The sequence below is a fragment of the Haloarcula hispanica ATCC 33960 genome (assembly GCF_000223905.1).
Lineage (GTDB): Archaea > Halobacteriota > Halobacteria > Halobacteriales > Haloarculaceae > Haloarcula > Haloarcula hispanica.
Genome location: NC_015948.1, coordinates 1,728,151 through 1,950,548, shown reverse-complemented (window position 1 = coordinate 1,950,548; position 222,398 = coordinate 1,728,151). Strand labels below are relative to the sequence as shown.

227 protein-coding genes, 3 tRNA genes, 3 rRNA genes and 1 other RNA gene (2 of these 234 only partly in view) are annotated in these 222,398 nt (G+C 63.1%); 122 read left to right on the top strand and 112 right to left on the bottom strand.

Going from position 1 to position 222,398, the window contains the following annotated elements; translation table 11 throughout:
- The 3 genes from HAH_RS09770 to HAH_RS20465 all read left to right on the top strand — a co-directional run.
- A protein-coding gene (locus HAH_RS09770) for a flippase activity-associated protein Agl23 (protein ID WP_044951923.1) crosses the window boundary here: on the top strand, window positions 1-1,598 show its 3' portion. It extends 376 nt beyond the left edge of the window; the window shows 1,598 of its 1,974 coding nt (coding positions 377-1,974); its start codon lies off the left edge, out of view; the stop codon is at window positions 1,596-1,598.
- Between the two features lie 25 nt (window positions 1,599-1,623).
- Window positions 1,624-2,769, top strand: coding sequence for a 5-(carboxyamino)imidazole ribonucleotide synthase (locus HAH_RS09765; protein ID WP_014040772.1), 1,146 nt, complete (start codon window positions 1,624-1,626; stop codon window positions 2,767-2,769).
- A gap of 232 nt (window positions 2,770-3,001) precedes the next feature.
- Window positions 3,002-3,289 carry a plastocyanin/azurin family copper-binding protein gene (locus HAH_RS20465; protein ID WP_369804294.1) on the top strand — a complete coding sequence of 96 codons (288 nt, stop codon included), beginning with the start codon at window positions 3,002-3,004 and terminating at the stop codon, window positions 3,287-3,289.
- A 194-nt stretch (window positions 3,290-3,483) separates the two neighbouring features.
- Here HAH_RS20465 and HAH_RS09755 read toward each other — a convergent pair whose 3' ends face one another.
- Genes HAH_RS09755 through HAH_RS09740 form a run of 4 tightly spaced genes read right to left on the bottom strand, consistent with a single transcriptional unit; the run spans window position 3,484 to window position 5,937 of the window.
- Window positions 3,484-4,125 carry a 30S ribosomal protein S3ae gene (locus tag HAH_RS09755; RefSeq protein WP_014040770.1) on the bottom strand — a complete coding sequence of 214 codons (642 nt, stop codon included), beginning with the start codon at window positions 4,123-4,125 and terminating at the stop codon, window positions 3,484-3,486.
- Entirely contained in the window at window positions 4,118-4,348 is a 231-nt protein-coding gene (locus HAH_RS09750) for a KEOPS complex subunit Pcc1 (RefSeq protein WP_004518217.1), read from the bottom strand. The genes HAH_RS09755 and HAH_RS09750 overlap by 8 nt, the downstream gene beginning before the upstream one ends.
- Entirely contained in the window at window positions 4,345-5,466 is a 1,122-nt protein-coding gene (locus tag HAH_RS09745; protein WP_014040768.1) for a hypothetical protein, read from the bottom strand. The genes HAH_RS09750 and HAH_RS09745 overlap by 4 nt, the downstream gene beginning before the upstream one ends.
- Window positions 5,467-5,937 (bottom strand): 30S ribosomal protein S15, encoded by a 471-nt coding sequence (locus HAH_RS09740; protein ID WP_008313088.1) that lies wholly within the window; start codon window positions 5,935-5,937, stop codon window positions 5,467-5,469.
- A gap of 369 nt (window positions 5,938-6,306) precedes the next feature.
- Between HAH_RS09740 and HAH_RS09735 the strand changes: the two genes are divergently transcribed.
- Together HAH_RS09735 and HAH_RS09730 are read left to right on the top strand one after the other, a co-directional pair.
- Window positions 6,307-7,998: a DUF7289 family protein gene (locus HAH_RS09735; protein ID WP_014040767.1), complete on the top strand. Its 1,692-nt coding sequence runs from the start codon at window positions 6,307-6,309 to the stop codon at window positions 7,996-7,998.
- Between the two features lie 148 nt (window positions 7,999-8,146).
- Window positions 8,147-9,883, top strand: a complete 1,737-nt coding sequence (locus HAH_RS09730) for a polymer-forming cytoskeletal protein (protein WP_014040766.1) — start codon at window positions 8,147-8,149, stop codon at window positions 9,881-9,883.
- Window positions 9,884-9,891: 8 nt separating this feature from the next.
- Here the strand turns inward: HAH_RS09730 and HAH_RS09725 are convergent, their stop codons facing one another.
- From HAH_RS09725 to HAH_RS09705, 5 genes are read right to left on the bottom strand one after another with little or no spacing between them, the layout of a single operon-like run.
- On the bottom strand, window positions 9,892-10,635 hold the full coding sequence (locus tag HAH_RS09725) for a DUF7289 family protein (protein WP_014040765.1): 744 nt from the start codon (window positions 10,633-10,635) through the stop codon (window positions 9,892-9,894).
- Window positions 10,628-11,071: a DUF7266 family protein gene (locus tag HAH_RS09720; protein ID WP_008313095.1), complete on the bottom strand. Its 444-nt coding sequence runs from the start codon at window positions 11,069-11,071 to the stop codon at window positions 10,628-10,630. The genes HAH_RS09725 and HAH_RS09720 overlap by 8 nt, the downstream gene beginning before the upstream one ends.
- Window positions 11,061-12,041 carry a DUF7261 family protein gene (locus tag HAH_RS09715; RefSeq protein ID WP_014040764.1) on the bottom strand — a complete coding sequence of 327 codons (981 nt, stop codon included), beginning with the start codon at window positions 12,039-12,041 and terminating at the stop codon, window positions 11,061-11,063. The genes HAH_RS09720 and HAH_RS09715 overlap by 11 nt, the downstream gene beginning before the upstream one ends.
- Complete coding sequence (locus tag HAH_RS09710; RefSeq protein WP_014040763.1) at window positions 12,029-12,616, bottom strand: DUF7288 family protein; 588 nt, start codon at window positions 12,614-12,616, stop codon at window positions 12,029-12,031. Before HAH_RS09710 ends, HAH_RS09715 begins: the two co-directional genes overlap by 13 nt.
- Before the next feature lies 1 nt (window position 12,617).
- Complete coding sequence (locus HAH_RS09705; protein ID WP_023843333.1) at window positions 12,618-13,223, bottom strand: DUF7287 family protein; 606 nt, start codon at window positions 13,221-13,223, stop codon at window positions 12,618-12,620.
- A 210-nt stretch (window positions 13,224-13,433) separates the two neighbouring features.
- On the opposite strand from HAH_RS09705, the gene HAH_RS09700 reads away from it, so the two are divergent.
- Window positions 13,434-13,505, top strand: a tRNA-Ala gene (locus HAH_RS09700).
- 527 nt (window positions 13,506-14,032) lie between these two features.
- Window positions 14,033-17,806: a DUF7289 family protein gene (locus HAH_RS09695; RefSeq protein ID WP_023843332.1), complete on the top strand. Its 3,774-nt coding sequence runs from the start codon at window positions 14,033-14,035 to the stop codon at window positions 17,804-17,806.
- A gap of 149 nt (window positions 17,807-17,955) precedes the next feature.
- Here the strand turns inward: HAH_RS09695 and rpl12p are convergent, their stop codons facing one another.
- The 5 genes from rpl12p to HAH_RS09670 all read right to left on the bottom strand — a co-directional run bounded on the left by rpl12p (window position 17,956) and on the right by HAH_RS09670 (window position 21,069).
- Entirely contained in the window at window positions 17,956-18,303 is a 348-nt protein-coding gene (gene rpl12p / locus HAH_RS09690; RefSeq protein ID WP_014040760.1) for a 50S ribosomal protein P1, read from the bottom strand.
- A gap of 17 nt (window positions 18,304-18,320) precedes the next feature.
- Complete coding sequence (locus HAH_RS09685) at window positions 18,321-19,364, bottom strand: 50S ribosomal protein L10 (protein WP_014040759.1); 1,044 nt, start codon at window positions 19,362-19,364, stop codon at window positions 18,321-18,323.
- A 1-nt stretch (window position 19,365) separates the two neighbouring features.
- On the bottom strand, window positions 19,366-20,004 hold the full coding sequence (locus HAH_RS09680) for a 50S ribosomal protein L1 (RefSeq protein WP_014040758.1): 639 nt from the start codon (window positions 20,002-20,004) through the stop codon (window positions 19,366-19,368).
- A gap of 237 nt (window positions 20,005-20,241) precedes the next feature.
- Window positions 20,242-20,730: a 50S ribosomal protein L11 gene (locus HAH_RS09675; protein ID WP_004591731.1), complete on the bottom strand. Its 489-nt coding sequence runs from the start codon at window positions 20,728-20,730 to the stop codon at window positions 20,242-20,244.
- A 138-nt stretch (window positions 20,731-20,868) separates the two neighbouring features.
- Window positions 20,869-21,069 (bottom strand): VNG_1110C family protein, encoded by a 201-nt coding sequence (locus HAH_RS09670; RefSeq protein WP_044951920.1) that lies wholly within the window; start codon window positions 21,067-21,069, stop codon window positions 20,869-20,871.
- A gap of 159 nt (window positions 21,070-21,228) precedes the next feature.
- Here HAH_RS09670 and HAH_RS09665 point away from each other — a divergent pair, with 159 nt between their 5' ends.
- The 6 genes from HAH_RS09665 (at window position 21,229) to artA (ending at window position 31,415) form a co-directional block, all read left to right on the top strand.
- Entirely contained in the window at window positions 21,229-22,338 is a 1,110-nt protein-coding gene (locus HAH_RS09665; RefSeq protein ID WP_014040756.1) for an OBG GTPase family GTP-binding protein, read from the top strand.
- Window positions 22,339-22,472: 134 nt separating this feature from the next.
- Window positions 22,473-22,913, top strand: a complete 441-nt coding sequence (locus HAH_RS09660) for a TIGR04206 family protein (protein WP_014040755.1) — start codon at window positions 22,473-22,475, stop codon at window positions 22,911-22,913.
- 72 nt (window positions 22,914-22,985) lie between these two features.
- Window positions 22,986-23,738 (top strand): VOC family protein, encoded by a 753-nt coding sequence (locus HAH_RS09655; protein ID WP_014040754.1) that lies wholly within the window; start codon window positions 22,986-22,988, stop codon window positions 23,736-23,738.
- Between the two features lie 430 nt (window positions 23,739-24,168).
- Complete coding sequence (locus HAH_RS09650) at window positions 24,169-26,937, top strand: DUF7282 domain-containing protein (protein WP_014040753.1); 2,769 nt, start codon at window positions 24,169-24,171, stop codon at window positions 26,935-26,937.
- Window positions 26,938-27,509: 572 nt separating this feature from the next.
- Complete coding sequence (locus HAH_RS09645) at window positions 27,510-30,266, top strand: DUF7827 domain-containing protein (RefSeq protein WP_014040752.1); 2,757 nt, start codon at window positions 27,510-27,512, stop codon at window positions 30,264-30,266.
- Window positions 30,267-30,413: 147 nt separating this feature from the next.
- On the top strand, window positions 30,414-31,415 hold the full coding sequence (gene artA, locus HAH_RS09640) for an archaeosortase A (RefSeq protein ID WP_014040751.1): 1,002 nt from the start codon (window positions 30,414-30,416) through the stop codon (window positions 31,413-31,415).
- A gap of 22 nt (window positions 31,416-31,437) precedes the next feature.
- Here artA and dph5 read toward each other — a convergent pair whose 3' ends face one another.
- Window positions 31,438-32,217: a diphthine synthase gene (dph5, locus tag HAH_RS09635; RefSeq protein WP_014040750.1), complete on the bottom strand. Its 780-nt coding sequence runs from the start codon at window positions 32,215-32,217 to the stop codon at window positions 31,438-31,440.
- 75 nt (window positions 32,218-32,292) lie between these two features.
- On the opposite strand from dph5, the gene HAH_RS09630 reads away from it, so the two are divergent.
- The 11 genes from HAH_RS09630 to HAH_RS09580 all read left to right on the top strand — a co-directional run bounded on the left by HAH_RS09630 (window position 32,293) and on the right by HAH_RS09580 (window position 41,274).
- Complete coding sequence (locus HAH_RS09630) at window positions 32,293-33,273, top strand: class I SAM-dependent methyltransferase (protein ID WP_014040749.1); 981 nt, start codon at window positions 32,293-32,295, stop codon at window positions 33,271-33,273.
- 46 nt (window positions 33,274-33,319) lie between these two features.
- Complete coding sequence (locus HAH_RS09625) at window positions 33,320-33,571, top strand: hypothetical protein (protein ID WP_014040748.1); 252 nt, start codon at window positions 33,320-33,322, stop codon at window positions 33,569-33,571.
- Window positions 33,572-33,632: 61 nt separating this feature from the next.
- Window positions 33,633-35,180 carry an SLC13 family permease gene (locus tag HAH_RS09620; RefSeq protein ID WP_014040747.1) on the top strand — a complete coding sequence of 516 codons (1,548 nt, stop codon included), beginning with the start codon at window positions 33,633-33,635 and terminating at the stop codon, window positions 35,178-35,180.
- 144 nt (window positions 35,181-35,324) lie between these two features.
- Window positions 35,325-36,644 carry an amino acid ABC transporter substrate-binding protein gene (locus HAH_RS09615; protein WP_014040746.1) on the top strand — a complete coding sequence of 440 codons (1,320 nt, stop codon included), beginning with the start codon at window positions 35,325-35,327 and terminating at the stop codon, window positions 36,642-36,644.
- 5 nt (window positions 36,645-36,649) lie between these two features.
- Window positions 36,650-37,537 (top strand): branched-chain amino acid ABC transporter permease, encoded by an 888-nt coding sequence (locus tag HAH_RS09610; RefSeq protein WP_014040745.1) that lies wholly within the window; start codon window positions 36,650-36,652, stop codon window positions 37,535-37,537.
- A complete protein-coding gene (locus HAH_RS09605) occupies window positions 37,534-38,595 on the top strand; it encodes a branched-chain amino acid ABC transporter permease (protein WP_014040744.1) in 1,062 nt (353 codons plus the stop codon). The genes HAH_RS09610 and HAH_RS09605 overlap by 4 nt, the downstream gene beginning before the upstream one ends.
- Entirely contained in the window at window positions 38,588-39,373 is a 786-nt protein-coding gene (locus HAH_RS09600) for an ABC transporter ATP-binding protein (protein ID WP_014040743.1), read from the top strand. Before HAH_RS09605 ends, HAH_RS09600 begins: the two co-directional genes overlap by 8 nt.
- A gap of 2 nt (window positions 39,374-39,375) precedes the next feature.
- Window positions 39,376-40,125, top strand: coding sequence for an ABC transporter ATP-binding protein (locus HAH_RS09595; RefSeq protein ID WP_014040742.1), 750 nt, complete (start codon window positions 39,376-39,378; stop codon window positions 40,123-40,125).
- Between the two features lie 3 nt (window positions 40,126-40,128).
- The gene (locus HAH_RS09590; protein WP_014040741.1) at window positions 40,129-40,542 is read left to right on the top strand and encodes a universal stress protein; all 414 of its coding nucleotides are present in this window, start codon (window positions 40,129-40,131) and stop codon (window positions 40,540-40,542) included.
- Between the two features lie 78 nt (window positions 40,543-40,620).
- Window positions 40,621-40,694, top strand: a tRNA-Thr gene (locus HAH_RS09585).
- Between the two features lie 274 nt (window positions 40,695-40,968).
- Window positions 40,969-41,274: a DUF7562 family protein gene (locus HAH_RS09580; protein ID WP_014040740.1), complete on the top strand. Its 306-nt coding sequence runs from the start codon at window positions 40,969-40,971 to the stop codon at window positions 41,272-41,274.
- Window positions 41,275-41,325: 51 nt separating this feature from the next.
- On the opposite strand, the gene HAH_RS09575 is transcribed toward HAH_RS09580, so the two are convergent.
- From HAH_RS09575 to HAH_RS09560, 4 genes are all read right to left on the bottom strand, one after another.
- Window positions 41,326-42,366, bottom strand: coding sequence for an NAD(P)-dependent alcohol dehydrogenase (locus HAH_RS09575; RefSeq protein ID WP_014040739.1), 1,041 nt, complete (start codon window positions 42,364-42,366; stop codon window positions 41,326-41,328).
- 248 nt (window positions 42,367-42,614) lie between these two features.
- Window positions 42,615-43,250 carry a PGF-CTERM sorting domain-containing protein gene (locus tag HAH_RS09570; RefSeq protein WP_014040738.1) on the bottom strand — a complete coding sequence of 212 codons (636 nt, stop codon included), beginning with the start codon at window positions 43,248-43,250 and terminating at the stop codon, window positions 42,615-42,617.
- A 54-nt stretch (window positions 43,251-43,304) separates the two neighbouring features.
- Complete coding sequence (locus tag HAH_RS09565; protein ID WP_014040737.1) at window positions 43,305-43,547, bottom strand: DUF7385 family protein; 243 nt, start codon at window positions 43,545-43,547, stop codon at window positions 43,305-43,307.
- A gap of 42 nt (window positions 43,548-43,589) precedes the next feature.
- Complete coding sequence (locus HAH_RS09560; protein ID WP_014040736.1) at window positions 43,590-44,453, bottom strand: cytochrome c oxidase subunit 3; 864 nt, start codon at window positions 44,451-44,453, stop codon at window positions 43,590-43,592.
- A 159-nt stretch (window positions 44,454-44,612) separates the two neighbouring features.
- Here HAH_RS09560 and HAH_RS09555 point away from each other — a divergent pair, with 159 nt between their 5' ends.
- From HAH_RS09555 to HAH_RS09545, 3 genes are all read left to right on the top strand, one after another.
- Window positions 44,613-45,959: a hypothetical protein gene (locus HAH_RS09555; RefSeq protein ID WP_014040735.1), complete on the top strand. Its 1,347-nt coding sequence runs from the start codon at window positions 44,613-44,615 to the stop codon at window positions 45,957-45,959.
- The gene (locus HAH_RS09550; RefSeq protein ID WP_008313152.1) at window positions 45,956-46,258 is read left to right on the top strand and encodes a C2H2-type zinc finger protein; all 303 of its coding nucleotides are present in this window, start codon (window positions 45,956-45,958) and stop codon (window positions 46,256-46,258) included. The genes HAH_RS09555 and HAH_RS09550 overlap by 4 nt, the downstream gene beginning before the upstream one ends.
- 95 nt (window positions 46,259-46,353) lie before the next feature.
- Window positions 46,354-46,638: a DNA-directed RNA polymerase subunit L gene (locus HAH_RS09545; RefSeq protein ID WP_008313154.1), complete on the top strand. Its 285-nt coding sequence runs from the start codon at window positions 46,354-46,356 to the stop codon at window positions 46,636-46,638.
- Between the two features lie 2 nt (window positions 46,639-46,640).
- On the opposite strand, the gene HAH_RS09540 is transcribed toward HAH_RS09545, so the two are convergent.
- Together HAH_RS09540 and hisF are read right to left on the bottom strand one after the other, a co-directional pair.
- Entirely contained in the window at window positions 46,641-47,489 is an 849-nt protein-coding gene (locus HAH_RS09540; protein ID WP_008313155.1) for a toprim domain-containing protein, read from the bottom strand.
- Between the two features lie 298 nt (window positions 47,490-47,787).
- Window positions 47,788-48,603 carry an imidazole glycerol phosphate synthase subunit HisF gene (gene hisF, locus HAH_RS09535; RefSeq protein WP_008313157.1) on the bottom strand — a complete coding sequence of 272 codons (816 nt, stop codon included), beginning with the start codon at window positions 48,601-48,603 and terminating at the stop codon, window positions 47,788-47,790.
- Between the two features lie 117 nt (window positions 48,604-48,720).
- Between hisF and HAH_RS09530 the strand changes: the two genes are divergently transcribed.
- From HAH_RS09530 to HAH_RS09520, 3 genes are all read left to right on the top strand, one after another.
- On the top strand, window positions 48,721-48,912 hold the full coding sequence (locus tag HAH_RS09530) for a DUF7550 family protein (RefSeq protein WP_004591771.1): 192 nt from the start codon (window positions 48,721-48,723) through the stop codon (window positions 48,910-48,912).
- A gap of 93 nt (window positions 48,913-49,005) precedes the next feature.
- On the top strand, window positions 49,006-50,217 hold the full coding sequence (locus HAH_RS09525) for an FIST signal transduction protein (RefSeq protein WP_014040734.1): 1,212 nt from the start codon (window positions 49,006-49,008) through the stop codon (window positions 50,215-50,217).
- A 3-nt stretch (window positions 50,218-50,220) separates the two neighbouring features.
- Window positions 50,221-51,435, top strand: coding sequence for a sensor histidine kinase (locus HAH_RS09520; RefSeq protein WP_014040733.1), 1,215 nt, complete (start codon window positions 50,221-50,223; stop codon window positions 51,433-51,435).
- On the opposite strand, the gene purL is transcribed toward HAH_RS09520, so the two are convergent.
- Window positions 51,436-53,652 (bottom strand): phosphoribosylformylglycinamidine synthase subunit PurL, encoded by a 2,217-nt coding sequence (gene purL / locus HAH_RS09515; RefSeq protein WP_044951915.1) that lies wholly within the window; start codon window positions 53,650-53,652, stop codon window positions 51,436-51,438.
- Between the two features lie 329 nt (window positions 53,653-53,981).
- Here purL and HAH_RS09510 point away from each other — a divergent pair, with 329 nt between their 5' ends.
- Entirely contained in the window at window positions 53,982-54,347 is a 366-nt protein-coding gene (locus tag HAH_RS09510; protein ID WP_008313166.1) for a hypothetical protein, read from the top strand.
- A gap of 23 nt (window positions 54,348-54,370) precedes the next feature.
- On the opposite strand, the gene HAH_RS09505 is transcribed toward HAH_RS09510, so the two are convergent.
- Together HAH_RS09505 and HAH_RS09500 are read right to left on the bottom strand one after the other, a co-directional pair.
- Window positions 54,371-54,694: a hypothetical protein gene (locus tag HAH_RS09505; protein ID WP_008313168.1), complete on the bottom strand. Its 324-nt coding sequence runs from the start codon at window positions 54,692-54,694 to the stop codon at window positions 54,371-54,373.
- Between the two features lie 193 nt (window positions 54,695-54,887).
- The gene (locus tag HAH_RS09500) at window positions 54,888-55,424 is read right to left on the bottom strand and encodes a hypothetical protein (RefSeq protein ID WP_008313170.1); all 537 of its coding nucleotides are present in this window, start codon (window positions 55,422-55,424) and stop codon (window positions 54,888-54,890) included.
- An 89-nt stretch (window positions 55,425-55,513) separates the two neighbouring features.
- On the opposite strand from HAH_RS09500, the gene HAH_RS09495 reads away from it, so the two are divergent.
- A complete protein-coding gene (locus tag HAH_RS09495) occupies window positions 55,514-55,747 on the top strand; it encodes a DUF2249 domain-containing protein (RefSeq protein WP_008313171.1) in 234 nt (77 codons plus the stop codon).
- Window positions 55,744-56,058 carry a cupin domain-containing protein gene (locus tag HAH_RS09490; protein WP_014040731.1) on the top strand — a complete coding sequence of 105 codons (315 nt, stop codon included), beginning with the start codon at window positions 55,744-55,746 and terminating at the stop codon, window positions 56,056-56,058. The genes HAH_RS09495 and HAH_RS09490 overlap by 4 nt, the downstream gene beginning before the upstream one ends.
- 2 nt (window positions 56,059-56,060) lie before the next feature.
- Here HAH_RS09490 and HAH_RS09485 read toward each other — a convergent pair whose 3' ends face one another.
- Both HAH_RS09485 and HAH_RS09480 read right to left on the bottom strand, forming a co-directional pair.
- On the bottom strand, window positions 56,061-56,333 hold the full coding sequence (locus tag HAH_RS09485; RefSeq protein WP_014040730.1) for a glutamyl-tRNA reductase: 273 nt from the start codon (window positions 56,331-56,333) through the stop codon (window positions 56,061-56,063).
- Entirely contained in the window at window positions 56,330-56,614 is a 285-nt protein-coding gene (locus HAH_RS09480; protein ID WP_014040729.1) for a DUF2249 domain-containing protein, read from the bottom strand. The genes HAH_RS09485 and HAH_RS09480 overlap by 4 nt, the downstream gene beginning before the upstream one ends.
- 89 nt (window positions 56,615-56,703) lie before the next feature.
- On the opposite strand from HAH_RS09480, the gene HAH_RS09475 reads away from it, so the two are divergent.
- Complete coding sequence (locus HAH_RS09475) at window positions 56,704-58,017, top strand: hypothetical protein (protein ID WP_014040728.1); 1,314 nt, start codon at window positions 56,704-56,706, stop codon at window positions 58,015-58,017.
- Between the two features lies 1 nt (window position 58,018).
- Here HAH_RS09475 and HAH_RS09470 read toward each other — a convergent pair whose 3' ends face one another.
- The 3 genes from HAH_RS09470 to HAH_RS09460 all read right to left on the bottom strand — a co-directional run bounded on the left by HAH_RS09470 (window position 58,019) and on the right by HAH_RS09460 (window position 59,152).
- Window positions 58,019-58,315, bottom strand: coding sequence for a DUF7521 family protein (locus HAH_RS09470; protein ID WP_023843329.1), 297 nt, complete (start codon window positions 58,313-58,315; stop codon window positions 58,019-58,021).
- Window positions 58,316-58,472: 157 nt separating this feature from the next.
- Window positions 58,473-58,772, bottom strand: coding sequence for a DUF7521 family protein (locus HAH_RS09465; RefSeq protein ID WP_014040726.1), 300 nt, complete (start codon window positions 58,770-58,772; stop codon window positions 58,473-58,475).
- A gap of 2 nt (window positions 58,773-58,774) precedes the next feature.
- Window positions 58,775-59,152, bottom strand: coding sequence for a helix-turn-helix domain-containing protein (locus HAH_RS09460; protein ID WP_004591803.1), 378 nt, complete (start codon window positions 59,150-59,152; stop codon window positions 58,775-58,777).
- A gap of 211 nt (window positions 59,153-59,363) precedes the next feature.
- Here HAH_RS09460 and HAH_RS09455 point away from each other — a divergent pair, with 211 nt between their 5' ends.
- The 6 genes from HAH_RS09455 (at window position 59,364) to HAH_RS09430 (ending at window position 64,794) form a co-directional block, all read left to right on the top strand.
- On the top strand, window positions 59,364-60,515 hold the full coding sequence (locus tag HAH_RS09455; RefSeq protein ID WP_014040725.1) for a multicopper oxidase domain-containing protein: 1,152 nt from the start codon (window positions 59,364-59,366) through the stop codon (window positions 60,513-60,515).
- A gap of 348 nt (window positions 60,516-60,863) precedes the next feature.
- Window positions 60,864-61,178, top strand: a complete 315-nt coding sequence (locus HAH_RS09450) for an Htur_1727 family rSAM-partnered candidate RiPP (RefSeq protein ID WP_014040724.1) — start codon at window positions 60,864-60,866, stop codon at window positions 61,176-61,178.
- Entirely contained in the window at window positions 61,175-62,410 is a 1,236-nt protein-coding gene (locus HAH_RS09445) for a TIGR04347 family pseudo-SAM/SPASM protein (protein WP_014040723.1), read from the top strand. Before HAH_RS09450 ends, HAH_RS09445 begins: the two co-directional genes overlap by 4 nt.
- A 248-nt stretch (window positions 62,411-62,658) precedes the next feature.
- Window positions 62,659-63,345 (top strand): PHP domain-containing protein, encoded by a 687-nt coding sequence (locus HAH_RS09440; RefSeq protein WP_014040722.1) that lies wholly within the window; start codon window positions 62,659-62,661, stop codon window positions 63,343-63,345.
- Window positions 63,345-64,439: an asparagine synthase C-terminal domain-containing protein gene (locus tag HAH_RS09435; RefSeq protein WP_014040721.1), complete on the top strand. Its 1,095-nt coding sequence runs from the start codon at window positions 63,345-63,347 to the stop codon at window positions 64,437-64,439. Before HAH_RS09440 ends, HAH_RS09435 begins: the two co-directional genes overlap by 1 nt.
- Before the next feature lie 148 nt (window positions 64,440-64,587).
- Complete coding sequence (locus tag HAH_RS09430) at window positions 64,588-64,794, top strand: DUF2061 domain-containing protein (protein ID WP_014040720.1); 207 nt, start codon at window positions 64,588-64,590, stop codon at window positions 64,792-64,794.
- A gap of 1 nt (window position 64,795) precedes the next feature.
- Here the strand turns inward: HAH_RS09430 and HAH_RS09425 are convergent, their stop codons facing one another.
- Both HAH_RS09425 and HAH_RS09420 read right to left on the bottom strand, forming a co-directional pair.
- Window positions 64,796-65,269, bottom strand: a complete 474-nt coding sequence (locus HAH_RS09425; protein WP_023843328.1) for an NUDIX hydrolase — start codon at window positions 65,267-65,269, stop codon at window positions 64,796-64,798.
- Between the two features lie 43 nt (window positions 65,270-65,312).
- Window positions 65,313-66,287 carry a transcription initiation factor IIB gene (locus tag HAH_RS09420; RefSeq protein WP_008313196.1) on the bottom strand — a complete coding sequence of 325 codons (975 nt, stop codon included), beginning with the start codon at window positions 66,285-66,287 and terminating at the stop codon, window positions 65,313-65,315.
- Between the two features lie 224 nt (window positions 66,288-66,511).
- Between HAH_RS09420 and gatC the strand changes: the two genes are divergently transcribed.
- The 4 genes from gatC to HAH_RS09400 are packed head-to-tail and all read left to right on the top strand — an operon-like array spanning window position 66,512 to window position 69,495.
- Window positions 66,512-66,790, top strand: a complete 279-nt coding sequence (gene gatC, locus HAH_RS09415; RefSeq protein WP_014040718.1) for an Asp-tRNA(Asn)/Glu-tRNA(Gln) amidotransferase subunit GatC — start codon at window positions 66,512-66,514, stop codon at window positions 66,788-66,790.
- Window positions 66,791-68,068, top strand: coding sequence for an Asp-tRNA(Asn)/Glu-tRNA(Gln) amidotransferase subunit GatA (gene gatA / locus HAH_RS09410; protein ID WP_014040717.1), 1,278 nt, complete (start codon window positions 66,791-66,793; stop codon window positions 68,066-68,068).
- Between the two features lie 54 nt (window positions 68,069-68,122).
- Window positions 68,123-69,268, top strand: coding sequence for a M48 family metallopeptidase (locus tag HAH_RS09405; protein WP_023843327.1), 1,146 nt, complete (start codon window positions 68,123-68,125; stop codon window positions 69,266-69,268).
- Between the two features lie 41 nt (window positions 69,269-69,309).
- Window positions 69,310-69,495 carry a hypothetical protein gene (locus HAH_RS09400; protein ID WP_044951910.1) on the top strand — a complete coding sequence of 62 codons (186 nt, stop codon included), beginning with the start codon at window positions 69,310-69,312 and terminating at the stop codon, window positions 69,493-69,495.
- A gap of 32 nt (window positions 69,496-69,527) precedes the next feature.
- Here the strand turns inward: HAH_RS09400 and HAH_RS09395 are convergent, their stop codons facing one another.
- Complete coding sequence (locus HAH_RS09395) at window positions 69,528-70,631, bottom strand: glycosyltransferase (protein ID WP_014040714.1); 1,104 nt, start codon at window positions 70,629-70,631, stop codon at window positions 69,528-69,530.
- A gap of 120 nt (window positions 70,632-70,751) precedes the next feature.
- Between HAH_RS09395 and HAH_RS09390 the strand changes: the two genes are divergently transcribed.
- Window positions 70,752-72,074, top strand: coding sequence for an MFS transporter (locus tag HAH_RS09390; protein WP_014040713.1), 1,323 nt, complete (start codon window positions 70,752-70,754; stop codon window positions 72,072-72,074).
- A 23-nt stretch (window positions 72,075-72,097) separates the two neighbouring features.
- Here the strand turns inward: HAH_RS09390 and HAH_RS09385 are convergent, their stop codons facing one another.
- Complete coding sequence (locus tag HAH_RS09385; RefSeq protein ID WP_014040712.1) at window positions 72,098-73,147, bottom strand: glycosyltransferase family 4 protein; 1,050 nt, start codon at window positions 73,145-73,147, stop codon at window positions 72,098-72,100.
- A gap of 509 nt (window positions 73,148-73,656) precedes the next feature.
- Between HAH_RS09385 and HAH_RS09380 the strand changes: the two genes are divergently transcribed.
- From HAH_RS09380 to HAH_RS09355, 6 genes are all read left to right on the top strand, one after another.
- Entirely contained in the window at window positions 73,657-73,944 is a 288-nt protein-coding gene (locus HAH_RS09380) for a ribonuclease P protein component 4 (protein WP_005538431.1), read from the top strand.
- A 52-nt stretch (window positions 73,945-73,996) separates the two neighbouring features.
- Window positions 73,997-74,245 (top strand): YhbY family RNA-binding protein, encoded by a 249-nt coding sequence (locus tag HAH_RS09375; RefSeq protein WP_008313216.1) that lies wholly within the window; start codon window positions 73,997-73,999, stop codon window positions 74,243-74,245.
- Window positions 74,245-75,123: a mechanosensitive ion channel family protein gene (locus HAH_RS09370; RefSeq protein WP_044951907.1), complete on the top strand. Its 879-nt coding sequence runs from the start codon at window positions 74,245-74,247 to the stop codon at window positions 75,121-75,123. The genes HAH_RS09375 and HAH_RS09370 overlap by 1 nt, the downstream gene beginning before the upstream one ends.
- A 409-nt stretch (window positions 75,124-75,532) precedes the next feature.
- Window positions 75,533-75,763 carry a hypothetical protein gene (locus HAH_RS09365; protein ID WP_044951905.1) on the top strand — a complete coding sequence of 77 codons (231 nt, stop codon included), beginning with the start codon at window positions 75,533-75,535 and terminating at the stop codon, window positions 75,761-75,763.
- Between the two features lie 9 nt (window positions 75,764-75,772).
- The gene (locus HAH_RS09360) at window positions 75,773-76,189 is read left to right on the top strand and encodes a PIN domain-containing protein (RefSeq protein WP_014040709.1); all 417 of its coding nucleotides are present in this window, start codon (window positions 75,773-75,775) and stop codon (window positions 76,187-76,189) included.
- An 89-nt stretch (window positions 76,190-76,278) separates the two neighbouring features.
- Window positions 76,279-77,274 carry a hypothetical protein gene (locus tag HAH_RS09355; RefSeq protein WP_014040708.1) on the top strand — a complete coding sequence of 332 codons (996 nt, stop codon included), beginning with the start codon at window positions 76,279-76,281 and terminating at the stop codon, window positions 77,272-77,274.
- 349 nt (window positions 77,275-77,623) lie between these two features.
- On the opposite strand, the gene HAH_RS09350 is transcribed toward HAH_RS09355, so the two are convergent.
- Both HAH_RS09350 and HAH_RS09345 read right to left on the bottom strand, forming a co-directional pair.
- Window positions 77,624-77,698 (bottom strand) — tRNA-Arg (locus tag HAH_RS09350).
- Between the two features lie 74 nt (window positions 77,699-77,772).
- Window positions 77,773-78,048, bottom strand: coding sequence for a DUF5798 family protein (locus HAH_RS09345; RefSeq protein WP_014040706.1), 276 nt, complete (start codon window positions 78,046-78,048; stop codon window positions 77,773-77,775).
- Window positions 78,049-78,127: 79 nt separating this feature from the next.
- Between HAH_RS09345 and HAH_RS09340 the strand changes: the two genes are divergently transcribed.
- Entirely contained in the window at window positions 78,128-78,541 is a 414-nt protein-coding gene (locus HAH_RS09340) for a DUF7548 family protein (RefSeq protein WP_044951903.1), read from the top strand.
- 79 nt (window positions 78,542-78,620) lie between these two features.
- An RNA gene (gene ffs / locus HAH_RS19120) (signal recognition particle sRNA) lies at window positions 78,621-78,933 on the top strand.
- Between the two features lie 401 nt (window positions 78,934-79,334).
- Here the strand turns inward: ffs and HAH_RS09335 are convergent.
- Window positions 79,335-81,020 (bottom strand): acyl-CoA synthetase, encoded by a 1,686-nt coding sequence (locus HAH_RS09335; RefSeq protein ID WP_014040705.1) that lies wholly within the window; start codon window positions 81,018-81,020, stop codon window positions 79,335-79,337.
- A 100-nt stretch (window positions 81,021-81,120) separates the two neighbouring features.
- On the opposite strand from HAH_RS09335, the gene HAH_RS09330 reads away from it, so the two are divergent.
- The 3 genes from HAH_RS09330 (at window position 81,121) to HAH_RS09320 (ending at window position 84,144) form a co-directional block, all read left to right on the top strand.
- The gene (locus tag HAH_RS09330; protein ID WP_014040704.1) at window positions 81,121-81,723 is read left to right on the top strand and encodes a class I SAM-dependent methyltransferase; all 603 of its coding nucleotides are present in this window, start codon (window positions 81,121-81,123) and stop codon (window positions 81,721-81,723) included.
- A 455-nt stretch (window positions 81,724-82,178) separates the two neighbouring features.
- Complete coding sequence (locus HAH_RS09325; protein WP_014040703.1) at window positions 82,179-83,042, top strand: fumarylacetoacetate hydrolase family protein; 864 nt, start codon at window positions 82,179-82,181, stop codon at window positions 83,040-83,042.
- A gap of 337 nt (window positions 83,043-83,379) precedes the next feature.
- Entirely contained in the window at window positions 83,380-84,144 is a 765-nt protein-coding gene (locus HAH_RS09320) for an IclR family transcriptional regulator (RefSeq protein ID WP_014040702.1), read from the top strand.
- Window positions 84,145-84,814: 670 nt separating this feature from the next.
- Here the strand turns inward: HAH_RS09320 and HAH_RS19965 are convergent.
- Entirely contained in the window at window positions 84,815-84,991 is a 177-nt protein-coding gene (locus HAH_RS19965; RefSeq protein WP_008313239.1) for a hypothetical protein, read from the bottom strand.
- An 89-nt stretch (window positions 84,992-85,080) separates the two neighbouring features.
- On the opposite strand from HAH_RS19965, the gene HAH_RS09315 reads away from it, so the two are divergent.
- Window positions 85,081-85,479, top strand: coding sequence for a hypothetical protein (locus HAH_RS09315; protein ID WP_008313240.1), 399 nt, complete (start codon window positions 85,081-85,083; stop codon window positions 85,477-85,479).
- Between the two features lie 28 nt (window positions 85,480-85,507).
- On the opposite strand, the gene HAH_RS09310 is transcribed toward HAH_RS09315, so the two are convergent.
- From HAH_RS09310 to HAH_RS09295, 4 genes are read right to left on the bottom strand one after another with little or no spacing between them, the layout of a single operon-like run.
- Entirely contained in the window at window positions 85,508-86,551 is a 1,044-nt protein-coding gene (locus HAH_RS09310) for a cytochrome b/b6 domain-containing protein (protein WP_014040701.1), read from the bottom strand.
- Window positions 86,548-86,958, bottom strand: coding sequence for a hypothetical protein (locus tag HAH_RS09305; protein WP_014040700.1), 411 nt, complete (start codon window positions 86,956-86,958; stop codon window positions 86,548-86,550). The genes HAH_RS09310 and HAH_RS09305 overlap by 4 nt, the downstream gene beginning before the upstream one ends.
- Entirely contained in the window at window positions 86,955-87,617 is a 663-nt protein-coding gene (locus HAH_RS09300; protein ID WP_023843324.1) for a 4Fe-4S dicluster domain-containing protein, read from the bottom strand. The genes HAH_RS09305 and HAH_RS09300 overlap by 4 nt, the downstream gene beginning before the upstream one ends.
- 11 nt (window positions 87,618-87,628) lie before the next feature.
- Entirely contained in the window at window positions 87,629-91,030 is a 3,402-nt protein-coding gene (locus HAH_RS09295; RefSeq protein WP_014040698.1) for a formate dehydrogenase subunit alpha, read from the bottom strand.
- 233 nt (window positions 91,031-91,263) lie between these two features.
- Between HAH_RS09295 and HAH_RS09290 the strand changes: the two genes are divergently transcribed.
- A complete protein-coding gene (locus HAH_RS09290) occupies window positions 91,264-93,399 on the top strand; it encodes a hydrogenase iron-sulfur subunit (protein WP_023843323.1) in 2,136 nt (711 codons plus the stop codon).
- Window positions 93,396-94,022: a TorD/DmsD family molecular chaperone gene (locus HAH_RS09285; RefSeq protein ID WP_014040696.1), complete on the top strand. Its 627-nt coding sequence runs from the start codon at window positions 93,396-93,398 to the stop codon at window positions 94,020-94,022. The genes HAH_RS09290 and HAH_RS09285 overlap by 4 nt, the downstream gene beginning before the upstream one ends.
- 8 nt (window positions 94,023-94,030) lie before the next feature.
- On the opposite strand, the gene HAH_RS09280 is transcribed toward HAH_RS09285, so the two are convergent.
- Genes HAH_RS09280 through HAH_RS19960 form a run of 3 tightly spaced genes read right to left on the bottom strand, consistent with a single transcriptional unit; the run spans window position 94,031 to window position 94,681 of the window.
- Window positions 94,031-94,264, bottom strand: a complete 234-nt coding sequence (locus HAH_RS09280; RefSeq protein ID WP_014040695.1) for a hypothetical protein — start codon at window positions 94,262-94,264, stop codon at window positions 94,031-94,033.
- Window positions 94,257-94,532, bottom strand: a complete 276-nt coding sequence (locus HAH_RS09275; RefSeq protein ID WP_014040694.1) for a hypothetical protein — start codon at window positions 94,530-94,532, stop codon at window positions 94,257-94,259. The genes HAH_RS09280 and HAH_RS09275 overlap by 8 nt, the downstream gene beginning before the upstream one ends.
- Window positions 94,532-94,681: a hypothetical protein gene (locus tag HAH_RS19960; protein ID WP_014040693.1), complete on the bottom strand. Its 150-nt coding sequence runs from the start codon at window positions 94,679-94,681 to the stop codon at window positions 94,532-94,534. Before HAH_RS19960 ends, HAH_RS09275 begins: the two co-directional genes overlap by 1 nt.
- Before the next feature lie 96 nt (window positions 94,682-94,777).
- Between HAH_RS19960 and HAH_RS09270 the strand changes: the two genes are divergently transcribed.
- Window positions 94,778-95,995: a DUF7405 family protein gene (locus tag HAH_RS09270; RefSeq protein ID WP_014040692.1), complete on the top strand. Its 1,218-nt coding sequence runs from the start codon at window positions 94,778-94,780 to the stop codon at window positions 95,993-95,995.
- 59 nt (window positions 95,996-96,054) lie between these two features.
- Here HAH_RS09270 and HAH_RS20300 read toward each other — a convergent pair whose 3' ends face one another.
- Genes HAH_RS20300 through HAH_RS09250 form a run of 6 tightly spaced genes read right to left on the bottom strand, consistent with a single transcriptional unit; the run spans window position 96,055 to window position 99,587 of the window.
- Entirely contained in the window at window positions 96,055-96,189 is a 135-nt protein-coding gene (locus HAH_RS20300; protein ID WP_008313251.1) for a hypothetical protein, read from the bottom strand.
- 44 nt (window positions 96,190-96,233) lie between these two features.
- The gene (locus HAH_RS09265) at window positions 96,234-96,578 is read right to left on the bottom strand and encodes a hypothetical protein (protein WP_174878659.1); all 345 of its coding nucleotides are present in this window, start codon (window positions 96,576-96,578) and stop codon (window positions 96,234-96,236) included.
- Window positions 96,575-96,718, bottom strand: coding sequence for a hypothetical protein (locus HAH_RS19955; protein WP_004516231.1), 144 nt, complete (start codon window positions 96,716-96,718; stop codon window positions 96,575-96,577). The genes HAH_RS09265 and HAH_RS19955 overlap by 4 nt, the downstream gene beginning before the upstream one ends.
- Window positions 96,715-96,981, bottom strand: coding sequence for a hypothetical protein (locus HAH_RS09260; protein ID WP_014040690.1), 267 nt, complete (start codon window positions 96,979-96,981; stop codon window positions 96,715-96,717). Before HAH_RS09260 ends, HAH_RS19955 begins: the two co-directional genes overlap by 4 nt.
- Before the next feature lie 48 nt (window positions 96,982-97,029).
- On the bottom strand, window positions 97,030-97,818 hold the full coding sequence (locus tag HAH_RS09255) for a DUF7124 domain-containing protein (protein WP_014040689.1): 789 nt from the start codon (window positions 97,816-97,818) through the stop codon (window positions 97,030-97,032).
- Complete coding sequence (locus tag HAH_RS09250; protein ID WP_044951899.1) at window positions 97,815-99,587, bottom strand: aldehyde ferredoxin oxidoreductase family protein; 1,773 nt, start codon at window positions 99,585-99,587, stop codon at window positions 97,815-97,817. Before HAH_RS09250 ends, HAH_RS09255 begins: the two co-directional genes overlap by 4 nt.
- 78 nt (window positions 99,588-99,665) lie before the next feature.
- Here HAH_RS09250 and HAH_RS09245 point away from each other — a divergent pair, with 78 nt between their 5' ends.
- Window positions 99,666-100,271 (top strand): molybdenum cofactor guanylyltransferase, encoded by a 606-nt coding sequence (locus tag HAH_RS09245; protein ID WP_014040687.1) that lies wholly within the window; start codon window positions 99,666-99,668, stop codon window positions 100,269-100,271.
- Between the two features lie 27 nt (window positions 100,272-100,298).
- On the opposite strand, the gene yqeC is transcribed toward HAH_RS09245, so the two are convergent.
- A complete protein-coding gene (gene yqeC / locus HAH_RS09240) occupies window positions 100,299-101,018 on the bottom strand; it encodes a selenium cofactor biosynthesis protein YqeC (RefSeq protein ID WP_014040686.1) in 720 nt (239 codons plus the stop codon).
- A 109-nt stretch (window positions 101,019-101,127) separates the two neighbouring features.
- Between yqeC and moaA the strand changes: the two genes are divergently transcribed.
- The 3 genes from moaA to HAH_RS09225 are packed head-to-tail and all read left to right on the top strand — an operon-like array spanning window position 101,128 to window position 104,416.
- A complete protein-coding gene (gene moaA, locus HAH_RS09235; protein ID WP_014040685.1) occupies window positions 101,128-102,210 on the top strand; it encodes a GTP 3',8-cyclase MoaA in 1,083 nt (360 codons plus the stop codon).
- A gap of 51 nt (window positions 102,211-102,261) precedes the next feature.
- On the top strand, window positions 102,262-103,347 hold the full coding sequence (locus HAH_RS09230; protein WP_014040684.1) for a putative sulfate/molybdate transporter: 1,086 nt from the start codon (window positions 102,262-102,264) through the stop codon (window positions 103,345-103,347).
- 55 nt (window positions 103,348-103,402) lie between these two features.
- A complete protein-coding gene (locus HAH_RS09225) occupies window positions 103,403-104,416 on the top strand; it encodes a DHH family phosphoesterase (protein WP_014040683.1) in 1,014 nt (337 codons plus the stop codon).
- A gap of 8 nt (window positions 104,417-104,424) precedes the next feature.
- Here the strand turns inward: HAH_RS09225 and HAH_RS09220 are convergent, their stop codons facing one another.
- Window positions 104,425-106,347, bottom strand: a complete 1,923-nt coding sequence (locus tag HAH_RS09220; protein ID WP_014040682.1) for a beta-CASP ribonuclease aCPSF1 — start codon at window positions 106,345-106,347, stop codon at window positions 104,425-104,427.
- 174 nt (window positions 106,348-106,521) lie between these two features.
- On the opposite strand from HAH_RS09220, the gene HAH_RS09215 reads away from it, so the two are divergent.
- Complete coding sequence (locus HAH_RS09215) at window positions 106,522-106,701, top strand: DUF5786 family protein (RefSeq protein WP_004516241.1); 180 nt, start codon at window positions 106,522-106,524, stop codon at window positions 106,699-106,701.
- A 24-nt stretch (window positions 106,702-106,725) separates the two neighbouring features.
- On the opposite strand, the gene HAH_RS09210 is transcribed toward HAH_RS09215, so the two are convergent.
- Together HAH_RS09210 and HAH_RS09205 are read right to left on the bottom strand one after the other, a co-directional pair.
- Complete coding sequence (locus HAH_RS09210) at window positions 106,726-107,064, bottom strand: glutaredoxin family protein (RefSeq protein WP_008313275.1); 339 nt, start codon at window positions 107,062-107,064, stop codon at window positions 106,726-106,728.
- A 93-nt stretch (window positions 107,065-107,157) separates the two neighbouring features.
- Window positions 107,158-107,400, bottom strand: coding sequence for a BolA/IbaG family iron-sulfur metabolism protein (locus tag HAH_RS09205; protein WP_014040681.1), 243 nt, complete (start codon window positions 107,398-107,400; stop codon window positions 107,158-107,160).
- Between the two features lie 318 nt (window positions 107,401-107,718).
- Here HAH_RS09205 and HAH_RS09200 point away from each other — a divergent pair, with 318 nt between their 5' ends.
- A complete protein-coding gene (locus tag HAH_RS09200) occupies window positions 107,719-108,102 on the top strand; it encodes a thiol-disulfide oxidoreductase DCC family protein (RefSeq protein ID WP_014040680.1) in 384 nt (127 codons plus the stop codon).
- Between the two features lie 252 nt (window positions 108,103-108,354).
- Here the strand turns inward: HAH_RS09200 and HAH_RS09195 are convergent, their stop codons facing one another.
- A complete protein-coding gene (locus HAH_RS09195; protein WP_014040679.1) occupies window positions 108,355-108,765 on the bottom strand; it encodes a CoA-binding protein in 411 nt (136 codons plus the stop codon).
- A 46-nt stretch (window positions 108,766-108,811) separates the two neighbouring features.
- Window positions 108,812-109,186 carry a winged helix-turn-helix transcriptional regulator gene (locus HAH_RS09190; protein WP_014040678.1) on the bottom strand — a complete coding sequence of 125 codons (375 nt, stop codon included), beginning with the start codon at window positions 109,184-109,186 and terminating at the stop codon, window positions 108,812-108,814.
- 279 nt (window positions 109,187-109,465) lie between these two features.
- Between HAH_RS09190 and HAH_RS09185 the strand changes: the two genes are divergently transcribed.
- Together HAH_RS09185 and HAH_RS09180 are read left to right on the top strand one after the other, a co-directional pair.
- Window positions 109,466-110,161: a ThuA domain-containing protein gene (locus tag HAH_RS09185; RefSeq protein ID WP_014040677.1), complete on the top strand. Its 696-nt coding sequence runs from the start codon at window positions 109,466-109,468 to the stop codon at window positions 110,159-110,161.
- 271 nt (window positions 110,162-110,432) lie between these two features.
- Window positions 110,433-111,602 (top strand): NAD(P)/FAD-dependent oxidoreductase, encoded by a 1,170-nt coding sequence (locus tag HAH_RS09180; protein WP_014040676.1) that lies wholly within the window; start codon window positions 110,433-110,435, stop codon window positions 111,600-111,602.
- 168 nt (window positions 111,603-111,770) lie between these two features.
- Here the strand turns inward: HAH_RS09180 and HAH_RS09175 are convergent, their stop codons facing one another.
- The 3 genes from HAH_RS09175 to HAH_RS09165 form a co-directional block, all read right to left on the bottom strand.
- Entirely contained in the window at window positions 111,771-112,994 is a 1,224-nt protein-coding gene (locus HAH_RS09175) for an iron-containing alcohol dehydrogenase family protein (RefSeq protein WP_014040675.1), read from the bottom strand.
- Between the two features lie 167 nt (window positions 112,995-113,161).
- Window positions 113,162-115,042: a molybdopterin biosynthesis protein gene (locus HAH_RS09170; RefSeq protein ID WP_079891619.1), complete on the bottom strand. Its 1,881-nt coding sequence runs from the start codon at window positions 115,040-115,042 to the stop codon at window positions 113,162-113,164.
- Window positions 115,039-116,262 (bottom strand): molybdopterin molybdotransferase MoeA, encoded by a 1,224-nt coding sequence (locus HAH_RS09165; RefSeq protein ID WP_014040673.1) that lies wholly within the window; start codon window positions 116,260-116,262, stop codon window positions 115,039-115,041. Before HAH_RS09165 ends, HAH_RS09170 begins: the two co-directional genes overlap by 4 nt.
- Before the next feature lie 68 nt (window positions 116,263-116,330).
- Here HAH_RS09165 and HAH_RS19950 point away from each other — a divergent pair, with 68 nt between their 5' ends.
- On the top strand, window positions 116,331-116,489 hold the full coding sequence (locus HAH_RS19950) for a hypothetical protein (RefSeq protein ID WP_165353755.1): 159 nt from the start codon (window positions 116,331-116,333) through the stop codon (window positions 116,487-116,489).
- Window positions 116,490-116,510: 21 nt separating this feature from the next.
- On the opposite strand, the gene HAH_RS09160 is transcribed toward HAH_RS19950, so the two are convergent.
- Window positions 116,511-117,131 (bottom strand): DUF7509 family protein, encoded by a 621-nt coding sequence (locus tag HAH_RS09160; RefSeq protein ID WP_023843318.1) that lies wholly within the window; start codon window positions 117,129-117,131, stop codon window positions 116,511-116,513.
- 98 nt (window positions 117,132-117,229) lie between these two features.
- Between HAH_RS09160 and HAH_RS09155 the strand changes: the two genes are divergently transcribed.
- The gene (locus HAH_RS09155) at window positions 117,230-117,640 is read left to right on the top strand and encodes an ArsR/SmtB family transcription factor (RefSeq protein ID WP_014040671.1); all 411 of its coding nucleotides are present in this window, start codon (window positions 117,230-117,232) and stop codon (window positions 117,638-117,640) included.
- Window positions 117,641-117,704: 64 nt separating this feature from the next.
- Window positions 117,705-118,922, top strand: a complete 1,218-nt coding sequence (locus tag HAH_RS09150; RefSeq protein WP_014040670.1) for a tripartite tricarboxylate transporter permease — start codon at window positions 117,705-117,707, stop codon at window positions 118,920-118,922.
- Here HAH_RS09150 and corA read toward each other — a convergent pair.
- The 5 genes from corA to HAH_RS09130 form a co-directional block, all read right to left on the bottom strand.
- On the bottom strand, window positions 118,917-119,894 hold the full coding sequence (gene corA / locus HAH_RS09145) for a magnesium/cobalt transporter CorA (RefSeq protein ID WP_014040669.1): 978 nt from the start codon (window positions 119,892-119,894) through the stop codon (window positions 118,917-118,919). The two genes, HAH_RS09150 and corA, sit on opposite strands and share 6 nt — an antisense overlap.
- Window positions 119,891-120,061 carry a hypothetical protein gene (locus HAH_RS19945; protein ID WP_014040668.1) on the bottom strand — a complete coding sequence of 57 codons (171 nt, stop codon included), beginning with the start codon at window positions 120,059-120,061 and terminating at the stop codon, window positions 119,891-119,893. The genes corA and HAH_RS19945 overlap by 4 nt, the downstream gene beginning before the upstream one ends.
- Window positions 120,062-120,104: 43 nt before the next feature.
- Complete coding sequence (locus tag HAH_RS09140; RefSeq protein WP_014040667.1) at window positions 120,105-120,746, bottom strand: DUF6517 family protein; 642 nt, start codon at window positions 120,744-120,746, stop codon at window positions 120,105-120,107.
- Between the two features lie 109 nt (window positions 120,747-120,855).
- Window positions 120,856-122,334: a cysteine--tRNA ligase gene (cysS, locus tag HAH_RS09135; RefSeq protein ID WP_014040666.1), complete on the bottom strand. Its 1,479-nt coding sequence runs from the start codon at window positions 122,332-122,334 to the stop codon at window positions 120,856-120,858.
- A 47-nt stretch (window positions 122,335-122,381) separates the two neighbouring features.
- The gene (locus HAH_RS09130; protein ID WP_014040665.1) at window positions 122,382-122,867 is read right to left on the bottom strand and encodes a DUF7523 family protein; all 486 of its coding nucleotides are present in this window, start codon (window positions 122,865-122,867) and stop codon (window positions 122,382-122,384) included.
- 218 nt (window positions 122,868-123,085) lie between these two features.
- Here HAH_RS09130 and HAH_RS19940 point away from each other — a divergent pair, with 218 nt between their 5' ends.
- Both HAH_RS19940 and HAH_RS09125 read left to right on the top strand, forming a co-directional pair.
- Window positions 123,086-123,244: a hypothetical protein gene (locus HAH_RS19940; protein WP_023843316.1), complete on the top strand. Its 159-nt coding sequence runs from the start codon at window positions 123,086-123,088 to the stop codon at window positions 123,242-123,244.
- Between the two features lie 114 nt (window positions 123,245-123,358).
- A complete protein-coding gene (locus tag HAH_RS09125; RefSeq protein WP_014040663.1) occupies window positions 123,359-124,240 on the top strand; it encodes a CbiX/SirB N-terminal domain-containing protein in 882 nt (293 codons plus the stop codon).
- Here HAH_RS09125 and HAH_RS09120 read toward each other — a convergent pair.
- Window positions 124,237-125,352: an outer membrane protein assembly factor BamB family protein gene (locus tag HAH_RS09120; RefSeq protein ID WP_014040662.1), complete on the bottom strand. Its 1,116-nt coding sequence runs from the start codon at window positions 125,350-125,352 to the stop codon at window positions 124,237-124,239. The genes HAH_RS09125 and HAH_RS09120 overlap by 4 nt on opposite strands.
- Window positions 125,349-126,341 (bottom strand): M48 family metalloprotease, encoded by a 993-nt coding sequence (locus HAH_RS09115; RefSeq protein ID WP_014040661.1) that lies wholly within the window; start codon window positions 126,339-126,341, stop codon window positions 125,349-125,351. The genes HAH_RS09120 and HAH_RS09115 overlap by 4 nt, the downstream gene beginning before the upstream one ends.
- 187 nt (window positions 126,342-126,528) lie before the next feature.
- Between HAH_RS09115 and HAH_RS09110 the strand changes: the two genes are divergently transcribed.
- Window positions 126,529-127,608 (top strand): DR2241 family protein, encoded by a 1,080-nt coding sequence (locus HAH_RS09110; RefSeq protein ID WP_004956723.1) that lies wholly within the window; start codon window positions 126,529-126,531, stop codon window positions 127,606-127,608.
- Window positions 127,609-127,614: 6 nt separating this feature from the next.
- Here the strand turns inward: HAH_RS09110 and HAH_RS09105 are convergent, their stop codons facing one another.
- From HAH_RS09105 to HAH_RS09095, 3 genes are all read right to left on the bottom strand, one after another.
- Window positions 127,615-128,178 carry a DUF7524 family protein gene (locus HAH_RS09105; protein WP_023843314.1) on the bottom strand — a complete coding sequence of 188 codons (564 nt, stop codon included), beginning with the start codon at window positions 128,176-128,178 and terminating at the stop codon, window positions 127,615-127,617.
- 33 nt (window positions 128,179-128,211) lie between these two features.
- Window positions 128,212-128,406: a methytransferase partner Trm112 gene (locus tag HAH_RS09100; protein ID WP_014040659.1), complete on the bottom strand. Its 195-nt coding sequence runs from the start codon at window positions 128,404-128,406 to the stop codon at window positions 128,212-128,214.
- A gap of 114 nt (window positions 128,407-128,520) precedes the next feature.
- A complete protein-coding gene (locus tag HAH_RS09095) occupies window positions 128,521-129,897 on the bottom strand; it encodes an adenylosuccinate synthase (protein WP_044951897.1) in 1,377 nt (458 codons plus the stop codon).
- 178 nt (window positions 129,898-130,075) lie between these two features.
- On the opposite strand from HAH_RS09095, the gene HAH_RS09090 reads away from it, so the two are divergent.
- Complete coding sequence (locus tag HAH_RS09090) at window positions 130,076-130,381, top strand: hypothetical protein (RefSeq protein WP_004516266.1); 306 nt, start codon at window positions 130,076-130,078, stop codon at window positions 130,379-130,381.
- Window positions 130,382-130,390: 9 nt separating this feature from the next.
- Here HAH_RS09090 and HAH_RS09085 read toward each other — a convergent pair whose 3' ends face one another.
- Complete coding sequence (locus HAH_RS09085) at window positions 130,391-132,928, bottom strand: DUF7527 domain-containing protein (RefSeq protein ID WP_014040657.1); 2,538 nt, start codon at window positions 132,926-132,928, stop codon at window positions 130,391-130,393.
- Between the two features lie 89 nt (window positions 132,929-133,017).
- Between HAH_RS09085 and HAH_RS09080 the strand changes: the two genes are divergently transcribed.
- The 5 genes from HAH_RS09080 to HAH_RS09060 all read left to right on the top strand — a co-directional run bounded on the left by HAH_RS09080 (window position 133,018) and on the right by HAH_RS09060 (window position 137,743).
- On the top strand, window positions 133,018-133,413 hold the full coding sequence (locus HAH_RS09080) for a DUF7541 family protein (protein WP_014040656.1): 396 nt from the start codon (window positions 133,018-133,020) through the stop codon (window positions 133,411-133,413).
- Between the two features lie 63 nt (window positions 133,414-133,476).
- The gene (locus HAH_RS09075; RefSeq protein ID WP_008313331.1) at window positions 133,477-133,728 is read left to right on the top strand and encodes a DUF6684 family protein; all 252 of its coding nucleotides are present in this window, start codon (window positions 133,477-133,479) and stop codon (window positions 133,726-133,728) included.
- 169 nt (window positions 133,729-133,897) lie between these two features.
- Window positions 133,898-135,682, top strand: coding sequence for a cytochrome c oxidase subunit I (locus HAH_RS09070; protein ID WP_014040655.1), 1,785 nt, complete (start codon window positions 133,898-133,900; stop codon window positions 135,680-135,682).
- A gap of 216 nt (window positions 135,683-135,898) precedes the next feature.
- Window positions 135,899-136,168 carry a DUF7520 family protein gene (locus HAH_RS09065; protein WP_023843313.1) on the top strand — a complete coding sequence of 90 codons (270 nt, stop codon included), beginning with the start codon at window positions 135,899-135,901 and terminating at the stop codon, window positions 136,166-136,168.
- Between the two features lie 198 nt (window positions 136,169-136,366).
- Entirely contained in the window at window positions 136,367-137,743 is a 1,377-nt protein-coding gene (locus HAH_RS09060) for an HTTM domain-containing protein (RefSeq protein WP_014040653.1), read from the top strand.
- Between the two features lie 75 nt (window positions 137,744-137,818).
- Here the strand turns inward: HAH_RS09060 and HAH_RS09055 are convergent, their stop codons facing one another.
- From HAH_RS09055 to HAH_RS09030, 6 genes are all read right to left on the bottom strand, one after another.
- Entirely contained in the window at window positions 137,819-139,522 is a 1,704-nt protein-coding gene (locus tag HAH_RS09055; RefSeq protein WP_014040652.1) for a methylmalonyl-CoA mutase family protein, read from the bottom strand.
- A gap of 75 nt (window positions 139,523-139,597) precedes the next feature.
- Window positions 139,598-140,389 (bottom strand): CBS domain-containing protein, encoded by a 792-nt coding sequence (locus tag HAH_RS09050; protein WP_044951895.1) that lies wholly within the window; start codon window positions 140,387-140,389, stop codon window positions 139,598-139,600.
- A 38-nt stretch (window positions 140,390-140,427) separates the two neighbouring features.
- Entirely contained in the window at window positions 140,428-142,101 is a 1,674-nt protein-coding gene (locus HAH_RS09045) for a DHH family phosphoesterase (RefSeq protein ID WP_014040650.1), read from the bottom strand.
- A gap of 35 nt (window positions 142,102-142,136) precedes the next feature.
- Window positions 142,137-142,565, bottom strand: coding sequence for an HTH-type transcriptional regulator LrpA1 (lrpA1, locus tag HAH_RS09040; RefSeq protein WP_004591923.1), 429 nt, complete (start codon window positions 142,563-142,565; stop codon window positions 142,137-142,139).
- A gap of 85 nt (window positions 142,566-142,650) precedes the next feature.
- Window positions 142,651-143,589 (bottom strand): thiamine pyrophosphate-dependent enzyme, encoded by a 939-nt coding sequence (locus HAH_RS09035; protein ID WP_014040649.1) that lies wholly within the window; start codon window positions 143,587-143,589, stop codon window positions 142,651-142,653.
- Between the two features lie 3 nt (window positions 143,590-143,592).
- The gene (locus HAH_RS09030) at window positions 143,593-145,491 is read right to left on the bottom strand and encodes a 2-oxoacid:acceptor oxidoreductase subunit alpha (RefSeq protein ID WP_014040648.1); all 1,899 of its coding nucleotides are present in this window, start codon (window positions 145,489-145,491) and stop codon (window positions 143,593-143,595) included.
- Between the two features lie 268 nt (window positions 145,492-145,759).
- Between HAH_RS09030 and HAH_RS09025 the strand changes: the two genes are divergently transcribed.
- Window positions 145,760-146,479 carry a DICT sensory domain-containing protein gene (locus HAH_RS09025; protein ID WP_014040647.1) on the top strand — a complete coding sequence of 240 codons (720 nt, stop codon included), beginning with the start codon at window positions 145,760-145,762 and terminating at the stop codon, window positions 146,477-146,479.
- 66 nt (window positions 146,480-146,545) lie between these two features.
- Complete coding sequence (locus HAH_RS09020) at window positions 146,546-146,728, top strand: hypothetical protein (protein WP_014040646.1); 183 nt, start codon at window positions 146,546-146,548, stop codon at window positions 146,726-146,728.
- An 18-nt stretch (window positions 146,729-146,746) separates the two neighbouring features.
- On the opposite strand, the gene HAH_RS09015 is transcribed toward HAH_RS09020, so the two are convergent.
- Window positions 146,747-147,544 carry an N-acyl homoserine lactonase family protein gene (locus HAH_RS09015; protein ID WP_014040645.1) on the bottom strand — a complete coding sequence of 266 codons (798 nt, stop codon included), beginning with the start codon at window positions 147,542-147,544 and terminating at the stop codon, window positions 146,747-146,749.
- A 618-nt stretch (window positions 147,545-148,162) separates the two neighbouring features.
- Between HAH_RS09015 and HAH_RS09010 the strand changes: the two genes are divergently transcribed.
- The gene (locus HAH_RS09010; protein WP_008313351.1) at window positions 148,163-149,491 is read left to right on the top strand and encodes a Cdc6/Cdc18 family protein; all 1,329 of its coding nucleotides are present in this window, start codon (window positions 148,163-148,165) and stop codon (window positions 149,489-149,491) included.
- A 722-nt stretch (window positions 149,492-150,213) separates the two neighbouring features.
- Here HAH_RS09010 and HAH_RS09005 read toward each other — a convergent pair.
- On the bottom strand, window positions 150,214-151,368 hold the full coding sequence (locus HAH_RS09005) for an acyl-CoA dehydrogenase family protein (protein WP_008313353.1): 1,155 nt from the start codon (window positions 151,366-151,368) through the stop codon (window positions 150,214-150,216).
- Between the two features lie 126 nt (window positions 151,369-151,494).
- Here HAH_RS09005 and HAH_RS09000 point away from each other — a divergent pair, with 126 nt between their 5' ends.
- Window positions 151,495-152,268, top strand: coding sequence for a DUF6517 family protein (locus HAH_RS09000; RefSeq protein ID WP_014040644.1), 774 nt, complete (start codon window positions 151,495-151,497; stop codon window positions 152,266-152,268).
- Window positions 152,269-152,301: 33 nt separating this feature from the next.
- Here the strand turns inward: HAH_RS09000 and HAH_RS08995 are convergent, their stop codons facing one another.
- The 4 genes from HAH_RS08995 to HAH_RS08980 all read right to left on the bottom strand — a co-directional run bounded on the left by HAH_RS08995 (window position 152,302) and on the right by HAH_RS08980 (window position 156,517).
- Window positions 152,302-153,954: a long-chain fatty acid--CoA ligase gene (locus HAH_RS08995; RefSeq protein WP_023843311.1), complete on the bottom strand. Its 1,653-nt coding sequence runs from the start codon at window positions 153,952-153,954 to the stop codon at window positions 152,302-152,304.
- A 102-nt stretch (window positions 153,955-154,056) separates the two neighbouring features.
- Window positions 154,057-154,659 (bottom strand): chemotaxis protein CheC, encoded by a 603-nt coding sequence (locus HAH_RS08990; RefSeq protein WP_023843310.1) that lies wholly within the window; start codon window positions 154,657-154,659, stop codon window positions 154,057-154,059.
- 101 nt (window positions 154,660-154,760) lie between these two features.
- Window positions 154,761-155,429: an O-methyltransferase gene (locus HAH_RS08985; RefSeq protein ID WP_014040642.1), complete on the bottom strand. Its 669-nt coding sequence runs from the start codon at window positions 155,427-155,429 to the stop codon at window positions 154,761-154,763.
- Between the two features lie 50 nt (window positions 155,430-155,479).
- Window positions 155,480-156,517: a DUF7504 family protein gene (locus HAH_RS08980; RefSeq protein ID WP_014040641.1), complete on the bottom strand. Its 1,038-nt coding sequence runs from the start codon at window positions 156,515-156,517 to the stop codon at window positions 155,480-155,482.
- 198 nt (window positions 156,518-156,715) lie between these two features.
- On the opposite strand from HAH_RS08980, the gene HAH_RS19935 reads away from it, so the two are divergent.
- Window positions 156,716-156,874, top strand: a complete 159-nt coding sequence (locus tag HAH_RS19935) for a hypothetical protein (RefSeq protein ID WP_014040640.1) — start codon at window positions 156,716-156,718, stop codon at window positions 156,872-156,874.
- Window positions 156,875-157,118: 244 nt separating this feature from the next.
- Here the strand turns inward: HAH_RS19935 and HAH_RS08975 are convergent, their stop codons facing one another.
- Both HAH_RS08975 and HAH_RS08970 read right to left on the bottom strand, forming a co-directional pair.
- Window positions 157,119-157,709: a thioredoxin family protein gene (locus tag HAH_RS08975; RefSeq protein ID WP_014040638.1), complete on the bottom strand. Its 591-nt coding sequence runs from the start codon at window positions 157,707-157,709 to the stop codon at window positions 157,119-157,121.
- A 75-nt stretch (window positions 157,710-157,784) separates the two neighbouring features.
- Window positions 157,785-158,117: a hypothetical protein gene (locus HAH_RS08970; RefSeq protein ID WP_014040637.1), complete on the bottom strand. Its 333-nt coding sequence runs from the start codon at window positions 158,115-158,117 to the stop codon at window positions 157,785-157,787.
- Between the two features lie 117 nt (window positions 158,118-158,234).
- Between HAH_RS08970 and HAH_RS08965 the strand changes: the two genes are divergently transcribed.
- The 9 genes from HAH_RS08965 to HAH_RS08925 all read left to right on the top strand — a co-directional run bounded on the left by HAH_RS08965 (window position 158,235) and on the right by HAH_RS08925 (window position 167,789).
- Window positions 158,235-158,729 (top strand): Lrp/AsnC family transcriptional regulator, encoded by a 495-nt coding sequence (locus HAH_RS08965; RefSeq protein ID WP_008313373.1) that lies wholly within the window; start codon window positions 158,235-158,237, stop codon window positions 158,727-158,729.
- Window positions 158,726-159,871 (top strand): pyridoxal phosphate-dependent aminotransferase, encoded by a 1,146-nt coding sequence (locus tag HAH_RS08960; RefSeq protein WP_014040636.1) that lies wholly within the window; start codon window positions 158,726-158,728, stop codon window positions 159,869-159,871. Before HAH_RS08965 ends, HAH_RS08960 begins: the two co-directional genes overlap by 4 nt.
- A gap of 137 nt (window positions 159,872-160,008) precedes the next feature.
- Window positions 160,009-162,501 carry a type II/IV secretion system ATPase subunit gene (locus HAH_RS08955; protein WP_008313377.1) on the top strand — a complete coding sequence of 831 codons (2,493 nt, stop codon included), beginning with the start codon at window positions 160,009-160,011 and terminating at the stop codon, window positions 162,499-162,501.
- Window positions 162,498-164,534 (top strand): type II secretion system F family protein, encoded by a 2,037-nt coding sequence (locus tag HAH_RS08950; RefSeq protein WP_014040635.1) that lies wholly within the window; start codon window positions 162,498-162,500, stop codon window positions 164,532-164,534. Before HAH_RS08955 ends, HAH_RS08950 begins: the two co-directional genes overlap by 4 nt.
- Window positions 164,535-164,592: 58 nt before the next feature.
- Window positions 164,593-165,114, top strand: a complete 522-nt coding sequence (locus HAH_RS08945; protein ID WP_044951885.1) for a DUF7287 family protein — start codon at window positions 164,593-164,595, stop codon at window positions 165,112-165,114.
- Window positions 165,115-165,116: 2 nt separating this feature from the next.
- A complete protein-coding gene (locus tag HAH_RS08940; RefSeq protein WP_014040633.1) occupies window positions 165,117-165,689 on the top strand; it encodes a DUF7288 family protein in 573 nt (190 codons plus the stop codon).
- Complete coding sequence (locus HAH_RS08935; RefSeq protein WP_014040632.1) at window positions 165,683-166,573, top strand: hypothetical protein; 891 nt, start codon at window positions 165,683-165,685, stop codon at window positions 166,571-166,573. The genes HAH_RS08940 and HAH_RS08935 overlap by 7 nt, the downstream gene beginning before the upstream one ends.
- On the top strand, window positions 166,573-167,037 hold the full coding sequence (locus HAH_RS08930) for a DUF7266 family protein (protein WP_014040631.1): 465 nt from the start codon (window positions 166,573-166,575) through the stop codon (window positions 167,035-167,037). Before HAH_RS08935 ends, HAH_RS08930 begins: the two co-directional genes overlap by 1 nt.
- Window positions 167,034-167,789: a DUF7289 family protein gene (locus HAH_RS08925; protein ID WP_023843308.1), complete on the top strand. Its 756-nt coding sequence runs from the start codon at window positions 167,034-167,036 to the stop codon at window positions 167,787-167,789. The genes HAH_RS08930 and HAH_RS08925 overlap by 4 nt, the downstream gene beginning before the upstream one ends.
- A 65-nt stretch (window positions 167,790-167,854) precedes the next feature.
- On the opposite strand, the gene HAH_RS19930 is transcribed toward HAH_RS08925, so the two are convergent.
- Window positions 167,855-168,031 carry a hypothetical protein gene (locus HAH_RS19930; RefSeq protein WP_023843307.1) on the bottom strand — a complete coding sequence of 59 codons (177 nt, stop codon included), beginning with the start codon at window positions 168,029-168,031 and terminating at the stop codon, window positions 167,855-167,857.
- A gap of 279 nt (window positions 168,032-168,310) precedes the next feature.
- Between HAH_RS19930 and HAH_RS08920 the strand changes: the two genes are divergently transcribed.
- From HAH_RS08920 to HAH_RS08890, 7 genes are all read left to right on the top strand, one after another.
- A complete protein-coding gene (locus HAH_RS08920) occupies window positions 168,311-168,547 on the top strand; it encodes a UPF0058 family protein (RefSeq protein WP_004516302.1) in 237 nt (78 codons plus the stop codon).
- A gap of 152 nt (window positions 168,548-168,699) precedes the next feature.
- Window positions 168,700-168,996 carry a translation initiation factor eIF-1A gene (locus HAH_RS08915; protein ID WP_044951882.1) on the top strand — a complete coding sequence of 99 codons (297 nt, stop codon included), beginning with the start codon at window positions 168,700-168,702 and terminating at the stop codon, window positions 168,994-168,996.
- Between the two features lie 628 nt (window positions 168,997-169,624).
- Window positions 169,625-171,096: ribosomal RNA gene (locus tag HAH_RS08910) — 16S ribosomal RNA — on the top strand.
- Window positions 171,097-171,465: 369 nt separating this feature from the next.
- Window positions 171,466-174,396, top strand: a 23S ribosomal RNA gene (locus HAH_RS08905).
- 135 nt (window positions 174,397-174,531) lie between these two features.
- A 5S ribosomal RNA gene (rrf, locus tag HAH_RS08900) occupies window positions 174,532-174,654 on the top strand.
- The 16S, 23S and 5S rRNA genes sit together here, the layout of an rRNA operon.
- Window positions 174,655-174,854: 200 nt before the next feature.
- Window positions 174,855-175,274: a CopG family ribbon-helix-helix protein gene (locus HAH_RS08895; protein ID WP_014040627.1), complete on the top strand. Its 420-nt coding sequence runs from the start codon at window positions 174,855-174,857 to the stop codon at window positions 175,272-175,274.
- 100 nt (window positions 175,275-175,374) lie between these two features.
- The gene (locus tag HAH_RS08890; protein WP_014040626.1) at window positions 175,375-176,286 is read left to right on the top strand and encodes a PLP-dependent cysteine synthase family protein; all 912 of its coding nucleotides are present in this window, start codon (window positions 175,375-175,377) and stop codon (window positions 176,284-176,286) included.
- Window positions 176,287-176,321: 35 nt separating this feature from the next.
- On the opposite strand, the gene HAH_RS08885 is transcribed toward HAH_RS08890, so the two are convergent.
- From HAH_RS08885 to cyaB, 4 genes are read right to left on the bottom strand one after another with little or no spacing between them, the layout of a single operon-like run.
- On the bottom strand, window positions 176,322-176,867 hold the full coding sequence (locus HAH_RS08885) for a DUF5804 family protein (RefSeq protein WP_014040625.1): 546 nt from the start codon (window positions 176,865-176,867) through the stop codon (window positions 176,322-176,324).
- A 27-nt stretch (window positions 176,868-176,894) separates the two neighbouring features.
- On the bottom strand, window positions 176,895-178,082 hold the full coding sequence (locus HAH_RS08880; protein WP_014040624.1) for a tRNA sulfurtransferase: 1,188 nt from the start codon (window positions 178,080-178,082) through the stop codon (window positions 176,895-176,897).
- 47 nt (window positions 178,083-178,129) lie between these two features.
- Window positions 178,130-179,332, bottom strand: a complete 1,203-nt coding sequence (locus HAH_RS08875) for a methionine adenosyltransferase (RefSeq protein WP_014040623.1) — start codon at window positions 179,330-179,332, stop codon at window positions 178,130-178,132.
- Window positions 179,333-179,391: 59 nt separating this feature from the next.
- Window positions 179,392-179,934: a class IV adenylate cyclase gene (cyaB, locus tag HAH_RS08870; RefSeq protein ID WP_008308731.1), complete on the bottom strand. Its 543-nt coding sequence runs from the start codon at window positions 179,932-179,934 to the stop codon at window positions 179,392-179,394.
- A gap of 80 nt (window positions 179,935-180,014) precedes the next feature.
- Between cyaB and HAH_RS08865 the strand changes: the two genes are divergently transcribed.
- The 3 genes from HAH_RS08865 (at window position 180,015) to HAH_RS08855 (ending at window position 182,427) form a co-directional block, all read left to right on the top strand.
- The gene (locus HAH_RS08865) at window positions 180,015-181,043 is read left to right on the top strand and encodes a threonine ammonia-lyase (RefSeq protein WP_014040621.1); all 1,029 of its coding nucleotides are present in this window, start codon (window positions 180,015-180,017) and stop codon (window positions 181,041-181,043) included.
- A gap of 79 nt (window positions 181,044-181,122) precedes the next feature.
- Entirely contained in the window at window positions 181,123-182,088 is a 966-nt protein-coding gene (locus HAH_RS08860) for an FKBP-type peptidyl-prolyl cis-trans isomerase (RefSeq protein WP_014040620.1), read from the top strand.
- A 138-nt stretch (window positions 182,089-182,226) separates the two neighbouring features.
- Window positions 182,227-182,427, top strand: coding sequence for a hypothetical protein (locus tag HAH_RS08855; protein ID WP_008308737.1), 201 nt, complete (start codon window positions 182,227-182,229; stop codon window positions 182,425-182,427).
- 8 nt (window positions 182,428-182,435) lie between these two features.
- On the opposite strand, the gene HAH_RS08850 is transcribed toward HAH_RS08855, so the two are convergent.
- Together HAH_RS08850 and HAH_RS08845 are read right to left on the bottom strand one after the other, a co-directional pair.
- Window positions 182,436-183,065, bottom strand: coding sequence for an RAD55 family ATPase (locus HAH_RS08850; protein WP_004515458.1), 630 nt, complete (start codon window positions 183,063-183,065; stop codon window positions 182,436-182,438).
- Window positions 183,066-183,093: 28 nt separating this feature from the next.
- A complete protein-coding gene (locus tag HAH_RS08845) occupies window positions 183,094-183,720 on the bottom strand; it encodes a MinD/ParA family ATP-binding protein (RefSeq protein ID WP_014040619.1) in 627 nt (208 codons plus the stop codon).
- Window positions 183,721-184,101: 381 nt separating this feature from the next.
- Between HAH_RS08845 and HAH_RS08840 the strand changes: the two genes are divergently transcribed.
- The 3 genes from HAH_RS08840 (at window position 184,102) to pyrI (ending at window position 186,774) form a co-directional block, all read left to right on the top strand.
- The gene (locus HAH_RS08840) at window positions 184,102-185,238 is read left to right on the top strand and encodes an FG-GAP repeat domain-containing protein (protein ID WP_014040618.1); all 1,137 of its coding nucleotides are present in this window, start codon (window positions 184,102-184,104) and stop codon (window positions 185,236-185,238) included.
- Between the two features lie 157 nt (window positions 185,239-185,395).
- A complete protein-coding gene (pyrB, locus tag HAH_RS08835; RefSeq protein WP_008308746.1) occupies window positions 185,396-186,310 on the top strand; it encodes an aspartate carbamoyltransferase in 915 nt (304 codons plus the stop codon).
- A complete protein-coding gene (gene pyrI / locus HAH_RS08830) occupies window positions 186,307-186,774 on the top strand; it encodes an aspartate carbamoyltransferase regulatory subunit (protein WP_008308747.1) in 468 nt (155 codons plus the stop codon). Before pyrB ends, pyrI begins: the two co-directional genes overlap by 4 nt.
- Before the next feature lie 21 nt (window positions 186,775-186,795).
- Here the strand turns inward: pyrI and HAH_RS08825 are convergent, their stop codons facing one another.
- Genes HAH_RS08825 through HAH_RS08800 form a run of 6 tightly spaced genes read right to left on the bottom strand, consistent with a single transcriptional unit; the run spans window position 186,796 to window position 194,421 of the window.
- Window positions 186,796-187,662: a DUF58 domain-containing protein gene (locus HAH_RS08825; protein ID WP_014040617.1), complete on the bottom strand. Its 867-nt coding sequence runs from the start codon at window positions 187,660-187,662 to the stop codon at window positions 186,796-186,798.
- A 49-nt stretch (window positions 187,663-187,711) separates the two neighbouring features.
- Window positions 187,712-188,653 (bottom strand): AAA family ATPase, encoded by a 942-nt coding sequence (locus HAH_RS08820; protein ID WP_014040616.1) that lies wholly within the window; start codon window positions 188,651-188,653, stop codon window positions 187,712-187,714.
- Entirely contained in the window at window positions 188,650-189,606 is a 957-nt protein-coding gene (locus HAH_RS08815) for a DUF7502 family protein (RefSeq protein ID WP_014040615.1), read from the bottom strand. Before HAH_RS08815 ends, HAH_RS08820 begins: the two co-directional genes overlap by 4 nt.
- Entirely contained in the window at window positions 189,606-190,265 is a 660-nt protein-coding gene (locus HAH_RS08810) for a chromosome partition protein (RefSeq protein ID WP_014040614.1), read from the bottom strand. Before HAH_RS08810 ends, HAH_RS08815 begins: the two co-directional genes overlap by 1 nt.
- Entirely contained in the window at window positions 190,262-192,628 is a 2,367-nt protein-coding gene (locus tag HAH_RS08805) for a VWA domain-containing protein (protein WP_014040613.1), read from the bottom strand. The genes HAH_RS08810 and HAH_RS08805 overlap by 4 nt, the downstream gene beginning before the upstream one ends.
- Entirely contained in the window at window positions 192,628-194,421 is a 1,794-nt protein-coding gene (locus tag HAH_RS08800) for a vWA domain-containing protein (RefSeq protein WP_014040612.1), read from the bottom strand. Before HAH_RS08800 ends, HAH_RS08805 begins: the two co-directional genes overlap by 1 nt.
- A gap of 306 nt (window positions 194,422-194,727) precedes the next feature.
- Here HAH_RS08800 and HAH_RS08795 point away from each other — a divergent pair, with 306 nt between their 5' ends.
- From HAH_RS08795 to HAH_RS08770, 6 genes are all read left to right on the top strand, one after another.
- Window positions 194,728-195,366 (top strand): helix-turn-helix domain-containing protein, encoded by a 639-nt coding sequence (locus HAH_RS08795; protein WP_014040611.1) that lies wholly within the window; start codon window positions 194,728-194,730, stop codon window positions 195,364-195,366.
- A 123-nt stretch (window positions 195,367-195,489) separates the two neighbouring features.
- Entirely contained in the window at window positions 195,490-195,732 is a 243-nt protein-coding gene (locus HAH_RS08790; protein ID WP_008308761.1) for a 4Fe-4S ferredoxin N-terminal domain-containing protein, read from the top strand.
- Complete coding sequence (locus HAH_RS08785) at window positions 195,725-198,220, top strand: molybdopterin-dependent oxidoreductase (protein ID WP_014040610.1); 2,496 nt, start codon at window positions 195,725-195,727, stop codon at window positions 198,218-198,220. The genes HAH_RS08790 and HAH_RS08785 overlap by 8 nt, the downstream gene beginning before the upstream one ends.
- A gap of 2 nt (window positions 198,221-198,222) precedes the next feature.
- Complete coding sequence (gene dsrO, locus HAH_RS08780) at window positions 198,223-199,053, top strand: sulfate reduction electron transfer complex DsrMKJOP subunit DsrO (protein ID WP_014040609.1); 831 nt, start codon at window positions 198,223-198,225, stop codon at window positions 199,051-199,053.
- Window positions 199,053-200,354 carry an NrfD/PsrC family molybdoenzyme membrane anchor subunit gene (gene nrfD / locus HAH_RS08775; protein ID WP_014040608.1) on the top strand — a complete coding sequence of 434 codons (1,302 nt, stop codon included), beginning with the start codon at window positions 199,053-199,055 and terminating at the stop codon, window positions 200,352-200,354. The genes dsrO and nrfD overlap by 1 nt, the downstream gene beginning before the upstream one ends.
- A complete protein-coding gene (locus tag HAH_RS08770; RefSeq protein WP_014040607.1) occupies window positions 200,351-200,938 on the top strand; it encodes a TorD/DmsD family molecular chaperone in 588 nt (195 codons plus the stop codon). The genes nrfD and HAH_RS08770 overlap by 4 nt, the downstream gene beginning before the upstream one ends.
- Window positions 200,939-201,164: 226 nt before the next feature.
- Here HAH_RS08770 and HAH_RS08765 read toward each other — a convergent pair whose 3' ends face one another.
- The 12 genes from HAH_RS08765 to HAH_RS08710 all read right to left on the bottom strand — a co-directional run bounded on the left by HAH_RS08765 (window position 201,165) and on the right by HAH_RS08710 (window position 213,241).
- Window positions 201,165-201,797, bottom strand: a complete 633-nt coding sequence (locus HAH_RS08765; RefSeq protein ID WP_014040606.1) for a trimeric intracellular cation channel family protein — start codon at window positions 201,795-201,797, stop codon at window positions 201,165-201,167.
- A 172-nt stretch (window positions 201,798-201,969) separates the two neighbouring features.
- Window positions 201,970-203,208: a P-loop NTPase gene (locus tag HAH_RS08760; RefSeq protein ID WP_044951875.1), complete on the bottom strand. Its 1,239-nt coding sequence runs from the start codon at window positions 203,206-203,208 to the stop codon at window positions 201,970-201,972.
- A gap of 2 nt (window positions 203,209-203,210) precedes the next feature.
- Window positions 203,211-204,062, bottom strand: coding sequence for a HEAT repeat domain-containing protein (locus tag HAH_RS08755; protein ID WP_014040604.1), 852 nt, complete (start codon window positions 204,060-204,062; stop codon window positions 203,211-203,213).
- A complete protein-coding gene (locus tag HAH_RS08750) occupies window positions 204,059-204,913 on the bottom strand; it encodes a hypothetical protein (RefSeq protein ID WP_014040603.1) in 855 nt (284 codons plus the stop codon). Before HAH_RS08750 ends, HAH_RS08755 begins: the two co-directional genes overlap by 4 nt.
- Window positions 204,910-205,590 carry a molecular chaperone TorD family protein gene (locus HAH_RS08745; protein WP_023843305.1) on the bottom strand — a complete coding sequence of 227 codons (681 nt, stop codon included), beginning with the start codon at window positions 205,588-205,590 and terminating at the stop codon, window positions 204,910-204,912. Before HAH_RS08745 ends, HAH_RS08750 begins: the two co-directional genes overlap by 4 nt.
- Window positions 205,590-206,423: an ethylbenzene dehydrogenase-related protein gene (locus HAH_RS08740; protein WP_014040601.1), complete on the bottom strand. Its 834-nt coding sequence runs from the start codon at window positions 206,421-206,423 to the stop codon at window positions 205,590-205,592. Before HAH_RS08740 ends, HAH_RS08745 begins: the two co-directional genes overlap by 1 nt.
- A 92-nt stretch (window positions 206,424-206,515) precedes the next feature.
- Window positions 206,516-207,592: a nitrate reductase subunit beta gene (gene narH / locus HAH_RS08735; RefSeq protein ID WP_014040600.1), complete on the bottom strand. Its 1,077-nt coding sequence runs from the start codon at window positions 207,590-207,592 to the stop codon at window positions 206,516-206,518.
- On the bottom strand, window positions 207,589-210,447 hold the full coding sequence (locus tag HAH_RS08730; RefSeq protein ID WP_014040599.1) for a nitrate reductase subunit alpha: 2,859 nt from the start codon (window positions 210,445-210,447) through the stop codon (window positions 207,589-207,591). Before HAH_RS08730 ends, narH begins: the two co-directional genes overlap by 4 nt.
- Complete coding sequence (locus HAH_RS08725; RefSeq protein ID WP_014040598.1) at window positions 210,440-210,622, bottom strand: hypothetical protein; 183 nt, start codon at window positions 210,620-210,622, stop codon at window positions 210,440-210,442. Before HAH_RS08725 ends, HAH_RS08730 begins: the two co-directional genes overlap by 8 nt.
- Window positions 210,619-212,013: a cytochrome b gene (locus HAH_RS08720; RefSeq protein ID WP_014040597.1), complete on the bottom strand. Its 1,395-nt coding sequence runs from the start codon at window positions 212,011-212,013 to the stop codon at window positions 210,619-210,621. Before HAH_RS08720 ends, HAH_RS08725 begins: the two co-directional genes overlap by 4 nt.
- Window positions 212,013-212,669, bottom strand: a complete 657-nt coding sequence (locus HAH_RS08715; RefSeq protein WP_014040596.1) for a QcrA and Rieske domain-containing protein — start codon at window positions 212,667-212,669, stop codon at window positions 212,013-212,015. The genes HAH_RS08720 and HAH_RS08715 overlap by 1 nt, the downstream gene beginning before the upstream one ends.
- A complete protein-coding gene (locus HAH_RS08710; protein ID WP_007190101.1) occupies window positions 212,666-213,241 on the bottom strand; it encodes a hypothetical protein in 576 nt (191 codons plus the stop codon). Before HAH_RS08710 ends, HAH_RS08715 begins: the two co-directional genes overlap by 4 nt.
- A 180-nt stretch (window positions 213,242-213,421) precedes the next feature.
- Here HAH_RS08710 and HAH_RS08705 point away from each other — a divergent pair, with 180 nt between their 5' ends.
- The 7 genes from HAH_RS08705 (at window position 213,422) to HAH_RS08675 (ending at window position 218,130) form a co-directional block, all read left to right on the top strand.
- The gene (locus tag HAH_RS08705; protein WP_023843304.1) at window positions 213,422-214,081 is read left to right on the top strand and encodes a helix-turn-helix domain-containing protein; all 660 of its coding nucleotides are present in this window, start codon (window positions 213,422-213,424) and stop codon (window positions 214,079-214,081) included.
- A gap of 85 nt (window positions 214,082-214,166) precedes the next feature.
- Window positions 214,167-214,832 carry an HD domain-containing protein gene (locus tag HAH_RS08700; RefSeq protein ID WP_014040594.1) on the top strand — a complete coding sequence of 222 codons (666 nt, stop codon included), beginning with the start codon at window positions 214,167-214,169 and terminating at the stop codon, window positions 214,830-214,832.
- Between the two features lie 148 nt (window positions 214,833-214,980).
- Window positions 214,981-215,298, top strand: a complete 318-nt coding sequence (locus HAH_RS08695; RefSeq protein ID WP_014040593.1) for a DUF5783 family protein — start codon at window positions 214,981-214,983, stop codon at window positions 215,296-215,298.
- 138 nt (window positions 215,299-215,436) lie between these two features.
- Complete coding sequence (locus tag HAH_RS08690; protein WP_014040592.1) at window positions 215,437-215,955, top strand: TRAM domain-containing protein; 519 nt, start codon at window positions 215,437-215,439, stop codon at window positions 215,953-215,955.
- Window positions 215,956-216,071: 116 nt separating this feature from the next.
- Window positions 216,072-216,680, top strand: a complete 609-nt coding sequence (locus tag HAH_RS08685; RefSeq protein ID WP_014040591.1) for a MogA/MoaB family molybdenum cofactor biosynthesis protein — start codon at window positions 216,072-216,074, stop codon at window positions 216,678-216,680.
- Between the two features lie 76 nt (window positions 216,681-216,756).
- Window positions 216,757-217,230: a cyclic pyranopterin monophosphate synthase MoaC gene (gene moaC, locus HAH_RS08680; protein ID WP_014040590.1), complete on the top strand. Its 474-nt coding sequence runs from the start codon at window positions 216,757-216,759 to the stop codon at window positions 217,228-217,230.
- A gap of 72 nt (window positions 217,231-217,302) precedes the next feature.
- Window positions 217,303-218,130 carry a molybdopterin synthase gene (locus tag HAH_RS08675; RefSeq protein ID WP_014040589.1) on the top strand — a complete coding sequence of 276 codons (828 nt, stop codon included), beginning with the start codon at window positions 217,303-217,305 and terminating at the stop codon, window positions 218,128-218,130.
- A 31-nt stretch (window positions 218,131-218,161) separates the two neighbouring features.
- On the opposite strand, the gene HAH_RS08670 is transcribed toward HAH_RS08675, so the two are convergent.
- Both HAH_RS08670 and HAH_RS08665 read right to left on the bottom strand, forming a co-directional pair.
- On the bottom strand, window positions 218,162-218,962 hold the full coding sequence (locus HAH_RS08670) for an ABC transporter permease (RefSeq protein WP_014040588.1): 801 nt from the start codon (window positions 218,960-218,962) through the stop codon (window positions 218,162-218,164).
- Complete coding sequence (locus tag HAH_RS08665) at window positions 218,937-219,818, bottom strand: extracellular solute-binding protein (RefSeq protein WP_014040587.1); 882 nt, start codon at window positions 219,816-219,818, stop codon at window positions 218,937-218,939. The genes HAH_RS08670 and HAH_RS08665 overlap by 26 nt, the downstream gene beginning before the upstream one ends.
- Before the next feature lie 118 nt (window positions 219,819-219,936).
- Here HAH_RS08665 and thiC point away from each other — a divergent pair, with 118 nt between their 5' ends.
- Together thiC and HAH_RS08655 are read left to right on the top strand one after the other, a co-directional pair.
- Window positions 219,937-221,379, top strand: a complete 1,443-nt coding sequence (gene thiC, locus HAH_RS08660; protein ID WP_014040586.1) for a phosphomethylpyrimidine synthase ThiC — start codon at window positions 219,937-219,939, stop codon at window positions 221,377-221,379.
- Between the two features lie 297 nt (window positions 221,380-221,676).
- Window positions 221,677-222,398 carry the 5' portion of a hypothetical protein gene (locus HAH_RS08655; RefSeq protein WP_014040585.1) on the top strand. The gene runs 103 nt beyond the window's last position, so the window shows 722 of its 825 coding nt (coding positions 1-722); the start codon lies at window positions 221,677-221,679; its stop codon lies beyond the right edge, outside the window.

Genomic DNA, 222,398 nt, shown 5'->3' with positions numbered 1-222,398 from the left:
ACGAGACTGTGTTCATGGCCGCGTTTCTCGCGCTCAATCCGGTCCTGCTGTACTTCTCGCGGTTCATGCGCAGCGACGTGCTGGTCGCGGCGTTCATGTTCGCCGCCTTCGGCCTGCTCGTCCGGTTCGTCGACACCCGCAAGGCGCGCTATCTCTACGGCGTCGCGGCGTTCATGGCGCTCGGGTTCGCCTCGAAGGAGAACGCCATTGTCTACGTGCTGACGTGGCTGGGCGCGACTGGTCTCCTGCTGGCGAAGGTACTGGTCCTCCCCAACGGCTATCGCGACGCGGTCGGCTTCCTCCGTGGCGTCCCGACCGTCGGCGCAATCTGGGGGCGGATGGCGGGCCGCGTTCGGGCCGACATCGCGCTCGTCGTCAACACTGTCCGCTCGTTCCGCGACCGCCACGACAGCGCCGGCTCCGTCCTCGCGGCGTACGCGAGTCACATCATCCTCGCCGCGCTGGTGTTTGGCTTCGTCTCGCTGTTCTTCTACGCGCCCCGCGGGGCCGGCGTCGCGGGCATCGAATACCCGCCAGCGCCGGCCGCCAGTGGCGACGTGAACTTCTGGTCCGGCGTGACGAACCCGTCGCTGTTCCCGGAGCTCGTTCAGGTGACCTGGGAGCGCGTCGTCGACCAGTACAGCGAGTGGTTCTCGCCGGCCTCGGAGAAAGCCACGACCACTGAAACAGGCCTGGTCGACTCTATCGAAACGTTCTACGAGAGCGTCGACGGCCACTACGAGGTACTGTTGAAAGCGCTGGGCTACACCGCGGCACCGCTGCTTCTGTTCTCGGTGTTCGGGTACGCGCTCGACCGGCTCGGAACCGTCGAGCCGCGCCACCTCGTCCCGTTCGCGGCCTACGGCGGCTACGTCTCGATTCTGGGCTACCCCATCGGGACCGACATCGGCGCGCCGTGGCTCGCCGTCCACGTCGTGGTCCCGCTGTCGATTCCGGCCGCTGTCGGACTCGCTGCTGTGATCCGGTGGGGGAACGAATCGCTGTCGACCGACGACGTGACCGGCGCTGCCATCGCCGCTGCCATCGTCCTGCTCGTTACGGCCCTCGTCGTCAACACCACTGCCACGCGGGTGTACACCAACGAGCACCTGGAGGGGAATCCGTTGGTCCAGTACGCCCAGCCACAGGAGTCGCTCCGCGACGATCTGGCGGAGATGGACCGCATCGCGACGAGCAACGGAAACGGCACCGATGTGGTGATGTACCACGGGGAGCGCGGCGACGCCTACGACGGCGACGACGCGTACGTCAAAGAAGACCGCGGTCAGTGGAACGACTCGTGGTGGAACACCAGACCGACCTGCTTGCAATGGCACAATTCACTGCCGCTGCCGTGGTACTACGCGGCCGAGGACGTGAACGTCTCGTGTGAGAACCGACCAGACACGCTCGCCGAACAGACGCAAGAAGACCAGCCACCGATAGTCATTACCCAGCAGATCGACAGCACGGTCCCCGCCGAACGGCTCGAAGCCGCCGGCTACGAACCCCGAACCCACCGAATGCGAACGAAGTACGGCTCGAACGACATGACGGTGTGGGTCCACGAGTCCTACGGGCGAGAACCGAACGGTTAACACTGCTGCTGTGAAAGCGCGCGGTATGACGCTCACGTCACCAGGGCCGACCGTCGGCGTGGTCGGCGGTGGCCAACTCGGCCGGATGCTAGGCGAGGCGGCCGCGCCGCTCGGCCTCGAACTGCTCGTGACCGACCCGACGCCGGACTGTCCGGCAACACCGGTCGTCCGCGACCAGATCGTCGGCGACTTCGACGACGAGGCGACCTTGCGGGAACTTGCCGAGCGCGCCGACTACCTCACGTTCGAGATCGAACTGGCCGACCCCGATGTTTTGGAACGGGTCGCCGAGGAGACGGGAACGCCGATCCACCCCGCTCCCGAGACGCTCCGGACGATTCAGGACAAACTCGTCCAGAAGCGCCGGCTGTCGAACGCTGGCGTTCCGGTCCCCGAGTTTCGCGCCGTCGACACCGCCGCCGACCTCCGTGAGGCCTGCGAGGAACTGGGCTACCCCGCGATGCTCAAGGCCCGGACCGGCGGCTACGACGGCCGCGGGAACATCCGCGTCGAAGGCCCGGAAGACGTCGAGGACGCTGTCGACGACATCGCCGGCCCCGCGATGGTCGAGGAGATGGTCGACTTCGAGCGCGAACTCGCGGTCATGGGCTGTCGCGGTGCGGACGAACGCGATACGTTCCCGGTGACCGAGACCATCCACCGCGAGGAGATCCTTCGGGAGTCCGTCGCGCCAGCGCGAGCATCGAAAGCCGTCCGCGAGCACGCCCGAGACGTCGCTCACGACGTGCTCGACGTGATGGACGGCCGCGGCGTGTTCGGCATCGAACTGTTCGAGACGACCGACGGCGAGATTCTGCTCAACGAGATCGCGCCGCGACCGCACAACTCCGGCCACTGGACTATCGAAGGGTGTCACACCTCGCAGTTCGAGCAACACCTGCGGGCCGTCACCGGCCAGCCGCTGGGATCGACCGACCAGCGGTTCCCCACCGTCTCGACGAACATCCTTGGGGACGTATCGGAGCGCCAGCCGGCAGCATTGCGGGGCGAAGACGGGATACTGGAGACGCCACGGGCGCACCTGCACTGGTACGGCAAGCGCGAGGTGTACGACCTCCGGAAGATGGGGCACGTAACGCTGACGGCTGACGACCGCGACGGCCTGCTCGCCGACGCGCGCGACCTCCGCGACGGACTGACTTTCGAGTGACCGCGACGGACTGACACCGGGATTCTCCACGGTCCGGAACCGAGCGGTCTTTGACTATGCGGTCCTGAGTCTCGGTATGGAGCGACGGGATTTTCTCCGTGCGGCCGGCCCGGCGGCGGTCGCAGGGCTCGCCGGCTGCCTCGGCGGTGGGAGCGCTGACACCGACTACGACGTGGGGATGTCCGCGAAGGCGTTTCGCCCGGTTCGCATCGCCGTCGAACCGGGGACGACCGTGCGGTGGCTCAACACGAGCAAACAGGGCCACTCGGTCACGGCCTACGAGGACGACATCCCCGACGACGCCGACTACTTCGCCTCCGGCGGCTTCGACACCGAACAGGCGGCCCGCGACAACTGGGGGAGTTCCTCCGGCGGGACGATGTACGAGGGTGACGATTTCACCCACACCTTCGAGGTGCTCGGCGAACATCCCTACTTCTGTATTCCACACGAGCGAGCCGGGATGGTCGGGACCGTCGTCGTGACCGAAAACCCCGAAACGGCGACGAGCGGCGAGTAGCGACACTGTCGCTTTTGCCGAGTCTTTTTCCTGTCTGCGCTGAGTGGGTCTTCTACGCGCTGTTTTGCGGTATCGGTCGCTAACTCGTGTCCGTCGTGTGAAACATACGTCGGAGAGTAGACTCACGCCTGCCGCGTCGCTAGGGCTCGTTCTCTCACTCCGGCCGAAAAATCGAACGTCGGTGCTGGAACGCGTTAGGCTTCGACGTCGACGTCTTCCTCGTCCACGTCGACGGCCGTCTCCTCTTCGGCGGCGACTTCTTCCGGCCGCGCTTCGAGCGTGGTCTTCTTGATCTCGACGCGTCGGAGCGGGTAGATGTCCTTGGCCTCGCCGTAGATGGCCGAGGAGAGGCGCCCTTCGACGACGCTGTCGATCAGCTGTTCGAAGGTGCGGTCCTTGGCCGTCTCGCGGACGAGGTCGATCATCGTCCGGCGGATGGCCTTCTCCTGGGAGGCGTCGGCCTTCTTCGTCGTCACGGCGACCGGCTGAATCTGGACGCGGTAGTCATCCGTGGTCAGCACGGTGATGTAGGCCTCGACCTTCGAGGAGCCCCGTCGGACGAGCGAGCGGAGGTAGTCCCGCGTAAGTTCGTGGCGGATGAACTCCGTGTACGCCGTGTCCGAGGCAACCTCGTTGATCTTGAAGGTCAGCTTCGTGTTGTTCTCGCTGGCGTCGTTGGTCAGTTCGCCGAGCGTTGTTTCGATGGTGCGTCCGAGCACCTTGTCCGGTTCGTCTGCCGGTGTCTTACCGAGAACCTCCCGGTCGAACTGCTCGGGAGCCTGCACGGTGTACCACCGTTTCTGTTCTGCGCGCTTTGAAACGCTTCGTTCACTCATGATTGGATTGTGTGTGTTGGTCTGCGAGCTGTGCTGCAACCCGGATGTTGACGACGTAGTCGTCGACGGTCGCCTGCAGGCCGCCGGTCGAGTCGCGCTCGACGGTGGTGACCACCGCGTCGCCCTCGACGCGCGTGGTCATCTCGTCGGTGTTGTCGGGCCGCACCGCGCGTGCGACGCGTTCGGGCGAGTCGTGTGTCGTACGAATCTCGGCCCGTCTCATACTGCCTCCCGGAACGCTTCGATGAAATCGGCCGTTGAAACGTCGAACCGAGCGCGTGCCCGGTCGCCGGTCCCGACGGCATCGCCGCCGACCGTCTCGGCGGCAGCGTGCATCGTTTCGGCGACGTCCCGGCCGTCCGTGGCGCGGGCCGCGGCCTCCGTGTCGGTGACGACGAGCGTCACCGGCTCCGGTGCGCGGTAGTCCGCGAACAGGCTGGCGACGGTGCCGGTCGGCATCGCGTCGCCGCGGGCGACGAACAGACCGTCGTACCGGCCCGTGGTCGCCGCTGACACCGCTTCGTGGGCGCGCGTGGCGTGACTTCGCCAGGCGGCCAGGGCGTCCTCGCGGACGGCCTCGTGGCCGAGCGCGAGCGCGACAGCGGTGCCCGGCTGTTCGCGAGCGACGGCGTCGAGCACGTCGGCGTAGCCGCCGACCGTCTCGAAGGGGCCGCCCACCGTTGGTCGGAGCGCGCGCTGGACCGCATTGGCGGCCCGAGGCGGCGCGTCCGCAGTGACGGCCAGGGCGACCAGCGACGCGAGGCGTCGGTGGTCGTCGGCCGAAAAGTCCGCAGACTGAATCCGGTCCGCGTCGAGGCCCAGGTCGGCGAGCGTGGCCCGCGCTGCGTCGGCGTCGCCCGAGAAGGGCGCGACAAACAGCGTCGAGTGGGCCAGCCCGTCCGCGAGGTCCGTGCCCGGCACTGCGACGCCGGGTCGGCGGTCGAGCCCTGCCTGCTCGGCGGCTTCGGCGACTGTCCCGTCAACGTCCCCGGCGGCAATCGTGCCGGCCAGGGCGAGCGCGGGGTCGGCCGTACCGAGTTCGCGGGCGGTCTCGAAGGCGGTCGCGGCGGCGCGGTCGGTCAGCGTCACGTCGGCGGTCGGCTGCGTGCGACCGATGGCGACAGTGATATCGGACTCCGTGGTCCGGTCGGGGTCCTCGAACGGGCGGACGACGCTCGCCTGAAACGGCGTGTCACCGAGCGCCCGCGCCAGCAGGCCAGTCGCAGCCAGCGCCTCGCCGGTCGCGTCGCTGACGAGGCGCACAAAGGCGGCCTCCCGCAGCGACCCGGCGAGGTCACCGGGCGACGTGGCTGGCGTCGGTTCCCGACCGGTCGCCGACATCTATTCGAGACCCAGCGCTTCGACGGCGTTGTCGTAGCTGTAGGTGAAGTCCTCGTCGACCTCGTCACCGCGGTAGTAGTCGATGAGGCGTCGGATCTTCGACTGCGTGTTCTGGAGCGCACGCTTGTTCTGGTAGTCACCGGGGTTCTCGTCCATGTGGTCGCGAAGGCGGACGGCCCGCTCGAGCAGGTTCCGAAGGTCTTCCGGCAGGTCCGGCTCAGCTTCGTTCTCCTCGAGGATCTCGGTGACTTTCTTGCCGGTCGCGAGCGAGACGTCAGGGATCGGCGTGCCCTGAACGCCCTCGTCGCGCAGTTTCAGGCCGATCTCGCTGGGCGAGTGGCCCTGTTCGGCCAGTTCGACGACGCGCTCTTCGATGGCGTCCTCGTCGACGTCGCTCCACTCCGGGGGTTCGTCTGCCGCCGGTTTGTCCGAGTCGGACGAACCGCGACGGCGTGTATGCATTCGTGCCATTGTAATCTGGTTGGAACCGCACGAACCGCTCTCGTTACGAGGCGTATTGGCACTGTACAGTGCCGAACACGGCCGCAATCCCGAGCTGTGAAAGTCCACAGCGAGTCAGATTTGCGGTCGTGCTGTTCCCATCTCCCTGTCTGAGAGGGCGCGACTAAACCGTTCCGCTTCCCGGTCGCGTCTCGAAACGAGGATAGCCGCGAAACCCGTTTCACAGCCGAGCGGCTTCACAGTATTACGATTGATAACTCGCCCTGCTTCTTTAAGTGAGTTGTTAGATTAGATATGCGTAGTATGGGTAGCGCAGGGCGGAGACTCGGCAGTCGCGGGCAGAGTGCTCCGCTCGGGCTAGCGCTGGTTTTTGCGGTGATGATTATATCGACGACGGCGGTCGTCGCACTGGGTGCTGACGCAATTACGAGCACGCAGACGCAACTCGACGCGGAACGAACGGAAAAGTCGCTGACGGAACTCAATTCCAAAACCGCGCTCGTGGCACTGGGACAGACGGACGTACAGCAGGTCTCACTTCCTGCGAGCAGTTCGAGCACCTATCGTATCGACGAGGACGCTGGGTGGATGAACGTCTCCTATCAGAATACAACGTCCGGGAGTCGGACGACCGTATTCAACGAATCGATGGGTGAGGTGGCGTATCACGGCAGTGACGAGACGCGACTCGCGTATCAGGGCGGCGGCGTCTGGCGGTCCAGCGGTGACGGAACGTCGGTGATGGTGTCCCCGCCCGAGTTCCACTACCGGGACGCGACGCTGACGCTCCCCCTGGTGACAGTGAGCGGGTCCGGGACAATCAGAGACCGCGCGTCGATCACCCACAACCGAACAACGTCGCACTTTCCGAACACCACGCGAAACGCGAACTTCACGAACCCGCTGGAAGACGGGAAAGTCAACGTTACCCTCCAGAGCGAGTACTACCGCGCGTGGGGCGGGTACTTCGAGGAGCGAACGGACGGTGATGTGACGTACCACCCCGACAGCAGTCGTGTTTCGATCGTTCTCAAGGTCCCTGCAGGGCCGCGAAAAGTCCGGAACGCCGTCGCCGCGACGAGTGATTCCGGGTCGATCAAACTGAGCGGGAACGATGCATTTACCGACAGCTATACCTCGGCAGACGGGGACGGGTACGACGCCTCCGAGGCCGGTGACGGCGGCGATCTCACGACGGCAGGTGATGTCATCGTCACCGGGAGTGCGGAACTGAATGGAAACATCACCTCGGGCGGTCGCGTCGAATTCAGTAGTAACTCGATGACGTTCAACGGTGACCGGGTAGAATGGGCGGACGCATTCGACGACAAACACGGAGCGTGTTCCGGCTCTTGTTCCGACGAGCAGATCAGTTCGTTCGGTGATACCACCAATATCAACTCCCATGTCGACACACAGGTCGACGACCTATCGTCGTCGAACGATAACGGGGGAACGATAGCCGACGACGGCGTCATCGACGGGACCGAGGGGACGACGACCCTGTCCGCGGGCCGCTATCACGTCGACAGAATCGACCTCAGTGACGACGTGGAGTTCGACACGACTGGTGGAAACGTAATCATTGGCGTCGAGAACTACGTGAGCCTCAACACCGGAAACGATATCACGGTGTCCGGCCCGAATCAGGTGAAGATTTACGTAAAAGGCGAGTCGCCCGCGTCGGGCGGGAGCGCTGACGGCTATCACTTCTTCACACGGGCGAGTGAGATCAGGACAACCGGGGCGGTCAGTGAGCGGTCGACGCAAGTGTGGATCTACGGCAAAGATAATCTCCAGGCCCGGATGGAGAAGAAAGGGTCAGACAAGTCCAAAGTCACTGGCGTCATCTACGCGCCGGGGGGAAAGACCGGAACGAGCAGGTTCGAGATATGGAAGAGCGAACTCTACGGCGGTGCGGTCACCAGCCAAGTCGAACTGGAAAAGGGTGGCAGAGTCCACTTTGACCGGGCACTCAAACAAGAGCGTACAATTCCCAAAGACACGAGCGTGGTTGCGATCACCTATCTCCACATCTCGACGAACGACGTCAACATCACGTCCAATTGACCGCCGACACACCTCACTTCATCACTACCAGAAATGGTAGCACTTAGCGTCGGTCGGTTTTTGTTGTGGCTGCCATAGACAGTCGCTGGTAGCGACTATTGACGGGACGGCCAGCAGCCTTATCAGCTGTGATAACTACTGTCGGATAATGCGATTCCCCTGGGGTCAGGGTCGGGGTCAGCAACGGGCACAATCAGCCCCGCTCGGGCTGATACTGGTTCTCAGTCTCGTCATCGTCGGTTCCAGCGTCGTTGTCAGCCTGGGAGCGACGGCGCTGGTCGATACTGAGGCCAGGCTCGACGTCTCCCGGGCGGAGACGGGGATGACCCAACTGGATTCCCAGGCGGCCCTGGTGGCGCTTGGGAACGCCGACAGCCAGCGGGTGTCTCTCGTCGGGACGGACAGATCCACGTACCGAATCGACGACACTGCCGGTCGGATGACCGTCAATATCACCAACCACTCTGCTTCGCCCCCGACCACCGTCACGCTGATGGACGAGCGCCTCGGCGCGGTTGTCTACGAAAACGGGAACCAGGAAGTCGCCTATCAGGGCGGCGGGGTGTGGCGGCGCTCCGACAGCGGCAGTGTCATGGTTTCACCGCCGGAGTTCTACTACCGCGACGCGACGCTGACGCTCCCACTCATCACCGTCCGCGGTGACCGCTCGCTTGGCTCGCGGGCGAGTATCTCGAAGGACGGCACGACGCAGGTGTATCCCGACCAGGCAGCTGGGAACATCAATCCGCTGGATACCGGGACGGTCAACATCACCGTCCAGAGCGAGTACTACCGGTCATGGGGGCGCTACTTCGAAGAGCGGACCGACGGTGACGCGTACTACGACCACGAAAACGACAGCGTGACCACGACGCTGGTCGTGCCGACGGGGCCGCGAGAAGTGACGAGCGCCGTCGCGGCCACGTCCGCCGGCGGACAGATTACGCTCTCCGGTAGCGGTACCGACCCCGCTCGAACGGACAGCTACAACTCGTCTGTCGGCGACTACTCGACCTCACGGGGGTCGTTCGGAACGATCACCACAGCCGGTGACGTGTACGTGAAAGGAAACAGCGAGGTGGACGGCTCCGTTCGATCCGGTGACAGAGTCGAGGTCAAGGGAAGCGGCGTCGTCACCCGTGACGTGGAGTACTCGACTACCAAGCACATCAAGGGCACTGTCAACGGCGATGTCAGACAGATCTCGGGCGTCGAGGGAGCCGGCGCTATCGACGGCCTGGTGAACCGGCGAGTCGCCAACGCAAGCGATACCAATGACAACGGCGCGACCAGCAGTATTTCGGGGAACCAGCTCGACAGCGGCGACCAGACGCTGGGCGCAGGCACCTACTACTTAGAAGACCTGACACTGAGCGGCGAGACGCTGACGATTAACACTGGTGGTGACGACGTGACCATCGCCGTCCGGGACTACGTCTACATCGAGAACAACGGGCAGATAAAAGTCAACGGTGGCGGGAAAGTCCGCCTCTACGTCAAAGGCGAGGCGACGTCCGCCAGCGGTCACCACTTCCACATCTATCGCACCGGGGACGTCAACATCGACAACGCCAATAACTCCAAGCAGTTCTGGGTGTACGGTCAGTCGGACTTCGACGCCGTCATCGAGGGGGACACCGATACTCCGCAGTTCGAGGGCGTGATTTACGCACCCGCCGGCGGCGTCGGTGCCAGCAGCGTCTCACTCAAGAAGGCGGAGCTGTACGGCGGCCTCGTCGCCGGGTCAGTCACGGTGGATAACGGCGGACTGGTCCACTACGACCGGGCGCTCAGAAACGAGCGGGCCGTCCCGAAGAACACGAACATCATCCGGCTGACGTACCTCCACGTCTCGAAGAACCGGATCAACGTGACCAGCGGGTAGTCGACCGGCTACTGGTCGATGTCGACCGCAATGTCGTGGTAGACGACGTACGTCCGCTGGATGCCGCCGGAAGACGACGTGAAGTTACACCAGCCGTCGGCCCCACAGGCGAACCCTTTCCGCTCGAAGTACGACTGCCAGAGCGCCTCGCGCTGTGGGTCCGAGTCGACACTGACGTTGACGTGTTCGATGTTGCCGCTGGTGTCAGCGAACGAGACGTTGCTGTTTCGGTGGTTTGTCCGGACGAGCACCGTCGACCCGCCCAGGCTCTGCTGGCTACTGGCGGTAGTCCCGACCACGGTGATGAGCACGCGGTCGTCTGAGACGAGTATCGGCGGCGTCCGTTTCTGCACCCCACTGTCCCGGTTCGTTCGATACACTGCTCCTGCCTCGTATACGAGTTCTCGCTCCTGATTGCCGGCGTAGATGATCGGTCGTATCTCCCAGGTCCCGACGTCTTTGGGGGCAGTCCCGTCGTGGACTTGCACCGATATCGTCGTGTTTTCGCCCGTCCTGAGCGAGGCTTCGCCGAGACTGACCTCCGTCGCGCGGCTCGGTGCCCCCTGTTTGTGGAGGTCCGCGATGTTATCCGAGAGAACGTCGAACGCCCGTTCGGCGTTCTCCATCTGCTCCGCGTCCCGTGCGTTCTGTAACGCCCCCAGACCGCTCACTGAGACGAGTATGATCGACGCGACGATGAGACTGAACACCAGGGCGAAGCTCAACACCTCACTTACGGCGCGGTCAGCCATCTCGCACCTCCAGTTGATCGTTCGATTCGTCGTAGAACACGGTTATAACACCGCCGCCAGCACTGGAGTCCCCTAGGTCTGTCCGGGTTTTGAGCAACACAGTCACCGACACGTCCGGCGACGTCGATTCGAGCGCGAGTTCATCGGCGCCGGCGTCAATCGAAACCCGGTAGCCGGTTCCACTCACCCGCGCCGGGAACGTGTGATTCAGCCGCGCAGTCGGGTCGTCGTCGGCAGCGACCACCAGCCGGTCGATACGGGCGATGTCGGCGGCGACCTGCTGTCCGACGACTTCGAGTTCGTCCCTGATGACCTGCTCCTGCCGATTCTCGACGAAGTTGCCGCCGGCAATGAGGAGCCCGGACACCAGAATCGAGGCGATGGCCAGGCTCAGCGTGTAGCTCAGCGTCGTTGAGACGGCACGGTTACGACGCATCTGGCTCACCCGGGGCCACCCGTATCTTTGCCTCGTACCGGAGGTTCGACGTGTCGTAGCGGTAGCGGACGGTCACATCGTAGATTGCGGTTGTGCTGAACGGCGACGCGGGCGCTGTATCGAGCGTGTAGGCCCGCTTGCTATCGCGGACAACCATCGAGTAGTTCCCCCTGATCTGGTCGCCCGACTCGTAGCTGATGTTGTATTCGTCGCCGACACCGTGAGCGAACCGCCCGTCGAAGCTCCCGCCCTGGAGCGCGAGACACGGCTCGCCCTGGACTGTTCCGCCGGTCACGTCGATGTGGGCGTACGGCTCCTCGATAGGGACAGCACACGTCTGTGTGCCACTCGGTGTGTCGACTTCCACGTTGACCGTCCCGCTGGGTCCGACGTCACCCCAGACCCGCATCGTCCATTTCGGGTTGCCGCCGGTGCCGTTCGCTACGACGACGAACTCACTTCCCGAACTGGGGAGCTGTGTCGCGTTGATGACGAACCGTCTGGTCGCGTTCGTTCCGTCACCCGGGCGCGTGACCCGCTCTCTGACCATCCAATCGGCGCTCGGTGTCGCCTCGCCGGATTCGAACAATGACGTGTTGGTCTGGGCGATCCGCGTGCCGTAGGTCGGCGGGCCGGCGAGTGTGACGTTCACCAGCGTCCCGCTCGTGACCCGCTGGCGTTCCGTCTGTGTACTGACGGTCCCGATGCTCTCACGCACACCGGTTTCGAGTGTTGTTTGGGTCGAGTAGTTGTACTTGTTCGCCGCGGTGATGCCGCCCCCGACGTTTGTCTCCACCATCGCCCGCATCTCCAGCGCGTCGTTGCTCCCGGCGACCTCGCCCCGACTCGCGAGGTTCTGCGTGTAGATCGCGGAGTTGACGACCAGCGCAAGCCCGATGAACGTCACCGCCAGGGCCAACGCGGCGATGAGGATTATCTGTCCGCGGTCGTCGTCGTTCAGATGCGCCACGCGACCACCTCTACGCTGACCGTGTTGTAGACGTTCTTTCCAGTGTCCGAAACCGTATAATCGGTCGCTGGGTCACCGAGCCGCGTGCTGTTGCGCGTCCCGTCCGCATCACGCAGGTGGTCGTCGTCCATGAGCGTGATTGTGTGGCTCGCACGCACCGCGTTGTCGCTCGGTTCGCCGCTGTAGATGTATCGTGTCGTGACGGTTCGCTCCTGCGTGTTCTGGAACCTGAGATAGACGTTGTACGCGATTCCCCGCTGGTCGAACGCGCGTTCTAACAACTCCCCGAATCGATTGTCCGGCGGCCCGTTCGTGTAGTACTCCCGACCGCCGGCCGTGTTGTGGAACTGCGCCGTGCTGTTGTCCCAGTAGAGCACAGCCGGTTTCAGTGCGTCTTCTGCCGCCGCGGAGGCGAGGACGCCGTGGCCGATTGCCTGCTGCTGGTTCTCGATGTGCTGACTCGACGTGCTCGCGGACAGCGGCGTCACCGCCGTCATCTGCAGCGCGAACACCAGGCTCGCGAGTAACAGCATGCCGCTGACGATGGCTTCGAGCGTGTGTGCCTGCGCGCGCATGCTACCACATCACCACGCGTACTGTGACATCCTGCCCGTTCAACGAGACCACTCGCAACGCAGTGACCGACGCGTCGTTGTTTGTCGGCGGGTTCCCACCAGTAGTGAGTACCGTCCCACAACTACCACTAGCTTCAACGAGTTCCTCAGTTGCTCCATCCCAGCAGAGCGTTTCATCGGAGGCCGCTGTTGCCGTCGCGTTCCCCCGGATTGTGACGTTCACGTTCTCCCGAGCCGGGTCGAGCCCGACCCGTTCCTCCGCACTCCCGCCTGACTCGTAGCCACATCCTGACGGTGGTGCGTTCCCAGCGAAGAACTCCCGAGTACAGTGTTCGTCTAGGACGTACGGCTGCTGTGGCGAACCGAGCATCCCCATTGTGAGCCCATCGGCGACTCTGTCGGTCGTGACTGTCTCCTCCTGAACCCCCGCAGAAAACGGCGACAACAACCCCGGAATGAACAGGAAAATGAATATCAGGACACTCAGAAACAGGCTCATACCGATCGCGAAGTCCAGCGTTGTCTGCCCACGCCGGTGCTCTCCCATCCAGAGTGACCGGCCGACACGCCGGTCGTTAGACTGCGTCTCGTTTCTCCTACGGTTCATGAGTCTGATTCACTAAACTGAGATTACTGTAGGGATGGCCTCAGTCGTTATAGCCATTATGGCCGTACTGTAACTCCAATTACCAGATTTCTATGCACTCCACGAGGCCGATGTAGTACTGGCCTAACCGAGACCGTGGGGCCGGTTCTCTATGTCCCGGTGCTTCGATGGGTTTAAGCAATCCCATCGGGAAGCAAACAATGCACGCAAGGGCTCGTAGATCAGGGGTAGATCACTCCCTTGGCATGGGAGAGGCCCCGGGTTCAAATCCCGGCGAGTCCATCCTTATTTTACCGTCGTGGATGAGAGATCGACGACACAGGTAGGCTGATTTGGGATGTAGCCCGGCAGATTCTATAATAAACCACACAATCGAGGGCACAACACTGTCTAACCAAGATATTAGGAGAAAAACCAGCTAGAGACATTACTAAACCAACCGTTACCCGTTGCTGCCGGATTCAATTAAAAGGTCAAGTTGGGGCTCAATTCGCATTACGTAAGTACCGTCCAGTCCACCGTATACGAATAATAAGGAACCTCAGTCAACTAAATCTTGTTTAGTGTTGTCACATATCACAAGCGTTCCAACATATGGCATAGCAATCTTGGTTAATATATGACATTTACGGAGGGTATTGTAATGTCAGTGGATCCGGAATTCGACACACGGTGCCGGTAGTGTATACCGCTGGTAGGTCCCGTTAGAGGGAATACCTGCTGTTTAACCTCAGTAGGTCACCGATGGAACCGTTATTAGTATGGGTGAAACAGTAAACTTATGTGCAATAGTTGGTATGTAAATAAGTATGTTCGAGTGGGGCAGCCGGGGGGCTGGAGACCGGGGTGTATCGCATGTTCTGGGTGTGGTGTTGTTGGCAAGCGCCGTCATTGTTGGTGCCGTACTGATCGTTCAGGTGGGGCAACAGACAATCGGAGATGTCAACGACGACGCGAACGTCGAACTCGCCGAGGAGGTGCTGCTGTCGGTCGATCAGAGCTTCCAGCGGTCAGACACCAACGAATCAGTCGAGATCCCAGACCGGGTTCGGTCTGACGTCGCCGTTTCTGGCAACGCGGCATACAATCTGACGCTGAACGGACGCTCGGCCTGTTCGACGGGGAACCGCTCGCTGCAGACGATTCGGTATCAAAAGAACGGCCAACAGGTCGGCTATCAGGGCGGGGGTGTGTGGCGGATGACCGAGTCGGGCGCAACGATGTCGTCGCCCCCAGCAGTGAACTACGACGAAGGGGCACTGTCGGTATCGTTCGCAAATATCTCCGGACAGCAGATCCAGGGGAGTTCGGTTGCCATTCAATCCAACGCGACGGCCAAGCGGTCGCACGAAGCGGCACTGCAGATGGCCCTGTTCACCGACGCGTCCTACGAGGACGCGCGAACCGGCTCAATTTCGTCACCCAGTTATGAGTGTACTCCGTCGCAAGTCGCCAACGCGACATTGACTATCGAAAACAGTAGCTATGCCCGCGCCTGGGCAGATTGGGCACGGAGCACCTACGATGATCAGTACGTTGAGGTGACCCCGGCGTCTGTCAAGCCGGGAGAGAGCGTTCACATACGCTTTGCACTCGGCGACGTGACGAACCCGAAGTTCAAAGTCGAGGGTGTCACGGTCAAGCCGGACCCGTCAGACCCTGGGAAAGCAGTCGTGACAGCGACGGTCCGGAACACCGGAGGCTTAGAAGATACACAGGATATCACGCTGAAGCACAACCAGTCGGGGTCACCAAGCGAGGTGGAGGAGACAATGACCCTCATCGGCGGGGAATCGACCACTGTGAGTCGGTCGGTGAGCGTCTCGTCGGCGACGCCACACAACTTCACTGTGGAGTCAAAGCAGGACGAAGACTACAAAGTCATCAAGTATACGTCCGTCCACGGAACGCCGTCACTGGATGTCACCAGCAATTCGATTCCGGCAACAGCGCGGCTGAATCAGGTCCCATCGGCTGAGGTCACAGTCACGAACACTGGGCAAATGACGGCAGATCAGGAGGTCGTCTTCCGCGTCAACGGGTCGAAAAGCGCGACGCGAAGCGTGCTGGTCGGCCCTGGACAGAGCCGAACAATCGACTTCGGGCCGTCAATGCCAACGTCGGAGAACGGCACGTACGACCTGGAAGTCGAAACAGAGGATGATACATACTCACAACACAACGACGACGGACACTACTTCATCGTCGGTGATGCAGGTGTGTTCGAGATAGCGTCCGTTTCGCCGCCGGGTGGATTGCAAAGTGGGGATACGGCGACCGTTGACACAACGGTCGAAAACACTGGTGACATTCGGAAATCCACCGATGTCGAGGTCCGTATCGAGAACGCGTCTGGCAGCGTTGTTGCGTCGAAGACCACGACGCTCACCCTCAACGGGACTCGCCGAGGCACTGAGTCGGGGACCGCTTCAGTGACCAGTGGCCCGCTAATAGTCGGGTCACCACAGCAGTACACCTATGTCGTCGAGACACCGGACGATACCGGGTCAGGGTCCTTCGTCGTCGGTTCATCGTCGCCGCCGTTGTACGAGATCACCGCTGTAGACGTACAGAACCCCGTCGCACCGAACAACCAGACGAATATCAAGTTCGCCGTCGCGAACACCGGCGGAACCGAAGGAAAGCAAACACTGCGCGTCGAGTACAACGGAACGACCCACATTGCGGAGGACGAACGGCTCGACCCCGGGGAGAGCGTCACGCTCAATCGGACCGTCACGGCGCCCACCGAACCCGGGGATTACTCGGTAACCTTCTCGACGGCGAACCGGTCGCGACAGTCGACGCTGACCGTCGAGCCGGACTCGCTGCTCGAAGGGAACGGCTCGACGATCACGATACAGCAGTCGGTCAATGCTTCGGTTGCGCTGAAGGGTGCGGACCTGGAAGGCTTCTCAAATCGCTGGAACTACATCTACCATGCACCCGTGCAGATGTCACTATATGTCGACAACGGGTCCGACCCACAGTCGATCGGACTCTGGCGGGGGTACGAGAACGGCGACATCAATGGTCCGCACGCGGAGCAGCGCCTCATCTCTGACGAACACGAGAACCCGTACTACTACTCCGATTCGTTCGAACCCGGAACGGAGATCTCAGTCTTTGCAAAGTCCTACGGCTGTGACAGGTATTCCTACACCTCTCCTTCGATTGAGCTGGCTGGTTATGACACGAAGTACTGTAGTGACTGGGATACATACGACACGACCACTGTCAGCCAGACACAGAACCAGCAGAACCTCGTCATCCTGAACGACGGCGACGAGCTTCCAGCGTTCGAGCAAGCACAGTGGTACCAGCGAGACATTCAGGATACGCTCGGAAGCCGCGTGAACGACACGGGGTATCTCCAACTGGGCGACGGGGAACGCGCACTCCTCTATGAACTCTCACAGGAGGACGCAGACCCAGCTAACGCGGCAAATGACGGCGACCCTGACTATAACGATGCCGTTGTCCTGTTCACAGTCAACGCAATCGAAAAAGACGTACAGACGGGTCCGGAGTACAACCTCATCGACACCGACGCCCCAAGCAGGGTTGATGAGACAACCGACGCAACGCTGACGGCTGAGGTAATGAACGTCGGCGGAAAGAGCGGTGAAGCTACCCTAGAGAGCAGCTTTGATGGCAACAGTGCCGGGACGAACTCGACGACAATTGAACCCGGAGAGACCGAAACCGTCACGTTCACCCTTCCGACTAGTTCAAAGGCAACTGGGGAAAGCTATCCGTACACGGTATCTATCCCCGGTACGCAACAGAAGGCGAGCGGGAACGTGCGTGTCGGTGATACGGAAGGACAGTTCATGCAGATTGATTCAGTCCGTGCCGAGAGCGTGATTGACAGTGACGACACGGCAACGGCGACTGTCAACGTCACTAACGTTGGCGAGCAGGACGGTACAGATACCGTCGTCCTCCGTGCGAAAAACAACGACGATACAAGTCCGTCATTTACCGACATCGACTCGAAAACCATGTCAGCGGACCTCAACCCAGGTGAAACCCGACAGTTTACGCTTGATATGCCGACCAGTCGCGGCAACTACACCTACTACATCGAAACGTCGAACTCCACGTCCCCGGAACTGTCGTTCTTCGTGGGGGAGTCGAACGTTGTCGTCAACGACACGCAGTCGGTGAACATCGGCGCGGAGACCTACAACACCTCAGAACTAATCGAGCGTCGCGGCGGCGCACAGCGGATGACCGTGGAGGTCCGCAATAACGGGACCGTGGGTGACGAACGGGAAGTGAACCTCACAATCAAAAACAAAAGCGACGGGTCGACCGTCTTCGCCGGCTCCGAGATGGTCACTGCTGGGACCGGCGACCTGACCAATACCGATCCGTTCCCGGCTTGGGCGGGCTACGACGTCGATCTCGACCCCGGCTACTACACCTATGAGGTGACCGTGTACGACGAAACGGCGAGCGGCACCGTGGCCGACACCGCGACGGGTGAGATATATCTCAAGAACGTCGACGAAACGGGGGCGACCGGGAACGACTCACCGGTTACGGTCGACTCAGACACGGTGACACTCGGTAGCTAAACAGCCGCGTCGACATCCTTCTGCAGTCGCTTGTTCGTCGGACGATACTTCGAAGGCAGGCAATACGACGGCTCCCAGGATTCGAGCGGTAGCGATGCCTCTCACCAGTCGAGCGCACGCAAAGAAAAGCTGAGCTGTGTTGAACCGAGTTAGCCGAAGAGTTCGCCGAGGCCCTCACCGCTTGCCTCGTCGTCCTCGTCGTCATCGTCGTCGCCGCCGTCGTCGGCAGCCTCTTCTTCGGCTTCCTCGTCGGCCTCGTCGGCCTCGTCAGCGCCACCCTCGGCGGGTGCGGCCGCGCCACCGCTTGCCGGCACCGGTGCCGCAGCGGCCTGGTCGACGGCCTCCTCGATGTCGACGTCCTCGAGGGCGGCGACGAGGGCCTTGACGCGGGACTCCTCGACGTCGACGCCTGCGGCGTCGAGCACGTCGGTGAGGTTGTCTTCGTTGATCTCTTCGCCCGATTCGTTCAGGATGAGTGCAGCGTATACGTATTCCATTGTTGTAGTGTGTGTTGTTAGAACATCGCTCCGAGCGCGTCGCCAGCGTCCTCGTCGTCGTCGCCGTCGTCGGCCTCCTCGGCCGCGTCGTCGGCGTCCGCGTCGTCCTCGGATGCGGTGTCGTCGTCTTGATCGTCAGTCGGTTCCTCTGTCGCCACGTCGGCCTCGACGCCCTGGAGTTCCTCCGGGAGCGCCTCTTCGTCGTCGATCTGCGAGGCGAGCGCACGGACCTGTGCGTCGGCCTTGCTCACGAGGTCAGGCACGACCTCGGGGTCCTCGATGGCCGCCTGGAGCGCGAGACTCTTGGCGTTGCCACGAGCGGACTGGAGCATCGTCGGGGCCGTCGTCGCGGTCGGGTAGTCGGCGTTGACCGAGAGATTGAACGCCCGGCCGGCAGCCGCCTGGATGTCGCTCCGGTACTCGTCGACGTCGAGTTCCAGTTCCTCGGGTTCGAACAGCACGCCGTCAGCGAAGACGGCGCGGAGGTCGAGACCGACCTCTTTCGGTTCGATACCGAGTTCGTTCAGGACGTTCGCGAGTTCCTGGGAGACTTCCTCGCCGGTGTCAAGCACCGTCGAGTCAGAAAGGACCTGAATGGAGCCTTCCTGAATGCGTGCGTCGGCACCCACGCTCTGGAGTTCGCCGACGAACGGACCGGGGTCGACGCCCGTGTCGCCTTCCGGAATCACGATATCGTTCGGGGCCACCTCGCCGGCACCGATGGGTGCGGGCGTCTTGGAGGCCTCGAGTTCCTGAAACAGCGAGAACGGGTTGTCGTCGGTCCCGATGAGCCCGACCTGCCCGGTGATGTAGCTGTTGAGGTCTTCGAGTCCGTCGTCGACTTCGTCAAGCGCACGCTCAAGCAGCGTGTTCCGGGAGACGCGAAGTTCGGCGGTCCCGTGCAGGTCACGTCGCATGTCCTGTAGCTGTCGGGACGGAATCCCGGCGATGTTGACGACGCCGACGCTCTCGTAGGACTCGATCATCTCTACGATGGCGTCGACCTCTTCCTGCTTCCACTCGGGAATGGTCTCGGTCTTGCGTTCGGATTCGGCGCTCATATCAGGCCACCTCCATCGCAGGCCCCATCGTCGTCTTCACGTAGACAGTGTCGATGTTGAGCGGGCCCTTCTCGAGGTCCGCGTGCAGACGGCGAAGGATAACGTCGATGTTGTCCGAGATATCCTCGGCGGACATGTCCTCCGCGCCGACCCGCGTGTGGAACGTTCGCCGTTCCCCGCTGCGGAGCTGCACGGTGTTTTTCATGCGTTCGATGACCTCGACGACGTCGTCGTCGGGGTCGAGCGGTTCCGGCATCTTCCCACGCGGACCGAGGACGGTCCCGAGGTAGCGACCGATGTCCTGCATCATGCCCTTCTCTGCGATGAAGAAGTCAGTGTCATCGGCGAGGTCCTTGGCGGCGTCGTCATCGCCACCCAGTTCCTCGAGTTCGTCCTCGTCGAGTACGTCGTCTGCGACTTCCTCGGCACGGAGGGCGGTTTCGCCCTCGGCGAAGACCACAATAGTGGTCTCCTGGCCGGTGCCAGCAGGAAGCACGACGGACTCGTCGACGCGGTTCGACGGGTCGTTAAGATCTAAGTCGCGCAGGTTCACAGCGAGGTCGACCGTTTCGCGGAAGTTCCGCTCAGGTGCGTCCTCGAGTGCGCGCGAGACTGCGTTCTCTATTTCCTGATCTGCCATTGTTCACCTCCGTAGTACGCCAATCGGCTTCTACGGGTCAGTGAAACAGGCGGATGCCTGTCTCGTGCGGGTAGACGCCAATGCGACACTTAAACCCGTCGAACCAGCCCAAGGGCCGCTGACGGGCGTGTTTCCGGTTCTCAGGGACCAGTCGCTGGTGACGATCCCACCGACTGTGCAGTAGCTCACAGCGTCGAAAGCAAGGGAAAACACACGCCAGCCGCACAGCGGTCCGACTTACGCCTGTGCTTCGGCCGCGAACACGTCGTCGTACTCGCCCGCGTCGATGCGTTCCTTGAACTCGCGTGGGTTCTCGCCTTCGATGGTGACACCGAGGGAGGTGCACGTCCCGACGACTTCCTTTGCAGCGTTCTTCAGGTCGTAGGAGAGCAGGTCGGGATGCTTCTGCTCGGCGATCTGTTTGACCTGGTCGACGGAGAGGTCAGCGACGAAGTCCTCTTGTGGTTCGCCGCTGCCGGTTTCGAAGCCGGCCTCGTCCTTGATGAGTTCGGCCGTCGGCGGGACACCGACCTCGATCTCGAAGGAGCCGTCGTCGTCGTACTCGACGGTGACGGGGACTTCGGTGCCGTCGAACGCTGCCGTCTGGTCGTTGATTTCCTGTACGACTGCCTGCACGTCCACCGGTGTCGGGCCGAGTTCCGGACCGAGTGGCGGGCCAGGGTTGGCCTCCCCACCGGGAACGAGGACTTCGATAGTTCCAGCCATACATAGTGGAATCCTCGCGGCAGTTTAAAGGATTGCGTTTCACGGATCGCTGCGTGAGGCCTCCACACGCACGAACGCTCACCGTTTGGAACCAGCAAACAAGAGGTCAGCGCGGCAAAGAATAGAATCCCAGTCAGTTCAGGCGAACGTCACGCCGTGCCGCGCGAGGAAGTCGCTCGCGTCCTTGATTTCGACTGGGGAGCCGATTATCCGAATCTGTTCACCGTCCTGATGAACACTCACAGTGAACTGCTGTTCCAACTCCTCGCGAATTCCGTCGAGCGCACCGACTGGCAGCAGTATCTGCGTGCTGTCGCGGAACCGACTCGCCGCTCCCATTATCGACACATGACGGTGGATACCCTATAGGTGTGTCGAATTACATGAGGGTCGTTTGACCATTCTGAACGGCAGGACAACTGCGTCGACCCGGGCCGATGGGGTGGCGTCGGCGAGGGAGGAAAGCCTTATTCGGTGCGAGGGGCCGACATACACTTAATGGGGCTCGAAGAGGAGATTCAGGAACTCGAGGACGAAATCGCCAGCACTCCCTACAACAAGTCTACAGAGGCCCATATCGGTCGGCTGAAGTCCAAGCTCGCGGAGAAAAAGGAAAAGCTCGAACAGCAGGCCTCTTCAGGCGGCGGCGGTGGCTACGGCGTCGAGAAACACGGCGACGCGACCGTCGCGCTCGTCGGGTTCCCCAGCGTCGGGAAGTCGACGCTGCTAAACGCCCTCACTAACGCCGAATCCGAAACTGGAGCCTACGAATTCACCACACTCGACGTGTACCCGGGGATGCTCAAGCACAAGGGAGCGAACATCCAGATTCTCGACGTTCCCGGTCTCATCGAAGGGGCTGCTGGTGGTCGCGGTGGCGGCAAGGAGGTGCTGTCCGTCGTCCGGACTGCGGACCTCATCGTCTTCCTCATCTCCGTCTTCGAGATCGACCAGTACGACCGACTCAGCGAAGAACTGTACAAGAACAAGATCCGACTCGACCAGGACCCGCCGTGGGTCAACGTCCGGAAGAAGGGCAAGGACGGGATTTCGGTCAACACTGCCTCCGGCGTCGAACTCGACGACGAGACGGTCAAAGCCGTTCTGCGCGAGCACGGCTACGTCAACGCCGACGTCACCATCGGCGAGCAGATCGACATCGACCAGCTCATCGACGGCGTGATGGACAACCGCGTCTATCTGCCCTCCCTCGTTGCTGTCAACAAGGCCGACCTCATCGAGCCCGACTACCTCCCCAAAGTCGAAGACGAGCTCCGGGAGCGGGACATCGACCCCGACGAAGCAATCTTCATCAGCGCCGAGGAAGAGAAAGGGCTCGATAGCCTCACCGAACGCATCTGGGACGAACTCGGCCTGATCCGGATCTACATGGACAAGCCGGGCCGCGGTGTCGACCGCGAGGAACCGCTGATACTCCGCGAGGGCGACACCGTCGACGACGCCTGCGAGAAACTCGGCGGGAGCTTCGACGAGCGCTTCCGATTCGCTCGTGTGACCGGTCCAAGCGCCAAGCACGACGAACAGCAGGTCGGGCGCGACCACGAACTCGCTGACGAAGATATCTTGCGGATCGTCGCTAACCGCTAGGTTGTCGCGCGTCGGTTCTCGCGTGCACGCGAACAACTGAAAAGAAAGGGTCCCACGGAAGAACAATCCTGTGGAGGACCGCTACCGCATAGCGGAGTAGATGCGTTCATTGGTGTGGAACCCTGCTACCAACTATGGACCGCGGTCCCAGACGCCGTCTTATCGCCGTCGTTGTTGCCGGCCTCGTCCCCTGGACAGTGGTGCTAATTGGAAAGGAACTGACGCTCGTCTTCTCGTTTGGCCTGTTCAACACGAACCCGCCGGAGTTGCTCTCGGTCTACAGCTACTTCATCCGCTTTACCAGCGCACTCCCGCAGTTTATCGAATCGTGGGGTTCGGGCGTCCTGCTGTATGCCTTTGCTCTAGCCAGCGCCGTTGCCGGTGTCGTCTGGCGTGAGGATGTTCGGGTGACCGCCCTCGCACTCGCAGGTGCGGGTCTGACGCAGTTTCCGGTGTTTCTGGGATTCAACAGGCGGCTCAACTACGTGGCTGTCCCGGTCGGCTCCCTTGTCCTGCTTATCGTGGTCTGGTGGTACTACCTCCCGGCTATCCGAGCGGACACGGCGACGGAGTGAGCCGCGGTATCGAATCCGGACGGAACCACCTGTGGCGGTAGCCTTTTCGCTCGCTCGCACCATGTGCCGTGTATGTGGTCACTCGATCATACGATGATGCGCGTCGAGGATCTGGACGCGTCGCTGGACTGGTACCAGACGTATTTCGATTACGAGGAGAAGGGCCGCTGGGAGGCCGACACCTTCACGAACGTCTTCCTCGGTCCGGAGGACGTCCACGATGATGGTGCCCTGCTCGAACTCACGTACAACCACGACGGGCGCTCGTACACGATGGGTGACGCGTGGGGACACATCGCCGTCCGCTGTGACGACGTGTACGAGGCCTACGACGAGCTGATGGACGCCGGCGTCGAGGACTACCGCGACCCGGACTCCTGTGGCGGCTCCTACGCCTTCGTCACGGACCCCGACGGTCACGAGATCGAGATCGTCGAACGGGACCACGGCGCGAAGTGGTCGCTGGACCACACGATGATCCGTGTCGAAGACGCCGAACAGGCTATCGGCTGGTACACCCGAAAGCTCGACTACGACCTGTTCCGCCGCGAGGAGTTCGACGACTTCGCCCTGTACTTCCTCAAGCCCGAGGATGCCCCAGAAGAGGCGATGTCGGTCGAACTCACCTACAACTACGACGGCCGGTCGTACGAACTCGGCGATGCCTGGGGGCATCTCGCGGTTCGAACCGATGACCTCCATAGCGCGTGGGAGACGCTGATGGGTCGCCACGCCGAGGATTACCGCGACCCCGAGAGCTGTGACGACCGCTACGCGTTCACCAAAGACCCCGACGCCCGCGAAATCGAAATCGTGACCAACTGACGGCACTGGTCGGTACTAACCGTCTGTTCTAATCTATTCTCGCGCGGTAGCTGTCAGAAGGAGATTCGTCTACGGAGTCGTTCCTGAGCGAGCAGTGAGGATCTGTGAAGCCCTAGCGTCTCAGGCCAGCGATACCATCTCCGATACGTAGCTCTGGGCCGTCAAACGCCCGAATGCCGATCCTGTGCTATGACCTACAAGCTGCTTGGACCACATCTAATCGCCTCAGATGGCGTCTTTGGGGCTTGACTATTCATGACAATCAGATTTCCTAACCACAAAACATATACAACAGACACCTATCGTTTAGACTGTACCCCTACCCATGACGCCAGAAGTGAGTACGCCGGTTCGGTCTATGCGTGGCCACGGTGGCCGCGTTCCGACCAGGTGGAAAACTGCTGGGGTCGCCCGATAGCAAACACAAACTATGACAGGAAATTCAGACAAGGTTCGCAGCCTGTTCCTCACGGCGCTGATGGTCTTCTCGGTATTCGCCGGGACCATCGCGTTCTCCGGTGGCGCAGCAGCCGCCGCGAACGTCAGCGTCCAGCAGGCAGCAGAATACGATAGCGGGACAGTCGAATTGGCACTCAATGGTTCAACCGGTAGCCCAGTCACGACGGGAGACATCAACATCTACATCGACGGAAACGAGAACCCGAGCAACTACGGTGTCTCGTCAGTCGACACGACTGACGACGGGACAACTGGACGCCTCCAGTTCAGTCTGGACCAGGACGTTCAGCCGAACCGGAACCTGACCGTCGAGGTTTCAGGTCTCACCGGCGGTGACAACACGGTCGTCGCTGAGGACATCGACGTGACGTCCCAGACGATCGACGCCGACGATGACTCGGGCGACACTAACGCCTTCCGCGGTGAAGTCCTGGCTATCCGAGCCGACGGCGGCGAAGGTGACGCTGACGATGCTACCTCGAGTACTCAAATTGTAGTCGAGGACTCGAACGGCGCTGTCGTCACGCAGGACACTTACACAGCCAACAGCAAAGTCTACACCTACGAAACGGAAAACCTCGACACTGGTGAAGAATACGAGGTCACCGTTGGTGGTACTGCGGACGAAAACATCACCATCAGCAATCTCGATCTCAATGTGAACATTGACGACGATGTCGGCGACGGTGCCAACATCGACGACACGGACACGCTTGCGGTCAACGTCTCGACCACGCGTGGTGGCGAGCCGGCCAACGCAACGCTGTTCAACGAAGACGACGACAAGGTTGCCACGCAGATCAAGAGCCTGAAAGGTAACGAGAACGTCGTGTTCGACTTCGGTAACCAGAGCGCCGACGACAGTCCGTACTACGTCAAAGTGACGGACAACCAGACCGGCGTCTCCGCCGAATCCGACCAGATCAACGTCTCCGAGTCCGGTGAGGGTGACGCCAGCTTCGAGACTTCCACCGTGCAGGATGAAGTCGGTGACGTCACCAACATCACCGTCCAGATGGGTAACACCGAGAACGCCGTCATCAACGTCGGCAGCCAGAACGACGACAACTACGTCATCCAGGGTCAGCTCGAGGACGACAACGGTGACGGCGAAGTTACCGTTCAGTTCAACAGCTACACCGCTGGGACCGACAACAACAACACGGTTCTTACCGTCCCCGGTGACGACGACCTCGATGAAGTCGAAGAGAAGGGAAGCTTCACCGATAGTAGGAACAGCTTGGACGAAGATGTACTGGAACCACAATCCTACTCGATAAACGTGACCGCCGGGACCTCCCCGGATGTCACCAGTCCTGATACGGTTGGGACGCTACGTCTCAACGAGAATTCCGTCGAGAGTATGCAGACCTGGGTTGCACCGAGCGACGCAGATATCGACGACGAGGATATCGACATCTACGACCGCATCGGTGAGAACCTCACGCAGTCCGACGACGTCGCAGTCGAAGATGTCGTCGTCCACGAAATCCAGGCATCCGGTATCGAGGGTGCGCTCGAATACGAGCAGGAAGACAACGGGTCTTCCGACGTGACTGATGCGTTCATCGCAGCTGCCGACACCACGCCGGACCGTATCAACGACGACACGAGCGCCTCCGGCCTCCAGCTCTACGTCAACCGGACCGACGTCGGTGCAAACGCTGACGCAGATCCGATTAACTTCGCCAACAGCAGTAGCGCAGTGACCGTCGTCGACGACCCGGACAACAACACCTACTTCGTCGCCCTCGACACCGAGGACGTCGAGTTCGAGTCCGGTAACACGATCACTGAGGAAGAGGACACGGAAATCAACGCCACCTTCTCCGTGCAAGAAGGTCCGCTGACTGACGACTCTTCGAGCGAAAGCGAGCTCTACACCACGTCTGAGCGGAACGCGGAGCTGAATCTTGACGACGACGGCTTTGTCACCGTTGGCGCCGCCGCCGGACAGACAGTGAGCGGCGATACGAACGTCGCCCCCGGCTCCGAGCTCGAAGTCGAAATGGAGTCCGAGAGTGAGGCGAACCCATTCGTCGAACGACCGGAAGCAACTGTTGGTCCGAACGGCACGTACGTCGCTACGGAAGACTTCAGCGACTACTCCGCTGGAACGAACTTCACCGTCCAGACGCTGGACGTCGACGGTGACTCCGACTTCAGCGACGAGGAAGACGGCCGCATCGTCGAAGCCGATACGGCCACCGTGAGCATCAGCGATCAGGAGTCCGACGGTAGCGAAGTCGTCGTCGACAGCGCACAGCTGTCCAGTGGCGGCTTCATCGCTATCCACGCCGGTGACGCATCCGGTGACGTCGTCGGCAACTCCGAGTACCTCGAAGCAGGTACGTACAATGACCTCACGATCACGCTCGACGAGCCGATGGACGAGAACTTCACTGCGGTCGCAATGCCGCACCAGGACACCAACGGCAACGAAGAGTACGACTTCCCCGGCGATGACGGTCCGTACACCCAGAACGGCTCCGCCGTGACGGACAGTGCGAACGTGACTGTCTCCGCCGAGGAGCCTGAGGATACGCCTGAGGACACGCCTGAGGACACGCCTGAGGACACGCCTGAGGACACGCCAGAAGACACGCCTGCGGACACGCCTGAGGACACGCCGGACACTGGAACCGAGACCACCGAAGCGGAAGGTCCCGGCTTCACGGCAGCCATCGCGCTCATCGCGCTCGTCGCTGCTGCGCTCCTCGCTGTCCGACGCGACAACTAACCGGAACCACTCCGGTCCCTGAACACCGTTCTTTCTTTCGTGCGCGTACGTGAAGAGTGCAAACAGACTGCAGACCGACTCGGGACTCGTTGTTTACTCAGACACGATTCCGTCCGCTTCTGAACGGCTAACTGCCCATCGGCAGTCGTGACTGGATCACAGTCGAACGCTGGCCCAACGCGGCAGTAACCCAGCGCCTGCCGGACACCTCCTCGATGTCCGCCACTGCGAGGGTGGTTTCGGTAACGGTTTGGGACCCGTCCGTAGTCGAGTGATGGAACAACCGCCGGTCGAATCGGGAGGCGTGTTTCTCAGATCTGGTCCCAGGAAAGAGTCAAATAAATATCCAGAATAAGAGTACATACCATTTCAAAATAATTATTACCTGACAGCAATGTGTAATTTGGATGTAACCTTTATCCATAAAGCATTTACCGCACTTCGGGTAATGTACCGATACCCCTACCCATGACGCCAGAAGTGAGTACGCCGGTTCGGTCTATGCGCGGTCGCGGTGACCGCGTTCCGACCAGGTGGAAAACTGCTGGGGTCGCCCGATAGCAACACAAACTATGACAGATACAAACGAAAAAATCCGCAGCCTGTTCCTCACGGCGCTGATGGTCTTCTCGGTATTCGCCGGGACCATCGCGTTCTCCGGTGGCGCAGCCGCCGCCGCGAACGTCAGCGTCCAGCAGGCAGCAGAATACGATAGCGGGACAGTCGAATTGGCACTCAATGGTTCAACCGGTAGCACAGTCAATACGGGAGACATCGACATCTACGTCGATGGCAACAAGAACCCGAGCAACTACGGTGTCTCGTCAGTCGACACGACTGACGACGGGACAACTGGACGCCTCCAGTTCAGTCTGGATCAGGACGTTCAGCCGAACCGGAACCTGACCGTCAAGGTTTCAGGTCTCACCGGCGGTGACAACACGGTCGTCGCTGAGGACATCGACGTGACGTCCCAGACGATCGACGCCGACGATGACTCGGGCGACACTAACGCCTTCCGCGGTGAAGTCCTGGCTATCCGAGCCGACGGCGACACAGACAATGACGATGCTACCTCGAGCACGAAGATTGTGGTCGAGGACTCGAACGGCGCTGTCGTCACGCAGGACACTTACACAGCCAACAGCAAAGTCTACACCTACGAAACGGAAAACCTCGACACTGGTGAAGAATACGAGGTCTCCGTCGCTGGTGACGCGGACGAAAACATCACCATCAGCAATCTCGATCTCAATGTGAACATTGACGACGATGTCGGCGACGGTGCCAACATCGACGACAAGGACACGCTTGCGGTCAACGTCTCGACCACGCGTGGTGGCGAGCCGGCCAACGCAACGCTGTTCAACGAGGACGACGACAAGGTTGCCACGCAGGTCGAGAGCCTGAAAGGTAACGAGAACGTCGTGTTCGACTTCGGTAACCAGAGCGCCGACGACAGTCCGTACTACGTCAAAGTGACGGACAACCAGACCGGCGTCTCCGCCGAATCCGACCAGATCAACGTCTCCGAGTCCGACGACGGTGAGGCAAGCTTCGAAAGCTCGACCGTTCAGGACAACATTGGCGACGTTGTCAACATCACGGTGCAGGTTGACAACACCGAGGACGCCGTCATCAACATCGGCGACGAGAACGACGACAACTACTACATCCAGGGCCAGCTTGAGGACGACAACGGTGACGGCGAAGTTACCGTTCAGTTCAACAGCTACACCGCTGGAAACTACAGCGATAGTACGGTTCTCAGCGTGCCTGGTGACGACGACATTGACAACATCAAGGAGGGTGGCGACTACACCCGAGGTAGCCTGAGTGGAGACACGCTCGAAGCAGGCTCCTACTCGATGAACGTGACCGCCGGGACCTCCCCGGATGTCACCAGCCCCGACACGGTTGGAACGCTCCGACTCAACGAGAACTCCGTTGAAAATATCCAGACGTGGGCTGCACCGAGCGACGCAGATATCGACGACGATGATGTCGACATCTACGACCGCATCGGTGAGAACCTCACGCAGTCCGACGACGTCGCAGCTGAGGACGTTGTCGTCCACGAAATTCAGGCATCCGGTATCGAGGGTGCGCTCGAATACGAGCAGGAAGACGGAAGTGCCTCTGATGTTACTGAGGCGTTCATCGCAGCGACCGATACCACGCCATACCGCATCAACGACAGTGACGCGACGACGTCCGGTCTTCGACTCTACGTCAACCGGACCGACGTCGGTGCAAACGCTGACGCGAACCCGATTGACTTCTCGAACAGCAGTGACGCGGTAACTGTTGTCGACGACCCGGACAACAACACCTACTTCGTCGCTGTTGACACGAGCGATGTTGTGTTCGAAAACGGCAAGACGATTGTCAAAGAAGAAGACACGCGCCTCAACGCTACCTTCTCCGTCCGAGAAGGTCCGCTGACCGACGACCGGAACAGCGACAGCGCGATCTACACCACGTCCGAGCGCGACGCCACACTGGACCTTGACGACAGCGGCGTCGTTACGGTCTCGGCCGCCGCTGGTCAGGAAGTGACCGGTGAGACGAACGTCGCACCTGGCTCCGAGCTCGAAGTCGAGATGGAGTCCGAGAGTGACGCGAATCCGTTCGTCATCCGTCCGGAAGTCGACGTCGCCACTGACGGTACGTACACCGCCACGGCTGACTTCCAGGACTACTCCGCTGGAACGAACTTCACCGTCCAGACGCTGGACGTCGACGGTGACTCTGACTTCAGCGACGAGGAAGATGGCCGTATCGTCGAAGCCGACACGGCTACTGTGAGCATCAGCGAGCAGGAATCCGACGGTAGCGAAGTCGTCGTCGACAGCGCACAGCTGTCCGAGGGTGGCTTCATCGCAATCCACGCCGGTAACGCATCCGGCGACGTCGTCGGGAACTCCGAGTACCTCGGGGCAGGCAGCCACGAGGACATCACGGTTACGCTCGACGAGCCGATGGACGAGGACTTCACTGCGGTCGCGATGCCGCACCAGGACACCAACGGCAACGAAGCGTACGACTTCCCCGGCGATGACGATCCGTACACCCAGAACGGCTCTGCCGTGACGGACAGTGCGAACGTGACCATCGTCGAGGAAGAGCAGACTGAAGCACCGGACACGGAAACCGAAACCGAAGCACCGGACACGGAAACCGAAGAGGAAACTGACGCACCGGCAACCGATGAGCCGGCAACCGATGAGTCCGAGACCACCGCCGCGGAAGGTCCCGGCTTCACGGCAGCCATCGCGCTCATCGCGCTCGTCGCCGCTGCGCTCCTCGCCGTCCGACGCGACAACTAACCGGAACAGCTCCGGTCTCTGAACACCGTTCTTTCTTTCGCACGCTACGTGGGTAGCGGCGGCACTGCCGATAGGTCAATCTGACGACGACACCGCACAGTAGCGCAACGACAAAACATATACGCCGGTTTGGCTAACGTACGAGCAATGAGTGAGACAGTCCTGCAAGCAGGCGTCGACATCGCTGGACTGTCGTTCGACCCGGTCACAGTCTCGGAGCCGCTGATGTGGCTCGTTCTCGCGGCGTTTCTGGGAAGCGTGGCTGTCGCCCAGTACGACGAGCGACTGGCCCGTCCCGTCGGAACAGTCGGCTGGGCTTTGTTCGCAGCATACTGGCTCGTCCTGGCCCCGCATTTCATTCTGATACAGAAGAGCGTCGTCGAGGGATTGGGGAGCGTCATCGCCGTCCCCCTGTCGCTGTACACCGGCTATCTGCTCTGGAACGGCCGCGAGTCGCTGCTGGTGTTGACCCGGGCAATCGGCCTCATGGGCGTCATCTACGTACCGTTTCTCACCATCGGGCCGCTCCGCCAGACCATCATCGAGATCGTCACCGGGCAGGTCTCCTTCCTCATGACCGTACTGGGCTACGACCCGGTGGTAGTCGACGGGCTCTCGCACAACGGCATCGATATCGCCTCGAAGCAGTACCCCTACGAAAACACGTTCTGGTTCGGCGGGAACGAGCGGCCGATAACGTACACCATCATTCTGGCCTGTACGGGTATCGGGAGTATATCTATCTTCGCCGGCGGAATACTGGCGGTCAAGGCGCCGTGGCGGCGGAAGCTCCGCGTGCTGGTCGCGGCTGTCAGCATCATCTACGTACTGAATCTGATTCGGAACCTCGGAATCGCGCTGGCTTTTGGCCTGCAGAAGGCGCAGTTCTTCCCGGGAACGGTCATGGCGCTGTTCGGCCTCAGCGACGCACAGCTGGTGTCCTACTACATCGTCGACCGGATTCTGGCGCAGTTCGGCTCCGTCATCGTTCTCGTCGGGCTGACGTGGGTGCTGATGCGGGAGCTACCGGAACTCACGGTCATCGTCGAGGACCTCCTCTTCCTGGTGACTGGCACGGAGTACGACCTCGGAACGGCGTTCGAAAAGAACCAGTCGGAGTCGGGTCCTGCAACGCCTGGTGACGACTGAACTGCGTCGGGAGGAACGGCCGTTATTCTAATTCTGCTCCAGCAATCGATTCCAGTGCGTCAGCTTCGAGCGGGTGGAGCGAACCGGGAATGACGAGCAGATGTAGCGGCTCGCCGAATGACTGTGCGGCGAGAGCGTCGAGCGTATCGGCGGCCACCAGCGGGTCCGGGCTACCGGCTCTGGCCACGACGACGCCGAGCGTGTCGGGGAACGGCTCGGATAGCATGGCGGCGGCCTTGCTGGCAGTCATGTACGTGTCGTCACTCTCGTCCCAGTGGGGGTCGTCGACCTTGATGTCGAGATAGACTAGCGTGTGCAGGTCCCGCTCCCGGTTGTCCTCGATGGTGGCGACGACGCTATCCGGGACGCCGTCACCGCCGTGAGCGTCCTCGAACGGGAGGGTCGTCGCCTTCCCGAAGCGGTAGTTCTGTAAGCCAGTCAGTGAGCCGGCGGCCGTCTGGGCTGTCGTTCCGTGGACGATTCGGGTTTCGATACCGCGGTCAGCAGCGCGGAGCCGGAGGTCGGTGTGTGTCGTCGAGACCATCGTATCCCCGGCAGTACAGAAGACGACATCTTCGCTCTCGGCGGCTTCGAGAATCGGTTCGGGGTCCTGCTCGATGCCGGCGCGATCCCTGACTTCGATACTCGTCTCCAGTACGTCCTCTAGCGTTTCGAGGTCGGTACCAACCAGCCGACTCGTGTAGAACTCCGCGAACACCCGGTCGGCGTCTCGGATGGCGTCGCGGCCGGCGACCGTGACCGAGCGCTCGTCGTAGAGGCCCAGCCCGACGAATGTGAGCATATCCGGAGTGGGTCGCCGTCGGGCATAAAGGGCGCGAAGCGTCAGGCTTACCGCCCGCGGTCGGAGAGTGTGAGTATGGGCGTTCCCTGCGTTCGCGTTTCCCGCGAGGCCGGCGAAGAGACGCGCCAGCGCCTCGCCGAGGCAAACCTCGTCGACGACGGCTACGACATCACGGTCGTCGACGGGCAGCTATACGTTCCCGTCACCGACCCCGAAGCAGTGCCGTCGGACTTCGTCGTCGTGGAGGCAGACCCGCCGGTCCGCGAAGGCCAGACGATGCCGGCCGACGGACTCGACTTCGACCCGAGCTACGAGCGCATCGGCGACGTCGCGATTGTCGACGAGGACGACGCCGACCGGGCGCGGGCGATTGCCGACGCGATTATGGATTCAGACCTGCCCGTGCGAGCGGTGTTGAACCGCGCGTCGAAGATCAAAGGCGAACAGCGGGTCCGGGACTGGGACGTACTCGCTGGTGAGGGGACGGAAGTCACCCACCGAGAGTACGGCTGCACGTTCGACCTCGACCTCGCCGAGGTGTACTTCTCGCCACGGCTGGCGACAGAGCGCCATCGTGTCACCGAACAGGTCAGCGAGGGCGAGCAGGCCTTCGACATGTTCGCGGGCGTCGGCCCGTTCGCGATTCCGTTCGCCAAACGCGGCGCGACCTGCGTCGGAACAGACATCAACGAGACGGCAATCGAGTACCTCCGGGCGAACGCACAGCGCAACGGCGTCGCCGACCGCGTGACGGGCATCTGTGGCGACGTACGAGAGGTCGCCGGAGAGTACGAGGACTGGGCCGACCGCGTCGTGATGAATCTGCCCCATAGCGCCGACGAGTTTCTGGAGACCGCCGTCCGCCTGGCGGCTGACGACTGTGTCTTTCACTACTACGATATCCAGCACGAGGACGACCTGTTCGGGCCCGGCGAGCGAGCGATTCGGGCGGCTGCGGAGCCGGCCTACGACGTGACGGTCGAAACGCGCCACACCGTCCGGTCGTATGCCCCGAAGGAACACAACGTCGTGCTCGACGTTCGACTGACGCGCTGAAACGAACAGTTATGTTCATTCGTCTGATGGTGGGGAATAGTAGCAGATGGAGGTGAGCGAGGATGACAACATCGACATCCACGACATCTCGCCGACAGCGTGGCGTCTCCTCCGCGTTGCGGCGGGGTTCGGCCAGCGGGAGGTCGAAGTGGAAATCGACGACATCATGCAGGCTCACATCTCGATGCTGGAGAACAACAACCGGAGTCTCTCGGAGCAACGACTCGAAGTGTTGTTCGAACTGTACCGTTCGGAACTGACCAACGAACAGGTGCGCGTACTGGTTTCGAACTTCTAACCATGACTGAACGGATATTCCACGGACGCCGAGACGCGGCGGCTGGCCAGCGGGGTCGGCCATGACCTGGTCGGGCCGAACGCGACCGCGGCGAACGGCAGGGGCGATCCTCGTCGCGCTCGCCTCGACGGCCGCGATAGCCGCAGCCCCGACGCCACCCGGACTCGACATCGCCGCCCAGTACGCGCTGGCGACCATGGCGTTTGCGGCGATTCTCTGGGTCACGGACGCCCTGCCGCTCCCGGTAACGGCGCTGCTGATACCGGTGTTGCTGACAGTGTTCGGTATCTACACCGAGATGGAGGCCGCGCTATCGGGCTTTGCCGACCCGCTCATCTACCTGTTCGTGGCGGGGTTCATGCTCGCGAAGGCACTCCAGACCCACAACATCGACCGCCGGATCGCCCTGCACCTCATTGGCTGGATGGGGCGGTCGCCGCGGCTGCTCATCCTGGCAATCATGGTCGCGACGGCGTTTCTCTCGATGTGGGTGTCGAACACGGCGACGACGGCGATGATGACGCCCGTCGCACTGGGTGTGCTTGCTGAGGTCGTCGGCCGAGATGTCCCCGACGGCGAGGCGTCGAACATGCGAATCGCGACCTTGCTCGGCACGGCCTACGCGGCGAGCGTCGGCGGGGTTGGCACCCTCATCGGTACGCCGCCAAACGTCGTCGCCGTGGCGTTTCTCGACAGGCTCATCGGCGTCGAGATATCGTTCGTACAGTGGCTGGCCGTCGGGCTCCCCATCGTCGTGTTGACCCTCCCGCTGACGTGGTACGTCCTGACGTTCTGGCTGTACCCCCCGGAGGTCGAGGACGTGAGTGGGGCAAAAGCGCAGGCGAACACGTACCTCGAAGAGGAGGGGCCACTGTCCGAAAGCGGCCGGCGCGCGGCGTATATTTTTGCGGCTACGGCGGGCCTGTGGATTCTCGGCGGGCTCGGGTTCCTGTTCGAGGGACTCCTCCCTGGACCGGTGTTCGTGACGCTGTTCGGCGGCACGGGCGAGACAGTGTTCGGTCTGACGGGCCACCGCGGCGTCCTGTACCTCGTGGTGGTCGGACTGCTCGCTATCCCGGCACTCGTCCTCTCGGGGGCTGACGACTGGGAGAACCTGGTCGACATCGATTGGGGTACCATCATCCTGTTCGGCGGCGGCATCTCGCTGGCGGACGCGCTGGCCGAAACCGAGGCGACGACGTGGCTCGCATGCACTGTCTTCGACACGCTGGTCGGCGCGCCGCTGGTCCTCGTCGTGCTCGCCGTCGTCGTCTTCACCGTGCTGGTGACGGAACTGTCCTCGAACACGGCGACGACGACGATACTCGCCCCGGTCCTCATCGGCCTCGGAAGTGTGCTCGCTGGAACACTCGGCGTCGAACCGGTACAGGCAGCCGTCACGCTGACCGTTACCGGGGCTGTCGCGGCGAGTTTCGCGTTCGCGCTCCCCGTCGCCACCCCGCCGAACGCTATCGTCTTCGGTAGCGGCCACCTGGAGCAACGGGACATGATTCGGGCCGGCGTCGTACTGAACGTCCTGATGACGCTCGTGTTGACGGCACTCGTCCTCGTTTCCTTCGCGGTCCTCTGGCCCCGCGTACTCTGGTAGGCCGGTCTGCGGTGTCGATTGTTCTTGAGGACGTACTTCTACGTATACGTCCTACCTCGCCACACTATCCTTAACATTTAATAGGGTATGTCACAACGGAACGTACAGGCCGTGTATCATTGATACACGGGCGTAAACCGACCTATGACTGGAAAACAAGACCGACGCGCGTTTCTGAAGGTGGCAGGAAGTACAGGTGTCCTCGGACTGACCGGCCTCGCTGGCTGTTCCGGTGACGGTGGCGACGGTAGTAGTGACGGGGGCGATGGCGGTGGTGGCGGTGACGGTAGTGACGGCGGGTCCACCGGGGATAGCGATGGCGGGATGAACGTCATCAAGCTCGGCGGTTCGATGAGTCTCACTGGGGACAACGCCGACCTCGGCCAGCTGTATAAAGACGCCTACGAGCTGACCATCCAGCGCATTAATGAGTCCGGCGGGGTTGAGGCCGGGGACGGCAACACCTACGAACTGGAGATGATTCTCCGTGACGACGGGACAGACGCCTCCCAGTCGAAGTCTATCTACCAGGAACTCATCGACCGCGAGGGCATCGACTACCTGCTCGGACCGTACTCCAGTACGGTGACCCTGCCCGCCAGCGCCGTGGCCGCACAGAACCAGAAGCCGATGGTCGAGGGTGGCGGTGCGAGCCCGGAGATATTCGCACAGGGCAACGAGTGGATCTTCGGCCTCCTGCCGACGGCGAACAAGTACGCCAAGAGCTACATCGACATGTGCCTCGCACAGGACTCGACGCCGGAGTCCATCGCGATCCTCGCGGAAGACGGCACGTTCAGCCAGTCGACCGCGGAGGGCGCACGTAACAAAATCAGCAACACGGATTTGGAACTGGTTGTCGACCAGACGTTCCCCTCGGACACGTCGGACCTCTCGACCAACCTCGGAAAGGTTCGGGACAGCGAGGCCGACATCCTCCTGCTGTGTGCCCACCAGAAGCACAACATCATCCTGGCCAACCAGATGGAGAGCCAGGACGTCAACGTCGACGCAGCGATGGGGACCGTCGGAAGCCTCAACGAATCGTTCAAAGACGAGGCCGGCGCGAACGGCGACTATATGTACGGGCCGTCCTCGTGGGCAGTCAACGCCGATTTCGACGACCCGGTGTATGGCAAGACCGGGGACTTTGTCTCGGCCATCGAGGAGAACTACGACTACACGCCGGACTACCACAGTGCGGCCGGTGAAGCCGTCATCCTCACGTACATGAACGCCTTCCAGAACGTCGACGAACTCAACCCGACGGCGGTCCGGGACCACATTCGACAGGCCGAGTTCTCGACGGTGTACGGCACCGTCGCCTTCGACGACAGCGGCGTCATCGACAAGAACATGCTGGTCTACCAGTGGCAGCCCGAGTCCGACCTCCAGATAGTGTACCCGGACAACGTGGCGCAGTCCGATCCGGTGTACCCGATGCCTGACTGGAGCGAGCGCTGAGAGCGATGGCTGCCACCCAATTCGTCGTCAACGGCCTGCTGGTCGGGGCACTGTTTGCAGGCGTGGCGGTCGGATTCGCGCTCATCTGGGGCGTCGTCGACATCATCAACCTCGCCCACGGCGAGATGGTGATGCTCGGTGGATACACCTCCTACTGGATGCTAACCCTGGTCACCGGGAACGCGGAGGGGTCGCCGCTCCTGTTCCTGGCGACCATCCCGGTCGCCATCGCCGTGCTGTTCGGCATCGGGTACGCGCTCCAGCGGACGCTGGTGTCGCGGGTCATCGGGACCGACATCTTCCTCACGCTATTGGTGACCTTCGGCGCGAGCATCGCCATCCAGCAACTGGCGATACAGGCGTGGTCGGCGAACCCGCGGTCCATTCAGGTCAGCTTCGCGGACCCGTCGGTGAACCTCGCTGGCATCGTCGTCCCCAAGATGAAACTCGTCGCCTTCGCGGGCGCGCTCGTTCTCACCGCGCTCATGTACGTGTTCCTCCAGAAAACGCGGACCGGACGAGCGATACGGGCCGTCTCGCAGAACCCCGAGGCCGCGGCGCTGGTCGGCATCGACGTCGAACACACCCGCGCGGTGACCTTCGGCGTCTCATCGGCTATCGCCGGCGGTATCGGCGCGTTCATCGCTGTCATCCTGAACATCCAGCCACAGATGGGGCTCATCTACACGCTCAAGAGCTTCATCATCGTGGTGTTTGGCGGCGTCGGGAGCATCCCCGGCGCACTCATCGGGGGCCTGTTGCTCGGGTCGGTCGAGGAACTGGTCGCAGGCTTTATTTCCTCTCAGTGGACGCTCGCTGTGAGCTTCTCGCTGCTCATCGTCTTGCTCATCCTCAAACCGAGGGGTCTGTTCGGCCAGGGGGCTGAACAATGAGCACGACCGACGAGGATTCGAGCGGCGTCCTGCGGTCGATCCTCCCGCCGGAACAGGTCGATCGGTTCCTCGGGACCTGTGACGACTACGGCTGGGCGCTCCTCGGTCTTGGGACGCTGATTGCGGCTTCGTTCCCCGTGCTCGGACTGGAGGGCGGCTACTTCATGACAGTGCTGTCCGAGATGTTCCTGTTCGCCATCCTGGCGCTGTCCTGGGATATCGTCGGCGGACAGACCGGCTATCCCAGTTTCGGAAACATGGCCTTCTTCGGTATCGGGGCGTACGCGACGGCTATCCTGACGAAAGACTTCGCTGTCGCGTTCCCGGTCGCGTTCCTGCTGGCCGGCTTGCTCGCCGTCACCTTCGCAGCCATCATCGGCATCGTCGTGCTCCGACTCCGCGGCCACTACTTCGCCATCGCGACGCTGGGCGTCCTGCTGGTCGCCCAGCAGGTCTCTCGCATCCTCGACATCACCGGTGGCGCCAGCGGGAAGATACTGCTGGAGACGCCCTCGGCCGAGACCTTCTACTACCTGTTCCTGGGCGTCCTCGTGGTCGAGATGGCGCTCGTCTACTACCTCTCCGGGACGCGCTTTGGCTTCGTCCTGAACGCCATCCGGGACGACGAGGAGAAGGCCACAGCGATGGGGTTCAACACCACGTACTACAAGACGGCCGCGTGGATGCTGGCCGGCCTGTTCACGGGCTTTGCCGGTGCGGCGTACAGCCTGTTCAACACGTTCATCGACCCCCAGACGGCCTACAACGGCGCGTGGAACGTGGAACTCATCGCGATGGCGCTGCTTGGCGGGTCCGGCACCGTCGCTGGCCCCGTCATCGGTGCGTTCGGCCTCCACACCATCATCGAACTCGTGGAGACGTACGCCGTCGGGTGGCAGCTGGTCCTGCTTGGTGGAGCCGTCATCGTCACGGTCATTGGCTTCCCCAAGGGGGTCGTCGGAACGCTCAGCGAATACGCCAGCCAGATGGACTACTACAAGCACGGCGGCATGGCCGCCACGGACACTGACGACCAGGAGGTGAACGCCGATGAGTAAAGCGGACAGCGGTTCGACAGCTGTCACGGACAGCGACCGTGCGGTGTTGCGGACCGACGGCGTCACGAAGCGCTTCGGCGGCCTGACCGCCGTCGACAACGTGGACATCGAGATCCACAGTGGCGAAATCGTCGGCCTCATCGGGCCGAACGGTGCCGGCAAGTCCACGCTGTTCAACTGTATCACCGGGACGCTGACGCCCGACGAGGGCCGGGTCTACCTCCAGGGCGAGGACGTGACGGACTGGCCCGAGCACAAGATCGCGCGGGCCGGCCTGGGGCGCATGTTCCAGGAAACCCGGATCTTCGGCGACATGACCGTCCGCGAGAACCTGCTGCTTGCGGCCCAGGAGGGCGGCGCGAACGTCGGTAGTCTCCTGCGCCGCCCGGATAGCTCGCTGCTCTCCCGGACGGACGAACTGCTTGACTACGTTGACCTCGGGGGGCTATCGGAGACCCGCGCCGGACGGATGAGCTTCGGCCAACAGAAGCTACTGGAGTTCGCCATGGAGCTGATGTCGGAGCCCGAAATCCTGCTGATGGACGAACCGGCAGGCGGCATCAACCCCTCGATGCTGGGGAACCTCATCGAGTACATCCGTAACGCCAACGAGGAGCAGGAGTCGACCATCTTCCTCATCGAACACAACATGGACTTCGTCATGGACATCGCCGACCGCATCTACGTCCTGGCCCACGGCGAGCGCATCGCCAACGGGACGCCCGAAGAGATTCAGAACGACCAGCGCGTACTCGACGCGTACCTCGGGAGGGAGTGAGTATGGCATCAACACCAGACGCAACGAGCGACCCGACCGAGGACCCGGTGCTCCGGATGGAAAACGTCACGGCCGGCTACGGCAACACCACCGTGTTGCACGACGTGAGCATCGCCGTCGAGGACGAACAGGTCGCCTGCCTTATCGGTCCGAACGGCTCCGGGAAGTCCACCCTCATGAAGAGCATCTACGGGTTCGCGGATGTCCAGTCCGGGACGGTGTCGTTCCGCGGCCAGGAGATCACCGGCCGGTCGCCCCAGCAGAACCTCGCCAACGGGATGAGCTACGTCCTGCAGGACGCCAGCGTCTTTCCGGGGATGAGTGTCCACGAGAACATGCTGATGGGCGGCTACGTGTTCAACGACGACGACCGCGCCGCTGCCCGCGCCGAGGAACTGTACGAGGAGTTCCCAGTGCTCGCCGACCTCCGGAGCCAGTCAGCCGGTACTCTCTCGGGCGGCCAGCGTCGCCTGCTGGAATTGGCCCGCGCGCTGATGGTCGAACCGGACGTGATGATGCTCGACGAGCCGTCTATCGGACTCGAGCCGCGGTTCATCGACGACGTATTCGAGCGCATCGAGCAACTCAACGACCTCGGAACGACCATCCTGCTCGTCGAACAGAACGCTGAAAAGGGCCTCTCTATCGCCGACCGCGGCTTCGTGCTCGCGAGCGGGGAAATCAAGTTCACCGGCACGGGGACCGAACTGCTTAACGACGAGGAAGTCGGACGCTTGTATCTAGGAGGGTAAAATATGTACACAATACTCGTCCCCGTCGACGCCGATGAGGACCGCGCCCGCGGCCAGGCCGCCTTCGTCGCGGAGCTACCGGCTGCTGAGACCGACGTCGAGGCCGTGATCACGCACGCACTGACCAAGGAAGAGGCGGAAGCGCCCGAGGAGATACGCAACGTCGAGCGAATCTCGACAGTGCGCCTCGTGCGTGACTACCTCGAAGACCACGACGTCGATGTCCAGCTGGCCGAGGGTCAGCAGCCGCCTGCGGACGGCATCATCGATCTGGCCGAGGAGTTCGACGTCGACCAGATCGTAATGGGGTCCAGGAAGCGGTCGCCGACCGGCAAGGCCGTGTTCGGGAGCGTCTCCCAGCAGGTCCTGCTCGAGGCGGACGACCCGGTCACCGTCGTCGGGTCCCGAGCGGAGTGAGAACGTCCCTCTCGGTGGTCCCGATTCGCAATCCTTATTGCGGTTATGCGTCCAACAACTGATGTACGCGAGCACGGCGCCGGTGTAGCTCAGACTGGCAGAGCGAATCCTTCGTAAGGATTAGGCCGAGGGTTCAAATCCCTCCACCGGCTTCCCTTTTCGAATGCCGTTCTGCGAGTTAGCCGCGTTCTCTACCGAAGACGACTTGTCGGCAGCCGTAGGTGTTGCGTCGCTATCCCGACGGTGCTCCGTGAGCCGCATAAAAACGACCCTCATCAGTGATGCGATATGGCGACGGGCTGCTGGACGGTACTTCTAGCTGTAAACGATGGGCACACAGTACGGATTACCGGCGGGTACTGCGGTGTACGGGCGAGAGCGGCACGACAGACACACTTGCGGACAGTTAGACGGAGTGTGGGTCTGATGGATTTCAGAAACGCCTGGCATCGCGCCACCGACGAAGACGTCTGTTGCATCGCCTGCGGTGAAACGGTCGCCCGGTCGGATGCCCGGGAATACGACAAGTACGGGGACCGCTGGAACCGCGACGGCAAGTCCTTCGAGTACCTGTGCAAGCCCTGCTACAAGGAGTGCTGGCACGTCGACCGGAGCGGGCTGGAAGACCGACTCGAAGCGGCCGGTGCCGGGACCGTGAGCCGGGACGCGTTTCTCAGGTGCTATCACGACCTGGCCGAGGACGCGGAACAGACTCGCGCCGACGGTCGGTGAGCCGAAAGAAGGGTGCCCTGTCCGGCGATACGACACCGCAACACAGGCCATTCAGGGCGTGATGACTGCCCGACCGTCGATCTCTCGGTTTTCGAGCATCTGTGCGACGGTGTTTACCTCGCCCAGGTCGTACTGGGTCGTGTGCAGGTCGACCGCGCCGCGCTCGACGAGCGCGACCAGTTCCTGCAGCTCGGTGTACTGGCCGACGATGTTGCCCTGATAGGCGAACTCGCCGTTGACGAGCGCCTGTGCGGGTTCGTGGATGTGGCCGCCGTAGCCGATGATGTGGTGGTCGCCGCCGGTGGCACAGATATCGGGCGCGAGCGCTGTCGTCTCGTCGGCCCCGACGAAATCGAGCACCTGCGCCGCGCCGACGCCGTCGCTGATGGCCTCGACCTCGCTGGCGACGTCTTCGCTTTCGGGGTCGATGGTGTAGTGTGCGCCGAGGTCGTCAGCGAGGTCGCGGGCGGACTGCTTGATGTCGACGGCGACGAGGTTGGCGGCACACATCGCGTCGAGACACTGGAGACCGATGTGTCCGAGCCCGCCGATACCGATGACGACCGCAGTGTCGCCCGGATTGAGTCCGTCGACGGCTTTCTTCGCCGCGTGGTAGGCCGTGATACCGGCGTCGGCGTGCGGGGCGATGTCGGCCGGGTCAACGCCCCCGGGCAGCGGGATGACCGACCGGTCGCTGGTCAGTAGCTGGTCGGCGAAGCCGCCGTCGGTCGTCAGGCCGTTGAACGCGTCGTTCTCGCAGTACATCGTCTCACCTTGCCGGCACGGTCGGCAGGTGCCACAGGTCTGGACCGGATGACAGATGACCTGGTCGCCTTCCGAGACGATATCGACGTCGTCGCCGGTCTCGACGACTGTCCCGGCGTTCTCGTGGCCCAGCGTCATCGGGAGGTCCTGCGGGACGTACTGGTCCCACATCCCCTCGATGATGTGATTGTCAGTCTGGCACCAGCCGGCCCCTTCGACCTCGACGATGACGTCGTCCCCCGACGCGACCTGTGGTGCGTCCACCTCGTCTATCGAAAGCCCGTTCGACATGTCGTGCGTGTACTCGTGGAGTCTGGCTGCGCGCATCGTTCTGTATCCGGGCGAAACGACATTAAACATCCATTATAAAATATCATATATATTGTAGTATCGCCCGTTCCACTGTCTGAGAAGAGTATCAGCCACCCGGCCAGCGTCTGTAGACTCCGAATCCGGGTGCAAGGAACGATGCGTGTGGTGACGCCCTCAGCTACACAGACTACCGGCTGTCATCTCGTGGAGAATATTGCTACCCCGAGGTAGCGAGTATCTTCAGGGAGGTACAGCCGACAGTCTCAGTCCCGACTGGCCAGCAGTGCGGCCCCGAGCAGCGCCACGACGGCGACGGGAATCCCCATTCCGGGGCCGAAGGCCGACGACGGTGCGGGGCTGGTCGCGCGGATCGGTTCCTCGACCGATTCGTCAGCCTCGTACTCCCAGACAGCGGTCTCGTTCCGAACGATATCAGCGTTCGAGGACGAGACGTCGGCGGGCATCGTCAGCTGGTACTCGACTGCGACGCCATCGCCGAAGGCCACGTCGGTATCCTCGTTCGCAGTGACGAACGTCCGGTCTTCGTACGTGACGTTGCCCCCGCTAGCGTTGACCGACACGTCGCTTTCCGGGCCGGGGTTCCAGTCCGTGAACGTCATCGAGAGCGTGACGTTCTCACCCTCAAGCTCTTGTTCGTACGTGTGATTCGCCATCCGACTGGTGTTCACGTCGGCCAGGAGATATCCTTCAACCGAGTCATAGCCCTCTTGCTGGGCCTGGCTCTGGAGGCCGTCGTACACCGACGGGGACATGTCGAGAGTCAGGTCGTATTCCGAAACTGTGCCGTCTCCGGCCACTGTCGAGTCGACCGTCGCCGTCACACAGCCGGAGAGGACGACGAGGGCAGCGAGACCGATCGCAGGGACAATCCGATTCATACCTCACCGAATCGGGTCAGATGGGATAAGCCTTGTTACCGGGGCCGATTCGGCTCAATGTGTGAGGACCAGTAGCTGGTCGTCAGTCCGAACCAGACAGAAGGGGGACCCGGGGTCTCCGAAAGTGTTCGTCCGCTTTTCGCTGACAAAGAGCGTCTCGAACTCGTTGCCACAGGCCGGACAGGCGAACCCCTTCCGGTTTGACAGCGTCATCGTCCCGCGGTCGTCTTTCAGCAGCTTGAGCCCGTGTCGGTACTCGTGGACGTCGAAGCTCCCGCTGACGTCTAGCCGGTCCATGCGTGTGAAACGAGTGTCGGCCGTCTAAAACTCGTCGGCGATCTACACCAAGTTCGCGCCCATGTAGAGCACGACGACGAGGAAGATCCAGACGATGTCGACGAAGTGCCAGTACATCGACGCTGTCGAGACGGAGGTGTGCCGTTCAGCCGAGTACTGACCGTAGTACGCGCGGACGAAGACGATACCCAGAAGCACGGCCCCCATCGTGACGTGGAGGCCGTGGAGTCCCGTCAGACCGTAGAAGGCGGAGCCGTAGATGCCGCCACCGATGCTGAAGCCCTTGTGCACGATGAACTCGTAGTACTCGTACACCTGCCCGCCGATGAAGACGATGCCCAGCAGCAGCGTCGTGCCCAGCAGCTTCAGGAACCGGCTTCGGTTTCCGTTCCGGAGCGCGATGTGGCTGTAGTGAAGCGTCACCGAGCTGGCGATCAGAATCAGCGTGTTGACGATCACCAGCGAGCCGAACACCTCTGGCACTGCCGCCTGCGCCCAGACTTCGCCGCCACGCACGATGAAGTAGTACACGAAGCCAGCGCCGAAGGTGGCGATTTCGCTCCCGAGGAACAGGAGCATGGCGAACTTCAGCGTCTTGTCCGAGTGGTAGTCCGTCCCGCGCTCCCAGAAGTCCGAGACGAAGGCGTGGTACAGCCAGCCGTAGATGCCGACGAGGAAGAGGCCGACACTCCCGGCCATCGCTCCCGCCCCGACCGTCTGGCTGACAAGTGCGTTCTCGCCCATCGAAAGCACGAGCAGGGCCGCGCTGACGTAGATGCCCGAACCACCGATCGCCGTCACAAAGGGCCACCAGCTGGCCTCGCCGAACCCGTGGGGCCAGTCCTCCGTCGCCGGGAGGTGGTGCTCCCCGTGCCCGTCGTCCGCGTGTTCATCGGAGACACTCATACTAGGGCCCTTGCGAACGGAATACTAAAAGCCCATCCAATTCACTGCGGATTGGTCCGGTTCCGTCTCTGAATGGCCCGCCGGCATCCCGGAAGCTACACGGGGGCGAAGGCCCAACTGCCGACGATGACATCTGGGAGGCGTCGTACGGTCGCGCTGGTGGTGTGTGGGCTGGGCTGGCTGGCCGCGACGGGAACAGCGAGCGCACACGGCGGCAGTCTCGCCGGCGGCGGTCGCGAATCGCTGACGATACCGACGTGGCTCTTCCTGAGTACCGGTGGTGCGGCCGTCGGCGCGTCGTTCCTGCTGGCCTCGTTCGTCACCGACCGGGCGTTCGTCGAGCGCATCCACGACTGGGGGCGGCCGCTGTCGGGCGACTACGAGCGTGTCCTAAAGCTCGCCGGCCAACTCCTCGGGCTCGCCGGACTCGCCGCGGTGTTCGTCGTCGGCTTCCTCGGACCGACGAACGCCCGGACGAACCTCGCGATACTGCTCGTCTGGGTCGGCTGGTGGGCCGGGCTGGCGATGACGACGTACCTCGTGGGGAACAGCTGGGCGACGCTCAATCCGTTCAAGACTCTCGCCGACCTCCTCCCGTCGCTCGACCGTACCTACCCCGCCCGCGTCGGGTCGTGGCCCGCCGTCGGTGGCCTGCTCGTACTGGTGTGGGTTGAGGTGGTCAGCCCGCTCGCAGACCAGCCGCGCCTGCTCGCGTCGGTCGTCGCCGGCTACTCGGTGCTGACGCTCGCGGGCGCGCTCGTGTTCGGACCCGAGGACTGGTTCGCTCACGCTGACCCGGTGGAGCGGGTGTTCCGCTACTACGGTCGCTTTGCGCCCATCGGCCGCGACGAGGGGGGACTCCGACTTCGGCTCCCCGGAATGGACCTCTCGACGCCGCGGCTGGTCGACGGCCCCGACGAGGTGGCGTTCGTGGTCGCCCTGCTGTGGGTCACGACCTACGACGGGCTGGTCACGACGCCGGCCTGGCGGGACCTGACGACACCACTCGTCGATGCCGGCGTCCCGCCGCACCTCCTGTATCCGGTCGCGCTCGGGATCGGCTTCGCCGGCTTCCTCGGCGTGTATCGACTCGCGGTCCGGCTCTCCCGTGATATGTCGGACACGTATCTGGCTCCGGCAGTGCTCGCACAGCGGTTCGCGCCGCCGCTCGTCGCTATCGCCGTCGGCTACCACTTCGCGCACTACCTCGGGTACTTCCTCGTACTCGCACCTTCGCTGGCCGTCGCGCTCACGTCGCCGTTCGCGGACCCGGCAGTAGTGCCGACCATCGAACTACCGGATTGGTTCGGCGCGATTGCGCTCGCGTCGGTCATCGTCGGTCATCTGGTCGCTATCTGGGTGGCCCACGCCGCCGCGTACGACCTGTTTCCCGCACGGCTGCAGGCGATTCGGTCGCAGTACCCCTTCATCGCGGTCATGGTGTTCTACACGATGACGAGCCTCTGGGTCGTCTCCCAGCCGGAGGTGGCACTCCCCCATCTATGACTGACACAGCAACCCAATCAGCGGCAGCGACAGGCACCGCCATCGACGAGACATACGACGTTCCGGCCGACGCCACAGCCTACACCTGTTCGTATTGCGGCCGGCCGTTCGCCCGCGAGTCCTGGCTCGCGCTCCACCGCGGCCTGGCCCACCCCAGCGAACTCGACGACGAGGAGGTCGAGGCCTTCCGGGCGGCCCACGACGAGGAGGAAGCGTCGCTTTCGGCGTTCCGACTGCAGGCGCTGGGCGCGCTCGTGCTCATCTACTTCGGCTTCCTGATGGTGTACGCGCTCGTCTAACCGACGCCGTATCGTCCGCTCGGTCTGGAGCCTCGCTGTTGGCCGGCAGACGGGAAGCGAAGCGTTGATGGGTCGCAGGTGACCAAACAGTGGGTATGGACCTTCGCGTTATCGACAAATCCGACACGGAACTCTCTATCGAAATCGCCGGTGAGGACCACACGTTCATGAACGTCATCAAGGGAGCGCTGCTGGAGACAGCGGGCGTCACAGCGGCGACCTACGACGTGAACCCGGAACAATCCGGTGGCCAGACAGACCCAGTCCTGACCATCAAAACCGAGGAGGGCGTCGACGCGCTCGAAGCCCTCGAAGACGGGACTGACGCCGTCATCGAGAAGGCAGACAACTTCACTGACGCGTTCGAAGCCGCCGCGTAATTCTAGCAGAGCACGTACGTGACGAACACGCGTTCGTCCGGACCGACGTGGATATCGAGGCCGATCAGTCCGGCGTCTGACGTCTGAATCCTGTTACCCCGCTCGAGGTAGCTGTCGACGAGCGCGGTCGCCAGCGCCGTCTCGTTCCGGAACCGGTCGAGTGACTGCGGCGTTCGGTCGTAGGCCACCTCGTAGCTGACCACTGCTGGGCGGTCACAGGGGAGCGGGAACCGGGATACTCCCTCTCGCGTGGGTCGCTCCGCGTTGTCGTATCGCGCGTCGACGCGGCCCTTGTTGTAGTAGGCCGCGGCGTCGTCGATGGTCGCGTTCCGCGAGACTGTTCCGCCGCCGACGCCCGACCGCCGGACGTTGTACACGTCGACGTAGGTGTCCTCGACCTCGGCGAGCGAGAGCGAGTCGACGGTGTCGCCGCTTCCGGCAGGGGACGCGATCGACGGTGGGCCGGTGGGGGTTTCGGCGGCAAAGCCCGGCAACGTGATACCGCCCACAGCAGCGAGCACGATGAGGCCGAGCAGCAGTGCCACGGCGGCGTAGCCGATCGCGTACTTCGTTTCGAGCACGTCCAGCCAGCCGGTCTGTATCTCATCGAGCGGATCGTCCTCCGGCGGTCCCGTCCGCCGCTCGAAGTTACTCCCGCCACAGCGTTTGCACGGCGGGGAGTTCTTCTGGTGCTGGCGACCGCAGTCCAGACAGACCCACCTGGGCCCGCCCTCGACGACCTCTTCGTTGACCTGCGTCACGGCTTCCTCGAAGGAGCCGTGCCCGCAGTTGTCACACGGCGGGTCGTCCTCCTCGTGGGGTTTGCCACACCATTCGCACCGCCATTTCATTGTTGATTCTCCGTGTTGGGCGAATAAAACCTGCCCGATGCCAGGCCACAGTGCTGCGGTTCCGGGGAGACGTTTCCCCACGGTCGCTCAGTCGTGGGCTGACTCATCGGGGCCGTTCGACCCCGTTGACGCCTGCTTCCAGGGACCGGGGTGAGCGTGGCCGCTGGCAGCGAGGACCGATATCGAACGCCGAGACGCGGAGGAAACCGGGGCATCCGAACCGACAGGAGAACTGCGTCATACCGATATAATGACAGGTATGGGTATTTAATATTGCTACCTTATGTCTGAGACGGGGTTACAGTCGGACCGGAATCCCCTTGCTGTCGAGGTACTCCTTGGTCTCGGCGATGGAGTACTCGCCGAAGTGAAAGATGGAGGCAGCGAGACCGGCGTCCGCGCCGGCATCGACGAACACCTCTTCCATGTCTTCCGGGCCGCCACAGCCCGAAGATGCGATGACCGGCGTCGAGACGGTATCACAGACGGCCTGCATCAGCGGGATGTCGTAGCCGTCTTTCGTCCCGTCGGCGTCGATGGAGTTGACGAACAGTTCGCCGGCCCCGCGTTCCTCCGCTTCGGTCGCCCACTCGACGACGTCCAGCCCGGTTCCCTCGCGGCCCCCCTTGACGGTGCATTCGAACCAGCAGGACTCGCCGTCGACCTCGGTGTAGTACTCGCCCTCATCGTCGAAGCGACGGCGAGCGTCGACGGAGATGACGATACACTGACTCCCGAAGGCCGCCGCGCCCTCGTTGATCAGGTCGGGCTCGGCGATAGCGCCGGAGTTGATCGACACCTTGTCCGCACCGGCCCGCAGCGTCTCTTTGATGTCGTCACGAGTGCGGATGCCGCCGCCGACGGTCAGCGGGATGAACACCTCGTCGGCCACGGCCGACACTGTATCGAGCATCGTCTCGCGGCCCTCGGCGGAGGCGGTGATGTCCAGGAAGACGAACTCGTCGGCGCCGGACTCGTTGTAGGCCTTGGCCATCTCTACCGGGTCGCCAGTGTACTCCAGGTCCTCGAAGTTGACTCCCGTGTACACCGCCGCGTCCCCGTTCTCGTCCACGTCGACGTCGATACAGGGGATGATCCGTTTCGTGAGCGTCATTCGATACCTGTGGGTTCGACGCAACGCCGTTTGACCGTTTCGACTGGTGCAAGTGTCTGGCCGAGTACGCAGTGACAATCCGACAGCTACACGTACGACGCACCAGAATCACCGCTCATGGCAGACGACCACCACGAAGAGGACCGGCCGGATTACGACCCTGAACACGTCGAACTGCCCGCGCGAGAACCGCCGCTTCGGTCGACGGCCCCACAGAGCCCGTTCACCATGTCGCAGGTCGGGACAGGGCTCGGCGTCCTGCTGGTCGGACTGGTGCTTACGTTCGGTATCGCGCTGGCGCTGGCCTGAGCAGGTCGGTATGACCACGTCGGCCGCCAGGGATATCATTTCTGATACTTCTGGGGAGAGTATATAGGTTTCCGCGCGAATAACTGTTGTACAATGTCGCCCCAGTCAGGCGCGAGTACAGCGGTCGCAACGGGAACGTCAGTGGCGACCGCTGGGACGCGCGCTGGCCGAGAGGCGACCAGCGCTGCTCGGGACCGACTGGACGCCGATCGGGTGGACTTCTGTCAGGTGTTTGCCAGCTCCGGGTTCGACCCCGAAGCCGTTCTGGCGGGCGTGAATGCGCTCGTCGACGACGAGACAGCCGTTGTCGGCTGCACGGCTGGCGGAACGTTCACTGAGGAGCGAACGATGGACGCCGGCGTGGCCGTCACGCTCGTTACCAGTGATTCGTTCCGGTTCGATACGGCCCTTGCCGCCGGTCTCAGCGAGAACACCCGTGGGGCTGTCAGAGATGCTGTCCGAGCGCTTCCCGACGATATCGAGGAACCCTACCAGTCAGCGATCGTCCTCCACGACGGGCTGTCGGGCGTCGGTGAACAGTTGTCGCTGTCAGTCCAGCGACGGCTTGGCCCCTATGTCGAATTCGCAGGTGGGGCAGCGTCTGACGGTCTCCGGATGGAGTCGACACCAGTGTTTTGCGACGAGTCGGTTGTCGACGACGCAGTCGTTATCGTACTCGTCTCCGGCGAAAAGCGTCCGATCATTACCGTCAACCACGGCCACAGCCCCATCTCAGAACCGTGGGAGGTAACCGAGGTCTCCGGGAACGTGGTTCACGAACTCGACGGTGAACCAGCGTTTGCGGTATGGAAAGACGCTGTTCGAGACCACGCTGTGGAGACAACGGGGGTAGCCGTCGACGACGTCCCAGTCGGTTCGACGGCGCTCAGGAAGCTCATGGTCGAATGCCTGTTCGGTATCGACCAGGGTGAAACCTACAAGATCCGCTGGCCCCGGACTGCGATTGAAGAGACTGGCGCACTGCAGTTTGCCGTCGATATTCCGGAGGGAACTGTCCTCCGCGTAATGCATGGCAACAAAGCTGACCAGATCGCGTCCGCCGAACAGGCTGCTGCCGACGCTGTCTCGCTGTGTGACGGTCCCATCGCTGGCGCGTTCGTCTACGACTGCGCGTGTCGTCAGATTCTCTTCGACGACGCGTTTTCGGCGACTGTCGATGGTATCACATCGACCCTGTCGGCCCCAGTTGCTGGGTTTGAGACGTACGGAGAGCTGTGTATGCAGGCCGGACAACTCAGTGGCTTTCACAACACGACAACGGTGCTCTTTGCACTGCCGGAGTAACAGATGAATCGAACAGGACTCGTCTCAAAGTTCGCAGAAACGGTCGGCATCGAGAAGGCGTCGGCTATCGTCGACGACGCGATGGCTGACCTGGGTATCAGTGGCGACACGGAGATAGACGACACGGATGCACAGGATATCTGTGATATAATCCAGCACAACAACGAGGGATACGTCGCACTCGTCGCGAGTGAACTCCGCGTGCAGCTGGCGGCACAGGAACGGTTTGACGCGCTCCTGGGGAACATCCCAAACCCGGCTGTCGTCGTCGAGTTTGAGCAGCGAGAACCGTACGTCAAGTCGATCAACGAAGCGTTCGCGGACACGTTCGGCTACGACCAGACGGATGCAGTCGGAACGGAGCTTCGGACACTCCTCGCGCCGCCCGGAGCCAACTCCGAAGTCATCAGGACTGACTGGTGGGAACAGACCGGCCAGTCGGAGCAAGAGGTCAGGCGGACGACTGCATCAGGCGAGATACGGACCTACCTGTTCCGGAGTACCATCGTCACCCGTGACAGCAGCCAGCTGGAAGGGTACGGGATATACACCGACATCACTGAACGGAAGCGCCGCGAACAACAGCTGAAACACCAGAACGAGCGGCTTGACGAGTTTGTCAGTATCGTCAGCCACGACCTTCGGAACCCGTTGAACGTCGCATCCGGCCGCACCCACCTCCTGCTCGGCGACATCGAGGATGCGGCTGTTCGGGAGGGGTTACAGGAGGTCGCCGCGGCACACGAGCGGATGGCACGGATCCTCGATGACACGCTGACGCTCGCTCGTCAGGGGCGGGTCGTCGGAGAGACCACGAGCGTCTCCATCGAAGCCGTCGCAGCCGACGCGTGGCAACAGGTCGAAACCGGGGACGCAACGCTTACCATCGAAACCGACGCGACCATCGAGGCGGACGCCGAGCGCCTCCAGCAGCTATTCGAGAATCTCTACCGGAACGCCATCGAGCACGCGGGCGCGGAATGCACCGTCGTCGTGTCCGCGCCCGGGACACATGAGAACGGGTTCTCCATCGCCGACGACGGCCCCGGCATTTCACCGGATGACCGTGAGCTAGTGTTCGAACACGGCTACTCGACGAACTCGGACGGGACAGGATTTGGCCTGTCGATCGTTCAGAGCATCGCCGAAGCACACGGCTGGTCGGTCGCAGTCTCGGAGAGCGAGAGGGGCGGTGCGCGGTTCGATGTCCGCTGGTAATCAGGCCAGTTCGTCGTCGATGACCGACCGCAGGTCGGCGATGTCCGCAGCGTTGTACGCCAGCGTCTCGTCGTTGACCGTAATATCGAGTCCGTTCGAGTCGTTCGCCTCGCCCAGTTCCGTCACTGGGGCGACGCCGTCGAAGGCCTCCCGGACCGCCGCCGGGTCGGTCGTCTCGAACACGACCCGGCCGGGCCGCTCGTTGAACAGGAGTCGAGCCGGGGTACCGTGCTCGGTGGTCCCGATTCCGACCGACGCACCGGCGTCCTCGTGGACCATCTCGGCCAGCGTTACCGCGAGGCCGCCGTGGCTCACGTCGTGGCTCGCCAGTACGTGGTCGGCGTCGGCGACCTCGACAATCGTCTCGACAACGTCCGTTGAGTCCGCCGGGAGGGCGGGGAAGCGGTCGGTCCCGCCGAACTGCGCGGTGTACTCGGAGCCGCCGAGTCGCGGGTCGGCCTCGCCTTCCAGCGCGGTGTCACCGACGACGACGAGCGTTCCCTCGCCGGACAGCGACAGCGGCGGGGCGTCGTAGCCTTCCTTGACTCCGACCAGTGCGAGCGTCGGCGTCGGCGGAATCGGCCCGTCCTGTGAATCGTTGTACAGCGAGACGTTGCCGCCGACGACCGGCACGTCGAGGTCACTGCACATATCCGCCAGGCCGTCGACGATACCCTTGAAGCCGCCGTACACGTCCGGTTTCTCGGGGTTGCCGCCGTTCAGACAGTCCACAGCCGCATGGGGTGTCGCGCCCTTCGCGGCGACGTTCGTGGCGTTTTCCAGCGCGACGGCGCGTGCACCTTCGTACGGCGCGGCGTCGGTCCAGTTGGGGTCCGCACCGGCGGAAAAGGCCAGCCCGGTCCCGGCTTCGCGGATTGCGAGCAGGGCGGCGTCGTCGCCGGGCAGGACGCTCGTTCGGACCTGCACCTCGTGGTCGTACTGGCGGTACACCCACCGTTTGGAGGCGCAGTTCGGACTACCGACAATTTGCTCGAACGCCTCGTCCAGCGACACCGTCGGCAGGTCCCGTTCCTGTTTCGGTGGCGCGTCGCTGGGCAGGTCGTTCATCGGCGCGCCCTCACCGAGGAACTCCGCGTCCACGTCGACGACTGTCTCGCTGTCTCGCGGGCGCTGCCCGCTCGACTTGTCCGAGACAGTTGTCTCGCTCCCCTCGAACGTACAGACGTAGTTCGTGCCCGGCTCGGTGAGTTCGCCGATGACCGAACAGCCGAGGTCGTATCGCTCGGCGAGTTCGGCCACGCGGTCGACGTTCTCCGGCGCGACCTCGTACACCATCCGCTCCTGGCTCTCTGCGAGGAGAATCTCCATGGCGTTCATGTTCGGTTCACGCTGGTGGACGCGGTCCAGTTCGATGCGCGCGCCGAGGCCGCCCTTGGCGACCAGTTCGGACGACGCGCCGCCGAGGCCAGCGGCCCCAAGGTCGCGGGCCGACTCGACGAGTTCCTCGTCCAGCAGCGCCTCGTTGCACTCGACGAGTAGCTTCTCCGCGTACGGGTCGCCGACCTGCACGGCCGGTCGGTCCTCCGTTTCAGCGTCCTCCGCGAGGTCCTCGCTGGCGAAGGACGCCCCGCCGAGCCCGTCTCGCCCCGTCGCGTTGCCGACGAGAACGAGCTTGTTGCCCGGCTCCTGGGCTTCGGCAGTGATGGTCCGCTCGGGCTCCAGCAGGCCGATACAGGAGACGTTCACAAGTGGGTTCCCCTCGTAGTCGTCGTGGAAGGCGACGCTGCCGGCCACTGTCGGGACGCCGATGCAGTTCCCGTAGTGGGAGATGCCCTCGACGACGCCCTCGAAGAGATAGCGGGAGTGCTCACGGTCGAAATCGCCGAAGTACAGACAGTCAGCCAGCGCGATGGGGTAGGCCCCCATCGACAGCGTGTCGCGGACGATCCCGCCCACGCCGGTCGCTGCCCCGTCGAACGGGTCGACGTAGGACGGGTGGTTGTGGGACTCGACGCCCATCGTGATGTACATCTCCTCGCCGTCGCCGTGGGACGGCAGGGAGACGACGGCTGCGTCGTCGCCGGGGCCGATGACGACCTGATCGCCTTCGGAGTCGAACGCCGACAGCAGGGGGCGAGAGGAGCGATACGCGCAGTGTTCGCTCCAGAGGTTCTCGAAGAGAGCGGCCTCCGCCCGTGTCGGCTCCCGACCGATCTCCTCGACCACGAGTTCGTGGTCCGCGTCGGACAGGCTCATTACCTCCTCGTGGCCGCCCACAAGATAAGTCCCTTTCCATGCACCCGCGCTGGCAGGACGCGAACGTCCGGCAGCACACAACTCGCACCTGTCGAGGCGAGCGCCTGTTCAACAACCCGACACACCGTCCATAGCTGAGACTCACAGCTGAATACGAGTGGGCACCGGCATCGGCTATGGACTTTCAGGAGGGACAATATTGGTCTTTAGAATAGCTATCCCGCGTACAATTACCTCAAAATCTCTGGAGAGCCCATATCTCTCTCCTTTTCAAATCAGATAACTGGCCCTCGCAGTATATATGGCCGCTAGCCATACCCGAATGCAGTATGGGTGCTGCCGACGGTGACTGGCTGACGCTGGAAGGGAGTTCTTTCTCCGGCCGGTCCTTCTCCAGCGTGTGGGCGGTGGCGCTGGCGACCTACGGCGTCGGGGACGTGGTTACCACCATCGCCATCGTCTATTTCGTGCCGACGTTCACCGAGGCGAATCCCGCGATCCGGTGGGCGATCCAGTCGTTCGGCGGCGGCGGCTTCCTCGGCCTCAAACTCCTCGTGATATACTGCTGTCTCGGCGTGAGCATCTGGGGCGGCGTGCTCGAAGAAGACCCGTTGCTCTACTACGGTCCGCCGGTGCTTCTGACAGTGATGGGGCTCGCCGTGACCGGGTTCAACCTCAATCTGCTGTTTTCCTGAGGAACCGCCGTTTTACTGCCGGACTATTCAGCCGTCGCGTTGCCCGCGGTGGTCCCGTCCGACTGGTTGTTAGCCGGAGTCTCTGTCGGAGTTTCGGACAGGAGCGCGCTCGGCGGTGGGGAGGCACTGCCGCCGCTTTCGGTCGAAGTGGCGTCAGTTCCGTCCGGTGTCGACTCCGTCGGGCTTGGCGTCATCTCGGTGGCGGGCTCAGAAGTCGCGTCGCTGTTGTCGGTGAGACCGAGGGTCCCAACGCCAGCACCGACGACGGCGAGTAAAACGAGAAGGACCAGTCCCAGAAGCCGCTTGTTGTAGGTTCCGTCCGCATCCCGAAAGATATCGCTATCCATCTCGGCTCCGCCTCCGGCGGGCCGCGACGCCGCACTGTAAGTACTCCGATACCATCGTTTTTTGATAGGTTGTTGCTTTCTGTCGTGGAGGGACCCTCCACTATCCCACCAAGCCACCGATATCCCACCCAGTCGGCTCAGCTTACGATATGTCGCCCAGCAAACCGTATAACGTTTTCCATGTACTCAGCCGTCAGAACGGCACGCTCTCGTCGGACGATTCGTCCGCATCGTCCGTCCGGAGTTCACCGGTTTTCCGGTACCGCGTTTCGAGTTGCTGGAGTTTGTCGTTGATACTCGTACTCTGGTGGTGGCCAGGGCTCACGCGGACGCGGACAAGGTCGTACTCGTGGCGGTCCGACAGCCCGTTCCAGGCGCGAAACGCGCCGACAGTCAGCGTGTCGCTCTGGGGGCAGAACTCGGTCGTCGGCGTGAACTCGGCTCGCAACACGCTCCTGTCGTCCGTCTCACGGCCGTAGCGGAAGCCCGCGTCCGGGTGCCGATGGTCGAGGTTCAGCCGTGCGAGGTTGTACCCGAAAGTCATGTCGTACACGCCGCGCTCGTCGAACAGGTCCATCGTGAGTCGGTGGAACGCGGCGTGGTCGGTGCCGGTCAGTACTGCTGTCTCAGACAGGAACGGGCCGGGGTCAGGGTTGTGTTCGGGAACGAACGTCCCGTAGCTATCGAACCCGACGTCTGAGCCGCCACGGAGGCCGGAGAGAAGGCTCATACTGAATCGAACGGGCGGCATCCATCAGGACCTACTCCCGAACGTGTTCGGGGGAACCCCCTCACCGACGCCCGGCGAACGCTCAGGTGATGCCAGCAACCACACTCGACCTGCGCGAGACGCCGCCGCCGGAGCGACACTCGAAGATACACGACTCCTTCGAGGCGCTGTCCTCAGGGGAGACGCTTCGGATTATCAACGATCACGAGCCAAAGCCGCTGTTCTACGAGATGCAAGCCGAGGTCGAGGCGTTCGACGCGGCGAATTATCGGTGCGAGCAGGACGGCCCACAGAAGTTCGTCGCCGACCTTCCGAAACAATGAGCGAATCTACCGTCACAGAAACGGAGCGAGCAACGCTCGACGGCGACGGGGACGGCCGGACGAGGTTGTTCGACGGGGAGCCAAAGACCATCCGGTTGACACTCGATGCGGGCGAGTCGATTCCGGCCCACAAGCATCCCGGTCGGGACATCGTGTTCCTCCTCCGTTCGGGCGCCGTGGACCTGACGCTCGGCGACGAGACGGTGTCGCTCTCTCCCGGCGACGTCGTCCGGTTCGACGGTGACCAGGACATCTCCCCCGCCGCAACGGCGGACAGCGAGGCACTGCTCGTTTTGGCGTCGTCGGAGTAGGCTCACTCGAACAGGGAAATCGCGGTTTCGATCCGCTCGTCGTCCGCACTCCTCGCCGCGTCCTGTAGAGTTGCCCGGGGGACGGCGAGCAATCGGTCGACGAGCCGTTCGCTCAGTTTTTCGACCGCAAGCTGCTGGTCAGCCGTCAGTTCACCGTCCTGCTGTAGCTGTGACAGCGTCCGTTCGAGTTGCTCCCGCTGAATCTTCGCACCACGGCTGTCGATACGAGCGATCGCTTCTTCGACGTCGACAGGCGGCTCCGTGTTCTGATTCATCTGTGCCAGATGACTGTCACTGTCGCGTCGTCGGTCTCAACACTTTCGTACTCGTATCCTCTGTCCTCGAGTTTCGGGTAGAGGTGCTGTGGGGCGCGGTCGTTGAACTGGACGAGGACGATGTCGTCGTCAAGGTCCGCAAGCCGCTCTAGTGTCTGCTTGAGCGGCTTTGGCGGCCCCAGCGACTGCACATCGAGGCGTTCCGTCGGCGCGTCACCGGGCGCACCAGTTTCCGAAATCAGGGCCGCGATTTGCTCTGTTGGCTGGTGGTTCGACGTCATGTGTTCGCGTTCGGTTGTGAACGGGCCGACCCTTTCCCCGAACATATTCGGCCACATTGCCAGCAGGGACAAGGTCGTACTACACAGCAATGAGCGGAATACCTGCCGACGTGGACGCAGACGCCGCCCCGCCGATGACGGTCCCGCTGCGTCATTTCGTCGTCGCGCTGGCGTTTCTGGTCGCCGGTGTCACCGTCGGCGTCGTCGAGGGCCGTGCTGGCCACCTCGCACAGGTCCACCTCCTGCTCGCGGGGTGGGTCTGTCTCACCATCATGGGCGCACTGACGCAGTTCGTCCCGGTCTGGTGTGGCATCGAACTCCACTCGCGCCGCCTCGCTGCAGCGCAGTTACCACTCGCTGCGGTCGGGTTCGCGGGTCTGGCCGCTGGCTTCCTGACAGCGACTCCTGCCCTGCTACCGGTCGCCGGCGCGTTCGCGCTGATCGGCGTCTGGACGCTCTGTTACAACATCGGACGGACGCTACTCGCTGCGGAGCCCGACGTCACGGCGATTCATTTCGGCTGGGCACTGGTGTTTTTCGCCCTCGTGACGGCCGCCGGGATAGTGTTGGCGCTGGATCACGCTGCCGGCGTCCTCCCGATTTTGGGAATCGGCCGGCAGGGGCTCTTGCTGGCCCACGGGACACTCGCCGTGTTCGGTGCTGTCCTGACGACTGTCGCGGGTGCACTGGCACAGCTCGCCCCGATGTTCACGCAGGCCGACACAGGCAGGGTCGATGCAGCGGTCCAGCGGGCGGAGACGGCCGTCTATCCGTTCGGCGTTCTTGCGCTCGCCGGCGGTCGCCTAGTTGGGTCACCCGTTCTGGCCCGGTTCGGCGCAGTTCTCGTCGCTGCTGGCCTTGGCGCGGTGGCGGTGCTCCTGGCACGACAGCTCGTCGGTGCGCGTGTCGAGTGGTCGCCGATGCTGACCCGCTATAGCGTCGCGGCGCTGTCGCTGTTTCTCTGGGCAGGGCTGACGGTGGTCGCGTGGTGGAACGACCCGCTGGCGTACGCCGGGCTGCTCGGTCAGCCGTCGACGGTGCTGCTCGTCGGCGGCGTCGGCTTCGTCGTCCTCGGGACGCTGTATCACGTCGTCCCGTTTATCGTCTGGGTCCACCGGTACAGCGACCGCCTCGGCTTCGAGGACGTGCCGATGGTCGATGACCTGTACGACCACCGAATCGCGGCAATAGATGGTGTGGCGCTGACAGTTGCGTACGGCCTCCTCGTGAGCAATCAGTGGCTCGAGACACCGGACAGCACGGCGTTAGTCGCCGGGGCGCTCGCGTTTTTCGGGACTGTCCTGTTCGCGGGGAACCTCGTCGCCGTCCTCGTCGAACACAGCCCGCAATCGCTACCAACACTCCTGACCGGTCGTGGACGCACGCCCGCCGAGGACCCGTAACTCAGTTCGTCGTGGTCGGCTGGTCAGTATACACCGAGTAGGTCAGAATAAAGAACCCAGCAGCGGTGAACAGTTCTTCGACAGTGACGCTCTGTGCGACCGGCATGCCGACGAACTGGTGGAGGCTGCCGCCGAGTATTGCACCCAGTGTGACGAACCCGATACCGAGACAGAGCGCTCGCATCGCCGGTGCCCGAGTGCGGCGGTATGCGCGGTATGTCAACGTCGTCAGTATCACACCGCAGAACAGCGTGACTGTCTTCATCCCGATTAACAACACTGCGTTCGCTCCAAGCATGGCTCTGATTGACACGTCCTGATAAATATACCGTCCGTAGCGTTTCCAGTCGGTGAGAATACCAGTGTCACGACACGATACGGACCAGTTGCCCGCTCCGGCCGAAATCGAGAAGCGAGAGGCGACGAGATTGCTGCGCGGGTACGTCGCGTGGTCACTACCGAACGTACAGCGAGTACAGGATGATACCCAGGCCGATGGCCGTCAGTGAACTCGACGTGAAGACGCTCACGGAGAGCAGTTGCTGACCGAGATACCTGCCGACAACGATATCGAGAACGCCACCAATAAATGCGCCAAGGGTCACCACACCGAACCCGTAGGTGAGCCACTTGTGCTGGGGGCTTTTCGTCCGGCTGTACGCCTGATACGAGTAGTACGTAATCAGTCCGCCAAGAATGAGGATCAGTGTCTTCGAGACGACGATGCCGACCTGTGAACTTGGAATGTGTACCATGGTTATGTCTCCTTTCGCACCTCGGACCAGAGGTTTTCGAGCCGTTGGTCCGGCGTCCGAGCGCGGTGTGAGATGTCGACGGTGAGCGACAGTTCCTCGTCGAGACTGATGACGACCTCCTCAAAGTCGATCGCGTATCGGCTCGCGTGTTGGCCGTCCGACCGGACTTCGACGCCCTCGTACAGCAACGAGGACTCGGTCAGTAGTTCGAGCTTTCGGTAGGTCGTCGATAGCGGTACGCCGCTCCGGTCGGATATCTCGCTCGCCGTCAACGGTTCCTCCAGTACGCTGACAATGGCGCGACAGTCCTCGTCGTCGAGTGCGTCGAGGACCGTCTGTAACTCCGGCGTCTCCTCGTCAGCGAAGGGGTCCCGGACCATCCTTGCTCGACACTGCCCGCCCAAGACGTTTAATGTAACCGACTTGGGAGCGCTTACCGCCCGACACAGCCGACGTTTGCGCCACACAGCACGCAATATATGGGGGACTTATCTGTAACCGTTCGTTCGTTCCCAGCAACTGAGAACGCTTCTGTCGGTCTGAGAACTCCCTTCGGGGGTTTATACTGTGGTGTCTTATCCACAGTTGCTTATGGAAGACCAGATTGGCGCACCCGGATCGGGCATCTCCCGTCGTGACTTCGTGAAAGCCTCCGGCCTCGGTGGCACGGTCGCGCTTGCGGGCTGTACCGCCCCGGGTGAGGTTCCGACCGAAGAGTCAGTCGACACCAGCACAACTCCAGCACAATCCGACAGCGACCTCCCGACCACGTCGCCGCCTGAGATCGTCAACGTCGACGAACAGGGTGGCGAAGTGACGCTCTCCTCTGTCCCGGCCAAGCACGAGGCCCATCCCGGCGAGTCGATGGGCGGCCCGGTCGAACTGCCAAAGGTGTGGGCGTTCAAGGCCGACGACGGCGAACCGAGCGTTCCGGGACCGATTCTCCGGACGACGGAAGGCGAGGACATGGAGGTCACCTTCGACAACACGGACGGCATGCGCCCGCACACGGTCCACTTCCACGCCGTCCAGAAGCAGTGGGAAGACGACGGCGTCCCGACGACGACGGGCATCCGCATCGACCCCGGCGAGAAACACACCTACACGATCCCCGCGAACGTGACGGGCACGCATCTCTATCACTGCCACTACCAGACTCACCGCCACATCGACATGGGGATGTACGGCATCTTCCGCGTCGACCCGAAGGGCTACGAACCGGCCGACAAGGAGTACTTCATGACGCTGAAGGAGTGGGACTCCCGACTCAACCGTCAGATGGCCGGCATGGACGCCAGCTACGATGTTCGCAACCGTCGCCCCGATACGTTCACGGTCAACGGCAAGTCCGCGCCGCGGACGCTGCATCCCGAGGACGGCTCGCCGATCATCGTCGAGCAGGGCGACACGGTGCGTATCCACATGTGTAATAACGGGTACATGGACCACCCGATGCACATTCACAACCACCGGTTCCAGGTGACCCACAAGGACGGCGGGAAGATTCCGGAAGCCGCCCGCCACGACCAGGACATCACCAGCATCCCGCCCGCCGGTCGGCACACTATCGAGTTCGAGGCCGACGCCGACCCCGGCATCTACCTCGCGCACTGTCACAAGGTCAGCCACGCGATGAACGGGACCTCCTACCCCGGTGGGATGATCACCGGTGTCGTCTACAAGGAGGCGATGGACACCGACATCTTCAAACAGCTGATGGACTACGCCGGCTACGAAGCGTAAGACGGCGTTTCGATAGGCTGCGTGAGTTGATTGGTCTTTTCGCGGGACATCTCGGCTACATTCGAATAGCAGACTTTCCTTTTAAGCCACGCAGGCACGACCCGTTAGTAAATCAGATACTGCTATACCAAAATTCGGAGTTCGGCTATTGCGACCACTTCCGGCAGCCACGAGCAACTCGACTGTGACCGCTATCCTCCAGTCTCACTCTGTGCTTGCACAGCTCCCGCCCAGCGTCTGGACGGCAAACGCTGTATTCCAATCGAACTGAAACGCCGTTGACCGAGTGGTTCCCAGTAGCTGAGAACACGCTAGTCCCGTTTTTCTTGGGGAGTCTAACAGAGGGGTATGGAAGAGTTCGACCACGAGGTAGACGCCCCGCGCGGCGCAACGAGTCGCGAGTGGGAGGTGTTCGTCCGCGAGGACACGGCGGACCCGCTCACCCACGTCGGCAGTGTCAGCGCGCCGTCCGCCGACATCGCCAGAGAGCAGGCAGCGTCGCTGTTCGCGCGGACGGCCGTCACACTGTGGTTGTGTCCTGCCGACGAGACGCACCGCTACCAGACGGACGAGGCGACGCTCGGAACGGGGAACGCGGGGGACGACGCCACTATGAGCGTCGACGAGATGGAGTCGGAGACGCTCCGGGGTGAAAACCGATGATTTCGGTCTCGAAACTGCTCTGTGACCTCGACGCTGAGGGGGACGGCCTCCGGTACGACGCGGCCAACGAGTCGACCAAACGCCAGATCCGGGACGAGAAGCAGCGCCGGCCCGTCGTCGTCTGGAACGTCACCAAGCAGTGCAACCTCTACTGTGATCACTGCTATGCTGCCGCCGACACCGAAATCGCCGACGGGGAGCTCTCGACCGCGGAGGGGAAAGCGCTGCTCGATGACCTGGCCGACTACGGCGCGCCGGTGGTGCTGTTCTCCGGCGGCGAGCCGCTCGTCCGGCAGGACCTCGAAGAACTGGTCGCCTACGCGAACGAGGTCGGCGTCCGACCGGTGCTTTCGACCAACGGGACGCTCATCACCGAAGAGCGCGCCCGGTCGCTCAAGGACGCCGGGCTGAAATACGCTGGCGTCTCAGTCGACGGGCTGCCGGAGCGAAACGACGACTTCCGCGGGGTCGACGGCGCGTTCGAGGGCGCGGTTCAGGGGATAGAGAACTGCCTCGACGCGGGCCTGAAGACCGGACTCCGGTACACGATCACCGAGCGCAACGCCGCGGACCTGGAGGGCGTCGTCGACCTGCTGACCGACGTGGGCGTGGACCGCTTCTGCTTCTACCACCTGGACTACGGCGGCCGCGGGACCGAGATTGTCGACGCCGATCTCACGCCCGAGGACCGCCGGCAGGCGGTGAAGCGAGTCTGTGACATGACTCGCGAGTACCACGACCGCGGCGAGGAGATCGAGACGCTACTGGTCGGTAACTACGCCGACGCGGCCTACCTCGTCGAGTACGCCCGCGAGCACATGAGCGAGGCACAGGCCCAGCGGGTGTACGAGTACCTGCGGGTCAACGGCGGGGACCCGACCGGCGAACGCGTCGCCGACGTGGACTATCAGGGCAACGTCCACCTCACGCAGTTCTGGCAGGGGTACTCGCTGGGGAACGTCCGCGACCGCTCGTTCGGCGCTATCTGGGAGGACGAGTCGAACCCGCTTCTGACGGCACTCCGCAACCGCGAAGAGCACCTCACGGGGAAATGCGCCGACTGCCGCTACGCCGAGGTCTGTCGCGGCGGGTCCCGGCTCCGGGCGCTCACCGTGGAAGACGACCTGTTCGCCCCGGACCCGCAGTGTTACCTGGAAGACGAGGAGATCCACGGGTCGCCGCCGTTCGACACCGGTGAGCGCTCGGTGGCGAGCGGGAGCTCGGCCGACTGAGTCGGCAGCGTCTAACCCCATTTTAATCCCCACCAAGCTGAGGGGGCTCACTCATTCCTGCACACCAGTAATTGCAACATGCGACCGTCGATTGACGGTCGTATCGTCGGGAAGCACACGCTCAGTCTCGTGGGACAGATGGGCGTTCTTCGGGCACTCGGCCGCCTTGGACACGGCGGCCGGTTTGTTCTCTGTGAGAACGGGGGCGGACCGGGGCGTTTTTGCCCTGCCCCCCGTTATCGATACCTGTGCAGTCGGTTGAGCTACACGCGCACTCGTCGCTGTCGTACGACGGCCGGGACCCGGTCGAGCTCCTCTTAGAGCAAGCCAGCGCCGTCGGACTGGACGCGCTGGCCGTGACTGACCACGACGAAATCGACGCCAGCCTCCGGGCGGCCGAACTCGCCCCGGAGTACGGCCTCGTCGGGATTCCCGGGATGGAGGTCACATGTGCCGCCGGACACGTCCTCGCTCTGGGGATTCAGGAGGCGATTCCGCCACACCTTCCGTTCGAGGAGACGCTCGACCGCATTCGCGATCAGGGGGGACTCGCAGTCGTCCCACACCCGTTTCAGGAGTCCCGCCACGGCGTGCTGGAACACATCTCGAAGGCCGAACTCGCGACGGCCGACGCCATCGAAGTGTACAACTCGCGGCTGCTGACCGGACGGTCGAACCGGCAGGCCGAGCGGTTCGCCCGTCGCAACGGGTTGCCGATGACCGCCGGCAGTGACGCCCACATCGCGGAGATGGTCGGGCAGGCAGTCACCAACGTCGGCACGGACGAACGAACGGCCGACGCGATTCTCGACGCCATCCGCCAGGGCGAGACGACTGTCGAGGGCAAGCGGACGCCGTGGCGGATTAGCTTCCGGCAGGCCGCCGGCGGGGCGAAGCGACGCGTCAAGAACGGCATTGCGGAACTACTGCAGTGATGCAGGGAGCTGACCCAGATACCGTCGCCGACGCCCTCGACAGCGGCGACGCGCTGCCGGGAAGCGGCGGGTTCGCGGGCGAACTGGACGGAACGCTCCTCCGGGACGTTCTCGGGCGATACCCGCTGTTCGTGGAGCGGACTGTTTCTGACGGGGAGCCTCTCGACCCCGGGCAGTGGAGCCGCGACCCCACCGCGCTGGCCGATCCGCGGTCGTTCCCCGCCGGTCATATTCGGGACGACAACGGGACCCGGCAGCGGTGGTCGCTCCCGTCGCCCGACCCGTTCAGCGACCGCGAGACAGCCATCAATCGGGTTCGCGAGGCTGTCGAGACGAGCATCGACGCCGTCGACACTGATTCTCTCGCTATCGCGTTCTCAGGCGGTGTGGACTCGGCGCTGCTCGCGGCTCGTCTCGACGCGCCGCTGTACGTCGCGGGCTTCCCGGACAGTCACGACGTTGAGGCCGCTCGGTCGGCCGCCGACCTGCTGGGGACCGAGGTCCGTGTGGTCGAACTGACTCACGAGGCTATCGAGCGGGCGGTCCCCGAAATCGCCCGTGCCACCGGACGGACGAACGCGATGGCGGTCCAGATTGCGCTCCCGCTGTACCTCGCCGCGGAACGGGTCGCCGCCGACGGCTTCGACCGGCTGGCGCTCGGCCAGGGGGCCGACGAGCTATTCGGCGGCTACGCGAAAGTCGCCAAGGCCCCCGAGGACCCCCGCGTAGAAGCCGACACCGTCCGCGGGGCACAGCGGGAGGTCATCGCCTCGCTCCCCGACCAGCTGGAGCGGGACGTGCTCGCCCTGCGGGCCGCCGGCGTCGAACCGGTGACGCCGCTGTTACACGACCGCGTTGTCGAGGCCGCGCTCCGACTGGACGGCGACCTGCTCGTCGACGGCGAAACGCGGAAGGTCGCGCTCCGGGCGGCAGCGCGCGGATCACTCCCCGACGAGATCGCAAACCGGGACAAGAAGGCCGCACAGTACGGCTCACTCGCCGCCCGGGAACTGGACCGTCTGGCCCGACAGGCCGGCTACAAGCGCCGGATGGACGACCACGTCACGCAGTACGTCGAGTCGCTCGTGGAATGACACGGGCGGTGTCCTTGCAGTCAGCCCCGTGAATAATAATATGTAATTAGGTTTTAGTGTGCGGCGTCGATAGTTGTTCTCGAATGATAGGTGTTCGATGTGAACGCCGCCCCAGCGAATCCCTGGCAGTACAGTGGGGTGGGCCGTAATGACACGACACCGGCGGTCAGTCGTCAAGGCCGTGAGCTACCGACTATTCGCGACCAGCGTCGTGTTCGGCATCGCCTTCCTGTTTACCGGTGAACTCGGGTCGTCTGCGAAAATCGGGCTTTCAGCGGCGGCTGCTAAGACAGTCCTGTACTACGTGTGGGAACGACTCTGGGCGAACATCGACTGGGGAGTCAGTGAGGCGTAAGTCACTCGCCGACAGCACCGATTGCCTGCTGGCCGACCTCGACCACGTCAGCCGGGAGTTCCTCGCTCCGGTCCTGTAAGTCGTCAATAGAAAACCATTCCCAGTCATCAGCTGGTTGTTCGCCTGGCCCCGGTGTGATGTCGCGGCTATCTGCCCGGCCGTAGAAGATGAAGTCGATGTGCTGGTGGCCGACCTCGCCTTCGGCGTTCACGTTGATGTCCTCCAGCAGGAAGTGCTGTGGTTGGGGCATCGACTGGACCGTTTCGCTTTCGATGTCCTGCTGTGGGGCAATGAGGGCCACGTCGAGGCCCAGTTCCTCGCGCGTCTCGCGGAGCGCGGCCTCGTGGGGGAGTTCGTCGCGGTCGATGTGGCCGCCGGCGGGCAGCCACATGTCGAGCTTACTGTGTTCGTGGAGCGCGACACAACCCTCGCTAACGACGTAGACGGTCGCGACAAAATGCCGAGTAGTTTCCATACCGACGGCACGGCACAGTCGGTGGTTTAGGTTACGATACCGGTTACGGGTGGATGTTGTCCTCAGCTTCCAGCAGTTCGTGGTAGCGGTTGCGGATGGTGACCTCGGAGATATTGGCCACTTCGCTGACCTCGCTCTGAGTCACCTTCTCGTTGGTGAGCAGCGAGGCGGCGTACACCGCAGCGGCGGCGAGGCCGACCGGCGACTTCCCGGAGTGGACGCCCTCTTGCTTGGCGTTCTGGAGCAGCTGGCGGGCGCGCCGTTCGACCTCCTCGGAGAGGTCCAGGTCCGACGCGAACCGCGGGACGTAGCTCTCGGGGTCGGCCGGCTGGATTTCGAGGCTGAGTTCGCGGACCACGTAACGGTAGGTCCGGGCGATTTCGTCTTTCTCGACGCGCGAAACGCCGGCAATCTCATCGAGCGACCGCGGCGTCCCGGCCTGTCGCGCGGCGGCGTACAGCGACGCCGTCGAGACGCCCTCGATGGAGCGGCCGGGCAACAGGTCTTCGTCCAGTGCGCGACGGTAGATGACGCTGGCCGTCTCGCGGACGTTCTCGGGCAGTCCGAGGGCACTCGCCATGCGGTCGATTTCGCCGAGGGCCTGTTTGAGGTTGCGCTCCTTGGAGTCGCGGGTACGGAACCGCTCGTTCCAGGTGCGCAGTCGCTGCATCTTCTCGCGCTGGCGCGAGGACAGGGAATTGCCGTACGCGTCCTTGTCCTGCCAGCCGATGTTGGTCGAGAGGCCCTTGTCGTGCATCATGTTCGTCGTCGGCGCACCGACACGGGATTTCTCGTCTTTCTCCTTCGAATCGAACGCGCGCCACTCGGGACCGGGGTCGATCTCGTCCTCCTCGACGACCAGCCCACAGTCCTCACACACCGTTTCACCGCGCTCGCTGTCGGACAGTAACGACCCGTTACACTCCGGACAGACGAGCGTCTCCGACTCCTCTTCGTCCGTCTGCTCTGTCTCCGTCTCGCGCTCGTTCGAGTATCGGCGGATGCTGGTATCGGTCATTTGTTGGGGGTGGGACAACCGGGTATCGTACCCGAAAAACGTGTTGTAGCCTACTGTTGTATCTACGGCGACTTAAAACTTTTGTCCGTTTCAGAAGTCCAATTTTCCGAAGGGGAAACAAGAGTTGGCAATTCTTGTGTATTCGCTTCCACAATTATTAACTATGCTATATATCTGCCCGGTGTTTCGAAACGCTTACCGCGCATCCAGCACTCCGGCCCGACATGAGCGACCCCGCCGTCGATCCCGAGGAGGTCCGGCACGTCGCCGACCTCGCCCGTGTCGACCTCGCAGACGACGAGATCGAGCGGTTCACCGAGCAGCTGGGCGACATCCTCGACGCGTTCGAAGCGCTCGATGACGTCCCAGAGACAGAACGCGAGGCCGAACTCTCGAACGTGATGCGCCCCGACGAGACACGCGAAAGCCTCTCACAGGAGGAAGCGCTCCGGAACGCCAGCGACACCGAGGAAGGGCAGTTCAAAGGGCCGAAGGTGTCGTAGATGACGGCGTACAACGGCTACATCACCGACGAGACCATCGAGGGCGCGGACGACGGCCCGCTGGCGGACAAGACCGTCGCGGTCAAGGACAACATCTCCACCGAGGGCGTCCGGACGACCTGCGGTTCGGCGATGCTCGAAGACTACGTCCCGCCGTACGACGCAACGGTCGTCGAGCGCCTGAAAGACGCCGGCGCGACCATCCCCGGCAAGACGAACATGGACGAGTTCGGGATGGGGACGACCACCGAGACGTCGGCGTTCGGGCCCGTTGAGAACCCCGTCGCCGAGGGCCGGGTGCCGGGCGGTTCCTCCGGTGGCTCGGCCGCTGTCGTCGCCGCTGGCGACGCTGACCTCGCACTCGGCAGCGACACTGGCGGCTCTATCCGCTGTCCGGCCGCCTTCTGTGGCGTCGTCGGTATCAAGCCGACCTACGGGCTGGTTTCCCGATACGGCCTCGTCGCCTACGCCAACAGCCTCGAACAGATCGGCCCCATCGCGCCGTCTGTTGAGGGCGCTGCGGAACTGCTGGATGTCATCGCCGGGCCGGACGAACACGACGCGACGACGCAGGAAGCGCCCGAGAGCGACGGCTCCTACGCGGCGGCCGCCGACGGCGACGTCGACGGACTCTCTATCGGCGTTCCGACGGAACTGCTGGACGGGGCCGACGAGGACGTCGTCGAGACGTTCTGGGCGGCGATGGACGACCTCGAAGCACAGGGTGCGAGCTACCACGAGGTCGACCTCCCCTCCGTCGAACACGCTGTCGAGGCGTACTACGTCATCGCGATGTCCGAGGCCTCCTCGAACCTCGCGCGGTTCGACGGCGTCCGGTACGGGCAGTCCGGCGGCTACGACGGCAACTGGAACGAGTCCTTCGCGAACGCCCGTGAGGAAGGCTTCGGCGAGGAGGTCAAGCGTCGGATTCTCCTCGGAACCTACGCCCTTTCGGCGGGCTACCACGACAAGTACTACAAGAAGGCCCAGGACGCTCGTGCGTGGGTCAAACAGGACTTCGACGAGGCGCTTGAGGACGCCGACGTGCTCGCCTCACCCACGATGCCCGTCCCCCCGATGAAACGCGGCGAGAGCCTTGACGACCCGCTCACGATGTACCTGGCAGACGCCAACACGACGCCGGTGAACCTCGCGAACCTCCCGGCCGTCTCCGTCCCCGCCGGCGAAACCGACGACGGGCTACCTGTGGGGCTGCAACTGGTCGGCCCGGCGTTTGGTGAACGCGAAATAATTCGGGCCGGCAGCGCGCTGGCCTGAGGCAGGGCCGGACCCTCCCGTACGCTTTTTGTTCGTCATAACGAACGAACAATTATGGCTCCCCGCCCGTCCACTACGTGGTCCCTCCGCGCACGCCTCCTCGCGCTCGTAGTGGTGCTCGTCGCCTTTGACGCCGTGGCTGTCGCCGTCACGTACGTGCTGGGCCACGTCGCGTTCGGTCTCCTGCCGCTGGTCGGCTACGATACCGGGACGCTGTTCTGGACGATGGGGTTCGATATCGTGCCGCTGTGGCCCGTCGTCCTCGTCGGGACGCCGCTCGTGCTCGCCGTCCAGTCCATCTACGGCTACCGGATGACGCTCCGGGATTCCGGAACAACTGCGACCGAATCTAGGGCGTCCGATCCTGAATCCGTCGACGCGATGCGGGCGAAGATACGGCGTAGCGAAACCGCCGACCGCCTCCGAGAGCGAGTGGCTCGGCTGGCACAGACGGCGGATATGGTGACACCGGACGTGACAGTCATCGACTCGGAGACGCCCAACAGCTACGTCGCCAGCCGGCCCGGCGAACAGACGCTGGTCGTGACCACGGCGCTCGTCGACCAGCTCGACGACGCGGAACTCGACGCCGTCATCGCCCACGAACTGGCCCACCTCAAGAACGGCGACGCGTTCGTCATGACTGCGGCCGCGTTCCTCCCGACCGTCAGCGCGCTGTTTACTCGCACGCTCGGAAAGACGCTGCAGTACTCGATGTTCTTCCACTGGTTCCTCGGCGGCGACGACGAGGACGGGACGTGGGTCGCTGGCGGGAACATTCACCTCGTGATGCTGCTCTTCGCTGTCATCGCGATACCGGTCACGGCGACGCTGTATCTCGCCAGCACAGCCTGTTACCGGCTCCTCTCACGGATTCGGGAGTACGCCGCGGACGCGGGCGGTGTCGCCATCTGTGGCTCCCCGGCAGCACTCGCCAGCGCGCTGGAGACGCTGACAGACGACCAGCGTCCGACCACAGACATCCGAACCGCCGAGACCGGTGTTCGAGAACTCTGTGTGATCCCACACGCCATTGCGTCCGACGAGCAAACTCCGCCGGAGGGGCGGGCCGAACGGCTCGCTCACCGCTGGCGGAGCGTCTCCGAGCGGCTGCTGCCCGGGTCGCATCCAGATGTCGCTGACCGCATCGCTGCTCTGGAGGACCACCAGTCCGCCCTCGACCGGCGCGGGCAGCCGTGACGAAGGGGTACAGTTTACTCGCCGGCGACCCGAGAGAGCGTATGAGCGACGACGCCGAGGGGCGACTCAGCTGGCTCCACTGGCCAACGGTCCTGAAAGGGCTGGCGCTGGGAGTCGGGGCCGGCCTGATACTGGCCGTGTCACTGGGGGATTTCTATCTTGGAATACTGCTTGGCACACTCAACGGGCTCGCTTTCGGTATCGGCTGGTCGCACTCGCGGGCCTGAGTTACGCGACGCAGACGCTGTGCCGGCGACAGCTACAGCACGCTGTCGTACACGTCGGCTAGTTTGTCGATAGCGTGCTCGACGCTGATCACGTCCCGCCGGGCGAGACAGCGCTCCCGAAGGTGTTCGCGTTCGTTGAGGACGCGCTCGATAGCCCGACGGAAGCCGTCGATGTCGCCTTCGTCGTAGGAGTAGCCGGTTTCGCCGTCCTCGATAGTGTCGCTGAGTGCGCCAGCGTCGACACCGGCGACGGGCGTCCCACAGCAGTTTGCCTCCAACGCGACCAGACCCTGCGTCTCGACGGGGCTGGGGAACGCGAACACGTCGAGTGTCGAGTACAGTTCGGGCAGTTCTGCACGGTCAAGAAATCCGAGAAACCACACGTCGACGTCGCTGTGCTCGGCCGTCGCTTCGAGCGATTCACGGGCCGGGCCGTCACCGGCGAACACGACAGTCACGTCCAGCCCCTCGCAGGCGGTGATGATGTCCTCAAGGCACTTCTCGTAGCCGTGGCGGCCGGTGTAGCCGACGATAGGGCTATCGGGGAGGTCGTAGCGGTCCCGGAAGTCGGCCGTGTCGACCGGTTCGAACACGGTCGTGTCGACGCCGTTCGGAACGACGGTCACTGTCGTATCGAGGCCGATAGCCTCCCGGAGGTGAGTCGCCGCGCGCTCGCTTGGCGCGATCACGGTGTCGGCACGGCCCAGGAACCAGCGTTCGTAGCTCTCGGCGCTGGAGCGGACCGCTGACTCGACAGCGCCGTTGAACGAGACGTACTCGGCGTACTCGCTCGTCGGCGTGTGATACGACGCGACGAACGGGATGTCGAGTTTGCCCGCGAGTCGCTGGCCCGCCATCCCGAGGCTGAAAGGCGTGTGGGCGTGGACCAGTTCGGCGTCCCGGACACCCTTCGGTATCTGTGGCATCCCCAGGCGAAACCCCTCGTAGAAGGGGAACGGAAGGCTCCGGACCGGATACTCGTTCTCTGATGGGTCGTGATTGCTTTTCGGGTAGACCACGCCCATGCGACCGCCGCGGTCGCGCCAGCGGTCCCGCCACGTCTGGACCGTGTAGGTCACCCCATTGACGGTCGGCAGGTACGTGTCGGTGAACGTCGCGACGTGCGGCAGTGTCATCGCCGCGGCGTAGCAGGACCAGGCCTTAAACCGTTGCCATTGGCACGCCATCAGTCAGACAGTTGTCACTATCTGGCGGGTGCCAGAGTTCTTTTGGGGGACCGTGGCACAGTTGAGGTAATGGATCGGGACGGCTGGCTGTACGCCTGGGCAATCGCATCGGTCGCGTTTGGCGCGGGCTCGTTGCTCGTTCCACTGTATTTCGTCGCCATCGGCGGCGAGACGTTCATGCTGGGCGTCCTCGCCGGGGTGGCCGCCGCCGCGGGTGCGCCGGGGGCACTCATCTTCGGACGCGTCGCTGACAAAACGGGGAAGCGCCGGTCGCTCGTCCTCCTCGCACTGGGGCTGGCGACTTCCGCGTTGTTGCTCGTCTTGCTCACCGAACAGCCGTGGCTGGTCATCGTCGGCAACGGCCTGCTGTGGTTCGCGGCCGGCGCTGCCGCGCCGGTGCTGACGCTGCTTGTCACCACCGGAACCGTCGAGCGGGACTGGCCGGCCCGGTTCGCCGTCCTGAACCGCTACCAGGGCTGGGGCTGGGCCGGCGGGTTAGTCCTCGGTCTCGTGTGGACGGCGCTGCTCTCCGGACCTCTCGGAGAGATCCCCGCACAGCAGTCGCTGCTGTGGCTGTGTGCGGCCGCCGTTGGCCTGTCGGCGTTCTTCGGGGCGAAGTGGCTGCCGTCCGACCCCGACGAACTCGACCGGCCGCGGGCCGGTCGGATGGCGCGGGCCATCGCCCGGTCGCGCCGGCTCCCGGTCCGAAGTGCGACGTTCCCGGTCGGTCCGGGGCGGCTGTACTGGCTCACGCGGTCGATACACCCCCGAGAAGTCGCGGCCCGGTTCTCCCCGTCGCTGACCATCTACTTCGGGGCCGTCATCGCCTTCTTCGTCGGTTTCGGCGTGTTCTGGGGGCCGTTGCCGCTGTATCTCTCGCGGACGCTCGGCTACGAGTCGGGACTCGTCTTCGCGCTGTATCTCGTCTCCAGCGTCGGCTCGGCGCTGTGGTACGACCGCGCTGGCGCACTCGCCGAACGCTACAGCCCGAGCGGGCTCCAGGTCGGGGGCCTGCTGGCCCGCGCCGCGCTTCATCCGGCTGTCGCCGTCGTGGGGCTCTTGCTGTCTGCGACGCTCGTGGGAACGATCCTCAACGGTATCGTGTTCGTCCTCATCGGCGTCGCCTGGGCCGTCATCGCCGTCACCGCGGCCAGCGTCGTCACCCAGCTCGCGCCGCCGGCGATTCGCGGCGAGGCGCTCGGGCTCTACACCGCTATCTCCGGGCTGGCAAGCGGCATCGGGTCGCTACTCGGCGGCTGGCTCGGCGGCTACGACTTCCTGCTCGCGTTCGCCGTCGCCGGCGCGCTGGTGTTGGTCGGTGCGGCACTGGTCGCGGTCGTCTGGCGGCGCTCGCCAGCGGTGTCGGTCGACAGCGAGCCGCTATCGGCATAACAATCGTCGGCTTCGAACGACCCTCAGGCTAGCTCTTCGTACGTCTCGACAAGCCGCCGGCTGACCCGGTCTAAGCTGTGTTCTCTGGCCGTCTCTTTGGCGTTCTCGCCCAGTTGCTCCCGCAGGTCGGGGTTCTCGGCGAGACGCTCCAGCGCCTCGCGGAACTCCGCTTCGTCCGCACAGATGAGACAGTCGTGGCCGTCCTCGTAGTACTCCCGGAACACCGGGATGTCCGAGAGGACGACCGCCTTCCCGCAGGCCATCGCCTCCAGCACGGCGATGCCCTGGTTCTCGGCCTTCGTCGGGAACAGGTACACGTCACCGGCCCCGAACGCCCCGCGGATGTCCTCGATCCATCCGGTGAAGGTCACGTTCTCGGGCGGGTCGTTCACCCACCGCGAGACGGTCCTGGAGGCCTGTGGCCCGGCGTCGTAGGGGCCGAACCACGCGAAGTCGTGCTTCGTCTCTTGGGCGAGTTCACAGAACGTCGTCAGCCCCTTGCGCTCGAAGACGTTGCCGACGGCGAAGACGACCATCCCGTCGAGGTCGTAGCGCTGCCGGTAATCCTGGCGCAGGTCCTCGTAGCCCGCCAGTGCGTCGATGTCGACCCCGTTTGTCATCGGCCGTATCGGCGCGTCGACGGGATAGGATTCGAGGATATTCTTCGTGTATTTGGAGGGACAGAGGACGAGGTCGGCCTGGGAGTAGAACCATCGGAGGTAGCGACCCAGCGCCGGCGCGACCAGGTTCGACCCGCGGAAACTGTCCCGGAAGTCCTCGCGGGTGACGTGGGCGTGCAGGACGAGCGGGATGTCCGCCTGCGCCGCGTGCTGTGCCACGGCGACGGAGCCGGGTCCGATCATGTTGCAGTGGGCGATGTCGAACTCGCGGAACACCGGGTCGTTGAAGGCGATATTGCCACCCAGTGCCCACGCCGGATGGCCCTCCTGCCAGGGCGTCGTCTCCACCTCAATGTCGGTCTCGGACAGCGCCGCCCGCTGGTGGTCCACGGCGGTGCCGATGCCCGACCGGTCGAGGCGGTCGGCCAGTTCGAGATAGTTCAGGACGCGCACGTCTCGGGCAACTCTGTCGGGGCCGAAAATCCTATCGACTTCACTTGTGGAGGGTGTGATTAGAAGCGTTTACTTACCAAACAAACGTTCAGAACAGCCAGAAAGCCCCCGCGCTATCGACTCCCGCGGCTCGCTGTGCGCTTCCCTCGCTCACTCCGTTCACTCAGTCCAGTGCTTGCTTCACCGGGGTTCGTCGATAGCGCGGCCCCTTTCAGTCCCACCCGTGTCGGCTGGTCGAACAGTCACAGGTGGGACTGAAAGGGGCGAGACGCTGGGCGTTCGAGACGAAGCAAGCACTGCATGAGCGACGGTAGGGAGCGAAGAAGCGCGCAGCGAGTGCGCGGCGCTCCGCGCCGCGACCACTCGAACGGCGAGCGAAGCGAGCCGTGAGAGTCGCAGTAGCCCAGCGTCTCGGGGCTTTCCGGCTGTTCACAAAGCTACCAAATCGTACGGCGACCATTGCTAGCTCGTTCGGAAGGCATTTTCCCGCCGCCGACCCAGTACCGCCAATGACGGACGAGGCGACCATCGCCCGCGAGCGGATCGAGCGCCTTCAGTCGCTCGCTCGCGAGGCCGTCCAGGCCGGCAACGAGGAGCGCGCCCGGTCGTACGTCCGCCGGGCTCGCCGGGTCGCCGAACGCCACCGGCTGCGCCTGCCGCGGTCGTTCGAGCGGTCGACGTGTGACGCCTGCGACACGTACCTGCTGCACGGACACAACGCCCGATCCCGGACCCAGTCCGGCCACGTCGTCATTACGTGTGACTGTGGGTCACAGTCCCGCTATCCGTACGACTGAGGATTCTTTACGACTGCTGGTTTTAAGGGGCTGTCTTCGCTAAACGGTGTACATGAGTGACTCTTCTCGACAGTCGCGGATACACGACCTCGACGCGACGCTCCGCGTCGGCAAACACGGCATCGAATCCGTAGCGGACGAACTCGACGACCAACTGGAAAACACGGACCTCGTGAAGGTCAAGTTCCTCCGGTCGTCCCGGGGCGGCACGACGGCCGAGGAACTCGCTGACGACCTGGCCGAGATGGTCAACGCTGAGGTGATTCAAGTGCGGGGCCACACCGCGGTGTTCGAGAAATGATGCAGGTCCAACCGCTCACCGACCTACTCAATGGCTTCGGCGTACCGGCGGCCGGGTCCATCGCCTCGGCAGTGGTCTTCGTCGTCGCCTTCGTCCTCGTCTACGCATTGGGGAAGGCGATAGTGCTCCCCATCGTCGACCGCTCGCTCAAGTCACGGGACCTCGATACCCACGCACGGCGGCCGCTGAAGAAGGTCGTCAGCATCGGTGTCGTGTTCGTCGCCATCTCCGTCGCCTTCGGGATGGCCGAGTACGGGAACTTCCTGCAGTCGCTGGCAACCATCGCCGCCGCGGCGACGCTTGCCATCGGCTTCGCGATGCAGGACGTCATCCAGAACTTCGTCGCCGGCGTGTTCATCTACACCGACAAGCCGTTCCGGATCGGCGACTGGATCGAGTGGGACGGCAACTCCGGCGTCGTCGAGGACATTAGTCTCCGTGTTACCCGCGTCCGGACCTTCGACAACGAGCTGCTGACCGTGCCGAACTCGAATCTGACCGACGGCGTCATCAAGAACCCCGTCGCCAAGGAGCAACTCCGACTGAAGTTCGTGTTCGGTATCGACTACGACGACGACATCGACGAGGCGACTGAAATCATTCTCGACGAGGCTAGGGCACACCCGGAGATTATGGACGACCCCGAGCCATCGGTTCGCCTCGTTGAACTCGGTGACTCCTCCGTCGGACTGCAGTCCCGTATCTGGATCAAGAACCCGAGTCGGTCCGACTTCGTCAAGACGCGCGCCGAATACGTCAAGGCAGTCAAGCAACGCTTCGATGCCGAGGACATCAATATGCCGTACCCGAACCGGACCATCGGTGGCGGGCTGGAGATGACCGGACTCGACGGCGTCGTGGAGCCGGCCGACGACTGAACCGCACAGTAGCGTATTTTGGCTGTAAATGCCGGGGTATCTGGCTACCGTGTCGGTATCGCCATACTCGTGCTTCGGTCGCGGCCTCCGTCACCTCGGGACAGTAAGTCCATTCCGTTTACTGGCAGAACTAAGCCGCCGCTGTCGGACGGTTTGGGTGGAGAAGATCTGCGATGGGCGCTGCGGGATTTTCACCCGACTGCGAGACTCGCTCTCGCTCGTCTCGCGTGGTTCAAATCCCGCAGCCGACGCTCCTCACCGCTCACTGTCGTTCGCACAGAAATCACGGGCGCTGAGGGCGCTCGTTCGTGGGGCGAGCGAATCCCCTTGATAGGCGTGAGGCAACCGACTTCGAGCGCTCTTAGATACACCAAAAAATACAGTAATCTGTGAATCCATAGGTTTCTGTATGCCTAGTATCACCGTCAATGTGGACAACGACCTCAAGGAGCGAATGGAGAGCCACCCGGAGATCAACTGGAGCGAGATCACGCGACAGGCCATCGAAGAAAAAATCGAGGCGCTCGAAGTGATGGACGAACTCACCAGTGAGAGTAATCTCACCGAGAGCGACGTACAGGAAATCGCCGACAAAATAAACGATAGCGGACGTAAGCGCGTTGACGAGGAATCGGCATAGACACGACGAATGAAGCTGGTCATCGACGCCAACGTTGTCATATCTGCACTCATCGCTGATTCGAAAACGCGTGAGCTCATCGTCACGCTCGAACCCGACCTCCTGACACCCGCCTTCGTCTACGAAGAAATCGAGAACTACGAGGAGCTAATCGTGAAGAAATCTGGGATGGAGCAGGACCGAGTGACACAATTCATCGACCTCCTGTTCCAGTACATCGACGTTGTTCCTGCTGACGACTTCTACCAAGCTATCGAACGGGCAAAGGAAGCAATCGGTGACACCGACCCGGACGATGTTCTCTATCTGGCGTGTGCGATTGCCAACGATGCAGCTATCTGGAGCGATGATTCCGACTTTGACGACCAGGATCTGGCCGAGACTTACTCGACGATCGACGTGATTAACTCGTTTGACACCCGCTAAACGCCTGAATAAGGCTCTCAGCGGCGCGCAGTGGAGATCCTTCTGACCGGACAGAAAACATATACGAATCGCATCGGGAGCGAACTAACATGCCCAACCCCTCTCGAAGACAGATTCTATCTGGCCTCTCTACAGGTTTTGCCACACTGCTTGCCGGCTGTACGGCCGCCCCAGACGAATCAAACGCGACATCGACGACAACCGCCGATGGCAACTCCCCAACCGAACCGACCCAAGCGGTGCCGGAGTTCCCCGGTGACACTGCCTCGGAGGCGTGCCCACCGTTCGATGACGCCGCCCAAGTCGTCTGCTATGAGGCGGTCGATCCTGAGGCGATGCCAGTGGTCCTCGTTCCAGAAACCCAGACCGTCCAACTGGATCAACCAACCGATTTCACGCTCAGAAACCGGAGTGCACAGCGGTTCGAGGCGAACTTCTACAACTGGCAACTGTACAAACGAGTCGATGGCGGCTGGTACTATATCATGCCTCGGTCTACGCCACAACCACTGGCAATAATGGCGGCCGGCGAGGACCACACCTGGACGCTAACCGTTACGACTGGTAGCGTCAACGATGGCGCTGCCATCGACAGGGTCCAAGGGACGGAATCACTCTCAGCCGATGGGCTCGGCGGCGGGCACTACGCGTTTGCAACCGATGGGTGGTTCGAAGCAGGTTCCTACGAGGAGCCAATTGCGCTCGCGGCAAGCTTCGATTTGCAGGCCGATCCACTGCAGTTGACCACAACAGCCGCCATCGCCGAGACGGAATGGGACGGCGAGACGCTGGTTGCACGGTCAACCCGGGGTGAGGCTGACAACGACAACGATGAACACGATGCGTATATGCTCGAACGAATCGACGACTCCGAGCCCCATGCAGAGCAAATCATCATTGAGCAGGTTGTACGCGACGATCAGTTGCGCGATGCCATCGCACTGAGCCGGGAATACGACGCCGCCCGAGTCCGGATAGAAGAGTTCACCAGCTCCATCCCGCCCTTCGGACTTGACGATTCCCGCATCTACGAGTTCCAGGGAGAACGTTACCAGGTGACGACAAGGGCGGGCGACTCCACGTAGTGTGGTCCAGCTGATTCGTCGTGACACGCCTACTGAGCAGCTTACAAAACGTAACGTATCTGGAGCAAATGAGGCCGCTGTGCTGACTACACTCTCTGTATTCAGCCCGAACTACTTGACGAAGTTTAGGAAGGTTCTTGAGCGCCGTAAGTTACCCGACACAAGCGGTGGTAGCGTCGTAATTGGCGGTTGATTTCCCCGTGAGGTCCGTGTAGAAGTACGCGAATCACCAGACGACACCGCTCCAACTCAGAACCGTTCGATTGTCGAACGAAAGGAATCGAGGTAATAAAATCATATTTGGGGCTTAAACCCCTGTACGCGGAAAATTCGGATGAATTAAGCGATACGGGCGCTGAGGGATTTGAACCCCCGACGGTTTGGTCCGAAGCCAAGCACTCTGTCCAAGCTGAGCTAAGCGCCCTACGTACAATGGTATGATGACGTTATGGTTTAAACCAACCGGTTCCGCCGCGTGATGGGACCGCAGTCATGGGATTACTCCGAAACCGCTTCAGCAGTGTCGGAGTCGGTGTCAGCAGCGACCTCGGCCACGACAGCCTCCGTGTCAACGCCCCGTTCTTCGGCGAGTGCCTCGATGAGTGCGCGCTGTTCGGCCAGTTCCCGCTCCATCCCGTCGACGCGGGTGTTCGTCTCGTCGACGGTGCTGCGCAGGTCCTCCAGCTGCGTCTTCAGCTCGTTGACCTTCTTGTAGAGGTCCTCGGCGATGTCGGCGACCTTCTGTATCTTTTTCGCGGTGGAACCCAGTCCCATGGTCACGGCTACGGAGAGGCGACATTTCCTCGTTTCGCTCGAACGTCGCTGTTATGACGCCGCCGGACCGAGCAACGGTATGGACGACTTACGGCTCGCTCCGGCTGTCGGCATCGTCGGTTGCGTTCTATATCTCCTTGCACTCGCGGTCCCGTATGGCCTCGTCGAGACGACCAGTGCCGTGGGGGCGTACTACAGTTCAGGGGCGCTATCCCCGCTGCTACCGGGCGTATTCGCGCTCGTCTGCATCATCGTGCTGGCGGCCGGCCGCGAGGGTCGGTCGGACCCGAGTGTTGCGGCGGGGGCCAGCATCGGCATGGGCGTGTTCATCGTCGCCCTCAGCGTCCTCTGGGCAGTCACCGTTCCCGAGAGCCTCGTGCTGGGACTGACTGAGTCGACACTGATGGAGTACCACCGCTGGGGCGTCGTCCTCGCGAGCATACTCATCCCGCTCGGAGGGACGTGGTTCGCGCGGGCGCTTGACCTGCTGTAGGCCGGTCTGCCTACCGGCGCGTCGTCCAGCGATCTGTGGGCGCATCCGAAAGGCCCTTATGGGGCGGCGGCGGACTCTTAGATGGACTAGGTCGGGGGGCTAGGCCCCCCTCCTCGCCCGCACTGTGGTCTTGAGCGGGGACCGAACACCGGGGGCGTCCGGTCTGACGGACGTGGACCCCGTAAGCTAACGTGGAAGCCTCGTCCCACGGGGACGGCGGTCCGCGTGGTCGCACCTGCAGGGGTGCGCCCATGTGGTTAAACGATGGCACTCCGCCAGGCACGGAAGTGAGCAGCGGACCATCGAACACCCGTCGCTCGTGGGGTCGCGGGGTGGAGGAGGCAAACGGGATTACCCGCGTCCGAACGCCGGGCCATCCTGGCTGTCCGTTCCATTCATACCTGCGTTTAATTTCCCCGAGCAGCCGTATTGTAGTCGTTTTCCGAAAGCTATCGACGCAATCTGTACGTCGCTCGGATGCCGGTCAACGGAGGTTGACGACTGAGGTCCACCATCCGCTGGACCACGCTCCCGGCTCATGGTTGACCAACACACTACAGAGGGACACCAATGAAGGGGTGTCTTAGATCTGACCTTCAGATTTAGCTCTGCATATCTAGGATATGAATATCAAAACAGCTGATAGAACTATAATTACAATCTTCTATCGATTATCGTCTTTTCGAACCAGAAATTTGCATATCGAGATCCAACGTACCTCTCGCTGCCGACAGTATCCGCGATACACAACTGATTTCGGACGCTCTATGACTACCGAGAGTTACACTGGGGACTACGGTGGCCCGCCGGCAGCGCTGTCGTCGGCGTCCCACTCCTGCAATTCCTTCCGCCGGATCTTCCCGCTGGTCGTCTGGGGCAACGCATCGGCGAACTCGATCTCGCGAGGGTACTCATACTCGGCGAGGTGCGCTCTGACGGCGGACTGGATTTCCGACCGAAGCCGTTCGCGGGCCGGTGCGTCCTCGGCTGTCTCAACGTAGGCCTTGATGATCTCTCCACGCGTGTCGTCGGGCACACCGATGACGCCCGCCTGGACCACGTCGGGGTGCTCAAGGATTGCACTCTCGACTTCCATCGGTCCGACGCGGTAGCCGCTGGTGATGATGACGTCGTCCTTGCGCGATTTGAACCAGACGTAGCCGTCGTCGTCCCGTCGAGCCAGGTCGCCGGTGACGAACCAGCCCTCGACCTCCTTGGCTGCGGTTTTGTCTGGCATGTTCCAGTACTCGTCGAAGAACACCGAACGGTCGTGGGGTCGCACCGCTATCTCGCCGAGTTCGCCGCTTGGGAGGGGGTCGGCAACGCCGCTGTCGGCGGCTTCGGGATCCAGAATTGTCAGGTCATACCCCGGTAACGACTTACCCATGCTGCCGGGCTGAGTGTCGAACCAGTTCGAGTTGTTGGCGACGACGAGGTTCAGCTCCGTCTGGCCGTAGAACTCGTTGATGGTGACGGAGTCGAACGTCTCAGCCACCCAGTCGACGATTTCCGGGGTCAGTGACTCGCCACCGACGGCGAACGTCTTGATTGCGAGATCGTACGCCGCCGTCGGGTTCTCGACGTCCATCAGCATTCGGAGGGCGGTGGCCGGCATGAACGACCGGGTAACGCCGAACTCAGAAAGCAGGCTGAACGCTCCCTCGGCATCGAACCCCGAAGCGGGGTAGCCGACGATAGTCCCGCCGTGGTGCCACGTCGCGAAGAGCGTCCCCCCGAGCGCCGCGCCCCAGGCCCAATCCGCGGGCGTCCAGACCGTCGCGTCCGGTCCCAGCCCGTGATTGAAGAAGTTGTACGCGGCCGCGGCTCGCCCGAGCCAGAGCGCGTGTGAGTGCCGGACGCCTTTCGGCGGCCCCGTCGACCCGCTCGTGTACAGTATCGCCGTATCGGTGTCCGGTGTGGACTCGTAGGGTTCGATATCGGTGTGTTCCGGCGTGGCGAGCACGTCCTCGAAGGCGTGGATATCGCCGGCTGGTGCGTCGGTTTCGATCTCGACGACGTGTTCCAGCGCCGGACAGTCGTCTCGGACTGCATCGATATCGCCGCGCACGGCCGGGTCGATAACAGCGGCGGTCGCGCCGGCGTCGTCCAGCCGATACCGGAGTGCGTCCGTCCCGAACAGGACCGTCAGCGGAACCGAGACGGCTCCGAGCTTCCAGTTCGCCAAGTGTGTGATCGGGTTCTGTGGCTTCTGTGGTACGACGACGCCGACCCGGTCGCCGGCCTCGACACCGAGCCCGGCCAGCCCCGCGGCGAGCCTGTCCGATAGCTCGTCCAGTTCGCGGAACGTGTACTGCTCGCGCCGCCCGTCGGGGTATGCCTGTTCGAGCGCCACCCTGTCGGGGTCGTCGTGTTTTTGCAGAAAATCGACCGCCGGATTGTACGACGCCGGGAGGTCCCAGCTGAACTGATCGCGGGCCTCGTCGTACCCCTCGAAGTCCGGCATCACTGTCCAGACCATGGCATACCGGTCGGCTGGGTGGCTGTTGCGTCTTTCGGTCGAACCACCGCCGCTGCGACCGAGCCGGCAGAACTTTCCGTCTTCCCCTCCCGACTTGACCGTGGACTCTACCGACATCCGCGAGGAGTGGGCCGACCGGTCCGGCGAATACTCCCCCGCGTATTATGCCTACTATGGAGCGGACGAGACGAGTGAGCTAGTGCAGTCGATACTTGCGGAGCACGTCGAGCAGGACGCGGCTATTCTGGAGGTCGGGTGTAGCTCCGGGCGACATCTCGCTGCACTGTCTGACGCTGGCTACTCGGATCTGACCGGGGTCGACATCAACGCCGACGCGTTAGATGTCCTCGCCGAGACGTATCCCGACCTTGCGGCCACCGGCTCGTTCCACGCGATGGCTATCGAGGAGTTCGTCACGGATGTCGCGGACGACGCGTACGACGTCGTCTTCTCCGTCGAGACGCTACAGCACCTCCACCCGGACGTGGACTGGGCGTTCGGGGAGTTGGCGCGTATCGTCGATGACCTGCTGATCACCGTCGAGAACGAGGGCGGCGACCCGGGTGAGGTAAACTACGTCGACGACAACGTCCCGCTGTACTATCGGGACTGGAACGCGGTGTTCACAGACTGTGGACTTACTGAAGTAGATTCAATGGATGGAAAGCGAGATACTGTCCGCATATTTCGGCCACCTAAGTGAAGTTTTGCACAGATAGCACTATATTAAGGCATACGAAGTTAGATATTAATAATATATATCCATATATGTGCTATTTGGTAAGAAAAATGAGTGCGGTTAGAAGTTTACGTGGTACTTAGGGAACTCAAGTCCAACTTCGGACGTGATCTGTGGCTCGATAGAAGTCCATCTCTCACGACAGACTCACTGGGACACCAGAATAACGTATGTACGTCTGTCATCCATGATGTTCCGTATTACTGAACGGCGGTTCGCCTGAAGCGAAATGGATTACTGACCGACGGAAGCGAGTTTCCCTTGTGTGTCTCTGTGGAAAGTGCCGTTTGTACCGACTGTGTGTCTACCGCCGGATAGCTGATGCTCTCCACAACTAGTGTCTGTGTCCCCTTGCGACAGGCAGGAAGTACGCCGTTGGCAGCGCAAGATTGATGTATTGTTGCAGTTTGCTACTCTGTATGAGGTACTACCAGCTACGCGACGGGAACTCACAGCGGTTAGCGGTCGAAACTGGGGACGGTGTGTACGATTTGACCAGCGTCAAACCGCAACTCCGCACGTTCCGTGACCTCCTCAAGTCGGCCTCGATTGCGGAGACTGCACCGGATGAACTCAGTGCCCGCCATCTCGATACCGCTGAAGCGGTGTCCGAGCAGCGACTCGAAGCCGATGCTACCGACCCCGTCACTGCCGACGAAGTCTGGGCCGCCGGCGTTACGTACCAGATCAGCGAAGAAGCGCGGACAGAAGAAAGCGACACGCCGGAGATGTATCTGTACGTGCACGATGCGGAGCGACCGGAGATCTTCTTCAAGTCGACGCCCAATCGGACTGTCGGCCCCAACGAAGCAGTCGGTATCCGGGCCGACTCGGACTGGGACGTGCCCGAGCCCGAGCTTGCGATTGTTCTCTACGAGGGAGAAATCGTCGGCTACACCATCGGCAACGACATGAGCAGTCGGTCTATCGAGGGGGAGAACCCGCTGTACCTCCCTCAGGCCAAGGTGTACGACCGTTGTTGTTCGGTCGGCCCGGCCGTCGTCACGGACATCGAAGACCCGCACTCGCTGGCGCTCTCGATGTCGATCCACCGCGACGGTGAGCGTGTCTACCACGGGGAGACCAACACCAGCGAGATGAAACGCACCTGCGAGGAACTCGTCTCGTACTACACCGCACACAACGCGGTCCCCGAACTATCGGTGCTACTTACCGGGACCTCGCTCGTTCCCGACGACGACTTTACGCTGCAGGAAGGGGACGAAGTCACCATCGACATCGAGTCCATCGGAACGCTGAAAAATCCCGCCACGGTCGTCTAAGCGGCTAGTGAACCGGGAACGGGGCCGCGGTCTCTCTGGGAACCCCTTCGCATGGGGTTTCACAGCGTGATACCCCACTCGGCCCTCGACTGGTTCCGATTGCGTGCCTGTGTGTCGGTCTGCTGTGAGGATTTGTCCCGACAGAGTTTTGTCACCCTTCGGTTGACTACACGCTCTATGGGTATCTCTACTTACGACAATCGGCCGGAACGTACGTGCCTGTGTGCGGTGATATGCCACCGATATGTCGTGACAGAAACTGGTGTGCCATCGGAGCCACCGCTCTGTCCCAGATGTTTGAACAACTGTTTAATACGAGGGCGTACCATGACCGGGTATGGCAAAGACCGCTCAAAACCCAGTCAAATCCGCCGAGACGACGTTCGAGGTGCTTGACGCACTGAAGGACCTCGACGGGGCCGGTGTCACCGAACTGGCCCAGCACCTCGACGTCCCGAAGAGCACGGTTCACAACTATCTGAGCACGCTGGAACAGGAGGAGTACGTTGTCAACAGGGACGGTGTGTACGAGGTAGGGCTCCGATTTCTGGAGCTGGGGGCCTACGCCCGCCACCGGGAGAAACTGTTCGGGATCGCGAAGCCAGAGGTCGATCGGTTGGCCGCAGAAACCGGCGAACTCGCGAATATTCTCGTCGAAGAACACGGCCGCGGGTCGTACCTGTACCGTGCTCGGGGAGACAAAGCTGTCCAGGTCAAGGCCCACGTCGGAACACGCGTTCCGCTTCATACGACAGCGCTGGGAAAAGCGATCCTCGCACATATGTCGACCGAACGGGTCGATGCGATCGTCGACCGCCACGGACTCGGCGGGGAGGCCAGCAAGTCGATCAGTAGTAGAGCGGAACTGGAGCAAGAGCTAGCGGACGTCCGGGACCGCGGCGTCGCTTTCGACGACGAAGAGCGTCTCGAAGGGCTCCGCTGTGTCGCTGCCCCAGTGCTCAACCACGATAACGAAATCATCGGTGCGATTAGCGTTTCGGGACCGACAAATCGGTTCCGTGGCGATCGGTTCCGCGAGGAACTCCCACAGAAGGTACTGGAAGTCGCCAACGTCATCGAGCTGAACGTTACCTATTCGTAACAGCAGTGTTCAGAAACGGTGAACGGTAGTACAGTATTGTGACAGCGGTAATTAGACAGCGTATTTCGACAATAGCACCGTCCTCGCCCAGTGATTGCAGAACAGCACAGACTAGTCAGGAGGGTACTGGAAGTATGTCTGGAAGGCGTTTCGAGCATGTGTTTCGGTCCCGCGACGCGAACGAGTAGACACGAGTTCCGGCTTTCATCTCATAGATACCGGTTCTTGGTTTTGTTTGATAAATAGCTATCATACATATCATTCATCATGAGTGAACGACGTTCCAACGCTATCTTACACCGTGTGGTACTAGATAGTACCACGCCCCTGACGCGGCCCCTATCTCAATAATGGATGTACTACTGTTACTCTAAACGAGGGATATCGACTATCGGTTTCCTATCACTGGATACGTTCTAAGTAGTAGCTAAACCCACCGACTTTCGAGGGAGTACACCCAAATACTGTATTTATATACGAGTCTCCGATATATAGCGCTAATTCAGTGCCTGAAAAATAGATAGAGGAAAATATATTCATAAGTTTGGGTAGATTGGATTATATTTGCCGGTACTGAGCTAGAGTTCGAGCCATCCGTCGATGGATCTTGCTTGGCAGAGACACAACGATGGCTATCGCTTCGGCAGTGTCTCCCGGCAATCGGGTACGGTTACGCGAGGAACTGGACGCCCAGGGACAGCAGGAACAGTACCACGATCCCGATCGATGACAGTTCGAGCCACCGGGACCGCACGTCGGCGGACCTGATACTTGCGACGAACAGCGTTCCGACGACGCCGACGACTACGACCAGTGCCAGATACACCGCGTTGAGCGCTGATGCCATATGATACCATTTCACAGCGGTACAGTAAACACTAGTGGTTGAGCGCCCCCTCCCCAACGGTAATGAGAGCCAATCACATAGACAGGGGCATGCGTCTCGAACTCCGAATCTGTAAACACTGCCACGAGGGGGATCACGGCAACGCCGAAAAGACGGCTGTGACACAGGATATGGTCGCCTGCGCCGAACAGGTCCGCGAGTACAAGGATCTCATTGGCCTCGATGCACTCTATATTACGAAGGTGACGGAAGGCGACCCCGGCGGCGCGGAGGCACTGGACGTCATCGTCGCCAGCATTGAGGGCGACCAGGTCGCGCTCTCCGACACACAACTGGTCATGGAGGACGGCGACGGCAACATGCTCGTCTACCCGGAGCCAAAAGACATCCTCCAGGTCCTGACTCGAAACCTGAACCAGATTCAAGAGCAGACCCGCCAGGACGTCGACGTCGAGCTATCACCTGAAGGACAGGCACTCATCGCGTAGTTGCACGGAAAAACGGCCCCGAGTCGGTTCAGTTCTCGTTGTCGTCTGATTTAGGCTGGCCGCCGTCGGTCTGGGGCTCGCCCCCATCGGCCGCGGTCGACGGTTCCCGCTCCGCTTCTAGCTGCTGTTCCCAGCGGATGCGCAGGACGTTCCCGTACATCGACAGCACGAGCCCGACACCGAGGACGACCATCCCAAGGTTAATACCGATAGTCAACAGGATGCTCGACGGCCCGCCGCCGATGGCAAGCTCACGGGGTACCGGATAGCCCTCGTCGAAGATGCTCCCGATGAGCACGGAGACGATGCCGATGACGGTCATCGCACCGAAGACTGTCGAGACAGTGCGCCAGGACGGGGACAGCGAGAGACGTTCGATCCCCGTGGTGTCCGGCTCCTCATCGTCGTCACCGTGGTGCTCTGGCACCATGCTTCGGGGAATGAACGCCTTCGTCTCGACGGGGTAGAAGGCGGGATGCATCCCGTGCTCGAAGATGTGGAACATGACCCCCATCAGCATGATGACGCCCAGCAGGCCGTGGAACGTGACGAAGGCCATCGCGGCCGCCTTGGTCTGGAACATCGCGGCGAGTCCGGTCTTGCTCCAGATGAGTAGCCCCGAAATCGCAAGCAGGGTCAGCTCGATGGAGAAGATGAACACGACGCCCTTGCCGATGTAGGACAGCAGCGGGACCTCGTCGGCCTTGTAGCCGGCGAACTGCCGCGCACTGGGGTGCCGTTCGTCGGCCCGACCCAGCACGAACTGGATGTCCTGAATGAACGCGTCGACGTCACCCTTGCTGGGGAGGATCTTCGAGAAGTTGCTCCGGCCGGTCGGGGAGATAATCTGGAGCGTAATCCAGAAGACGACGAGTGCGACCAGTCCGATGCCGGTGATGCGGTGGATCGCCGTCACACCGGATGCACCGCCCATCAGCGTCAGCATCCACCACAGTTCGTCGTTGAACATGATGGCGTACCCGGTGAAAAACAGCAGGAACACGTCCAGCCCCAAAAGCGAGTGAAACAGGGTCGTCACCCGCGTGAACTTCCCGTGGTCGAGATTGCTCACGCGCCGTCACCTCCCCGTCCGTCGCTGCGGGCCCGCGAGCCACCGTCGGCCGCGACGGCCTCGCTGACGTCCTCGTCTGGCTCACGCATCTGGTCGGCCAGCCGCTGGAACGCCGCCCAGTGGATGAACACCATCACGAGGATGAACGCACCCAGGATGACGTCGGCCGCGTGGATGAGCGCGATGAGGAAGTCGAGCGCGGGGATGGTGTTGCCGAACACCCAGTCCGAACCGATACCGCCGCCTTCGACGCTGGGGCTGACCCGGTACAGCGATTCGTAGCCGAGTCTGAACCCCTGTGCCCAGAACAGCGCCAGCCCCGCGACGGCGAGGCCGACGACCGTGCTGATGAGCACCGAGACGCGGCTATACCCGTTCACCTCCGGAAGGTCATCCCTGTCAGTCATTGGAACTCACTGGCGTCCTCGCCAAAGATGATGTCCATGGCCACGTCGTTGAAGAACGTGCCGCTGTCCCTGTTGTCCAGTTCGTCGGATATCTGGGCGGGCGTCCCGACCAGAATGGCGTCGGTAGCACACTCCTCGGCGCAGGCCGGCCCCTTGCCGACGTCCTGGCGCTCCTCGCACATGGTACACTTGTCCATGTTGCCACCGCTGCCGACGAGGTTCGCGACGCCCTCGTCCTCGCTCGGGAACTGCGGCGCGCCGAAGGGGCACGCCGAGAGGCAGTACTGACACCCGATACAGAGGTCGTCCCGGACCCGTACGAAGCCATTCTCCTTCGAAATGAGCGAGTCGGTCGGACACACCGAGACACACGGCGCGTTCTCGCAGTGGTAACACTGCATCGGCACCGCGGTCTCGCCGGGCGACTCGCCCTGTTCCATCGCCTTGCCGCTGCTGGCGTTGAGCCCCGACGCGGCCTCCTGGCCTTCGAGCATCGTCGCGATGCTGATTCGCTGTTCGTCGCGCGGGACGTCCCACGTTCGTTTACAGGAGACGACACAGCCGCCACAGTCGATGCACGCTTCGACGTCCGGGAAGATGCGCGCGTCCTCGCCGGTACTCATCACGCCGTCGTGCATCACTTCGTTGCCTGTTGACATACTAGCTCACCTCATTGCACCGTCGAGTTGTCGCGGACGTCGAAGTCCTTCTGTGTCCCGACGTCGTTCTCGTCTTGCGGGAACGTGAGATCGAGGTCCACGTCGATGTTGTACCGGTCCAGTACCTCCGGCGTCGCCGGGTTGACCGCGACCATCGATACTTTTGTCTCCTGCATCTGGGTTTCCACGTCGTAGCCGCGGGACGTGATAGCGTTGGCTGAGTCCCCGATTGCGTAGGGAACGTGGCCGTCGGGGTACTTGTCCTCCAGACTCTCGCCTTTGAACACGCCGCCCCAGTGATACGGCAGGAACACTTCCTGATCGTTCGGCCGGTCCGTCACGCGGGCTTTCACCAGCACGGAGCCACGGTCCGTCGAGGAGATGACGACGAGGTCGCCGCCGTCGACGCCGAGTTCCGCCGCCTTGTTCGGCGTTATCTCAGCGTACATATGCGGCTGGAGGTCGGCGGTGTGGATGTTGTTCCGCGTCTCCGCACCACCGCCCTGGTGTTCGACCTGCCGACCGCTGGTCATGATCATGTCCAGATCAGGCCCGTCGTCCTGATTGTGGATGATGTCCGTGGCCTGTTCCTGTTCGACAAGGTTGTTCTGGTCGAGCCGGTAGAAGTTCCGCTGCTGGCCGTTTGCCGGCCACTCGTTCAGCAGTTCCGTATCCGGCCCTTCGATGGGTTCGCGGTGGACCGGCACCTTGTCGAGGAAGCTCCAGACGACGGCACGCGCCCGGCCGCGTCCGGTCGGCGCGTCGGGCTGGTTGTAATCGTACTCCTCGTAGAACTCGGGGTCAACCCCCTGCCCGATCATCGTTTCGAGGTACTCGTCGAAGACCGCGCTCCCCGTGTCGGGATTGTTCAACGCTTGCGCGGCGGTGTACACCGACTCTTGGTTGTCGAGTGCGTACTGCTGGGGAATGGTGAGTTCGTCCGGCTGAACCTCCTGTTCGGGGTCCACGAGGCTCTGTGGCGGCGTCACCTTCCAGCCCGGATACTCCGGGATGCCGTGAATCATGCCGTCTGCAGCCGTGTCGTCGTCGTCGGCCCACTCGGGGTTGTACGGTGCCCGGGTCAGGTCCAGCGCTTCCGCCTGGCTGTCGTATCGGTCGCCGACGGCGTCGAGCGTCTCCTGCATCGGGTACTCGTCGTCCGTCGGCATCGCGTCCCAGTCCTCCGGGGTCGGTGCCGAGACGCCCCAACGGGTCCGGAAGTCTTGCCCCCCGTTGTTGGGGTCTAAGTCGTCGTTCCAGATTATCGGCGTGCCCGGATGGTCTTCGCCCCAGCAGGGCCAGGGAAGCATCCAGTACTCGCCCGCGACAGGCGTCCCTTCGGCCCCCTTGAGGTCCTCGTTGGAGAACGCCCAGTCGTACTCTAGGTGTTGCTGGAGCCGCTCGGGGGTCTGCCGGTAGCCGATGGTGTTGGTCCCGAGGTTGAACTCCCGGACGACGCCCTCGTAGCTCGACTTGCCGTTGTACAGCTCCGAGCCCGCGCCCCAGTCGAAGTGCTCGCCGAAGCCCAGATAGCCGGCCAGTTCCTGCATGATCTGGAGGTCCGGCTTGGAGTTGTGCGCCGGCGAGCGGACCGGTTCAGACCACTGCACCGACCGGTTCGTGTTGGTAAGCGACCGGTGGTGCTCGTACTGGCTGGACGCCGGCAACAGCAACACCGGCGGTCCGTCCTCGTAGTCCGGGAGGACGCTCGCGACCGAGGGGAACACGTCGACAACGACTAGCAGGTCGAGGTTCTCCATCCCCTCTTTCATCTGCTCCATCTCGCTGATGGAGTTCGCGGAGTGGCCCCAGAAGACGGCGATTTTCGTCTGGTCGGGCTGGTAGATCGGCGTCTCCTGATACCGGTCCTCCTGGTCGAGCGCTGATTCGAACCAGCGGGCCACCGTCAGCCCGTTCTGGAACATCATCGAGTTCTCGGCCGGGTTCTCCGGGCCGTGGTCGCCGTTCGGCGGCAGTTCGTTCGCGTCCTCGCTCCCTTCGTAGTTCGGGCTCTGGCGGACGTACTTCTCCGGCGGCATCAGCTCGAACCGGTTGTACATGTCCGCAAACGAGGTGGAGCCGCTGGTTTCCGGCGTCTTGTCCCAGATTTCGGCCCACCAGGACCAGCCGCCGGCTGTGAGGCCGTAGTAGCCCGGAAGGATGTGGCTCGCGACCGCGAGATCGGTCGCCCCCTGGACGTTCGCGTGTCCTCGCATCACCTGGAGGCCGCCGCCGCTCCGGGCCGCACTCCCGGAGGCGAGGCTCGCCATCGCATACGAGCGGATGTTCTGAGTCCCGTTGTTGTGCTGGGTCCCACCCATCGCCCACTCGATCTGGACGTGTGGCCGGGCCTCGTCGATCATGTCGGCGATGCGCTCGATGTCCTCGGCGGACACCCAGGTGATCTCCTCGACGGTCTCCTTGTCGTACTCATCGAGTTCCGCGTCGACGTCTTCCCAGCCCTGCACGCGGTCAGTGAGCATGTTCTGTCCGCTGTCGTCCGCGTCCGGGTCCCTCGCGAGTCCGTGCTTGTCGCGGAGTTCTTTGATGATACCCATCATCAGGGCCACGTCGGTGCCCGGGCGGAACCGCATGAACTCGTCGGCGTGGGCCGACGTTTTCGTAAACCGCGGGTCCAGATTGAGGATGGTCCCGCCGCGTTTCTGCCCTTCGAGGATGTGCTGCATCGCGATGGGATGTGCCTCGGCGGGGTTCTGGCCGATGATGATGTTCAGGTCGAAGTTCCGGTAGTCCTGCACGGTGTTTGTCATCGCGCCGTAGCCCCAGGTGTTCGCCAGCCCCGTCACCGTCGTGGAGTGACAGATACGCGCTTGGTGGTCGATGTTGTTCGTGCCCATGAACGCCGCCAGCTTTCGGATGGCGTAGGCCTCCTCGTTGGAGTGATGCGCGCTGCCCAGCAACATCACACTCTCGCGGCTGTGCTCCGCGTCGACGTCGACGGCTTCCGCTGGTGAGACGTCGGAGTCGGGCCACAGCGCTCGGATGTCAGTCGCCAGACGGTCGTAGGCATCGTTCCAGCCGAGCTTGCGCCACTCCCCGTCCTCCTGTATCATCGGGTGTTTGAGGCGCTTCTCGGAGTGTTCGGTCTCGTAGATGCCGGCTCCTTTCGAGCACAGCGACCCGGCATTTATCGGGTGTTCATGCCACGGCTCCATGCCGACAAAGGAGTTGCCCTCCTTCTCACCACGGAAGCCACAGCCAACTGAGCAGTAATTACAGATCGTCTTGGTCAGTTCGGTGTCCGTGTCTGTCCCGTCCGTTTCCTCGCCGTCCCCCTGGAGTGCCTGACCAGCGCCGCTGACGCCGAGGGCGACCCCGCCCGCCAGGGCGCTCGCCTTCATAAACGAGCGCCGGTCGAGATCCAGTGAGACTGGTTCCTGCTGTGTACTCATGGTGAATGGTGCCCACCCATTACCGATGCTGTCCGTGTTTGCCACGAAATCTGGTTTGTCATTGTCTCTCTAGACGTGCCACAAATTCGATGTCATCCATGATAAAATGTGTCATAGTTAGCCATAATAATTCATGAAATTTTCTACCCAGCCAAATATTTGGGGTTGTATTCATGAATAGATGTGTGAACACTCCGCAAGGTCTATTACCGGGACAGGGTTTTGCATGATTAATGAACACGGGCGCCTTCGTGTGTTCCTGTGGGGGATCGTGCGATATCGACCTCGAAGCGGTACGGGACGGTGTCAGCGATGTCGACGTCGTGGCCAGTTCCGAACTGCTCTGTCAGGACGGCCTGGCCGGGATGTCACAGGTCATTGAGGAGTACGATCTCGATCAGGTCATCGCGACGACACCGGAACCGTCGTGTCAGGATCGCATCCGCGGGCTCGCCGACGAACACGGCCTTCACCCCGAGGCGTCGGTGTTCGTCGACCACCGGGAAACCAACGCCTGGGTCCACGACGGGGCCGCGGCCACCGACAAGACGGCCCGTCTCATCAATGCAAAGCGGGCCGGCCTCCACGAGGAAGCGCCGTCGCGGACGGTGTCGAAAGACGCCGGGAACCGCGTCGCCGTCGTTGGTGATCCGGAAGCAGCGCGGTCACTGACCGACGGCGCCGACGTGACGTTCGTTGCGGACGGGCGGGACTTCGCGGACGTGGAAGGGCTCGGCGACGTGACGATGGAGCGCGGCCGCGTCGTCGACATCGATGGCTCCTACGGCGAGTACGAACTCACGCTGGAAGCCCGCGTCACCGACGACTGCATCGACTGCATGGACTGCGTTCGAGAGGGGCCGGACGGAATGGTGATCGAGTTCCCTGTCGATATTCACCCCGACGCGCCCGACGGCGAATGGACGAACATCTGCCCGACCGACGCTATCGATCTGGACGGCGTCACCCACACCGTCGAAGTCGACCAGGTCATCTACCCCGGCGGCCGGGACAACGCCCGCGGTGGCCGGCTTGGCTTCTATACGGGTCCCGTCGACGCCGGAACCATCGCCGCCGTCGAATCGCAACTGGGCGGCATCGAGAAGCCGCAGTTCCTCGACCTAGAGATGGACGTCTGTGCCGCCGGGGCATCTAGCCAGGAGGGGTGTACGGCCTGTGTGGACGCCTGCCCCCACGGCGCGGTCGACCGGCCGACTATCGACTCTGTGGAGTTCGACGAGGTGGCCTGCGAGAACTGCGGGGCCTGTACGAGTGCCTGTCCGACTGGCGCGACACAGCTCCGCGAGCCCTCGAACCGGCGGCTTGCGCGCGAAGTCGAGGCGCTGCTAGAAGACGATTCGGATGAAGGCTTGCTGTCGCGCGGCGACAGCGCAGGTATCGACACCCAGGTCGTCGCCTTCGTCTGCTCGGAGTACGCCGCCGAACGGCTCCGCGCACACGGACGCAAAGCCGTCCAATCGGGCGACCTCGACTACCCGCCGATTCTCCCGGTCCGGGTCAACTGCACGGACACGGTCGGTGAAGCACACGTCATGCACGCGCTGGCGGCCGGCGCGGACGGCGTCGCCATCGTCGGCTGTGGCGGCTCCTGCCTCCACTCTGGCCCGGACCCCAAGCAGGAGCTGGTCGACCGGCTCAATCAGGCGACGACCGATCTGGGCCTGGGCGACCGGGTCGGCTTCTTCGCGCCGGAGGCCGGCAACCCCCAAGCCTTCGTCGAATCGCTGTCTGGCTTCGTCGAGTTCGGCCTCGACGAGACGCCGATTCCGGCTGGCGACTACGAGGCGACCGGCCGCAGCGACACCGACCGCGAGGAGCCCCGCCCCAATCCCGACTTCGACAGCCACGGCTGGACCTTAGAGAGTGTCCGAACCATTCTCGACCACGTCGAGCCCGAACGCGAGGTGATCCGCGGGCTGAAGGACTTCGGCGTCATGGACGTCAACGACGCGTGTACGCTGACGCCGACCTGCACGAACCTCTGTCCGGCTGACGCGATCAAGCGAACCGGCGAGGGCGAACTGGCGTTCAACCACGCGGACTGCGTGAACTGCGGCCTCTGTGAGGAGGGGTGTCCGGAGACGGCGATCACGATGCATGACGGGCTCGACCTCTCCTTGCTCCCCGAGAACCGCGACGGCGAGGCCTGGGTGACCGTCCACGAGGGCGATATGCTGGAATGCGTTCGCTGTGGCAAACCGTTCACCAGCGTCGCCTCCGCCGACAAGATCGAGGCGGAGGTCGGCGACCGGGTCGAGGGGCTGGCCCCCGACGCCGACCACAGCGTCTTCGAGTACTGCAGCGACTGTCGGAGTCGCCTGCTGTTCGACCAGGGGGAGAAACGATGAACGACGCGGCTGTCTACGAGGCCCGCCTCGAACTGGTGGACTTCGTCATCGACGTGTTCTGGGACGTGCCCGAGGAGGCGTTCGTCGAGCGGCTGTTGAGCGGCGAGGTTCAACTGCCGGAGGACTCCATCAACGACCAGCTGGACGAGGGTTTCGAGATGCTGCAGGCGTGGATAGACGACAACACTGACCGGTCGGTCTCGGACGTGCAGGACGAACTCGAACGGGAGTACACGGACCTGCTCGTCGGCCCGCGGCCGCCGGTGTTGCCCCACGAGACGAACTACCGCGAGGACACGGAGTTCATCGGCGAGGGGCTCGCCGAAGTCGATGCCAGCTACGGTGCGGCAGGCTGGGCACCGCCCGAGGACTACCCCGAAGAGGACGACTTCATCGCCGTCGAGCTGGCGTTCCTGCGGTATCTCATCGAGCGCCAGCGCGAGGGCGACGAGGAGACCGTCGGCTACGAGCGGGTGTTCATCGAGCAACACCTCAGCGAGTGGGTCATCGACTTCGCCGACGAGATGCGCGAGGAAGCCGACGAGGGGCTGTTCCTCGCGGCGGCGCTCATCTGTGAGGGGCTGGTCCGCTTCGAGGACGAGATCGTCGCGCAGATCGGCTAGCAGGGCGGCTACCGGATACGGAGCACGAGGCCCGTGCTTGCGATGAGGCCGACAACCAGCAGGACCTTCACCGCGGGCAGCAGGAACGCCATCGCCTGTTCCATAAAAAAGAGCGACCGCCAAGAGTTGACCGAGCGTGCGATGACCGCGACGGCTCCCGCGCCCGCGACCAGTACGCAAAGAAGCGTGACCGAGGCGGCCGCGACTACCCCGAATGGGTTCACACGCAGTCGCTCACGCATCGGGCACCACCCGCCGACCGACGACGAGGACGACGAACAGCGGGACGAGAACGATCAGCAGCCGGCTGACGAACAGGCCGATGTAGCTGATAGTCGATTTGAGGTGAATCTCCCAGTGCCAGCTCCCCTTGAGCTCGGCGATGAGTCCGATCGTTCCGACGACAAGCAGTGACAGCGCCAGCAGCGTAGCGAGAGTGTAGACCAGGATTCGAAGATATCCGAGGAGCGAGACGGCTGTCAGCCGGGAGTCCGATTGTTCGGTGGCCATCAGGTTCCCTCCCCGGTCCAGTGCTGCTGATAGATATCGTACGTGACGACGGCGAGGACGACCAGTCCGACACCGAGGACCGCCGTGCCCATATCGGGTGGAAACGGGAGGGTGAGTCCCGATTCCGAGTGTATGAGTATAGTTAACATGGTATATGGTACGGAATGTCAAGTAAAAACCGTTGCGACCTGTTCCCTTGAGACAACGTTTTTCTCCACGCAGACCTACCCTTGTGATATCATACCATGAACTCGCGCCGAGGGCTGCTGCTTCGACTCTCCGCACTCTCCGGAGCAGCCGGTCTCAGCGGGTGTTCGTCCCTGCTGGCCAGGCAAGCGGAGTCGCCGACGGGTGACCTCGACCCGAACCCCCGAGCCGACGAACTCCCGAGACGGCAACACGCCTGGAACGCGCGCCTCCGGAGCGACGCCGCCGGCAACGACCTGTTGCCACGTCATTTCCGTCTGTTCATGCTCGACCTCGACGGGTCACCGTCGGATTCTGCCGCGGAGACTGTCGAGCTAGCGATGCGAACACTGGAAGACGCCTACGAGTTCACCAGTTCGGGGCTCCTGCATATGCTCGGCTGGGGGACGAGCTACTTCGACACCTACGGGTCGCTCGATTCGTCCCCGATACGCAGCCCGCGAGTCCTCTCCCGGACGGACAACCCCGACCTGCAGTCTTTCGACGCGATGCTCGTCCTCGCGAGCGACGTTCCCTCGCACCTCGCGGCCGCCGAGTCGGCGATGTTCGACACGCGGCCGACGCTCGCGGACGCGGAGATTCAGGGTCGACTCGGCGACGTGTTCTCCGTCGCCGACCGCCGCGGCGGCTTCATCGGCGAGGGGCTCCCGGCGGCCCACGCCGACGCGGAGGGCGTCCCCGCCGACATCCCCGAGGAGTCGTATATGTTCTCGGGCTTTTTCGCCGGCCGGGCCGGGACGCAGGCCAGCGAGGACCGCGTCACCATCGACGACGGCCCCTACGCCGGCGGGACGACGATACACCTCTCACGAATCAACGAGGCCTTCGACAACTGGTGGGAACTCGCCCAGTCCGACCGCGTCAAGCGACTGTTCTCGGCGGAGTTCTCGCCGGAGGACATCGACAGAGGTACCCTCCCCTTCGCCGACATGGTCCGCGAGCACGCGAGCACAGAGGGGGAGGTCGGCCACTTCGAGAAGGTGGCCCGCGCCCGCAAGGACGGGGAGCCGATTGTCCTCCGGCGCGATTTCAACACGATTGACGGCGGCCAGGCCGGGATTCACTTCCTCTCGTTACAGGAACGCCCGCGTGACTTCGAGGAAGTCCGGGACGCGATGAACGGGTGGTGGCTCCGGGAGGAACACGAGGAACTCCGGGATCGACAGAACAACGGCCTGCTGGAATTCATCGAGGTTGCGTCACGCTCGAACTTCTACGTCCCGCCGCGTGACAAACGGGCCTTCCCGGCCCCGTAGCTGTCGCTCGCATGTAGAGAGGGGCCACGAAAACAGTACGAACCTGACGCCGGCAGGGGTCACTCCTCGTCGTCGTCCGTCGTCGTGTCGTTCTGGTTCACGTCGCCCGGCCAGACGCCGTGGTCCCAGACCTCGAAGTCGTTGAACGTCTCTGTCGCACCCTTCGGTTTCCACTCACTCTCCTCGTGTGCCATTGTATATCATCTGTCGTAGTGGCCGGGCTTAAGTTTTGGTGCCGTCACTCAGACGGCGTTCCCGGCGGTTTCTGCTCGTCCGAGACTTCGTCGAGGAACGCGTTCGCGTAGAGGTCGACGTGCATCTTCAGCACGGTACTCTCGTCGATTCCGCTCTCCTCGGCCTGCCGACGGAGCAACGCGGCCAGTTCCTCTGTCGGTTCGTACCGTACCTCGCGGCCGTCGACCTCGAACGCCACGTCGTGGGACTGTGAGACGAGGTGTTCGATCTCCAGCAACGCCTGCTCGACTTTCGTTTCCATCGCTTCGTCGATGTCCTCCAACCGCCGGTCGGCCCACTCCTGAGCGGCCTCGTACAGGCGGTCGCTCACCTCGAAAGCGAGTGTCAAAACGACACCCCTTCACCCTCGAACTCGGGCGTCCACAGCGTCGTCTCCTCACACACCGGACAGTCCTGCCGGCGCGGCTGCCCCTCGAACGCCGAGAGGTCTATCATCTGGCCGCATTCTTCGCAACTGTAGTACGTCATTCTTCCGACGGGGGCCACGACTGCGGGGCCGGGTCTGACTCGGTTATCTCGGAGTACAGAACCACGAGCGCCCCGAGGACGATAGTCAGCACAAGCACTCCGGCGAGACCGCCCAGCGCGTTCTGACCGACGAACGTCGCTGTTCCGGTCGCGAAGTTGATGGTCGACAGTACTTCGAACAGTGTCAGTAACAGCCAGACGAACGCACCCAGTACCACGAACGTGAGTATCTTCGACTGGTGGACCGCGGTTCGGAGTGTCATTGTCGTTCGTGTATGACAATGACCAGCAAGCATTATAAATATAGGGCGTCACTCGTCAGCGAGTTCCCACTCCGCCTTCTCTGCGGCGTCGGCGAGCGGGATGAACTCCCAGCCCGTCCGGTCGGCGATGGGCTCGTCGTCCGGACGGCCGACGAGGACCATCCGCTCGGCGTAGAACATCGAGTGCGTGTCGATGTCGGCGAGTCGCTCGGCCGGCTCCTGGCCCGCGCCGCTGAAGAAGTCGGCGTCGATACCGTGGTCGCGCTGGAATTTGTTGATGACGAAGGCCTCGACGTCGCCGACGATACCGACCCAGTCGGCCCAGGCCCTCGCCTCGCGGAAGACCAGTTGCGGGTCGGCGAACTGCCGGGCCGCGTCGTAGGTCACGGCCATCGTCATGTCGTCGATGCCGCCGCCGTGGGGACCGCTCGCTTCGACGGCCTCCTCGCCGGCAGCGGGGTCCTCAGCGACGTTCGAGGCCGGGTCCGTGTCGGTCGCGGCCGCGCCGCCCGCGCCGCCGCTGTCTGTCGGAATACCGACCGGCTTGTCCTTGTTCTCCCGCGGGACGTGGGGGACCGCTTGGCCTCCGGGGTCTGCGCTGGCGGTATCTCCGCCATTCCCTTCGACACCAGTGTCCGAAGCAGGACCCGTATCTGCGGCCGCACCGGGACTCTCAGCCTCGGTATCGCTGTCGGGCCGCACCGATACGGTCCCAGTCGATCCGGGGTCGGGTTCGTCTTCGGGGTCGCCCTTTCCATTCCAGAACCAGTCGCCCCGGTTCGGCGTCTCCTCGTCGTCCTGTACGTCGAGTTCGTCGAGGTCGATTTCGTCTGTCATTCTCCGAGTGTCGTGTCCGCAGATAGTGTCGATTGGTCGACGGCGTCTGCGAGGCCGAGTCGCTCGATTGTCTCGGGGGTGGGCCGGCCGTCGGCGTCCCAGCCGCGCTGGCTGTAGTACTCGTCGAGCATCGCGTCGAACGACTCGGTGTCGATTGCCGCGCCAGCGTTCGGGCCAGAATCAAGCGGTTCCTGCAGCTTTGCCGGGAGTTCGTCGTCGGCTCGGGAAACGCCCTCCCGGACGTTGAACAGGCGCGTGAGCGTCCAGACCCGCTCGCCGACCGTCGCGAGGTCGCCGTCCGTGTCCAGGCCGATAGCGTCGAGCCACTCCGCGCCGAGGTCTTCGAAGGCGTCGCCGACGAAGTCGTCGACGACGAGGCACCACAGCACCGAGCGCTGGTCCTGTTCGCGGATGACGGCCGCGGCCGCCCGCTCCGGGCCCCAATCGGAGTCGAAGGCTTCCCGCTCGATGGGGAGCGCCCGCCGGTGACAGGCCCCGCGGTCGCTGGTCGCGTACGCCAGTGCCATGCTCCGTGCGCCGCGGGGGTCGTACGCGGGCAGTTCCATAGCCTTGACCGTCGGCAGGAGGTCGTCCCCGCCTAGACGGGCCGAGGCCGCGTCAACGCCGTCGGCCAGAGCGTCGCCGAGCGTCGACTCCCGCGCGACGATGGCTTCGAGGAGCGCCCGCGCGTCGTCGGGGCTCCCGTAATCGAGCGATTCGTCGAGCAGGCCGGCGTCGCCGGCTTTGATGGCCCACGCGACGGCGCTCCCGGCGCTGATGAGGTCGAGACCCAACCGGTTACAGGTCTCGCCCAGCGCCGCCACGGCGTCGAAGTCGTCGATGCCGAGGCCGGCCCCGAAGCTCATCGCCGTCGCCCCGCGCGGGACGGTTTCGCCGTCCTCCGTCTGGACGCGGAACCCGCCGGGGCTAGCATCGTCGTCGTACTCCCGCCCCGCGGCGAGTTCCTGCACGGCTTCGATACCGACCCCGTCGGCTCCCTCGAACTGGCCGTCTTCCCAGCCGCGCGTCGAGAGTGCGCCGATCTCGTTGGCGAAGTCGACCGTTTCGACGGTCCCGCTGGCGTGGAGCCACTGTCCGGTGTCGCCCTCGCGGTACCGCTTGGCGTACTGCTCCCGTAGCTCCGCGAGGTCCGTCGGCGGCTCACCGCGGACGACGACGGCTTTCAGCCGTTTTGCGCCCATCACTGTTCCGGCACCGCCCCGCCCCGCGTGGTGTTCGCCGCCGTCAGAAGCGATAGTCGCGAACGCGACGCCCTGCTCGCCCGCCGGGCCGATACACGCCACCGCAGCCTCGGGGAACGCTGCGTCGGTTTCGGCTGTATCCTGCCCCCACGTCTCGGCGGGTTCGACCGTCGCGCCGTCGGCCTCGACGACGAGTTTGACCGGCTCCGAAGCGCGCCCGGTGACAAGAATCCCGGTGTGGTCCTGCAACGCGCCGGCCAGCGTGTCCGGGAACGTCCCGCCCGCATAGGAGTCGAGGAAGCCGCCAGTCAGGGGCGACTTCGTGACCGCCGCGTAGCGTGTCTCGCCGGGGAGCAGCCCGGAGACCGGCCCGAGCATGAACAACAGGACGTTCTCGGGGCCTAGCGGGTCGGTGCCTGCGTCGAGTTTGTCGTACAGGTACCGAGCGCCGAGTCCCTTGCCGCCCACAAACTGGCGACGCCAGGCCTCCGGAACCGGACAGCTCTCGACCGATGCCGACGACAGGTCGACGTGGAGCATCCGGTCCCGATTGGCTACTGTCATCATACCTCACTCTTCCGTCTGTCGACTAAAGGATTACCCACAGCACCAAGCACCTTTCTGCCAGACCCGAGAAGGCAGGGTATGCGCGCAGGTGTCATCGTTGCGGGCGGTCGGTCGACGCGGTTCGGCGACAGCGACAAAGCCGTCGCCGACCTCGCGGGGACGCCGATGATTCGCCGCGTCGCCGACCGACTGGGACAGGTCGTCGACGAACTCGTCGTGAACTGCCGCGAGGACCAGGTCGAGGCCATCGACGCGGCGCTGTCGGGCCACACCCTCGACCCGACGTTCGCGCTCGACGAGGACCCCGATCAGGGGCCGATGGCGGGCATCGCAACCGGGCTGGGGGCCGTCGATAGCGAGTACGCCGCCGTGGTGGCCTGTGATATGCCCTTTGTGGACCCAACGTTCGTCGACTACCTGTTCGAGCGAGCGGCGTCCCACGAGGCCGCAGTCCCACGTCCGGACGAGTGGTTTCAGACGACACAGGCGGTGTACCACGCCGACGCAATGCATGACGCCTGTCAGCGAGCACTGGAGCGCGGTGAGCACAAAATCGTCGAACCGTTGTTCGACCTTGAGTACGTTGTCGTTGAGCGCGAAGACGTACTCGCACACACCTCACTGGATACGTTCAAGAACCTCAACACCCGTGAGGAGTTCGAGGCCGCGGCCGAGCGGTTCTGAACGAGCGGGGCCGGTGTCGCCTCGCTCTCAGACGACTGCCACCAGCGGGTCGTCGCTCCGCATCTCAGCAAGGACGACACGCGACACGTCGGCTTGGTCGTGAATCGCCTCGGCAACGGCCCGCGCGCTTGTTTCGAGTCCCGCGTCATCGACCATGTTGAGCAGCGGAACCGCGGTCGCGTTGGCTGGCACGTCTTTCAGCCCGCCCTGCTCGTGGGCGAGGACCGCAGCGACGTCTTGCGGTCGAATCTCGTCACCGCGAGCGAGCCCGGTAATCGCGGTAACTTCGTCGACCCGGTGGACGATGTCGTCGGTCAAGGGTTCGCCGACGACGTGGGCGCTGGCAATCGGGACGACGGTCGAGGCCGACGTGGGGAGCTGTGGCTCGCGGTCGCTCGGCGCTTTGAACTCTCGCATCCGTGCGCCGTCGGCTTTCACCAGAATCGGATGGTCGATATCAGCCAGGTCGGCGACGGTTTCCGGGTCGTAGCCGCGGTAGCGGTCCGGCCGCTCCTGTGTCGGGACGACGCCCAGCGGCCACGCAGACGCCTCGTCAATGGCTGTCCGTGGGGTCTCCGTCACGACAACGTTCTCGACCCAGCCGTCGAATATCGGAATCCGGACCGTCGCTGTGACAACCGCGCGGTCCAGTCGGCCGGCGAGCGTTGCCATCGTCGTCTTCTTCCCCCCAGCGCCGACGAAACAGGTCGTTCCCCGCCGCGCGTCCAGCGCATCGACGATGTTCATACGCAGTGCACGGCAGTCGCCGAATTAATCGTTACCCTGGTGCGCGCGACAACGGAACCGGACCAGTCACGCCATTTAAGAGGTTGTGCTGTGAACAGTTAGCAAGGAAATGCTCGAAGACGACTTCGGTCGCGAGGTCTCCGGTGTCCGCGTCTCCCTGACCGACCGGTGTAACTTCGACTGCGTCTACTGCCACAATGAGGGGCTGGGCGACACACGGGGCCCGATGGAGGCACAGGACGACGAACTCACTGCCGACACCATCGTGGCCTTCCTCGAAGTCGCCGCCGAGTTCGGCGTCGACTCGGTGAAGTTCACGGGCGGGGAGCCGATGCTCCGGGAGGACTTAGAGGAAATCGTCCGGCGCGCCCCCGACGAGATGGAGGTGTCGATGACGACCAACGGCACCTTCCTCCCCGGCCGCGCCCCGGACCTCGTCGACGCGGGCCTTGAGCGGGTCAACGTCTCGCAGGACGCGCTCGACAGCGAGGCCTTCGCCGAGCTGACACAGAGCGGGGCCTACGACCGCGTCCTCGAAGGCGTCGAAGCGGCGCTGGACGCCGGCCTCGCGCCGGTGAAGCTCAACATGGTCGTGTTCGAGCCGACCGCAGGCTACGTCCCGAAGATGGTCGACCACGTCGCCGAGAACCCCGGGCTCCAGCTCCAGCTCATCGAGTACATGCCGGAACTGGCCGGCCATCCGGAGTGGGCCATCGACATCGACCGCGTCCACGACTGGCTCGAAGACCGCGCGGACACGGTTGAACACCGGGAGATGCACGACCGCAAGCGCTACTGGATACACAGCACCGAGGCGGCGGTCGAAGGGAGCGGCGCGACCACCTCGCTGGCCGCGTCCGACGGCGGCGTTCAGACGGAACCGGTCAACAACCAGAACAGCGGGATGGTCGAAATCGTCGACCCAGTCGGCAACGAGAACTTCTGTGCGAACTGTCATCGCGTGCGGCTCACCCACGACGGCTACCTCAAGGGCTGTCTGAACCGCAACGATGACCTGCGTGACATCGGCACGACCAAAGAGTCGATGCGCGCCGCGTTCCGCGAGACGGTCGACACTCGCGTCCCCTACTACGGCGAGTACATGATTGAAACCGAGGACGGCGAGTGGGAGATAAACGAGGAGTACATCGACACCGACGGGGACCGTGCGCCCTACGAGTACTCGGAGTAGCGGTCGCCGCGGGCAAGCGCTCTTACTGTTCCATCGTGAAAACCGGCCAGGATGAGTCTCCCGCTCCGCGACCGAACCGCGATTTCACTGTCGTGGAACGAACTCACCGGCGCTGTCGGGGACTCCGCGACGGTGCTCCCGGTCGTCGTGGCCGTCGCCGTGCTGACGGAGCTCTCGCTCCCGGTCATGCTCGTCTGGTTCGGCGTTTTTCAGGTCGTCTGGGGGCTGTACTACGGCGTCCCGATATCGGTCGAGCCGATGAAGGCCTTCGCCGCGCTGGTCATCGCCGGGACTATCTCCACCGGCGAACTCGTCGTTGCGGGGCTCCTGCTGGCGGGCATCCTGCTCGCGCTCGGAACCACGCGGTCACTCGAAACGGTCAATCAGTACGTCGACGACACCGTCGTTCGTGGGGTACAACTCGGCGTCGCGCTGGTCCTGCTGGAGACGGGCGTTGACCTCGGGCTCAGCGACCCAACACTCCTGGTCGTTGCCGTCGGCCTTGTGGCCCTCTTCGCACTTCTGGGCTACAGTGGGCAGAGCGCCTTCGCCGTCTTCGTCCTCGGCGTCGTTCTCGCCCTCGCGGAGACCGGCGTACCGACGCCGGCCGTCCCCGCTGTCGACGCCATGTTCATGCTTCCACGCATGACACTGTCGGTGCAAACGGCAGAGGCCGTCCTCGCCCAGATTGCAGTCACCGTCGGCAACGCCGCCCTCGCCACGTCAGTCCTGCTCGCAGATTACTTCGACCGGGACGTGTCCGCGGACCAGCTCTCGAACAGCATGGGGCTGATGAACCTCGCCGCGGTCCCGTTCGGCGCGTTCCCGATGTGTCACGGGAGCGGCGGCGTCGCCGGGAAGTACGCCTTCGGGGCCAGAACGCCCGGCGCGAACCTGCTACTCGGCGCGGGCTACGTGCTGACTGCGTTCCTCGCCGTCGGCGTCATCGCGGCCTACCCGACGGCGCTGCTCGGGGTCATTCTGGTACTAATCGCGCTCCAACTGGGCTGGACCGGCGTTTCCAAAACGGACGACCTGGCGGTCGTCGCGGCAATCGGCGTCCTCGGCGTACTCGTCAACCTCGGTCTCGCGTTCGTCGTCGGCGTCCTCGTCCAGCAACTGCGCACCCAGTTGTGACTCAGCGGCTGGCCCCCACACGCTTGTATCAGGAGCCCGAAGGGTCGACTGATAGATGCGCCCCGCAACGGAACTCGAAAACTTGCTCGGAGAGGCGGAGTCACTCACCATCGTCTGTCACAACAACCCCGACCCCGACTGCCTGGCCAGCGCGCTCGCACTCGGTCGCATCGCGGCCGCCGTCGGCATCGACGAGCGACGCATCCTCTACAGCGGCGAGATCTCACACCAGCAGAACCGCTCGTTCGTCAATCTGCTGGAGATGGACATCCAGGAGTTTGACGCGGCCGACGTGACTGACCGGGAATCCTCGGAACTGCTCGCCTTCGTCGACCACTCGATTCCGGGGGCGAACAACCGGGTCCCCGAAGACGTCTCGGTCGACATCGTTATCGACCACCATCCCGCCGAGGATATCAGCGCCCGGTTCGTCGATCACCGGGTAGAAATCGGGGCGACGGCGACGATACTGACCGAGTACCTGCGGGACCTCGACATCGAACTCGACGACCGCTTGGCGACGGCGCTACTGTTTGCCATTCGACGCGAGACGCTGGGCTTCCTGCGCGGCGTGACGACAGACGAGCACGGGGCGGCCGGCTTCCTGACAGCGGCGGCTGATTCGGACCTGTTGCGCCAGCTTTCCTCGCCATCAGTCAGTGGTGCGACCGTCGACGCCATCGCGGACGCAATCGAGAACCGGACGGTCAAAGGCTCGGTGTTAATCTCGCACGTCGGCCGGACACAGGAGCGGGACGCACTACCGCAGGCGGCCGACTACCTGGCGACGCTCGAGGGCGTCGAGACGGCCATCGTCTTCGGCATTGTCGAGGACACCATCCAGCTCAGCGCCCGGTCAACGGACTCCCGTATCAATATCGGTGACGTTCTGGACGCATCGCTGGGCGATGTCGGGAGCGCGGGTGGTCACAGAGAGATGGCCGGCGGCGAGGTCCCGCTTGGCATTTTCGCCGACTACACGAGCGACGACGCCGTGCTCGTCGACATCGTCGAGCAAGTGATTTCGGCGCGGCTGTTTGCCGGACTGAACCTCTCTGAAAAGGACTGAGACGCCGTTCAGGACAGGCGGAACGTTTCCAGGTTCTTCGGGTTGTGCGTCCGCATATTGAACTTCTGGTACAGCGCCGAGGACAGCTGGTTCGTCGTGGACGCGTCGCCGTGGACACAGAGAATTTTCTCCGGTCGCGGGTGCATCGTCTCGACGAACGACTCAAGCCCCTGTCGGTCGGCGTGGCCGGAGAAGCCATCGACCGTCTCCACGTTGAGCCTGAGGCTCACCCGCTCGGCGCGTGGCCCGCTCGTATCGCCCAAGGTAATCTCGTCCTGGCCGCGCTGGATCTGGCGACCGAGCGTCCCCTCGGCCTGATAGCCGACAAAGGCCATCGTGCTGTCCGGGTCGCTGCCCAGCAGTCGGAGCCAGGACATCACGGGGCCGCCGGTGACCATCCCGGAGGTGGTCAGAATGATGGCCGGCTCGTCGTCGGCGATGTCCTGTCGCATCTCGTCGCCGCCGTCGACTTGCTCGAACTGCTCGGCGAGGAACGGGTTCTCGTCCTCGTACAGGATACGCTGGCGGAGGTCGTCCCGGAGGTACTCCGGATACGCGGTGTGGATGGCCGTTGCCTCTCGAATCATCCCGTCGAGATACACCGGCATCGTCGGGATATCGCCCTTTCGCATCGCTTCTTCGAGGACGAGCATGAGCTCCTGGGACCGACCCACGGCGAAAGCCGGAATCAGGATTTTGCCGTCGTTCTCGTAGGCCTCGTTGATGACATCTCTGAGGACCCGTTCGGAGTCGGACTGGTCGGTCTGGTAGTCGTTTTTCCCGCCGTAGGTCGACTCCAGCACGAGCGTCTCCACCCGCGGGAAGTCGTTGACAGCGCCGTCGAGCAGCCGAGTGTCCTTGTAGTGAATGTCACCGGAGAAGGCGACGTTGTACCGTCCCTCGCCGATGTGGAAGTGACACACCGCCGAGCCGAGGATGTGACCGGCGTTGTGCATCGTGAGTTTGATATCGGGCGCGATGTCGGTGACGTTGCCGAACTCCAGAGGAATCGTGTGTTTCAGCGCGTCACGGACTTGCTGGCTCTCGTATGGTGGCGTCCGCCCTTCCTTCGAAGCCACGTCGAGGTAGTCCAGCTGGAGCAGGCCCATCAGGTCTCGTGTCGGCGCTGTCGTGTAAATCGGGCCGTCGTAGCCGTATTTGAACAGGATCGGGATGAGCGCGGAGTGGTCCAGGTGGGCGTGTGTCAGGACGACGGCATCGAGGGAGTTCGGCCCCGCCGCGAGCGCTTCGGGTGCCTGAAGGTACGGGACCTCGCCCTCAGCACCGGGCTTGTCGCCGCAGTCGATGAGGATGCGTGACTCGGGCGTCGAGAGGATGAAGGCGGCGCGCCCGACCTCGCGACAGCAGCCCAGCGTCGTGAGTCGAACCCAGTCCTCGTCGCTCGTAGTGGGGCGGTTGATCTGTCGACCGACGCGCTGGAGGATGTCCCGTCGTTCCTCCCGTTCCTGCTTGAGGTAGTTCCGGACGTTCGAGACCGTCGAGGACTCCATCGGCGGCGTCCGAACGACTTCGGGGGTCCAGCCGACGGAAGCGGAGATTTCGTCGAGGGTCGCGCCGTGGCGGCCGATGACGCGGCCGGGCTTTTCGGCCTCGATGAACACTTCGCCGGTCTGGCGGTCGAAATCCAGGTTCTGGACGCCGGCGTCCTCGGGAATCGTCTGTGTGATTCGTGCCCGGGCTTCGTTCGGCGGGACGAGGGCTTCCTGCGTGGGGCGAACGTTGATTCGTTTGCGAAGCGTCTGTGCGAGGTTTCTGACGATCCCGTCGCGGTTGGCGACCGTCTGCGCATCCGGCGTGTAAATAACCAGCTCCGGCCCCTCGAACGCGACGGAATCGATTTCGATGTCGTCCGGTGTCTCTTCTTCGACCTGTGCTTTGATTCGATCAAGTGTCTCGTCTGCGGAACTCATAAGTTTGGAGATGGAGGCCCGATAGCCGTCGGTAAAACCACGGCTCTCGACTGCCGTTATCTAGCGGGAGTGCAAGCACGGTAAAGAACCTTTGCTTGTCTCGGTATGTCATCGTGTGGTCGTGTCTCGGCAGGAACCGGCGAATTTTAGTGTGGGACTGCGAGTTGTAGTTGTATGGGCTTTGGTAGCTACGATGAATCCGAACAGAAGGACAACGACGTAGACGCAGACGACAGCGAGGGCGTTGCAGTCCACGAGAACGACCACGACGGGTCGGTCTCCTTCGAGACGGAGGCGACCACGAGCGACCTCGTCGACAAACTCGGCGACATGAAAGACGAGGACGAGGAGTAACGCCGCCGCCATTCCCGACTGCGCTTACTGGCCGACTTTTTCCGCGAGTTCACCGCGCTCGTCCAGCTGTTCGAGGATGTCGCTGCCGCCGATGAACTCCCCGTCGACGAACGTTTGGGGGATAGTCTCGCGGTCGCTGTGGCGCTCTAGGGCCTCCCGATAGGCGTCGGTCGCCTTGAGCACGTCCACTGTCTCGATGTCGTCGCGGTGCTGTTGCAGTAGTGCGAGGGCCTTCTTCGAGTAGCCACACTGTGGCATCAGCTCGTTGCCTTTCATGAACAGCACGACCTCGTTGTCCTCGATGACGCTGTCTACCTGGTCCGTGACTTCTTCGGGCGAGAGTTCTTCGGGCTCGAATGCCATACCCTCACTAACGCCGTCGGCAATAAAGGCGTACCGACGGGACAAACGAGGTTGTACCGACGGGTCGAGCGGAACCGCACCGCCGGGATACGACTACTCGGCTTCCTCGGGCGTCAGTGTCGTCAGCTCGATAGCGTGAATGTCGCGGGTGAGATGGTCCCCGAGCGCGTCGTGGACGAGCTGGTGCTGGTCGACTAGTGATTCTCCCTCGAACGCCGGGGACACCACGCGTACGGCGTAGTGTTTGTCGTCGTCGGGGTCCCGCGGTGTGGTGACCGTCGCCTGTGCCTCCGGCAGTTCCGTTTCGATGAGTTCGGCGACTGCATCCTCGTCCATACGCGCTCTGAAGAGAGCGGCAGGCAAAACAGTTGGCGTCACAGTCACGCCGCGGTCACTAACTGAGTGACAGTTGCCGGCTGATACCGACTCCGAGGGCGGCCAGTCCCAGAAGTGCGAGCGCGACCCCGCCGAACCGGACTGCCGAGAACGAGGCCACAAGCCAAACCGTCCAGAGCGCGACCACCAAGGCAAGCCCGCCGGCCACGATCAACAATCAGTCTGACGAATCGCTCCACGTCCGTACCTGTGGTGATCGGCTGTAAATTCCCGCCGGCTGAACCATAGGTGTTTGTGCCTCGGGTACGTAGCTCGAATATGAGCGACGCTACGCTCGTCTACGACGACGACTGCGGCTTCTGTACGTGGTGGGCGGACTTCATCGACGAGCGGTCCGACCTCGAAATCGTCGGGTTCTCCGCTCTCAACGACGACCTGCTGGAGCGACTCCCGGACGACTACGAGTCCTGCTCGCATCTGGTGACCGAGGAGGAGGTGTACTCCTGTGGGGAGTCCATCGAGACAGCGCTCACCTACACTGACATAGGCAAGCCGGCGCGGCCGCTGGTCTCCTTCTTCCGGCAGTTCGAAGACTACGAGCGGTTCCGCGAGCGGGCCTATCGACAGGTCGCCGATAACCGTTCGAAGTGGGGGAAGGTCATGTCGAAGACGCCGCCAGCGCGCAGGGACGGCACGAACTGACGACCCCGGACCCTGGCGTGTTGCAAATTGCCCTCGCTGACCGGGCTGGCGTGGCGCAGAACCGACACCGGAACCGCGTGGCCGCGACAACGAACACCAGGAGGTAACTGACCGCCAGCGCCCGGTGAACAGCATCCGGACGAGCCAGGACCCCCTGGCTCCCACGGCAGCGCACTCCGGATGTGGCCCAGCCCCAGACTGACCGTACCGGGCGACGGCTGTGTCAACCGCATTCAGCCATTACCTGCCTGTTCAGGCCATCAGTTGCTGGTGGGTCGGCTTCATACAGCGGTCCTGGACGACGCGGCGGCCGGCCGCTTCGGCACGTTCGACGGCCTCGTCGTCGTGGATGCCGAGTTGGAGCCAGATGACGGCGTCGTCGTCCCGTTCCAGGGCCGCGTCAACGATATCGCTGACCTCGTCGCTTGGCCTGAACACGTCGATGATGTCTATCTCGCCGGGAATCTCTGACAGCGAGTCGTAGGCCTTCTGTCCGAATATCTCGTCTGCGAAGGGATTGACCGGAATCACCTCGTACCCCTGTTCACGGAGGTACTTCGGGATCTCGTGAGCGTCCTTGCCGGGGCTGGTCGAACACCCGACGACGGCGACGCGGTCCAGTTCGAGGATCTCTCGGAGTTCGTCGTCCGAAGTAACAGGCATACACGGATGTTAGCCGGGCAGCAACAAAAGCGATTGCCTGCGGGACTTACTCCGTGGGCTCGTCGGCCCCTGTCGGTTCCTGCAGGTATGTCTGGCCCCACGCTGCCATTTCGGTGATTACGGACTCAAGTGACTCCCCGTGTTCGGTGAGCGAGTAATTGACGCGAAACGGTTGTTCGTTGATTACTTCCCGGTCGACGAGCCCTTTCTCCTGTAGGTCTTCGAGGCTGTCAGAGAGCACTTTGGAAGAAATCCCGTCGACGTTCTCTTTGAGTTCGTTAAATCCTGACGGGCCGTTATCAAGCAGTCGGTGGATGATGACGGGGTGCCACTTCTTCCCGATGAGGGACGCCGTCGTGGTTATCGGACACCACTCTTCGCCAGCACACCAGACGGAGAGCTTCTCCGGTGAATCGCTCATATCTTGTCGGGATTTCGGCCGCGGCCGGCTAATAACTACCCCTGTGCAGGTAGCCGGACGCTACTGTTCGTGGGCTATAGTAACAATTGAAACATGTACACACCTGATCGCACTGCTGTCGTGCGATCAGGTGTGTATTGATTTTCAATGGCTACTATAGCTTGGGAGACACAGTGGACCCTCGCACAGCGTGTGCCTGCCCAAAATCATGGCGAGCGGCAGCTTCCCAGCCATGAGAGAGTAATTATATTTTTCTCCGGTTATTCAGTGTATTCTTGTATGGTTGCAGTCACCGTGTGGAACGAAAACCGGCACGAACGGGCGACAGGCCCGGCCAATGCGATGTACCCCGACGGGATCCACACGACGTTGGCTGAGATGCTTACTTCCTACGGCCACACCGTCCAGACAGCGACACTCGATGACCCTGCCAACGGACTAACCGAGAAGATACTCGCCGAAACTGACGTTTTATTGTGGTGGGGCGATGTCGCACACGATGCTGTCAGCGATGCGACTGCGAGCCGCGTCGAGCAGGCTGTCCGTGAGGGAATGGGGTTCATCCCGCTACACTCCAGTCACGAATCGAAGCCGTTCGAGGCACTCATGGGAACGACTGGCACCCTGCGCTGGCGCGAGGAGGGCGAGCGCGAGCACGTCTGGGTCGTCGAATCGAGCCACCCAATTACCGACGGGCTTCCCGAGGAGTTCGAACTCGAACGTGCCGAGATCTACGGAAAGGGGTTCGACCTGCCGATACCGGACACCCTGGTGACTGTAAGTTGGTGTGGCGACGGCACAGTGTTTCCCAGCGGGTGTTGTTACTACCGTGATGCAGGACGGATATTCTACTTCCAACCCGGCCACGAGACGTTTCCAGTGTATCACCGGCCGGTCGTTCAGAAGCTCCTGCACAACGCTGTTACCTGGGCCGCGCCGGATGAGACCGACCACCGCTGCGCTGGACAGTCCTGACAGTCGGGACAACCGTTGTGCTGTCTGTTAGCTCTCGGTTGCCCCTCCTTCTGTTTGATTGGCCGACCAGAAAGGACAGACTGTCTCTGTAAATAGGTGATTAGGAGGCGTCTTTCGGAACGGTAGGTGCTGTTTTACCTCGGGAGGGTGACCGAAGGCGACTGCAAACTTAGGGGGCTGGGTCACGACCGTGAGCCAGCATGCGAGGACAACAGCGGAGCCGTAGACCGATTCCAAAGGGTTTGTATCTAATGACTTCGGAGAGTGGCCTATGACAGAGAACGTGGTCGTACTCGGTGCGGGGTACGCTGGTGCGGGGGCAATAAAGAGTTTAGAGGACGAGCTAGACGGTGTGACGGACGTCGATGTGACCTGGATTTCTGAGACGGATTACCACCTGGTCTTGCACGAGTCCCACCGCTGCATTCGGGACCCGAGCGTCCAGGAGAACATCACTATTCCCGTCCACGAGATCAAACAGCCCTCGACCTCGTTCGTTCAGGACGAAGTCGTCGGCATCGACACCGACGCCCAGGAAGTGGCCCTCGCCGATTCCGACACTGTCGAGTACGACTACCTGCTCGTGGGGCTGGGATCGCAGACCGCATTCTTCGGCATCGAGGGCCTCAAAGAGCACGCGCTGACGCTCAAGAGCCTCGACGACGCGCTCGACATCCACGACAACATCCAGCAGGCCGCTCGTGACGCCTCCACCAACGACCCCGCGCAGGTCGTCATCGGCGGCGCTGGCCTTTCGGGTATCCAGACCGCCGGCGAAGTCGCCGAGTTCCGCGACGAACACAACGCGCCCATCGACATCCACCTCGTCGAAGGGCTCGACCAGGTCCTGCCCAACAGCGACCCGGAACTGCAGGGTGCCCTGCGTAAGCGTCTGGAAGCCGCCGACGTGAACATCAAGTGCGGGGAGTTCATCGGCGAAGTCGACGAGGAGACAGTGTACATCGGCGACGAGGACGAACTGGATTACGACGTACTGGTCTGGACGGGCGGCATCACCGGCCGCGATTGTATGCAAGACGTCGATCTGGACAAGGACGAGCGCAACCACCGCATCCACGCCGAAGGGAACTTCCAGACCGAGGATGAACACGTCTTCGCGATCGGCGACTCGGCGCTGATCGACCAGCCGGGCGACCAGCCCGCCCCGCCGACCGCGCAGGCCGCCTGGCAGGCCGCCGAAGTCGCCGGTGAGAACCTCGCTCGCGCCGTGCGAGGCCAGCCGCTGAAGACGTGGACCCACAAGGACAAGGGCACGGTCGTTTCGGTCGGCGAGAAAGCCGTCGCCCACGACGTGGTGAATATGCCTATCGAAACGTTCGGCGGGATGCCCGCGAAACTGCTGAAGAAAGCGATTGCCGCCCGCTGGATCAAGGACGTTACTGGCGTCGGTCGGGCCGTCAAGGCCTGGCCCGACATGTAGTACCTTTTTACGTCACCCCCTCTCCTCGCGGCGCTTCGCGCCGCTGTGGGGAGCGGGTTCGCAAAAATCTACGCTAAAAACGACCGTCTCGCTCCCGCTGGTCGCGAGACGTGAAACCGCGCGCCGATGGCGCGCGGTATGCTGTTTTGCCCGTCTCCGAGCAAGGCACTACCAGGCCGACTCTAACACGCTGACGATGTCTTTTCGTGTGGGTTCCAGTTCTGACGGGACGTTCGCCATGAAGGCGTCTTCGAGGACGGCGTCAGCAACTTCGGGGAACGCCTCGCGGTCGGGGCCGTCAACATCCCGGAGTCGTGTCGGCAGTCCCAGCGTCGTCACCACGTCATTGACCCGGTCGACGACCGCAGCAGCGGGGTCAGAGGCCTCACCGACACCGAGAGCATCGGCGAGTAGTGACCGCCGGCCGTCGACCTGCTCGAACAGGTACGAGAGGGCGTGTGGAGCGATAACCGCGTGGGCCGCGCCCTGCTGGACCTCGTAGGTCCGGGTTAGTCCGTGGCCGAAGGCGTGGATCAGCGAGAGCGTCGTCCCATCGGCCCGCGAGATGCCGTACTGGACGAGCATGATGCCCCGGGTGAGCGACTGATACACCCACGGGTCGTCGTCACCGTTACCGAGTGCGAGCAGTCCGTCTGTGAGAAGACCGAGACCGCGCGACGCTGTGGCGTCAGTTATCGGGGTTGAATTAGCCGCGTACAGCGTCTCGATACCTTTGTCGAAGCCGTTCATCGCCGACGCCGCGAGGACCGACCGGGGCGTCGTCGCGATCAGTTCGGGGTCGTAACAGACGGCTGCGGGCATCAGTTTCGGATCGCCGACACCGCCGCTGGTCGGTTCGTCCACAGGGCAAGTATCGGGCACGGCTGTGACTCCCGCCACGATAGAGAGGTCAGCGCCGGCCAGTGTCGTCGGGACAGCCACAATCGGCGGCAGCTCCGTTTCGGGGACGGCTATCGTTCCGGAATCGACGAACGCCTGACCGACAGCGGCCGGATCACGGTCGGTTGCCGCGAGGATACTGATGATTTTCGCCACGTCGAGGCTGCTCCCGCCGCCGACGGCCACGAGACAGTCGGCATCGACCTCGCGGAAGCGTTCGAGCCCGTCGTAAGCGGTACCGAGCCGCTTGGCTGGCGTCGTTTTCGCGAAGACGCCAGCCAGCTGGTCACCGAGCCCCTCTCGAACGGGGTCCATCACAGCCGGCGTCTCACCGACGGTAGCGCCACAGACGACCAGCGCGCGGTCGTCGCCCTGTGCGTCTAGCTCCGTGTCAAGCGACCGAACGGCATCGGGGCCGTACCGCAGCGTCGCAGGGTCGTACTCGAACCGGAACGGGGCGTTGAGGTCGGCGGCAAGCGGTGTGTCGGGCATTGCTGTGACTCACTCGGCCCCGCTCGTCTTTAGCCCTTCAGGTCGTCAGCGCCGTCGGTCGCCACAGGTCGAGCGTTCGGGTCGTCTGCAAGCGTGGTCACGTCGTCTGTCCGTGGTAAAACCGTAGCGTATTCTCGGCAGGATTCCCGTGCTCAGACCGGCTCCGCCTACTGTGGCTCCATGCCGGCCATCCCGTCAGTCAGTGCGCCGAGGTCGGAAAGCACCTCGGCGAGCGAACCGATACTGTCTTTCTCCCGTCGGTCCGGGTTCACGAGCACCCGAACCGATTCCGTTCCCAGCGAGACGAATCCGAGGTCGAGTTTCGCCGCCGTAGCACGGAGGCCGAGGCCCGCGTCCGCGTCGCTTGCAAGCACCTTCCGAGCGGGGCTTTCGTGTGCCTTCGTCGTGAGTTCGTAGCCGTCGATAGCATCGATGAGTTCGGCGCGGCCGACACCCCGTTCCTCGCCAAGTGCGTCGACCGCGTCGTCGAAGCTCCGCCGCAGTCCAGAAGCGCTGTCGCGGTTGACGAAGCGGTAGTCGCCGTCGACGAGGTCGCCCAGGTCGGACACATCGGTATCAGGACTGACGACCAGTCCCCACTCACGCTGCCATCCCCCGATGTCGGTCGCTTCGTGGTCGCTGCTGGTCGGACCCGCGACGACGGCAATATCGGGCACGCCGTTGTCGAGGCGGCGGAGCCCCTCGGTGGAGCCGAGCGGGAGATACCGCGGGCGGGAAACGGTGTCAAGCAAGCGCGAGAGGAGGGGGTCGTCCTCGCCCATGCCGAGAAGCGTCGGCGGTCTGACCGCCGGGGAGAACAGCGTCACGTCGACTGCCTCCCCCTCAGCAAGGTAGTCTGTCCCCGGCGGCACGTCCACGAAGCCGTCGGCGTCGACGAGGCTCGTCGTCGCGCCGCTGCCCTTGTCGACGGGATAGACCAGCAGCGACCCCGTCTCGTCCTCGACCAGGCCGGCCGGCATGAGGCGTCTGCGCCCCTCGCCGTAGCGTTCCTGGACCGCCATCGTGCCCGAGACCGTCGCTGTCTGTGGCGGGTCCCGCCCGGCGGCGTCCCGGACCGCCGGCGCGACGAACGTCTGGAAGATGGTCAGCGCCGACACCGGGTACCCGGGCAAGCCGACGTACGCCGAGTCGCCGATAGTGCCGACGAGCATCGGCTTGCCGGGCTTGACGGCGACGCCGTGGAGCCTGAGTTCGCCGCGTTCCTCGATCACGCGGTAGATGACGTCCACGGCACTCGCGCTGGTCGACCCCGACGAGAGGACGAGGTCGCACTCGTCGGCCGCCTCGTGGAGCAACCGCTCCATCTCCGCGTAGTCGTCGCCGGCGTGGGGGTACATCACCGGATCGCCGCCGGCCTCCGAGACAGCGCCGGCGAGCGTGTAGCTGTTCACGTCGTATATCTGGCCGGCGGCGCTGTCGAGGGGATCCCCGGGCCGGACGAGCTCGTCACCGGTCGAGAGGATGCCGACCTTGGGACGACCACGCACCGGGACCTCGTCGAGACCTAGCGCCGACAGGAGTCCGATTTCCCGCGGCGTGATGCGCGTTCCAGGTCCGAGGGCGCGTGCCCCGGCCGCGATGTCCGCACCGGCGAGCATCACGTTGTCACCGGGCGCGACGGACGTGCGTATCTCGACGCCGTCGTCTGTCTCGGTCGTTCGCTCGACCATCACGACGGCATCCGCGCCGGGCGGCATCACCGCGCCAGTGGAGATCTCGGCGACCGACCCCGACTCGACCGTCACGTCGGGCTCCTCGCCCGCGTGAACTTCGCCGGCGACTGAAAGCGTCACCGGGTCGGCCTCGTCAGCGCCGAAGGTGTCCCTGGCGTGTACGGCGTAGCCGTCCATGCTCGCGCGGTCGAACCCCGGCACGTCGATGTCGGCGTCGACTCGCTCTGCGAGAACACGGTCCCTGGCATCTGCCAGTGGGACCGTCTCCGGGGCAGGGTCGATGTCGAGGTCCGCGACGACCTCGTGAGCCTCCTCGGGCGACGCCAGGTCGCGGAACTCTCGGCGGTCGCTCATTGGGACCACTCCCAGTCTTCGACAGCCACGGTATCGCCGGCGTCATATCCCTCGACGGACTCCGGCACGACGACCCAGCCGTCGGCGAGCGCGACACTCGAGAGGACGCCCGAGCCGCTGGCCCGCGTCGGCGTCGCGGTCGTTTGCTCGTCCACGCCCTCGTCGTGCAGTTCCACCCGGGCGTAGGTTCGGGTCCCCGGTTCACTGGCTATCTTTCGTGTCAGCTCGGCCTCGGTGGTCGGCGGCGCTGTCGACGGGAGGTGGCCGGCCTGTCGGAGCGCCGGCCGGAGGAACTGGACGGCGTTGACGATACAGGCGACCGGATAGCCCGGGAGCATCAGAATCGGCGTCTCCTCGACCACGCCCAGCGCGACTGGATGGCCCGGCTTCAGCGCGACGCCGTGGACCAGCACCTCGCCGATTCCATCGACGACCTCCGGGAGCAGGTCCCGCTCGCCGACGGAGGACCCGCCGGTCGTCACCACGATGTCGTGGTCGAGGTCGTCGCTGATGGCCGCCCGGAGCGCGTCCACGTCGTCGGTGACGATATCGCGGTAAGTCGCTGTGCCGCCCCAGCGTTCGACGTACTGGGTGACGGTCTGGCCGTTCGTCTCGATGACCTCGCCCGGCGCGGGGTCGTCCTGCACCAGTTCCTCCCCGGTCGGAATCACGCTGACGGTTGGCTGCTCGTACACCTCGATGGTGTCGTTACCGACGGATTTCAGCAGGCCGAGGTCCGACGGACGGAGCCTGTGGCCTGCCTCGTAGAGGGTCTGCCCTTCCGCCACGTCCTCGCCGACCGGCGCGACGTTCTCGCCGCCCGCGACCGCGTCGAACACCGTGACGGTGTCGCCGGCCACCTCGGTCTCCTCGACCATCACGACGGCGTCGGCACCCTCGGGGAGTTCGCTCCCCGTGTGGACGCGAGCCGCTGTTCCCGTTGTCACCGCCTCATCGACCCGGAGCGATGCCGGCGACCGCTGGCTCGCGCCGAACGTGTCCTCGGCCCTGACGGCGAAGCCGTCCATCGCCGCGCGGCGGTAGTGTGGCACCGCGCGCTCGGCAGTGATTTCCCTCGCGACGACGCGCTCGTCGGCGTCGCGCAGCGGGACGCGCTCCGTCCGCTCGTGTGGGGACACTGCGTCAAGCAGCGTCTCCCTGGCCGCCGTCACCGGCGTTCGGTCCTTGAACCCGGCCGACTTTCGGGACTCGTTGCTCATGTGGGTACGAATGGCCGGCACACCAAAAAGCTCGCCAGGTTCAGGAGGGTAGTGACAGTAGCGTAGGTGTGAGTGAGTCGACCCTCCGCTGTCGTCTCTGCGGGAGCGAACTCTCGACGGGGCTAGTCGCGACCGACAGCCGGCACTGCTGTCTCAACGCCACACCTATCGCCGGGACCTGCCCCGAACACGGGCCGGTCGGGCCGCACCACGCCGTGGAGAGGTGAGTATCACCGTCCCCAGCTCGGTCAGTCGAGGCGGTTGAGGTCACCCCGACGCTCCCGATGCATGACACCACCGGCGAACCGACGCAACGTGTCGACGAGTTCTGATTCGGTTTCGTACGTTTCGATTCGCAAGTCCCAGCGCACCGACGCCGACCGAATCATCGCACTCGTCACGTCGTCCTCATGGATGAACACCATCCGATCACCGTGCGTGTCCGCAAGCCGTTCGAGGATACTGCCGGCCTCCTCACCAACGCCGAAGTTGTGTCCGAGAAACGGCAACACGAACGCGGTGGCATTGCTGCATCGCGCAAACTCGATACTCTGTGTCGCCGCGTCCACGTCGTCAGTGTCAATGTCGACATCAAGCGCCAGAAAAGCGTTGAAGCCCGGGTCGGCCCGGAGCGCCCCCTGTACCCGCCGCAACAGTGCTTTCGCCTCATCGATTTCAGCTTTGTTCTGAAACAGTCGCCGGAGTGGGCCAGGCAGGTCGCCGATATCGATATCGGCTCGCTCGGACTCGCTAAGAACGTAGTTGAGATTGAACGACTTGTAGGGCCCCATCAGATAGAACAGGAACCGGTCGTACCGAACATCCCCGACCTGGTCCATAATCCGCTCCCGTGTTATTTCCGTCGCCATAGTGACACCAATCTGCCACTATATTATAAAAGTAGGTATTTTCAGTATTCATTGGCTTGAGAACAGCTAAATATGAGCCGTCCGTACACACAATTGAGATGTCGACGGACCATTCGCGAGCGGTGGACGGGGAGCCGCCGGAGGACCCGGCCGACCTGCTGCCCGACGACAGCGTTCTCAGTCTTGAGGAGTACCTTGATATGCACGCTGCGGTCGGCAACCGGATTCGGTACGAAATCCTCTACCGCCTCGTCCACGGTGGGGAGATGAGTCCGACGGAACTGGATGACATGTTAACTGTCGATGACAGTACGCTCCACTATCACCTCAACACGCTCGTCGACGCCGGCCTCGTCGAGAAGCGCCAGCGGACGGACCGCGGCCAAGATGGACTCTACACATACTACAGTGCGACTGTCTTCGGCGAGGTGACGCTCACCGACGGCGTCGACGAGCTCATCCGTGGCGAACAGGCCTTCGACGACATGTACGACAGTTCGGCGGAGTGAGTGGGCACGCGGCCGGCACGGAGGTTCAAGTACGGGAACGGGGCCACGCCCCGGTATGCAGTCCATGGCTCCCGCCGCCGACCCGGCAGCGACGCTCGCATTACTCGCTGCGGTCGGAACGGGAGTCGGGCTGGGAACGCTCAGCGGCCTCATCCCGGGGCTGCACGCCAACACGTTCGCGCTCTTGCTCGCCGCCGCGGCGAGCAGCCTGCCCGGCCCGCGGCTGTACGTCGGCGTCGCGATGCTTTCGGCCGGCGTGACACACACCTTCCTCGACGTAATTCCGGCGCTGGCGCTTGGCGTGCCGGACCCGGCGATGGCAGCCAGCGCACTGCCGAGCCACCAGTTGGTCATCGAGGGCCGCGGCCGGGAGGCGCTTCGCCTGTCTGCGCTGGGGAGCGGGCTGGCCGTGGTGTTTGCCGTCCCGCTGGCAGTTCCGCTTACCCTGCTGATGGAGCGAGCGTATCCGCTGCTCCGGCCGTGGTTGTCGGTGCTTCTCGCGGGGGTCGCCGTCCTGCTCGTGGTCACGGAGCACGGCCGCCACCAGCAGGTCGGCGCGGCGTGTTCCCTGGCCGCCAGCGGTCTGCTCGGAATCGGCCTGCTCGATGCGCCGGTAACCGGAGCGTTGCCTGTGTCGGACGTGCTGGTCCCGCTGTTTTCGGGACTGTTCGGCGCGCCGGTGCTCCTGGCCGCTATCGAGGGGGACGGCGTCCCGCCACAGGCCGACGCGACGGTGACGACGCCGCGACGAACGGTCGGCGTTCTCGCCGGTATCGGGACGCTCTGTGGTGGCGCTGTCGGCTACATTCCGGGCGTCTCCAGCGCTATCGCAGCGACGCTGGCGCTGGGCCTGATCTCCGACCAGGGGCCGCGAGCGTTCATCGTCACGACGAGCGGCGTCAACACGGCGACGGCTGTCTTTGCGCTGTTCGCGCTCATCTCGTTGGGAACGCCCCGAACCGGCGTTCTCGTCGCGCTCGACCGAGCCGAAGTCCCGTTGGTGCTCCCAGCACTGCTCGCCGCGGTCGCCATCGCTGCCGTCGCCGGCGCGATACTCGTCCCGACGCTGGGCGACCGCTACCTCCGGATTGTCGGTCGACTGGACCCGACATACCTCTCGCTGTCCGTGATTGCGGTCCTGATCTGTCTCTCCGCGCTCTTCGCGGGGCTGGTCGGCGTGGGTGCGTTCGGGGCCGCGACCGCAGTCGGCCACTTGCCCCCGAAGTTCGGGGCTCGGCGGGCGACCCTGATGGGGGTGTTGCTCGTCCCGCTGGCGTTATAGGTAGCCCCGCTGGCGGAAATGGGCGAGCAAGACGGCGACGACGATCACCATCCCGATCATCACCGCGGGGTAGCCGAACGCCCAGCCCAGTTCCGGCATGTTGTACGGGCTATCGGCGAAGTTCATCCCGTAGATGCCGACCACGAAGGTCAGCGGAATGAAGATGGTCGCGACGACGGTGAGCATCTTCATTACCTCGTTGGTCGACTGGGACACCGTGTTCAGGTAGATATCCCGCGCCCCCGCCACCAAGTCGCGGTACGTCTCGGTCAGGTCCACTATCTGGACCAGGTGGTCGTACACGTCCCGGAAATACTTCTCCGTCTGTGGCTGGATTTGTTTGGGGTCGCCGCGGGCGAGCACGCCGATCGCCTCCCGCGCCGGCCAGACCTGTTTGCGGAAGGACAGCAGGTCGCGCCGAACGTCGTTGATCCGTTCCAGCGTCTCGATATCGGTGGAGATGGTCACTTCCTCCTCGATCTGTTCGATATCGGTCTCGATCTCGTCCAGCAGGTCGAAGTACGCGTCGACGATGACGTCGATGACCCGGTAGGCCGTGAAATCTGGGCCGCGGTGGAGGAGTCGCTCGTCCCCGCGGCCGACGGCGTCCATCACGCGCTGGATGGACGGGACGGCTCCCGTCGACAGCGTGACGACCCAGTCGGGGCCGATGAACAGGCCAAGCGGCGTCGTTGTCACCTCCTTGTCGAACGTCGTATCGCCGGGCGTGAGCGACGCGGACTTGACGAGCGCGAACGTGTAGGCGTTGAACTCCTGGACGTTCGCCCGGACGTCGGTCTTGATGTCCTCGATAGCCAGCGAGTGGAGATCGAAGGCGGAACTGACGGCGTCGATTTCTTCGGGTGTCGCGTCGGTGACGTGAACCCACGTCGTCCCGACCGCGGTTCGGGCGGCCGCTAGGTCCTCGTACTCTATCGCCTGTCCATCGGCGTACACCACTGCGGAAATCACGGTGTGTCCTCCGTCGGCGTGGCGTGGCCGACAGCGGCCACCGTCAGGCCGACCATAACCGCCGTCACCGACGCAGACCGGCCAGGGTAGGCGACGCTCGTCCCGACGACGTAGCCGGCGATGCCGACGAGCGTGAGCACCGCACCGGCGACAAACAGCCGATTCATGCCTCCGTCATCACTGGCCCGAAAGAAAACAGTGTCCCCGAAGTCAGTTGCCCGAGTGCGAGAGGCCGCCGAGCAGCGTATCGACGCGTGGCCCTTCGCGGTCGTCGATCCGTTCCGGGTAGACGGCGACGGCGACGACCACGTCGCCCTCGTGCTCGAAGCTCGTGAGGTGGATCAGGACGTCGACTTCCTGACCCTCGATGCTCGTCGTTCCGGAGAACACGGCCACCTCACGGGACTCGCCCAGTGCCTCCACCGAGCGGTTGCGTTCGAACTGGACATCGTTTATCTGGTCGTTCCGGCTGGCGACTTCCTCGACGAGGCGTTCGTTGGACCAGCTGGCGGCCGGGTTCAGCGACTTCCCCGCGACGCTGGCGCTGGGCGTCGAGAAGACGATGAATCGGCCGGCGTTGACCTCACCGAGCGGTCCGAGGTCGATGCCACGCTCGTACTGTCGGACGTGGTTCGTGACGCGGATGGTTCGCTCCTGCCCGGCGACGGTGACCGTCCGCTCGATAGTCTGTTCGTCAGCCATCGACTGCTCGTAGCCGGTCTCTTCGAGCGCACTGTCGCCGACTGACGCCGGTGCGGAGTCGAACTCGACTGTCTCCCCGGTTATCAGGCCGACACAGCCCGACGAGGCGACGAGTAACCCGACGAGAAGCGTGAGGATGCCCTTTCGCATTGTTGTTCCTACACTGTGTCCAGTATATAAAGTACTTGGCCGCCCAAGCTGTTAACTAAGGTACAAAACACCGTCGATAAACGTCCTAGAACCGGTCTGTCGTCCCCTTTCAGAGCCGGTAGGTCGGCCCGTCGTCGGTGTCCTGCACCTCGACGCCGAGCGCTTCCAGTTCGTCCCGGAGTTCGTCGGCGCGTTCGTAGTTACCGGCCTCTCGCTCCTGCTCGCGGATGTCCAGAACCAGATCGACCACGTCGCCGGCAAGCGACACGTCGCCGCTGTCGTCGTCGCCGAACGCCAGCCCGAGGATGCCGCCGCCGAGTTCCTCGAACGTCTCGACAGCGCGGCGGAGCCCCTGGTAGTCCCGTTGCTCGTGGGCATCCAGGTGGGAGTTCACTGCGGCCGTCAGGTCGAGCAGCGCGGTCATCGCCTCCCGCGTGTTGAAGTCGTCGTTCATCGCGGCCTCGAACGCCGAGCGGGCGTCTGCGACAGCGTCACGAAGCGTCTCGTCGGTTACCTTCGCGTAGGCGTCCACGCTGTCGCAGGCCTCGGCCGCTCGCTCGTAGCCGCGAGAGAGGCGGTCCCAGCGCTCTTCAGCCTCCGAGATGGTCTCGTCGCTGTAGGTCGCCCGCGAGGTGTAGGCCGTCGACAGCAGGAAGGTCCGAAGCACGTCGGAGCCGAACTCCTCGACGGCATCGGCGACGGTGAAGTAGTTGCCAAGCGAGGAGGACATCTTCTCCTCCTCGGTTTCAAGCAGGCGGACGTGGAGCCAGTACTTCGCGAACTGCTTTCCGGTCGCGGCCTCGCTCTGGGCCACCTCGTTCTCGTGGTGGGGGAAGACGAGATCCTGCCCGCCGACGTGGATGTCGATAGACTCGTCGAGGTGGGTCATGGACATCGCCGAGCACTCGATGTGCCAGCCGGGTCGCCCCTCGCCCCATGGGGAGTCCCAGGTTTGTGCTGTCTGGCAGGCCTCTTCGGCGGGTGCGGCCTCGGGGTGCTGATGTTCGGCGATGTCCTCCGGGTCGACGCCGCCGGCCTTCCAGAGCGCGAAGTCGGCCGGGTGGCGTTTCTCCCCTTCGGTGTCTTCGCCCTGGGACTCGATGTCGTCGACGGACTGGTTCGAGAGCTTGCCGTAGTCCTCGAAGCTGGTCACGTCGAAGTAGACAGAGCCGTTGGCTTCGTAGGCGTGGCCCTGCTCGATGAGTCGCTCAACGAGGTCGATAATCTCCGGGACGTGTTCGGAGACGCGGGGGTACACCTCCGCGCGGCCGAGGTTGAGCGAGCGCATATCGTCGATGACCTGCCCGACGTAGTGGCGGGCCACGCTCTCCTCGCTGTCGCCGTCCTCGCCGACGCGGGCGACGATCTTCTCGTTGACGTCGGTGAAGTTCTCGACGTGGTGGACGTCATAGCCCAGGTGGTCGAGCCATCGGGCCATCACGTCGACATGGACCCAGCCGCGCGCGTGCCCGAGGTGGGGTGGGTCGGAGGTCGTCAACCCACAGTAGTACAACAGCACGGAGTCGGGGTCGCGCGGCTCGAAGGGCTCTTTCTCACCGGTCAACGTGTTCGTCACACGAAGCGTCATTATCGGGGCAAACTGGGGCCGCCCGCTTTAAGCCGTCGGAAGGCGGCTCACCCCTGTACAGTCGCTTCGACCACTCGGAGCGCGTCCGGTCCCGCGCGGCGGCTCACTACCACGACGAGCGCGTCGTCGGTGACGCCGGCGGCCTCGGTCGAGATACCGGTCGCTCGCAGGCGTCCCAGCACCTCGGCCAGCGCCGCCGCCGAGAGGTCACCGGTGGCGACGATGCCAGTCAGCGACCCGGCGCCATCGGCGAAGGCGGCGTCGCCGACTGTGAGGACGGCGGCCGACTCAGCATCGGGGGACTCGACCCGGCCAAGCCCGCTCTGCATCGAGACCCTGGCGTCGCTGTCGTGTGGCGGGTCGGTGGGCAGTTCCTCGGCGAACCGACGGAGCGCAGTCGCGACAGCTTCCTCCTCGCCGTCGATGTCGAGCGTACGTGCGGCGGCCGTGTAGTTGACGATGCCCGCCCGGAGTGCGTCGTAGAGAAACGGCCGCTCGCGGACGGCATCCCTGGTCGCGGCTGCGAGTGACATTGGCGTCGGCCACGGGCGGCGTGGGCAAAAGTCGTTCTATCAGGCGCGAGCGAACGCGGTTCCACGGGGCCGCTCGCTACCGAGGGGCCTCGCCGTCCTGTGATGAACGGTAAACGGGCGCGCTGGACCCGCAGAACTTCGGGACCACTCCCAGCGACTGAGAACAGTCATAGGGGATTGTGCCACAGGAAGCCGTCTCTCTACATGAGGGAAGGACAATGGCTATTGCACAACGCGAACGGCAAGTGTTCGGACAGCCCCTGGAACCGGCGGAACGAGTCATCGGTGGCATCGTCGTCGCTGCTGGCGCGCTGGGACACGCCGCACTGCTGGCAGCCGCTGGGGTGTTGTTCTACGTCCTCCTGTTCGGGCTGTGACCGAGTGGAATCGGTCGGCAAGTACACACTTTCGGCGCTCAACGTTGAACAGCCTGCCGGCTATCCGGGCAGGCCAACGAAGGCCCTAAGGACGGCTCGCACCAACCGGTGGATATGGACGAAGCGCTCGTTATCGCGGCCCACGGCTCTCACCTGAACGCCGAGTCGAGTACGCCCACCTACGACCACGCGGACACGATTCGGGCGACCGGCGCGTTTAGCGAGGTCCGTGAATCCTTTTGGAAGGAGGAACCGTCGTTCCGGGAGGCGCTGCGGACCGTCGGCGCCGACGAGGTGTATCTGGTTCCGCTGTTCATCTCGGAGGGCTACTTCACCGAGCAAGTCATCCCCCGAGAGTTCCGCCTGGAGGACTGGGACCCCGAGCTGTGGGACTCCGACGGGACGAGCGCGACCAACGCGACGCTGGCCGCCGAGGACACGGACCAGACGGTCCACTACTGCGGCCCGGTCGGGACACACGACTCGATGAGCGACGTCATCGTCCAGCGGGCCGAGTCCGTCACCGGTGACCCCGACGTCGGCGACGGGTTCGGACTCGCAGTCGTCGGCCACGGCACGGAGCGCAACGAGAACTCCGCGAAGGCCATCCAGTACCACGCTGACCGCATCCGCGAGCGGGACCGCTTTGATGAGGTGCAGTCGCTGTTCATGGACGAGGACCCCGAGGTCGATGATGTCGCGGACTACTTCGAGAGCGACGACATTGTCGTCGTGCCGCTGTTCATCGCCGACGGCTTCCACACCCAGGAGGATATCCCCGAGGACATGGGCCTGACCGACGACTACCGGACGGGCTACGACGTGCCGACCACCGTCGAGGGCCACGACATCTGGTACGCCGGCGCGGTCGGGACGGAGCCGCTAATGGCTGACGTGGTGCTCGAACGGGCCGCCGACGCGGGGGCCGATGTGAGCAGCGCCATCGAGCAGGTGCGTGAGGAGACTGGCGGGGGCACCACGGCCGCTGGGGACTAGCGGTAGCGAGCGACGATTGCTTCGGTCCCCGAGTGGACTATGATGTCCTCGGTAACTGCGTAGAGAAAACTGAAGTCGAGACGAGGCTCGTGCCAGCGGAGAGTGCCGTCGGTCCCAAACTGAAACAGCCCGTGGTGCTTCGTGTTGAGAAACACTGACGCGCCGTCTGGGGCCGGGACCGCGCCCGTTGCCCCGAGATCTATCTCGAATTCGCTTCGCCCTCGTTCCATGGCCGCCAACCGCTCATCATTGAACCGCCACAGTTCTTCGCCATCGGCGGTGGCAATCGCTATCAGGGCGTGACGCTCCGGAATGTAGACGATTTCGCCGTCACGGCTGAACCGCAACGGTCCATCCGGAATAGTGGTGCCCTTGTTCACCCAGCGGGGTGTCCCCGAGTCGCGGTTGAACGCCCGGAGGAATTCCGAGCGGGCGTAAACCGTGTCACCGCGCACGTGCGGCCGGCCGTTGAGGCTCCGCTGTAGGGGCTGGTCCCACAGAACCGAACCATCCGGGGCGTACACGTCGAGTTGGGACTCCTCGCTGGTCCCCCAGTCGACAGCGAGGCTGCCGTGTCCCGCACCGACTGTCGGCAGGTCGCTCTTGGATGGGTCAGTGGGGACCGGAAGCGACTTCGACCACCGCTCTGCGCCGCTCTCGCCGTCGAAGGCAACGATGCGTCCGCCGTCGGTCCCGACGTACACACGGCCGTCAGCAGCGGCGACACTGGCTACTGGGTGGTCGACGGTTTCCGTCCAGGCTCGTCCGTCGCCGGCCACCGCGACGACGTGGCTGGCTTCCGTTCCAACGTATAGGTGGGCTCCGTCGCTGGCCCAGTCCGTAGCTACGCCCTTGAACTCGAAGCGACCCAATCTGGTCCCATCAGCGAGTGTGTATCGAGCAACAGCGCCTACCGGGTAGTCGTCAACGAAGCGCGTCGCATCGAACGTCACTTCGAACAGCGTCCCGTCAACCAACGTGACCAGCCGGCCGCCGTCGTCGGCGGTTTCCCACTTCTTATCGCCCGGGCCGGGGCGATAGCCACACCCGGCGAGCGACCCGACAACGCCGGTCAGGCCCGTAAGAACCGTTCGGCGGCTGTACTCCGTCACGTCGGTCCCTCCGTGGTCATCGCCTCCAGTCGTTCGATGCGGGCCTCGGTTGGCGGATGGGTCTGGGGGAACACGTCGTTGGCAACGAAATCAGGCGCGTCTTTGAACTGTGTCTCGTCGATGGGTGCGATATAGAGCGCGTCGAGACCACCGTCTTGCGCCCGGAGGTCGTGGTCCGGGGCCGCCGCCATCTCGTCATCGATGGTCGCCAGCGCGCTGGCGAGCGCCGCAGGGTCGCCGGTGATAGCGACGGCCCCGCGGTCTGCGGCGTACTCGCGGTACCGCGAGAGCACGCGAAACAGCGTGAAACTGGCGAGCCAGAACACGGCTGAGACAGCGAGCGTCAGTAAGGCACTGACTGTCAAAATAAAGATGCCGAGTAGGAGGCCCCGGGCGCTGTCGCTATCGGTGTGTCGGAAGCCGGTGAAAGCACCGGGGATGGCCTGAAGAAGCCCGAGGGTGCTGGCTGCGAGGCTGTAGGTTAGCGTCGGGAGCACGTAGGAAAGCGACATCACGGTGGCGTCGCGGTTCTTGATGTGAGCGAGTTCGTGGGCGATGACGGCGTCGCGCTCGTCGTCGTCGAGTGCGTCGAGCAGTCCGGTCGTGAGCACCAGCGTGGCGCTGTCGGGACTCCGGCCAACAGTGAATGCGTTCGGCGCGTCGCTGTCTGCAATGGCGACTGCCGGTGCCGGAAGGTTCACTGATTGCGCTAGCCGTGTCACGTTTTCAACCAGACCGGGTTCGTCGTCGGGGCCCACGGGGCGAGCGTCCAGCGCCCGCAGGGCGATGGTGTCGCCAACGGCCAACTGCGCGGCGAACCCGACCACGACGCCGCCAGCGACCAGCCACGGCTCGATGTAGAACTCGCCGGCCAGCACCCAGTCGGTGGCTAGCTTCGCCAGCCATATTCCGGCCGTGTTCACGAGTGCAAGGCCTGCGTAGACGAACCCCACCGGGAGGAGTCCCACAAGGACGACAGCAGTCGCCATTCGGACCTGTAACCCCCGGTCAGTCGGCCAGTCCACAGCGTCCACCTCCGGACACGGACCGCCCCCACCAAGATGTCATAAATCATCTACGATTCTTGTAAAATATAATTTTGCCGAATTTGGAACTATCTCCACTCCGATTGCCGGAACAGGCGACTTTTCCCGGTGCGACACCTACGGCGGCGGTATGGACGACACCCATGTCGAGGCGTTCGCCGAGGCAGCGTCGGACGGTATCGCGTTCGACGGTATCGAGGCAGCGGTCGAGGGTGGACGCTACGCCGTCGAGACGACAGCGGAAGCAGAGAGTACGAGTATCGCGGACCTCGATGGCCTGGCCGCGTCGTACCCCGAGTACATCTCGAACTGGTACTTCTGGCACGCAAAAGCGCCTCAGGCGGAGCCTCGCTGGGCGTATCTCCGGTGGCTCGAAAACGCTGAGTCGACGCCGATTCCGGACCGATACGACCAGTTACGAGAGGGGCTGACGACGACGTGGGGTGAGCTCTCGATTACCGTGACACTGGACGAGGACGACGAGCGGGTGTACGACCTCCGCCACGTAGACGACACGGGGACAGACGCCGATTCGCTGGACGCGTACGACGACCCACTGGACGCCCGTACCCTCGCCAAACACGACGACCGTGACCGCTACCGCCCGCTGAAAACAGCCCCCACTCTCCAGTCAGGCTGGGTGTTTCCCGAACTCGGACCGACGGAGCTAGTCCAGGCGGTGGACTTCTTCTATCCGGCCACGATTTCGAACTGGCACCGTGAGCGCGAGGGCGAGTTGGACGTGAGCCACTGGCGCGACACCGTCGACCGCCAGACCGGGATTTACGGCGTCGTCAAGACCTGGGACCGCGGCGACGGCTACGAACACGTCAACTGGGTCGCCGAGGCTTGCTGTGACGATTCCCAGTGTCTCAAGCGCCGGGAGTGGCAGTACGACGACGAAACGGAACTTGACGTCGACGGTGGGTCGGGGAAATTCCCCTGCCGTGAACCCTGTTCCCTCGTCATCGCTGGCGCACGCAAGTGGACGAAACTCGAAGGCGAGCAGTCCCAGACCTACGAGTTCGAACTCACGCCAAGCGAGAAAGAACAGTTGGAAGCCATCATTGATGCTGTCGCCGACGGCGAGGCAGACGACATCCGCGAGGCGGACATCTACGAGGGAGCCAACCGGTACCGCGCACGGTTCCTGCGGGCGAAGCTGTTCGACGACGAGGAGAACCTCGGCGGCGTCGAGACGGAACAGTAAGCCCTGTCAGGACGAGCGAACGGCGACGGACAGGAGTCCCAACAGGATTGTGACTGCGAGGACTGCGACAGCGGTCAACAGCAGGCTCTCGGTGAGTACCAGCGTGATGAGACCCGCAATCAGGACCGTGAAACCGCCAGCCGCCAGTATCGGTCCCGCGGACAGGTCTTCGAGACCGGGTTCCGATTCCGGGGCCGGTTTCGGCTGTGGTTTCGACAGCTCGTCGTCGACGATGACCGGTTCGTTCTCGGTCCCGCCTTCCGGGATGTAGATGTCGATGTACCGGGTCTCGGCGCCGTACCCCGTCACGACCTTTAGCTTGCCGCGGACCGGACCGTCACCGTCGACAGTTATCCTGACCAGTCGGTCGGTCTCGGCCCGTACGTGGTGGTTCGTGGCGTCGAGCGATGCGACGGAGGAAAGCGAGTCGTCGAGGTGGAGATGGACGTGCAGGGCCTCGCCGTGATTGACTAGTCGTACGTCGAAACTCCCTGTCGCGTCGAACTCGTTTGGAACCTCCAGACTGTGGATGTCCGTCCGGTTGAGGTGCACGGGCAGGGAGTCAGGCACGGACGTGACTCCGCGGGGCGAGGAAAAAAAGGTTCAGGCCGGTGCCTCGTCGCGCATATCCGGCGGGAGCAGGTTCGGAATGCCGTCCTCGATGGGGAACGTCTCGCTGCACTCGGTACAGACGAGTTCGCCCGCCAGGATCTCGTCGTCATCGCGCTCTGTCACTTCGAGGTCGAGGTCGTGCTTGTCCAGAGGGCAGCAAATAATTTCCATCAAGTCCTCTTTCATACATTCGACCAAGACCGGCGGTCGCAAAAGTCTGCCGCTCTCCCAGTGAGTGCTACCACGTCGCTGGGCAAACACAAGTGAGCGTTCAAACGTCGAACCCGACAGGAAGGCCAGTTAAAACGGCTGTTCGCGGACGATGGTTTCGCCGCGACCGGGGCCGACGCCGATGGCGTAGGCCGGCGTGTCGAGTTCGGATTCGATGTATTCGACGTAGCCCTTCGCGTTCTCGGGGAGTGCGTCGTACCCCCCGTCGGCGGCGTCCGCCCAGTCGACCTCGGGCCAGCCGTCGAAGGACTTGAAGTTGGCTTCACAGCGCTTCCACTGCTCGGTCGTCGCGGGCATCGACGCCAGTTCCTCGCCGTCGAGCGTGTACGTGTGACCGACTTTCACTTCATCGAGGCCGGCGAGCACGTCGAGGTGGTTGATGGCGATGCCGGTGAAGCCGGATACGCGCGTGGAGTGGCGCAACATCGGCAGGTCGAGCCAACCGACACGTCGCGGGCGGCCGGTAACGGTCCCGTACTCGCCGCCTTCCTCGCGGATGTAGTTCGCCAGCTCCTCGTTCTCGCCTTCGCCTTGCTCGTCGTAGCCGGGTGTGTCGCCGACGACGCCGCCGAGTTCGGTCGGCAGCGGGCCACTTCCGACACGGGTGAGGTATGCCTTCACGATCCCGATGACTTCGCCGTCGCCGACGACACCGGGACTGAGTCCGGTCCCGGTCGCCGCGCCGCCGGCCGTCGGGTTCGATGACGTGACGTAGGGGTAGTTCCCGTGGTCGATGTCGATGATTGTCCCCTGTGCGCCCTCCAGCATGACGTTCTGGCCCTCGTCGATGGTCGCGCTGAGGAAGGCCCCAGCGTTGACGGTCATGTCCTCGGCCTCGAAGCGACGGCCGAACTCGCGGAACTCCTCGAAGATGGCGTCCACGTCGAAGGCGTCCGGATCGTCAAGCTCGTCGACATCGAGGTCGTACACGTCCTCGACGACGGCCCGCTTCTGCGGAACGACGTATTCGAGGCGCTCCCGGAGCACGTCCGGGTCGAGCAGGTCGCCGACGCGGACGCCGCGCCGGCCGGCCTTGTCCTCGTAGGTCGGGCCGATACCGCGGCCCGTTGTCCCGACTTCGTCATCCGTTTCGCTTTTTAGTTCCTCCTCGATACCGTCGAGCACGCGGTGGAACGGGAGAATGACGTGTGCTCGTTCGGCGATGCGAACGTCCGGGTCGAGGCCGCGTTCCTGGAGCGTGTCTATCTCGTCGAACAGCGTTCGCGGATTGACGACGCACCCGTTGCCGAGGACGCCGACCTTGCCGCGGATGGCTCCGCTCGGAACCAGCGAGAGCTTGTACTCCTCGCCCTCGTGGACGACGGTGTGGCCGGCGTTGTCGCCGCCCTGATAGCGCGCGACGACGTCCACGTCGTCGCCGTACAGGTCGACGATGCCGCCCTTCCCTTCGTCGCCGAGCTGTGAGCCGACGATGGTTACGGTCATCGCACGCACCTTCCATCCACCGTGATAAACAGATTACGGTCCGGAAATCACGCTCGTGAGCAGTACCCATGTGAACCGTTACGACGGTTTTAAGACACCCCTGTTCGAACGTATCAACGTTGTAGCGATTATCCGAGGGAGAACCTTTAAATACCGCAAACACAAGTTAACAATTGCCATGATAGACAGGCTTGAAAAGGAAGTTGACATGCTGGAGCGCCACTTGCAGGTGCTTCGCATGGTTATCGAGAACGAGCCTATCGGTATCGTGAAGATGTCCAACGAAACCGGCTACCCGCACCACAAGGTGCGGTACTCCCTGCGCGTTCTCGAAGAGGAGAACCTCATCGAGCCCTCCAGCCAGGGTGCGATCACGACCGAACAGACCGGTGAGTTCGTCGACGACTTAGACGAGAAGGTCGACGAAATCATCGACAAGCTCGAAGGTATGAAGATCGAAGACGCGGCCGAAATCGAAGGCTAAGCTTCTTTCTCAGAGTTCCGGGACCGCCAGGTGGAACTCCTGGTTTCTCGCTTCTAACAGACAGAGGTGAAAGCCCTCCTTGCGCGAGAGGTTCACGAAGCTCTTCCGCTTATCGCGGTTGAACAGCCCACTGGAAGTGGCTTCTTCGGCGGTTTCGAGCGCCCCCGGCTCGAAGAAGCTGCTCGTGACGAGAAACGCCGACGCAAGCGATCCGGAGGCGTTGCCGACCCGCTCGGCGTTCCGGATGAGGTCCGACATCTGGCCCTCGGAGGCCGGCTCACGCGAGTCGTTGATGTTGGCGACGACCAGCGGGTTCCCCATCCGGTCGCGGACGACGACGTCGAACCGCTCCTGCGAGCGGTTCTCCTGGCCGTCCTCCGTGTAGGTCACCGTGACGTTGCCGTTCAGTTCGGCGCGGTCGATAGCCGGAAGGCCCTCGTAGAGGTCCTTCATCGCTCCCGCGTGGCCGGTGTCCCGAATCTCGTAGAGGAGGTTCCGGATGAGCCAGTTGACGAAGCGGTACTGGATGCTGTCCTCGAGGAACTCCTCGAAGGGCGTCCCGTTGACCGTGGCGCCCTCGGCCTCGAACTGCGTGTGGTACTCCAGCCTGAGGTTCGCCTCGACTTCCTCGCGACTCGCCTCGCCGTCCTTGGCTTCCTCCAGCGTCGCTTTGCCCTTCGAGTCGTACCTGACGAAGAGGTTCGTCCCGTTTATCGCCTCGCCGACGCTGAGCCGGGTGCCACCCGCAGCGGTGTCGTCCTGCTCGTCGAGTTGCTCCTCCAGCCGGTCGATCTCGGCCCGTGCGTCGGCTAGCTCCGACTCCAGGCGGTCGCGCTCGTCCCGGAGTTCCTGGTTCGTGGCTTCCAGATCTGTGAGTTCGGATTCGAGTTCCGACACCGTCTCGGCCCGCTGTTCCAGTTCGGACTCCAGTTCCGCGACGCGCTCCTGCTCGTGCGGTGTCGGCTCTTCGTCGGCAGGCGACTGGCGCTGGTCCTCTGTCGAAGGCTGGGCCTTGGGCGTCTCGGCCGGCTGTGGGTCTTTCGCAGGTGTGCTACGGCTCTCCTGTGCCGGTGCTGGTCCCTGTACACTGGATTCGGTCGACGGTGCCGAGTCGTCCTGTGCTGGCTGGTCACGTCGCGGCGTCGATGCCTGTTGCCCACCTTTCGGTGGCGTCTGGGTGGGGGACACGCTGGTTGTCATGCTTTCCCGAGCACCCCCGGATTTGTTCGGGTCCAGCGACGGGACCGAGCGCGTCTCCAGGTCCGTGGTTGACCCGCCAGAACCGGCGTCCGGCGTCGACGTTGCCGCTCCAGTCCCGGTTTGTGCCTTGGACGGCCGTGACTCGGTGCTCTGGTTCGGTTTCGAGTCGGTCGGTTCGGCGCGACGGTCCGTCGAAGCCGTCTGGTCGCTCTGTGCCGGGGCGTTCCGAGCACTCGCCTGCTGGGATTCCTGCGTTTGTGACGGGTCCGTCGCCGGGCGATTCGGTTCGGTCTCCTCGGCAGTCTCACGCACTCTGGTCTCCCGTTCGACGGCGTCGTTGTTCGGTTCCGTCCGTGTCGCGGTGTCAGTATCTGTCGCCGCCCGATCGGTCGCTCCGCTGTCTGACCGGCTGTCCGCATTCGGCTTCTCGTCCACGCTCGATTGCTCGTCCGACTCGGAACTGCGGCGGGACCGGCCCGGAGTCGCACCGGCGGCTTTCGACCCCGGCGGGCCGCTGCTTGCAGGGCCGCGGTCCGGTGTCGACTCTGCTGCGGTCTGGGCCTGTTCAGCCTCGTCGGTTCCACCGGCTTCGGTATCTCCGACGGGGTCCGGGGATGGGTCCGCCAGTTCATCGCTGGCGTCGTCCTGTGGTGTCGGTTCGTCCGGTGCTGCCGTCTCTGTCGGCGTGCTATCCACCGCACCCTCGTCGGTGGGTACGTCGGCGACAGCCGTCTCGTCACCAGCGTCGAGCGGATCGACGCCGGCGGCCGCCGGGTCCGCTGACTGCTCGTCCGCCGCGGATTCCGGCGGTTCCGGAATCTCGATCGGCTCGATGTCGACCGGCATGACCTCGTAGATGCCGACCTCGTCGTTGGCCGTCTCGAACGCCTCGTCGTCGGTGATGAGATTGTCTGAGTTCCCGACCCACGCCACGCTCATCGAGCGGCCCTGGTGGTAGACAGTGTAGTAGTCCCCCGAGAGGACGTTCTCTGAAAGTTCGATAAAGCCCGTAAAGTTGCCGCTCGACAGGGTCTGATCGACGTCTGCAAGCGCGGTGTCTTCGGTGTAGTACTGCGCTTTCACCTCGTCGGCCCGCTCCTGCATCACTGCAAGCAGGGGCAAGGCCTCGTGGGGCGATCGCTTGGCTGTTCCCGACGCGTCCTCGAAGTCCTCGATAGTGCCGTCGAGGACGCCGACGACGGTCCCGTTCAACATGAACAGGCGCGTCGGACCCGTGATGACCGCGCCGGAGAACTCCTGCCCGGCGAGGTCTTGCAGGCCCGCGAACCCGCCGTCGAACGGAACCGACTCCCAGCCGTCGATCCGTTCGACCGTGCGTGTACTCATTACTCCCACCAAGCCGGATGGCAGACAAATAGTTTGTGCCCACGGGCGCGGTCCGATGGACATATGTCGATTCGAGTGTAAGTGCGTGTATGGCAGAGGAGCCGGGACTAAGCGACCAGTATCCGACTGCGAGCCCGTGGCCGCTGTTCGTCGCACTGGGATTAGCACTGTCAGAGATCGGCGTGTTCGTCGGACTCTTTCCGGTAGCCGTCTTCGGACTGATACTGTTCGGCGGCAGTATCGCCGGTATCCTCACGGAGTCCGGGTACGTGGAACGGCCGTGGCCGACCCTGCTGGGCGTGGGAGTGGTTCTTATCGTCCTCGCCGCCGCGTTTGCGCTCTGGCAGGTCCCGGTCGCCGATATCGCGCTCTCGAACGTCGGGACCGGGCCACTCCTCACTCGGCTGGTGGCCGTCGCCGCGGCGGGCACCGTGATGATCGCGATGGGTGGCGTCGCCTCGATAATGGAACAGACCGCGGCCTGAGACGGGTACCCGCCCGGTTCGGAAACCAACACTCTATTTACCGACCTGTTCTAACGGACAGGCATGGCACTGTTCGGGTTCGAAAAAGACACCCTGCTCGACCTCACTGTGAACGTTATCCCGCTCGGGATCCTCCTCTTCTTCATCGTCGCGTTCGCCGCGTTCCCGGCATTCGGAACGGATCCCGTCTTCTCCGGAATGCAGTTCGCACTGATCATCTCGATGTTCCTGCTGCTCGCTGTCCTGACCTACTACGCGGGGAAGGCCGTCGAGAACGCTGAGAAGGAGAGCGGCGAACTCGGCCACGAAGACTGATCTGACAGTTCCAGACAAACCGTTTCGAAGGCCGACCGCGGTCGCCACCGGATGACAGTGCGAGGTGGTCCCTCCTTTCTGCGGTTTCACCGCCGGATGGAAGCCGTGTTTTATGATCGTTGCTGCAGGAATCGACCCTTTGATAATGTCCCAGTCCTGAAGGACGACTATGGTAGCAGGAGATATTGTGCTGACGGGGCTGATGGCCGTCCTCCTCGTCGGCGTCGCCGCGCTTCTCACCCGTGTCGAGAACTGGCGTTCGTATACGCCGCTCGCGGGTGGCGGGGCCGTCACGGGTGACGAGGCAGCGGTCATCAACCGTGAGAAACCCGCAGGTATCATTCGCTGGCTAACAACCGTCGACCACAAAGACATCGGTCTGTTGTACGGGGTGTACGCGGTCATCGCATTCGCCGTGGGCGGCATCATGGCGATGCTCATCCGCCTCCAGCTCGTCACGCCCGCCGGGGCCATCCTCGGCAACAACGCCTACAACTCCATCCTGACGAGTCACGGCATCACGATGCTGTTCCTGTTCGGGACGCCCATCATCGCGGCGTTCGCGAACTACTTCATCCCCCTGCTCATCGGGGCTGACGACATGGCGTTCCCGCGTATCAACGCCATCGCGTTCTGGCTGCTTCCGCCGGCGGCCCTGCTTATCTGGGCCGGATTCTTCCTCGCGCCGGTAACCGAGAACATGATCGAGCCGGCTCGTACGGCTTGGACGATGTACACGCCGCTGTCGGTCGAGCAGGCGAACCCCGGCGTCGACCTGATGCTGCTGGGACTGCACCTCTCGGGCGTTGCAGCGACGATGGGGGCGATCAACTTCATCGCGACCATCTTCACGGAGCGCAACGAGGAGGTCAACTGGGCGAACCTCGACATCTTCTCGTGGACGATCCTCACCCAGTCCGCGCTCATCCTGTTCGCGTTCCCGCTGCTGGGGAGCGCCATCGTCATGCTCCTCCTGGACCGGAACCTCTCGACGACGTTCTTCGCCGTCGAGGGTGGCGGCCCGCTGCTGTGGCAGCACCTGTTCTGGTTCTTCGGCCACCCCGAGGTGTACATCCTCGTCCTGCCGCCGATGGGACTGGTCAGCCTCATCCTGCCGAAGTTCTCCGGCCGAAAACTGTTCGGCTTCAAGTTCGTCGTCTACTCGACGCTCGCCATCGGGGTCCTCTCCTTTGGCGTCTGGGCCCACCACATGTTCTCGACGGGTATGGACCCGCGGCTCCGGGCCTCATTCATGGCTGTCTCGTTGGCTATCGCGATACCGAGCGCAGTCAAGACGTTCAACTGGATCACGACGATGTGGAACGGCCGCCTGCGCCTGACGACGCCGATGCTGTTCTGTATCGGCTTCGTCTCGAACTTCATCATCGGCGGTGTTACGGGCGTGTTCCTCGCCTCCATTCCCGTCGACCTGATTCTGCACGACACCTACTACGTCGTCGGACACTTCCACTACATCGTGATGGGTGCCATCGGCTTCGCGGCCTTCGCCGGCATCTACTACTGGTTCCCGATATTCACCGGGCGGATGTACCAGCGCACGCTCGGGAAGGCGCACTTCTGGTTCTCGATGGTCGGGACCAACATCACGTTCTTCGCGATGCTCGCGCTCGGCTATCTGGGGATGCCGCGCCGGTACGCCACCTACCAGTTTGATGGCGCTATCGCGCCGCTGACGCAGGTCAGCACCTTCCACCAGGCGGCGACGGTGGGCGCACTCATCCTGTTCATCGGCCAGCTGTTCTTCGTCTGGAACATCGTCCAGTCCTGGCTCGAAGGCCCGAAAGTCGAGGACGGCGACCCGTGGAACCTCGAACGCGACGGCATGCTAGACCGTGAGTTCCAGTGGTTCGACGAGCAACTCGAAGCCGAAGCACCGGAGAAGGACCCGTCGCTGCTCGCTGACGGCGGCCAGGAAGAACAAGACGACTCGTAAGCGGCCGAATTCTGTTTTCGTCTACTTTTTGTCGTTCGCAGCCACGCCCGAACTGACAGTGCCTGTTAGCTCGCGCCGGAGACGAGTACCATGGCCGTCACGAACATCATGAGCGCGATTCCGGTCAGGACGAGAAACAACAGTTCCTTCTGTGACATAGGATAGCTACGGCGTGGAAGTGAAAAAGGCTAATCGTCTTCGAGCCGTTGTTCACACATGAGCGAGCCAGCCGAGGCCAGGTCCGGGCAGCAAATCGTCCTTCGTCTGTACGTTGCTATTGTCGTTCTCGCGGGTGTAATGGGATTCGTTCTTGGCAGTATCCGACCGGAGGACCTCGAACCCGAACTGTTCGGTGTGATTGCGCTGCCGCCAACGCCGTTCGGCGTCGCTATCTACGGGTTCGTTACCATCGGCATCGTCCTCGGCGTGTTGCTTGGCCTCGTCGTGTACGTCTCCGAGCGAATCGACGACGCGGCCAGTTCCTGAGTGTCCGTTGCTGCAGTATATCTGGCCGTGTGAACCAGTTCCTCGTACCGCTGTGTACGCTTCAGCTTTCTGATAGCCTGATTCCGTTAGTTTATTTTAAGCCGACAGAAAATCGGCTGCTAGTCGCCTGCTTGACGACAAGCCGGTGTCTCGCCGCCCTCCCTACAGATGCGCCCCGAATTTCCCCTCCGTCAGTGGTTGGTCCGCAGGATCGCTATCGACCGACGTGCGCTCGCAGCGTTCAGAGCGGCGCTCGGGCTGTGTCTCCTCGCCGACATCACTCTGCGGTGGTCGGACATCGTTGCGTTCTACACCGATAGCGGCGCGCTCCCGCGCTCGACACTGGCTGAACTGTATCCGGTTCTGGGAGACGTGTCGCCGCTCGCTTTCTCGGGGGCCGTCTGGCTCCCGCTGGTGGCCCTCGGACTGACGGCGCTCGCAGGACTGGCGCTGGTGGTCGGCTACCACCCTCGCCTGAGCGCGGGCGTCGCGTTCGTCCTGCTCGTATCGATACAGCTCCGGAACCCTGTCGTCCTCAACGCCGGCGATACGCTGTTTCGCCGGCTGCTGTTCTGGAGTCTCCTGCTCCCGCTCGGCTGTGCCTGGGAAGATGGGCCGCCGGACTCCGCCTCGACACGGGTCGCCACCGCCGGCACTGCAGGAATCCTTCTCCAAGTGCTTGCCGTGTACGTGACGAACGGCCTCATGAAGCTTCGTGGTACGTACTGGCACCAAGGGACTGCGGTGCAGTACGCGTTCCAGCTCGACCACCTCACTGTCCGGCTTGGTGACGTGGTTGCGGGCTGGGACCCGGTGCTGGTCCTGGGGAACTGGCTCTGGCTCGCTTTGCTCGTTGGGTCCCCGTTGTTGCTCATCTGGACCGGATGGTATCGGACGGCACTGGTCGCGGCGTTCGTCACCGCACACGTCTGTATGGCGTTCTCGTTTCGCCTGGGTGTGTTTCCGCTCGTCTCGATTCTCGGGCTGGTCCTATTTTTGCCGACGCCGTTTTGGGACGCGCTCGCAGACCGCTGGCCCGACGCAATCGAAGCGTTGCGCCCGCGGTGGCCGGATTCAACGACAGGTCCGCCACAGATCTGGTTCCCTACGACGACGCGCTCGGTAGCGACGCTCGGTATCGTCGCGATTATGATTCTCAACGCCGTCGCGGTCGGCTTTGTCACCGCACCAACGGGCACGCCGGACAGAATCGAGGACCGGAGCTGGAATATGTTCGCGCCAGACCCGCCACAGGAAACGTGGTGGTACGCGGCCCCGGCACCCCTGGAGTCCGGGAATCGGGTCGACGCGCTTACCGGGGAGCCGGTCACTCTCTCCCGGCCGCCAGAGGTGTCAGACCGGTTTCCGAACCAGCGCTGGAAGAAGTTCCTCGGGACAGCCCGTCACGAACCCAGTCTTCGACAGTCGCTCGCAACGTATCTGTGTTCCCGGTGGAATCAAGGCCACGACGACGCGATGGAACGCGTGGAGTTGATTGTCCTGACCGAGTCGACCAACCTGAACGGGTCCGAATCTGTCGACCAGGAACGGCTCGGGTCGTATCAGTGTGCCTGATGCGGGTGATGATGGAAGTTGGTTGCACCTCGAAAACAGTTCTTCAAGCGACGATTGAGCGTACGCTCTGTCCAGTCAGGCGACGCTGGCCGTTTCCTGATAGCTCCCGTACTCTGCCTCGAAGACGGCCATGATCTCGCCCATCGTCGCGTAGGCTTTCACCGCGTCGATGATGACGGGCATGACGTTCCCACCGTTGGTGATCACTTGCTGCAGTTCGTCGAGCGCCGCCTCCACGGCCGCGTCATCGCGCTCTGCCTTGGCCGTCGCAAGCTTGTCCCGCTGGCGTTCCTGTACGTCCTCGTCGACGGTGAGAATCTCGGGTTCGGTGTCTTCCTCGACGGTGTACTTGTTAACCCCGACCATGACTTCTTCCTCGCTCTCGACACGCTGCTGGTACTCGTAGGCGGCGTCCTGAATCTCACGCTGGAAGTAGCCGTCCTGAATCCCCTGAATGACGCCGTCGCGGACCGAGCCGTCGCCGAGTTCGTCCCTGATGTGGTTGATGTAGGCCATCGCCTTCTCCTCGACCTCGTCGGTCAACGACTCGATGGCGAAACTGCCGCCCATCGGGTCGACGATATCGGCGGCTCCCGACTCCTCCGCGATGATCTGCTGTGTCCGGAGGGCGACGCGAACGGCCTGCTCCGATGGGAGCGCCAGCGCTTCGTCGAAGCTGTTGGTGTGTAGGCTCTGGGTTCCGCCCAGCACACCTGCGAGGGCCTGAATCGTCACGCGGACGATGTTGTTCAGCGGTTGCTGGGCTGTCAGTGACTGCCCGGCGGTCTGGGTGTGGAACTTCAGTTGCTTGCTCGCGTCAGCCTCCGCGTCGTACCAGTCGTCCATCACGCGGGCGTAGATGCGCCGGGCCGCACGGAACTTCGCGATTTCCTCGAACATGGAGTTGTGCGAATTGAAGAAAAAGGAGAGCTGTGGTGCGAACTCGTCGACCTCAAGCCCGCGGTTCAGACAGTCTTCGACGTAGGCGAAACCGTCCGCGAGCGTGAACGCGAGTTCCTGTACGGCTGTCGAACCGGCCTCCCGGATGTGATACCCCGATACGGATATAGGCTTGAACTTCGGCGTCTCCTGACTGGCGAACTCGATGGTGTCGGTGACGAGTTTCAGCGACGGCTCCGGCGGAATGACCCACTCCTTCTGTGCGATGAACTCCTTGAACATATCGTTCTGTAGGGTTCCGCGGATCTCCTCGCGCGGGACGCCCTGCTGGTCGGCCAGCGCGATGTACATCGCGTAGATGACGGGGGCGCTGGGGTTGATCGTGAAGGAGGTCGACACCTCACCGAGGTCGATGCCGTCGAACAACCGCTCCATGTCCGCCAGCGTGTCGACGGCGACGCCCTCCTTGCCGACTTCGCCGTCGGCCATCACGTCGTCGGAGTCGATCCCCATCAGCGTCGGCATGTCAAAAGCCGTCGAGAGCCCGGTCTGGCCCTCGTCGATGAGATAGTGGAATCGCTCGTTGGTCTCGTCGGCGGTCCCAAAGCCCGCGAACTGCCGCATGGTCCACTGCCGGCCGCGATACATCGTCGGATAGACACCGCGTGTGAACGGCTCCTCGCCGGGGAAGCCGATGTCTTCCTCGTAATCGACGTCGTCCACGTCGAGCGGCGTGTACAGCCGGTCTACGTCGAGGTTTGAGACCGTCGCGAACTGCTCTTTGCGTTCGCCGTAGGCGTCCAGTACGGGGTCCAGTGTCTCGGCTTCCCACTCGTCTTTCTGCTCGCGGATGCGCTGGAGGTCCGACTCGTCGAACATACTCCGGTGTATGTCATGATTTAGTAAGAAGGTTCGGGCAAAGTGGGACGCTACCGTCAATCACACCGTCGAGGACTAATTCTGGAGCCGCTCCGTCGTCTGCACGAGCGGATGGTGCGCGTAGTCGACGACCTCGATATCGTCGATCGACTCCAGGTCGGAGTCTGCGGCCGTCTCGGCCATCCCCAGTTCGACCGTCTCGTCGAGAACGATGACGTAGGCGTCCATTTCGTCGATATCGAGCCGCGCGGCGGCTTTCACGCGGTGGTGGCCGTCAGCCAGCAGGAGGTCCCCGCCGTTGTCGATGACGACGAGCGGTTCCGCCAGCCCGCGTTCCAGTTCGTACACCCGGCCTTCGAGTTCGTCGGCGTACACCGTCGTCTGTGTCGGCGTCAGGTCGTCGAGCTCCACCTCCCGTCGGCCTTCGTGTGTCGTGATACCGTGGATGTTCTCCAGCGTCCGGCCGAGCTTGTCCACCTTGCCCGGGGTCGCCCGTTCGATCTGTGAGCGGATCACGTCGGCGTTCGAGATGATGCCGACGAGGTGGCCGGCGTCGTCGACGACCGGAAGTTTCTGGATGCCCGACCGCAGGATGACGCGTGCCGCGTCCTGAACGGCCATGTCCGGGTGCGCCACGAGGATGTCGTCGGTCATCACACGGAACATCGGCTCGTGGTCTTCCGCGAGCAACAGGTCGCGCGCGCTGACGAACCCTTCGACGCGGCGGCCGTCCGTCACCGGGAACCCGCTGAAGTGGTCGTTGTCGGCGATCCGTCGGGCGACCTCCCCGACAGTGTCGTCGAGTTCGACGGTGGCAACCTCGCGTGTCATGTAGTCTCCGACCGTCGGTCGACTCGATTCCTCCATCGGCGCGATGTTCTCGACCGACGGCAAAAAAGGCTCGCCTACGGCGGCTCGCTGTCGTCGGGTTCGACGAGCGTCTCCGGGCTGTCGTCCGCCTGTTCTGACTCGTCGCCTCCGTCTTCGTCGCCGTCTTCCAGAAACAGCACATCGCTGTTCCAGTCCGTTGCGGTGTCGTCGCTCGACCCTGCAGGCGTGTCTCCAGGCGTCGTGATGGTGTCTCCGCTGTCCCGTCTGAGCGCCGTCGACTCCGTGAACGCGGCCACGTCGTAGTCAGCGCGTGCGTAGACGCGCCCGAGCAGCCGGTGGGACCGCGACTGGATAGCGTCGAGAAACCGGTCAGAGACGATAGAGCGGACGATCTCCTCCAGCGACTCCTCGCGCTCGTCGACGGTGATCATCCCCAGGTCGATCTGTGCGCCCGCCATATCGGCGTGACCGCCCGCGGACCCGATCTGTCCGAAGGCGTCCCGCAGCGCCTCGCCGAGGTCGATGTCCGCCCCGCGAGCCCGTGCAGAGGCGTAGATCGTCCCGTCGACGACGCCGTACACCATCGTCGCCTGCACGCCTTCGAGGTCGAGCAGCCTGTCGGCCGCCTGCGCGAGCGCGTCACGGTCGGTTATCTCGCCAACGCCGGTCAGAAGCACCGAGCCCTCCTGTTCGCGGTTCGCGATCGCGCGGCCGATGACCGACAGCGTCTCCGGGCTCACGCTCGGGTCTTCGATGCGCTGGAGCGTCGCCATGTCGGCGTTCGTCACGAGATGCGCGGCGGCCTCGAAGTCCGCGGCGGCGACCTCCCGGCGGAAGTCCTTCGTGTCGACCTGGATGCCGAACAGCAGGCCCGTCGCGATTGGGGTCGGAATGTCGATGTTGAACCGCTGGAGATAGTCGACCAGTAACGTACTCGTCGCCCCGACGCCGCTCCGGAGATCGACGAATCGGGCTTCGATCGGGACGCGCGGCGGATGGTGGTCGATGACGATGTCGATGGGGGTCTCCGGTGGGAGCTGGTCGTTGACACCGGCTCTGGAGTGGTCGACCAGCGCGAACGCGTCGAACGCGTCCAGTTCGTCCGGGGAGTCAGCATCCAAGTTCCGGAGGTCGAAATCGAGGAGGTTGACGAACGCCCGGTTCTCCTGATGAGAAATCTCTCCGTAGTAACAGATCGTCACCTCGCAATCGGCCCGTTCAGCGAGCGCCCCGAGGGCGACAGCGCTGGCAATCGCGTCCGGGTCGGGGTTGTCGTGCGTGACGACGGCGAGGTGGTCGTCGATGTCCCGCAGTACCTGATGGAGCTGTCTGGCCCGCGTTCCTTCGTCGCCGACCGACTGGGTGACGTAGTCGGTAACGACAGACTCCGGCGTAACCAGCCGGTCCGCCACGCTGTCGAGTCGGTCGCGCTGGTCTGCCGTCGCGCCGCGGCCGGCGTAGGCGAGGAGGAACACGTCGGGAAAGCAGTCACGTGCGGCCGTCGCCGCGTCGGCATTCTGCTCGGGGTCCTCGCTGGCGATGATGACGCTCTCGGGGTGAACGTCGAGATCGGCGAGAACAGATGGATCAGTCTGGTCGGCTTCGAGTACGTTGATACCGTCCGCCCGGAGCGTTTCAGCACGGTGCTCGTCCTGGGTCACGACTGCCAGGTCGCCGCGGTCGTCGCTAATCGCGTCGAGAAGGTCCGCGGCCGTCGGCCCGAGTCCGAGCACCAGCCGAGAAAGCATACCGTGCAGTCAGCGCTGGAGCGTCTAAAAACCCGTTACTTCAGCCGTTCCTGGAGAAACGACGGATGCGCGGCGGTAACGCCGTCGAGCGCGAGAATCTTGTCTTCGATGACGTCTGCCAGCGAGTCCCCGTCCATCGCTCGGACCTCCGCCATCAGCATGTGGTCGCCGCTGGACGTGTACAGTTCCTCCATCTCCGGGATCTCCTTGAGGTTCCGCGTGGCCTCGACGTAGCAATCGCTCGCGATGTCGATGCCGACAAGGGCAATCGACTGGCCTGCCAGCTTCTTCGGGTCGACATCGGCGGAGTAGCCGACGATGACGCCCTCCTCTTCGAGTTTCTGAATGTATTTCCGGACTGTGGGCTTCGATACGTCGGCTCGCTCCGCGATTTCTGCGTACGAGGCCTGTGCGTCCTCTTCAAGGACCGACAGGATTCGACGCTCCGTGGACTCGGCACTCATAGAGTAATCTTTTCGGTGCATGAAAAAATATCTTCCGAACCAGAAACCCACGTTCGAGGTGGTGTCTGCAGTCCAGTAGCGGGCCTTATTTGTGATGTTCGAGGAGGTTGTCGTAGGTCCGCTCCCACTCCGCGTCCTCGTCGAAGTACCGCTCTGCGAGCGGTTCCTCGGGCATCTCGCCGATCTGGCGCTTCTCCTCGCCGTAGGAGGGGCGCTCGTCTTCGATGTACATCCGACCGGTGAGCACTTCGCCCTCGTACAGACGCTCCTCGGTCTTTCGCATCATCTCGGCGGCTTCCGCGCGGTCCGAGACGTCGAAGTCGAACTCGTCGGACTGCTGGACGTCCGTGTACGGGACGTAGTGTTTCGCGTCCTTGTTCCAGGTCGGACACTGGGTCAGGAAGTCGATGTGCGCGAATCCGTCGTGTTCGATGGCCTCGGCGATGATCTCTTTCGCCTGGTTCGGGTTGACAGCCGCGGTCCGGGCGATGTAGGTCGCACCGGCGTTGAGCTGCTGGGACAGGGGGCGGATCGGCGACTTCGCCGAGCCGTGGGGCTGTGTCTTGGACTTGTGGCCCTTCGGCGACGTCGGCGACGTCTGCCCCTTGGTCAGCCCGAAGATCTCGTTGTTGAACACGATGTACGTGATGTCGTGGTTCTCACGGGCCGTGTGGATGGTGTGGTTCCCACCGATACCGTAGCCGTCGCCGTCCCCGCCGGCCGCGATGACTTCGAGGTTGGGGTTGGCGAGCTTCGCGGCCCGGGCGACGGGCAGCGAGCGGCCGTGGATGGTGTGGAAACCGTAGCTGTTGAAGTAGCTGTTGAGCTTCCCCGAACAGCCGATTCCGGTGAACAGCGCGACTTCGTCGGGGTTCTTGCCGACCTCCGGCATGGCCTGCTTGAGCGCCTTGAGGACGCCGAAGTCACCACAGCCCGGACACCAGGTCGCCTGCGGTTCGATGCCGGGTGTGAACTCGTCGCGCTCGATCTCGCGTTCTTCGTTGATTGCTGAGAATGCACTCATTGGTTAGTCACCTGCCGCGGGGACGTACTTCATGTTGCTCGCGGCGAGTTCCTCGCCGTCGATGCTGGACTCGAACCCGTCGACGATCTCGGCGGGCTCGAATGGGTTGCCGTTGTACTTGAGGAGGCTCGACATCTTGTCGCCGTACTTGCCGAGTTCCTTCTGAGTCAGGCCGCGGAACTGGGCCGTGGCGTTCATCTCGACGACGAGCGCCTCGTCGACCGATTCGAGCCACTCGGAGACCTCCTCCTTCGGGTACGGAGCCATGTCGGAGACGCCAAGCGCCTTCACGGAATGGCCGTTCTCGTTGAGTCTGTCGACGGCCTCGAAGACGGTCCCCTGCTGGCTGCCCCACACGAGGATGCCGTAGTCGGCCTCGTCGGGTCCGTGGTAGGTCTGGTGGGACGTGTTTTCGTCCAGATCAGCACGGATGTCGTCGAGCTTGTTGAGCCGACGGTTCATCTGGGCGATACGGTTCTCGGGGTCCTCGCTGATGTGGCCCGATGGGTTGTGCTCGTTGCCCGTCGCGAGGAAGCGGCCGTCCTTCTGGCCCGGCACGGAGCGCGGGCTGACGTTCGAGCCGTCCTCGGGTTCGTGGAGGAAGCGCTGGAACTTCCCGGAGGAGTGGTGTGCGGCGTCCTGAATCTCCTCTTCGGTGAGGACCGAGCCGGGATCGGCGTTCGGTTCCTCGTCGAAGTGGCTGGCCGGGAGGTTCCGGAGTTCGCCCTGGATCTTCTGGTCGTAGATGACGATAGCCGGGATCTGGTACTCGTAGGCGATGCGGAACGCCGAGCGGGTCTGCGTGTAGCACTCGCGGATGTTCGCCGGCGCGAACACGACGCGGGCGGAGTCGCCCTGTGACGTGTACAGGACGTGTTCGAGGTCCGCCTGCTCGGGCTTGGTCGGCATCCCCGTCGAGGGGCCGGCCCGCATCGCTTCGACGAGCACGATAGGCGTCTCGGTCATCTCCGCCAGTCCGAGCGGTTCGGACATCAGCGCGAAGCCACCGCCGGATGACCCGGACATGGCTTTCACGCCGGCGTGAGACGCACCGAGGGCCAGCGCGGCGGCCGCGATCTCGTCTTCGACCTGTTCGGAGATCCCACCGAACGAGGGCAGGTGCTGTGACATGATCGTGAACACGTCGGTCCACGGAGTCATGGGGTAGCCCGAGATGAAGCGACAGCCCTCGTCGATTGCGCCGTAGGAGATGGCGTTCGAGCCCGAGAGGATGACCTGCTCCTCGTCGTGGGAGCCCTCGGGGACCTCGATGTCGTGATCGATATCGAGTTCGCTTGCGGCTTCGTAGGCGTCGTGCAGGACGTTGAGGTTCGCCTCCTGCATGTCGCCACTCATGTTCTGTTTGATGAGCTTCTCGAACTCGTCGGTGCTGATGTCGAGAATGGCCGCGGTCGCGCCGATACCGGCCGTGTTCCGCATGATCTCGCGGCCGTGCTCCTTGGCGATGCCGCGGAGGTCCATCGGGACGACGTGCCAGTTGTTCTCCTCGGCGGCCTCTTCGAGACCGATCTCGTCGACGTCTTCCTCGTCGAGCAGCCCCTCGTCGTAGAGGAGGACGCCGCCCTCGCGGAGGTCGTCGAAGTTCTCGTACAGCGGTTTCAGCTCCTCTTTGCCGTAGTAGGCCTCTTCCTGCGGGTTCCGGGCGAAGGAGTCACCCAGGGCCAGCAGGAAGTTGTAGCCGTCCCCGCGGGACTGTACTGGCTCGTCTTTCGCACGTACTTCCACGTACGTGTGGCCGCCGCGGATACGCGACGGGTAATGGCGGTGTGTGAACACGTTCAGCCCCGACCACATCAAGGCCTTCGCGAAGTTCTGGCTTGTCGAGTCGATTCCGTCACCGGAACCACCGGCGATTCGCCAGATTAGTTCGTTGTCTGTCATGGTGAAATCCTCGGCCCCAGCTCTGGTGCCGTATCATCCCGTTGGGGGGCCATGACTAAAGATTTTCCACTACATCACCACTCATTAATCGTTATCTTTCGGCTCAGGTACCTCAGATTGCCGTTTTCGAAATTGAAGTCCGTCGCTGTTGGGACACGTTCACAGGGGCGAGATATCCGTCTGGGAGACAGGTGTCAGCCAGCAATAGTAAGCCATGCAACTTCCTCCCGCAACGACTAACACAGTGACTACCGATGTATAGTCGAGGATGTCGTTAACGGAACTCATCGCTGGCGTCGAGGACCATCAGAAGACGCTGACTGTCTTCAACGCCGGGCCGACAGCGGCTGAAGACCTGCGCGAGCGCTTCGCGGACCGCAACGTCCACGTTCAGACCGAGCAGACTGAGAGCGGACGCCCGGGCGAGTTTATCACTCTCAGCGAGGACGAAGCGGTCATCGCGGCCGCGAGTCTCAATTCGTTTACCGACTCGCTTGACGAAGGCCGTCAGTACATCACGCGGGACGACAGCCCGTACGCGTCGATTCTCGACCACCTCGACGAGACGATGTTCACCTCGTGGTCTATCCAGCGGATGACGGCCGCGTCCCGCGAGATCGAGGACCGCGCGTGGCGTGTGGGACAGGGAACGCTGCACGCCGGCTTCCAGACACTGTCTACGCTTCAGGGCGAACTCGACCTCTACGAACGGCTGGGTGAGACCGACGTGGACGTTCACGCCTATGCCGTCCCTGACGTCGAGCCACCCGAGTACAGCACGTTCTCGCTGCATCTGGAACGGTCGGACGAGATCGCCGACTCGTGGTTCGTCGTGTTCGACGGCGGCGGTGACCCGACCCAGAAGTGCGCCTTGCTGGCCGAGGAGCGCGAGCCACGCGAGTTCTACGGCTTCTGGACCTACGACGAGTCGACGGTCGACTGGATCATCGACTATCTGGAGGAGACGTACGGCTTCCTCGAACAGTGAGCCGCGTTCGAACCGGCCAGCGCGGTCATTACCACGGCTCGCCGTCGGCCGACATTCGCTCTTGAGATGCCGACCGTGACCGAGTCTAGAGAGTTCCGCATCGAGGAGACCGGAGAGCGCGTCAACAGTCTCGAACTGGAGTTGCACCTGTTTTTCGGCGTGTGGGCGGTCATCGAGCGCCACGAAGACCGATGGGTCGTGGCGACTGACGACGGTGAGCGCCGGACACTTGTCGTTATGTCGGACTAATCTCACGCTGATATCGAATCAGTCCGCAGCCCCGGACACGTCTTCGAACACCGCGAGGTCGTGGCCGAGCAGCACTTCAGCCCCCGTCGCCCGCTGTCGGTCGCGGCACCGCTCTAGGCTCTCCTTCCATGAGCCGTTGTTCCAGAGGAGGCTCGTCGCCATCGGCTGGCCCGCGTAGTTCGCTTCGACGTACGCTTCGTCGCCGACGACGAGGAGCGACTGGCCCGGCCGGTCGATGAACGCGCCCATGAGCCCGGGCGTGTGGCCGGGAAGGTGCAACAGTTCGACCCCATCGGTGAGATGATAGCTGTCGCCGTGGACGATCTCCCAGTTCAGGTCCCGGTCGAAGTCGCTGGCGAGGTAGGCGATAGAGCCGTCGTCCGTATTGGCGCTGTAGTACGCGTACGGGAGTTCTTCCCGGTGGACGTAGATCGGGACGTCTGTTCCCGCGAAGTTGTGCAAGCCGCCAGCGTGGTCCAAATGCAGGTGGCTCATCACGACGGCATCGATGTCGTCGATGCTGTAGCCCGCATCTTCGAGATCCGCCGGCAGGGCGTGCTCCTCGGCGTCAACGTGTGCGAACGCCTCATACAGCGGCGTCGGCCAGTACCCGTCGCCGGCCTCCGGATGCGAGCCAGTGTCCCAGAGGATAGTCATCTCGGGCGTCTCTACGATGAGGTTCCACACGACGTACGTTTCGTACTCGTGTTCCGGGTCGCGGTCCGAGGCCGTCGCGACGCTGTGGCCGTCGACGACGAAGTTTCGATCAGCCTGTACGCGGCCCCGGTCGACGAACGTCACTGTAAGGTCGTCCATACGGTGTCTACGGGCTGTCAGAAAGTAAAGAGCGGTGCCGTGCGCCGCGGGTGACGGGCTAGCTCGCTATATGACCAACCGTTCGCTATGGCAGGGGTTTCATGCCGTATCGACGCTGAGTACTTTTATACCGAAATGTCGGTGGAAAAGCGGGACCCACACACACCACCCTGCAAGTGTTCTCGGTGTTTCCAGGGGTGGGGGTGGGGAGGGGGAGGCTCCCTCTGCATACTTAAAGAAATGGCAGATTGTTCGATTCTACTGAGAGTACATGATCAGAAGACTATTCGTATATGCAGATATGAGTGCTCTGAAGCACTTGTAGCTTGAATTCTATGGAGGTGGACGTTCGATGGTGAATATGATTTTATTGCCTTTACCATAAAATATATAATAGTGCTACTAGTTCTAGATACGGTCCAGAACGAGACAGTCGAGAATCGCAGGACTCAAGTGTTCTAGATGAAGGGTCGGTGCAGCAGACTGCTCGTGGCTGTTTTCCAGAGGGATCGAAGAAACACTTGCAGGGTGGTGTGTGACTGTTCGGCGTGAAAACACTTGAAACACTTGTACGGTGGTCACTGGTTTTATATAGAGTCACTCAAAAGGTGGCGTACGATGGTCGACGTGAACGAGAACCCGTTCGATGGGACTGACGCGATCTTCGAACGAAAGCAACCGCTGAAAAAAGACACGTTCACGCCGGATACGATCTTTCACCGCGACGAGGAGATCGAGTTCTACATCAACGCGCTTCAGGACGTCATCGTCGGCCACGACCCCAACAACGTCTTCGTCTACGGCCCAACGGGGGTCGGAAAGACTGCCGTTACGAAGTGGGTACGGGACAAACTCGAAGAGAAGGCCGAGGCCGAGGACATCCCACTCACCGTTGTCGGTCCGATAAACTGCCGGAACTACCGGTCGGCGTACGCCCTGGTCAACACACTCGTCAACGAGTTCCGAGATCCGGAGAACCAACTCCCCGAGAGCGGCTACAGCACTGACAGCGTCTTCGAGTTCCTCTACGAGGAGATCGAAGCCGTGGGTGGGAACGTCCTCATCATCCTGGACGAGATCGACAACATTCCAGCGGACGCGCGGAACGACTTCCTGTATGAACTGCCGCGGGCCGAAGCGAACGAGAACACGCCGATCACCGATGCGAAGGTCGGACTCATCGGGATTTCGAACGACCTCAAGTTCGTCGACGTGCTGGAACCCAAAGTGAAATCGACGCTCGGGGAGCGAGAGATCAAGTTCGGTCCGTACGACGCAACGGAACTCCGAGACATTCTCGGCTACTACGCCGACATTGCGTTCCGAGAGGACGTGCTCGGCGAAGATGTCGTCCCGCTGGCGGCGGCCTTCTCGGCGCAGGAACGGGGCGACGTTCGGCAGGGACTCCGAATCCTCGAAAAGGCCGGAGAGTACGCGCGGATGGAGGGCGCGGACGGTGTGACAGAAGCACATACGCGACGGGCGACAGACACTATCGAAACCGACGAACTGCTGGATTACTTCGAGCACGACCTGAGTTCACAGCAGGCGCTGACGTACCTCGCGACGACGCTTGCGCTCATCGAACCGAAACACGAGGCGTCGACAAAGCGGATTTACAACCTCTACTCCTCGATTGCGGAGTCGAGTGGCCGCCGCGTGAAATCCGAACGCAAGATCTACGAGTTCCTCGACCAGCTTTCCATGCAAGGGCTAGTCCGCTCGGCCGAACGCAACCTCGGTCGCAAGGGTGGGCGCAAGTACATCTACGAGGTCACCGACGACGCGACCGATATCATCAACGCCGCGCTCCAGTCGTCCTACAGCGATGCCGTGCCGAGCAACGTCAACGGGATACTCGAACACTATCTGGAAGACGAGGCCACCGAGTTTGAGGCACCGGACACGACCGACGACGAGCAACAGAACCTCTGGCAGTTCACGTAGCCAGCGTATTTGCTCCCCTCCCCCCACCGACTCACATGGCAGAACACTTGCACGGTGGTGTGTGTGTGTTCAGTGGCAGTCCCTCTATTGTACAGTCCAGAACAGTTGCAGGGTGGTGTGTGTGTGCCAACAGTAGACCGTGAACCCGGAGTGCTACCGAGCGATTATGTGGCAGTTACCCTCCACTGCAGTGTGTAGAACACTTGCAGACCGGTGTGTCCGTCCGTTTCCACCACAGCCTCCCGGTATTCCGTTTCGAAAACACTTGCAGGGTGGTGTCAACACCGATTCGCCGGGAAAACCGCTCAAAATGGGCTTTCCTGAACACTTGCAGGGTGGTGTTCCCGTGGGCTCTCGTCTGTCTCTCCCAGTGCGGGAAACACTTGCACGGTGGTGTTAGAGTGGCGCATCGGAACTCCGAACAACGTCTCAAAAACACTTGCAGGGTGGTGTTTTCGGGAATCTCAGACGCTCGCGCACCCCCGCACGACGCATACCCCCGTGCGAACACTTGCAGGGTGGGGTGTGAACACCTGTCCACTGTTCTGGTCCAGTTGTAGTCGTACTGGAAACACTTGCAGGGTGGTGATAGAACACTTGTAGGGTGGTGTCGGATCGTTTGTATAGGGCTGTCAGAACACTCGTAGGGTGGTGTTCCAGCGAAAAATACGTCGTTTGCGACGCAATCAACCAATCGACAGTGATCGACTGAGCCCTCTCCGTTACATCGGGGCTTGCTTGTAGATGAGGTTCCGCTGGATGTCGTTGGCCCCTTCGTAGATGACCGGAATGCGCACGTCGCGGTAAACGCGAGAGATGCGGTTCTCCGTCAGCACCGACCGGCCCCCGTGTAGTTGCATTCCTTTCTCCGCACAGTCCATAGCGGCTTCGGTCGCGTTAGTCTTTGCCAATGCGGCCCAGTAACCGGCGTTCTCCTGGTTAGCGACGCGTTCGGCCGCGTGCCAGGTGAGCGTTCGGGCGGACTGGAGACCGAGTTGCATATCGGCCAGTTTGTGCTGGACCGCTTGGAACTCGTCGACGGTCTTGCCGAAGGCCTCGCGGTCGTGGACGAACTCCCAGGCCTCCTCGATGGCCGCGGCGGCGAGACCGATGCCGTGTCCGCCGACGACGACGCGGCCGTGATTGAAGAACTCGGCGAGCATGTAGAAGCCGGCCCCTTCGACGCCGATCAGGTTCTCCTCCGGAATCCGGCAGTCGTCGAGCACGATGTGAGCCTGCTTGGACGCCCGGAAGCCCATCTTCTCGGGGATGTGTTCGGCGTGGTAGCCGTCGGCGTCCGTCGGGACGATAAACATCGAGTAGTTCCCGTAGCGGTCGTTCGGGTCGTCACCGGTCTTGGCGTACAGCGTCACCCAGTCGGCCTCGACGCCGTTGCCGATCCAGTACTTTTCGCCGTTGAGCACCCACTCGTCGCCGTCCTTCTCGGCGGCTGTCGTCATCCCGGCGAGGTCGCTCCCCGTCTCTGGCTCGGAGACGGCGAGGCCGGTAAGCTGGTCGCCGGTGGCGACGGGCTCGAGGAACTCCTCTTTCTGCCAGTCCGCGCCGTGGTCCTCGACGATCTCTGCCCCGAAGCTGGCGAGCTGAATCGTCAGCGCGATCCCTGCGTCGGCCTTGTACAACTCCTCCGCCATCGCAAGCATCTGCTGGAGGTCGTAGCCGCTCCCGCCCCATTCCTCGCCGATATCCTGGGCGACGAGGCCGGCCTCCCTGGCTGCTTCAAGCACATCCCAGGGATACTCCCCGGACGCGTAGTACTCACCGGCGACTGGTTCGATGTGCTCCGCAGCGAACTCCCGAGCCTCTTCCTTGACCTCGCGTGCGTGCTCCGGAACGAGTTTCTCGGATAGCAGATCCATGGGAATTATCATGGTTTGTGTACTGATATACTCCGTGGAACTCTGCAAAACACCGCCATAGTTGTTTCCCGGAAACTCCTGATAATCGGCCAGCACGCTTTTCCATGGCTGTAGCCTTCCTCGGGCATGAACCGTCGAGACTACCTGCTTGCCGGAGCCACCCTCGGAACCGCCGGGCTTGCGGGGTGTTCGTTTCTGGCCGCGGCCGAGGCACCGCCACCGGACGTTCCGAAACAGCGCCTCGAAGACGGCGGCTGGACGCGAACGGACCAGTCCTCGGAAACAGTGTTCGACCGGAGCTACGGCCCGGTTTCGGTCGAGGCCGTCTCAAGTACGGTCCAGTACGTCGACGAACAGCTACAGGAACGCGTCGCCAGTCGTACCCTCGACCAGGTCCAGACTGCGCTCTCCGTGTTTTTCGCCACCCGCGTCGACTTCAGCCCGAATCTCGACAATCTCCCGGCTGGCGTGGGCCGCAAGGAACTGCTGGCAGAAGTCAGAACGAACGCCCGCGACAGCTTCGAACAGCAGATGGAAGCCCAGGGGTTGACCGATATCGAGAAAACCGGCGAGGGAACAATCGATATCGACACCGGCGAGACAGCCGAGACAGTCGAACTGTCTGCCGTGTACCCCTTCGAGGGAATTTCGTTCGACGTGACCGAGAACGAGGCCGTCGAGATACCGGCCAGCGACATCGACATCTCGGCGATGTTCGCCGTCTGGCACCACGGCGACTTCGTCATCATTTCCGGGGGCGCGTACCCGGCGCAGAACTTCGAACAGGTCGTCGAAAACGACCTGAGCGACGGCATCACGGTCACCGTCGATGTCGACCTCGGACTCCAGCCCGAAACCTATCGGACCGAAGTCCGGAATCTCGTCACTGGCGTCCAGTAACGCTACTGAGCGGCTGAAAACGCGCCAACTCCCCTATTCCGGCGCGGCGTCGTCAGGGACGCGACCTTCGACGAGCGATTCGTCGGCGTACTCGTCACGGAGCGACTTTTTGTCGAACTTTCCGGTTGCCGTCTTCGGAACCTCGTCGATGGTGACGAAGTTGTCCGGGACCCACCACTTGGGGTAGGACTCGAGGATGTACTCACGGAGTTCATCACCAAGCGTCTCCTCGTCGGCATCGGCCGTCGGAACGATCATCGCAAGTGGGCGTTCCTGCCAGCGCTCGTGCGGGACACCGATGACTGCCGCTTCGTTCACGTCGTCGTGGGCGATCAGTTCGTTTTCCAGTTCGAGCGAGGAGATCCACTCCCCGCCGCTCTTGATGACGTCTTTCGCCCGGTCGACGATCTTGATGTAGCCGTCCTCGTCGACGGACACCACGTCACCGGTCTTCAGATAGCCGTCCTCGAACTCCTGTTCGTTCGCTTCCGGCCGCTTGAAGTACTCCGTCGTCACCCACGGCCCGCGGATGTGGAGTTCGCCGAAGTCCTCCCCGTTGTGCGGGACCTCGTTGCCGTTGTCGTCGATGACACGGAACTCCAGCCCGGGCGCGATGAGTCCCTGCTTCGCCCGCTTGTCCAGTTGCGTCTGGTAGTCGGCGTCCTCCAGGTCGCTCCGCAGGGACGCCACCGCACCCACCGGGGCCGTCTCGGTCATCCCCCAGGCGTGGACGAGTTCCACGTCGCGGTCGTCGAAGAACCGGATCATCGCTTCGGGCGCGGCGCTTCCGCCGACGATGAGCCGTTCGAGCGACGAGAGGTCGACGTCGTTTTCCTTGATGTACTCCATCAGCCCCAGCCAGACGGTCGGGACGCCGGCGGTGACGGTGACGTCCTCCTCTTCGATGAGCTTCGCGAGGTCCGCCGGTTCCGGCTGTGGGCCGGGGTAGACGTGCTTGGCCCCGCCCGCAGTTGCCGAAAACGGGAGTCCCCACGCGTTGACGTGGAACATCGGGACGACGGGCATCATGACGTCGTCGTCGTCGAGTGGAATCCCCTGTGGCGACTGGATCGCCATCGTGTGGCTCCACAGCATCTGCTGGGTGTACTCGACACCTTTCGGTCGTCCGGTCGTCCCGGAGGTGTAACAGAGGCCTGCGGGCCGCTCTTCTTCCAGTTCTGGCCAGTCGTACTCCGTCGGCTGGTCGGCGATGAACGACTCGTAGGCGACGGCATCGAGGTCCGTCTCGGGGACGGACTCGCTCATCACGATGAACTGCTCGACCGTTTCGAAGGACTCGGGGTCATCGGTGGCGGCACCTTCGAGTTTCGGCAGGAGCGATTCGTCGACGAAAATGAGTTCGTCCTGTGCGTCGTTGACGATGTACTGGATGTGTTCGTCTGGCAGGAGCGGATTGATAGTGTGTAGCTGCGCACCGGTTCCCGGTACCCCGAAGTATGTCTCGAAGTGCCGGCTGTGGTTCCAGCAGAACGTCCCGAGCCGTTCACCGTCGCCGTAGCCGGCTTCTTCGATCGCGTTCGCTAACTGTGCCGTCCGTTCGGCATATTCGGCGTAGTCGTGGCGGACGATGCCCTCGTGGGTACGAGAGACGACCACTGTGTCCGGATACAGTGTTTCTGCACGCCACAAGAACGGTCGTAGAGTTTGCGGGCTGCCTCCTGGCATATCATGACGCAAGGGCCCACGGTACAAGAAACACTGCTAAATCTTTCATGAGGGACAAGGAGTTCATCCGCAGTTCCCGCCGCCAGAATAAGTTCGGACCGCTTACACTTCGATTTCCTGCATCAGGTCGACCAGCTCTTCCAGTTCCGGAAACGTGTACACTTTCACGTTGATGTTAGACTCCAGCGCGTGGACGCGGGAATCGAACATCAGCGCCATCTCGTTGTCCCGGTCGCCGACGAGCTGGTCCACCATCCCACTCCCGGGGCCGAACGTGAAGTTCGGCGTAGAGATGTCGATGGTCGTATCGAGGACGTTCGCCCAGCCATCGATGAAGCCGCTGGTCATGATGTTGCCGATCTCCTGAATCGCCGAGCGCTCCATGTCGGTGAAGCCGTCGGCATTGGGGTCCGTTTCCCCCATATCGCCGATCATCCCAGTGGCGAGGTCCTTCGCACTGGCGGCGTTGAACAGGAACAGGATGTGCCCGTGGGGCTTTTCCACCATTTCGATACTGATACCGATCTGCTTCTCGTCGCCGACGTGCGTTTTGATATCGGGGATATCGATGAAGTTGATCTTCGTGATCTCCATCTCCGTCTCCATCCCTGTCATCTGGCTGAGGTGGTTCGCAACGGTGTTACCGCCCTCTTTAGCCATCTGATTGAACAACCCGAGCTTCCGAATATCTATCATCAGACTCATTCGTTAGGACCAGCGTTGCCGCTGAGTTGTGTGTCCTCATACATAAGCTATGCACCCGCATTTTCGTCGGCGAGAATCGGAGCGTGTTGATACCGCTTTGCTCACTCCACGCGGACGCTCACAGCGACGCCCTCGCCGAGCGGCAGCAATCCGGTCTCGAACGCCGGGTCGTCGCCGACGCGTTCGAGATAGGTGGCGATGCCGCGACTCGTTTCGTTGGCGTCGATGTCGCCGCCGTCCAGCAACGCCTGTACCTCCTCGAACTCCAGCGGCCCGGCCTCGATCATATTGTCGGCGACCACGGCCCCACCGACCGGCACTTTCCGGCGGACAGCCTCAAATGCTTCCGCATAGCGGTGTTTCTCGTTGTCGACGAGCACCACGTCGAAGGGGCCGTCGTAGTTCTCGACGGTTTCGATTGCGTCCCCGTGCTCGAAAGCGGCCCGGTCGGCGAATCCGCCGCGGTCGAGGAACTCTCGGGCTTCCTCCAGTTCGTCGGCGTCAATCTCCGTCAGGACGATCTGCCCGTCGTCGGACACCGCGGGGGCCATCCAGTACGCGGAGTACCCGAAGCCGGAGCCGAACTCGAAGATACGGTCGGCGTCGACCATCCGGGCGACGAGGCGAAGCCAGCCACCGACTGCGGGACCGACCGTCGGGAACCCTTCCCGGTCGGCTTTGGCGTCCATCTCCTCTATGACCGGATCGCTGGCCGGCGCTATCGTACGGGCGAATTGCTCTGTGACATCGGGGAGCGGGGTTTCGTCCATACCGGGCTATGCCGGTAGGGACGACATAAATGAGTGGGTCGGGACCGGAATTAGCCGAGTTCGAGGCGCTCGACGTACTGGATGACCGACTCCAGCGCGGGATTGGGGTAGTACTCGACGGTGTTGGCCGCTGTCTCGTACGAGAGAATTCCGAGGTCGTCCAGCCGCGGCAGGTGATTGTGTGCCAGCGACACGCCCACTTCGTCGCGTGATTTGGGGGTCGCTCTGGCCGGGATGGCCTTCTCGCGTTCGTAGACGCGGTCGACGAGGTCGTCCAGTGGGACCTCGGCGTCCGACCGGTCTTTCAGGTGATACAGGAGACTGCGTCGCCGCGGAGCGGAGATCAGTTCCAGTACCTGGTCAAACGAGTAGGGTATCGGAATCGTTTCGGGCTCTTCCGGGTCGCCCTTCTTGACGCCACCAGGTGGGGCGACGGTGTCCCGAAACGTCGGCATCTCCTCCGCGTCTTTTGATGCTGTGACGGTCCAGCCGTGGTCCGGGAGGTACTCGTACACGACGTCATACAGCGGCCGAAACATCTCGATTGTCTCCTCCGTATGGGCCTCCGGGTCCATGTGGTGGTGGCCGGAGACGTCCATCTCGGCACATTGTCGGTTCAACGCGGTCACCAGCGCGATGACGCGGTCACGTTCCCAGGACTCAAGCAGTCCAGTAAGCGAATGCAGGCACAGAAGCAGCGGTGCATCTGCCTGTTCCAGTCGGCCGAGATGGCGAGAGACGGCCGCTCCGATGTCTATCGGCTCCACTGTCGAGGGAAGGGTATCAAGCGTCAATGAGGGAAATGCGCCAGACGCCGCTGCCTGCGAGTTAGCCGGTAACTCGCTGCCGGCGTCGACGATAATCGCCTCTTCCGGCATCTCGTCGTCGAGGTGCTGCTGCCACAGCGAGAGGCGGGAATCGGGGGACTCAGACACTGTGACACAGATGGCCTTCGAGTCACTGACTCCCTGTTCAGTCAGGAATCCGGCACACCCCTCTCGTTCGGCGTCGCTCGAACCGCGTGCCAGTACCAATACGGACGCGGCCTCGCTCAGAGGCTGGTCCACTGTCCCACTCCCGGAGTCCATTGCGTACTGTATCGTATCAGGAACCATAAACCCATCAACAAATAAGCGTTCCCTTGATATAGGGTAACATTCAATCAGGAACCGCTCGAAAATGAGGCACTGTCCGGATCGGCCCCCTCTATGTGAGCGGGTCTCAGGGCGTGTCCCGGACAGTCTCGATTCCGAGGATTTTTGCAGTACTACGGCGTATTACTTACTATGCCAATCATGTCGAGTAGCGACTTTTCTATCCACATCGAGGAGTGTGATGAGTTTGACGACGGGATGCCGATAAGTTCGCTTCCGGACGAGGTCACGTCTATCGACGACCTCGACTGTGAGTGCTGGAGCGGGTTCGAGTCGCTAGACGAAATCTAACGACGGGCTCTACGGTCTGGGTGCCAGAAGGCAGCCTCGGTCGATCGATCTTCAAGCACCTTGCCGACGACCGTCTCCACGTCGTGGATGAGCTTCTTGATGATATATGCTGACGGCTGTCCCACCACTGCATAAAAATGGCCGTAGCTAGGAGTGTCTTGCTTGAAACACGTCTTCTGGATCACCGATTCACTCCGGGCGACGCACTCGTCTCGAAGGCACTGCTCACGCTGGGCCGCCCCGATCAGGCGTCCCAGTACGCCGGTTCGTTGCCGGGCTTCCACTTTATCGAACAGCCTCTGGACGGTTTTTCAGCGGCTGTAATCTGGTCGCCATCGAGCAACGTTTCGACGTGTGCGGCCATCTCCCGCTCGCTGGGTTCGTCGTCCGGGTTCGGCGCGTCGTCGAGGCGGCCGTGATACGCCAGTTTGAACGTCCCGCCGTCGTTGTGAAACAGGAACGGATCGGGGGTACAGCGGGCGCCGTACGCGGCCGCGACCTCCTGGGTCTCGTCGAACAGATACGCGTCGTACTGTATCTCGCCGCGCTCGACGAGTTCCTGCATCCGCTCGAAGGAGTCGTCGGGGTACTCCTCGGGGTCGTTGGCATTGATCCCGACGACAGCGAGGTCGTCATACTCCGTCGCGAGCCGGTTTAGCTCGTCAATCTTCGCTTTCGCGTACGGACAGTGATTGCAGGTGAATACGACCAGTAGTGCGTCCTTGTCCGCGAAATCCGACAGTGAGTACGTCGCCCCGTCCGCTCCCGGGAGTTCGAACGGCGGTGCTTCGTCCCCACGCCCGAGCACGTCGGACTCCGAATCGAGTGAAACCATCGCTCCCTACTACGACTGTCGCCGCTAAAAGTCCATGGACGCGCTACACTGACTTCCGAAACGACCGCTTTTTGGTCAACTGTCCGCTTCTTCCGACGTCGCTGCCGCAGTATCGAAGGCTTTCGCTGCCTCGAACGCGGCGCTCCCGTCGTCAACGGAGAACAGCGTCTCTTTCCCCTCCGCCTCGTGTTTTTCCAGTAATCCGACCGTCACCAGTTCTTCGAGCGTCCCGTCGAGGTACAGCGTCTTCAGCGGCACACCGGCTGCCTCGCTCAAGGCTGTTTTCGTATACGTTTCGTCCGCATCGAGGCGGAGTATCGTGTCAATAACTGTCGCCGCCTTGTCGTGGTTCGAGATGTGTGCCCATCCCGTGTCAGAACCAGCCCGCTGGCCACCCTCTTCGAACATTAGTCGACACCTAACCGTCAGAGATATTAAAACTGTCTGGTGTATTTCCGACCGAATGGTGTGACGCTCTCTCACTATTGAGCAAGGCTTTTGTCCGCGTCACTCTCCTGGCACTGTATGAGCAGTCGCCGCGAGATACTCGACCTGCTACGGGAGAACGCTCGCTACACGACCGAGGACATCGCTCGGTTGACTGATTACTCCGAGAGCGAGGTAGCCGAGGCTATCGAGGAGTTCGAGGAGGCAGGTGTTATCCGCGGCTACGGGGCAGTCGTCGACTGGAACGCCGTCGAGACCGACGAGGAGCGCGTTCGCGCCACCGTCGAACTCAACGTCACACTGGACCGTGAGACCAGCTACGACGACATCTCCGACCGGATCGCGAAGTTTCCGGAAGTGACCTCGCTTCGCCTCGTCAGCGGTGACTACGACTTCGACCTGGAGGTCGAGGGCGATTCGATGCGCGAAGTGTCGCATTTCATCAGCGACAAAATCGCGCCGATTCCCGAGATCACGCAGACGGTAACCCACTACATCATGGAGTCGTACAAGGAGCAGGGGATGGAGTTCGACGACCACGACGACGACGACCGCCTGTCCGTCTCACCATGACATTCGAAGCAGCGGACAGAGTCGACAGCGTGCCGCCCTCGGGTATCAGGCGGTTCTTCGAACTGGCCGAGGAGATGGACGACATCATCTCGCTCGGGGTCGGGGAACCGGACTTCTCGGCCCCGTGGGCCGCCCGCGAAGCCGCTATCGCGTCGCTCGAACGCGGCCAGACCTCGTACACCGCCAACCGCGGGAAGCGGGAACTCCGGGAACGCATCGCGGACTACGAGGCGGCGACGCACAATCTCCAGTACGACCCCGACGAGGAAATCCTCGTCACGGCGGGCGCGAGCGAGGGGCTCGACCTCGCCTTCCGGGCGCTGCTAAACCCCGGCGATTCCATCGCTATCGCCCAGCCCTGCTACGTCTCGTACGTCCCCGGCGCGACGTTCGCCGGGATCGACGTTATCGACGTTCCGACACGCGCGGAAGACGAGTTCAAACTCACCCGAGAGGTGCTGGAATCGTCCGGCGCGGCCGAGGCCGACGCGCTCGTGTACTGCTATCCGAACAACCCCACCGGTGCGACGATGACGGCCGAGGAGATGGCGTCTGTCGCGGCGTTCTGTCGTGAAAACGACCTCCTCGTGTTCGCCGACGAGATCTACGCCGATCTCACGTACGAACACGACCACACGTCTATCGCTACCCTCCCCGGGATGCGTGAGCGGACCGTCGTGTTCAACGGCTTCTCGAAGGCGTTCGCCATGACGGGGTTCAGACTCGGGTACGCGATGGCCCCGCCGGAGGCCATCGAGGCCATGAACCGCATCCATCAGTACTCGATGCTATCGGCCCCAACGACGGCCCAGCACGCCGCTATCGAGGCGCTGGACAACTGCCGCGACGAGGTCACAGACATGGCCGCCCAGTACGACCGCCGACGGAAGTACGTCCTCACACGCTTCGAAGAGATGGGACTGGACTGCTTCCCAGCGGCTGGAGCCTTCTACGCGTTCCCGGAATGTCCATGGGACGATGCCGGCGAGTTCGCCGAGAGTCTGCTGCAGGAAAAGCGGGTCGCAGTCGTACCCGGAACTGCCTTTGGTGAGGGCGGGTCGGGCCACCTGCGAGTGTCGTACGCGACCGGTCTCGACGATCTCAAAGAAGCGATGGCCCGGATCGAATCATTCCTTAATTGACAATTAATATCGGCGAAACATTCAGTATGGTCCACTTACTACCGTAAGGAGACCGTGATACGAACAACCGGAACTTCTTTTTCATCGACATTTGGTGGGGATAAAGTTTTTTCCTGCCTAACTGGAGATGAATAACAATGGCTATCGATGATACTGGGGGAGGTGAGTCGGATCAGGTCAACGGTGGGGGGAACCTGACTGACGAGCCTGTACGGGTCGGCGAATACACATGGGACGATCTCCGGCGGGAGGTACACGATGGGGGACGGTTCGACCGGAGCGTGTACCTCGGCTTCGAGCCGAGAGAACTCAGTCAGCGTCTCGAAGACGCGGCAAGTGCCGGTAAAACACTGCAAGCGCCGTTCGAGGAGTATCTCGACCCAACCACGACACCAGTCGCGAAAGACATCTACACATGGGAGCATTTCAAACAGGAGTACTATTACGAGGACGGCAGTCTCCCCCGTGACAGTGACGGCGAAGTCATCCCTTTCGACGAAAGTGAGTATCTGAACTTCGATCCCGAACACACGGAAAACAAGCTGTCCGCCGCCGAAGACATCGCCAGTGAACTGCACGAGTACGTCGACGAAAACACCGTCGACGTGAATCCGGAACTGGACGAAGACGAGTTCTTCTCGACACGAGACGGCCATACAACCGTCGTCAACCGTTACGACCTCGAAAAAGCCGTTCCCCAGTCGAAGAAATCTCACTTCAACGAACTAGAACGGTACTGGGTCAACAAGCCCTACGCCTGCGTCATCATCTTCCACTCACGGAAAGAGAACGAGAAGAAGTACTACGTCATCGAGCCGTATCTCACCGATATCGAGATCGACCTCCGAGAGTTCCTCTCGGGCAAGCTCAAGACCGCGATCAAGTACTCCGAGGACGATGTCATCGTCCAGGGGACCGACGCCGACCGAGCACAGGTCATCCAGCGGGAGGCCGAACAACTCCTCTCGCGGTACGACCTCTACAACGGCACAGTCTCCAGTAGCGGTGAAGAAAGCGTTCTCGGGCAGGTCAAGGAACTGTTCGGACTGGACGAGGAAACACAAAGTGAAACCACGGGCCAACTTTCCGGCATTTCGACACGGCCTGAGCCGGCTATCCTCGAAGACGACGACCCGAAGCTAAACGAGTATCAGGTCGAGAAGCTGCTGTACATGCTCAAGCGGGACTTCGTCGGCTACGCCCGCATCGACGGCGTCAAACACGACATCAACGTGGAGGACATCTCCTGTGACGGGTACAACTCCCGGGTGTTCGTCTATCACACCGACTACGAGCAGATCATTTCGAACGTCGAACACGGCGAGGGGGAACTCGACGACTTCGTCGTGAAACTCGCCCAGCGTTCCGGGAAGGGTATCTCGAAGCGCCAGCCCCAGGTCGACGCGACGCTGCCGGACGGGTCGCGTGCCCAGTTGACGCTGGGCCGGGAAGTGTCCGACCACGGGACGAACTACACCATCCGGCAGTTCAAGGACGTGCCCTTTACCCCGATCGACCTCATCAACTGGAACACCTTCTCGCTGGACGAGATGGCGTTCCTCTGGCTCTGTATCGAGAACAACAAGAGCCTGATCTTCGCCGGCGGTACTGCCTCGGGGAAGACGACGAGCCTGAACGCCGTCTCGCTGTTCATCCCGTCGAACTCCAAGATCGTCTCTATCGAGGACACGCGCGAGGTTGAGCTACCCCAGCGGAACTGGGTGGCAAGCGTCACGCGCCCCTCCTTCGGTGAGGACGACAAGGGCGACGTCGACGAGTTCGACCTGCTTGAGGCCGCACTCCGTCAGCGCCCTGACTACATCGTCATGGGTGAGATCCGTGGCGAGGAAGGCCGGACGCTGTTTCAGGTCATGTCGACCGGCCACACCACCTACACCACGTTCCACGCCGACTCCGTCGGCGAGGTCATCAAGCGGTTCACGACCGAACCTATCAACGTCTCGAAAACGCTGTTTACAGCGCTCGACCTCGTGTCGATTCAGACCCAGACGCGGGTCGATGGCAACAAGGTCCGCCGGAACAAGTCCCTGACCGAAATCAACGAGTACTCCGCCGAGAACGACGAGATCAACGTCCGGGACGTGTACGAGTGGCGCGCCGAGACGGACGAGTACATCCAGATGGGGAACTCGAACACACTCGAAGAGATCAAGTTCGACCGCGGGTGGACCCAGGATAAACTCGACGAGGAACTGTTCAAGCGCAAGGTCGTCCTCGCATACCTCATCGAGAAGGGGCTGAACACCTACACGCAGGTCGCGGCGACCATCCAGGCGTTCATCAACGACCCCGACACCATTCTCACGCTCATCGCCAACGACCAGCTCGAACTGTCGCTCGAGGACCTCCGGGAGATGGAATCTGTCAAGATCGATATCGACCCGGAAAAAGAGGAGATGGTGCCCCGGCCGGACGCGCCGCCGGAAATGGTCGAGGAGACAAAGCAGGTGCTCGACAACGCACAGCCGCTGTTCAACACGTACAAGAGCCGCGAAACGCCGGACATCGTCTCGGCGCTGATGGACGATTCCGAGGAAAGCGCTGACGAAGACAGCATCGACTTCGGCCAGTTCGTTCCGAAGGCCGGAGCGGAGGCAGATAGCGAATGAGCCTCGACACCCCGAGTCAGCAACAGGTGGGCAGCGGCGGTGCCCTCGGTGACACGTTCTACCCGGCGTACCAGATGGTGTTCGACGACGAGGGCGACTTCGTCAACAGCGTCGAGAACAAACTCGCGGAGGCCCGGATGGCCGACAACGTCGAGATGTTCCTCGCACGCGCACTCGCGGTCGGCGTCATCGCGGGCCTCGCACTGTGGCTCGTCGGCACGTTCCTCGGCTATCTGCTGGTCCAGTTGCTGTTTGCCGGTGGGGAAGCGCCGACGCTCATCGGAATTCCGGTGTCTGAGAGCGTCTCAGAGATTCTGGCCGTGCTGAAACTCCCCTTCCTCGTCATCGTGACCGGCTTCGTCTTCGGCGCCATCGGGTTCGGTATCGGCTTTGGCTCGCTTGTCTCGATTCCGTATTTCCGTGCGAGCGCGCGCGAGCGCGAAATCAACGTCTTGTTGTCCGACTCGATCTCGTTCATGTATGCGCTGTCCGTGGGCGGGCTCAATCAACTCGAAATCCTGCAGTCGATGGGGAAGGCTGAAGACACGTACGGTGAGGTCGCAAAGGAGTTCCAGTCTATCGTACTGGAGACGGAGTATTTCGATACCGACTACCGGACCGCTGTCCGGAACCAGGCGCTGCAGACTCCGTCGGACGAACTGTCGCAGTTCCTGACGGACATGCTCTCTATTATCAACTCCGGCGGGGACATGACTTCCTTCCTCGAAGACCAGAAGGAAAAGCACATGCGAACCGCCCGGCAGGAACAGGAGAAGATGCTGGAGACGCTGGAACTGTTCGGCGAGATGTACATGACGCTCTCGCTGTTCCCGCTGCTTCTCATCATCATTCTGGTCATCATGTCGATGATGGGGAACGCCCAGAAGTCGCTCATCTACGGCACCGTGTACGGGCTGATTCCCCTGACGGGTCTGGGCTTTCTCGTCCTCGTCTCGACTGTCACGCAGGACTCCATCGGGGACGGCTATCTGCGTTCGAGTCCCGGCGAGAAGGAACTCGTCGTCGACGAAGGTGTCGGCGTGTTCAACCTCGGACTCATCGAGAGCTACACGGGTACCTACAGCGTCTTCGACCGGATCAAGAGCCGGGAAGGGACCCACGAACTCCTCGCCATCCTCACACGGCCCGACCTGTTCTTCCGTGACCACCCGCTGTTGGTGCTGTGGCTGACGGTGCCGCTGTCCATCCTTGCCATCGTCGCGGCTATCGTCATCGGCTGGGCTCCGTTATCGCTGGATGGAATGATCGCCGTCCCGGTCCGCTCGACGTTCTTCTGGGTGTACGTCCCGATGTACATCAACTTCATCCCGCTGATGATCTTCTACGAGTGGAACCAGCGTTCGCGGAAGGCGATAATCGGGAAACTCTCGGAGAACCTCCGGAAGCTCGCGTCAGCCAACGACACCGGAATGACGCTGCTGGAGTCGGTCAAGGTGGTTTCCGAGACGTCCTCTGGAAAGCTCTCCGAGGAGTTCGAGACCATCCACGCAAAGGTCAACTACGGAACGAGCCTGAAAGACGCGCTCCGGGAATTTAACAACAAGTACAACGTCCCACGACTGGCCCGGACGGTCAAGCTTATCGCGGAGGCACAGGAGGCCTCCAGCCAGATTCAGGACGTACTCTCGACGGCCGCTCAGGCCTCGGAGAACCAGGACGACATCGAGCGGGAGCGCAAATCCCGGACGCGGATGCAGACGGTCATCATCCTGATGACCTACCTGACGCTTTTGGGCGTGATGGCGCTGCTAAAGACACAGTTCCTCGATGTGATGTCGGGGCTGGCGACGCAGGCCTCCGGGTCAAGCAGTTCGAGCGCGCCCGGCGGTGGGTTCGGTGGCAGTGTCGACACGGAACTGCTGTCGATGCTGTTCTTCCACGCGGTGACGCTGCAGGCACTGCTGTCGTCGTTTATCGCCGGCTACATTCGGGAAGTGAAGCTCGTCGCCGGCGTAAAGTTCGCAGTCGTCCTGTCGACGATTGCACTGGTGGTGTGGATCGCCGTGGGATAGCGGCCCCACTCGCGGTTCGACAGCGGACGTATCAGACAGAAAATAGGGTGTGTGGGATATGGATACAAGAGCACAAACACCGCAGGACTTCGCCGTAGGGGTGAGCGTCCTGCTCGTGACGATAATCGGGGTATTGGCCTTCGTACAGGGAAGTGCGGTCGGCGTGTACGAATCCCCAGACGTACAGCGTAACCAACCAATTGCGGACAGGGCGGGGACGTACCTCGTCGAAAACTACTCCGTCGACGGGACGCGAAACCTCATTCGCTACAACACGAGTGGTGGGATCAATGCGTCCCTCAACGCGGACACAGATCTCAGCGGTCTCAAGGAGAAAGCCGGACTCGACGTCGCGACGGAGCGCCGCGTGAACCCGCGGGTGAACGTAACGGTGGTCAACGCGTCATCGCTCAAAGCAGGGACACGGGACCCGGCAGTTGATGACCACGACCAGCGGCTCGCTTGGGGGCCCGATGTCGCCGACAGAGACAACGTCGCAACGACGTCTCGCGTGGTGAAACTGACCAACGCGACCGGCCAGTGCGACCCGGTCTGCTGGCTCGTCGTGAGGGTGTGGTAACGATGCGTGGCCAAGCCTATACGCTGGAAGGCGTTCTCGCGGCCATCGTCGTTGTGACGGCGACCGTCTACGGCCTGTCGGCAGTCGACACTGGCCCGTTCCAGACGGGTTCCCAGCAGCGGACAGCAGAACTGGAGAGTCGTGCGAGCGATACGCTATCACTGGCGGCAGAAACCGGTGCGCTGCACAACGCGACGGCGTGTTACAGCGTCGGAACGCCGACACTCAACGGCAATCAGACTGGCAGTTCCACCGAGTTCGAGATGATGTTGAACCAGACCTTCGACCGTCAGGGCGACCAGTACAATCTATACTTCAGTTACTGGGACTCGGATTCGGACGCGCGCCAGACTACCATCGTCTCGCAGGAAACAGACGCAAACGTTGCTGACCGGCCAGCCGACGCAGCCGTCGCGACCGAAACGGTGACGCTGACCGACGATATGCCCGCTCGAATCGGCGACTGCAGCGGGACCGGACCGCCCCTCTCGACCGTCGACGGGTATTTCGCTCCCGACGCGGAGCCCGACTCTATCGTCTACAACGTCGTGGAGGTGCGTCTGGTCGTATGGTAGCCAACGAGCGCGGACAACTGCTGTTGGTCGGTGGTATTGCTGTCGCTATCGTCGTGTTCAGCACGATTCTGTTTGCTCACAGTCTCGCGGTCACTGACGGTATCACGACTACCGGAAGTGCGGATACCATCGAGCGCACGGCTGACCGCGAAGCCTCTGTCGAGCGCGACCTCGGACAACTCGCGGCCCAAGCGCGTGGCGATGGCCTCGATGGATTCGAGGAGCGATACGAGTACGCGCTTCGGAACTACACGCGAACGCACAACCGGGTCGTCGCAAGCAGCGGCGGAACCTATCTCAACGCGACGCTGAACGAGTCGGCGTCGAAAGGGACAGAGGTGAACCGGACAGGTTCCTCTTCCGAATTCAAGCGACCAAACCCATCGGGTGGTGGTAACCGGAACGACTGGACGGTTGCGAACAGCGTCTCTCACATCGCGGTGTTCAATCTCACTGCGGACGTCGTCGGCGGCTCAACGAATACCTTCACTGTCGTCATTCGAAACGGCCCTGAGGACATGAAACTGTCAGTTGAACCGAGTACAAGTGATAGTGGAAACAACGTCACAGTCGACGGAAAAACGCAATGTCACGGCAACGGAGACGTCACTGTCGACCTCGCCGCCGGGTCATGCACTGTCGGAAGCAACAGCAGCTCCTTCGATAGCTATCACAGCCTCAACCCCCCGTACTCAGTTGAAATAAAGAACGGAAATAAGGCCGAAGGGCGGTACCAGTTTGCGGCAGTCGGGACGTTCCCGTCCTCGAACTATGCCGCTCCAGTTGCTCGTGTCAACTATCCAGTCGTCCCTGCCATCGACATGACTTACGACACACCGTCTGCGAGCTACAATCGAACAGTACTGGTGGAGGTCGACGACTGATGAACCTCGCCCGTTTCCTGTTTGACAGCCGCGGCGTCTCGCCGGCGGTCACGCAGGCACTCACTATCGGTATCACGTCGCTGCTGGTGACCGGCCTCCTCATCGGCGGGAGCCAGATGGTCGACTCACAGCGTGAGCGAGTGACTGAAGAAGCTCTGGAGAACGTCGGCGATGGTATCGCGCGCGACCTGATCCGCTTAGATGCGTTCGACACCGACACGCTCAACTCGACAGTATCGTTCCGTGCGATGTATCCCGAGCGCATCGCTGATCAGTCGTACAACGTCGAGGTCTCTCCTGATGCTTCGCGCACGCGTGTGTACGTGAACGCATCAGGACTGAATCGGTATGCTGTCGTCCGCTTCGAGAACGAAACTAATGTCTGCCCGTCTGTCGTCTCCAGTGGGCCCCTGGCTGTATCGTACAACCAGACAGCCGGCTGTATGGAGGTGACTCGCGGATGACTTCGCCGCTGTCAAGCCAAAGCGGTCACGACCGTGGTGTGTCCGACCTGCTCGCGTTTACGCTCACGTTCAGCATCATCATTACTGGGATTGCGCTGGTGACGCTTGGTGGGCTTGGGGCGTTCGATGCCATCCAACAGGGGGCGACAACCGATGTCGCAGAAACGTCGATGGTCGGGTTCGCGGAAACCACGGGCGACCACATTCAGGGCAACGCTCCACGACGGACCACGAGTATGAAACTCCAGGGTCACGGACTCTCCATCCGACCGTCGACGCTTAACGTAACTGTCGACGGGCAGTCAACGAATATTTCGACCGGAGCGTTCGTTCGGGAGACTGATTCGGGGACTGATATCGTCTACACCAGCGGTGCAGTGTACCGGGTCCAGCAGGAGGGGCTGGTCGTTTCACGGAAACCCCGCTTCCGGTGTAGCCCCGGAAGTGACAGTGTATACATCTCTGCCCTTTCCCTCGACGGAGAGACGGATTTCTCGTCGTCGAACCGCGTCACAATCGAGACCGCTATCCAGAACAAGACGCTTATTTCGCCACAGGCTGGCAAGTCACCGTCCGCGACAACCGTCTCGATCAACGTCTCGGAGACTGCATATCCGGATGCATGGCACCGCCTGTTCGAGCAGGAACTGTCGAACTGGTCGGGCCACTCGGAACCACACACCTACCAGTGTACTGGTGTCAGCCGCGCTGTCGTCCACAATACGACGGTCGATATCCGTACTGTCACCTAACGGCCTCTGTCTGCGGTGCATAGACCCGTCGCTGTAGGACTCAGTTCTGGACGGTGAGAAAACCGTTATGCAGCAGTCATCAGCGCTGCGATGAATGACCACTCCGTCCCGCTGTTTGCTTCTTCTTGTTTCGCCATAGCCGCAGTCTTGTCTCGTGGGTGCTTCCAGTTCATTACGGCCATAGGTACGTGTTCAGCAGGTATGAAGTGTTCGAATACTAATACATTGTCGTGGTCTTTCATGATTGAGAGCGCTTCGCAAGTCAGTAGCCTCCTCAATTCTCTTTAGCCGTTAATGAAGGGAGAGTTACATAGTGGCAACTCTCTGTTTTGTTCGATATTAGGGTAGGAAAACAGAATATTACGATCCGTAGACGAAAATCGTGATACAGGTGCTCATATGCCGGTAAACGGCTCTATCTTTGCATCTGAGATTGGGAGGAGTCGTATCCGAACGGTAGCGACATGTGAGTCGTTGGCAAGGTAGTACTATTACCCTCCACTCCATAAGATTGGACACTAATGAAGAAGCAAGAACTCATTCACCTTCACAGCCTTCTCGCGCAGGTACAACACCACTACGAGCACGAAGCGGACACGAGCGTCGAGCACGATCTGTACGCTGATCTCGGTGTCAAACCGACATCGATCCACAAATCGAAGACTGACCACAAGGAAGCAGTGTTTGCGCTCGCTTCCGGACTGACGGATGCGATGGCCGAGGAAGCCGACGAACCACAGGCGCTGACTGCCGACTGAATCGACGTCCTGTCGTCAGTTCGTTCTCACCGTTCACTATTCCCAGTAGCTATCGGCAAGCTCCTGCCGTGGCACGGCCGCTATGTCGGGCGCATGGTACACGCTATCTCGCCTCTCAAACGACTTATACGGGAGGACACTGTATTTATATTGTGAGCGACGATTCAGGGCGGCGGAATCTCCGCATGCCTACAAACGACGAGATGTTTGCAGTGGTAACAGAGCACCTTGGTGGGAACCACGTCCGCATTCGCTGTGAGGACGGCGAAACCCGACTCGGACGGATTCCGGGCCGGATGAAGTTCCGAACCTGGATTAACGAGGACGACATCGTTCTCGCCGAACCATGGGACTGGCAAGACGAGAAGGCCAACATCGAATGGCGCTACAAGGGGCAAGACGCTGACCAGCTCCGTGCCGAAGGCCACATCGACTCGCTGACCGCCTAATTTTACCACTGTACCGCGTCCTGGTTCACGACGACAGTGAGATAGTTCTCTGCTGTGACCAGCGATTGTCCCTGGTCTGACTGCTTGCTTGTCGAGTGTTCCGACCCTTGCTCTTAGCTCTCGGCACACTACAGTTGTCTACCGTCGAGTTCCTACTACTCCCAATTGATATATAATGGCTGGCTGGAACTCGGTCACTGAACCGCATGTCAGAATCTGAGAACGAATACACGTTGGATCACCGACACCCGGATGCCGTCTTGCGGTTATGCGTGTCACGCCATCACGTTACGTATGCGTCGTGTGTGTTCTACACAGGGCGGGTGTGAGACGATTCATTTATATGTTCCCCCGTCTTCTGAACTAATGCGAAGGTCGCACCGGGCAGCGAGCCCGGGTCGACACGCTCGGTCGGCCACCTGGGTCGGCTTGAGCTACGAGAGGATCTCGCCTTCCCCTTTGGGGCCGGCGAGATCCACCCCATGAGGATTCCACCCCTGCGGTCCGCCGTCAAGATGGAATCTGATGTGAGCCCACGGACCCATGCAGTAGTCAACACTGGTGTAGGAACCAGTGTGTTAGCTTCCGACGGAGTGCAACCACTTCCGCCGCTGATGTATATCAGCACATTCCGGTTGATCCTGCCGGAGGCCATTGCTATCGGAGTCCGATTTAGCCATGCTAGTTGCACGAGTTTAGACTCGTAGCATATAGCTCAGTAACACGTGGCCAAACTACCCTACAGACCGCGATAACCTCGGGAAACTGAGGCCAATAGCGGATATAACTCTCAGGCTGGAGTGCCGAGAGTTAGAAACGTTCCGGCGCTGTAGGATGTGGCTGCGGCCGATTAGGTAGATGGTGGGGTAACGGCCCACCATGCCGATAATCGGTACAGGTTGTGAGAGCAAGAGCCTGGAGACGGTATCTGAGACAAGATACCGGGCCCTACGGGGCGCAGCAGGCGCGAAACCTTTACACTGCACGACAGTGCGATAGGGGGACTCCGAGTGTGAGGGCATATAGCCCTCGCTTTTCTGTACCGTAAGGTGGTACAGGAACAAGGACTGGGCAAGACCGGTGCCAGCCGCCGCGGTAATACCGGCAGTCCAAGTGATGGCCGATATTATTGGGCCTAAAGCGTCCGTAGCTTGCTGTGTAAGTCCATTGGGAAATCGACCAGCTCAACTGGTCGGCGTCCGGTGGAAACTACACAGCTTGGGGCCGAGAGACTCAACGGGTACGTCCGGGGTAGGAGTGAAATCCTGTAATCCTGGACGGACCACCAATGGGGAAACCACGTTGAGAGACCGGACCCGACAGTGAGGGACGAAAGCCAGGGTCTCGAACCGGATTAGATACCCGGGTAGTCCTGGCTGTAAACAATGCTCGCTAGGTATGTCACGCGCCATGAGCACGTGATGTGCCGTAGTGAAGACGATAAGCGAGCCGCCTGGGAAGTACGTCCGCAAGGATGAAACTTAAAGGAATTGGCGGGGGAGCACCACAACCGGAGGAGCCTGCGGTTTAATTGGACTCAACGCCGGAAATCTCACCGGTCCCGACAGTAGTAATGACAGTCAGGTTGACGACTTTACTCGACGCTACTGAGAGGAGGTGCATGGCCGCCGTCAGCTCGTACCGTGAGGCGTCCTGTTAAGTCAGGCAACGAGCGAGACCCACACTTCTAGTTGCCAGCAACACCCTTGTGGTGGTTGGGTACACTAGGAGGACTGCCGCTGCTAAAGCGGAGGAAGGAATGGGCAACGGTAGGTCAGTATGCCCCGAATGGACCGGGCAACACGCGGGCTACAATGGCTCTGACAGTGGGATGCGACGCCGAGAGGCGAAGCTAATCTCCAAACGTAGTCGTAGTTCGGATTGCGGGCTGAAACCCGCCCGCATGAAGCTGGATTCGGTAGTAATCGCGTGTCAGAAGCGCGCGGTGAATACGTCCCTGCTCCTTGCACACACCGCCCGTCAAAGCACCCGAGTGGGGTCCGGATGAGGCCGTCATGCGACGGTCGAATCTGGGCTCCGCAAGGGGGCTTAAGTCGTAACAAGGTAGCCGTAGAGGAATCTGCGGCTGGATCACCTCCTACTGACCGGGATCAGGCCTCTGGCCTGACCCACCTACACTGACTGGTGACCACAAGTCACCGCGAGTCGGCAAGCGCCGACTACTGCATGGGCCCGCTGGGCTCACAAAGACCTATCCGAGGCGGATATCCCCTCACGGGGATGTCGGGTGCAACTCCCGACGGGTCCGTATTCCGTATCGCTTCGAATCCGTCCCCTTAAGTGTGGGACGGCGTTCGACTGTGATACGACGACAGATGCACCAGGTCGGGTGAAACCGCGCCTGGGAAGGGTCGATTCGCCCACCATCTCCACCTTGGGGGCGAGTATGAAACCGTGTGTACGTGCGATCCAGGCGTCCACTGGACTCGTTCAGTTGAACGAGTCACAACGACGTTGGCTACTATGCCAGCTGGTGGATTGCTCGGCTCAGGCGCTGATGAAGGACGTGCCAAGCTGCGATAAGCTGTGGGGAGCCGCACGGAGGCGAAGAACCACAGATTTCCGAATGAGAATCTCTCTAACAATTGCTTCGCGCAATGAGGAACCCCGAGAACTGAAACATCTCAGTATCGGGAGGAAAAGAAAACGCAACGTGATGTCGTTAGTAACCGCGAGTGAACGCGATACAGCCCAAACCGAAGCCCTCACGGGCAATGTGGTGTCCGGGCTACCTCTCATCAGCCGACCGTCTTCACGAAGTCTCTTGGAATAGAGCGTGATACAGGGTGACAACCCCGTACTGAAGACCAGTACGCTGTGCGGTAGTGCCAGAGTAGCGGGGGTTGGATATCCCTCGCGAATAACGCAGGCATCGACTGCGAAGGCTAAACACAACCTGAGACCGATAGTGAACAAGTAGTGTGAACGAACGCTGCAAAGTACCCTCAGAAGGGAGGCGAAATAGAGCATGAAATCAGTTGGCGATCGAGCGACAGGGCATACAAGGTCCTGTAACGAATGACCGACGCGCGAGCGTCCAGTAAGACTTACAGGAAGCCGATGTTCTGTCGTACGTTTTGAAAAACGAGCCAGGGAGTGTGTCTGTATGGCAAGTCTAACCGGAGCATCCGGGGAGGCACAGGGAAACCGACATGGCCGCAGGGCTTTGCCCGAGGGCCGCCGTGTTCAAGCGCGGGGAGCCATGTGGACACGACCCGAATCCGGACGATCTACGCATGGACAAGATGAAGCGTGCCGAAAGGCACGTGGAAGTCTGTTAGAGTTGGTGTCCTACAATACCCTCTCGTGATCTATGTGTAGGGGTGAAAGGCCCATCGAGTCCGGCAACAGCTGGTTCCAATCGAAACATGTCGAAGCATGACCTCCGCCGAGGTAGTCTGTGGGGTAGAGCGACCGATTGGTGTGTCCGCCTCCGAGAGGAGTCGGCACACCTGTCAAACTCCAAACCTACAGACGCTGTTTGACGCGGGGATTCCGGTGCGCGGGGTAAGCCTGTGTACCAGGAGGGGAACAACCCAGAGATAGGTTAAGGTCCCCAAGTGTGGATTAAGTGTAATCCTCTGAAGGTGGTCTCGAGCCCTAGACAGCCGGGAGGTGAGCTTAGAAGCAGCTACCCTCTAAGAAAAGCGTAACAGCTTACCGGCCGAGGTTTGAGGCGCCCAAAATGATCGGGACTCAAATCCACCACCGAGACCTGTCCGTACCACTCATACTGGTAATCGAGTAGATTGGCGCTCTAATTGGATGGAAGCGGGGGCGAGAGCTCCTGTGGACCGATTAGTGACGAAAATCCTGGCCATAGTAGCAGCGATAGTCGGGTGAGAACCCCGACGGCCTAATGGATAAGGGTTCCTCAGCACTGCTGATCAGCTGAGGGTTAGCCGGTCCTAAGTCATACCGCAACTCGACTATGACGAAATGGGAAACAGGTTAATATTCCTGTGCCACTATGCAGTGAAAGTTGACGCCCTGGGGTCGATCACGCCGGGCATTCGCCCGGTCGAACCGTCCAACTCCGTGGAAGCCGTAATGGCACGAAGCGGACGAACGGCGGTATAGGGAAACGTGATTCAACCTGGGGCCCATGAAAAGACGAGCATAGTGTCCGTACCGAGAACCGACACAGGTGTCCATGGCGGCGAAAGCCAAGGCCTGTCGGGAGCAACCAACGTTAGGGAATTCGGCAAGTTAGTCCCGTACCTTCGGAAGAAGGGATGCCTGCTCCGGAACGGAGCAGGTCGCAGTGACTCGGAAGCTCGGACTGTCTAGTAACAACATAGGTGACCGCAAATCCGCAAGGACTCGTACGGTCACTGAATCCTGCCCAGTGCAGGTATCTGAACACCTCGTACAAGAGGACGAAGGACCTGTCAACGGCGGGGGTAACTATGACCCTCTTAAGGTAGCGTAGTACCTTGCCGCATCAGTAGCGGCTTGCATGAATGGATTAACCAGAGCTTCACTGTCCCAACGTTGGGCCCGGTGAACTGTACATTCCAGTGCGGAGTCTGGAGACACCCAGGGGGAAGCGAAGACCCTATGGAGCTTTACTGCAGGCTGTCGCTGAGACGTGGTCGCCGATGTGCAGCATAGGTAGGAGACGTTACACAGGTACCCGCGCTAGCGGGCCACCGAGTCAACAGTGAAATACTACCCGTCGGTGACTGCGACTCTCACTCCGGGAGGAGGACACCGATAGCCGGGCAGTTTGACTGGGGCGGTACGCGCTCGAAAAGATATCGAGCGCGCCCTATGGCTATCTCAGCCGGGACAGAGACCCGGCGAAGAGTGCAAGAGCAAAAGATAGCTTGACAGTGTTCTTCCCAACGAGGAACGCTGACGCGAAAGCGTGGTCTAGCGAACCAATTAGCCTGCTTGATGCGGGCAATTGATGACAGAAAAGCTACCCTAGGGATAACAGAGTCGTCACTCGCAAGAGCACATATCGACCGAGTGGCTTGCTACCTCGATGTCGGTTCCCTCCATCCTGCCCGTGCAGAAGCGGGCAAGGGTGAGGTTGTTCGCCTATTAAAGGAGGTCGTGAGCTGGGTTTAGACCGTCGTGAGACAGGTCGGCTGCTATCTACTGGGTGTGTTATGGTGTCTGACGGGAACGACCGTATAGTACGAGAGGAACTACGGTTGGTGGCCACTGGTGTACCGGTTGTTCGAGAGAGCACGTGCCGGGTAGCCACGCCACACGGGGTAAGAGCTGAACGCATCTAAGCTCGAAACCCACTTGGAAAAGAGACACCGTTGAGGTCCCGCGTAGAAGACGCGGTCGATAGACTCGGGGTGTGCGCGTCGAGGTAACGAGACGTTAAGCCCACGAGCACTAACAGACCAAAGCCATCATTCATACGCACTGTGACTCATTCACCGACGATTTACTCGTCGCTGAACGAGTCCAGGCGCAAACTGGATCGCACGTAATCACACGGTGGAAAAGTTGATCGAGACTGGTACTTTCGTGGTTCGATTCCACGACTCGACGTTAGGCGGCCACAGCGGTGGGGTTGCCTCCCGTACCCATCCCGAACACGGAAGATAAGCCCACCAGCGTTCCGGGGAGTACTGGAGTGCGCGAGCCTCTGGGAAACGCGGTTCGCCGCCACCATTCATACTTACATAGCCCACTCAGGAGAGACATCTCTCCCGAGTGGGCTTTCTGTATTTGTACAAACCGAGAGCTGTCAGCTCACCAAGCCAGTCGTTCGTCGTTTACAAGATACGAGCTAGCGGCAGCGCTATCCAGAGTGATTCCAGTCTATGCGGCAGATATGAACTATTAATACTCCAACGGCGCCGAGTTAATACATGGGCGTTGTTAGTATCTCGATGCCGGACGAACTGGAGGAGCGAATCGACACGTTCGCCGACGAACACGGATACACGGGTCGCAGCGAGGTCGTTCGGGAAGCGGTCCGGAATCTGATGGGGGAGTTCGAGGACAAGCGGCTGGAGGACCGCGAACTGATGGCCATCGTCACAGTGCTGTTCGATTACGAGACGACGACCGTCGAGGAGAAAATGATGCACCTCCGGCACGACCACGAGTCTATCGTCGCGTCGAACTTCCACAGCCACGTCGGCGACCGGTACTGTATGGAACTATTCGTGTTGGAGGGACAGCTAGAGGACATTTCCGCGTTCGTCGGCAAAGTCCGAGCCACGAAAGACACGCTGTCAGTCGATTACTCGGTGCTGCCGGTCGACGACATAAATCTGTTTACGTGAGAGGGTGTCGACGCCGGAAAGCGCTGCCGCGTGTCGTGAGTCCACGAACTGTTTGGGACCTTCAGTAGGCGTTTAAGTCGGGCGCGCGTAGCCGGCGGCGATGAAAGACTCTATTCTCGATACAATCGGGTCCCCACTGGTCTCGGTTCGCGCGCCGGAGGGGGCAACCGTTGCAGCGAAGATCGAGTCGTTCAACCCGGGCGGGTCCGCGAAGGACCGGCCGGCGAAGTACATGATCGACGACGCCGAGCGAAACGGCACGCTCGAACCGGGTGATACGCTGGTCGAACCGACGAGTGGCAACACTGGCATCGGAATGGCGATGGTTGGCGCGACCAAAGGCTACGACGTGGTGCTGGTGATGCCGTCCTCGAAGTCACCGGAGCGCCGCCAGATAATGAAGGCCTACGGCGCGGAGATCGAACTGGTCGAGGGTGACATCTCCGACGCGAAAGAGCGCGCGGATGAACTGTGCGAGCGCGACGACTACGTCCAGTTGCGGCAGTTCGAGAACCCGGCGAACCCGAAGGCACACTACGAGACGACGGGTGAGGAGATACTCGAACAGGTGGGTGACCGGACCGTCGACGCGCTGGTGGCGGGTGTCGGTACCGGCGGGACGCTCACCGGGACCGGCCGTCGACTGCGTGAGGCGTTCCCCGAGATGGATATCGTCGCTGTCGAACCAGCCGACAACGCCGTCCTCTCCGGGATGGAACCGGGCACTGGCGAGGACAGCTTCCAGGGGATGGGGCCGGGGTTTGTCAGCGACAACCTCGATACCGACCTGTTGGACGACGTGCTGACGGTCGAACTCCCGGATGCTGAAGACGAGTGCCGTCGACTCGCCCACGAGGAGGGCATCCTCGTCGGCCAGTCCTCGGGCGCGTCGAACCTCGCCGCGCGAGAGGTAGCCGAACAACTCGTCGCAGACGGCGTCGACGACCCGCTCGTGGTCACAGTCTACTGGGACAGCGGGGAGCGGTATATGTCGACCGGGATGTTCGACTGAGCCCGGTCTGTTCTGCGCGCGCGGTGTGGCCCGAGTCAGGCCCCGAACTCCGATTCGGTCACCCTGACGATGAGCGTGTCGTCCACGTCTCGAAGGTCGTACTCGGGAATCGTGTCTCCAGTCCGTGTCAGGAGCATCGGCTCGACAAGTTCGGGTGGGCGCTCGGTCTCCATCGCCTGTGTGTCCGGCGTTGGCTCCGACTCTCCTTCCGACGAGCCTTCGGCATTAGATTCGCCGGTCACGTCCGGTTCGACAATACCGTACACCTTGAGAAAGCGACCGGTATCTTCGGGCGCAACGTCGTCGTCCCGGATCGCCGCGGCGAGATCCCGGGAGAGCCACTCCGTTTCGCTGATCGATGGATCACGAACGAACGCGGCGTCAGCGAAGCGGACGAGATACCAGTTCAAGTCGTTGAGAAGCGCCACCGCCGCCCCGAGACTCACGGTGTCGACGGCGACGGTATTCGCGAACGGTTCCTGCAGGTCGTAGGTGGCGAGTGCGTTCCGTGCGGTCTCGCGAGAGAGGAGTTCGTACCGGAGATTCACGTCCTCGCTCCCGACGAGACAGACCTGCGTCATGGCTCAACCCTGGCCCGCCCCGGAAATTTAGCTTTCGATGGGGACGACGACGCGGTCCCGGGCACAGGCCTCGGCACGCTCGAACAGGTCGTCTGGTTCGGCTGTCCGAACTGCTTCGAGCGATGCATTGGTTTCCGGATGCGATGGGGCGACGCGGTTGCAACCGGTGTCGATTGTCGAGTCCTCGAAGGTCCCGATTGTCCGCGCGTGATTGGTTATCTCGGACTTGTCGACGGTGAGGTTCGGTCGGTGCACCGGGAGCGTAGTCGCGGCGTCCGTGACCGCGATGTTCGCGCTCGTCTGGCTGGATTTCTGCCCGATAGCTTCGCCGGTGACGATGCCGACGGCGTCCCGGTCCTGCCCGATAGCGTCGGCGGCCGCGAGCATGAACCGGCGGAGCACGAGCATTCGGAGCGCCCCGAGGTTTTGAGAGATGTCGGTGACGACGTCACCGGCGTCGATTACGGACAGCGACAGGTCGTGTCCAGGTGCATACGAAGCGAGCGTCTCGACAGTCGAAACGGCTCGCGCCCGGTGGTCGGGGCCGCCGTAGTCACCGAGGTCGACGTAAACGGGGATCACGGGTGCGCCGCGTTTCATCACCTGCCAGGCGGCGACGGGCGAGTCGATGCCGCCGCTGACGAGGGCGACGACGGGGCGCTGGGTCCCGAGCGGGAGGCCACCGGGTCCCGCACGTTTCTCACAGAAGACGTAGGCCTCGTCAGTCCGGCACTCGACGAACAGCTCGAAATCGGGGTTGTCGAGGTCGACAGCAGGCTCGCCGCCCAGTCCTTCGATTACCTCCCAGACGGCGGTGCCACCGTCGGACTCGATGTCCGTACTCGAAAAGGGGTGTGCGTCTGCTGGCCCTGCCCGGCGAGCGTTGACAGCGAAAGTGCCGCCGTCGTGCTGTTCTCGTGCGGTCGCGGCCAGTGCCGTTTTGATTGCAGACAACGTCGGATCGACGGTCGTGACCGCCGAGGCGGAGGTGACGCCGAACGTGTCGGCCGCGGCTGCGGTCACGCCCTCCGGGTGGTCAGTGTGGACGAACAGCCGGTTCCGGCGCTGTTCGATGTCTCCTGACAAGCCGCGCGCGTCGAGCATCGCTCGGAGGTTGTCCGCCAGTTGCCCCTCCATCTTCCGGCGGACCTGATCGCTCTTGACGCCGAGTTCGCCGTGGCGGACGAGCACGCTATCGGCGTCCGGTGGATGCATGCCCGCGAGTTGACTACCGGCGAGTAAAGGGGTGTCGCCTCGCCGCCTCAGAACGTCGAGAGGTTGCCGTCGATGACCTGTCGCGTGATATCGGTCACGTCGGCGAGTTCGTCGTCGATTGTGGCCTGGATGTCCGCTTCGACGTCGCCGACTGCGACACCGTCCTCAGTGATAACCGTCGCGTCAGCGACGTGGGGTTCGTCGATCGGTGATCCGATCTGTGAGAGCAGGCGCATCTGGACCTGTCGGATGCCATCGACCTCGCTCGCGACGGACTGTGCGATCTCCGTCGAGAGGAGATTGTATATCTTCCCGATGTGGTTGACGGGGTTCTTCCCGGACGTCGCTTCCATGCTCATCGGGCGGTTGGGCGTGATGAGGCCGTTCGCGCGGTTCCCGCGGCCAACGGAGCCGTCATCGCCCTGCTCGGCGCTGGTGCCGGTCGTCGTGAGATAGATCGACTCGGCGTCGTAGTCGTCAGCCGTGTTGACGTGAACCGTTACGTCCCGGTCGGTGTACTCCTCGGCGAGGTCGGTGACGAACGCTTGAACGTCCGAAACAGCGGCTTTGTACGCGTCGAGGTCCGGAACGTGTTCGTCGACCATCGCAACGGCCACGGTCACGTCGATGTGATCGCCCTCGCGCTTGCCCATTACCTTCACGTCCTGGCCGACGACCGGGTTGGACTCGGCGTACTCGCCGGTCAATGTCTCCTCGGTGTTGAGAACGATCTTCTCAGTCTCTGTCAGGGGAGCATGGCCGACGCCGTAGCTGGTATCGTTCGCCATCGGAATTGCTGCTTCCTCGCCGAACACGGTCTGGAGGTCGCCCGACCCTTCGCCGAACTGGACGTCGACGATGACGTCGGAACCGAGGTCGAGGTGGGGGAACTGCTCGTCGAGGTAGTCGCGTGCGGCCTGGAGGGCAATACTCTCGGCCGGGATGCGCTCGCCGTCGAACTTCTTCGTCGCTCGGCCGACGACCAGAATGTAGATCGGCTCAAGCACTTCGCCGCCGCCGTACGCGGGGGCGGCAGTGCCGGCGACGAGTTGTGTCTCGTCGGTGTTGTAGTGCAAGACTGTGCCGAACCGGTCGATGTACGTCTGTGCCAGCGCACGCGACACTGTCTCCGCGATGCCGTCGCAGATGGAGTCCGGATGGCCGATACCCTTGCGCTCTACGACTTCGATGTCCTGATCTTCGACGGCGAGCCCGCTTGCAGGTTGGACGTGGATGTTCCGCTCGGTCATTGCCTCGACTTCGTCTGGCCGGGTTCTATAACTTACGGGAACAGATAATAGCGGAATGATTACTCGTTCGCATCGCTAAGTAGCATACCGAGATAGGAGGTCCGCTGCTGGTCACTGGGGTCCAGACTGAGGTCCTGAAGCACCTCGTAGGCCCCCTCTCGCACGGGTTCGATGTCGCCGTCGGTCTCCCGTTCGACTTCGACGAACTCGCCGACGTCGTCGACAGCGTCGAGCGTGACGTCGTATTCTCGGACCTCGTACACCCGGCGGTTCTTCCGGACGGTCGCCGCGGGCTCGAAGCCGAGGTGCTGGACGATAGCGTCGATGTCGTCGCCGTCTTCGACGCCTGTTTCGAACTCCTCTCGGCTCTTCGACTCCGCTTCGAGGAGCGGCCCCTTGTAGGTGACTTTCGCGTTCGTCTCCCCCTTTCTGGTCTCGCGACGGACCCGGAACGCCTCGTCCGTCTCGGCGAAATCCCGATGGGGGGCGTCGTAGTACGTGTCCGTCTGTATCACCGTGTCGACCTGCTCGGCCCCGAGTTCGTCGAGTCGCTCCGCGACAGCCTCGATATCCGCTGGCACTTTCACCTCGACTTCGTACATACTGTGGGGCTGGACCGGGTCGCTGAAAAACGCTCCCGTCGACCGCGCCATTTACTGTGTCCGCTCTCTCGGGTAGTAGTATGGCCGGTCGCTACGAACCGATCGATTCCCCGGACGAGACGACCCTCTTTCCGTATCACGACCTGACGCCGCCGACAGTTGCAACGGTCGCGCGCGCCCGGCAACGCATCCGACAACACCTCCCGGAGACGCCCCTAGTCCGCAGCGAAGCCCTCTCCGAAGCCCTCGACGCGGATGTCCTGCTCAAGCGTGAGGACACACTTCCGACCGGCGCGTTCAAAGTCCGCGGCGGGGTGAACCTCGTCGCGTCCCTCGACGAGGAGTTCCACGACGCCGGGCTACTCGCCGCGAGCACGGGGAACCACGGCCAGTCTATCGCCTGGGCAGGCCGCGAGTTCGACGTGCCCGTCACTATCGGCGTCCCCGAAGAAGCCAACGCCGGAAAGGTCGGCGCGCTGGAGCAACTCGGCGCAGAAGTCATCCAGTACGGCGAGGACTACGACGAGGCCCGCGAACACATCGAGGAGCTTGCGACCCAGCGCGAGGCGCGCTACGTCCATTCGGGCAACGAACCGAAGCTTCTCGCCGGCGTCGGCACGGCGGGGCTCGAAATCCTCGACGAACGGCCCGATGTCGACCGCGTGTTCTGTCCCGTCGGCGGCGGCACCGCCGCGGCCGGGTACTGCATCACGCTCGGGGCGATGACCGACGCCGCTGTCGTCGGTGTGCAGGCCGCGGGCGCGCCCGCGGTGTACCGCGCTTGGCAGGAGGAGACGTTGGAGGCCCTCGACAGCGTCGACACCATCGCTGAGGGCGTCGCGACCCGGGTGCCGTTCGCACTCCCGACCGGCATACTCCAGAAGGGGCTCTCGGATTTCCGTCTCGTATCTGAGGACGCCATCGCGGACGCCGTGGCACGCCTGTTCGAGACGGACCGCATCGTCATGGAGGGGGCCTGCGCGACGGCTGTCGCTGCAGCGCTCCAGGCTGGTGACGAAGTACGGGGTGAGACGGTTGTCCTCCCCGTTTCAGGGCGGAACATCGACCGCGAGAAGTTCGACCGACTGTTGGCTGAAAGCGAGTACTAGTCGGCCACTTCCGAAGTTGCTCGACTGCTACTGACCGGGAAACGTTGTCCTTAAGAGTGCCACGACTGACGAACAGGGTATGAGCAACGAGTCTGAGACTGAAGTCGATGAGGAAACCGCAGACGAAGAAGAGCAAGCGGAGGGACTCCAGAAAGGTGATGTCGTCAAGCTCGCCTACACCGCCCGCACCGTCGACGGCGGCCAGCTTGTCGACACGACTGACGAGGAAGTCGCCGAGGACGACGGCATCGACACCGAACAGCAGGAGTTCGGCCCGCGAACCATCGTGCTGGGCGAGAACCACATCTTCCCGGACGTCGAGCAGGACATCTACGGGAAGGAGGTCGGCGACGAGGGCAACGTGACCGTTGCGGCCGCCGACGCTTTCGGCGAGTACGACGAGGAAGAGGTCCGGACGGTCTCGAAGGACAAGATTCCGGAGGACGACCGCTACCCCGGCGCGCACGTCGACATCGAGGGCGAGCACGGCCACATCGAGACCATCATCGGCGGCCGCGCGCGAGTGGACTTCAACCACCCGCTGGCCGGCGAGGACGTCGAGTACGACTACGAAATCCTCGAAGAGGTCACGGACCGCGAGGAGAAGGCCCAGGGCATCATCCAGATGATGCTCGACATGGAGCTCGACGTGTGGTTCGAGACCGACACCGTCGAGGAAGAACAGCTCGTCGAAAGCGAAGACGACGAAGACGAGGACAGCGAGGAGTCGGAAGACACCTCGGACGAGCCCGAGTACGAAACCGTCGAAGTCGAGAAGGAGACGCTCTACATCGAGGCGACGCCGCAGCTGACGATGAACCAGCAGTGGATGATGGGCAAACAGCAGATCGCCCAGCAGCTCACCCAGCTGCTCGACATCGACCGCATCATCGTGCAGGAGGAAATCGGTGGCGGCGGCATGGGCATGCCCGGCATGATGGGTGGCATGGGCGGTGCCGGCGGCGCTGACATCGAAGACGCGCTGGAAGACGCTGACGTGGACGCCGAAGAGATCGTCGAAGAGATCGAGGGCGCCGAAGAGTAACTGCGCCGCGAGCACGCCGAGCGATTCTCGAGTGATAAGCGCCAGCGAGCGCTTTTGCGGTTCCGAGCGGTAGCGACTGCCACTTTCTGACGGCACAGACGGGAGAACGGTTATATCCACGACACGTCATCACTACCCATGCGAGTATCGCTGATGTACCCGCTACTGCTCGCGCTCCCGCCCGGAATCGCCTTCGGTGTCGGCACGGTTGTGCTGACTGGCAGCGCCGGGCTTGGACTGGCAGCCGGCGTCGGCGTCGGTCTCGGACTGTTCCTGTTGATACTCGTGGGTACGGAGTTCGGCTCGACGGACAGAGAACTACAGCCCGGCCGCGAATAGAATCCGTCTCAGGCGATGTCGCGGCTGGTGTCGATGCTGACCTCTTCGACGAGATTGAGTTTGATGATGTCGGTGGGGGCGCGCCCGCCGCGGAACTTCGGAATCGCGAGGCGGTTTTCCACCTCGTCACCGGTCGTCGTGGTGTTGAGCTGGAACACCACGTCCGCGAAGTGCTCGGTCGTATCCCGAAGCGGTGGCACGTCACGGCCATCGAGACAGTGGACGATAGCGAGGCTCCCGGTGTTGACGATGTGGTTCTGCAAGTCGTTCATGAACGCGCGAAAGCGCGAGTGTGGCTCCTGGGCTTCCAGCACATCGAGCGGGTCGACGATGAGGTTCGAGGTCTCCGGCAGCGCCGAGACGAGCTTGCCGGCGTTGTCGAGGGGTGCTTCGCCGGAGATGTGCCGCACCGTCGGGTCCCCGGTGTTGGCCGGCGTCTGCTCGATGCTCGCGATGACCGACTCGGCGGTCCGGTCGAGCGACAGCCACAGCGTTCCGCGCGTGGCGGTGAGTTCATAGAGGAACAGCTCCGCCTGGCTAGCCGGCTGGGCAGAGAGCACGACGATACTCCCCGCAGGGATGCCACCATCGAGCTTTCTGTCGAGGACATCGATGCCCGTTCGCAGCCGGTTGGCCATACCACTGAGAAGTTATTTAGCCACGAGATTAAGTATTCCGCTTGGCGAGAACGTTCGCTATCTCGACGTATTTTGCCGCTGCCCGGTCCGATTCCAGCGGCTTCGACACCGACGGAACGTGAACCGTCTCTGGGCAGGACAGCAGTCGGGATGGGTCTACGGACCCGTCGCTGCCGACGAGGACCGTGAGCACGGGCGGTGCATCGAGCGCACGGGCCATCGCCGCGGTTTTGGCTGTATCGGTGAGGCTCTGGCGGGTTGGTGCGCTCACGAGCACCGTCCTGTCAGCCGCCCGCAGTGGCCGGGCGGCGTCCGGGCCAGCGCCGGCCGGACAGTCGAGTACCACCGGGCGATCACGTTGGGGCAGTGTGCCGATGGCATTGTCGACAGCGGCTTCGGTTGCGTCCTGACAGGGGAGTACGTCGACGTTCTCGACGGCCGTGGCGCGCTTGGCAACCGTGGTCGGCTCAGCCGAGACCGTGATATCAGCGATTCCGGGCGTCGGATCGACGCCAGCGCGGCGGTGGAGGTTCGGCATGTCGCGGTCGGTGTCCACGACTAGCGACCGTCTGGTCGGCGTCCCCAGTGCCTGACCGACTCCGAGGGCGATGGTCGTTTTGCCACAGCCACCCTTGCCGCCAGCGATTGCGAGCATACTGCGGATGGTCCGCCTATCGGTTTTGAACCCTTGTGTTGGAGTCGAGAACATTGACAACCGAACTGGGCCGAAGGGACTGGCTTACGTCGGTTGGCCGTTGCCTACTTTTAATCGGTCGTTATATCCTGCACTCCCCTGGCCGTAGCAAGTCTACGCTTTCGGTGGCGATGGTCCCGACAGTCGACCCGTTCGAGCCTGTCCTGCATGGGTCTTGATAACTGGTGTGTAACAATAACTGGGACACCACTACTGGGGACATGGGTAGTAAGCCGAACACGGCCCTTCAGCGATACAGCATTCGTACCCCGCCCGAGCCACTCGCTATCGGTCGATGTTAGCCCAGCCATAACAATAGCGATACACCCGAACGGCTGGGACATGAATCTACATCACGAGCGCATCGAAGCCTCGCCGCCGGCGAGCACGATGAGCTTCTGTCTCACGACCGACCTCACTGGGAACGGTCGACCGGACGTCATCGTCGGGGCGCTCGGCGACGAGCACGAGGTCCAGTTCCCGCTGGTCGATACGTCAGTCGACTTGCTGTCCGTGTTCGGCATGGGGCCGCTGGCCCGCTGGCTCCAGACGAACGTGTTCTGGTACGAAAACCCCGGCTGGGAGCGCCACGATGTCGCCAGCGCACCCGAACTCTCCGTCGGTGGCTCGCTTGGCGATATAACGGGGAACGGCCGCCCGGACATGGTCGCCGGCCAGAACATTCACCAGCACAAGCTGTGGTGGTTCGAAATACCGGACAACCCGCGAAAGCAGTGGACGCGCCGGCTCATCACCGACGACTTCGAGAAGTATCACGACACCGCCGTGGCGGACGTGGACGGCGACGGACAGAACGAGGTCGTCGGGCTGTCTCAGGAGTCCGAAACGGTATTCTACTATGACATCCCCGATGACCCGACGCGTGAACCGTGGCCGGTGGCGAACCGACACGTTGTCGCCGAGGATATCGACGTCGAGGGCGTCGCTGTCGAGGACGTCGACGGCGATGGCGAGGTCGAAATCGTCGCCGGCCCCAACGTCTTCCATCGGACGGCCGATGGGTGGGACCGGGAGCCCATCGCCGAGGACTGGCAGTGTACCCGCGTCGCTATCGAGGACGTCGACGGCGATGGGGACCTGGAAATAATTCTCGTCGAGGGCGACGAACCGTATCTCGACGACCGCCCGGCCAGGCTGGGCGTGTTCGACCCGCCCGAGTGGGATCTGACGCTGCTGCACGACGACCTCTCGAACCCGCACAGCCTCGACGTAGCGGACTTCGACGGCGACGGCAATCCCGACATCTTCGTCGCGGAAATGGGGCTAGAGGACGGACACGAACCGCGACAGTTCGTGTTCCACAACGACGGGGCGGGGAACTTCGAGCAGAAAGAACTGGGAACCGGTATCCCCACCCACGAAGCGAAGGTCGTCGACCTCGATGGCGACGGTCTCCCCGACATCGTCGGCAAGGCATACACCGAGCCCCGCGTCGACGTCTGGCAGAGCAATCCCTGACTAGTTTCCTGTCCTTCTATTTCGGCCGCTAGGATCTTTCAGACCCCGTTTTCGAAGCCAGTGCCGATGCTCCCGAAGCCGAACCTGACGATGTAAGTGACCGTTCAATTCCCGTGTCGGGGGATTCAAGACCGTCCGGAGCGCGGTATCGAGTGAAATGCGGCACGACCACATCATCAGCGCGAAACAGCTCTCGCGGGGCGACATCGAGACGGTGCTCGACCACGCGGCCGACATCGCGGCTGACCCGGGAGCGTTCGCGGACCGGCACAGCGACACGCTGCTTGGCCTCCTCTTTTTCGAGCCGAGCACCCGGACGAAGATGAGCTTCACAACGGCGATGAAACGCCTCGGCGGCGACATCGTCGACATGGGCTCCGTCGAGTCCTCCAGCGTGAAGAAAGGCGAGTCACTGGCAGATACCGTCCGCGTCGTCGAGGGGTACACCGACGCGCTCGTGCTCCGGCACCCCATGGAGGGCTCCGCGAAGATGGCGAGCGAGTTCGTCGACGTGCCGCTCGTCAACGCCGGCGACGGGGCCGGTCAGCACCCGACACAGACGCTGCTCGACCTCTACACGATCCGTGAGAACGCGGGCTTTGAGGACCTGACTATCGGCATCATGGGCGACCTGAAGTACGGTCGGACGGTCCACTCGTTGGCCCACGCGCTCACGACCGTCGACGCCAGGCAGCACTTCATCAGCCCCGAGTCGCTCCAGCTTCCGCGGTCGGTCCGGTACGACCTCCACGAGGCCGGCGCGGGCATCCGCGAGCACACCGATCTCGACGAGATTCTCCCCGACCTGGACGTGCTCTACGTGACACGTATCCAGGCCGAGCGGTTCCCCGACGAGAGCGAGTACCGCGAAGTCGCCGGCCAGTACCAGATCGACGCCGACACGCTGGACGCGGCCAAGGACGACCTGACCGTGATGCACCCGCTCCCGCGCGTCGACGAGATCGCCCACGACGTCGACGAGACCACCCACGCACAGTACTTCCAACAGGCCCACAACGGCGTCCCCGTACGGATGGCGCTGCTCGACCTGATGCTCGGAGGCGACCAATGAGCGACAACGACCAGCAACTCCGCGTCTCGAAGATCCAGAACGGCACCGTCATCGACCACATCGCGGGCGGCCAGGCGCTGAACGTCCTCGCGATCTTGGGTATCGACGGGACCAGCGGTGACTCCGTCTCCGTCGCGATGAACATGCCTTCCGACCGTCTGGGGCACAAAGATGTCGTCAAAGTCGAGGGCCGCGAACTCTCCCAGGACGAGGTCGATGTGCTCTCGCTCATCGCCCCCGCGGCGACGATCAACATCATCCGTGACTACGATGTCGTCGAGAAGCGCCGCGTCGAGCGGCCGTCGGTCGTCGAGGGCGTCCTCGAATGCCCGAACCACAACTGCATCACGACCGAAGCCGAACCCGTCGACTCGCGCTTCGCCGTCGGCGACGACGGCGTCCGCTGTGAGTACTGCGATACGATCATCCGTGACGACCTGCCGGCACACATCCTCGCGGAGTAAGCCGACCCTGCCGCCGTCTGGCTACTGTAACCAGATGCTCGCAAACGAGTCGAAGTAGTCTTCGCCGGTATCGACCAGTACGTGGTCCGCGCCGAGTGCCGTAACGCGATTGGAAACCGAGTCGATGTGGGCGTCGAGCCGCGACTGGTACGTTTCGGCCAGCGAGCCGCTGAAATACGACCGGCGTTTCTCGTCGCTCTCGGGGTCGGCGAACAGCACGTCACCGACGACGCCGGGGTCCCGTTCCTCCGGGGCGACCACGCGGACGAGCAACACGTCGGCGTCGTTGCGTGCGAGCGCGGCGACGCCCGACTCGAGCTCCTCGGGGTCGGCCAGACAGTCGCTGAACACGACGACGAGCGAGCGCGAGCGAATGCGTTCGGCGTACGCCTCCAGCGCGGATTCGAAATCGGCCGTCCCGTCGGGCGTTATTTCGTTCAATTGGTCGATAAGCGAGAGGAGTTCGCCGCGGTTCGACTGCCCGGTGTCGATGCGGTTCACCCGGTCACGAAACGTGCAGAACCGGAAGTCGTTGTTCTCCTCCGCTGTAAGGTAGGCGAAGCCGAGGCCGAGCTTGGCGGCGCACTCGAACTTGTGACTCGCCGCGTCGCCGTAGTCCATCGACGCGCTCGTGTCGACGAGCAGGTGGACGGTCAGGCTCCGCTCTTCCTCGTACTGCTTGATGAAGTACTCCTCCGTCCGGGCGAACAGCTTCCAGTCGATTCGTCGCGTGTCGTCCCCCGGCGAGTACCGCCGATAGTCGCTGAACGTGAGCCCCTCGCCGACCCGCGGGGACTGCTGGTCGCCCTGCCGAATCGAGGTCGTCTGGCGGTTCAGCGCGGCGGTAAACCGGCCGAGTTCGTCCAGAAAATCCGGTTCGATAGTCACGGCTGCCCCTCCCACGGGTCCGCCCGCCAGATTGCGTGCGTCGGGTGGCTCATCCCAGCAAGTCCGCGATGAGGTCGTCTGCCGTCCGGCCCTCGCGCTCGGCCCGGAAGTCCACGATAATCCGGTGCCGGAGGACGGGCGCGGCCAGCGCCTCGATATCCTCGCCCGTGACGTGCGAGCGGCCGTGGAGGAACGCCCGCGCCTTCGCCGTCTGGACGAGCGCCATGCTCGCCCGTGGGCTGGCCCCGAACTCGATGTCGTCGGCTTCACGCGTCCGGCGCACGAGCTGGACTGCCCGGTCGCGCAGGTCGTCGGCGATGGGCATCTCGCGGACCAGTTGCTGGATCTCCTGAATCTCCGGGCGGGTCAGCGAGCGTTCGACGGGGACCTGTTCTGCCCCGGCGGTGTACATGTCGACGATGGTCCGCTCCTCGTCGTAGTCGGGGTAGTCGACCAGCAGCTTCAGCATGAAGCGGTCGGTCTGGGCCTCCGGGAGCGCGTAGGTCCCCGACTGGTCGATGGGGTTCTGGGTCGCCAGGATAAAAAATGGGCGCGGCAGTTCGTAGGTCTCGCCAGCGGCGGTCACCTGCTTCTCCTGCATCGCCTCCAGCAGGGCGGCCTGTGTCTTCGGCGTCGCCCGGTTGATCTCGTCGGCCAGCACGACGTTGGCGAACACCGGCCCTTTCTCGAAGACGAACTCGCGGCCGCTGTCGGTCTCGCGGATGATCTCGGTCCCCGTGATGTCGGAGGGCATCAGGTCGGGCGTGTTCTGAATCCGGGAGAACTGGAGGTCGGTCACCTCCGCGACGGTCCGGACCATCGTCGTCTTCCCCAGTCCCGGGTTCGATTCGAGCAGGGCGTTGCCGTCGGCCAGGATACAGATGAGCAGTTGCTCCAGTACCTCCTCCTGACCGACGATCCGCGTGCCGATCTGTTCGCGTGCGTTCGCGATCTTCTGCTGTAGTTCGTCGATGTCGTGCTCTGAGCTCATGGGTCGGTGTCCTCGTCGTCCGTGTCTTGCTCTCGAATCCTGAGATTGTACTCGCGGATGAGGTCCGCGTCCTCGACGTCTTCCTGGCCGGCGAACCCGGCCTGCTGGCTGTCGACTGTGCCACTTCCACTTCCCGGCCCCCCGGTGTCCGACGACGACGGGAACGACTGGCTCCGGTCGATTTCCTCGTCGCCGCCCGTCGAATCAATCTCGGCGGTGAGGTTCTCGTCGCCCGCCTGCACGTCCTCGCTGTCGCCGAGTATCGCGTCGCCGTCTTCGAGCCCCTCGTACTCGCTGGGCCGGTCGTTCGGCGAGTCCGTCTCGACCGGGTCGCGGTCGAGTAGGCCGATGTCGACGACGGCCACCTGCACTGTCGCCAAGCTCAGCAGGATAACGACGATAAGCGTGCCGAGCAGCCGCCGGCTATCGACGAGCGCGACGCTCGAACTCCGTCTCAGACTCGCAAGCACGTCTTCGTAGAGCCGGGCCGCCATCCGCGTTTCGGCCCCGTCCTCGACCGCGTCCCGCGCCGTTCGGAGCGCGTCGGTGACGTTCGCGTTCGCCGCCTCGAACTGCTCGACGAGTGGCTGTCGGACCCGGTACAGATACTCGCCGACGAACCAGAGCGCGCCGACGACAATGCCGACGACTGCGCCCGTCGGGAACGATAGCGCAGGTATCGAGCGGCCGACAGCCGCCCCGACCGGGTCCGTCACCGCCGTCGGAACTGACAGCTGTGTCGGGAGTGCAGTCGGCGAGAGGACAGTCAGGAAGATGTTCACCAGGAGAAAGACCAACACCGCGTCGACGATGGCGTAGATGAACGCCGCCTTCTTGCCCTCGCGTCTGACCTCGGCGATGGCGTCGGCCATGCGTTCGCGTGCCTGTGCCCGTCCGTTTTCAGGCGGCTCTTCGTCGCCGTTTTCTCCGGTATCTGTGTCGGGGTCGTCCATTAGTAGTCCTCGCAGGTCGGGTCCGGTGTCTCCATCCTGTTACAGATGGTCTCGATATCGTCTCTCAGCGCTTCGTTCTGATTTTCGAGTTCATTGATTTCGCTTTCGAGGGTGTCGATCCGCGATTCCAGGCTGTCGATATCGTCCTGCAGGTCGGATACCTGCCCCTTCAGTTCGTTGCGTTCGTCCTCTAACTCCTCGTTTTCGGCCTCCAGATCGCCGATTGTCGTTTCGAGGTCATCGACTTCGTCCTCGAGAGTGTCGCGCTCGTCCCGAAGGTCGTCGACTGTCCCCTCCAGTTCATCGACGCGGCCCTCGCTCTGGCGGAGCGACTGCCGGGTCTCTGCCAACTGACTCTGCGTGGCGTTCAACTGCTCCTCTGTCTGGTTCAGGTTGGTCGCGACCTGATCGACATCCTCCGACCGCGTCTCCAGTCGCTCTTGGAGTTCCTCGACACGGGTCTGTGTGGATTCCAGTTTATTTCTGGTGTCGTCCAGGTTCCCCCGAAGTTCGGCGTTTTCCTGTCTGAGCTCCTGATTCTGCGAGCGAAGCTCGCTCGCGGAGTCCTGGTACAGCACCGTCGTTCCGCCGGTGCCGACCATCGAGAGGACGACGAACACCACGAGCCCGAGGTTGATCCGGCGGCCGATTGCGCTCACGGGAGACCACTCTCCAGGGAGGTGCGACCGCGGTACACTTGAACACGCCGGGCGACCACCTCGCCGGTGAACAGCAGGAGCGCGCCGAGCAAGGCGAGCCAGTCCCAGGTGTTCCGAACGGTCCGGACCCGGGTGGACTTCTGGCGCGCCTCTCTGGCTATCTGTTCGCCCTGGGCCGGGCTGAAGGTCTGCCCGCCCGTCGTTTCGACGAGCGCATCGAGGCTGTCACTCGGACCGAAGGCTCCGTACTCAACGGGGTAGTTCGCCGCGTACTCGGTGTCGAGTGCGGTCTGATACCCCGCCTCCCGAGGCGTGAACTCGCCGCGATACCGGCCGTCGCCGATCTGGCGGAAGGAGATGTTCGCCGCGTCCGGGCGGCTATCGCCCTGGTAGGTCAGCGTCGTTGGACGCCCCACACGAGCATCGCTGACCGCTGTGACGCCGGTCTGCGTGCGCATGGGGTCACCCACCGCGTAGTTGACCGACTTCGTGACGACCAGCGAGTCCGGCCGGTCGAGCAGGCCGCCCATCGTGTTGTCCGAGTCGTAGGCGGTGATCGAGACGACGCGGCCCAGCCCGAACCGCCAGGAGGCGATGGCCGGCTTCCCGTCCGCGGTGGCGACCTGGTAGTCGGCCCCGGGCTTGACCTGGACGTTGTTCGCCTGGCCGGGGTTCGCAGTCAGCTCGACGCCGGCGGTGATGAACGTGTCCTCCGTGACGATTGTGAGGTTCTCCCCCTGGTAGCGCCGCGAGGAGCCGCCAAAGAGGAGCCGCAGCCGCTCGGTCTCGTCGGCGGCGAAGTACGACCCGCCCGACTCGCTTGCGATCTGGCGCATCGTCGCGACGCCGACTCGCTTGCCGACACCGACCGAGACGACGCGGGTCCCTTCGCGGCCCAGTTGGTTGGCAACGGCCGCCGGCGGGCCGAGCCGGTCCTGGCCGTCACTGAGGAGGATGATCGTCCCTTCGCGGTCGCCAAGCAGTTCGTCGGCCCCCTGAAGCCCGACGGCGATATCCGTCGCGCCACCGCTTTCCAGCCGTCGTATCTTGTCGGCAGTCTCCGCCCGGTTCTGCCCGAGCGCTTGCATCTCCGAGACGCGATATGCGTTGTGGTTGAACGCGACGACGCCGACCTGGTTCTCGTCGCCGAGCTGGTCGAGCACGTCCAGGGCGACGGCTTTCTGTATCGAGAGGCCGCCCTCGGCGCTACCGGACACGTCGACGAGGATGACGATGTTCGACTCGCCTCCCGTCGCGTTCCCTACTCGGACAGGGAGCATCGAGGCCACTGATGACGTTTCGTAGCCGCCGTTCTCGTAGGCGTTGTCACCGCCCGCGACGACGAGCCCGCCGCCGTTGATGACGAAGTCCTGCAGCGCGGTGGCGTTCCCGATATTGCCCGACGGTGTGTCTTGCATGACGACGGCGGCGTAGTCGTCGAGGTCCGCCGGGACCGACGAGGCCGTCGAAACGTTGTACAGCGAGTCGAGGTAGTTCCGCAGGGGATACTCGCCCTGTGAGACGTACAGCACGTCGGGCTGTTCGACGACGCGGACGCTCTTGTAGAACACGTCGTTTCGCGCGTACTCGTCGTCGCCGGACAGCGTCGCAGTCACGCGGTGTGACCCGATTTCCTCGAACGTGTGGTCGACGGTGAGCGTGCCGTCCGGCCGGAGTTCTCCTTCAGTCACGCTCTCACCGTCGATAGTCACTTCGACGGGCACGGGCTCGAGGACGCTCACGCCCTGCATCGAGACGGTATACTGTGACTGGACGCCGCGGCTCACCGTCGACGGCCCCGCTATCGCCACGGCTCGCTCAGTGCGTGGCGACTGCGGGGTGACGCTGTGGACGGTCGCGTTGAGCCCGGCTGCGTCCTCGGCGGCTGTTGCCAGGCTCCGGCCCTCCGTGACGCGGCCGTCGGAGACGACGACGACCGTCCCGTTTGCTTGGAGATTTGCCGCCACGCCGTCGCCGATCCGCGAGTTCGACCCGCTGCCGATGGTCGCCCGTGTCACCGGGACGCCCTCGCTCTCGATATCCTGTACCAGCTCGTCGGTCGTGTTCGGATAGATACCCATGCTCGCGGATTCGTCTGTCAGCAGTGTCACGCCCGGTTCACCCGGCGTCTCGCGGGTCTGAACGGTGTACGGTTCCATCGCACCGAGGACGAGCAGGCAGACGATGAGCACGCGGCTGGCAAGCAGGAGCCGGCGGCTCCGGTTCGAGGCCGACCGCGGCCCACCGTCGCCACGCCGGACGAGATACGCGAGGAGGCCGACAGCGACCGGTAGGACGAGCAGCGGCCACAGGTGCTCGACACCGACGGTGAGTCCCTCCCTGAGGGTGTAGGACACCGCCATCAGAGGTCACCCCGTCGGCGCAGATAGCCGACCTCGGCCAGCGCAAGTATCAGCCCGCCCAGCGCGAAGTACTCGGTCAGCGGCTGTGGCACCGACCGCTGTTCGGTCCGGGTGAGGTTCCCGGCCGTCCCGGAGCGCTGGTCGAGCGCTCCGACGTTGGTGTTTGACTCGCCCTCGTCCAGCAGCGACGCGCTCACTTGCCGGCTCTCGCTTCGGTAGAGCCCGGCTCGCTGGAGCGGGACCGAGTTCCCGGAGACGGGGCCGGCCGGCCCCTCGACGGTGGTGTTACCGAACCGGACGGTCTCACCGGTCTCGTGGTTCAGCGCCGGGAGTTGTTCCCTGTCCGCCAGATAATACACCGCCCGCTTCCAGAACACGGGGTACTGGTAGTTGAACTTGAAGCTGGACCGGTCCTCGATGTAGCCGTAGTACATCACGCGGCCGCCGTTCCGATCCTCGGTCGCGATGAGCGGCGTCCCGTCCCCCAGTTGCACCTGGGCCGACCCGGAGCGCAGCGACCCGGAGATGTACTCGTCCGGTGGCTGGAAGTCGATGCCGCGGGTGAGCTGTGTCTGTGCCGTCTGGCCCACTGTCGCGCCCGCCCGGGTCTCGCCGGGCTCGATGAGGAGGAGGTCCCGGTACCGCTGTGGGAGGTCGTCCTGTGCCAGTACCGCCACGCCGCCACCGTCTTCGACCAGTTCGCGCCCGCTTTCGACGTTGCCGGGCAACAGTGAACTCTGGTCGACGTTGCTGTACAGGATGACGTCGTAGTTCTTCTGAATGGTCGTCGGCGGCTGGCTGACCGTCACGTTCACCCGGTCGACGACCGACAGCGCGGTGGTCAGGTACCGGTTCCGGTCGTTTGTCAGCACCAGTACGTCGACAGCCGCGTCCGCCGGTGCGGCGACGTAGACGCTGTCGTCAGTCGCGAAACTGTCGCCCGGGCTGAGCCGGGCCTCGCTCCCGCCGGCCGGGACCGGCATCGTCACCGAGCCAACGTCGTCGGGTCCGAGCTGCAGTTCTCGCTGGGTGTTGCCGAGCCGAACGGTCCGGGTGACGGTCGAGTCGCCGTAGTTTTTCACCGACAGCGTCACCGCCGAGCCGGAGAACCGGCGGTTGATGAAGCCGACGTTTGCGTCGCCGCCGCCGTCGAACTGCTGGAGGTCGACGGAGAGGCCGCGCCCGCGCGCTGAGGTGACTGCAGTGGTCCACTCCTCGCCCGCGAAGTCGCTCAGGACGACGATTCTGGCGTTCTCACCGGCGAGCGAGGCCGCCTGCGAGATAGCGCCGCTGAGCGCTCCCGGCGCGTCCGTCGGGCTGAGCCCGTCCAGCGTCCCCTGCGCCGCCGTCGGCGTACCACGCTGGAGCACGACCTCGCCGCCGTTGGTCGTCGTGACGACGGAGGTCGTTCCTGTTACTTCTTCTTGGGCGGCCGCGACGGCCCGCTGGAAGCGTGTCTGACCGTCGGCGTCGGTCTGCATGGACGCGCTGGTGTCCACGACGATGACCGTCTCCTCGACCGTCGCCCGCTCGGAGACGGTGACGTACGGCGTCGCCAGTCCGACCGCGAGCACCAGCACGACCAGTACCTGCAACAGCAGGAGGAGGCTCCGCGAGATCCGTTCGAGAAACGGCGTCGCTGACTGCTGGCGTTCTCCGGCGACGAGAAACTGGTACGTCGGCAGCGTGAGTTCCTGCGGGTCCGGTCGGATGAGATACAGCACCACTATCGGCACCGCCAGGAGGAGAGCCGCCAGTCCCAGGGGGGCAAGCAAAACGTCCGAGAGGACCATTGTCTGTGTATCAGGCGGAGGCGGCATTTATCTTGTGAATATAGTGACACCACCGTTCGGGCACCTGACGGCGGTGTCTCTCGGCCGACTCATCGCCGGCTATGGCCCAGCACAGCAGTACAGGCGGTTATTTTCGATCCTCCGATAGCAGACGAACGCTGTCACCGACGCAATGAGTGACGCCGCCGCGGCTTCGGGAGGCTCCATTCTCCACATAGAAGAACAGGTAGAATACGCCCGCAGTCTGCGGATTTCGGCGGCGATGACAAAACCCATTTAACCGCAGATAGTCGAGTGACAATCAGAATGGGACAATCCGAGAGCGGGCCTACAGGGGCGACATCGGGGACCGCGAAAGAACGAACCCTCAAGGTTCTGTTCGAAATTGAACTGCCCGATGACTGTTCGTGCCCCCTTTCGGATCCGGATGCAGACATCGAGAACGCTCAGAACCAGATCGACGACGGCGTCTGTCACGCCGAGGTGACTGTCACCGACGAGGCCGGTACCGAGCGGGTTCTCCACTCGACAAATCAGGTCGGGGACGCCTGTCTCTGTCTCGCCTTTAGCGAGGTCGGGTGTGTTCCACGAACCCAGCGCGTAGACGGTGACTCGCTTTTCATCGAGACGTACGTCTCAGACCGAAGCGTCATCAGCGAGCTAGTCGACCAGTTGGAATCGGCCGCGAAACGAGTGCGTCTGCGACGGCTGACATCCCGACAGGACGACGCGACCGAGTCGGAGCCCACTACAGTCGACCTCGCCTGTCTCACGACAAAACAGCGGGAAGCAGCGATACTCGCAGTGGACGAAGGGTACTATCAGACGCCCCGACAGACGACCCTCGACGAACTCGCGGCCACGCTCGACATCTCGAAATCCGCACTCTCTCAACGCCTGAACGCCGTCGAATCGAAACTCGCGACGGCCGCCTTCGACCCGTAGACTCGCCTTTTCGGGCTGGACGCACTGGCAGAGACTCCCGGTGACACTCCCGCCCGTATTTAAACCCCTTCACAATACAGCGCTCTCCCTACCGAGTTTCGAGGGTAATCGGTAACTAGAGCCATGAATGACCCACAGCAGCCGCGGTTGACGCCGATTGATGAGTGGGAAGACGAAGCAGCAGCGATGCTTGACGGCGTCGAGTACGACACTGATCTGGGGCTACGGATGGCTCGGGATGCGATTCGTGTCTCGAACGGAGAACTGAGCGACGCCGAATTCCACGAGAAGTATCACGAGGAGCTACTGGCAGAGTTCGGTGAAGACGAGCGGCCGACCAAACCTGAGGGATTCGACGATGACTGACGACGACGGCGTTTACCGACGTGACGTACTGAAAGCCAGCGGAGCGGCTGCTGCCCTCGGTCTTGGCGGGGGCGAGTTCTTCCAGACGCTGGTCGAAAGCGGAGACGGAACCGGGCCGTCCAACCGTGACTCCGGTATCGAGAGCTACGTCGGGCAAAACGAGGTCATCCAGACCGTCTGCTCGCCGAACTGTCGCGGGAAGTGCCCCATCGACGTCCACGTCCGCGACGGCCAGGTGAAGAAGGTCGAGCCACATCCGCCGGAAGACGAGCAGTACAAGCGGGCCTGTGTGCTCGGCCTCTCACACACCCAGCGTGTGTACGACCCGACGAGACTGAAGTACCCGATGAAGCGCACAGACTGGTCGCCCGACGAGCCAAACCCCGACGGACGCGGCCCGGATGCCGAGTTCGAGCGCGTCTCCTGGGACGAGGCACTCGACCTCGTCGCCGACAAGATGCAGTCGTTGAAAGCAGACTTCGGCCCAGAAAGTGTTCTCTTCCATGTGGGATTCGGGAATTACGGACAGTCCGGAACGGCGTTCAGCCGCCTGGCCTCTCTGTTCGGCTCGACCCAGCCTGCGTCCACAATTGACACGAACGTCGGCCGCGGCTTCAACCGTGTCACCGGGACCGGCTTCTACCTGCCCTCGACGAACGAAGCCGAAGACTGGGAGAACGCGAACACCATCATTGTCTGGGGGTCGGACCTCTTCTCCAGCCAGTTCCAGATGGACGCCTCGGAGGTGCTCGATGCCGTCGAGAACGGGGCGAAGCTCGTCGTGGTCGACCCAGTGTACACGACGACGGCATCGAAAGCCGACCTGTGGCTCCCGGTCAAACCCGGGAAAGACGTGCATCTCGCGCTTGCGATGATGCACACCGTCTTCGAGGACGGGACGTACGACGAACAGTTCCTTCGGCAGCGGACGACCGGTCCTGCGCTAGTCCGGAAAGATACCGGCGACCTGCTCAAGTCGAGCACTGTCTTCGACGACGGCAGTGATGATCAGGTCGTCGCTGTCGAACAGGGAAGTAACACGGCAGTCGAACTCGAACCCGAGACCGACGGCCCGTATGCGCTGTTCGGGGAGTTCACTGTCGACGGCATCGAGTGTGAGACGGCACTGACCAGACTTCGAGACCACGTAGCTGACTACGCGCCGTCGGAAGTCGCCGAGCAGACCGGTGTCGACGCGGAGAACATCCGCACTGCAGTCCGGTGGCTGGCGACTCGTGGCCCCGGTGGCATCGCCCCGAGCTACGCGCTCGGGCGGTACAAACACGGGCACATCTTCGGCCAGACCTATGCGATGCTGATGGGGCTGACCGGTGACTACGGCCGGCACGGAAACATCCACGCGCACCACTCCGGCGGTGCAACGCTCAGTACCGGCGGCTGGAGTACGCCCGAAGATGCTGATCCCGGACCATCGGTGCGCTTCTCCGACTACCCGGACGCGATGATCGACGGTGACCCGCACAAGGTCAGGGCCGTTTACTCAATCGAGTCGAACATGATGGGCAACCAGTTCCCGGACCGACAGCGGTTCAGAGAGGCTATCAAGAGCCTCGAGATGTTCGTCGTCGCGGACATGCATCACACGGATACGGTCCAGCATGCAGACATAATCTTCCCGGTCCCACACTGGTTCGAACAGGAGGACATCGTTTCCAGCTGGGGGTCCCATCCACACATCAGCTATCGACACAAGGTACAGGAGCCGATGTGGGAGGCTAGAGATGACTACTACGCGATCCGCGGGCTCGCGGAGCGACTTGGATTTGGTGATTACTTCCCGGAGACAAAACGCGAACTGCTCCGGGAACTCGCCAGCCGGGACGACGCCATCGACTTCGAGACGCTGTCCGAGCAGGGCACACAGAAGAAGCAGAACATTCCTATCGTCAAGTTCACCGATGCGTTCCCCACCGACACGGGGCGAATCAAGATGTACGACGACGACGCCCCGAGCGAGGAGGGCGTGACGTTCGACCTCCCGCGGCCACTCGAAGACCGGACAGCCGACGACTACGAGAAGGCCGACGAGTACCCGCTGATGTTCATGCAGAAGCACAGTCGGTTCCGCATCCACTCGCAGTACGAGATGCTGAACTGGGTGCGTGAGGTCAACCCCGAACCACAGCTGGACATCCATCCGTCGGATGCGAAGGCTCGCGGCATCGAGGACGGCGAGTACGTCCGGGTGCACAACGACCGCGGCGAGATGATCGTGAAGGCGAAGTACAACGAGGCGTTCCAGCCGGGGCTGGTAAACACTGACCAGGGATGGTGGTCACGCGACTACGTCGCGGGCCACCACAACGACCTCACGCACAACGAGGTCAGCGAGGTCGGCCAGACGATGGCGTTCTACGACGTCCGTGTCGAAGTCGAACCGGCCCCCGATGACGTCGATACGGACAAGTACGAAGCCGATAACCCGCGCGGGGCCGGTGCCGACGCACCGCGCGCAGGAGGTGACTAACAATGACGAACTACGGCCTAGTAATCGACCAGGAGCGGTGTATCGGCTGTCAGGCATGCGCAGTGTCGTGTAAACAGGAGAACAACGTCCCGATGGGGCAGTTCTGGAACCGCGTCCTGACGGAGGGCGGCGACAAGATTGACACCCCGTCCGGTGGCTATCCCGAAGACGGCGGCAGTGGCTCGCTGGACATGGAGTACCAGCCGACGGCGTGCCAACACTGCGAAAACGCGCCCTGTGTGAAGGTCTGTCCGGTCAACGCGACGTACACCCGGGACGACGGGATCGTCGAGATCGACTACGACAAGTGCATCGGCTGTCGCTACTGCATGGCGGCCTGCCCGTACAACGCACGGGTGTTCAACTGGGACGAACCCGAGCAGATGCCCGAGGAGGGGACGGGCGACGTTGCCGCCCGTCCACAGGGCGTCGTCGAGAAGTGTACGTTCTGTAGCCACCGCGTCGACGAGGGACTCGACCCGGCCTGTGTCGTCAACTGTCCGGCCGACGCACGCATCTTCGGCGACCTCGACGACGAGGGGAGTACCGTCTCGAAGTACATCAACGAGTACGAGACGGACCAGCTCCTCGAAGACCGCGGGACGAACCCGAAGACGCACTATCTCAGCGGCGAGATGAGTCCCGGCCGGCCGCAAACGTCGGATAAAATGGAGAGCGAACTCGACGATGTTTCTCCGTGGTCCGATGGAGCCGAGGACGTGCCGTCTGACGCCGACGGAAGCGACAGTAGCGACTCGGGTGGGAGCCCCCACTCCATCGAGGGTGATGCCGCTCCACACGTCCCGGCAGTGGGGTCCGGAGGTGATGACTGATGGCCGCTGACTCGTCACGGATCGCAATCCCGGCCTTCGGGACGAAAGGACGGCTGTGGCTCGGTCTGCTCGCAGCCCTCATGGTCGCTGGACTGGCAGCCTGGGGCTACCAACTCACCACGGGGCTGGTCGCCACGGGGATGCGCAACGTCTTCTCGTGGGGACTGTACATCATGATGTTCGTCCTGTTCGTCGGGCTGTCTGCCGGGGGACTCATCATCTCCAGTGCTCCGAAGTTCTTCCATTCACACCGCTACGAGGGATTCGCACGGCTCGGCGTGCTGGTCAGCCTCGCCTGTATCACCGTCGCAGGCCTGCTCATCCTCCCAGACATCGGGCGGCCCGAGCGACTCTACCAGTTTTTCACCTCGCCGGACTTCCGCTCGCCGATGGTGTGGGACTTCGGTATCGTCATCCTCTATGGCGTGCTAAACCTCTGGTATCTGTGGCTGCTGACCCGCCGCGACCTGGCCGCTCGCGGGTCGCGACTCGCACTGGGTGTTGCTGATACCGACGCTGGACGCGAGCGTGACCGCACGCTCATGTTCTGGACGGCAGCACTCGCTCTCCCGACCGCGGTCGCACTCCACTCGGTGACCGGGTGGATTTTCGCGACGCAGATCGGTCGGGGCGACTGGTTCAGCCCCCTCGTCGCACCGGTGTTCATCGCCAAGGCGCTCGTCTCCGGGCTCGGGCTGTTGCTGGTCGTGTCGGTACTCGCAGACCGACTCACGAACTACGAGGTCGACCGCGAGGAACTCACGAGTCTCGGGAAGATACTCGGCATCTTCCTCGCGCTTCACGTAGTGTACTTGCTCGCGGCCGAGCGACTGCCCCACGCCTGGGCGAACCACTTCGAGTTCTGGGCCATCACCAGTAGCTTCCTCATCGGCGAGTCCGTCTACTTCTGGCTCTGGACAGTCGTCGGCGGGGCGGTCCCGCTTGTCATGCTGATGATTCCATCGCTCCGGAAGCGCGTGTCGGTCATCTTCACCGCGAGCCTCCTCGCGGTATTCGGCACGATGTTCGAAGGGATCCGGCTGGTGTTCACGGGGTACGAAGTCGCTAACATCGCCCTCCCACCGGGTATCTCGACCGGTGGTGAGTATGCCGGCATCACGACGGACATCTGGGCGACTGCGGGGGCCTACACCCCGACGCTGGTCGAAGTGGCTGTCACCCTCGGTATCGTCGCCTTCGGCGCACTCATCGTCACGCTCGGCCTGAAATACGTGCCGATTCAGCGAGTCGAGAGACCCGAATCGTACGCGACTGACGGCGGTCGACAGGAGCGACAATGACCAGACAGACTGACGCTCCCGCCAAGCGTGAGCGGGCATCCGAGCGCGGCACAGACAGCGACGGATTCCGCTCGGATGTCGCGGCGACCTACGCCGTCCTCGCCGAATGCTGGCGGGAACCGACCGAACAGCTGGTCGAAGCCGTCGAGACCGGAGAGCTGGTCCCGGTGGTCGGCGACGTCGGCTCGGTTGACCTTCGCCGTCTCAACGCCGAGTACACCCGGCTGTTCATCGGGCCGGACGGGCCACCGTGTCCACCCTACGAGAGCGTCTATCGCGACGGGGACGACCCGGACGAACTCGGCCCGGTCAAGGGGCCAGCCACGATGGCTGTCGTACGCTGGTACCGGGAGTTCGGCGTCCAGCCCGCGGCCGACCATCCGGACCTCCCGGACCACATTGCGACCGAACTGGAGTTCGCCGCCTATCTGGCAGAAGCGGGCTTCGACGAACGGCTTGCCCAGTTCCGTACGGAGCACCTCGATGCGTGGGCTGACGAGTTCCTCGGGCACGTCGAGGCAGAGACACGCGAAGCGTTCTACGCGTCACTGGCGGCGACGACCCGGGAGGTGCTCGGTCAGTAGGGGATCTGCGGGGCACTGATCGGGTTCGTCGCGGCGGCCGACTTCCCCTCACCCATTTTCGCGGTCAATACGCGTTCAGAGTCGTGTGCGCCGTCAGCGACCAGTATCGCGACGAGTACGAGAGACAGCTCTCACAGGCGGTCCCACAGTCGGTCACAGCGACGAAGCCCAGCGGATGCAGGGGAGCGGGGCATGACAGACGGGAACCCGGAGCTGCGGCGTGGTTCTACTGTGTGTCGCGTCGTTCCCACGCCTGGACCGTCGGGAGCGACCACCCGCGACCGATGCCCAGCCCTCGGGCCAACAGCACCGCGAGCGCGCACCCGGCCGATGCCGCACCGGCCGCCGCGCCCAGCTGTGCCAGCGCCCAGAAGGCGAGGCCGCCGATGACGGCACAGGACGCGTAGAAGTCCTCGCGGAGGATGAACGGCGTCCGGCCCAGCAGCAGGTCCGATATCGCCCCGCCGCCGGCCGCGTTGACCGTCGCCAGCGCGACGACGGCAAACACCGGAAGGCCGGCCTGATGGCCCAGCAGCGCTCCGGTGGTCGTGAACGCCGCCAGCCCGATGGCGTCGGCCGTCAGGACGACCGGATGCTGGTGGCCGTCGTCGAGGAAATGCACGAACAGAACAGCGGCGGTGACACCAAGGAGTGATAGGGCGACCTCGCCGGGCGACTGCAGGGAGTTCGGAACGCGGTTCAACAGCAGGTCCCGCGTCGTCCCGCCACCCAGTGCCGTCATCACGCCGACGACCGTGACGCCGAACACGTCGTAGCGCTCCTCGACAGCCTTCGCCGCGCCGACGAACGCGAACCCGACCAGCCCGATAGCGTTCATCACCGCAAACGGGTCGGTCACGCTCCCCCTCCGGCCCGCTGGGACACGGCGCATGAGCGACCCCGAGCGAGTCGACCCGCTGTCACGAGTTTCGCGGTCATTATGCTACTACTACGGGTGCGGACAATTAGGCCTTTAGTCCTGCCCGCGAGGTATGTCCCTGGCTGTCACTGTCGACTGCCAGCGACCGTACTCACGGCTTGACCGTCTCCAGTACCCAGTCGGACGGTGTCGCTCGGCGGACCTCGAACGGGTCGAAGGCTTCTCGCGGGGCCTCCGCGAGTCGGCCCAGGAACTGCCCGACTGGCGTCGGGTCGCGGTCGCTGACGAGGACGAACGACTCGTCGCTGTCCAGTGCGGTGAACTGCTCTCGAACCAGATCCTTGCGTTCCTGTGGCGGCAGGCCCCGGATATCGGCGGTCGGGTCGACGCCCACCTCGCCGGCGGTGTCGAGGGCGTCGGACACGGCGTCGCCCAAATCGCTGACCGCGCTGGGCACGTCGCCGGGTGCTGGCGTCCCCTGCAGGTCGTGCGAGAACGGGAGGTCGGCCAGCACCTCGGCATCGAGGTCCGAAAGCGCGTCGCCCGTGAACAGATCGTTCGGTTCGCCACAGCAGTCACAGACGTACTCTGCCATGTTGACGACGGTTCCCAGGACCGGCACGTCGTTGTCGCGGAACAGTTCGACCGTCCGGCTGGTGTCGCTGACGCTGGCGTGAAACGGCGTCGTCACGACGACCACGCCGTCGACGGGGACCTCCTGCAGCGTCGTCAGCACCACGTCACCGGTTCCGGGGGGCAGGTCAAGCACCAGTATCTCGTCGTTGCGCCATGCGGTGTTCTCGAAGAGGTCCTCAAGCGCGTCGTGGGCCATCGCCCCGCGCCAGGCCAGCGGCGCGCCGCTTTCCATCAGGCCGACGCTCATCACGTCCATGTCGCCCGCCCGGACCGGGAGCGGGTCGCCCTCCTCGCTGGAGTGGACCGGGCCGCTCACCTCCAGCAGTTCGGGGACGTTCGGCCCGTGGATGTCGGCGTCGAACAGCGCCACGTCGTTGTCGGCGGCCAGCGCACAGGCCAGGTGCGTGGCGACCGTGGACTTGCCGACGCCGCCTTTCGCACTGGCGACGGCCACGACGTGGTCGAAGGACTCGACACCGGCCTGCCCCTCGCTCGATGGCGTCGTCCGTTCGACGTGGACGCTGTCGACGCCGTCCACGTCGTCGACCGCGTGGAGCATCGCCTGGACGACCTGCGTACTTGTCTGGCCGTCCAGCGCGGTCAGGTCGGCTTCGATGGTCACCTCGCCGTCGGCCGCGTCGATGTTCTCGACGAAGCCCGCGTCGAACACGGAGAGGTCGGCGTTCGGGTCGCGCACGTCTTGCAGTGCGGCTTCGATGCGGTCGGTCAGTGTGGTGGGCGTTCCGTCAGTCATCATCAGAGGTCGGGCATCCGATTGAGTCTGTCTTCACCGGGCAGCAGTCGGGCGTCGTTCTCCAGCGCACCACCGAACTGTCGGCGGAACCGTCCGGGGTCCACGTCGAGCGCCCGCTCGGCGGTCTGGCGGACCACGGTGGCCGGGTCGTCGGTGAGTTCCTGCAGTCGCTCGCGGGCGCGGTCCTCGTCGACGCCGCCGAGCATGTGGGCGGCCCACTCGCGGACCCGCTCGCTGTCGTCGCGGCTCTGCTCCAGCAGCAAGTCGGCCATTTCCTCCCCACGGAGTTTGAATAGCGAGATGGCCGCGTTGCGCCGGACCGCGTGGTGGTCGTCGTCGATTGCGGCCGCGATATCGTCCTCGTGGGCCTCGCGGTCGACGTTGTCGAGCGTGACGACGGCTTCCGCCCGGACCCACGGGTCGGAGTCGGAAAGCAGTTCCACCGCCACCGCAGCGGCCCGCTCGCCGCCGTGGGCCGTCAGCGCCTCGACGGCGAACTGGCGTACGTCGCTGTCGTCGTCGGTCGTTGCGGCGCGGGCCAGTGCCGCCACGATTTCGTCAGTGGACGCGCGGTCTTTGAGTTCGAGGGCGGCGCGCCGGCGGTCGGTCTTCGCGCCATGTTCGATGTCGGACAGCAGCGACGCCACCGCGTCGTCCTCGACGGGTTCGGTGTCGCTGGCGGCCAACTCTTCGGGTGTCGCCTCGCCGATGGTCACGTCCTCGCGGGATACTTCGATGTCTTCGAGCGCTTCGATGTCGGTGTGCAGGCCCGGACTGCGCTCGGGGTCGAGTTGGGGGTCCGGGTCCTCTTCGAGGTGCTTCTCGAACTCGTCGTCGTCGTGACAGCCCGTCATCGCTGGCCCTCCTGTGCGGTGAGGACGGCGATGCCGAGCGCGAACGGGAGCGCACGCGGGAGCGACGCCGGGACGCCCGCGAACGCGACCAGCGCGACGCCGGCGAGCAGCGACCATCGCCGCGTTCGGCTAGCCGCGCTGGCCGCCGTCACCGCACCGGCAGCGGCCAGTGCAACGACCGGCAGGCTCGTGCCGACGACGCCGGTTCCTGTGAGCGTGACCGCGCCGGTGACGAACGGGACGGCGCGACCGATACCGAAGACGACGGCGAAGGCGGCGAGTCCGCCGATCACCGCGCCCCAGTCCGCCGTCGACAGCGAGCGCCAGTCCGCCGCGGCGAATGCCGGCGTCGACGCGATCCCGAGCAGCGCCACAGTCGAGGCAACCGGACGGTGGTCCGTCCAGCCGCCGACGCCGCTGGCCAGCCCGATGCTCAGCGCCGCGACGAGCAGGGCGACTGCGGCGGCCGAAACGAGGTCCAGCCGCCGGCCTGCGACGGCGGCGACGGTCGCCGTCCCGAGGACGATTGCGGCGGCCGCCGGCAGTGCCGCCGCGCTACTGACCAGCGATAGCAGGCCGAACACGCCGACGAACAGCAGCCCGATGCCGGTGAGCGGGTCGGCGTCGGTGACGGCGACGGCGATAGCCGCGGCGGCGACGACGGCCGTGGACACGCCTGTCGCCAGGCCGGGCGAGACCGGAACGCCAGCGTATCCGGGCGCGTTGACGAACAGGACGGCGAGGTATCGAGCAGCGACCGCGACGGCCGCAGCGCCGACTGCCAGGTTCGCCAGCGAGTGGCTCCCGCCGTGCAGCAGCGGTCTGACTCGTTGTTGTAGCGCCGCCGTCATCGCTGGTCCTCCAGCCGTTCCGCGAGGTCGTTGCGGTCAGCGCGGACGAACGCCTCGAGCAGTTCGCCGAAGCCGCCGTAGATGTCGGTCCCGGGCTCGTCGGCCAGTCGGTCCGCGACGCCGGCCGCCGCGTGGCCGAGGTGGCGGTCATGGAAGTCCAGCCGAGCGATTGCGGCGTCCTCGCCGACGGCGGCTTCACGGCGGGCCAGATAGCCCGCGAACTCCAGCTCGTAGGTCAGCGCGTCGTGGTTGTCCCGCTCGTCCTGGTCGATTTCGAGGCCGTAGTGGCTGTAGGCCCGCGAGAGGTCGAGGTTCACGTCGTTCCAGGAGTGGTCCGGCCGGTATTTGGACTCGTACAGCGGGACCGGCGGCCCCTCCGCCTCCAGCGAGCCGTCGGTCCGGTCCGTGTACTCGCTGTAACCGAGTTCGAAGATGTCATTGTAGCGGGCCGCGAGCGTCTCGTAGTCGTCGTCGGTGGTGAGCGACGGGACGGACACGGCAAGGCCCGTCCGGTCGAGACACGCTCGCAAATCGGCTGCTAGCGTCCCGTCGGCCGCCGCGCTGTGGAACGACTCCTCGGGGTACTCGAACGCCTTGGCGAGCGTGGCGTACACCGCACCCCGGGCGGCGGCGTCCTCGTCGAGGTCGTCCATGGGGTCGGTTGGCGTGGTCGCCATCACTCGGCCCCCCGCGTGCGGTAGATGCCGAAGCTGGTGACGCCGACGACGGCGACGATGGCGATGCCGGCGACGGTCCACAGCAGCGTCTCGTAGGGCGGGCCCTGCGGGCCGCCGCTGAACGGGTAGTAGTGCCACTCGCTGACCGCTTTCTGGCCGGACCGCTCGCCGTTAGAGCCGTTCCAGACGGCGAAGGCCACGTCGAGATCACCGTCAGTCCGCAGGTCGGTCCGGTTCTCGCTCGGCGCGTCAAGCTGGCGCGAGTAGACCACCGTCCAAGTGGCGTTGCCGCCAGTGCCGCTGTGACTCGCGTTCGCCTGCACGGTTGGGTTCTCGAACGCTGTCGTCGAGCCAGCGCCGCCGGCCAGCAGTTCCTGGGTTCCGGTCGCTCCGCTCCAGTACCAGACGTTGACCCGGTTGTCCGGGCCGCCCATCGCTATCGGCGGCCGGGAGCTCGTGTTCGTCGGGAACTGGACCGCGACCGCGTCGGCGAACTCACGCGTGGCGCTAGCGTTCATGTCCTGTGTCGCGTCGTGCCACTCCAGCCGGACGTACAGTCGCTCATCAGTGCGAGCCGCCTGCACGTCGACTGTCTCGACGGACGTGTCGTCGGCGTTCGGGACGCTACTCGGGGCGCTCGCAAGCGGTACGTCCGAGGCCGGGACTTCTTCCCAGCCGTCGGCGTTCGGTTCGGCGAGGTCGGCCGTCGATACCTCGGAAACCGGGATTTCGTGTGCTGGCCGGGCGCTCACCATCGGCGCGGCCACCGTCGAGACGACGATGAGCGCCGAAAGCACCGCCGTGAGTGTGAGCGTGCGTCGGTGGTCAGTCATCGTTGACCACCCCCTGAGCACGCTCAGGGGCGGCCAACTGGGACCGCTCGCGGGCATCGCCCGCTCGCGTTTCCGAGCCGCGTAGCGGCTCGCTACTCATCTTCGAACACCTCCAGTCGGTACTGTTTGGCCGGGTTCTTGTCCTGAAGCAGTTCCATGAGCTCGCTGTCACCACCCTGTCGGACGCGCTGCCGGTGTGCGTCGATAGTGTCCAGCGCCTCGTCGACGCCGTCGCCGAACAGCTCTCGGAGGTACTGGCGTGGGATACGGTCGATGTCAACAGTCTCCCCGTCCTCCGTGTGCTGCCCGGGGGCAAAGGGCGGGATGTAGTAGACGTTCGGCTGCGTGCGGAACTCCGGATGGAGCGGGAGGGCCACTTCGTACTCATTGACGAGCTTGTGGATCGGTCCCTCCTCGTCGTCGAGGAAGCCGACCAGCCGGAGCTGGGGCGGGCACTCCTCGGCACAGGCCGGGGCGAACGTCTCCCCGTCGGGGCCTTCGCCTTCGATGCGGGGGTAACAGAAGATGCACTTCTCGGATTTCTTCGAGACAGTGTTGTAGTACACCTTCTTGTACGGACACCCCTCGACGCAGTAGCGGTAGCCCCGACAGCGCTCCTGGTCGACGAGGACGATGCCGTCCTCCTGGCGCTTGTACAGCGCCGAGCGTGGGCAGGCCTCGACACAGGAGGGATGGGTGCAGTGGTTGCAGATGCGAGGGAGGTAAAAGTAGTAGCTGTTGGGGTACTCGCCGGCCCCCTGGTCCTCGTCCCAGTTGGGCCCCCACTCCGCGCCCTCGCGGGGCCGCAGCGGCTCGTCGCTGCCCTCGTACATGATCTCCTCGTGGTTGAACTCCCAGGCGCGGCCGTAGTCCTCCTCGTCGGGGATCTCGCCGGGCGAGCGGTCCGAGTGCTCGCTCGACTCCCAGCCGCCCCCGGAGTCCTCCCAGCCCCGCGGGTAGCCCTCGCCGGGCTTGGTCTCGACGTTGTTCCAGTACATATACTCGCTGCCGCCGTCCTCCGTCCAGAGGTTCTTGCAGGCGATCGTACACGTCTGGCAGCCGATGCACTTGTTCAGGTCCATCACCATCGCGACCTGGTGGTCGACGCCGTCAGCGACGTTGACCAGCGTGTCCTCTTCGCCTTGGTCGTCCTGTTGGTCGGTACTCATTCGGTGTCACCTCCGGTGGGCCGCACGTCCACGCGCACGTCGCTGTTGACCCCGGTCGGCCCCCAGTAGTTCGGGAAGAAGTGCAGGTGTTCCCCGGTGTCTTCCGGGTACTGGACCAACTGCGTCGGCTTCATGTACATCGGGACGAGCGTGTTGAAGTTGTCCCGGTCGGGGTACTGGAACTTTTCCCAGGAGAAGAAGTGCCGAACGGTCCCCGGTTCGCTGGAGGGGTAGATTTTGGCCTGCACCTCTACCGCGCCGAGGTCGTTGTACACCTCCACGGTGTCGCCGTCCTCGATGCCGCGTTCTTCGGCGTCCTCGGGGTTGATGTACACCACCGGCTCCCCCCGCTGGAGCCTGAGCATCTTGGGGTCGTCGCGCCACGTCGAGTGGATGGACCAGCGACCGTGAGGCGTGTTGTACGACAGCGGGTAGTCCCCGCCGGTGTTCTCCGGCCCCTCCTTGTGGGTCGGGAGTTCCTCGCCGAGTTCGAGATACCAGTCGTGGTCGATGTAGTACTGCTGGCGGCCGGTGAAGGTCGGCCAGGGGTTCTTGTCGTGGACGTAGTCCTGCCACGGGACGTAGGCCTCGCCGTCCTTGATGTCCGAACTCCAGTGGTCGCCGGCTTCGAGGAACCGCTGTGGTTGCTCGTCGATGTCGTCGAAGGTTATCTGCTCGTCGCTACCCTCGGGGTTGGTCTCCTCGGAGTGTTCGAGGATGAACTCCGCCGCGGCTTTGTCTTCGACGAGCCCTTCTTCCTCGCCGGTCTCCCAGTCGCGGACGTAGTCGTCGTAGATGGTCGTGAGATCGATGGTTCGGTCGAACTTGCGGTCCTCGATCGGCTCGACACCGCGTTCCTGGGCGCGCTCTTGTATCTTCTCGGCGAGCAGGCGGAATATCTCCCAGTCGGTCTTGGCCTCGCCGAGCGGTTCGACGGCCGGCGTGAACGGGTGCACGTAGGTGTGCATGTCCGTCTCCGAGAGATCGTACTTCTCGTAGTGGCTGGCCGCCGGCAGGACGATGTCGGAGTACATCGCCGTCGAGTCCATCCGGAAGTTGATGTCGACGACGAGATCGAGTTTGGGCCAGAGCTGTTCTTCGAGGGCGACGTTGCCCTTGGCCTGGTTGAAGTAGTTCCCGCGCCAGACGAACATCGTGGACGGGTCCGGTCGGCTCCCGTTCTCGCGCTCCTCGGGGTAGACCGGCATCCATCCCTTGTCGATGGACTCGCGTATCTTCTCTGCGGTGTCCGGATCAGTGTTGTCGAGGATGCCCGCGTGGAAGTAGGTCCACAGCGTCGTCGGCACGCCGCGGACGTTTCCGGTCGGGAACGAGAGCACCTTCCAGCCGTGGAACGACCAGATCTTCTCCTGGCCCACGTAGTGGTCCAGTCCGGTGCCGGGGTCGCCGAGATTGCCCGTCAGCGTCACGAGCAACTGGATGGCGCGGTTGCCCAGGTCGTTGTGGTACCAATCGTTGACGCCCTTGCCGTGGATGATTTTCGCGGCGTCGGCCTCGGCGAACTCGCGGGCGACCCGCTGGTAGGTGTTCGTCCCAACGCCGGTCTCTTCGTGGACAACGTCCGGCGTGTACTGACTGAGTTCGTCAGTGAGGTTCTCCCAGACCGACCGGACCGCGACGCTGCCCTCGTCGGTGTCGACACTACGCTCGACCGAGAGCTGCGGGTCGAAGTCGAGTTCGATACTTAACGAGTAGTCCTTCTGGCCGTCCCGCTCGCCGAGCGAACCGGGTGCACGACGGAGGTTGCCGTCGGCGTCGACCATGACGAACACCTTGTCCGGGTCGTCGGCGTCCTCGGCGAGGCCGACCTCGCTCGCCCGGAGGAACTTGCCGGTGTCCTCCCGGACGAGCAGCGGCATGTCGGTCTGCTCTTTGAGGTGTTCCTCGTCGTGCAGCCCCTCGTCGACGATGGTCTGGGCCATGCCCAGCGCGAGCGCGGTGTCGCTGCCGCCGTGGGGCGAGAGCCACTCGTCGGTGTGGATGGCCGTCTGGGAGTAGTCGGTGAAGATACCGACCCGCTTTGCGCCCTCGTAGCCGGCGTCGAGGAAGTACTTCGCGTCGGGGATGCGCGTGACGTTGATGTTCGACCCCCAGGCGATGATGTAGTCAGAGTTGTGCCAGTCGGCGGATTCGGCGTTGTCCGTCTGGGTGCCCCAGGTGATCGGCTGTCCCGGGGGGAGGTCCGAGTACCAGTCGTAGAAGCTATGCGAGACGCCGCCCAGCAGATTGACGAGGCGGGAGCCGGAGGCGAACGACACCGGGCTCATCGCCGGAATCGGCGTGAACCCGGAGATGGCGTCGTACCGGCCCGCCTGCACCTCGTCGATGACGTGGTCGGCGATTTCGGTCAGCGCCTCGTCCCAGCTAATCCGCTCCCACTGGCCCTCGCCGCGCTCGCCGGTGCGGCGCAAGGGGTGGAGCACGCGCTGGTCGGCGTTGACGTAGTCCGTGTAACAGGCCCCTTTCTGGCACCCGCGCGGGTTCGGGTCGGGGAGGCTTTCGTCGAACGTCGGGTAGTCGCCGGCCTGTTCCTCGCGCCAGACCTGGCCGTCCTTGACGTAGACGTTCCACGAACAGGAGCCGGTGCAGTTGACGCTGTGGGTCGAGCGGGCGACGGAGTCCCAGTCCCACTCGTCGCGGTAGAGGTCCTCCCAGTCCCGATACGGATACGACCCGATGGGGTCGTCGACCGCTTCGAGGCCGTCCATGCCGTCGTCGGCGAAGGACAGCCCCGTCGCGCCAAGCAGCGACGCGGCTCCGAGACCGCGCACGAAGTCGCGGCGACTGATTCCCGCACTGTCCGTTTCGTCGTCAGTCAGGTCGTTTCTACTCATTGGTTATGAACACTGTCGCAGTCGCGCAGGCAACCCCGACGATAGCCAGCGCGATGCCGGTCGGCGTGCTGCCGCCGACTTCGAGGCCGGCGGCGACCAGTACGAGGCCGACCAGCTTGCTCGTCGTATCCAGCAGGCGATACTGCCGCTCAGTCAGTTTGATGCTCGCAGTCATCCGTTCTCCTCCGATTCGGTGCTAGCCGTTCTCTCGTCTACTGCACCACCGTCAGCGGCTACGTCGCCCTCCTGTGACGGCGTGGGCTCGCCGTCCCGCAACAGTAGGTACGTGATGCCGCCGAAGACGGGTGGGATGACGAGCAGCGCCGCCGTCAGGATGGGGTTGACCACGTTCGTCGTCGTTCCGAGCACCTGGTCCGCGAGAATGTTGTTCATCCCCGCAATCGAGGCAATCATGATGAACGCGACGGCGGCCACGCCCACACCGGTCTGCCAGGCCCGGTCCAGCGGGTCCGCGGTGAAGTGAGTCGGCTCCGTCCGGTCGATGAACGGCCAGAGGGCGACCGCGGCAAACACCAGCCCCGGGAGGACGATGCCGCCGATGAACTCCCCGTTGATGTGGGCCGGGCCGACGTTGAAGCTGATCTGTGGCAGGAGCTTCAGGAAGCCGTACACCCACATCAGAAACCAGTCCGGCATGATGAGTTCCGGCGTGGCCGCGGGGTCGTTCGGGCCGTACTCAGCGACGTTGTGGACCGGGAGCAGGCCCGCAAGTGCCGACAGCGTCGCCGCGGTGACGAAGAACACCACCGCGGAGACGGCGGCCTGGTTCGGGAACGCCGGCAGGCCGATGATGATGTCGTCGTCCTCCTCGTCGACGGACTGACGGCCGCCGGTCACGTCGCCGTCCCGCGGGGCCTCGGTGTGTTTCTGCCTGATGAGGATGGCCATGTGGACGGCTAAGCCCACGGCGATAGCCGCCGGTATCACGAGAACGTGCAGGAAGTACAGCCGCGGGATGGTGGCGCTGCTGGGGAACTCACCCCCGAACACCACTTGGCCGAGGAAATCACCTAACAGGGGTATGGATATCGTGAGGTTGTAACCGATACTCGTCGCTGTGGCGGCGAACTCGTCGAACGGCAGCGCGTAGCCGGTGTAGGCCGCGCCCATCGAGAGCGCTGCCAGGCCGGTGCCGACGATCCAGTTCGGCTCCCGGGGGTTGCGGTACGCGCCGGTGAAAAACACCCGTAACATGTGCAATCCGATGGAGGCGACGAAGAGGTGGGCCGCCCAGTGGTGGAGTCGGCGGATGAACATCCCGAACGGCACATCGTAGGTGATATGTAGCACCGAGACGAACGCCTCGGGCATCTCCTCGCCCTGGAACTTCTGGACGCTGCCGTCGTACTCCACATCGGAGGTCGAGGGCTCGAAAAAGAACCCGAGGAAGACCCCCGACAGGATCAGGAGGAGGAAACAGAACAGCGCCACCTCGCCCAGCAGGAACGAGTCCTCGGCCGGGAACGCCTTGCCGAGGAACGTCTGGCCGTTCTCCAGGTCGAGGCGCGTGTCGAACCAGTCGTAGACGGCTTTGGCGCGGGACATTATCCACCTCCGGGGCCGACTGGCCCCTCAAAGTCCCCGGTGGCGACGAGGAACCCGTCGCTGGTCACCGTGATCGGAAGCTGCGGGAGCGGTCGTCCCGGCGGGCCGCCACTGACCGCCGCCCCTTCCAGGACGTTGAACTTCCCGAAGTGACAGGGGCAGACGACGAGGTCGTCCTCCCGGTCCGACACCATACAGCCGGCGTGGGTACACACTTTCGAGAAGGCAGCGTACCCGCTGACGGTGAACCCTTCTGCGATGTCGCTGCCGTAGTCGGACTCGGCGTAGCGTACCAGTAGCGTCGGGGCATCCTCGATGCCGGGCCGGGGCTCCGGGAAGACCGTTATGTGTTCGCCTTCGGAGAGTCGCTCCTCGGTGATGCGCTCGCCCTCGCTGTCGACGAGGTGGATGCCGTCGGAGTACACCGGTCCCTTGTACCCCCGCTCGAACACCTGCGTGGTGCTGGCAAGCGGCGCGGTGAGGCTGGCGACGGCAGTCAGGCCGCCGACGGTCGCGAGGAACTTCGCGAAGTCCCTGCGACGGAGTTCCGCGCGGGCGTCCCCGTACAGCGTCGGGGACGTACCGGTGGCCCCCTCACACGAGCAGTCATCGCCCTGTTCCTCGTCGTCGTCATCGGGTTTCGGATAGTCTATCATTCGTGCCCCCTGATCTCGGCGACTTCGACGTGTGGCATGAACCAGGCGTAGTACGCGACCGTCGAGAGCGCGAGCGAGAGGAACATCCCGGTCGCGTACAGCCCGAAGTACTGGGTGCGGGCGAGCGTGAGGTACTCGCCGGTGAACAGCGCTGCGAAGACGATAGACAGGACCGTCAGCCCGCTCATGGCGACGAGTCCCTCTATGGCGTCCGAGGCGTCGTGGTACTCGACGACCCAGCGGTGCTCCGTGTTGAGCCACGGTAACGAGACGGTCCCGCCGTCGGTGACCGGCTCGGCGTCGTCAGGCGGCCGGACCGCCCTGTTCATGAACTGGTGGGCGGCCGTCAGCACGCCCACGAGACCGAACAGGGCGACCCAGACGACGACACCGACCTGGCTCGGTGACAGCTTGTTCGGCGTCTCTACTGGGCTTTCGAGCGGCCGGATGTCGCTGACGCTCTCGTCGATAGCGATTTCTTCCGACGGTGGCTCGCCGTGTAAAGCGACGTACCACATCGGCAGCAACACCGCTGTTATCAACAGACCGATGAGTATCGTGTTGCGTCTCATAATCTTGTGTTATCTCGGTTCGCCAGCGATTCGAACGGCTGCGCTGTGTCGCTGTGTTCGGGGTTTGTCCCAGAACCCGGATGAACTGCCAGCCCGACATCTTAGGCCCATTATATGGCGGTTTTTTATACGAACATGTTCGCCTGCCCTTTCTTATGGAGGCCGGCCCATCTACCGTGTATGTCGGGCCGAATGCTCGCCGAGGTCGAAGTGTTCGGTCCTCGGTCCTGTCAAGTACAGCCACACGCTGACGAGGAGTGGTCAGTGTCGTCGGTCTCTCGGAGCGCAACGAGTGGCGATGCCGACCGCGTTCTCGAAGAGTTCACGCTCAAGGGCGGTGATGACCACCCGGGAGCGCTACAGAGCGAACTCCCGAATGTGGACCATGTCTTCGCTTACGACCAGCGACACGTCTTCCAGGTGTCCCGGGCGGCCGAACAGGGTTGTGTCTGTGAACGTATCGAAGCGGCCGGCTGTGTCGTCCAGAAGTTCACGGCGGATACCGAATCCATCGTTGTCACGTTTCTCGTCGACGATATGCCGACTCTGCGGGATATCGTTGCCGACCTCCAGTCGGAAGGCGAGACCGTCAAACTACGGCGGCTACTCGAAGACACGTCCACGGAGACGGATCAGCCGGTCGTGCTCGACCGCGCGAAACTGACCAATCGCCAGCGCGAGGTGCTGAGCCAGGCCCACCAGATGGGGTACTTCGAGCATCCGCGCGATGCGACTGCCGGCGACGTGGCCGAAGCGCTTGACATCTCCACCTCGACGTTCACCGAACATCTCGCCGCCGCCCAGCGGAAACTCCTCGACGACTTGCTTGACTCCCACTGAGTGGGACCGCTCCGCTTCATGTCAGCGATACAGAGGCATTTCACAGCAGTTATTCCAGCCGGCATGCGAGGTGCCACCGCCGCCAATGACACAGGAACTTGGTCCCCTCGCTCGAACACTGTCGGTCCCGTACTACGAAGACGCCCTCCCAGCGCACGACCAGTTTCACGCCAAGCGAGTCCGAGACGTCGCGCTTCGGCTCGCGGGGCACTGCGACGGCTCGGTCGACCGGGATGTCCTTGCCGCGTCGGCGTGGCTCCACGATATTGGTCGGCCCCGGGAGCGGGCCGGTGAAATCGATGACCACGACGAATGGGCCACGGCGGAAGCCGCGCAACTACTCGCGGCCGAAGACGTGAAGCCCGACCGAATCGACCGTGTCAAACACTGTATCCGAGCACACAGTATCCGCGCGAGTTCTCCGGAGCCGAGAACGCTGGAGGCGAAACTCCTCTTCGATGCGGACAAACTGGACGCTGCCGGGGCACGCGGACTCGTCCGACTGGCCTGTATCGTCGGCGAGCGATCTGGGCGGACGGGTAAGAAATACGCTGTCATCGATGACACGTCAGATACTGACCTCGAATCGTCGGATCATCCGGATATCACGCTGCTTCGGGAATGGGCCCGAGAACGTCTAGATATGCTGTACACCCACCCCGGCCGCCGTCTCGGTCGGACTCGTCGGGAATTCATGGACGAGTTTTTCACTCGATTCGACGGTGAAATCGGGGGTACGCGGGAGTGGTAAGCGGCGTCCGGTCGTGACCGATAGACCCTCGACCGGCGGAGCCCGAATCCGACCGCATTGATGTCGACTGACGCTGCAGCGGTTTCGGCTGGGAACTCCATCTCTGAGGCACGGAACCCTTTACCCTCGCCCCGGCGACACTGCATCTATGACCGAGTTCGACGCCGAGAAGTTCGACGAGAAGTACGTCCACTACTTCGAGGAGCTCGAAACGGCGTATTCGAACGCGTACCAGGAGCTACACGGGCAGTACGATTCCGAGGTCCTTCGCGGGATCGACCGGCAGATTCTCAGCGAGAGCGAGCCGGTGTACGAGGGGGACGGGACGTTCAGCATCCGGCTGCCCGACGACACTGCGGCGCGTGCACAGTCTCTCCCGGGCGACGAAGCGACGTTCGACACAGTGCTGTCGGCGTTCACCGACGCCATCGAGCGCGAGCTCTGTCGGCTGTTCGAGTTCGAGTAACCCCGAGTTCTGCCCGACGGATCGCTCGATAGCGGGCGTGCACAGCCTGTCTGTCACCCCTTCCAGCAGTGCTCGGCCCGACGGATCGAAAACACCAGAATCAATGCAGTTCCGGTGCTAGCTGAACCAATTATACTAATGGCGACCGATTCAGATCTTCACTGTCTCTTTACGGCTTCCGTCGAGGAGCAGAACGACTCGTACGTGGTCGAGATTCCGAAACAAGAAGTCGAACTGGGAACGCTGGCCCCCGAGACGCTGTACCGGATTGCACTGTTCCAGTCGGCGGCTTCGGCACCCACTCCCCAGTCACAGTCTCATTCCAGTCCCGAGCCTCGGTCTAATTCCCAATCGGAGCCCGAGCCTCAGTCCAATTCCCAATCCAAGTCTGAGACCCAGTCCGATTCCCGGTCCGACGGGCGGAGCAGGGAACCGGAGTTCGCACCGTCGTCCCCGCCAGTTGCCGAGGGTGAAACGCGCGTGGTCGAGATCGAAAACATCGGCGACAAAGGCGACGGGGTCGCGCGTATCGACGGCGGGTACGTCGTCATCGTCTCTGACGCAGATGTCGGGGAGCGTCTCCGCGTCGAGATGGATCAGGTCCGCGAGAACGTGGCCTTCGCGGAGGTCGTCGAGCGCCTGCCGTACTACGAGTAAGCCGCTGACCTCTCGGCCCCAGACCTGGCTTGGCGCGGTGCCGGGGCCGCCGTCCGACCGCCGGTCACCGGCCAAACAGCCGAGGGTATATTTCTCCGCCGACTGTCGTTTCGGGTATGGGACACGACCATGACGAGGCAGCCAGCGACAGCGAGGCGGGCCACGAACACGCAGAGCACGGCCATGACAGTGACCACGACCACAGTCATGGAGAGCACGACTACGACGCCCACGACGACCATCACGCCCACGACGCCGAAGGGGTTGAAATAGGGGTCCTCACGGTCTCGACCTCGCGAACGCTGGACGACGACCCTGCCGGCAACATCATCGCCGCGGCCTGCGAGGACGCGGGCCACGAAATCGCCGAGCGCCGCCTCGTCGCGGACGAGATGGACGCTATCGAAGACGCTGTCGCCGCCCTGCTAGATGACGGCGTCGACGTGGTTCTGACGACCGGCGGGACCGGCCTCACGCCCGACGACGTGACCGTCGACGCCATCGAACCGTTGTTCGACCGGCCGGTTCCCGGCTTCGGGGAACTGTTCCGCTGGCTCTCATACGAGGAGGTCGGGCCGATGGCGATGGCGTCGCGAGCGACCGCCGGCGTCGTCGATGACCGACTGGTGTTTTGCCTGCCCGGGAGCGAGAACGCTGCCCGAACGGGCGCGGAGAAACTCGTCGCGCCAGCCGTGGGTCACCTGCTCGGCCTCGTCCGTCGGTAACGCGGCCCCGCACGGTTCCGCCGGTACGCGGACCCGCACCCGCACGGTTTTGGGCCGGCGTCGGCTACAGGGAGGCATGCCCGAGGAGTTCACGCACGTCGACGAGGACGGGGACGCACAGATGGTGGATGTGGGAGACAAGGCCGAGAGCCAGCGCCGCGCGGTCGCACGCGGACAAATTCGGCTCACCGAGTCCACGCTGGCGGCCATCGACGCCGACGAGGTGGAGAAAGGCGACGTGCTGACGACGGCCCGCATCGGCGCGATTCAGGCGGTCAAGCACACCTGGGAGACAGTGCCGATGTGCCACCAGATTCCTATCACGAACGTCGAAGTCGAGTTCACCGTCGGCGACGCGGCCGTCGAAATCACCGTTGCCGTCGAGACGGTCGGCAAGACCGGCTGCGAGATGGAGGCGCTGGAGGGCGTGACGACCGGCCTCAACGTCGTGTGGGACATGGTGAAGGCAAACGAGAAAGACGAGGACGGCGAGTACCCCGCGACGGCCATCGAAGACATCCGCGTGGTCGAGAAGACCGTCGACCGGTGAGCACGGCTACTGGCGACGGATTCGGGGCTGCCATGAAAAAGGTCTATCTACGTCGCCCCGTTACCGGTGTGCATGCAAGTCCTCGGTATCGTCGGCCACTCCGAGTCGGGGAAGACCACGCTGGTCGAGCGGCTGACCCAGCGGCTCTCCGGGTCCGGACGCGTCGCGACGGTCAAACACTGCACGCACGCCCCGGACGTCGACACGGACGGAAAAGACACGGCTCGCCACCGCGACGCCGGCGCGGCCGAGACGGTCGCGCTCACCGACGACGGCGAGTGGTACGCGACGGGCGAATCCCGAACGCTCGATGAGACGCTGGACGCGCTCGCGCCCGATTACGACTACGCACTTGTCGAGGGATATTCGGACGCGAGCATCCCGAAGGTCGTTCTGGACGACCGCGAGGTCGCCGACCCCGTCGTGCATCGCGCACCCCACGGCGCGGACGCCGATCTCGACGACATCGTCGCGGCGATGGAGGAACGGGACCCCTACATCACGCTGGAGACGCTCGTAGCGGACGTAAAGCGGGATCCGGACGAAGTCTACTCCGGCGCAATTGCGACCTTCACCGGGCGCGTCCGCGCACAGGAGGGACCGGAGGACCAGCCGACGGAACTGCTTGAGTTCGAGCGCTACGACGAGGTCGCCACAGAGAAGATGGCCGCGCTCCGGCGGGACCTCGAAGCGCGGGACGGCGTCTACGCGGTTCGCCTGCACCACAAGACCGGGGTAGTCGACGCTGGCGAGGACATCGTCTTCGTGGTCATCCTGGCCGGCCACCGGGGCGAGGCGTTCCGTGCTGTCGAAGACGGCATCAACCGTCTCAAGGAGGAGGTGCCGCTGTTCAAGAAAGAGGTCACCGTCGACGAGGAGTTCTGGGCGCACGAGCGGTAAGTCGGCGGCGCGATTTTTACAACGCCGACCGTTATCGCCACGGTGTCGCCCGCAGCGCATGGACTATCAGCAGCGTCCCGAGCGCGACGCTCAGCAGGACCACTGCCACGGGAAGCGCCGCGTCCAGTCCGTCCGAGATGAACGAGGCCCAGATCTGGACCGGCAGCGTCCGCGGGTAGTACGCCAGCATCATCGTCGCGCCGAACTCGCCCATCGCGCGGGCGAAGGTCAGTACGAGGCCGGCGAGCAGGCCGGGCTTTGCGAGCGGCACCGTCACCGAGCGCATCGTCCCGACCCAGTCACGGCCCAGCGACCGGGAGGCCTCTTCGAGGTGGTCGTCGATGCCGTCGAAGGCGGCCTTGGCGGTGACGACGAAGAACGGCGACGCGACGAACGTCTGGGCGGCGACGACGCCCAGCAGCGACCGGGTCAGCGCCAGGTCGGTAAGGCCGCCGAGTCCGTTCGGGCCGACGACGGTCAACAGCAACATCCCGCTGACGATCGGTGGGAGGACGAGCGGCAGGACGACGACCCCCATCGCGGCGGTCGCCAGCATGCCAGTGTTCTTCGAGAGCCAGTAGGCCAACGGCAGGCCGAACACGACGGCGATGGTGGTACTGCCGAGCGCGGCGACGAGCGACGTGATTGCGGCGTTGATGACGTACGTCTCGGTCAGACTCGTCAGTAGCGCTGTCGGGGAGTACGTGAGCACGAGCACCATCACCGGGACGACGAAATACAGGAGCAGCACCGCTCCCAGGACGGGCACGAGTTCGCGCACGCCGACCGCGTGGCCGGCTCTGGTCTCACCGCGTGACAGTACTCGGGACATCTCCCACTAGCCGAGGATACGCCTGACGGACGGTAAATCCGTGTGGTGCGAGCCAGTCGCCGGACAGGACTGTTTCGAAGGCTGTACGCGTCGCTTCTTGCTCGTCACGGCGGACGGCTCCGTACTCGATTGGGTTGCCGGCGACTGCCGTGCCGTTTGGCAGTTCGTAGCTGGTGGTCCGATACCGCTCCGCGTGTGCGGGGTCGCCGAGGTGTATCTCCGGGGGGAACTCCCGAAACGGGTAGTCCCGCTCCATTGCCATGCTCCGGTAGACGAACGCGGCGTTGACGGCTCCCGTCTCGAACTGTGCGAGCAGTTGCGTTTCCGGATAGGTCTGGTCCGGCGAGAGAACCGCCTCAGCTAGGCCGGGTTCGTCGTAGTAGTCGGCTGCGAGGGCCAGCACGAACAGGGTTCGGTAGCCAAGCGGGTCGAGCGTCGGGTCGGTGCGGCCCAGTGAGACACTGTCCCCCCGGAGCGGGGCGTACCACGGGTCCGCCTCCGCGACGCGCGTCCCGCCGCCCGTCTGAGGGTTGTACGCCAACACCATCTCGTTGCTGGCGACCACAGCGTGCCAGGCGGTGTCCATGACCCGGTCGAACAGGGTCGGATCCGCCAGCGCGACGATAGCCGGGTCGCGCTTCCCGTCGGCGACCAGACGCGCGGCCTGAACAGAGCCGCGGGCTTCGACAGCGACCTCCACGTCTGTTTGGGTTTGTAGCGTCTCACTGGCCGCCTTTTGTAAACTCCCCGCGACCAGCACGTCCACCCGCTCCCGACCGAACGACCCACAGCCTGCCGTCGCGGCGATACCACTCCCCAGCGCCGTGAGTACTGCGCGGCGGGTCCGGCGGGCCATTGTTCGTCTATTTCCTGTTCGCGTACATCGGTGTTGGGGTCGGTCCCAGTATTGACAGGGTCTCTTTACCGCGACCGATCACCGCAGCTTTATAACCAAGTAGTATAACCTAGTGATTATGACGCAGCTAGCAGCGGCCCGGAACGGAACCGTCACCGAGGCGATGGCGCGAGTCGCAGAGCGCGAAGGTGTCGAACCGGAGTTCGTCCGGCAGCAAGTCGCCGATGGACAGGCGGTGATTCCCGCAAACGTCGGTCACGACTCACTGGACCCGATGATTATCGGCCGGGAGTTTGCGACGAAGGTCAACGCAAACATCGGCAACAGCGAGGAGACGAGCGACATCGAGGGCGAACTGGAGAAGCTCCACACCGCTGTCCACTATGGCGCGGACACGGTGATGGACCTCTCGACAGGGAATAACCTCGACGAGATACGGTCGGCCAACGTCCGGCATTCGCCGGTCCCCATCGGAACAGTTCCCATCTACGAGGCGGTCAAGCGCGCCAGCGACCCGAGCGAGATTACCCACGAACTGCTGCTCGACGTCATCGAGAAGCAAGCGAAGCAGGGCGTCGACTACATGACCATCCACGCCGGCGTCCGGATGGAACACCTGCCGCTGACCGACGGCCGGAAGACGGGCATCGTCTCCCGGGGCGGCTCTATCCTCGCCCAGTGGATCGAGGAGAACGGCATGGAGAACCCGCTGTACACGAAATTCGAGGCCATCTGCGAGATATTCCGCGAGTACGACGTGACCTTCAGCCTCGGCGATGGCCTCCGGCCGGGCTGTCTCGCCGACGCCGGCGACGACGCGCAGTTCGCCGAACTGGACACGCTCGGGGAACTCACGCGGACCGCCTGGGAGCACGACGTGCAGGTGATGGTCGAAGGGCCGGGCCACGTCCCGATGGATCAGGTCGCCGAGCAAGTCGAACGTCAGCAGGAGGTCTGTGACGGCGCGCCCTTCTACGTCCTCGGCCCGCTCGTGACCGACGTTGCGCCGGGATACGACCACATCACGAGCGCCATCGGCGCGACGGAGGCGGGCCGTGCTGGTGCGGCGATGCTCTGCTACGTCACGCCCAAAGAGCATCTCGGCCTCCCGGAGCAGTCCGACGTGCGGGACGGGCTTGCGGCCTATCGCATCGCCGCCCACGCCGCCGACGTGGCAAACGGGCGCGAGGGGGCGCGAGACTGGGACGACGCGCTCTCTGAAGCCCGGTACGCCTTCGACTGGCGCGAACAGTTCGACCTGGCGTTAGACCCCGACCGCGCCCGCGAGTACCACGACCAGACGCTCCCCGGTGACAACTACAAAGAGGCGCGCTTTTGCTCGATGTGCGGCGTTGAGTTCTGTTCGATGCGGATCGACCAGGACGCGCGAGAAGACGGCGACATGGAATCGATCGAGTCCGACGCTGACGACCGGACTCCCCTCGAAGACTCGTCAGCGGCAGCGGTAAACCGACCGCCGGTCGGTACCCACGACGGGGCCGATATCCCCGGCTCTGACGCCGATATGCCCGCTGATACAGAGGGGAGTGCTGACGATTAGCACGGCGGTAGTTCTTTATAATCGGTGTTCGTTTATTGAAACGATGTCAAAGAAAGTCATCGCCCTCGTCGCGGTCATGGCACTTGCCCTCGCGTACTACGTCAAGCGGTAAGGCTGCGCGAATCGACTGTATCGCCCTCTGAATCTACTGTCGGCCGCCCTGCCTACTGGTCCTCAACGGCGTCGTATGGGGTGGGGTATCCCGATGGCCGGCAGTATTCTCTCGGTCTCTGCGCTGTCAGCGACAGCGCCGTCGCTTTCCGAACTCTTACCCGGCGAACCGCCGTACCAGCGTGTATGTACGGCGTCGTCACCCGTAACGAGGAGGAGACGGAGTGGTCCGAGTTCGACCGGGCGTTCTACGAGGTCAAGGACGTGACCGGCCGCGCTGTCGAACCGATTGCCGGCGCGGTGAACATGGTGTCCTGTTTCGGCGACAACGCAGTCGAGAGCGAGGAGGACCTGCTCGCGTTCGACGACGAGGGGACACCGGCGACCCGGAACCAGCCGTACTTCGACTGGACGTACGTCTGCCCGACCCACGACCGCTACCGCGAAGGCCTGCTCGACATAATCGAGGAGGCAGCGGCCGTCAACGAGGACGTGCGCCTCGACGACGTGGGCTTCCCCCGGGACGAGTACTGTCACTGTGATCGCTGTGAGCAACGCTTTGCCGACAGCGAGTTCGAGGACTGGTCGGCCTGGCGCAGTAACGTCATCACGGAGTTCGTCGCCGAGGCTCGCGAGCGCGTGCCCGGCGAGATGTACCTCACGCTGTATCCCGACCCTTATCCCGGCCACCTCGAAGCCCGCTCCGGCGTCGCCGTCGACGACATCGCCGAGTTCGTCGACGAGTTCGTCGTCCCCATCTACGACATGGCGTACTCGACGACCTACTGGCTGGAGATTCTCGCAAAGGGCTGGCAGGACCGTCTCTCGACCCCGTTCAGCATCGAACTGTACGCCGTCGACGTGGACGTCGACGACCTCTCGAAGGCCGTCGAAGTGGCCGAAGAGTA

Excerpts from the sequence above, each read along its gene's own strand:
- HAH_RS09575 (WP_014040739.1), bottom strand. The coding sequence starts at position 42,366 with ATGCGCGCAGCCAGACTCCACGAGTACACGCACGACATGTCGAACGGG.
- HAH_RS09100 (WP_014040659.1), bottom strand. The coding sequence starts at position 128,406 with ATGAAAGAGGACTTGATGGAAATTATTTGCTGCCCTCTGGACAAGCAC.
- HAH_RS09075 (WP_008313331.1), top strand. The coding sequence starts at position 133,477 with ATGGCACTGTTCGGGTTCGAAAAAGACACCCTGCTCGACCTCACTGTG.
- cyaB (WP_008308731.1), bottom strand. The coding sequence starts at position 179,934 with ATGTACGAAGTCGAGGTGAAAGTGCCAGCGGATATCGAGGCTGTCGCG.
- HAH_RS09505 (WP_008313168.1), bottom strand. The coding sequence starts at position 54,694 with ATGGATAGCGATATCTTTCGGGATGCGGACGGAACCTACAACAAGCGG.
- HAH_RS09070 (WP_014040655.1), top strand. The coding sequence starts at position 133,898 with ATGGTAGCAGGAGATATTGTGCTGACGGGGCTGATGGCCGTCCTCCTC.
- HAH_RS09370 (WP_044951907.1), top strand. The coding sequence starts at position 74,245 with ATGCAGGTCCAACCGCTCACCGACCTACTCAATGGCTTCGGCGTACCG.
- HAH_RS09680 (WP_014040758.1), bottom strand. The coding sequence starts at position 20,004 with ATGGCAGATCAGGAAATAGAGAACGCAGTCTCGCGCGCACTCGAGGAC.
- HAH_RS09080 (WP_014040656.1), top strand. The coding sequence starts at position 133,018 with ATGGCAGAGGAGCCGGGACTAAGCGACCAGTATCCGACTGCGAGCCCG.
- HAH_RS09710 (WP_014040763.1), bottom strand. The coding sequence starts at position 12,616 with ATGCGCGCGCAGGCACACACGCTCGAAGCCATCGTCAGCGGCATGCTG.
- HAH_RS19940 (WP_023843316.1), top strand. The coding sequence starts at position 123,086 with ATGGCTATTGCACAACGCGAACGGCAAGTGTTCGGACAGCCCCTGGAA.
- HAH_RS09745 (WP_014040768.1), bottom strand. The coding sequence starts at position 5,466 with ATGTCGGCGACCGGTCGGGAACCGACGCCAGCCACGTCGCCCGGTGAC.
- HAH_RS08970 (WP_014040637.1), bottom strand. The coding sequence starts at position 158,117 with ATGTTCGAAGAGGGTGGCCAGCGGGCTGGTTCTGACACGGGATGGGCA.
- HAH_RS08805 (WP_014040613.1), bottom strand. The coding sequence starts at position 192,628 with ATGGCGGTGTCCTACACCCTCAGGGAGGGACTCACCGTCGGTGTCGAG.
- HAH_RS08930 (WP_014040631.1), top strand. The coding sequence starts at position 166,573 with ATGAACCTCGCCCGTTTCCTGTTTGACAGCCGCGGCGTCTCGCCGGCG.
- HAH_RS09595 (WP_014040742.1), top strand. The coding sequence starts at position 39,376 with ATGGCATCAACACCAGACGCAACGAGCGACCCGACCGAGGACCCGGTG.
- HAH_RS08885 (WP_014040625.1), bottom strand. The coding sequence starts at position 176,867 with ATGACGCAGGTCTGTCTCGTCGGGAGCGAGGACGTGAATCTCCGGTAC.
- HAH_RS09025 (WP_014040647.1), top strand. The coding sequence starts at position 145,760 with ATGTCGTTAACGGAACTCATCGCTGGCGTCGAGGACCATCAGAAGACG.
- rpl12p (WP_014040760.1), bottom strand. The coding sequence starts at position 18,303 with ATGGAATACGTATACGCTGCACTCATCCTGAACGAATCGGGCGAAGAG.
- HAH_RS09420 (WP_008313196.1), bottom strand. The coding sequence starts at position 66,287 with ATGACCGATACCAGCATCCGCCGATACTCGAACGAGCGCGAGACGGAG.
- HAH_RS08760 (WP_044951875.1), bottom strand. The coding sequence starts at position 203,208 with ATGACTGACGGAACGCCCACCACACTGACCGACCGCATCGAAGCCGCA.
- gatC (WP_014040718.1), top strand. The coding sequence starts at position 66,512 with ATGAGCGACCCCGCCGTCGATCCCGAGGAGGTCCGGCACGTCGCCGAC.
- HAH_RS09300 (WP_023843324.1), bottom strand. The coding sequence starts at position 87,617 with ATGTCAACAGGCAACGAAGTGATGCACGACGGCGTGATGAGTACCGGC.
- HAH_RS09110 (WP_004956723.1), top strand. The coding sequence starts at position 126,529 with ATGGACGACACCCATGTCGAGGCGTTCGCCGAGGCAGCGTCGGACGGT.
- HAH_RS09000 (WP_014040644.1), top strand. The coding sequence starts at position 151,495 with ATGAACCGTCGAGACTACCTGCTTGCCGGAGCCACCCTCGGAACCGCC.
- HAH_RS08945 (WP_044951885.1), top strand. The coding sequence starts at position 164,593 with ATGGATACAAGAGCACAAACACCGCAGGACTTCGCCGTAGGGGTGAGC.
- HAH_RS08895 (WP_014040627.1), top strand. The coding sequence starts at position 174,855 with ATGGGCGTTGTTAGTATCTCGATGCCGGACGAACTGGAGGAGCGAATC.
- HAH_RS09520 (WP_014040733.1), top strand. The coding sequence starts at position 50,221 with ATGAATCGAACAGGACTCGTCTCAAAGTTCGCAGAAACGGTCGGCATC.
- HAH_RS08800 (WP_014040612.1), bottom strand. The coding sequence starts at position 194,421 with ATGGTCCTCTCGGACGTTTTGCTTGCCCCCCTGGGACTGGCGGCTCTC.
- HAH_RS09580 (WP_014040740.1), top strand. The coding sequence starts at position 40,969 with ATGGATTTCAGAAACGCCTGGCATCGCGCCACCGACGAAGACGTCTGT.
- HAH_RS09590 (WP_014040741.1), top strand. The coding sequence starts at position 40,129 with ATGTACACAATACTCGTCCCCGTCGACGCCGATGAGGACCGCGCCCGC.
- hisF (WP_008313157.1), bottom strand. The coding sequence starts at position 48,603 with ATGACGCTCACGAAACGGATCATCCCCTGTATCGACGTCGACGTGGAC.
- HAH_RS09695 (WP_023843332.1), top strand. The coding sequence starts at position 14,033 with ATGTTCGAGTGGGGCAGCCGGGGGGCTGGAGACCGGGGTGTATCGCAT.
- HAH_RS08890 (WP_014040626.1), top strand. The coding sequence starts at position 175,375 with ATGAAAGACTCTATTCTCGATACAATCGGGTCCCCACTGGTCTCGGTT.
- HAH_RS09435 (WP_014040721.1), top strand. The coding sequence starts at position 63,345 with ATGCAGGGAGCTGACCCAGATACCGTCGCCGACGCCCTCGACAGCGGC.
- HAH_RS20300 (WP_008313251.1), bottom strand. The coding sequence starts at position 96,189 with ATGGCACACGAGGAGAGTGAGTGGAAACCGAAGGGTGCGACAGAGACG.
- HAH_RS09565 (WP_014040737.1), bottom strand. The coding sequence starts at position 43,547 with ATGGACCGGCTAGACGTCAGCGGGAGCTTCGACGTCCACGAGTACCGA.
- HAH_RS08770 (WP_014040607.1), top strand. The coding sequence starts at position 200,351 with ATGACCAGACAGACTGACGCTCCCGCCAAGCGTGAGCGGGCATCCGAG.
- dsrO (WP_014040609.1), top strand. The coding sequence starts at position 198,223 with ATGACGAACTACGGCCTAGTAATCGACCAGGAGCGGTGTATCGGCTGT.
- HAH_RS09550 (WP_008313152.1), top strand. The coding sequence starts at position 45,956 with ATGACTGACACAGCAACCCAATCAGCGGCAGCGACAGGCACCGCCATC.
- HAH_RS19945 (WP_014040668.1), bottom strand. The coding sequence starts at position 120,061 with ATGAATCGGCTGTTTGTCGCCGGTGCGGTGCTCACGCTCGTCGGCATC.
- HAH_RS09425 (WP_023843328.1), bottom strand. The coding sequence starts at position 65,269 with ATGGAAACTACTCGGCATTTTGTCGCGACCGTCTACGTCGTTAGCGAG.
- HAH_RS08985 (WP_014040642.1), bottom strand. The coding sequence starts at position 155,429 with ATGGACGAAACCCCGCTCCCCGATGTCACAGAGCAATTCGCCCGTACG.
- HAH_RS09230 (WP_014040684.1), top strand. The coding sequence starts at position 102,262 with ATGAGTCTCCCGCTCCGCGACCGAACCGCGATTTCACTGTCGTGGAAC.
- HAH_RS09365 (WP_044951905.1), top strand. The coding sequence starts at position 75,533 with ATGCCTAGTATCACCGTCAATGTGGACAACGACCTCAAGGAGCGAATG.
- HAH_RS08855 (WP_008308737.1), top strand. The coding sequence starts at position 182,227 with ATGCGAGTATCGCTGATGTACCCGCTACTGCTCGCGCTCCCGCCCGGA.
- HAH_RS09665 (WP_014040756.1), top strand. The coding sequence starts at position 21,229 with ATGGGGCTCGAAGAGGAGATTCAGGAACTCGAGGACGAAATCGCCAGC.
- HAH_RS09185 (WP_014040677.1), top strand. The coding sequence starts at position 109,466 with ATGGTTGCAGTCACCGTGTGGAACGAAAACCGGCACGAACGGGCGACA.
- HAH_RS19930 (WP_023843307.1), bottom strand. The coding sequence starts at position 168,031 with ATGAAAGACCACGACAATGTATTAGTATTCGAACACTTCATACCTGCT.
- HAH_RS09050 (WP_044951895.1), bottom strand. The coding sequence starts at position 140,389 with ATGGAGGAATCGAGTCGACCGACGGTCGGAGACTACATGACACGCGAG.
- HAH_RS19960 (WP_014040693.1), bottom strand. The coding sequence starts at position 94,681 with ATGTTAACTATACTCATACACTCGGAATCGGGACTCACCCTCCCGTTT.
- HAH_RS08705 (WP_023843304.1), top strand. The coding sequence starts at position 213,422 with ATGTCGGGCCGAATGCTCGCCGAGGTCGAAGTGTTCGGTCCTCGGTCC.
- HAH_RS09175 (WP_014040675.1), bottom strand. The coding sequence starts at position 112,994 with ATGCCCGACACACCGCTTGCCGCCGACCTCAACGCCCCGTTCCGGTTC.
- thiC (WP_014040586.1), top strand. The coding sequence starts at position 219,937 with ATGACGCAGCTAGCAGCGGCCCGGAACGGAACCGTCACCGAGGCGATG.
- HAH_RS08815 (WP_014040615.1), bottom strand. The coding sequence starts at position 189,606 with ATGGACGACCCCGACACAGATACCGGAGAAAACGGCGACGAAGAGCCG.
- HAH_RS09630 (WP_014040749.1), top strand. The coding sequence starts at position 32,293 with ATGGGCGTTCCCTGCGTTCGCGTTTCCCGCGAGGCCGGCGAAGAGACG.
- HAH_RS09650 (WP_014040753.1), top strand. The coding sequence starts at position 24,169 with ATGACAGGAAATTCAGACAAGGTTCGCAGCCTGTTCCTCACGGCGCTG.
- HAH_RS08950 (WP_014040635.1), top strand. The coding sequence starts at position 162,498 with ATGAGCCTCGACACCCCGAGTCAGCAACAGGTGGGCAGCGGCGGTGCC.
- HAH_RS08795 (WP_014040611.1), top strand. The coding sequence starts at position 194,728 with ATGGGACAATCCGAGAGCGGGCCTACAGGGGCGACATCGGGGACCGCG.
- HAH_RS09655 (WP_014040754.1), top strand. The coding sequence starts at position 22,986 with ATGTGGTCACTCGATCATACGATGATGCGCGTCGAGGATCTGGACGCG.
- HAH_RS09740 (WP_008313088.1), bottom strand. The coding sequence starts at position 5,937 with ATGGCACGAATGCATACACGCCGTCGCGGTTCGTCCGACTCGGACAAA.
- HAH_RS09005 (WP_008313353.1), bottom strand. The coding sequence starts at position 151,368 with ATGGATCTGCTATCCGAGAAACTCGTTCCGGAGCACGCACGCGAGGTC.
- HAH_RS08820 (WP_014040616.1), bottom strand. The coding sequence starts at position 188,653 with ATGAGCTCAGAGCACGACATCGACGAACTACAGCAGAAGATCGCGAAC.
- moaA (WP_014040685.1), top strand. The coding sequence starts at position 101,128 with ATGCTCGAAGACGACTTCGGTCGCGAGGTCTCCGGTGTCCGCGTCTCC.
- HAH_RS08695 (WP_014040593.1), top strand. The coding sequence starts at position 214,981 with ATGACCGAGTTCGACGCCGAGAAGTTCGACGAGAAGTACGTCCACTAC.
- HAH_RS09295 (WP_014040698.1), bottom strand. The coding sequence starts at position 91,030 with ATGAGTACACAGCAGGAACCAGTCTCACTGGATCTCGACCGGCGCTCG.
- HAH_RS09685 (WP_014040759.1), bottom strand. The coding sequence starts at position 19,364 with ATGAGCGCCGAATCCGAACGCAAGACCGAGACCATTCCCGAGTGGAAG.
- HAH_RS09065 (WP_023843313.1), top strand. The coding sequence starts at position 135,899 with ATGAGCGAGCCAGCCGAGGCCAGGTCCGGGCAGCAAATCGTCCTTCGT.
- HAH_RS09390 (WP_014040713.1), top strand. The coding sequence starts at position 70,752 with ATGGATCGGGACGGCTGGCTGTACGCCTGGGCAATCGCATCGGTCGCG.
- HAH_RS09670 (WP_044951920.1), bottom strand. The coding sequence starts at position 21,069 with ATGGGAGCGGCGAGTCGGTTCCGCGACAGCACGCAGATACTGCTGCCA.
- pyrB (WP_008308746.1), top strand. The coding sequence starts at position 185,396 with ATGCGGCACGACCACATCATCAGCGCGAAACAGCTCTCGCGGGGCGAC.
- HAH_RS09170 (WP_079891619.1), bottom strand. The coding sequence starts at position 115,042 with ATGAGCGACCGCCGAGAGTTCCGCGACCTGGCGTCGCCCGAGGAGGCT.
- HAH_RS09450 (WP_014040724.1), top strand. The coding sequence starts at position 60,864 with ATGGAAGAGTTCGACCACGAGGTAGACGCCCCGCGCGGCGCAACGAGT.
- HAH_RS09245 (WP_014040687.1), top strand. The coding sequence starts at position 99,666 with ATGCGCGCAGGTGTCATCGTTGCGGGCGGTCGGTCGACGCGGTTCGGC.
- HAH_RS09355 (WP_014040708.1), top strand. The coding sequence starts at position 76,279 with ATGCCCAACCCCTCTCGAAGACAGATTCTATCTGGCCTCTCTACAGGT.
- lrpA1 (WP_004591923.1), bottom strand. The coding sequence starts at position 142,565 with ATGAGTGCCGAGTCCACGGAGCGTCGAATCCTGTCGGTCCTTGAAGAG.
- HAH_RS09490 (WP_014040731.1), top strand. The coding sequence starts at position 55,744 with ATGAGCGAATCTACCGTCACAGAAACGGAGCGAGCAACGCTCGACGGC.
- HAH_RS09485 (WP_014040730.1), bottom strand. The coding sequence starts at position 56,333 with ATGAATCAGAACACGGAGCCGCCTGTCGACGTCGAAGAAGCGATCGCT.
- HAH_RS09015 (WP_014040645.1), bottom strand. The coding sequence starts at position 147,544 with ATGGACGACCTTACAGTGACGTTCGTCGACCGGGGCCGCGTACAGGCT.
- HAH_RS08725 (WP_014040598.1), bottom strand. The coding sequence starts at position 210,622 with ATGACTGCGAGCATCAAACTGACTGAGCGGCAGTATCGCCTGCTGGAT.
- HAH_RS08860 (WP_014040620.1), top strand. The coding sequence starts at position 181,123 with ATGAGCAACGAGTCTGAGACTGAAGTCGATGAGGAAACCGCAGACGAA.
- HAH_RS09325 (WP_014040703.1), top strand. The coding sequence starts at position 82,179 with ATGAGGTACTACCAGCTACGCGACGGGAACTCACAGCGGTTAGCGGTC.
- HAH_RS09320 (WP_014040702.1), top strand. The coding sequence starts at position 83,380 with ATGGCAAAGACCGCTCAAAACCCAGTCAAATCCGCCGAGACGACGTTC.
- HAH_RS09285 (WP_014040696.1), top strand. The coding sequence starts at position 93,396 with ATGAACGACGCGGCTGTCTACGAGGCCCGCCTCGAACTGGTGGACTTC.
- HAH_RS08740 (WP_014040601.1), bottom strand. The coding sequence starts at position 206,423 with ATGACTGACCACCGACGCACGCTCACACTCACGGCGGTGCTTTCGGCG.
- HAH_RS09270 (WP_014040692.1), top strand. The coding sequence starts at position 94,778 with ATGAACTCGCGCCGAGGGCTGCTGCTTCGACTCTCCGCACTCTCCGGA.
- HAH_RS08675 (WP_014040589.1), top strand. The coding sequence starts at position 217,303 with ATGCAAGTCCTCGGTATCGTCGGCCACTCCGAGTCGGGGAAGACCACG.
- HAH_RS09275 (WP_014040694.1), bottom strand. The coding sequence starts at position 94,532 with ATGGCCACCGAACAATCGGACTCCCGGCTGACAGCCGTCTCGCTCCTC.
- HAH_RS09705 (WP_023843333.1), bottom strand. The coding sequence starts at position 13,223 with ATGAACCGTAGGAGAAACGAGACGCAGTCTAACGACCGGCGTGTCGGC.
- HAH_RS08750 (WP_014040603.1), bottom strand. The coding sequence starts at position 204,913 with ATGACGGCGGCGCTACAACAACGAGTCAGACCGCTGCTGCACGGCGGG.
- HAH_RS08700 (WP_014040594.1), top strand. The coding sequence starts at position 214,167 with ATGACACAGGAACTTGGTCCCCTCGCTCGAACACTGTCGGTCCCGTAC.
- artA (WP_014040751.1), top strand. The coding sequence starts at position 30,414 with ATGAGTGAGACAGTCCTGCAAGCAGGCGTCGACATCGCTGGACTGTCG.
- HAH_RS08790 (WP_008308761.1), top strand. The coding sequence starts at position 195,490 with ATGAATGACCCACAGCAGCCGCGGTTGACGCCGATTGATGAGTGGGAA.
- HAH_RS09035 (WP_014040649.1), bottom strand. The coding sequence starts at position 143,589 with ATGAGTGCATTCTCAGCAATCAACGAAGAACGCGAGATCGAGCGCGAC.
- HAH_RS09255 (WP_014040689.1), bottom strand. The coding sequence starts at position 97,818 with ATGACAGACGAAATCGACCTCGACGAACTCGACGTACAGGACGACGAG.
- HAH_RS19965 (WP_008313239.1), bottom strand. The coding sequence starts at position 84,991 with ATGGCATCAGCGCTCAACGCGGTGTATCTGGCACTGGTCGTAGTCGTC.
- HAH_RS08710 (WP_007190101.1), bottom strand. The coding sequence starts at position 213,241 with ATGAGACGCAACACGATACTCATCGGTCTGTTGATAACAGCGGTGTTG.
- HAH_RS09090 (WP_004516266.1), top strand. The coding sequence starts at position 130,076 with ATGATAGACAGGCTTGAAAAGGAAGTTGACATGCTGGAGCGCCACTTG.
- HAH_RS09470 (WP_023843329.1), bottom strand. The coding sequence starts at position 58,315 with ATGCTTGGAGCGAACGCAGTGTTGTTAATCGGGATGAAGACAGTCACG.
- HAH_RS09495 (WP_008313171.1), top strand. The coding sequence starts at position 55,514 with ATGCCAGCAACCACACTCGACCTGCGCGAGACGCCGCCGCCGGAGCGA.
- HAH_RS08670 (WP_014040588.1), bottom strand. The coding sequence starts at position 218,962 with ATGTCCCGAGTACTGTCACGCGGTGAGACCAGAGCCGGCCACGCGGTC.
- HAH_RS08730 (WP_014040599.1), bottom strand. The coding sequence starts at position 210,447 with ATGAGTAGAAACGACCTGACTGACGACGAAACGGACAGTGCGGGAATC.
- HAH_RS08920 (WP_004516302.1), top strand. The coding sequence starts at position 168,311 with ATGAAGAAGCAAGAACTCATTCACCTTCACAGCCTTCTCGCGCAGGTA.
- HAH_RS09610 (WP_014040745.1), top strand. The coding sequence starts at position 36,650 with ATGGCTGCCACCCAATTCGTCGTCAACGGCCTGCTGGTCGGGGCACTG.
- HAH_RS08965 (WP_008313373.1), top strand. The coding sequence starts at position 158,235 with ATGAGCAGTCGCCGCGAGATACTCGACCTGCTACGGGAGAACGCTCGC.
- HAH_RS09500 (WP_008313170.1), bottom strand. The coding sequence starts at position 55,424 with ATGAGCCTTCTCTCCGGCCTCCGTGGCGGCTCAGACGTCGGGTTCGAT.
- yqeC (WP_014040686.1), bottom strand. The coding sequence starts at position 101,018 with ATGAACATCGTCGATGCGCTGGACGCGCGGCGGGGAACGACCTGTTTC.
- HAH_RS08940 (WP_014040633.1), top strand. The coding sequence starts at position 165,117 with ATGCGTGGCCAAGCCTATACGCTGGAAGGCGTTCTCGCGGCCATCGTC.
- HAH_RS08850 (WP_004515458.1), bottom strand. The coding sequence starts at position 183,065 with ATGGCCAACCGGCTGCGAACGGGCATCGATGTCCTCGACAGAAAGCTC.
- HAH_RS09430 (WP_014040720.1), top strand. The coding sequence starts at position 64,588 with ATGACACGACACCGGCGGTCAGTCGTCAAGGCCGTGAGCTACCGACTA.
- HAH_RS09130 (WP_014040665.1), bottom strand. The coding sequence starts at position 122,867 with ATGTCACTCGCAGCCGCGACCAGGGATGCCGTCCGCGAGCGGCCGTTT.
- HAH_RS09375 (WP_008313216.1), top strand. The coding sequence starts at position 73,997 with ATGAGTGACTCTTCTCGACAGTCGCGGATACACGACCTCGACGCGACG.
- HAH_RS09010 (WP_008313351.1), top strand. The coding sequence starts at position 148,163 with ATGGTCGACGTGAACGAGAACCCGTTCGATGGGACTGACGCGATCTTC.
- HAH_RS09210 (WP_008313275.1), bottom strand. The coding sequence starts at position 107,064 with ATGGCATTCGAGCCCGAAGAACTCTCGCCCGAAGAAGTCACGGACCAG.
- HAH_RS09720 (WP_008313095.1), bottom strand. The coding sequence starts at position 11,071 with ATGCGTCGTAACCGTGCCGTCTCAACGACGCTGAGCTACACGCTGAGC.
- HAH_RS09725 (WP_014040765.1), bottom strand. The coding sequence starts at position 10,635 with ATGGCTGACCGCGCCGTAAGTGAGGTGTTGAGCTTCGCCCTGGTGTTC.
- HAH_RS09095 (WP_044951897.1), bottom strand. The coding sequence starts at position 129,897 with ATGACCGTAACCATCGTCGGCTCACAGCTCGGCGACGAAGGGAAGGGC.
- HAH_RS08935 (WP_014040632.1), top strand. The coding sequence starts at position 165,683 with ATGGTAGCCAACGAGCGCGGACAACTGCTGTTGGTCGGTGGTATTGCT.
- HAH_RS08925 (WP_023843308.1), top strand. The coding sequence starts at position 167,034 with ATGACTTCGCCGCTGTCAAGCCAAAGCGGTCACGACCGTGGTGTGTCC.
- HAH_RS09395 (WP_014040714.1), bottom strand. The coding sequence starts at position 70,631 with ATGACACTGCCGCACGTCGCGACGTTCACCGACACGTACCTGCCGACC.
- purL (WP_044951915.1), bottom strand. The coding sequence starts at position 53,652 with ATGAGCCTGTCCGACGCGGACCACGAACTCGTGGTCGAGGAGATCGGT.
- HAH_RS09150 (WP_014040670.1), top strand. The coding sequence starts at position 117,705 with ATGGCTCCCGCCGCCGACCCGGCAGCGACGCTCGCATTACTCGCTGCG.
- HAH_RS09190 (WP_014040678.1), bottom strand. The coding sequence starts at position 109,186 with ATGAGCGATTCACCGGAGAAGCTCTCCGTCTGGTGTGCTGGCGAAGAG.
- HAH_RS09140 (WP_014040667.1), bottom strand. The coding sequence starts at position 120,746 with ATGCGAAAGGGCATCCTCACGCTTCTCGTCGGGTTACTCGTCGCCTCG.
- HAH_RS09250 (WP_044951899.1), bottom strand. The coding sequence starts at position 99,587 with ATGATGACAGTAGCCAATCGGGACCGGATGCTCCACGTCGACCTGTCG.
- HAH_RS09750 (WP_004518217.1), bottom strand. The coding sequence starts at position 4,348 with ATGAGACGGGCCGAGATTCGTACGACACACGACTCGCCCGAACGCGTC.
- HAH_RS09020 (WP_014040646.1), top strand. The coding sequence starts at position 146,546 with ATGCCGACCGTGACCGAGTCTAGAGAGTTCCGCATCGAGGAGACCGGA.
- HAH_RS09755 (WP_014040770.1), bottom strand. The coding sequence starts at position 4,125 with ATGAGTGAACGAAGCGTTTCAAAGCGCGCAGAACAGAAACGGTGGTAC.
- HAH_RS08975 (WP_014040638.1), bottom strand. The coding sequence starts at position 157,709 with ATGGTTTCACTCGATTCGGAGTCCGACGTGCTCGGGCGTGGGGACGAA.
- HAH_RS09055 (WP_014040652.1), bottom strand. The coding sequence starts at position 139,522 with ATGTTCGACGAGTCGGACCTCCAGCGCATCCGCGAGCAGAAAGACGAG.
- HAH_RS09615 (WP_014040746.1), top strand. The coding sequence starts at position 35,325 with ATGACTGGAAAACAAGACCGACGCGCGTTTCTGAAGGTGGCAGGAAGT.
- HAH_RS08785 (WP_014040610.1), top strand. The coding sequence starts at position 195,725 with ATGACTGACGACGACGGCGTTTACCGACGTGACGTACTGAAAGCCAGC.
- HAH_RS09155 (WP_014040671.1), top strand. The coding sequence starts at position 117,230 with ATGTCGACGGACCATTCGCGAGCGGTGGACGGGGAGCCGCCGGAGGAC.
- HAH_RS09290 (WP_023843323.1), top strand. The coding sequence starts at position 91,264 with ATGAACACGGGCGCCTTCGTGTGTTCCTGTGGGGGATCGTGCGATATC.
- HAH_RS09560 (WP_014040736.1), bottom strand. The coding sequence starts at position 44,453 with ATGAGTGTCTCCGATGAACACGCGGACGACGGGCACGGGGAGCACCAC.
- HAH_RS08955 (WP_008313377.1), top strand. The coding sequence starts at position 160,009 with ATGGCTATCGATGATACTGGGGGAGGTGAGTCGGATCAGGTCAACGGT.
- HAH_RS09380 (WP_005538431.1), top strand. The coding sequence starts at position 73,657 with ATGACGGACGAGGCGACCATCGCCCGCGAGCGGATCGAGCGCCTTCAG.
- HAH_RS09125 (WP_014040663.1), top strand. The coding sequence starts at position 123,359 with ATGGACGAAGCGCTCGTTATCGCGGCCCACGGCTCTCACCTGAACGCC.
- HAH_RS08745 (WP_023843305.1), bottom strand. The coding sequence starts at position 205,590 with ATGGCGACCACGCCAACCGACCCCATGGACGACCTCGACGAGGACGCC.
- HAH_RS09525 (WP_014040734.1), top strand. The coding sequence starts at position 49,006 with ATGTCGCCCCAGTCAGGCGCGAGTACAGCGGTCGCAACGGGAACGTCA.
- HAH_RS09260 (WP_014040690.1), bottom strand. The coding sequence starts at position 96,981 with ATGACACTCCGAACCGCGGTCCACCAGTCGAAGATACTCACGTTCGTG.
- HAH_RS19955 (WP_004516231.1), bottom strand. The coding sequence starts at position 96,718 with ATGACGTACTACAGTTGCGAAGAATGCGGCCAGATGATAGACCTCTCG.
- HAH_RS08720 (WP_014040597.1), bottom strand. The coding sequence starts at position 212,013 with ATGTCCCGCGCCAAAGCCGTCTACGACTGGTTCGACACGCGCCTCGAC.
- HAH_RS09205 (WP_014040681.1), bottom strand. The coding sequence starts at position 107,400 with ATGGACGAGGATGCAGTCGCCGAACTCATCGAAACGGAACTGCCGGAG.
- HAH_RS08755 (WP_014040604.1), bottom strand. The coding sequence starts at position 204,062 with ATGACGGGCTGTCACGACGACGACGAGTTCGAGAAGCACCTCGAAGAG.
- HAH_RS09460 (WP_004591803.1), bottom strand. The coding sequence starts at position 59,152 with ATGGTCCGGGACCCCTTCGCTGACGAGGAGACGCCGGAGTTACAGACG.
- HAH_RS09510 (WP_008313166.1), top strand. The coding sequence starts at position 53,982 with ATGGGTGCTGCCGACGGTGACTGGCTGACGCTGGAAGGGAGTTCTTTC.
- HAH_RS09540 (WP_008313155.1), bottom strand. The coding sequence starts at position 47,489 with ATGAAATGGCGGTGCGAATGGTGTGGCAAACCCCACGAGGAGGACGAC.
- HAH_RS09160 (WP_023843318.1), bottom strand. The coding sequence starts at position 117,131 with ATGGCGACGGAAATAACACGGGAGCGGATTATGGACCAGGTCGGGGAT.
- HAH_RS09735 (WP_014040767.1), top strand. The coding sequence starts at position 6,307 with ATGATTATATCGACGACGGCGGTCGTCGCACTGGGTGCTGACGCAATT.
- moaC (WP_014040590.1), top strand. The coding sequence starts at position 216,757 with ATGCCCGAGGAGTTCACGCACGTCGACGAGGACGGGGACGCACAGATG.
- HAH_RS09660 (WP_014040755.1), top strand. The coding sequence starts at position 22,473 with ATGGACCGCGGTCCCAGACGCCGTCTTATCGCCGTCGTTGTTGCCGGC.
- HAH_RS08880 (WP_014040624.1), bottom strand. The coding sequence starts at position 178,082 with ATGCATCCACCGGACGCCGATAGCGTGCTCGTCCGCCACGGCGAACTC.
- HAH_RS09570 (WP_014040738.1), bottom strand. The coding sequence starts at position 43,250 with ATGAATCGGATTGTCCCTGCGATCGGTCTCGCTGCCCTCGTCGTCCTC.
- HAH_RS08840 (WP_014040618.1), top strand. The coding sequence starts at position 184,102 with ATGAATCTACATCACGAGCGCATCGAAGCCTCGCCGCCGGCGAGCACG.
- HAH_RS09625 (WP_014040748.1), top strand. The coding sequence starts at position 33,320 with ATGGAGGTGAGCGAGGATGACAACATCGACATCCACGACATCTCGCCG.
- HAH_RS08845 (WP_014040619.1), bottom strand. The coding sequence starts at position 183,720 with ATGCTCGCAATCGCTGGCGGCAAGGGTGGCTGTGGCAAAACGACCATC.
- HAH_RS09445 (WP_014040723.1), top strand. The coding sequence starts at position 61,175 with ATGATTTCGGTCTCGAAACTGCTCTGTGACCTCGACGCTGAGGGGGAC.
- HAH_RS09620 (WP_014040747.1), top strand. The coding sequence starts at position 33,633 with ATGACCTGGTCGGGCCGAACGCGACCGCGGCGAACGGCAGGGGCGATC.
- HAH_RS08980 (WP_014040641.1), bottom strand. The coding sequence starts at position 156,517 with ATGGACTCCGGGAGTGGGACAGTGGACCAGCCTCTGAGCGAGGCCGCG.
- HAH_RS09340 (WP_044951903.1), top strand. The coding sequence starts at position 78,128 with ATGGACGACTTACGGCTCGCTCCGGCTGTCGGCATCGTCGGTTGCGTT.
- HAH_RS08690 (WP_014040592.1), top strand. The coding sequence starts at position 215,437 with ATGGCGACCGATTCAGATCTTCACTGTCTCTTTACGGCTTCCGTCGAG.
- dph5 (WP_014040750.1), bottom strand. The coding sequence starts at position 32,217 with ATGCTCACATTCGTCGGGCTGGGCCTCTACGACGAGCGCTCGGTCACG.
- HAH_RS08865 (WP_014040621.1), top strand. The coding sequence starts at position 180,015 with ATGGCCGGTCGCTACGAACCGATCGATTCCCCGGACGAGACGACCCTC.
- HAH_RS09215 (WP_004516241.1), top strand. The coding sequence starts at position 106,522 with ATGGGCTTTGGTAGCTACGATGAATCCGAACAGAAGGACAACGACGTA.
- HAH_RS09225 (WP_014040683.1), top strand. The coding sequence starts at position 103,403 with ATGCGCCCCGCAACGGAACTCGAAAACTTGCTCGGAGAGGCGGAGTCA.
- HAH_RS09605 (WP_014040744.1), top strand. The coding sequence starts at position 37,534 with ATGAGCACGACCGACGAGGATTCGAGCGGCGTCCTGCGGTCGATCCTC.
- HAH_RS09165 (WP_014040673.1), bottom strand. The coding sequence starts at position 116,262 with ATGAGCAACGAGTCCCGAAAGTCGGCCGGGTTCAAGGACCGAACGCCG.
- HAH_RS08995 (WP_023843311.1), bottom strand. The coding sequence starts at position 153,954 with ATGCCAGGAGGCAGCCCGCAAACTCTACGACCGTTCTTGTGGCGTGCA.
- HAH_RS09280 (WP_014040695.1), bottom strand. The coding sequence starts at position 94,264 with ATGCGTGAGCGACTGCGTGTGAACCCATTCGGGGTAGTCGCGGCCGCC.
- HAH_RS08665 (WP_014040587.1), bottom strand. The coding sequence starts at position 219,818 with ATGGCCCGCCGGACCCGCCGCGCAGTACTCACGGCGCTGGGGAGTGGT.
- HAH_RS09085 (WP_014040657.1), bottom strand. The coding sequence starts at position 132,928 with ATGAGTACACGCACGGTCGAACGGATCGACGGCTGGGAGTCGGTTCCG.
- HAH_RS09480 (WP_014040729.1), bottom strand. The coding sequence starts at position 56,614 with ATGACGTCGAACCACCAGCCAACAGAGCAAATCGCGGCCCTGATTTCG.
- HAH_RS09545 (WP_008313154.1), top strand. The coding sequence starts at position 46,354 with ATGGACCTTCGCGTTATCGACAAATCCGACACGGAACTCTCTATCGAA.
- HAH_RS08685 (WP_014040591.1), top strand. The coding sequence starts at position 216,072 with ATGGGACACGACCATGACGAGGCAGCCAGCGACAGCGAGGCGGGCCAC.
- HAH_RS08875 (WP_014040623.1), bottom strand. The coding sequence starts at position 179,332 with ATGACCGAGCGGAACATCCACGTCCAACCTGCAAGCGGGCTCGCCGTC.
- HAH_RS09195 (WP_014040679.1), bottom strand. The coding sequence starts at position 108,765 with ATGCCTGTTACTTCGGACGACGAACTCCGAGAGATCCTCGAACTGGAC.
- HAH_RS09180 (WP_014040676.1), top strand. The coding sequence starts at position 110,433 with ATGACAGAGAACGTGGTCGTACTCGGTGCGGGGTACGCTGGTGCGGGG.
- HAH_RS19935 (WP_014040640.1), top strand. The coding sequence starts at position 156,716 with ATGCCAATCATGTCGAGTAGCGACTTTTCTATCCACATCGAGGAGTGT.
- HAH_RS09345 (WP_014040706.1), bottom strand. The coding sequence starts at position 78,048 with ATGGGACTGGGTTCCACCGCGAAAAAGATACAGAAGGTCGCCGACATC.
- nrfD (WP_014040608.1), top strand. The coding sequence starts at position 199,053 with ATGGCCGCTGACTCGTCACGGATCGCAATCCCGGCCTTCGGGACGAAA.
- HAH_RS09405 (WP_023843327.1), top strand. The coding sequence starts at position 68,123 with ATGGCTCCCCGCCCGTCCACTACGTGGTCCCTCCGCGCACGCCTCCTC.
- HAH_RS08990 (WP_023843310.1), bottom strand. The coding sequence starts at position 154,659 with ATGAGTCTGATGATAGATATTCGGAAGCTCGGGTTGTTCAATCAGATG.
- narH (WP_014040600.1), bottom strand. The coding sequence starts at position 207,592 with ATGAGTACCGACCAACAGGACGACCAAGGCGAAGAGGACACGCTGGTC.
- HAH_RS09115 (WP_014040661.1), bottom strand. The coding sequence starts at position 126,341 with ATGGCGACTGCTGTCGTCCTTGTGGGACTCCTCCCGGTGGGGTTCGTC.
- HAH_RS09645 (WP_014040752.1), top strand. The coding sequence starts at position 27,510 with ATGACAGATACAAACGAAAAAATCCGCAGCCTGTTCCTCACGGCGCTG.
- cysS (WP_014040666.1), bottom strand. The coding sequence starts at position 122,334 with ATGACGCTTCGTGTGACGAACACGTTGACCGGTGAGAAAGAGCCCTTC.
- HAH_RS09530 (WP_004591771.1), top strand. The coding sequence starts at position 48,721 with ATGGCAGACGACCACCACGAAGAGGACCGGCCGGATTACGACCCTGAA.
- HAH_RS09400 (WP_044951910.1), top strand. The coding sequence starts at position 69,310 with ATGAGCGACGACGCCGAGGGGCGACTCAGCTGGCTCCACTGGCCAACG.
- pyrI (WP_008308747.1), top strand. The coding sequence starts at position 186,307 with ATGAGCGACAACGACCAGCAACTCCGCGTCTCGAAGATCCAGAACGGC.
- HAH_RS09475 (WP_014040728.1), top strand. The coding sequence starts at position 56,704 with ATGAGCGGAATACCTGCCGACGTGGACGCAGACGCCGCCCCGCCGATG.
- HAH_RS09305 (WP_014040700.1), bottom strand. The coding sequence starts at position 86,958 with ATGACTGACAGGGATGACCTTCCGGAGGTGAACGGGTATAGCCGCGTC.
- HAH_RS09045 (WP_014040650.1), bottom strand. The coding sequence starts at position 142,101 with ATGCTTTCTCGGCTGGTGCTCGGACTCGGGCCGACGGCCGCGGACCTT.
- gatA (WP_014040717.1), top strand. The coding sequence starts at position 66,791 with ATGACGGCGTACAACGGCTACATCACCGACGAGACCATCGAGGGCGCG.
- HAH_RS08960 (WP_014040636.1), top strand. The coding sequence starts at position 158,726 with ATGACATTCGAAGCAGCGGACAGAGTCGACAGCGTGCCGCCCTCGGGT.
- HAH_RS09030 (WP_014040648.1), bottom strand. The coding sequence starts at position 145,491 with ATGACAGACAACGAACTAATCTGGCGAATCGCCGGTGGTTCCGGTGAC.
- HAH_RS09465 (WP_014040726.1), bottom strand. The coding sequence starts at position 58,772 with ATGGTACACATTCCAAGTTCACAGGTCGGCATCGTCGTCTCGAAGACA.
- HAH_RS09335 (WP_014040705.1), bottom strand. The coding sequence starts at position 81,020 with ATGGTCTGGACAGTGATGCCGGACTTCGAGGGGTACGACGAGGCCCGC.
- HAH_RS09730 (WP_014040766.1), top strand. The coding sequence starts at position 8,147 with ATGCGATTCCCCTGGGGTCAGGGTCGGGGTCAGCAACGGGCACAATCA.
- HAH_RS09765 (WP_014040772.1), top strand. The coding sequence starts at position 1,624 with ATGACGCTCACGTCACCAGGGCCGACCGTCGGCGTGGTCGGCGGTGGC.
- HAH_RS08715 (WP_014040596.1), bottom strand. The coding sequence starts at position 212,669 with ATGATAGACTATCCGAAACCCGATGACGACGACGAGGAACAGGGCGAT.
- HAH_RS09600 (WP_014040743.1), top strand. The coding sequence starts at position 38,588 with ATGAGTAAAGCGGACAGCGGTTCGACAGCTGTCACGGACAGCGACCGT.
- HAH_RS09220 (WP_014040682.1), bottom strand. The coding sequence starts at position 106,347 with ATGAGTTCCGCAGACGAGACACTTGATCGAATCAAAGCACAGGTCGAA.
- HAH_RS09675 (WP_004591731.1), bottom strand. The coding sequence starts at position 20,730 with ATGGCTGGAACTATCGAAGTCCTCGTTCCCGGTGGGGAGGCCAACCCT.
- HAH_RS09360 (WP_014040709.1), top strand. The coding sequence starts at position 75,773 with ATGAAGCTGGTCATCGACGCCAACGTTGTCATATCTGCACTCATCGCT.
- HAH_RS09455 (WP_014040725.1), top strand. The coding sequence starts at position 59,364 with ATGGAAGACCAGATTGGCGCACCCGGATCGGGCATCTCCCGTCGTGAC.
- HAH_RS09315 (WP_008313240.1), top strand. The coding sequence starts at position 85,081 with ATGCGTCTCGAACTCCGAATCTGTAAACACTGCCACGAGGGGGATCAC.
- HAH_RS09200 (WP_014040680.1), top strand. The coding sequence starts at position 107,719 with ATGAGCGACGCTACGCTCGTCTACGACGACGACTGCGGCTTCTGTACG.